Origin of the sequence: Chryseobacterium cucumeris (genome assembly GCF_001593385.1) — a bacterium.
Classification (GTDB): domain Bacteria; phylum Bacteroidota; class Bacteroidia; order Flavobacteriales; family Weeksellaceae; genus Chryseobacterium; species Chryseobacterium cucumeris.
In genome coordinates this window covers 114,722-345,407 of sequence record NZ_LUVZ01000023.1, presented here as the reverse complement: position 1 = coordinate 345,407, position 230,686 = coordinate 114,722, and the positions used below count along the sequence as shown (strand labels likewise).

The following is a 230,686-nucleotide window of genomic DNA, read 5'->3' as shown; positions in this document are numbered from 1 at the left end:
ATACAGAGTCTGTTGTGGTCCTACCGACCAATATCTTCCCAGATTAATTCCATTGACAAATACAATCCCTTTTCCGAAAGGCCGCATATCTAAAAAAGTGTCTCCCACCTGCGATACATTAAAATTCCCTTTATAGATAACTGGTCTGTTCTCTTTCACATCGGATTTTTGTTTTGCATCAATTACCGGAGCCTTTTCAAAAGGAAGTCCGTACATTTCCCAATCTCCTGTTATTTTTCGGTCATTAATAAATACAGGGGAAATAATTCCTTTTGTATTCTTATTAATCTCAGACCCGTAATTAATTCTCCCCATGTTTTCTACTATAATGTCTAATTTTCCATTGAAGGGTATATTAACATTACATTCATATTTTTTATAATAACGGTTAAGCTCTCCTACTTTTTCCCCATTCACATATACAATCGCATAATCTCTTAATCCATCTAGTTTTAAAGTTCCTTTAATGGGCTGATTAAAATTTTTGCTATACCAAACATAGCCATGCCCTTGATTTAACTGCTCAAAAGTCAAAGGATTATCATTAATTACTGGTTTTATATTCTTTTTTAAATCTTCTAAATCAATTGTCTGAGATAGTTGAATACCCGCAATCTTAATAACTGGAATTCTAGAAGGAACAGGAGGGGTAGAGGAATTTTTTAATAATTCTCTTAATTTCATATACTTTTCGGTTTCCCAACCTGCCTCAGTAATAGGTGCATCATAATCATAACTGGTCATACTTGGCTGTATAGCATGATCTTTATCGTAATTAGCTCCAGAGGTAAATCCGAAGTTAGTTCCTCCATGTACCATATAAATATTAAAAGAAATATCATTATTCATGAATTTTTCAATGTGACCTTTTACTCTTTCTGCTGCTTTACGGGGAAAAGGTTCTGCCCAATGGTCTAACCAGCCCGGATAGTATTCCGCTACCATAAAAGGGCCTTTCCCATTATGGTATTTTTTCACCTCTTTCTTAATATTTTCCGGGTCTTCATCTCCATTTGCCGTTGGTAAAGCGCCAGGCAAAGCACCTCCTTCAAATAACCAGTCTCCATCTGAGGTAAAAAACTCCATTCCTTTGAAACCAACTTCTTTTAATTGATCAAATACTGAAGAACTGTATTTTTTATGATCTTCCAACTTAATGTCCTCCCGTTGACTAACAAAAGATCCGAATTCATTTTCTCCCTGCACCATAACAATAGGACCTCCATTAACAATCAAATAAGGTTTCACCACCTTATAAAGCTCTGTAAAATAAGCTTTTGTTGAATTTAAAAATGGAGTATTATATTCTCTGATTTTCATATCCTTGTCGTTTTGTAAAAACCAGGGATAACCACCGAATTCCCATTCTGCACATACATAAGGACCTGGGCGAAGGATTACCATTAAACCTTCTTCTTTTGCTATTTTTAAAAATTCAGCTAAGTTTCGATTTCCGGTTTGAAAATCCCATTTTCCAGGAGCTATTTCATGATAATTCCAAAAAACATAAGTAGCTATCGTATTTAAACCCATAGCTTTAACCATTTGTAACCGATGTCTCCAATAAGCCTGGGGAATTCTGGCGTAATGAATCTCACCAGAATGCAATTTAATTGACTGTCCGTTCAATTTAAATTCTCCATCTTCAATTTTGAAAGATTCATATTTAAGAGGTTTTTGCTGGGCATTTATTACAGTTGCTCCCACTAAACAAAAGGCTAAAATTATGTTTTTAATAAACTTCATTGTATATGTTGTATTAGCGATTAAAGTTAATTATGTATTAAAACAAATTTATAAATTTACCTGATGCTGCCATACTGGTTACCACCGGTTTTTGCAGCTTTACCACCAGTTGAAAAAATATTTAAATATTATGAAACTTGTTAAAATTCTTCAAATGCAAAACTCAAAATTATTCCTGTTACCAAAAACGAACATAAATAGCAGTGAGAATTAATACAATAATGACGATCAGGAATAATGTTCTATTGTCCACATTGAACATATTTTTGTCTGTAACAAAAGCTTTTGGATTTATTTTTGGGCCAAAGACACTTAAGAGTACCATTACCACTACAGTAATGAAAAATGACCAACCCATATTGATCAGGAAAGGAATCTCTGTAATGGATTTTACCATGCCATTTTCCAACTTTTCATAAGTGAATGCTGTATACATCCATGTTTCTTTTCCAAATAGTTCAACTGCAAAACTGTTAAAGAATATAGATAATAAAAAACCGAGCATAACTCCAACTATAGCAGCAGTTCCGGTAGTTCTTTTCCAAAACATTCCTAAAATAAACATAGCAAATACACCCGGACTAATAAAACCGGTATATTTTTGTATAAATGTAAAACCACCTTCACCACCGATTCCCAAAATATCTGTCCATGTAAATACCAAAGCAATAAGCATCGCCACTATAATTGTCAAACGTCCTGTTCTTACCATTTGCGATTCAGATGTATTGGTTTTTAAATATTTTTTATAAATATCTAAAGTAAAAATGGTGGATATACTGTTTACTTTTCCAGCAAGTGATGCTACTATTGCAGCTGTTAAAGCAGCCACTGCAAGACCTTTAAGTCCGGATGGAAGCAGCCCCAGGATTGCAGAATAAGCACTGTCTTTCACCCCATTAAAATTGGACAAATGACCTTTTGTATAAAGTACATAAGCTGCAATACCAGGAAGCACAACAATTAGAGGCATAAAAAGTTTCAAAAATCCTGCAAATAAAATTCCCGTTCTTGCTGTTTTTAGATCTGCTCCTAATGCTCTTTGGGTAATGTATTGGTTACATCCCCAATAATTAAGTTGTACAATCCATTGTCCAGCAAGATACATTGCTAAACCCGGCAAAACTATATATTTCCGTACCGCTAAATTTTCTGACATTGATAAAGTAGTGGTGGTAATTTGTGGTTTATCAAGAATGAGTTTGAAATGTCCCGGAGCTTCTTTCAAAAGGGTATTTAAACCCATTAAAGCATTTCCAACAGCAGTACCATTAATTCTTTGATCCACAACCTGTAATGCCATATAAACTGTAGCAAAGCCACCAATAATAAGAACAGCCACCTGAATAACATCCGTGTAGCCAATGACTTTCATTCCACCCAATCCAATAAACAAAGCCATTAGTAAAAGTGCAACCATAATGATATGCAGATGCCCTCCACCGAGCAATGAATCAATAGCTACAGCTCCTAAATAAAGAATGGAAGTAAGATTAACAATTACATATAAAAATAGCCAAAAAACAGCCATAATAAGAGAAACAGCCTTATTATATCGTGTTTCCAAAAACTGAGGCATTGTATAAATCTTATTTTTGAGGTAAATAGGAATAAACCATACTGCAATAATTATCAGTGCAATGGCAGCCAGCCATTCATAAGCAGCAACAGCTACTCCCGTGAAAAAACCTTCTCCACTCATCCCAATAAATTGTTCTGCTGAAATATTAGATGCAATCAAACTCGCTCCAATTGCCCACCATGTCAATGAGCCCTCTGCAAGGAAATAATCTTTACTTCCTGTAGTTTTTGATTTTTTCCGATTGTATATCCATAGGCCATATACTGTTACAACAAAAAAATACATTAGAAATATAACAAAATCAAGTGTCGATAGTTTTCCCACGCTTAAAAATTTTTATAGTAAGTTTATCATAGATTTCTATACTGTCCAGCACTTTCAAGTACTATAAAGTATTTAATAGTTTAGCACTCTTAATAGATCATTTAGAACAATTCTGAATCTTTCACACTAAAATCACACAAAAGAAAACCTTCTATTATCAAATGTATAAATTTGAAAAACACAACCATACTTGTTCCTACCGGTTTTTGTATATTTACTACTAGTTTAAAAAATTGGCAATGTTATGAAGCTTATTAAAATAATCCCCGATTCAGTTATTCCTAAATACCAACAGATTATAAATTCCATTGAACAAGCTCTTGCCCAACAACTACTAAAAAAAAATGACAAATTACCTTCCATCAATAAAGTGTGTATGGAATTCGGTATTTCCAGAGACACTGTTCTATATGCCTACGAGATACTGAAAAAGAAAGGAATAGTAAATGCTATTTTGGGCAAAGGATACTATATAAAAAGTACTGATTGGAATTTTGAAGAGCGCATTTTTTTACTGTTTGATGAACTGAATGCTTTTAAGGAAAATCTTTATTATTCCTTTTTGGAAGAGATACAGCAAAGAGCGAATGTACATGTATTTTTCCATTATTTCAATATTGATGTCTTCAAGAAATTAATAGAAGAAAACGATGGAAGCTACACAAAATATATCATTATGCCCGGGAATATGAATGATACAGCTCCCGTTATTAAGATGCTTCCTAAGAAAGACGTATATATATTGGATCAAACCAATATATTTTTAAGGGAATATTCATCAGTACATCAGAATTTTGCAAAAGATATGCACAATGGGTTATTAAAAGCAAAAACTAAGCTTGAAGCCTATCAAAGATTAATTCTTATTTTTCCCGGGCAAAAAGAGCCTGTAGGTATGGTAAAAGGATTTACCAGTTTTTGTGAGCAGTATAAAATGAAGCATGAGATCATCTGTAATTTTACTGATAGAGAAATCCTGAATGGAGACGTATTTATTATTGTAGATGATAAGCATTTGGTCAATGTCATTAAGCAATCTAAAAAGCAGAAGCTAAAGATCAGAAAGGATTTTGGAATTATCTCCTACAACGAAACGCCTCTTAAAGGTATTGTAGAAAATGGCATTACTACAATTTCTACGGATTTTTGGCAAATGGGAAAAATTTTGGCGGAAATGGTTCTTAATTCCAAAGAAGGAAGAATTGAAAATGCTTCTAATTTAATCATAAGAAATTCTCTATAATTATTTTGAACAAAGGCTCAGATTATAAAATCCGAGCCTTTATTTTTTAGCTTTAAACTTCTGGATTAAAAGTCAATAGAATTCAGTGTTTTATCCACCAGTAATCCGTTAACAGCTTTTATATTAAATGATCCGTTTCGCTTGGCTTTAAATTTAAGAATGAATAAATCTGTTGTGCCTTCTAAAGGTTGTTTTTGCCCTGTATTAACGAGTGTAGGATATAATACTTTCTCTTTATTGGTATGCAATCGATCATAAGTGAGGTTTTCCATTTGTTTAATATGTAATGGTGTAATACCTATATATTCCAGTTCCTGCTGGTTATATGGAATGGCAAAACTCAGTGCATTTACAGATTGTAGATTATTACCTTTTACCACTACTTCTACAATATCATTCTTAGCATATTGCTGTTTTGAGACAGAAACTGCGATGCCACCTTGCAGTGGTTTCAACTCTTCATCATTTATCCCTCCATCAATTTTTGTAGCGACGTTAGAAATATCAAATGCATCAATGAAACCGTTCTTATTAATATCACCATTACTGATATATCCCTCAAAGTCAGAATCTCCTTTTCTCAAACCTGTATAATTCATATATGAAGTAAAGTCATTCCTATCAATTTTCTGATCATTATTGATATCACCAGAAAGCAAACTTACAGAACCTGGTACTTTAAAAACGTATAGCTCATTTCCAGAACTAAAGTTTCTGAAGGCATTGCTGACTTCAATTTTAATGAATCGTGTGGTAGGATGTGTGGCAAAATCCAAAGATTTGGTTTTGTTATTTCTATCCCAGATAAAAGAGCCAAGTTCTGTCCAATCTTTTTTATTAGCACTATGTGAAACTTTACCTTTCATCCATATTCCGTTGTAACCGCTGCTCCTAGGGATGTATTCCAATTTACTTATTGTATTCACAGATCCTAAATCTAAAATCATTTCAAAAGGAACCTTGCTCTTTTCATAATCTGAATGCCAGCCTGTACTCACATCCTGATCAAAAAGATTTTCTATCCCTTCTCCTTCCTGACTTGGAATTGTAGCGGTGGCTTTTATCCCTTTAATCGCAAATTCGTAAGGATTTTTATTGGTTTGGGATGAAAAAGAAACCCAAGCAGAAGTATTGGTTTTATTTACAGCTCTTACTTTGAAATCATATTTTGTTTCAGGAGCTAATCCTTCAAACAAGAAAGAACTATCTTTTATATTACTGTATACCATATTATTATATAGTATTTCGTAATAATCAGCATTAGGTATTTTATTCCACGATGGCAGTATTGAATAGGCAGTGTTTGTATTTTCGGAAGTGACTGGTTTTAAAGGTTCTGCCAATGCCCCGGAATTATTTTTCAATTGATTGGAATTGGTAAATTGGTAATCTTTAATGACAAGCTCTACTTTGTTTTTGCTGATATCGGTGATTTCTGATTTTACCCAAAGTTGTGGATTTCTGGTAATTGAAAACTTTGAAAATTCAGAATCTTTTGTAGAGAAATTATTGAATTCCGGTTGACTATTGTAAAAATATACGTTTGTGGCACTATTGAATTCATCTAACGTATTTACTGTTTTCAGCTTTATATTTTTTCCTCCAATAGAAAGTTTTACACCGGATGGTTTTTTAGTAACATTAATTCTAAATTCTGTTATTTTTTCTTTTTCAAAACCATTAAAATTACCTTGAGCAGGAGAAATGCTTATTGTCGCAGTATTTTTAACTACATTACTTTCTATAAGAGTGCTTACAGATTCGTTTTTCTTATAATTTTCGGTTACGCCATCATCATCATATTCTGTAAAACTGGATTTTTCTGAAGGATACACTTCATAAATTCTTAATTTTTTATTGATTTGACTAACATTATTATTAGCATTTACCATCGGAATAATAGCACCTGGCTTCACAAATAGAGGAAGCTTCCAAATGGGTGCATCGAAATGATTTAAAATAACTCCTCCTTCATACGTTTGTCCTGTGAAGTAATCAATCCAATTTCCTTTTGGGAGGTAAATATTATTTCTGATATCATTCCCTTCTTTATCCATTTTTGTGGCTTGATATATGGGAGCCACTAAAAAATAGGGACCATACAGATACTGGTACTGAGTAGATTTTCCGAGGGTATAATCATTAGCCTGTTGTAAAAACATTGCTCTGATGATTGGCAATCCATCTACAGCTTCCTTAGCCACACTATAAGTATAAGGAAGTAAGCTCGACTTTAATTTCAAATAATTTCTGTTGATAGAAGTAACTGGTTCACCCAAGGCGTGAGGATACTTTTCATTGGCTCCCCAGCCATCCATATTAAGCTGCATGGGAGTGAAGGTTTTCCATTGAAAATCTCTGGTATTGATAACCGGGTTTTGCCCACCAAAAATACCATCCATATCCGAAGTAATATTAGGCTGGCCAGACAAGCCTGAACCTATGTACGTAGGAATATGAAATCTGATGTATTCCCACTCTCCGCCAGTTTGATCTCCGGTCCAGATACCTGCATATCGTTGTGAACCCGCCCATCCGTCCAGCGAAATAATAAAAGGGCGACTTCCATTACCATAGCGTGGCATTATTTGAGCTACATCTGAAATACCATTCAGCCCGAATGAGTAGCCAGGACCTACCCAGGCGACATCCGTTTTTAAAACTCTTACGCCTGCATCCCCCACTTCTTTTATAATATCTCTCTGCAAAAGAGCAGCTACTCCTTCTTTTGGATGTAAATCTGACTGTGTCCACAATCCTATTTCTACGCCATTTTTTCTGGCATATGCTCCAAATGATTTTAAATTGGCGACGTTGCCTTCCAAAGTTTCTGTTTGTCCATATCCAGCTCCATACCCATCATTGGGCAATATCCATCCTAATGGCATATCTGCATTTTTATAACGGTCTATAACTGCTCTGGCTGAAAACTGATAATTGTTTTTTTCACCATTTAACGATTCTTTAACTCCTCCATTGTCTTTTTGGCTCTCTTTATATCTTTTTCGGTCTTCAAATGGTATTCCTTTATCGTCTTCCTTCCAATAATCTCTGTTGTAGGCATTAAGATGTCCTTCATAAAAACCGAACTTAGGCAAAAGTACAGGGTTTCCTGTAAGCTGGTAAAAATCATTCAACAAAGATTTAGGCTGATCATCTACCATAAAGAAAACGTCCAGATAATTAGTCTCATGAGCCAGTTTCACTTCATTTTTATTTTGTTTACCAAAATCATAATATCCTTTTTTGAAGGTATGCCACATAAAACCATATCCATTTGTGGACCAGTAATAAGGATTGGGAGATGCTACGCCACCGTCAGTCCAGTTATTTTGATTTACAATAAAAATAGTATTTCCTCTATGGGAGAATCTCCCATTCTGCACACCGCCTCCATAGAAATATTCATCTTTTCCCTGAGATAAAGTCAGTACTACTTCTTTAGAGTTAAATTCAATAGGAGCTATAAAAGAAAAGATCTCTTTGTGAAGGTTCAAGTCAAATACTTTAAATAGAGAAGTAGCCTTTTCAATTTCTATTTTAATTTTATTGGTGGAGACAGAAACAGTCTGTGATAGATTATTAATAGCAATTCCTTTTACTTTTTTTCTGGGCTGATCTGCCAAAATCTGAGCAGGAGGCACCGCTTCCGGATTTCTTATTTCTCCACCTTTGGGATCTAAAAATAATCTGAAAATATTTTCTCCATAAAAATCTATTACCATTTTTTTGTTGCCGGAAAGCAAAACTTCTACAGAAGTTTCTCCTTTCTTAGAAACATTCTCAATATTTTGAGCCTTGGTTTTTTCAATGGAGAGGAAAAGAAAAGAACTCAGGAGTAAAATCTTTTGAATTTTTGGATTTAAAACTGTATTCATGTATGTTGACTTTATCTATTAATTTACATTTTATACTACCCTAAGAAAATATGATAAATATTTCAGATAAAATAACTATAATCTTTTGTAATATTAAAACTTTCAAAAATCAGTACCCTTTTGCTGCCTGGGCTTCTTTTAATTTTGGATTTAAATCCACTGCAGTCTGAGGATAAGGGAATCTGTAAAATTTATCATTCCAGACTCTTGTTGCAACCTGTGTATTTGTGATATCATAGACTGTTTTCATTACATTGGGAGCAATTTTCCATCTCCTGATATCATAGAATCTATGTCCTTCATTAGCGAGCTCTATTCTTCTTTCATTTCTAATAATATTCCTCAAGGTCTCCTTTGTCTGAGTTCTGCTAACTCCTGTCATGCCTACTCTACTTCTGATTTTATCTAATGCATCATAAATGGAGGCATCTGGCCCATAAAATTCATTTTTTGCTTCAGCATAAGTAAGCAATACCTCTGCATAGCGAATCAGCATAAAATTATTACTTGCATTCAAGTTTTCATCTAATGAGTTATAGTCTGCCATTTTTTTATAGTTATAGCCAATTTTTGATGTATTGTTTCCTCCTTTACCCCATGTGAACAGATGGTTCGTTCCAAAGCCTTTTAGATAGGACCAAGGACCATTTGGGTGCATAATACTTGCATATAAACGGGTGTCTCTGTTTTTGAATTCGTCCAGGTAGGAGCCATTTGGATTTCCATTGTTATAGTTTAATGCTCTTGTATCATTAGAAGGAGGTGTAAATGCTGTTCCATCTTTTTTCCAATATGCATTCACTAAATCAATTGTTGGGGTGATAGAGCTCCATCCACTCTCTTCATTGGGCAGTAGAAGAAGGGTCATGTAGTTGCTATATGTTCCTTTTGAATCTGGTACATATTGAGCTTCTAAAATTGATTCTATACTGCCTTCATTTTTAGCCCAGAATAATGCCTGATAATTACTTAAACCTTTGTAAAAATTATCTTTATCCGTAGTAGAAGTAAAAGTAACAAAGCTATCATAGTCTGTACTTGTGTCTACTGAAGCTGTATTGAAAAGCCCGTAAATTCCGGAATTCATTACCAGTTGAGCAGCTTCGTAGGCTTCTTTATATTTTCCTGTGTATAAATAGACCCTTGCCTTAAATGCTAATACGGCTCCTTTTGTTATTCTACCCTTATCTTGACCGGAGGTATAGATAGCTGGTAAATCATTTTCAATAGCATTTAATTCACTGGTTACAAAATCATCAATTTCAGCTTCAGAAACAGGTGTAAGAGAGGCGCCATCTAATTCGCCTGATTTCTGCACTAATGGAAGTGCTCCGAAGCGCTGAGATAAATCAAAATAATTAAAAGCTTTTATAAATCTTGCTTCTGCAATATATCTTTTAGCAAGATCTTTGTCCATTGGGATTTTATCAATATTTTCTAAAAAGGTATTTACTCTTCTGATTGTTGTAAAATCATACCCGAAATCTGTAGAAGGGAGTATGTCTCCTGCAGAAGCATCTACTGCAGTTGTTTCCCAAGGATATTGAGCATATGAGTTATCGGTATAACTATCGTTATACAAACTGCTATAAGCCGCGGAAGACATGTATGCATAAATACCGTTGAGTGCCATGGTAGCATCTTTTTCAGTTTTCCAAAAGGTTTCTTGTGATATTTTGTCTTCCGGAAACCTATCCAAATTACAAGAACCAGTAACTATAGTCAGAGTAATTGATAGCAGTATAATTTTTATTTTTTTCATTTTTAGATATTTCATTTTAAGTTAAAAGGTTGCATTTATACCAAACGATACGGTTTTTAAATTCGGATATGTGGCACGAGCACTAGCCATTTCAGGATCAAAATCTTTCACCCTTTTGTCTCCTCTCAGCGTAAAGTAATTTTCTAAGTTTGCATATATTCTGAATTTTTTCAATCCTATGCGGCTAACTACTTCCTGAGGAAGGGAATATCCTAAAGTAACAGACTTGATTCTGAAGTAACTTGCATCAAAAAGCCAAAAATCTGAAGTGACACCTATATTCTGAGTTCCACCCCCAGCCGGCAATACTCTATGGTACAAAGCATTAGGATTTGGATTTTCAGGAGTCCATCTGTTATCTAAAACATATTGCTTTACCCCTGCACCATTGAAAAATGCCTGAGAGGATTCTTTATCCAGATATACCTGAACATTCGCTACCCCTTGCCCTACTACGCTGAGATCAAAATTTTTATATCTGCCTCCTATACTTAAACCATACGTGAAACTGGGAACATCATTTCCTATTACCGTTCTATCATTTTCATTAACAACTCCATCTCCATTGATATCTACATACTTGATATCGCCAGGCTGAGAGGAACTGTATAATCTGGGATAATTATTATTAATATCTTCCTGGGTTAAGAGACCTGCAGTTTTATATCCGTAGAAATCACCAATTGAGCCTCCTACTTGTGTTATCCAATAATCATTGTATAGAGGTTTGCTATTGACAAGTGAGAGAATATTATTCTGATTTTTAGCAAAATTAGCATTGATGTAAAAGTCCCCATTTTCAAAATTTTTATTGTAACCCAAAGTAACTTCTATCCCTTTATTCTGGACGTCACCCGCATTAATTGGAGGCGCTTCGTTTCCTGCTACACCTGTCTCATATTGTAACTGATTGCTCATTAATGCGCCTTTTGTAAGACGGTTATAAAAATCTACTGAGAAAGTGAAAGTATTGCTGAATAAAGATCCATCCAGACCTATATTTTTGGTAACAATTTTTTCCCAACCTATATCAGAAAAACCAAGTCTACCTGGTACCACTATCCCTACTATAGCATTTCCCAGAACTGAAGAACCATTGTTCATATAGGTCTGGCTGTCATAATAGCCAATAGTATTGATAGATCCGGCGCTGCCATAAGAACCTCTCAATTTCAGGATATTAATAAAATTCAGGTTTTTAATAAAATTTTCTTTATCTAACCTCCAGGAAGCCATAACTGCCGGAAAATATCCCCATCTGTTTTCTTTAGCAAAACGTGAAGATGCATCTGCCCTCATAATACCCTCTAAAAAATATTTTTCCTGATAATTATAATTGATACGGGCGAAAGCAGACTGGAAAGCATATTGCTGAGTATTAGATTTCAATTCATCTAACGTTCCATCAAGGGTACTAAGAGCACTTAAAGAATGTAATCCATCTTTTGGTATATTGGATTTTTTACCTTCTACTTTTCTATAGGTATAATCCTCATAAGAAGCCCCTCCCAACACTTTAAAATAATGTGATGATATATTTTTTTCATAACTTACCAGGACCTGAGTATTGAGTAATTCATCAGATTCCCATTTTTCTTTATAGTTATTAACTGCTCTCGCAGTTGCACTAATAGGAGCTTGAGTTAAAAAATTGTATACAGGGTTTAGTGTATTTGTAAATTCCCCTAAACGATAGTTCCAGTTTGAGTAACTGACTTGGGCATCTATATTTAATCCCTTTAGAGGAACATAGTTTGCAGATAATGCCCCCATAAATTTTTGATCATTTGACTTAGAATCTCCGCCTTCTATGTTATTTCTCACGGGGTTGGTATTTGCAAATGTATTATCGACTTTACCAGCATTGATAGATCCCCACCATCCATTGGACTGTCTTACTGCCATAGTAGGAGTTATTCTTGCCAATTCTGTAGTATTAATATCATCTCCCTTATCATTGATCATTTGCTTGATAAATGATATATTAGAGTTTACTGTAAGCTTATCACTTAATTTAGACGAGGTGTTTGTTCTGAAAGAATATCTATCCATTCCTTTTGTAGGAGATAGAGACTCTTGTTTCAAATATCCTAAACTTGCAAAATAACGAGTTTTATCTCCACCCGATACATTAATCTCATTATTAAGCACATTGGCCATTTTTCTGTAAGTTTCTTTATACCAATCTGTGTTAGGGTATCTGTCTGGATCTGTACCTGCAGCAGTAAGATCTATTTGCTCTTGCTTATACTGAGAAAAATGACCAACATTATTATTAGCATTGTAATAGGCTTCATTTTTTAGTTTCATATATCCAACAGCATCTGCATATTTAGGTAAATAAGTGGGAGTCTGATAGGCATTATACATATTATAACTTATATTCATCTTACCTCCACCCCCTTTTTTGGTCTCGACAAGAACTACCCCGTAGCCAGCTCTTGTACCATAGATAGCTGCTGAAGCATCTTTTAATATGCTTATATTTTCTACATCTGCGGGACTTAGCCTGGAAAAGTCTGCAGCACTTGAGAGAATTCCATCTATTATATAAAGTGGGGAATTACCAGCAACACTCCTTCCCCTTACATTTAAGTTTGGAACAGAACCTACATCTCCTAAAGAAGATTTAATTGTAACTCCGGGTAAAGCACCTTGTATACTGGCTGTTAAACTTGTTGTTGGGCGATCCTGTAGTATCCTTTTGTCAACAGAAGCTATAGATCCGGAAACAGTTCCTTTTTTCTGTTTTCCGTATCCTACTAAAACAATTTCTTCCACATTTTTTACTTTCTTCATGAGGGTGTCCGAAGGTTTGTTTTTAGTTTCCTGTGCATACACAAATGGTATAGAGGACATTAGAACTGCACTCAAAATAATCTTTTTTTTCTTCATGCTTTTATTAATTTTATTTATTGGATATTATTTTACCTTAGAGTAGTTGCTTTCTTACTAATCTCTTTTTCTTATTTTTTCCTTTGCCTGAGAGGGAACTGGCTATTACTAAAACATTAACTGTTTGTTAATCAAATGTATATTTTTACTTCACACCTGCATACTGGTAACCACCAGTTTTTATCCCTTTACCACCAGTTTGAAAAAGATTAGAATATGCCTTATTAAAAAGCCTCCTGTAAATTGATGATGGTTGACAGACTTCATTCTTACTTTTAATAAGAACAACATAAAAACACCGATAACATTTAATATATCAGCGCTTTAACTTTATTCCAATGGATCAACAATTAAATATTAAGGTTAGTTTTTTAAAGGTTAAAAAAATCTTCAGTAAGCAAGTTTAGAGTTCATTTTCAAAATGTTTCAGGTAACCTTTTTACCGTTCCATAGCAACATTTTTCACGCAAAAAGTATGTTTTACCCGCTTCTGTTTTGTGTTTTTTTTAATAATGAATAATAAGCCAAAAAACATTGAAAGATACCTTCAACATCTTTGGCTTTACAACTTTTTTGCATTGAAAGAAAAAGAATTGTGAATAAGTTTAGAAAGGTTTCCCAAACCATTATTAATTAATTCAAAAAGATGTACAATAAGGTGTACCTAAATTAGATTGATAAGATTTTGCATTAGTGAAGAATTACTTCTTATCAAAGCATGGAATAAAGTGCAAAGAATTTCGAGTACAACTACCCAAATACTTTGCAAAATCTTTAAAATTTCTGCAATATATTCTTAAAATATAGGCATAATGCCCTTTAATTAACCTTTAAAATTTGTTCTACATCATTTACGGCCTTTACCAGAGCTTGTATTTTTTGTTTACCCTGTTTATTGAATTTTAATTTTTTAGAATCTCCACCTTACAAAAGCTTCCATGGCAGCATAAGTAGCAAGCCCCATTTTATGATAGGTTTCAGCTGTTTCTCTGTTTCTTTCTTCTGCTCTTTGCCAGAATTCTCTCATATCCGTTCCCTGGAATACGACTCCATCTTTTTGAGATTGATGCTTGAAAATTCCATAGCGTTTCTCCAAAATCTGGTCCGGGCTTAGGGGAACTGCCATTTCTATTTCTTCTATAGACCATTCTTTCCATGCTCCTCTGTATAGCCATAGCCAACAATCTTTCATGTATTCCTTCGATTTTAAATTCTTAACAGATTCAAAAACAGCATCTAAACATACTTTGTGTGTTCCATGAGGATCTGCTAAGTCACCAGCTGCGTATATCTGATGTGGTTTTACTTTGTCTATTATATCTGTTACAATTTTTGTATCTTCTGTACTTAATGGTTTTTTTTCTATTCTGCCTGTCTCATAGAAAGGCATTTCTAAAAAATGAATCTGACTGTCTGGTATTCCCACATAATAGCAAGTGGATTTTGCTTCTCCTTTCCTTATTAAGCCCTTGATATGCCTTACCTCAGGAATGTCTATATCACTATTTTTTTTATTTTGTAAAAATTTGGTTGCTTTGTCAAAAATCTTTTGTGCCGCATTATTTTCTATACCAAACATTTCGTTGTAGTCACAAACAAAATTGGCAAACCGCAATGCTTCAGAATCTGCTACGGCTATATTTCCGGAAGTTTGATAAGCAACGTGAACCTCATGCCCCTGCTGGTGTAGCCTTATGAAAGTTCCGCCCATACTAATAATATCATCATCCGGATGCGGACTGAATATAAGAACTCTTTTCTTGGCCGGAGTTTTCCTTTCTGGTCTATTACTATCATCTGCTCCTGGTTTACCTCCCGGCCATCCCGTTATGGTGTGTTGTAATTTATTGAAAATTTGAATATTGATATTGTAGGCTGGCCCTTTATCTGCCAACAGATCGCTCATTCCGTTTTCTATATAATCCGAATCGGTAAGCATCAATATTGGTTTTTTTATTTTTTGGGCTAACCCCAAAACTGCTTTTCGGATTAATGCATCAGTCCATTCTATTTTTTCTACCAGCCATGGAGTATTAATTCGGGTAAGCTTATGAGCAGCTGCCTGATCTAACACAAAAGTGGCATTTTTGTGTTCCTGCAGATAAGAGGCTGGTACTAGATTGGTAACAGGGCCTTCTACAGACTCTTTTATAATATTTGATTTAGATTCACCCCACGCCAGGAGTATTACTCTTTTCGCTTCCATTATTTTCTTCACTCCCAATGTAATAGCTGTTCTGGGAGTATTCGACAGTCCTAAAAACTCATTGCTTGCTGCTACTCTTGTGATATGATCTAAAGCTACAAGACGGGTTTTGGAATTTTGCAGGGAACCCGATTCATTAAATCCGATATGACCATTACCACCAATACCCAGAACCTGCAAATCTATCCCGCCTAAGGCTTCTATTTTAAGTTCGTATTCTGTACAATAATCTGCTATTTCTTCTTTGGATAATGTTCCGTCAGGAATGTGATAATTTTCAGAGAGAATATCTACTTTATCAAACAATAACTCTTTCATAAAACGAACATAACTATGTACGGAATCTGGTTCCATAGGATAATATTCGTCAAGGTTGAAAGTAATTACGTTTTTGAAGCTCAGACCTTCTTCTCTGTGCATTCGTACCAATTCTGCGTATAAGCTCTTGGGAGAAGACCCTGTAGCCAGCCCTAAAATACAAGGTTGTTTCTGGGACTGCTTGACGCGTATAAGATCAGAAATTTCTTTTGCTACAGATTTTGAAGCTGAAAGCGAATCCGTGAAAATAACTGTTTCTATCTTTTCAAATCTTTTCTCGAATCCTGTAGAGGAATCTATTGTGCTTTTTAACATATTAATTTGGTTTTTGGGAAGTGCTAAAATTAAATTTATACCTAATTGTTGAAACCTGTAAGAATCTGCTGTTGAATGCTTACATTAAAATTGTAATGCCAGCTTATTCCCATAAATTCTCAGGATACAGCTTCTTCATTCTTAGTTCTGAAATCCTTTTTTGTACAATTTCTTTATCTTCAGGGTAGGTAACTCCAAACCACCTGTCATTAGATTTCAGTAATTTTACGTTAACTTTTCCGGATGCTATACTGTCGGCAACCAAAGTGGGTAAATAGTATTCTGCTTTCAAATTCCCTTTGTTTTTCTCTAAAAAACGCTTAAAAGAATCATTACCAAATTCAAAACACCTGGGTGTGAAACCCCAAAAATTCATAGATACTGTTACCTCCTCTTCAATTGTTGTAAAACTCTCATCTTCTTCTTTGTACCTTAGCCCGTTTTCGCTTTTCTCTATATATGTTCTTTCTGTTACATTTAATAAGTTTCCATTACAATCTACCTCACATACACCCCGGGAAACATAGCCATGGTCTGAAACCGTATTCTTCAGTAAATAGCCTATCATACTAAAATGATAAGAGTTGATATCTGTTTTTTTTAGAAAATCATACATCACCATAAAGGCATCTCTCCCATAAAAATCATCAGCATTAATAATGGCGAAGTTTTCGTGTACCACATCTTTGGTAAGCAGTAAGGCATGTCCTGTTCCCCAGGGTTTGGTACGTTCTGCATTTAGATATTCCTGAGGGACACGATCAATCTCCTGATACACGTACTCTATTTCGGCTTTTCCTTTTATTTTTTTTTCTATTAATGACTTAAACTCATTTTCAAAACTTTCACGAATAATGAAAACAAACTTCTTAAAACCAGCCTGCAATGCATCATATAAAGAAAAATCTATAATGGTATCTCCCTGTGGAGTAAATATATCTAACTGTTTAAGACCTCCATATCTGCTGCCCATTCCGGCTGCTAAAATGATGAGTGTAGGATGGTGGTGATTTGTATTCATTTTCTTTAATAAATTTTGGATAAGTATCTTGAAAATTATAATCTACATTCGGGGATTTTCTAAGCAAACTTTAAGTTTCATACAAAAATTACTACAAATTCATAAAATGAAACCTTATACAAAACTTATATATTTTCAATAAAAAACAAAAAGAACAGGTACTACAAAGATACACTACAACAATATACAATTGATTTACAATCACTTAATATTATAAAAAAATAAATAATTATGATGATAATAATGAATTTGTTCCAATTCTTTATGACCAGAAAATCACAGAATTTTGTAAAATAATAAGATGTGATAAGGTTTAATTTAAAGTTATGGGTTGTTCACAGTGGGTGAAATTTTAAAAACAAGAGCGAAAGCTGCAAATAAAAATTTTACTACAAAATCATTATTAATTCATTAATAAGTGTATTATATTCAATTGACACATGTTATACAAATTACTGAATAACAACATATTGAAAACAAAAACAAATCATGTAGTATCGGTGTAGTAGATTTTTTTTATTATTTTGGTTAATAATTTTCACATTTGAAAATGATTGCTCAGAAAAAGATTAAATGATGAAAAAAGAATCTTTCGAGGAATTTTTGGCTTCAAGATAAAATCTTTAATAAAATGATAGATTATTTCTGTAACTGAAAAATAAAATTACTTATTCAACCAGCTTAAACATTCAGCGATTTGCATTTTACTGATAAAAATTTCAGTATTCACTTCCGGTTCCGGTGAAAGTCTAAGCTCTACTTTCTGGCTGGAATGCTTGATAATTTCGGAAACCGCATCTTTATTAATGATAAATTTCCTGTTGATCTTAAAGAAAATTTCAGGGTTCAGCTTCTGAATAATATCTTTAATGGTATCATCATAAATATAGGTCTGATGGTCTTTAGTAGTCAGGAAAAGGTACTTCCCGGAGGCAAAAAAGTAGGCAGTGTTATGCTCGTCTATTGATTTGAGTTTATTTCCTTCTCTTACCATGAAGCGTTTCATTACCTCATCTTCTGCCTGTCGCAGTGATGAAATAGATTTAAGAACCGGTTCAGGATCAAAATTATTTCTTATAGAAATAAATTTCTGTAAAGCTTTATGCAAATCTTCTTCCTCGAAAGGCTTCAGAAGGTAATCAATGGTGAAATGCCTGAAAACCCTCATGGCATATTCGTCAAATGCGGTAATGAAAATAATTGGGCTAAAAAGCTCTATCTGTTCAAAAATTTCAAGGCTCATTCCATCTCCAAGATGAATATCCATAAAAATAAGATCAGCCGAATCTTTCTCAAAGAACTCAATTGCCTGTTTTTTGGAACGAAGAATAACCGTCTCTGTAACAGGGACTATGCTCTGTGTATCCAAAAGATTTTTCAGATAATTCACAGCCAGCAGTTCATCTTCTATAATGGCAATTTTCATAACGATGCAAAAGTACAAAAAAACCGCTGAAACAATTAAGTTCAAGCGGTTTCCTCTGTATTGAATTTGATATGAAGTTCTATAAATTAGGGTTATTCTTCTTCGCACTCATTGGATATTCAATGGTATATCGCGGATCATTCTGCTGAAGAATATACTCGTTACCACTAATGGTGTGGCTTATTTTTTTCTGATTTGCTCTTCTTAAGTCGAACCATCTTTGGCCTTCCAGAGCAAATTCTCTGAATCTCTCATCCAGGATAAAGTTCATAAATGCTGTAGAATCCATTGAGTTCACCGCATTTTGTACTGAATTATATCCATCCGGAGTATATCTGTTTTTCATTACTTTCAGAAGTGTTTCTTTAGCCTCTGCAAGCTTGTTCAATTTTAACAATGCTTCAGATTTTATAAAATACTGCTCTGCTGTTCTGAAAGACACTTTGAATTCTAAACTTCCTCCTTTGGTGACTTTATACTTACTACCATTTTTTTCAAAATACATGCCAAACCTTTTATCTGCCGTAGTATTGTATGAAGAAATCAATTCCGGAGATGCAAAAGACAAGTTTTTTATAGAATTATCCCATGTATTATCCAAAGCCATGATCGATTCCGGGGAAGCATAATGGTTAGGTGGTGTGTTTACCGTATTTAAATTGCTCAGATCTCCTTTTACTGCCAATACCTGATCTGCATAGTTTAAAGCCTTATTCCAGTCTCTTTCATATAGGGCTGCCCTTGCTTCAAAAGCCAGCAATGCAACTTTTGAAAATCTGTAGTTCAATCCTGTTGCTTGTTTCTGTTCTACCATCAGATCTTCTGCTTTTTTAAGATCTGCATGAACCTGATTGTACACCTCCTGTACTGAAGATGGTTTTAATACCTGCTCAAGATCGATTTCAAGACTGATCGGAACGCCTCTGTCGGTAGAAGCTGTAGCACTATTGTACGGTTTTCCATATAAATTCACCATATCAAAATACAGGTAAGCACGAAGAGCATACGCCTCTGCTAAAATCTGATTCTTTTCAGGAGAATCCTGCATGGTTTTACTTCCTTCATTGATAATCTGATTCAGATAAAAGTTCACGGAATAAAAGCTTACCCATGGAAATTCTGTAGATGCCTGATCATTATTAGCGTCTTTCCACATCGCAATTTCACGATAGGAAATAAAATCCGTTGAATTATCATCAATATTCACCTCATCGGTACGAAGGGCTACCAGAGATTTATGAACAGGATATTTTGAATAGGCAGATGTAAGTACTTTTCTGTAATCTTCAACTGTGGTAGGAATAACTTTTCCCTCAGGCTGAATATCCAGAAACCTGTCACATCCGATATTGATAAAGCTGATTGCTGCAAGAGCTATGATTGCTGTAATTTTTCTCATTTTTCTCAAGTTTTAAAAAGAAACATTAAATCCTACGGTCACCGACTTGGTGATAGGCTGTGCATAAATATTACCATACGTTTCCGGATCGAAATATCCTTTGTATCCGTTGCTGAATACAAACAGGTTACGCCCTTCAACACTCAGTCTCAAACTTGTGATCCCCATCGGATTTGTAAATTCTTTAGGAAGTGTATACCCTAAACGGATGCTGCTGATTCTGATATAGCTGATCTCTTTTGCCCATACATCCAGTAAGCTGTAGGCATTGGAACGGTTTCCTGTAAACCATTTATTGGCCATCCATCCGTCCGGATTAGCTTCCATATCAGGACTTGTAATTCCCGGAAGCGAACCTCCAGCTTCATAAATATCTCTTGTGTAGTTTCTTCCTCTGTCTAACTCCATACCTCGGTAAGAAGGCGTTCTCATTACTGTCTGCTTCAGGTTGAATGTTGCAGAGATGGTAAGGTCAAAATTACTTACTTTAAAGGTGTTGATAATCCCTCCGGTAAATTTCGGATCTCTGTCTCCTACATAAGTAAACAGGCTTCTCAGCTCAGCATTTGAAAGTTTGGTATCAACAAGCTGCCCTGGCAGGAAATCTGCATACACATCATATAACTTAAAGAATTCTGCTGCTGAAATTTTCTGATCTCCTTTCCAGAATAATGGGTTTCCCTGTTCATCCATTCCTGCAGTTTTCAAAGCAAAGACAGCATTTACCGGAAGTCCTTCTCTTGATGGAAGCAATGCATTATCACGCGGCTGCTCACTCAATACTCTGCTCTTGTTGTGTGCAAAGTTAATGGTAGTCGTCCATTTGAAATTATCATGATTGATATTTCTGGTAGATATCGCCAGTTCAAACCCTTTGTTGGTCAGGCTTCCCCAGTTCATCATCGTATATTCGAATCCTGTTTCCAAAGGAGTTTCTTTCATACTGATCATATCCGTACCTTTTCTGCTATAGACATCAGCAGTAAGGCTTACACGGTTATTGAACAATCCCAAATCAAGACCTAAGTTGGTATTGGTTGTTTTTTCCCATCTTAGTTTATCGTTCGGAGGGCTGAGAACATTGATAATCGATTCTTTTCCTCCAGGAAGAATGGTGGCATCATTATATTCACCGATAAAGAATGGTGAGGTGTTTCTGTCGATATTTCCCTGAAGACCGTAAGATGCTCTCAATCTAAGGTTGGATACAGCAGAAATATTTTTCATAAAGTCTTCCTTCGTTACCAGCCATGATCCTGAAACGGCCCATATCGGAAGGTATTTATACTTTTTGTTAACTCCAAACAGGTTAGTACCGTCATATCTCACACTTCCAAAGAATGTATATTTCTGATCATACGTATAAGAAGCTGTAGCAAACATAGATGCATAGGCATTCTCTATAGGAGCTGCTTCACGGTAGGTTTCATATCTTTTATCAGCTGCAAAACTTGAATTCGGGAAAACGATTGCTGTGGCTCTTCTTGTTGAAGGATCGTATCCGAAAGCCCTCGTGATAGTTGTGTTATCTTCTGTTTTACGGATTTCTGTTCCTGCCATCAAATCAATCTCATGCTTATTGATCTTCGTGCTATATGCCGCCTGTAATTTCCAGTTGTACTGGAAGAAATCATTATCCCAGTTTTGTTTTACCGCACCAGCCGGCAGAAAGTAATTGTATTTACCGTCTTTATAGTAACGGGTATTTTCTTTCATTTTTCTGGTAAAATAGGTATTCTCCGCTGCAAATTTCTCTGTTTTATTAGCATCATACTGAAGTCCCAACTGAGAAGTAAATCTTAAACTTTTTGAAGCTTTATATTCTAAATCTAAAATTGCTTTCAAAGAGTTATTTTTCAGTGAATAGTTGGTATTTTCTCTTTCTTCAAGGAAGTTGAAAGGAATATAACGATCTTCAAAACCATCCATATCTCTATCATAATTGTAGCTTCCATCCGCATTGAAAGGCTTCATGTAAGGATTGGCATTTCTTGAATAATTCACAGGGTTGATTGAAGCATCAGCATCTGTTACAAAAGATGTACGTTCGCTCTGCGTTCCGAAAATAGAGATTCCTGCATTTAACTTATCGCTTAGTTTATAATTGTTTTTTAAAGTAAGGTTATAACGCTTAAAACCTGTACCGATAGTTGTTCCTTCTTCATCATAATATCCCAGGGAGAAATAGTAATCTGCGCGGTCACTTCCTCCTGAAACACTTAATCCGTATTGTTTGTTGATGGCATTTCTATACAACAGTTTACCCCAGTCTGTGTTGTTATTTCTTAAACCGTTAATTTGTTGGCGTGTGAATGAGTTCAAAGCATCAAACCCTCCGTTTCTGAAAGCATCAAGCTGGTTATTCTGAGTCAGGATTCTCATTACTTCTCCTTTATCGGCACGGTACGTAAGATCTGCGCGCTTGGCAAGCATCAGTTCCAGATCTACTTTTTCAGAAGCATTTAAAAGATTTAATTTATCAAAATCAGGACGAGAGGTAACGAAAGTGTCTGCTGAGAAGTTCAGTTTCAGATTTCCTTTCTTTCCTTTTTTGGTGGTGATAGAGATAACTCCGTTGGCTGCTCTTGCTCCATAAATAGCTGTTGCCGCTGCATCTTTAAGGATGGTAATATCTTCAATATCGTTAGGGTTTAAGCCTGCGATAGAGAAGTTCTGAAGCTGATCAATATTGTCTTTATCCGTAAAATTCGGAACATCATTTCCTTCTAACGGAAGACCGTCAATGACCCATAGCGGATCCTGGGGACCGGAAAGGGAAGCTGTCCCTCTGATTCTGATCTTCGCCGGACTTCCCGGAGCTCCCGTTTCAGGAGTTACTGCCACACCGGCAATCTGCCCTGCCAGCATCTGGTCTACACTGGCAACACCAGCCTGGCTGATGTTGTCCATTTTCACGGTAGAAACCGCTGAGGTCTGCTTACGCTTTTCAATTTTCTGATACCCTGTGATAATAACTTCCTGGATTTTATTTTTATCCGAAATCTCAGAAGTCAGTCTGATGGTATAGTTGGTCTGCCCTTCATTCAGTTGAATGACTCTGGATTCATACCCAGGATAACTTACCAATACCGTTTTTGTATCAGCAGGGATTTCCAATATAAATTTTCCGTCCTTATCTGTCACCGTACCTACTGATACACTTTCGATAATTCCTTCCAACTCCGTTTTTGTAGAAACCGATTGGGTCTCGATTTTTATAGATGCACCGGTGATAACCTGAGACGTATTTCCGTCTTCTATTTTCCCTGTGATGGTTTTCTTTTGCTGGGCCATTGCTATATTAGCAGCCAAAAGAGGTAAAAGTATTAGAGTTTTTTTCATTGCCGTTTATTTGTTTAAAGCCTCTTGTATACGAATGATTAAATCTGTGTAATGTGCTCTGGAAGCATCATCACCTCTGTACCTTGTTCTGTTCAGTAAATCCAGAACTTTCTGAAGTTCTGCTCTCTTGTAAGTTGTCACTTCAGATACTCTTTTCATGGATGAATAATTGATATTCCTCAAACCATGATCATCTTCATGAAAATTACAGATGGTAGGCATATTCAAAGTATCATCTACTTTCAATCCTTTCACTGCTGTTTTTTCAAATAATTTGTTCACAGAGACAATCAAAGCATCCACATAATTTTTCTGAGTCATTTTCTCAAGCATCGTAAGGCTTCCTTTTTTACTGAAAATGGCAGTTCTAACCTGATCAAATAAATTTTCAACCGTATAGATTTCTTCTTTAGAGCCAGACATCTGATGTTTCAGCTCATTTTCAAGTAACCTCAACAATCTGTCATCCATAAACAAAGAATAGATATTTGCATACTGCATTCCTCTTGCCATGGTATATGGTGTTTGCTCGAATGGTCCCATTGGTGAATCCTTAACCGGATACGTTTTTTCTGTAATCGGATTAAAGAATAACCATTCCGGAAGGTTGATGGCATTTTTAACAAGATAATCAACTGCTCTTCTCTGAATTTCTGCAGGAACAGCTTCATAGGCTTTCTTCTTGTTACCAAAAACAGTATTGTTCAGGTAGATTCCTCCTACATTCGCCATCACATGACCTGTATACAAATCCCACTGCCCGATTACTCCCAGATAAAGTTTTCCGGCATCTGTGTATTCTTTACCATCTTCATACGTCCATTTCAGGAGGTTGTTAATTACCACTTTCAGGTTTTTGATTCCGTACTCGCTGGCTTTCATCGCATCATCACCTAAATCTTCAGACTGCGAACGCGGATCAATGGTTTCCAGGTAGCTCTGCTGCTCTCCATAGAAGTACATCGGGTCATCTGCATGTTTTTCAATTAAGTTTTTCAGTGCTTTTTTCTCTACGAATTCATCCGGATACCAACGGTACCCCCACTCGATGGCATATTTATCGTAAATACCGATTTTCGGAGTGATTGCTGTAACTCCATCTTCCGGCTGAGCTACATAATTGTAACGGGCATAATCCATAATGGAAGGTGCCGTACCACCCATTTTGTCTGTAAATTCTTTGGAACGAAGCGACTCTACCGGGAATGCAAAGGATGCTCCCATATTGTGCTTCAGTCCGAAAGTGTGCCCTACCTCATGGGATGAAACAAAACGGATCGCTTCTCCCATATGTTCATCACTGAATTTATTTCCTCTTGCTTTAGGATCAATAGGTCCGGTTTGAATTCTCATCCAGTCGTGAAGAGAAGTCATTACATTATGCCACCAGATGATATCTGCTTCGATAATTTCCCCACTTCTCGGGTCTACTACTGATGGCCCCATTGCATTTGACTTTGGCGACGCGGCGTAAGTAATTACAGAATATCTTACATCATCAATATCAAAATCTTCATCTTTCTCATCCGGCATTTTCGCAATCACTGCATTTTTGAATCCTGCCTGCTCAAACGCCGCCTGCCAGTCATGTACTCCGGCAATGATTTTCTCACGCCATTGTTTCGGTGTTGCCGGATCGATATAATAAACAATCGGTTTCTTAGGCTCTACCAGCTCACCTTTTAAATATTTTTCTTTGTCCTCGTCCTTCGGTTCAAGATTCCATTTGGTAATAAAGAATTTCTCATCCATTTTTTGCTGGTTGTCATTAAACGACCAGTGTTTTTCGGAGAAAAATCCAACTCTTGAATCAGCTACTCTTGGTTTCATCGGTATTTTAGAAAGCAGAACCAGATTGGTTGTAACGCCTAAAGTTACCGGAAGATCTACCCCGCCTTCATTGACAGAAGTGGACAATTGGGACTTCACCACAAGGTTTTTAGGAAAAGTCTTCACACCTTCAATGTAAGAAAGACTTGATTTCACAGATCCACCCAATCCTACATTGGCCAGCACATCATTAAAACTTTTCTGATTTCCGTCAAAAACTTTATTCACTTTAATGGCTACAGCCGTAGAGTCGTTGTTTTGTGCTTCAATATCAAAGACTTCAATCACAGATTCTGAAAAGTTATCTTTCACAGATTTTGTAATGGCGTCATTTTTAGGGGATGACACTTTAGGAACCACCGTTTTTACCCATACTTTTTTAGCTACAGGATCACGGTAAAAAGAGATGACCTTATTCTCATAGTTCATTCCTTTGTTTAAACCTGCCTCATTGACCTGCATGGGTACCTGAGAAAGCTTGTTGACCACCAAAAACTGACGCCCCATCAAACTGTCAGGTATTTCAAAATAAATATCCGTCTTTACCTGAATGGTATTAAAGAGTCCTTTTTTATAGGTTCCCTTTTTGATCAGGTCTTCAATTTTTTTTGTTTTCTTTGAGGAAGAGGCCTCTGTCTTATCTGTTTTTTCTTTGTTAACCTTTACCGTATCTTTATCTTTTTTCTGTGCTATTGCCATTGGTGAGGCCATAGCAAGACCGAGATACAGTGCAAGTCTGTAATTCTTCATTAAAATAGTCCGATTCATTCCAAATAGTAAATATCTTAGTTTCAGCCAGCAAAGCTATAGGTATCATGAATCATATATATAATATTAGGGAGTGAATGGTGCTAATTCGGGAGTGAATGGATTTTTATTTTACTTCATTAAAGGCAAAAAACATACGAAATATTCACTATCTACAGAAATATGAAGAAGATTATTCTTAAAATATCCATAAACCTGATTCAAATATTCAATTCCGAATTTCTCTCCCTGTACCGTTTCCGTCTTAGGCTGCAAGGTATTCTTTACCGTGATCCCGTTTTCATCAACGACAATGATAATTTCCAAAGGCTGGTCCATCGTTGCAATATTATGTTTGGTCGCATTTTCCGTGACTATCTGAAGGGATAAATAGGGAATTCTTTTTTCAAGACTTTCAGGAGCATTAATAATCAATTCAAACTTCAGTTCTTCATCAAACCTGCTTTTCAGAAGTTCCATATAGTGCTGTATAAATTTAATTTCCTGCGAAACCGGAACAATATTATCTTTTGGAGGTACTATAAGATACCTGTAAATCCTGGAAAGATTCATGGTAAACTTCTGTGCATTTTCTTTATTAATCCCGATCAGCATATAAAGGGAATTCAATGAGTTGAAAAGAAAATGGGGATTGATATTATTTTTAAGCTGCTGAAGCTGATTGATCACTTCGGCTTTGTGCATCTTTTCGTTCTCTATCAAAAGCAAATTCTTCTCAGACTGTATTTTTTCTTTTTCCTGATAAGCCAGACTGGTTGCTCTCTGAAACAATATGAATACCGTTACAATGAGAAACAACGCTGCCAGAAAAATATAAACAGTATAGGTTTTTATCTTGCTGATGTTCTCATCAATAATAAAATTCACATGATTCACTACCGTGTATCCATCAAAATTATCAGTCTTCAATGGTTTTATAAAGCGTGTTACCTCCACTCCCAGATATTCTGAAACGGCTGTTCCTTTAGTATATCCTGCTTCAGTTTTGCTGGTCAGTGTATCATTAGCTTTAATATCTGTAAAGTCAAAAATATTCTTTCCGATATACTTCTTCTCAGGATGGGTAATACAGATTCCTTCTTTGGTAAAGACATAAGCGTAGGTATTGGAACTTTTATCGACATTAATAAAATATTGATGAAGATCATCCAGGCTTACGGTAGAGCCATAGTACAATTTGTTTTTATCAGGTAGTATCAAAGAATCGTAACTAATCCAATACATGCTGTCCTTTTTGGTAAGCAAAAGGTCTTTAAAATGTCCCGGTCCGTTATTCTTTATCACAATAGAATTTTCTTTACGATCTGTCTTCCTGAAAATACCGGATAAAGGATTATTACTATCTGTTTTTCCTGAAGTGGTGTTTTCATAATAATACCAGCTATAGGGCAGCAGATTTCTTTTTTTATTTAAATCATTTAAAACCGAAGAATAATCCTTGTAATTCTTCAGTCCGTCTTTCTGAATCAGAGCACGAAGCAAATACTGATAATCCTCAATATTCCTGAACTCATGTTCTATCGATTCATACTTTCGGAAGAATGTTTTCTTTGCAAAATCATCGGTATTCTTACGGCTGTCTTCTGTGATCAGTAGACTCAAAACAGCAAATGCTGCCACTGCGATCAGGCAGGCAGATAAAGCAGTAATATAAATGGATTTTTTGGATAAGGCGTGCTTAAAATTAATAATCAAATTCTCTAAATTATGGATTCCTCTACATATAAATTATTCGTTTGCAAAGATATAACAAAGATTTCAGGACCATAAAGTGAATTAAATTTAGATTTCATATTTTAAAGTAAAAAACAAAAATCCAGATAAGCTGAAGTCTTAAAGTTCGTTAATATCGTCATTGATACCACCAATTCAGCATGCTATATTTTTAAAATTAATTATCTTCGCCTACAAATCTTATTTGAAAATGAAGAAGATCATCTCCGGGTTATCTATTTTTTGTGCCATCGCGATCTCTGCTCAGGAAGCCATACAGTTTCAGGAGCTGCCATTCAAAGATATTATTGCAAAAGCCAAGAAGGAAAAGAAATTGGTTTTTATTGATGCCTATGCTTCCTGGTGTGGCCCATGCAAAATGATGGAAAAAAATGTATTCACACAGAAAGCAGTAAGTGACTACTACAACACCAACTTCATTAATGCAAGATTTGACATGGAGAAGGGAGAAGGCAGAGATATCGCTTCAAAATTCGGAGTACGTTCCTATCCTACTTATCTTTTCCTGAACGGTGAAGGAGAACTTGTTTCCAGAAATACCGGTTATATGGAAGAAAGTCTGTTTGTGGCAATGGCACAGGACATTAATTCACCCGGAAATAAAAAAGGCTCTCTTAAAGACCGTTTTGCCGGCGGTGAAAAAGACCCGGAATTCCTGATCAACATTATGAAGCTTAACGCTAACTCAGATTATGAATTTGCCAAAAAAGCTTCCGAAAGATATTTCCAGAATAAAAAGAAAACTGAAGAGCTTACAAAGGATGAAATCGGATTTCTTCTTTACTTCGTAAAATCATCGGAAGATACCAACTATCCTGTTTTTGCATCCAGAAAAGCAGAGATTATTAAATTCCTTCCTGAAGAAACTTACAATGAATTTGATGCCCAGCTGAAACTGGGAAAAATAGTAGAACAGTCTATTGATGATAAAAATAAAAAAATCAATGATGACTACTTCATGAAAGCTGCCGAACCATTGGTAGGGAAAGAAGCTGCTGTTAAAAAACTAAATCAGACGAAGCTCAGCTATTATGAACAGAACAGTAATTTTTCTGAATATGAGAAAGCGGCTTTAGATTATTATAAAAATTCTGATGCTTTTGATCCGAATGAACTCCTGAGAGCAGCATGGATATTTGCAGATCATGTGAAAACTCCTTCTTCATTAAAGAAAGCTACAGAATGGGCAGAAAAATCTGTTATGAGAAGCGAGACTTCGGAAAACACTTATATTCTTGCCAAACTTTATCACCTTACGGGAAATAAAGAGATGGCAAAAAACTATGCTGAAATGTCTAAAAATTTAGCAGTTCAGGGCAATAAGGATTCTCAACTGGCAGATGAACTATTAAAGCAGATAAAATAAACATTATAAACCGGATGAAATATAAATTATTAGCAGCAGGCATTTTAGCTTTCCTGTCAGCAACTACGTTGAGCGCTCAGGAACAAGGGGGACAGGATAAAAGTTTATACATAAAAGGGAATGCTTTATTTGCTCCAATAGGAATTTTAAACTTAGGAATAGAAAAACAAATCAGTCCAAAATATACCCTTCAGGGAGATGTTTTCATTTCGCCGTGGAAATCTTTCGGAGGGCATAAACTACAGTTTTACTCTATTTCTGCAGAAGGAAGATATTACTTTACTGAGGCTTTCAAACATTGGTATGTAGGTGCTAACGTATCCGTAGCTGCTTACAATGCCACAAAATGGAGTTATTGGAATGACAGCACTTTTGAAAACTGGAATGGAGAAATCCTTAAAAACTCCAACCTGTACCAGAAAGGATTTTCTGTGATGCTGGGTGTTACAGCAGGATATCAATTTCAATTATCTGAGCGTTGGAATCTGGACATTTATGGAACAATCGGAACATCACAAGGATTTTATAAAGGCTATGACAAATCTACAGGAAAACGTTATGATTCTGCAGAAAAGTTTAATAAAAGTGGTGAAATCATCCCATACAGAGGAGGTGTCATGATTTCTTATAAATTAAAATAATACAATGAAACCATTCGGAAGAAATCATATTATCATTTCAGTTATCACTTTTGTGATACTTTTTTTAATGAACTATATCGGGAATGATTTACCTGATAAATTACAGAGAGCCTTAATGACAGCTTTTGCAGGAGTTGTTGGACTGACTGTGGGACTGTTTATATTAAATAAGGGCAGAAATGATAAAAATCCGCCCCAAAATTTTGATTAATTAATCTTCGTACACCACATATCTGGTTCTGATCTTTTCGAAACTTTCCAGATCTTTTTTCCACGAAGCCTTAATTTCCGGGATTGATTTTCCTGCGATAATCTGTTTTCTCAATTCATCAGTTCCGGATAAAGTATCAAACCAAAGATTTTTCAGGAAGAAATCCTGCTGTGGATTTTTATAGTTTTGATAGGCTTTGATTACCCATTCAAGATTCAGTTCTCTTAAATCTTTAGGATAACCGGAAAGGTTTTCACCATAACACAGCTTTCCGTTCAGGAAAGGGTCTTTAGCACCATAACTTGGTTTGGGCGTAAACTGATAAGGCAGATTTTCCGTCCATGGAGAACCATAAATCTGGAAAGGAAGATCTGTTCCTCTTCCTACAGAAACTTGTGTACCTTCAAAAAAGCAAAGGCTTGGATATAAATTAATTGCTTTATCATTGGGTAAATTAGGAGAAGGTTTATCAAGCATCAGATAACGCTGCTTTTTATGATAATTCTTCATCGGAACAAGCGTATATTTAGCCTGAACTTGATTCTTCAGCCATTTCTCTCCGTTCACCATTTTTCCATACTCTCCTATTGTCAGCCCATATACTACGGGAACTTCGTGAAGTCCAACAAAACCTGACCATTTTTTTCTCAGGACAGGTCCGTCAGTGTATCCGTCATGTGGATTGGGACGATCCAAAACCATGATCTCCACATTATTCTCAGCTCCGGCTTCCATCAGATAAGACAAAGTGGAAATATAGGTGTAAAACCTTACTCCTACATCCTGAATATCAAAAACAACGATGTCAATTCCTGAAAGTTGCTCCGGCTTTGGCTTTTTATTATTTCCATATAGTGAAACAATGGGAATTCCGGTCTTTACATCTACTCCGTTTTTCACTTTTGCCCCTGCATCAGCATCACCTCTGAAGCCATGTTCAGGTGCGAAAATAGACTTGATTTTAATTCCGTTTTTTACAAGAAAATCAACCAAATGGGTTTTATCACTCATTAAACCTGTCTGATTGGTCACCACCCCTATCGTTTTATTTTTTAACAGTGGCAAGTAGATTTCAGGTTGGTCTGCACCGGTTTTAAAATCCGATTGAACTTGAGTCTGAGAATAATATTGGTTGAATACTCCTAAAAAAATTAGGCAAATCAGAAGTAAATTTTTAATTTTGAAATCTAAATTCATAAGCTTGAAATTTCCTTTATATTTCTCTAGAAAAATAGCATTTTCCAAAGATAACAAAAATAACCTTTCAAGGGTTATCATCTTCATTGGCAGGCTTTCCGTAGCATTGGGAATTATTGTTTCCCTCATTACCGTAGCCACCGGTTTTGGTTCTAAAAAAGCTATCAAGGAGAGGCTGGCTGATTTCAGCGGACATATTACCGTAAGGTCTACACGATCCAATTCTTCATACAATACTTCTGTACTGGACAATCAGGGACTCAATATTGCCAAGATAAAAGAACTTCCCGATGTGGAAAGTACCCAAAAATATGTAACGGTTACCGGAATTATGCGTAATGAGCACAATTTCGCAGGCATTATATTTAAGGGAATCGGTAAGGATTTTGACAGTCTAAGATTTAAAAAATTCCTTATAGCCGGAACAACTCCGAAGGTAACAGAAAAAGGATTCAATAGTGATGTTGCGATTTCACAGAAAGTGGCCAATGATCTTCATCTTAAAGTAAATGACAGCATTGTTACTGTATTTTTAAAAGCAGATCAAAAACCGCTTTACCGTAAATTCAGAGTTATCGGAATTTACAGAACTGACATTAAACTAATTGACGAACAATTTGTTATCGGAGGAATCAATCATGCAAGAAAGATTCAGGATATGAAACCAGATGAAATTGGCGGAATAGATATTTTCCTGAAGAATGTGAATGATATCGACAAAGATTTTCCTGACATCGAAAAACTGATCGGATATAAGAACTATGCTGAAAAAGCGACAGAAAAATTCCCGCAGATCACTGACTGGATCAGTATTTTTGATACCAATATTGCTTTAATCATTATCATCATGCTGATTGTAGTGGTGATCAATATCATTATGGTTCTTCTGATTCTTATTATCGAACGAACCAATTCTATTGGCCTTCTGAAAACATTAGGAGCAAGCAATTCACAGATAAGAGCTACTTTCATCAATTATACCCTGATTATTATGATCCCGGGGCTTTTGTACGGAAATGCTATCGGATTAGGACTGATTTTAATCCAGAAATTCTTTGGAATCATCAAACTTAATCCTGAAAATTACTACGTAAGTACTGTTCCGGTTGATCTTAACCCAATTGCCATTATTTCTATCTCAGTAGGAATTCTTATTATCTCAGGGCTGGCCTTGATTATTCCGAGCTACCTGATCAGTAAGATTTCTCCGGTGAAAGCGATTAAGTACAACTAACCTGATAATTGATAATTGATAATTGATAATTGATAATTGATAATTGATAATTGAAAGTTATTGATTGTGTATCAGTTGATTTCAGTGTTATCCACAACTTATCCACACGTTATCCACAGCGCAGATAATTTTAAAAGCCTTATCTTTGTGCCGCTTATAAAACATTTATGAAATACGCAAAAAATATCCTTGAAACGATAGGTAACACACCGCTGGTAAAGCTTAACAAAGTATTAGGTGAAGATTTTCCGGCATTGGTATTAGCAAAAGTAGAGACCTTCAATCCCGGAAACTCAGTGAAGGACAGAATGGCTCTTAAAATGATAGAGGATGCCGAAAAAGACGGCAGATTAAAACCTGGAGGAACCATTATTGAAGGAACTTCCGGAAATACAGGAATGGGACTGGCTTTGGCAGCCATCATCAAAGGGTACAAATGTATCTTTGTAACCAATTCAAAACAGTCAAAAGAAAAATGTGATATTCTTCGTGCTGTAGGAGCCGAAGTAATTGTTTGCCCTACTGACGTAAAACCTACCGATCCACGTTCTTATTATTCAGTTTCCAAAAGACTGGCAAAAGAAACGGAAAACGGATGGTATGTCAACCAATATGATAACCTGTCCAACAGAGCCGCTCATTATGAATCCACGGCTCCGGAGATCTGGGAACAGACAGAAGGAAAACTGACTCATTTTGTAGTAGGAGCCGGAACAGGAGGTACAATCACCGGGTGCGGAACATTTTTCAAAGAAAAAAATCCGGACATCAAAGTAATCGGAGTGGATACTTATGGCTCTATTCTGAAAGAATTCCACGAAACTGGTGAGCTTCATTATGATCACGCTTACACTTATATCACAGAAGGAATCGGGGAAGATATCATTCCTGAAAACTATGATATGTCTGTAATTGATCATTTTGAAAAAGTAACGGATAAAGACGGCGCTATCTATGCCAGAAAACTGGCGAAAGAGGAAGGTATTTTCTGTGGATATTCTGCCGGAAGTGCTATTGCATCTTTGATTCAGATGAAAGATCAGTTCACAAAAGATGATGTCATTGTTGTTTTACTTCATGACCATGGCTCAAGATATGTAGGAAAAATCTACAATGACGAGTGGATGAAGGAAATGGGCTGGTTGGAAGAGAACAAATAAGCTAACTTGTATATAATAAAAAAACGGAGCAAAATAATTTTGCTCCGTTTTTGTTTTTATTAATCGATTTTAATTTTCTCTTTCAATATATTCTTGAGAAAACTGTATTCTTTCTCATTCATTGATTTTCTGGGAAACATGTAACTGTATTTTCCTTCAACAGAAATAAATTCATGAGTGCTGTCAAAGTATTCAAAATCTTTCCATTCGCTGGTCTCTTTTTCGCCATCAATATTGACTGTGAAAAAGTTATTATCAAATCTTATTTCGTATACTTTACATCTTTCAAGCGTGCTCAGATAATGATTCACCTGTTTTTTCCATCTTGAAACTTTATTAACGCTGACTGATAAAAAAACAGCACAAAGCAAAAATATAAAACTCAGGAAGTATAAAACGCCTGCATTTTCTTTACTCATAAAGTCTTTTAATAGAAAAACGATGAAAACAATCACTGCAGCAACTATGGTAACGATAGTTTTACTTTTTGTAGTAGGTGAAAAAAGCAGACTTCCCTGATTACCGCTAAAATAAATATCTTCAAAAATCTTCCTGTCCGGCTTTAGTGTAATCACCTTTTCTTCATTCATAATTATAGAGTTTGCTTTAAAAAGCTACAAAACTAAACTAAATATCTTCATATTGATCACTTATAGCAGAAAGTTTATTCATCAGTTCTCTGTTTTTGCGGTTCAGGGCATCCAGTTTTTTCAGCATATTATGAATCACTTCAAGGCCGGGCAGGTTAATTTCGAGATCATAATGCCAGTTGGCAAATTTTTCCAGATCGGGCAGATCTTCATACATCAGATAATGAATATTATTCTCAATATGAATATTCAGCAGCCCATAGTCTACAAGATCATCAAAAAAAGTGATTTCTATATTATAGATTTTTACGAGTTCTTCCCGTGATATTCTTTCACTCATAGCTTAGGAATTTTTTAGTTGTTCAAAAAGTTCTTTCTGCTTTTCGGTAAGGTTGGTTGGCAGTTTCACTTCATAGGTTACAAAAAGATCACCGTGTTCTCCTTCTTTTTTATAGACAGGGAAACCTTTTCCTTTAAGCCTTACTGTCATTCCGGTTTGGGTTTCCGGTTTTACTTTAAGGTTTACACTTCCATTCAGCGTATGTACTTTTACTTCGCCACCTAAAACGGCTGTGTACAGATCAATGGTTACTTTGGTTTTCAGGTCATCACCTATTCTTTCAAAATCCGGATCAGCAGGGATATTGAAGGTGATATATAAATCTCCGTTTGGCCCACCATTTACTCCGGGATTTCCATGTCCTTTTAATTTAATCTGCTGTCCGTCATACACTCCTGCAGGAATGGTGATTCTTACTTTCTTTCCATTGATTTCAAAAGTTTGCGGATGCGTGGTTGCAGCGTCTCTTAAATTGAGATTCAATTCGGCAGTGATATCCTGTCCTTTGAATTTACCGGAGGCTCTTCCTCTTGAACTTCTGCCAAATCCACCGCCTGCACCGCCAAACATATCCTGGAAGAAATCTGAGAAATCTTCACCTCCACCAAAATCTGCACCGGAATATCCTCCGTTATAACTTTGCTGTTGATACTGTCTTTGCTGTTGCTGCTGGGCTTTTTCGTATTCTTCGCCGTGCTTCCAGTGTTCTCCGTACTTGTCATATTTTGATCTGTTTTCCGGATTACTCAGCACTTCGTTCGCTTCATTCAGTTCTTTGAATTTCTTTTCTGCTTCTTTGTCTCCGGGGTTGAGATCGGGATGATGTTTTCTTGCCAATTTCCGGTAGGCCTTTTTGATATCATCCTGTGTTGCGTTTTTATCTACGCCTAAAATTTTATAATAATCTATATAAGCCATAGAAATGAGGTTTACTCAAATTTATGAATTTTAGGTCTGAAAATTGTATAACAGAATGTTAAAAATAAACCTATCTTTGATAAAAACCCATACATGAAAGATGTATTGAAAAACTATTCTGGAATCATATTTTTACTTTTAGGAATCATTGTTGGAAGCATCATAGGAATTGTTGCACCCGGTTTTGTGGAATACATTAAACCTTTGGGAGATATTTTTCTGAATCTTCTTTTTGTGAGTGTGGTTCCTTTGGTATTTTTTGCGGTATCCAATTCTATTGCCTCTCTGGAGCAGCAATCTAAATTTGGAAGAATCATCCTTGTAATGGCTCTTACTTTCTTATTTTTTATTCTCACAGCAGCTGTTTTCACAATTTGCGCGGTCTATCTTTTTCCGGTTTCAGGGGTCTCTGGAAGTTCTGAGATGATAACAGAAGCGGCCAATGAGGATACATGGGGCAACAGAATTGTAAGTTTCTTTACAGTAGGGGAATTCACAGATCTTTTCTCAAGAAGAAATATGCTGGCTCTTTTGGTATTTGCTTTCCTGACAGGGTTTGCAGCCAGAAAAACAGGAGAAAAAGGACAGCCTTTCAGAGTGTTTATCGCTTCAGGATATGAAGTGATGAAAGAACTTCTTCTGCTGGTGATGAAGCTTGCTCCTATTGGTCTGGGCGCTTATTTTGCTTATCAGGTCGCTACTTTAGGGCCACAACTTTTTGGATTTTATGCTAAACCTTTAGGGTTATATTATATTGCAGGAGTTATTTATTTCCTTGTGTTCTTTTCCATCTATGCGTTTATGGCGAATGGGCAAAAAGGAGTGAAAAGCTTTTGGACAAATGCGATCTACCCTACTTTGACCGCCATAAGCACATGCAGCAGTTTTGCAACAATGCCTGCTAATTTACAGGCGGCTTCCAAAATCGGGATTCCGAATTCTATTGCCAATCTGGTGATTCCTATCGGGACTACACTGCATAAAAACGGATCTTCCATGTCATCTATTATCAAGATTTATGTAGCCTTTTTAATTATTGGAAAGGATTTTTTTGATCCTGCCAATCTGCTTTTAGCTTTGGGGATTACTGTTTTTGTGAGTATTGTAGCGGGTGGAATTCCTAACGGCGGGTACATTGGTGAGATGCTGATGATTTCTGTTTATAAACTTCCTCAGGAAGCAATTCCTGCCGTAATGATCATCGGAACTTTAGTGGACCCGTTGGCTACTGTTCTGAACGCTGTAGGAGATATTGTGGCTGCCATGTTTGTCAACCGGTTTGTGAAAGTCTGACTTATTTTTGTTAAATCACACTATTCACTACGTTTTACCGGTTCGAGGTTTTCATATTCTTCCGGGGTAAATAGCCTGTAATGAACCTTAAAAGTTTTTCCCAAAGGAGTTTCCAGGGAGAAGCCGCCAGGTCCGAAACCGTCTGTAACATCAAGGGTAAAATGTGAATATTTCCAGTATTCAAAAAGGTCGCGGTCTATCCAGAACTCATGCCCATTAATGGTTCCGATCATAGCATCATTCATTCTGGGAAAAAAGCCTCCTTTTTCGAAGCATTGTGGCTGGGTTCCTTCACAGCATCCGCCTGCCTGATAAAACATCAGAGGGCCATATTGCTCTTCCAGCTTGTCAATTACTTCAAGCGCTTGTTCTGTTGCGGAAAGTCTTGATATTTTTGTTTCCATTGTTTTTATTTTGGTTTAATCCAAACCTTATATTGATAAAAGATCCCGGTAAAATACATTCTAACCGGGATCAGCAACACATCATCAAATTAATTTGAGCCGGCAATATCTAAAACGATTCTGCCGTCAATCTGTCCTTTTTTCATTTTATCAAATACATCATTGATATCTTCCAGCTTTGCTGCAGTAACGTTAGCTTTTACCAATCCTTCATTGGCAAAATCCAGTGCTTCCTGCAGGTCTTTTCTTGTTCCTACAATAGAACCTCTTACGGTAATTCTTTTTAAAACCGTTTCGAAAATCGGAAGTTCAAAAGATCCGGGAGGAAGTCCATTGAGAGCAATGGTTCCTTTTCTTCTCAACACATCGATTCCCTGCTTGAAAGCAATAGGTGAAACTGCAGTAATTAAGGCACCGTGCATTCCACCGACTTCTTTATGCAAATATTCTCCGGGATCTGTGTTTTTTGCATTGACTACAAGGTCTGCTCCTAATTTTTTTGCAAGCTCAAGCTTATCGTCTGCTACATCAATAGCGGCTACGTGCATTCCCATTGCTTTGGCGTACTGAACGGCTACATGCCCCAGTCCTCCGATTCCTGAAATGGCTACCCATTCTCCGGGTTTTGTTTCTGTTTCTTTCAATCCTTTGTAAACTGTGACTCCGGCACATAAAATAGGGGCAATTTCCAAAAAGTTAACATCAGATTTCAAATGTCCCACATATCTTGAGTCTGCAATGACGTATTCTGCAAATCCACCATCGACACTGTAACCACCATTTTTCTGTGCTTCACAAAGGGTTTCCCACCCTGTAATACAATAATCACAGCATCCGCAAGCACTGTACAGCCATGGAACACCTACAGCATCTCCTTCTTTCACAAAAGCTTCCGGTCCGCAGGCTACTACGATACCAACTCCTTCATGTCCCGGAATAAGAGGCATTTTGGGTTTTGCAGGCCAATCGCCATCCACAGCGTGTAAGTCTGTATGACAGACTCCACAGGCAATTACTTTGACAAGGACTTCATATCTTCCGGGTTCTCTTACAGGTACTTCTTCTATTTTCAAAGGTTGGCCGTAGCCCTGAACTACTGCCGCTTTCATTGTTTTTGGAATCATATCTTATTTTTTGGATTGAGTTATTTGGGGTTATTTGTTTTTATCTCCACTTCTGTAATTTCCCTGCGTGAGGGATAGGAAGGGCGGCGAGGAACGAGCCGGTGCGAAATGCAATGGAGCACCGAAACGAAGTGCAGCCCTGGATAGCCCGACCGTGTTGCCCTGGAAAAAGCCAAGGCAATCGGGCACGTCCTAAATAATATTAAAAGAAACCTAGCTTATTCTTGTTATAAGAAATCAGCATGTTTTTGGTTTGACGGTAGTGATCGAGCATCATTTTATGGTTTTCTCTTCCAATTCCTGATTGTTTATAACCCCCGAAAGGTGCTCCGGCCGGATAAGAGTGATATTGGTTTACCCATACTCTTCCTGCTTCAATCTGGCGTGGAATATTGTACAACTGGTGAGCATCTCTGGTCCAGACTCCGGCTCCAAGACCGTAGATGGTATCATTGGCAATTTTTACAGCTTCTTCTTCATCTTTGAAAGTGGTAAATGCCAGCACCGGGCCGAAAATTTCTTCCTGGAAGATTCTCATTTTGTTGTTTCCTTTGAAAATCGTAGGCTGGATGTAGTATCCGCCTTCAAGATCTTCACCCAGGTTGTTTACAGCTCCTCCTACAAGCACTTCTGCTCCTTCTTCTATTCCCAATTGAATGTAAGAGAGGATTTTATCTTTCTGAATCTGTGAAGCCTGTGCTCCCATCATCACGGTTTTATCCAGTGGGTTTCCTACTTTGATGGCTTTTACTCTTTCGATTACTCTTTCGATAAAAGCATCTGCAATTCCTTCCTGAACAAGAAGTCTTGAAGGACATGTACAGATCTCTCCCTGATTCAGGGCAAAAAGAACGGCTCCTTCTATGGCTTTATCTAAAAATTCATCATCTGCATCCATTACTGAATTGAAAAAAACGTTAGGGGATTTTCCTCCCAATTCCAACGTTACCGGAATAATATTTTCTGTAGCATATTGCATTACAAGTCTTCCTGTAGCGGTAGAACCGGTAAATGCTGCTTTTGCTACTTTCGGATTAGTAACGAGAGCTCTTCCAAGTTCTGCTCCAAATCCGTTAACAATATTAATAACTCCTGCCGGTAAAAGGTCACCGATCAATTCCATTAAAACCATAATGGAAACAGGTGTACTTTCTGCCGGTTTCAACACGACGCAGTTTCCTGCAGCCAATGCGGGAGCCAGTTTCCATACTGCCATCAGTATCGGGAAGTTCCATGGAATGATCTGAGCAATCACTCCAAGAGGTTCGTGAACAATTAAGGAAACAGTGTCTTTGTCCAGCTCGTTATGCGATCCTTCATCAGCACGGATTACTGAAGCAAAGTATCTGAAATGATCAATGGCTAAAGGTAAATCTGCCGCCAATGTTTCCCTTACTGCTTTTCCGTTATCTATTGTTTCTACTGTAGCCAGATATTCTAAGTTTTGTTCTATTCTGTCTGCAATTTTATTCAGAATGATGCTTCTTTCTGTGGAGGAAGTATTCTTCCATGTCTGAAATGCTTTTTCAGCGGCATCTACCGCTAGCTCCAAATCTTCTTTGGACGAATGGGCTACCTGAGTAAATTTTTTCCCATCAACCGGAGAAACTACGTCAAAATATTGTCCTTTAACAGGTGGAGTGAATTTTCCATCAATATAGTTATCGTATCTGTTTTTAAATTCCGGACGCTGTAAAAGTGTGGTTGATCTTGGTTCTGTAATAGTGCTCATATTAGTATTGTTTTTATTTTTTCGATAATGCCAAATTACACTGAGAAGCCAAAAAGAGTATAGCACAATCGTATAAAAAAAGTGGAAAATAGTGCAAGGAGTTCAATTTTAGTATTTTATTAACAGCAACATACTCTCAAATTTTCTATATTTGAGTTACCTCCGATTCAAAAAAATTTAGAAATGAATAACAATAGTAAGATTTTATTAAATACTCCTGAATTACGTAAGGAAAACCAACTATTGAGTCTTGTTGAAAACCAGACGAAATTCAATCTAAATAATTGTGAGTTTAGTATTTATGAGACTCATAAGGCCGCTTTTAATGTAAAACTTCATTTTGAAAATATTGCATTTACAGCGATGCTGAGAGGTAAAAAACATATGAAACTGGATAAGAAGACCAATTATTTTGATTACTATCCGGGGGAAAGTATTCTGGTAGCACCGGGTGAAACGATGGTGATTGATTTTCCGGAAGCGGATGAAACGCCTACACAATGTATTTCTTTAAGCCTTAATCCCGATTTTATTGAGGATTCTCTTAATTATCTCAATTATCATCTTCCAAAGGCGGATGAAACTTCGCAATGGAATATTCAGCTGGATGAGTATTTTCTGTTTAATAATAAATCGCTGGCTTCTGCTACCAACAATATCATGAGAATTGCCATGGATGATAACTCACAAAAGGATATCATGGCAGATTTTGCACTGAAAGAACTTCTGATTAGATTGATGCAGACTCAGGCAAGAGGCATGGTGGAAAAGAATATTGTTAAAAATAAATCGAGAATTGGATTTGTGGTAGATTATATTAAAAGAAATCTGCACCAGAAATTGTCTATTGACAGTATTGCCAAACTGGCTTATGTAAGCAAGTCTAATTTCTTTAAAATGTTCAAAGACGAACTGGGTACTTCTCCTAATGATTTTATTCTGCAGGAGAGAATTACCAGAGCAAAGGAATTATTAGCCAGCCAGACCAGTATCAAGGAAACCGCTTTTCAGACAGGTTTTTCTGATACCAATTATTTTACAAGGGTATTTAAGCAACTGGAAGGAGTCACTCCGAAAAGTTACCAGGATCGTATGGTCATGAGATAACTTATTTATAAAATATCAATAAAAAAGAGCCCTATTGAATAGGGCTCTTCGTCTATATTATTAAAAATTAAATTTTAATACTGATCATTCTGCTTAATGTTCGGGTTTGCCTGAATAGCAGAAATAGGAATTGGCCACTGCCACTTGAAGCTTCCAGCTGCAAGAGTTTGTGCAACAGCAGGAGTACCTGTACCGTCAAAAAGGTCTCCTTTACCTGATCTCTGAACAGGAAGGTTTAATCTCTTCAATGTATACCATCTGTCATTTTCAAATGCAAGCTCCAATCTTCTTTCTTTCAGGATCGCATCTAAAAGAGCCTGTCCTGTTTCTGTACCAGGAGTAAATACAGTATATCTTTCAGCTCTTAATTTATTTAAAAGAACTAAAGCCTGTGCTCCATTACCTGTTCTGTAATATGCTTCTGCAACGTTTAGCAACACTTCTGCTCCTCTTAAATATCTTACAGGAACGATATTAGATGGTAAACCAGTAATACCTGCATATTTTGTAACATGATTATACTTTTGTTTACTATATACATCAGTAGTAAAATAAGCAGATTTTCTTACATCATTATTTGTATATGCAGTATATAAGTCATAATCTACAACAAACTCTGATCTTAAAGCTGGAACGGCTTGATTGTAAGCAACACCTACTGTGTTTTGCTCAGCTGCAGAATTTGATACCTGGAATAAAACTCCATCATTAACATCTCCTTCTTTTTCTTTCCAAATCTTATAGAAATTAGATTTTAGAGTAATACTTGAAGAAATTCCTAATGCCAATTCACCATATTTAATAGTGTTAGCATAGTCTCCTCTGTAAAGGTTTACTCTTGATAATAATCCGTAGATGGCAGCTTTGCTCAATCTTCCTTTATCCAAATCATTTTGGGTAATATTATCAGCCGCAAATAATAAATCTGCTATCACTTTATCATATACCTGATCAACAGTAAGATTTCTTGATGATGTATTATTTAGAGGAGAATAGGTTTCTGAATAATAAATTCCAATTGTATTCTTAGCACCTGCAGATTGAGTTGGGATTTGAGAATATGCTCTTACAATATCAAAATGAGCTATTGCTCTTAATGCTCTTGCTTCAGCTTCCAAATTTGTTTTCTGTGTTCCAGATAATACTCCGTTATTGATGTATTTCAAAACAAAGTTAGCTCTGCTGATCACAAGATAAGCAGCAGTATACAACCCTGTTGTCTGTGAATTATCTGATGAGAATTCGAAGTTTGATGCTGCAAAGTTGGTATTTCTTCCTGTAGTGGTACGAACAAGATTATCAGTGGTAAGATCACCCATGATAAGCTGGTTTCCTGTATCGCTGGTATAATATCCAGCTCCTTTAAGAGCTGCATAGGCTCCATCCATAGCCTGTCTGAAGGTCTCAGGTCTGGTCATTGCCTGCTCCTGATCTTCATTGATTGACGAGATTTGATCTAGATTTCTGTCGCAAGACGTTAACGTAACAAACATGGTTAACGCAGCTAAACTTATTTTTATTATATTCTTTTTCATAAAGCTATTCAATATTAAAATTCTAATTGCAGTCCTACCAAGATTGTTCTTACAGCAGGGTAAGTATAAAGGTTATATGCTCCTGGAACAAACAATGCTGTAGATTCACCAGATCCTACTGAAACCTCAGGTTCTCCGTGGAATTTAGTCACTGTAAATAAGTTTTGTCCCTGTACATAAGCTCTAAGCTTATTGATTGGTGATCCTTCTCCAAGGAATGCTTTATCAAATGTATATCCTAATGTAAGTGATCTTAATCTTAAGTAATCTGATTTTTCAATCCACTGATCAGAATCACGCATACCGTTTGAGTCAACTTTCTGGAATACTCCTGTATCTCCAGGGTTTTGCCAAACCTGAGCAGCAGCCTGAGCCATATTTCTACCTGCAACAGCCAACGTTGGATCCACAGCAGCAGCATACATGTTGTTATAAGTATATCCACCTAGCTTAAATGCGAAATCAGCACTGAAATCAAGTCCTTTATATTGAACTGTAGTTCCGAATCCACCAAAACTTTTTGGGAATGGAGATTTATCGGTAAGAGGAACTGCATTGGAAGCACTGTAAACATCAGTAACATTTCCTGCTTTATCATAATATAATGCTTTCCCATTGCTTGGATCTACTCCGGCAAATCTAACATTATAGAATACATATGGAGTTTCTCCCACTTTAAGATAAGTATCTCCTAAATTTCTTTCCGACTGGCCATCTGCTAACTTGTCAAGAACAGACTTCTGGAAAGAAATATTAGCATGTAGATTCCATTGGAAATCTTTCTGCTTGATTACATCTACACTAAGTTCAACTTCAAGACCTTTCTGAGACATATCTCCTGCATTGATATACTGGTAGTATCCACCTTCCTGTTTATCCAAAGGCACAAGCTGTACGAAATCTTTTCTCTTGTTCTGATATACTTCTACGGATCCACGAACTCTTCTGTTCCACATTGTGAAATCAACCCCTAAGTTGGTAATCGCATTAGATTCCCATTTAAGATTGCTGTTCCCGATAATAAAATTACCTTGTGAAAGCGTACTAGGATATGAAGTACCGTTAGTACCATATAAACCGTAGCTGATATTATTGACATTATAGTAATCAGGCAAAGTACCATCGTTACCTGTTGTACCGTAAGATCCTCTAAGCTTTAAATCATTAATAAACCCACCTTTCATGAAGTCTTCCTTCGCGATATTCCAGGCAGCACTTGCAGACCAGAAAATACCACTTTGGTTATTGGCACCAAATCTTGATGAAGCATCTCTTCTCAATGACCCTGTTACCAAATATCTTCCTTCATAATCATAGTTTAGTAAACCTGCTAAACTGAATAAAGTATTTCTAACCTTAACTCCGGTAAATGTATTTCTGTCAGAAGGTGTTGTAATAGATGGAACATTGATTACCGGAGATTTCAATCCGTAAGCCCCGCCATTCATTGTTTCATTGTAGTTATCGTTATATTCGATAAATCCTAAGAAATCAAAGTTGTGGCCTCCATATGATTTTTTATAGTTAATGGAGTTATTCCAAGTGTAGTTAAAGGTATAGAATGAATTTTTGTTCAATGAACCTGTTGGAACTTTGTTCACTGTGATATCCAGGTTTGAACCTTTTTTCAACCACTGAGTTCCCATGTACCAATCAAAAAGTCCGTTAAAGTTTGTTTTAAACTTCAGACCATCGATAATTTTATATTCTGCGAATAAAGTAACCGGAATTCTCAGTCTCTGATCATCTAATCTATAGTTACGGATCTGCTCAACAACGTTAGAACCAGCTCTCATTGTCTGATTATAACTTCCATCGGCGTTATAAACCGGCTCATATGGAGCATATTTATACATTGCTCCAAATGGGTTCTGCGTATTGTTTCTGTCTCTGAAATTCTGAGTTTCCTGATACTGAACACCTAGGTTAATCCCTACGTTTAGTTTTTCACTCAGTTTATTGGTAAATCCAAAGTTACCTGTATATCTCTTAAGTCCGTCGATATCTCTGATAATCCCGTTATCAGAATCATACCCTAAAGAGTAATAGAAAGTACTTTCTCTAGATCCTCCCTGGGCACTGAATAAGTAAGATTGAATGCTTGAAGGCTTTAACAGATCTTTTTGCCAGTTGTGATCATAGGCAGCAAGTGCATCCATTTCTTGTTGAGTCCTTGGTTTAAATCCAAGGTACCCTAATTGATTCTGGAAATCCATCAACTCCCTGGAATTCATCATGGTATAGTTCTTGTCTCTCAACTTTTCACTGAAACCAAACTTAGTCTCGAATGAATAGTGAGTTTTCCCAGCTTTTCCGGCTTTAGTAGTTACTACAACCACCCCATTTGCACCTCTCGCACCATACTGTGCTGTAGCAGCAGCATCTTTAAGAATTGAAATAGATTCTACGTCTGCAGGGTTGATTGCACTGAACTGTCTTGCAGTCATATACATACCATTTACTACATAAGTAGGCTCTGAAGAACCACCAACACCGGCAATACCTCTTACCTGAATGGTAGCAGCAGCACCTGGCTGTCCGGTAGTACTTTGTACAAATACCCCTGATGCTCTACCCTGTAAAGAGTTACCAATAGATGTTGTAGGAGAGTTTCTTCTGATTTCGTCACCCCCAACAACAGCCTGAGCCTGGGTAATTTCATCTGCTTTTTTCTTCTGGTATCCAGTAACGATTACCTCATCGATCTTATTCTCCTTCAGAACAGAATCATTCTTAGATTTTTGCGCAAAAGCAGCTTGTCCTAAAAAAAACAAAGCTCCTGCACTTAATACATGTAACTTCACATTCATATTAACAGATTTTAATATATTCAAGGGACAAATATGTAGATAAATATCTATACCATCAATTCATTAAACACTGAAAACAGGCTTCCAGAAAGGAGAGATTCACACTCATACTTAAAAAATGATGGAGAATTATTTTAATTACATTTAAAAAATTAACAAAAAATAAGTCAATTTATATATTAACGGAATTTTAATAAATTTGAAAATTAAAATCAATTTACTAAAAGAATAAAAATTAGATTAAAAAAATAAACTTAAAAATAATTTTTGATTAAAAATTTGAATTAAATCAGTTTTAAATTTTTACTAAAATAGAGAAAAAAACGACTTATTTTCTTAAATTTTATATAAAAAACACCCCTTTATATCCGCAGAACCCCGTTTTAAAAGAGGGTCGCTGAGATTAAAATTTAAAAACTGTTAATTTAATATTTACAGAATTTAGTTAATACATAAGAAGTATACCTACATGTTACGTGTATTTTTTTAACCATTTCACTCATAACATTAAAAATAATCCAAGCATAAAAATCATGAAAACCAACAGGCTTTTTTCCATTGATAAAAAAGAAAAGCATCTCAAAATATGAGATGCTTTTATATGATTTAATAGAAGATAATCTTACTTCTGATAACTATAATACCTAGCTCCAATTAAAACCGGATTTTCAGCCTCAATAGAAACGAGTCCAAAACCTTTATATTGATTATTTACAGATTCCTTCAATTGTTTTCTGTGAAGTTTCTCATAGGTATCAAAATCAACAGAAGTTCTTTGGTTTAGTTTTTCGAATAAATTCCATTTCTCTACTACTTTTCTCCAGCCATCAGACACTTTTCCTGCAAAAACCTTTGATTTTGAACCACTTCCATAACCTATAAAACCAATTTCTTTTCCTGTAAGTTCTTCATTTTCATTAAAAGATGTTTGTAATGCGGAAAGAAATGCCATAAAAATAGAAGCCGTGTACATATTTCCGATCTCAGAAGAAGCTCTCTGGGTCTTTTCTATCTTATCATTAATTAGTTTCAGATAATTTTCTGACTTAGCAATTGCTTTCTGTTCGTCCGAAGTTTCATAAGAAAGACCATTCTCCAGACTATATATTTCTGTGAAAACTCTTTTTCCATGGAAGGCATAAGGAAGATGAAAGATAATGTACTTCCAGTTTTCATATGGTTTATCCTGCCCTGTTAGCTCTTTATAGTGATAATAAGCTTCTTTTATTCTATCCTGATAGCACTGGTTAGAATATTGTCCGTCAAAAACAGGTTCATCCGTGAAAATTTCAATCTTTTCGGGATAGGCTTCCGGAGCTCCACTCAAGTCTTCTTTATTATATGATCTTCTCGGTTTGAAAAAATCAAAGACACTTTCTGAAGCAACTCCCCAATTATTTTCTATTACAAGAAGATCTGGTTTTGAGGAAATCAAAAGAGCAACAGCACCACCTCCTTGTGTATATTCTCCTGATGAAGCCAATTCATATTTTGCATAATCACTGGCAATCACCACTGCTTTTTTGTCAGGGTTTATTCTTACAAAGTCTAGCGCGTTATGCAATGCATCTACTCCTCCTACACAAGCAAAAGTCATATCAAGTACGTCACAGTTTCTGAAACATCTTGTTCCAAATTCTTCTTCCAATACTTTTTCTACCATTTGTACAGCATAGGAAGCTGTAGGCTTTGCAGCGTCCACTGCGCTTTCTGTTCCAAGGTATACTCTTGCTATTTCTTTAGGATTGATTTGATAGTCTTTTATAAGCTTTAGTAATGCTTCTGCTGCAAAGGTGGCAGCATCTTCGTGAACATCAGAAAGTCCCATTTTATGAAGACCTAAGCCTTTTTCCAATTTTGCTGGTTCTATTCCTCTTTTTTCTGCTAAATCCTTAATTTCCAAATATAAACCAGGCACATAATAACCCGCTGCTTCAATTCCAAAACTCATAATTGTCCAAATTTTAAACGAATTTATGAAAGATAATGCAAAAAACAGTCGTAAAAAATGCTAATTTTTACAACATCATTAAAAACCAATGTATTTAAAAATAAAATCCGACAATGTAGGTACACATAACGATAAAAGGAAAGCCGGCAAATCTGCCGGCTTTCTTTCTATTTATAATTTTCAATGGCTTTATTGATGACATCGATCTGTTTGTTGATACTTGCTGCATTTTGTGGATTCTGTTTCAGCAGTTCCATTTTTTTGCTCAAACCATCTTTCAGCATCTGAACCATCATCATTTTAGCTTGTGGATTATCTGCCATCTGATTTTTGGCATATCCTGCTATTTTCGTAATGCTTTCCGTTGCTTTCAGGTTATCGGAAGTCATGATCCAGTTGAAACCGTCTTCCGCCGCTTTTCCCAATTCCGGATTCTGGAATTTAATGAAGGGGTAAAAAGTAGCCAGAGGCGCAATATTTTCTATCTGAGAGGTAATTTTGTTTTTAACAATAATCGGAAGTAATTGTGCTCTGAGTTCGTCTGATACTCCTTTCATATCAATTTTATCAGCCAGATTGCCGGCTTTTGACGGGTCAATAGAAAGAAGCGCACTCAAAGAACTTCCTTTTACTGCATTGGAAACAGCATTCACTCCTTTTTCAAATAAAGGAAGGTATTTTTTATCTTTTGTTTTTCCTAAAGCCGTAATAGCTGCAGCTTGAGTCAATGTTTTCGGATCATTGGAAGCCAGTTTTTCAACTTCAGCACCCAATGCTTTCATTTGTTCAGGATTAGTAAGGTCTATTAAGTTTAATGCTTTTATTCTTACTCTGAAGAAAGGATCTTTTAATGCAGCAGCCAGTAATTTTACAACAGCAGGACTTTTCCCAGCCTGATCTTTAATTCCGTTTAAAGCAAGATATCTGCTTTTGAACTCTTTAGAATTGGTAAACTGCATCAGATTTTGTTCCGGAGTTTTAGTATCGGTGATTTCGGCTAATAAAACACCATCTGCATTAATATTTACCAGATCAGGAGCTTTAGAAACATCAAAACTAAATGTATTTTTTGATTCCGCATTTACCCAAACATTATATCTTTTAGGTTTTCCGTTGTCATATACATCAATCGCCAGAGGAAATTCAAATGGCTTTTCCTGTGTTTGATTAATTGTAACAGCAACCTGCTTTTTCACGGGCTCAAATGTGGAGGTGTAATTGATCTTCGGATTTCCGTTTCCGAAATACCATTGATTAAAGAACCAGTTCAGGTCTTTACCGGATACTTTTTCAAAAGAAAGCCTTAATTGATGAGCTTCTGCATTCTGATATTCGTTAGTTTTCAGATAATCATTCATTCCGGCAAAGAAGGCATCATCTCCAAGATAGTTTCTCAGCATATTTAAAATACCTCCTCCCTTCTGATAGGTTACCAGGTCAAAAACGTCTTCACGGGATTCATAATTGAACCTAACCAGATTCTTATTAAAGTCGGTTGGGTTGTGAAGATAATTATTCACATCTGTCATCAGGTGATAATCTGCCTGATCTTTTCCGTATTTGTATTCATTCCAAAGGTATTCGGAATAGTTAGCAAAGGATTCATTGACGGTAAGATTACTCCAGCTTTCTGCTGTAACAAGATCTCCAAACCAATGATGGAACAGTTCATGGGCAATGGTATCTTCCCATGTATTTTCATCGATAAGCTGCCCCGGTTTCTGCAGGATATCACTTCCATGAAGAGTGGCTGTGGTATTTTCCATTGCACCACTTACATAATCTCTTCCGGAAATCTGGGCATATTTCGCCCATGGATAGTCATAATTCAGTTTTTTGGAGAAAAAGTCGATCATTTCCGGAGTATTTCCGTAGATCTGTTTAGCATAAGGCTCGTATTCCTTTTCAATATAATAATCAACAGGAATGTTTTTCCATTTGTCTTTTACAACAGCATATTCTCCTACGCCCATAAAGAAAAGATAAGTAGAATGTCTCTTGTCCATCACCCAATGATCGGTTCTAAGTCCATTGGATTCTTTTTTAGAATCTTTCATAAGACCGTTTGAAAGCGTTACATATTTATCAGGAACTGTCATATAGATTTCCTGTGTTGTCTTTTGGTTGGGTTTATCAATAGTAGGAAACCATGCTGAAGAAGATTCTGTTTCTCCCTGTGTCCAGATTTGTGTTGGTGTGTTAGGATCTTTTCCTTGAGCGTTTATGAAATACAGCCCTTTCTCATCATTGATTGCCATGCTCCCCTGTTGTTTCACTTCATTCGGGCGGGAGGTATATTTGATGTAAACTGTATAATCCTGATTTCTCTGATAGGTTTTATCCAGTGTAATTTTTAGAATATCGTCTTTATATTCGTATTTTAAAGGAGACATTTTGCCGTTGTTATCAAGAGCCACTTCATGAATCAGCATTCCTTTTGCATCAAGGGTAAGCTCATTGGTGGCATAGAAGTAAGGTGAAGCGGTAAGCCATTCTTCCCCATTCATCTGTTCTTTCTGATAATCAAAATTCACTTTCAGTTTTGTGTGCTTAAGCTCCGTTACTTTCGTGTGGGTAGCTCTGTACACTTTTTCTCTTCCTGAAGTTTCGGTTTGTGCTGATACATTGGCGGAACATAAAATTCCAAGTATAGCGATTGATAAAATGGCCTTTCTCATCGGTCTGCTTTATTATTTTTTTATGATTATATCGAAAATGTCATTAACTAGGGTTTCATAGTCACCCGTTTTAAGCTGTTCCTTCGTTTTTGCAAACGCTTTTTTGAGTTCACTTTCAGGGTTTTCGTCATCCACTATTTCTGCGGATGCCACACCTTTCAGCTGAAGTACTGCATTCTTCAGTGCTTCAATATCTGCATTTTCTTCAATATTAATTTTTAAATACTTCATAATTTATTTTTAAGCATTTCAAATTTATGATTTACTACCAGCCAGTGAATGGCCCTACAAAAAGGAATTCAAAGAAGCGGAGTTGTTCTTTCAAATGTAAGAAACAATTACCAAAAGAAAGTGTGCTAAAGTATTTATATTCTGATTTCCAACTTATGGATACAGATAATGCCGTCTACTCATGTTAAAATAATAGACGTAAATAAAAAAGATAAAGTGATGTAAGAATATTAAATGGCTACAGGAGCTTTGATCCCCGGATGCGGATCATAATTTTCTAAAATAAAGTCTTCGAAATCGAAATCAAAGATATTTTTAACGTCAGGATTCAATTTCATAGTCGGAAGTGCTTTTGGCTCTCTTCCAAGTTGTCTGTTAACCTGTTCAAAATGATTGTTATAAATATGAACATCTCCAAAGCTGTGAACATAATCCCCTACTTCAAGATCACATACCTGCGCTACCATCATCAGCAGCAATGCATAACTTGCAATATTGAACGGTACACCAAGGAAAACATCGGCACTTCTCTGATAAAGCTGCAGCGATAATTTACCATCAGCTACGTAGAACTGGAACAAGGCATGACAAGGAGCCAAAGCCATGTTAGGAATTTCTGCAACATTCCATGCTGATACGATAAGTCTTCTGGAATCCGGATTTTTTTTAATCTGGTCAATTACTTCTGTAATCTGATCTACCACTTTCCCGTCTGCACCACTCCAGCTTCTCCACTGCGCCCCGTAAACAGGTCCAAGATCTCCATTTTCATTGGCCCATTCATCCCAGATACTTACTCCGTTATCTTTAAGATATTTAATATTGGTATCTCCTTTCAGAAACCAAAGTAACTCATAGATAATGGATTTCAAATGCACTTTTTTTGTGGTTACCAAAGGAAATCCTTTTGACAGATCATATCTCAGCTGATAACCGAAAACACTTCTTGTTCCAGTGCCGGTTCTATCAGTTTTATCCGTTCCGTTGTCTAAAATATGCTGTAAAAGATCCAGGTAGTTTTGCATTTTGAATGAGATTTTAAGTTCCAAATTTAGTAAAAACCAATAAAAAAAGCACCCACTTTTATGAATGCTTTTTATAGAGACAATGATTATTATCTATTAAACAACTGTATATCTGCAATCTAACAGATCATAATTTTACCATATATTTTCAATAGTCTGATAAATGGTGTTGACAATGAAATTTTCTCCTGCTTTTTTATTATACATGATTTTCACCAAAGGAGATTCTGCAGAAACCGTCATGATTTTCTGATTTTCAAAAATAATTTCTCCCATAGAAACTGCTACGTAAAATAGTCCTTTATCTGTTTTTACCAAAGCTCCGTTCTGAACTTTTTCCGAAGGATCAGAAGTTATTTTCTGCAAAACAGCCTGCTGATTCAGGACTTCATTGAGCTGTCTCTGCAAATTATTGATTTCCTGCTGAAGCATTTCTCTTCCGGTTTCATATTTATCACCCATTGAGCTTTTGGTGTCGTTATTGGAAGCCCGTGTTTCTGCAATAAGGTTTTCAAAGTATTGGATTTTGTCAGCAGCTTTTGCTTTGATGATATTGATTATTTCCTGTTTGTTCATTGTAATGGTGGATTTTTATTGTAGGGCAGATAACCACCCCGTCAAAATCTGTGATTTTGACACCCCTCCAGAGGAGGGGAAATGAGTACGCTAAAAGACTAATTGTTAATAATTAGTGCTTCAACCGAAAGTTCAGAGGTTTTTATTGCTTACTTTTCAAATACGGCATAACCAGAAACTTTGAAACTAAAGTCTTTTCCATTACTGAAATCTCTTTTCGTTTTATCAAAAACATTTCTGAATATTCCTGATAAGTGTTCGTCTTCAACAGAAAAGCTAACAGGTTCTTTTGACATATTCAAAACTACCAGTACTTCATCTTTTCCATTTTTCCTTACATAAGCAAGAATTTTATCGTTCGCTGTGGTATTCAGCAGATAGGTAGTTACATTAGGATCTCCACCTCTTAAAGCAGGGTTGACAGCTTTTAAATCCAATAGTGTTTTATAGAAATCAGCAACCTGATACGCATTGGTCCACTTAATAACATCTTTCTCGAAAAATTCCAGTCTCTTCATGTTCGGAAGTTCCTGTCCAGAATATAATAATGGCACACCATTCCATGTCGCAGAGAATACTGCCATAGGCTTTGTAATCACTCCATATTTTTCATATTCGGTTCCGTTCCACGAGTTTTCATCATGATTTGTAGTAAACCAGGCTCTCATCGATGTATCTCCGATATTAGAATACTGTCTCAAAAGATCTTTTAATTCCTGAAGAGGTTCATTCTTTTTATAATAATCGGCAGATTTGTGCATCCATTTCCAGGAATAACTTGCGTCGAAAACTTTACCATATTCCGGGCTTTCCAGTTCATCGAACTCTCCCAGCCAGAAAAGAGGTTTTATTTTTTCCACTTCAGGACGTGCCTGTTCCCAGAAATCGACTTCTACCCATGAAGCAAGATCACATCTGAAACCATCAATATTGGTTTCTTGTACCCAATATTTCATGGCATCTATCATGGCCAGACGCATTTCCTGATTTTTATAATCCAATTCAATAATATCATCCATTCCGGAAGCAATATGGAATTTTCCGTCGGGGTCTTTAAGATAAAATTCAGGGTGTGTTTTGGTCCAAACATGATCCCAGCCAGTATGATTGGCTACCCAGTCAATGATTACTTTGAATCCCAGTCTGTGTGCCTCATTCACCATATCTTTAAAATCCTGCAGTGTTCCGAATTCAGGATTAATGGAAGTATAATCTGAAGCCGCATAAGGACTGCCCATACTTCCTTTTTTATTCTGTTGGGCAATTGGTGTGATCGGCATAAACCAAAGGGTTTTTATTCCCATAGATTTCAGGCGGGGCATTTCTTTTGCAAATGCTTTGAAAGTTCCTTCCTGAGTATATTGTCGTATGTTTACTTCGTAGATATTTGTAGTATGTTTCCAATCTTTTGGCAGTTCTGTCATCTTCCTGATATTTTTTTGAGTGGTACAGGAAACAATTCCCAGACCAATTACAGCTAACAAAATTAATTTTTTCATTAAACTATTTTTAACAAAAATAAGGATTGTTTTTGGGGTAAAAGGGTAAAAAGGCAAAATCGTTAAAAGCAGAATGATAATTTGCATTATTTAGCATAAAAAAGCCCCGGATCTAAATCCAGGGCCAGTATATTGTATGATTATCTTTCATCATCATTGTCATCCTCATCATCAAAGACATCGTCATTGTAATCTTCTTCTTCCTCATCATCAAAGCTGTCATCATCTTCATCCGAAAAGTTTCCACCCGCTACGAAATCGTCATCAAAACCAAATTCATCATCTACCAACGGCATTGCTGATTTCTTTTTGCCACCTCCGGCACCTCCGTTTTTGCTAGGAGCCTTTAAAGGAACGTTTCCGAATCTGTATACGGTAATAGGATAATTAACTCCTTTTGTTTCTTCAATAACTTCTACAAGCTCGCAGAAGAACTCCCAAAGATCAAGAAGCCCATACTGGAACTGTGCTTTGTCGCCTACGTTTTCAAAAGCTTCATCTATATAAACATCTGACATGATCTCACCATCACCATCATCACTCATATCTTCCAATGGGACACTTTTTACGATTGTTCCGTCATCTTCTAACAGATTAAAAGTAGAAAGCTCATCTCCCTGCAGACTGAATGCACTTTTAATTCCTAAATGTAAGTTCCATAACGTTTGTTTTCCCTTAACTTCGACATCACGGAAAATATCCTCTTTCGCATCTAATATTACGCGGATTTTGTAAACCATATCAGTTTCTTAAATTACTTTTTTGCCTTTATAATTATGATAAATCTCTGTTGCAAATATATAATAAATGACATGTGACAAAAAAATATTTCAGGATTTTTTAAAATATTTTTTTTTCTTACATTTTGCCGGAATTATTTACTTTTTTCAAGCATAAAACTGAACTTCGTCCCTTCAAGGTAGACACTTTCTACGGTAATGTTTTCATTGTGTGCTTCAAGGATGTGCTTTACAATGGCCAATCCAAGTCCTGAACCGCCTTCTCTTCTGCTTCTGCTGGTTTCCACACGATAAAATCTTTCGAAGATTCTTGGAAGAATTTCAGATTTGATTCCCATTCCGTTATCTATCACCTCTATCAGCACCTTATTTTTCAGAATGCTGGTTTTTACGATCACTTTCGCTTCCTGTCTGTTGGCATAATGAATGGCATTGGAGATCAGATTAATAAAAACCTGAGAAATTTTCTGTTTATCGGCTTCTACAAAGATCTGTGGATGAAGAGTCTGAATCTGTAATGTTGTATTTCTTTTTTCGGCTTCAAGATCAAGTAAGTCGAAGATTTCCTTGATCAGAAGGTTGACATCAAATTTTGAAACGGTAAGATTGATTTCACCGGCTTCCAGCCTGTTAATCATATCAAGATCTGTCACAATAGCGATCAGTCTTTCTACCGATTTATCAATTCTTTCGAGATATTTGTCGCGGATGGTAAGATTATCCACTCCACCATCTCTTAAAGTCTCTACATATCCCTGAATAGAAAATAATGGAGTTTTAAGCTCATGAGAAACATTTCCGATGTATTCTTTACGATAACTTTCCATCTCTTTCATCATATCAATTTCTGATACCTGCTGTTGATTCAGATCTGAGAATCTTTCGCCTAATTCTTTGATGGTGATATTTTCGTCGTGATTCTGCACTATTTCCTGCGGCAGAAATCCGGAAAGACCTTTAACCTGTTTTCTGCTGTAGTAATTGAAAAGGAGTTCCAGTACTACACAGTTGATCAGGAAGATCAGAATAATACAGATGAAAAGACCCGTTTTGAACAAAGGGGTCTCATAATAGATATCTTTCAGCGAATCGAATACGACACCTAAAAGGAGCATTACCAGTGTCAGCAGACACGAGGCAACAAGGGTAAGTCTGTAAAATTTCAATTTTACAACGTTTTAATGATTGAACGTAAAGTTAAGATTTTTAAATAATTAAACGATCAGTTTATATCCAATCCCTTTTAATGTCTGAATCGTATTGATTCCCAGTTTTTCTCTTAGTCTTCTGATGTGAACATCAATAGTTCTTTCCCCTACAATCACATCATTACCCCAAACTTTCTCCAGAATCTCTTCTCTTTTGAAAACTTTTTCAGTATTGGAAGCCAAAAGGTAAAGCAAATCAAATTCTTTTTTGGGAAGAAGAAATTGCTGTCCGCTTTTGGAAACTCTGAAGTTATCTTTATCGATAACAAGGTCACCGATTTCAATAAGTTTTGCATTGTCAGACACCTGAGAGGTTAGCTGTAATAATGCATTCACTTTAGAAATAAGGATTTTCGGCTTGATCAGTTTTACAATGTAATCATTGGCTCCTGCCTGAAAACCTGCTAATTGAGAAAACTCTTCGCTTCTTGCAGAAAGGAACACAATAAGTGTTTTTTGCAGTTCTTTCACTTTACGAAGTTCCTGACAGGTTTCTATACCATCTTTTTCAGGCATCATGACATCTAATAAGATAAGATCCGGAACAATTTCCTTCGCTTTTTCTATACCTTCGTTACCATTGGTAGCGGTATAGATATCATACCCTTCCTTTTCCAAATTGTAAGACAGAATCTCTAAAATGTCCAGTTCATCGTCTATTAAAAGAATTTTTTTGCTCATCTTCTAGTTTAAGAATTCCCACAAAATTAATTATTTCAATTGATTTCATCTATCTGCCAAATGTTAACTAATTATTAAAAAACAACATTTTAAACACTAATTACAAAATCAATAAAAAAACTAACAAATAATTATACACAAATCAAATATAAGGAATAATAATTAACATTAAAACAAAAATTGTAATTATATAAATTAAACATCGATAAGTATAAAAGTCACGCTCCTGTTAATACAAACTTCATAATTAATTAAGATTCTCCTAAAGTTTTCTTAAAAACTTAGCCTTTATTTTGCCCTTGAAAAAGAAGTAAAAGAAGTAATAATGAAAAAACAACTCCACAAGAGCATCATGCTACTTGCCTTGTTTTCTGCTGGCTATGCTTTTGCACAAAGTCAGATTTTGGAAGGTAGGGTATTGGACGAGAAAGACAATTCTCCTATAGAAGGGGTAAAAGTAAAAGTAAATGGCCAGGAAGTAACTACTGACATTTCCGGATACTACTCTATCAACCTTTCTCCCGGAGCCAATTACATCGTAACGGTAAGTTCCAACGGGTATAACAGAAAAGAGATCAGTGAGGTTATTATAAAGAATGAAGGTAATACTCATCTTGACATCGTTCTGGATAAGCCATCTACCAAAGAAAAAGAAATTGAGGGAGTTGTCATAAAATCAAATGCAAGAAAAGAAACCATAGCCTCTACCATCGGTTTACAAAAGAACGCAGGTGTAGTTTCTCAGGTTATTGGTGTTGAAGCGATCAAAAGAAGTCCGGACAGGAACACAGGTGAAGTTCTGAAAAGAGTTTCCGGAGTGAGTTTATTTGACGGAAAATATATTGTAGTAAGAGGTTTATCAGACCGTTATAACCAGGCGATGCTGAATGGTATTCAGTTATCCAGCACGGAGCCTGACAGAAAGACTTTCTCTTTTGACCTTTTCCCTGCGAATGTTATCGAAACCCTTGTTATCAACAAAACGTTCATTCCTGAATATACAGGTGAATGGGGCGGTGCATTGATTCAGGTAAATACGAAAGACATTCCTAATAAAAATTTCTTCAATGTACAGGTAGGTGTAGGTGGAAACACCGCTACTATGGGACAGGAATTCCATATGCAGAAAGGAGGAAAGTGGGACTTTTTAGGAATCGATGACGGTTACAGAAAACTTCCTACCAATATGCCTGCAAAAAATGCTTTCAGTATTCTGACTGAAGCACAGAAAACAGAGATTGGTAAAGGATATACAAAGAATCTTGGATACAACAGTATCGGTTATCCTGAAAACTTAAGTTTACAACTTGACGGAGGTTTCAATACGAAATTATTCGGAAAAGATTTAGGAGTAATTGCTGTTTTAAACTATAGTAACAACAAAAGAAGAACGGAGTCTACCAACCGTTTCTTTACCATCAACAACCAGCTTGCTGATACCAACTTCGATTATTTTACAGAAAAATACAGCAATGATATTATTTTAGGAGGGATGTTGAACCTTTCTTTAAAGCTGAACAACAACAACAAAATTTCCCTGAAGAATATCATTACTAATAATACAGTAAACCACATGTCCTTCAGAACAGGAAAGGACTTTGAATTTGATCCGATTAACGGTACCAATATCATGGCAAGGGAAATTGGATTTAAAGAAACAACTTTCTATAACTCTACCCTTTCCGGTAATCATAAAATTGATGTTCTTGGCGGATTAACCGTAAACTGGTACGGAAGTTTCGGAATCCTTGATCAGTATATTCCTTTGCTGCAGCGTTTACAGTATAACCAATATACAAACATGCCGGGAAGTCCTTATTTAGCTTTGATTTCCAACGGTCTTTCCCAAAAATCAGGAAGTGTATTCTACTCTACTCTGAGCGACTATCTGTATAATGCAGGAGGTGACGTATCCAAGACGTTTACGATGTTCGGACAAAAGCAAACGATCAAAGGAGGTTATTTATTCCAGGTTAAAGACAGAATATACAACTCAAGACCATTCTCTGTAAGACTTGAAAACTTCAATCAGGGATTACTTTCCCAGCCTTTTGAAACCATCTTCAATCCTGGTAACTTCGGAACCAACGGAGGATTTACATTTGATGAAATTGCTGGAAACCAGTACAGATATATTGCCAATACCATCCTTAACGCAGGATACTTACAGTTTGACAATAACTTCACACCATGGTTAAGAGCTGTCTGGGGATTAAGAGTGGAGAACTTTGACCAGTTGGTAGGTAGCACAAAAAAGAGTGATGACCGTTTTGTAAACACTCGTGTTACAGATTTCTTACCTGCTGTGAATTTAACATTCAAGGTAAATCCTAAAATGAATATCCGTCTTGCGGGTTCACAAACTGTTGTAAGACCGGAATTCAGAGAGGTTTCTCCTTTGGCATATTATGATTTTGACCTTGGAGCAACTGTAATCGGTAACAAATCTATCGAAAGAACTAAAATAACGAGTGCCGATCTTCGTTGGGAATTCTACCCAAGAAACGGGGAAATTATATCCGTGGCAGGTTTCTATAAAAACTTCAAAAAGCCTATCGAATTATACTTCAACCAATCAGGGGTAGGAACAAGTAACACTTTCAACTACCTTAACGTAGATAAAGCGGATGCTTATGGATTGGAAGTTGAAGCCAGAAAAAAACTGGATTTTGTAAGTGCTCTTAAAAACTTTACCCTTGGTGGAAACGTAGCATTAATCAAAAACAGAGTAACAGACGAAGCTACCAATATTGACAGACCAATGCAGGGACAATCTCCATATACTGTCAACCTAAGTCTTCAGTATGACACTGAAAAATCAGGATGGTCTTCAACGCTATTATTCAACATGATCGGAAGAAGAATCCTTTACGTAGGAAACGATCAGGTTCCACCAATCTGGGAAGCACCTAGACCTCTTCTGGATTTCCAGCTTGCTAAAAAACTATGGAGCAACAAGGGAGAGATCAAGCTGAATGTTTCAGATATCCTGAACCGTCGTGCTAAATTCTACCATGACCTGAATGACAATGGCAAGTATGACAGCAAAGATGCTCTTGCTATTGAAAGACTTACAGGAACCAATATCAGTTTAACACTGGGATACAATTTTTAATTCACTCAACAAATAATCTAATAAATAATTTAATTCTTTATAACATGAAAAAGTTCGTTTTATATTCTTTAATGCTTGGCGCTCTAGTATCAACTACCGCATGTAGAAATATAGAAGAAGATGGACCTACCATTATTCAAAATGGAGGTAATGGAAACGGAGACACTGAAAACCTTATTCTTTCAGGAAAAATCACTTCCAATACTACACTTAAAGCCAATAAAATCTATAAGCTGAGAGGACTGGTATATGTAACTAACGGAGCTACTTTAACGATCGAGCCAGGTACAAAGATTGTAGGTGAAGCTGATAAAAACGGAGCTTTAATCATTACAAGAGGAAGCAAAATCATGGCAGAAGGAACTGCTGCCAATCCTATTATCTTCACTTCAGAGAAAGCAAGTCCTAAAAGAGGAGACTGGGCAGGTGTAGTAATCTTAGGAAATGCTCCTACTAATGCATCTTTCGGAGGAACAAACGGCGTTGGAGAAATTGAAGGAGGTATTAACAACTCTGAAGGTCTTGGACTTTATGGAGGAAATAATGCTGCTGACAACAGTGGAGTATTAAAATATGTAAGAATAGAATATGCAGGATATGCATTCTTACCAGATAAAGAGATCAACGGACTTACATTCGGTGGTGTAGGTAGCGGAACTACAGTGGATTATGTAGAAGTTGCTTATGCTAACGATGACAGTTTTGAGTGGTTCGGAGGAACAGTAAACTGTTCTCACCTTATTTCTTATAAAGGTCTTGATGACGATTTCGATACTGACAACGGGTATTCAGGAAATGTACAGTTTGGTATCGCAGTAAGAGATTCTCAGGTAGCTGACGTTTCCGGTTCTAACGCATTTGAATCTGATAATGATGCCAACGGTTCTACTTTAACGCCTCAGACTTCAGCTACATTCTCTAACATGACGATTATCGGGCCAATCAACTCTGCTGCTCCGGGATCAATCAATGCGTTATTCCAGAATGCATTACAGATCAGAAGAAACTCTTCTATCTCTGTATTCAACTCTGTATTTACAGGATTCCCGGTTGGTTTATTCATTGATGCTACTAAAGGATCTCCAACGGATAACAACATCGTAGGTAACAAATTATTCTTTGAAAACAACGTTTTAGCAGGAAATACAACTCCTTTAAAATTCGGACCATCTACATCTACTCCGACAACATATACATTAAACGATCTTACGACTTGGTTTAATGCTAAAGGAAATACAATTCTTGCTTCTACAGCTGATGTAAAACTTGCTGGTGCATGGGCTCCTGCAGGAACTACACCAAACTTTACTCCTAATGCAGGTTCTCCATTGTTAACAGGTGGAGCGTTTACAAACCCTAAATTAGCAACCTGGTTTACACAGGTTACTTACAGAGGTGCTGTAAAAGATGCCACTGATACTTGGTATGCAGGATGGACTAACTTTAACTTATAACATCATCATATAAGTACCTAGATTTAATTTCAAATAAAAGGCCTTCGGAAATATTTTCTGAGGGCTTTTTTTATTGTTAAAAATGGTATTAATCCAAACATTTTAAATAGTGATTTAAAAATATCTTTTTACATTTATTTCACAATTTTAAAATCATCAATATCTTAAAACATTAATATTATGCTTATTGAAAATCCCGAAATACTGTTAATTGCATTTTTACTGTTTGCAATATTAAACATCTATACAATTAGAGATATTTTGAAAAATAAAAATCTAAGTAAACGACAAAAAAATAATTATGTCTGGTTACAGTTTGGATTCCCTATAATAGGAGCAATTATGTATTTTACTGACAAAAAAGTCATAAAGCAAAATTAAAATAATCATTAATAATTGAAAATAAAAAAGGGCTATTTCAAAACCAGATGCCCCTTTTTCATCATTATTCTCTGCTTTTACAGAATTCTGCATACTTCAATATTACGGGGTGTTCACATTACAAAATCTGAAGTTGGTCATTTCAACAGTTATTTTCTTTTGTCTGACCACGAATTTTCACAGATTATCACAGATTCTTAGTAGGTTTTGGCTAAAGCCAGAGGATTTTTTAACTAATTTCAAACGGGCTAAAGCCCGTTCCTATTGAATATAAAAAATTCGAAGTTCACAATAAAAATCCCCAAACTCAAAACTCGAATCACGAATCTCAAAACCCGAAACCCGCACCCCATTCAAAAAAAGCCACCAGAAAAACTTCCGATGGCAGTTACAAAAAACAAGTGTATAAAAATATATATACTTCACATTAATTTCTCCAAAATAAATTCCCGTCATTCATCAGGGCTTTTATTTCAGACATTCTGGAAACAGCTTCTGCAGAGCATGAAGCATCTGTCAGAACAATTGCTGCTTCATCACCGGCTTTTGGCCATTGCTGCTTTCCTTTTTCATCCAGAGGAAGAGTGCTTTGAGTAGCAAACTGCAAGGCTCTTGATAAGGCATATTCCGTAGCATAACCATACAGCTCTGCAATAAGATTTGCTTTCTGCAGCATATTTCCCGATCCGAAGGTACTCCAGTAGTCCTGTACATTATCATTTCCGATCAATACATTAACCCCATATTTTTTCAGCGTTGGAATAGGCATTATTTTTCCTTTAAAAGGTACGGAAGAAACAATTCCCACTTTTCCGGCAGCCAGTCTTTCTGCAATCTGCTCTGTTTCTTTGGGTGAAAGATGGGCTAAAGCAAATGCATGGCTTACAAACGTTTTTCCCTGAAGTGCAGGGTTTTCCATCGCTTTATCAATCAGATAACTGATGGTTTTCATTCCAGACTCTCCTGCTTCGTGCAGGTGAATATCAATTCCTTTGTTGTGATCTAAAGCCAGCTGAACGGTAAAATCCATTACTTTCTCAATACTTCCATCAATACTTAAAGGATCCAGCCCACCAATGAATTCTACACTTTTCAACTGTGCTGCTTCTTTCATCAACGGAGCAGATTCCGTATAATACACTCCATGCTGTGGAAAAGCAACCAGCTCGGCTTTGAAAGAATCTCTTTTATTTTCAAGAGCCTGCTCAAGATGTTCCAGGGATTTCAATCCAGAGGTAGGATCAATATTAAAATGGGTTCTCGCAAAATGAGTTCCGTAATGCTGCTGCAAACTGATCAGCTGTTCTGCTCTGCTTACCGAAGTTTTCAGCAATTCAGGAATGATTTCCTGTTCATAGGCAATCATATCCTTCACGGTTCTTCTTTTCGGAGAAAGTGCCTGCCATGGAAGACCATACAGGGTTTTATCCAGATGAATATGCATGTCTCTGAAAGCAGGAAGCATCAGATAACCTTTTGCATCAATTGCTTTGGAAGCAGGATCATTAGCTTTTACTGTTTTTATTTTTCCGTCTTCAATTTCAATACTGAAAAGGCCTGTTTTTGTTCCGATAACCTCTTCATTTTCGTATTCAAAGCCAGTCTCCAGGCGGACATTTTTAAGGGAATAGTTTCCTTTTGCTGTTAATTGATAGGGAAATTGCATGATTTAAATTTTAACAATACAAAATTAACCCATGTTCAAGCTAAAACCGGTGTATCAATTATGTCTTGTTTTGTACAGATTATTCTTTAAACTGGGAAGGTGTCATTCCCGTTTGGGCTTTAAAGAATTTGGAAAAGCTGGCATGATCATAGAACCCGAGATCATAGACAATGTCTTTCACTGACATTTCGGAAACTTTCAACAGTCTTTTGGCTTCCAGTAAAATACGGTCCTGAATAAGGGATGAAGCTGAAGCATTGAGGTTTTTCTTGCAGACAATATTCAGATAATTGGCGGAAATATTCAGTTTATCTGCATAAAAAGAAACGGATCTTTCTGTTTTGAAATATTCATCAATAAGATGGAGAAACTTTGAAATAATAGGATTAGAATTGTAAATTTCAAAATCTTTGAAAGCACCCTCCACAGATTGGCTCACCAGCAAACCAATCAATTCACTTCTTTTTTGAATCAATTCCCAAAAGACTTTTTCCCCACTCAATTCTTTCTGGATAGCCTGAAATTCATACAGAAAAGTTTCAAAAACTTCTTTGGAAAGATTGATCACCGGATGATTCTGATAATACGAGGCAGAAAACCGTAATGAGGGCAGAAAACTTTCAAACCAATCTCTGCTGATCATCAGCTGATACCCGATGGTTTCTTTTTCAATCACCCATTGGTGTACCTGATCGGGAAAAACAAGATGAATCTGATGGTCTTTAACCTGATATTCTGTAAAATCTATGGTATGCGAACCTACTCCCTTCTCAAAAAGATTGATGATAAAAAAATCATGTTTGTGCGGATCATCAATGGAGCGCGCTCCTGAAAGTTCATTGAACAGCAGATTACAGCTTTTCAACTGATTATCACTAAATTCCTGAATTCCCAAAATAGGAAAATGATCTGTATGGTAAGCCACTCTGCCTGATTTTCTCCTAAAATTACTAAAATTTACGAGAGAAAAAACTAAAACAACCACAAAAGGAACAAAAGCTTTATTGTATCACGCTATCTTCATTTTTCATCTTCGTTCGTGACTTTCGTAAACTTGCATCCCCTTTATGGTTGAAAAAACACAACTAGATTATATATTAATTTATTTAATCCTTTTATTCTAAATTAAAAAACAACGTTTCCATCGTGAACTAAAGACTCTACCTCTGAAATTCTTGATACTGCTTCTGCAGAACAGCTTGCGTTGATCAATACAAAATTTGCTTTATCACCTGACTTTGGCCATTGCTGAGTTCCTCTATCATCCAGCGGAAGAATATTTCCTGTTGCCAGTTTTAAACTTCTCGACAATAAAAACTCTGTTGAATATCCATACAATTGAGCCATTAAATTGGCTTTCTGAAGGACACTTCCGGTTCCGAAGGTATTCCAGTGGTCTACAATGCTGTCATTCCCGGTAAGGACAGTTACGTTATGTTTGTAAAGCGTTGGAATAGGCATAATCAACCTTCCGAAAGGTATTGTAGAGACAATTCCGATCTGTGCGTCGCCCAATTTCTCAGCAATTTCTTCCTGTTTTGCGGCTTCTAATTTTCCAAGAACAAAACAGTGGCTTAAATAAGTTTTCCCTTTCAGAGCAGGGTTTTCAGTCACTTTTTTAATCAGATATTCTACCGTTCTCAATCCCGAGTCTCCGGTTTCGTGTAAGTGAATATCTATTCCTTTTTTATTGTCTAAAGCAAGCTGAACCGTGAAATCGATCACTTTTTCGATATCTCCGTCGATGTTGAACGGATCTACTCCACCGATAAAATCAATATCCATCTTCGCCGCTTCTTTCAAATAAGGTACGGAATCCGTATAGAACACACCGTGCTGTGGAAAAGCCACCAGCTCAGCTCCAAAGCCTTTCTTTTTGTTTTCTAAAGCTTTCTGAAGATTTTTTAATGACTGAAGTTTTGAAGTGGGTTCAATATTCACGTGACTTCTTGCAAAGGAAGTTCCCTTAGACTGTAATAACTCAATCAGTTTTTCGGCTTTGAAAGTTGAATTCTTCAGCATCTCAGGAAGCATTTTCTGCTCCAGTTCTATCATTCCTTTTATGCCTCCGGTTCTCTTTCTCACAGCCTGCCATTGATCACCATAAAAGGTTTTATCCAAATGGATGTGCATATCCTTAAATGCAGGAAGCATCAACAGTCCTTTTGCATCTACCGCTTTAGCATTAGGTTGATTGGGTGAAATCTTTATAATTTTTCCGTTCTCAACTTCAACATAAAATAGATCCGTTTGGGTAGAAGACACTTCCCCATCCTGGTATTCAAATCCTGTTTCCAGACGAACATTCTTAAGGCTCATTTTTCCTTTTATTGAAAGATTTTTCTCATCGAAAGGCGATGCAGTCATGATATTGGGTATTAAGGTGAGTCCCGCTACAGCCAACGCTGAGTTTCGGATGAAATCTTTACGGGAGATATTATTGTCTGAGGTCTTCATTTCCAATCTATTTAAGACAAAATTAAAAAGAAGTACCCTGAACGAAGTGTATGGTTTATTACAAAATCTGTATGATTTATACTTTGTGGTAATTCCCTGCTGAAATACTCAGTTTATCTTTCTACACTATAACTAAGAGTATCCCACAACGCTTGTCATTCCATAGGAATCCAGATTATGCTGTTTTTACTCTTCCAAAGATTGCGTTGATTTCTTTCAATCTAAACTCATCAAATCAATTTTCTTTTCCATAAAAAAACCGGATCTAAAATCCGGTTTCATTTATTTTTATTTATTTGAATATTCAAATTTTCTCACAGCTTCCAGTGTCATATCAATCTCTTTATCCTTGATGGCATCACTGATGAAATATGTTTCGTAACCGCTTGGCGGAAGGTATACTCCATTCTGAAGCATCTGGTGGAAGAAATTATTGAACAATGAATGATTAGCTTCCTGCGCTTCATCAAAGTTGGAAACACTGCTGATGTGGAAAAATACCGACATCATAGAACCTTTTCGGTTGATTCTGTGAGCGATTCCTTTTTCATTCAGAATTTTCCCTATTTCAAAATCCAATGTTTCTGTTGTTTTCTCCAATCTGCTGAAAAATTCAGGGTCATTTTTAATAAGCTGAAGGGTTTTTAATCCGGCTCTCATTGCTAAAGGATTTCCACTTAATGTTCCCGCCTGATAAACACCACCTTTTGGTGCAAGATGATCCATGATTTCATTTCTGCCAGCGAAAGCTCCTACCGGAAGCCCTCCTCCGATTACTTTACCGTAAGTCACCAGGTCTGCTTTTACATTGAAAAGTTCCTGCGCTCCTCCGAAAGCTAATCTGAAACCTGTCATTACTTCATCAAAAATTAATAAAGTTCCGTTTTCGTCACAGATTTTTCTCAGATTCTGTAAGAAATCATTTTCTGGCAATACACAGCCCATATTTCCTGCAACCGGCTCTATAATTACCGCTGCAATTTCTCCCTGATTGTGACGGAATAAATCCTCAACCTGTTCGAAATCATTATAACGGGCTAGCAAAGTATCTTTTGCAGTTCCGGCAGTTACTCCCGGAGAATTTGGGTTTCCAAATGTAGCAGCACCACTTCCTGCCTTGATCAGGAATGAATCCGAATGCCCATGGTAGCAGCCTTCAAATTTTACAATCTTATCTCTTCCTGTATATCCTCTTGCCAGTCTTATGGCGCTCATACATGCTTCTGTTCCTGAAGAAACCATTCTGATCTGGTCAATATTAGGAACATTTTCAATGATGAATTTTGCAATTTCTGTTTCCAGCTCTGTAGGTGCACCGAAAGAGAATCCTTTCTCTGCCTGTATCTTCAGTTCTTCCAATACTTCAGGATGCGTATGTCCTAAAATGGCTGGCCCCCATGAGTTGATATAATCGATATAAGTATTATCATCTGCATCGGTAAGGTAAGCTCCTTTTGCCGATTTCATGAAAACAGGCACTCCTCCTACGGATTTGAATGCTCTTACCGGAGAGTTTACTCCTCCCGGAATGTATTTGTAGGCTTCATCAAATAAAGCCGAACTTCTTTGATATTTCATATATACTTAGTTGCTGTTGACAGTTGCTGGTTGGCATTTAGCTGTCAACGGTAGACTCTCAACAAAAAAATTAAATTAGTTTCGTGGTTTTTTGTCTATTAAATAAATAAGCTGTCCAGCAGATGGCTGCTGTCCTTCATCCATCCTGTTTTTAGCATATAATTTATTTAACTTGATTCCGAATTTTTGTGCGATATCATGCATATCTTCTCCGTATTCAGCTTTATAGGTGGCTGTATTTCCGGTTGAATTTTTAGACTCAAGGAAAACGATGTCATTTTTCTTCAACGTTTCGTTTTCAAGCTCATTCCATTTCATTAGTCTGCTTTCGCTTACTTTGAATTTGTTGGCAATGAATTTCACATCGGTATCTTCAGGAATGATAATATATTTCAACCCGTCATTCGGATGACTTTTGATCAGAATAGAATTAAGAATTTCAGCTTTCGTTTTAATTCTTTCTACTCTTTTTTGCTGTTGTGCATAAGAAGTCTGTTTGTAAGGAACTTCAACGGTAACCGGTTCTTTCACTTTTCTGGTTGCTTTTGAAGGTTCCAGCTGTGCCATGAAAGTTCTGTCGTCTTTCAGATCCGGATACATTTTAAGAACAGCGTACAATACTTCATTAGAATTGGTATTGTCGTATTCATATAATTTATACTTTTCAATTTTGGAGATAAGAATGGAAGCATAGCGCGGGTTGGTAGCATATCCTGCTTTTTTTAAGCCGGTTGCCCACGCTCTGTAATCTTTCATATCCAATTTGAAAAGGTTAGCGTAATATTTTCTTGTGGATAAAAATATAGAATGGTCTTCATAAGACTGTCTTGGATCGTCGTACACACGGAAGCATTCGTTAGGTGCATCATCGGTATGTTTCATCGTTCTACCGGTCCAGTCTTCTTTACATTTTATACCGAAGTGGTTTTTACCTTCCTGTGCCAGTCTGCTCTGCCCGCCTCCGGTTTCCAGTAATCCCTGGGCAAGAGTGATAGAAGCCGGAATTTTGTATTTTTCCATTTCTTCTACTGCATATTTAGCAAACTTCTGAATATACTGATCTTCGGTTGCCCAAGTCTGGGCTGAAAATTTTGATAAAACTAAAAGGCTTATGGATAGAAAAAGTCTTTTCATCTTATATTTTTTATTGTTTTAAAATGAAAGATGGAACACTAAATGTTTCATGTTTTTCAATTTTACTTATATAATTAAATTTCTATTCTGTTTTTCCAACAGCAGATTAGCTCCTTCAATTCCCTGTAATCCACCAGTGTGAAAGCACAAAATCTTACTGTTTTCAGGAAAATATTCTTCTTCTATCAGTTCAAAAATCTTCTCCATCATTTTCCCTGTATAAATCGGTTCCAGAGGAATACCGTATCTCTCCTTGAAATCATTGATAAAACGGACGTTTCCATCACTTATTTTACCATAACCTCCAAAACATGAATTTATTAGATTAAAATTCTGTCTCAAAGTTAATTCAAAAATTTTATTTTCCAGAGAAGCATCGTCAACAGCTTTAAATCCTATAACTTTCTGATTCTCTTCACAAAATTTTGAAATTCCAGCAATAGTACCTCCGGTTCCAACTGCGGTGCAAAGATAGTCAAAATCTTTTGTTTGTTCGTTGAGCATCATTTTTACCCCTTCCACAGCCTCTTTATTGGTACCTCCTTCAGGAACTATCAATGCCTCAGGAAACTCCTGCTGAAGGAATTCCGTGAGTTTTTCTTTGTGACGGTATTCTTCGCGGGTGACAAATTTCAGGTTCATTCCATTTCTTTTGGCAAAAAGTAAAGTTGGATTGTCCCGCCATTTATGCTGCAGTTCTTCTCCTCTGATGATTCCTAATGTTGGAATGCCAGCCATACTGCCTACTGCGGAAACCGCTGCAATGTGATTGGAAAAAGCACCTCCAAAAGTGATGATATAAGGATTATCTGGATTTCTTCCCAGATAATGATTAACATTGTGAAAGAGTTTCCAGTATTTATTCCCTGAAATTAACGGATGAATCTGATCTTCCCTTTTAATGAAAAGCTTTACGTTTTTATGAATTGGAATTTCCTTGATGGAAACAGGTTCTGTGGGAAGTTTTAATAGCATTTCAGTTTTACGAATCAGAGTTTATTCTTTACAAAAGTAGGAAAAGATTTAGTGTTGTGACAATTTGTTGTGTTTATCGTTTTTTTACCACAGATTACACGGATTTCTACAGATGGTTGTTTGATACTTCTTTAAGTTTTGGCTAAAGCCGGATGAATTTTGATTTTTTGATAAAAGGGCTAAAGCCCATTCCTATTGAATTATACAGTACTGCAATGCCAAAATATTCAGGTTATCTTGATGTGAAAGATCTTAATACTTCTGTCATTACAAAGAATAAATCGGAAGCCAGAATCCAGAAGCCTGAACCCGAATCTCGCAACCCGGAACTCCAATGCATCATGCCCTTATTCTAAAGATATTTCCTGAAGTTCCAGAATTTTCTTTTTCTGAGATAATTCAGGTTGTTTTCATTAGCATAGGCTTCTCTTTCAAAGGAGATTCTTCTGTAGGCCAGATATCCGTCTTTGAGTTTAAAAAACCAGTAATAGTATTCAATACCATAGAAAATATAGAAGAAAATGATGAGCATTTCCAGTTGCTGGCGTAAATGAATTTTTTCGTGATTGATCAATACATTATTTTCCTTATCTTCGGGTTTCCTAATGAAGATAAAGGGAAAGAGAGCGATGCCATTAATTTTTAATTTTTTTAAAGGCTTTTGGCATACAATTATCATAGTAACAAATATAAAAAGTTTTTTGACTAGCATTTAACTTATGGCCCATTATGACATCAAAGAAGGTGAAGACTTCTACTATAATGAACAGGGGTACAAGGTTTTTACAGAAAAATTCCATCTGAAAAGAGGATATTGCTGTAAAAGCGGCTGCAGACACTGTCCTTACGGGTACGATAAAAAGACTGATACATTCATTAAAAGTGATAAAAAAAATAAATAAAATGAAAAAATATATTTTTATTTTGTTGGCATCTGCTACATTAGGCTTAACTTCTTGTAGCCCTTTTCAGGTACGTTCAGATTATGCTGAAACCGCCAATTTCAATTCTTATAAAACATATAAAATAAGAATTGATGATCTGAAACTGAATGATATTGATAAAGACAGAGTACTGAATGAACTGTCCAGACAGCTTCAAAGCAAAGGACTTCAGTCCGGAGAAAACCCTGATCTGATTATCAACGTAAAAGCAAATCATAAAAAAATCACGGATATCAATTCCTCTTCTCCTTACGGAATGTGGGGATGGGGCGGACCATTCGGATGGGGTGTCGGCATGAGCAGAACATGGACAACCAATTATAATGAAGGTGCACTGATTGTTGACCTTATTGATGCAAAAAGCAACAAATTGGTTTGGCAGGGTATCGGAAGCGGAATTTCTGTAGATTCTCCAAAAGCGAAACAGAGACAAATCCCGGAGATTATGGCTGAGATTATGAAAAATTATCCGCCACAAAGAAAATAACATTAATGTCATCCATTATATAGCCGGTACGTTTTGTATCGGCTTTTTTTATGGATAAAATTATTAAGTTTTAAGTTTTGGCTAAAGCCCACCTCTATTGAATACAGATACAGATATTTAACCACAACATCATTCATCATTCATCATTTATCATTTATCATTCATTTATCATTTATCATTTATCACTTATCATTCATCACTCATTATGTATCGCATACAGTGCATTTAAAATTAACAATTTTGTAATTTTTTATTCACAAAAATTGTGGTATTCTTGCTGAAACTTTATACTAAATATTAATTATGAAAAAAATCATTTTATTTTCTGTATTTGCGGGACTTGCCCACGCCCAGGCTCCTGCAGGATACTACAATTCTGCCAACGGACTGAGTGGTGCAGCACTGAAAACTGAATTAAGCAGCATTATCACCAACGGACATATGGATAAAGGGTACAGTGGGCTTTGGACAGCTTATAAAACCACTGATATCGATAAGGACTATGAAAATGACGGAACCATCCTTGATATTTATTCTGAAAGACCAGCAGGTAGTGATCCTTATACTTATACTCCGGGATCTGATCAGTGTGGAACGTATTCTACTGAAGGAAATTGTTATAACAGAGAGCATATTGTTCCTCAAAGCCTATTCAATCAAGCTTCGCCAATGGTTGCGGATATTCACTTTATCAGAGCTACAGACGGGAAAGTAAATGGAATGAGAAGTAATTATCCTTTCGGAAAGGTGGGAAGTGCTTCATTTACTTCACTGAATGGCTCCAAGCTTGGAACTTCTGCTTCTTCAGGATATTCAGGAACTGTATTTGAACCGATTGATGAGTTTAAAGGAGATGTGGCCCGTATGATTTTCTATTTTGTAACCCGTTACCAAAGCAAACTTTCAACATTTTCATCAGGAAATATGTTAGGAAGCTCTACTTTTCCGGGACTACAGACCTGGGAACTTAATGTTCTACTGGCATGGCATAATCAGGATCCTGTTTCTCAGGCTGAGATCAAAAGAAATAATGCTTCATATACTTTCCAGGGAAACAGAAACCCGTTTATCGACAATCCAAATTATGTTAACCTTATCTGGGGTTCTCAACAGCCCTCAGGTGACACTCAGGCACCTACTGCGGCAACAGGTCTGAATGTTTCAGGAACAACTTCCAGCAGTATTTCTCTTGCATGGAATGCTTCTACCGATAACGTAGGCGTAACAGCTTATAATGTTTATATGAACGGAAGTCTGCAAACTACGACAAGTTCGACTTCAACAACCATTTCAGGGCTCACTCCTTCTACAACTTACAGTTTTTATGTAGTAGCGAAGGATGCCGCAGGAAATTCATCATCAAACAGCTCAACAATTTCCGGCACTACTAATTCTGGCGGTACTACTCCGGGTACCAGCTGTGCCAATGAAAATTTTGAAACCATTCCTGCAGCCAGCTCTACCTATACAACGAGAACGTGGAGCAACGGAGGTACTTCCTGGACAGCAACGGATGCAAGAACAGACCAAACTATTAACAATAAATCGATTACGGTAAGAAACGGTTCTTTAACTTCCGGAAGCTCTGCAAACGGTATCGGATCTTTAACGGTAACTACGCAGCTTAAATTCTCAGGAACCAACGGTACTTTTGATGTAAAAGTAAACGGAACTACTGTAGGAACTATTCCTTACAGTACTTCAGTTACAACGACGACCATTAACAATATCAACATTTCAGGAAATGTAGTGGTAAGTCTGGTTAATACTTCATCAAGCAACAGAGTGGCTATTGATGATCTTGCATGGACATGTTATTCCGGATCAAGTGCAAGAATGGCTCAGAGTACAGCTACTGAAACTACTTCTAACAGTTTTAAAATCTCTCCTAACCCTATCACCAATCAGGAAATCTTTGTAAAAGGAGATCTTCAGAAGGTAAGAAAAGCGGAGATTTATAACCTTCAGGGGAAAACTCTTCAGACGATTGATCAGCCTTTCAGAAATGGAAACTCTATTAAAACAAGAAATCTTGGTCAGGGAGTTTATATTTTGAAGCTGGATCAGGTAACGATGCAGTTCTTAGTAAAATAATTCAAATACTGATTTGATATAAAAATGCCGGTTCTTTTTGGACCGGCATTTATTTTTTTAAACTCTCGCAGATTTTACTGATTGAGCAGATCTTTGTAACGCAGAGATTTTATTTTTCTAATGTTTTATTTTAGAGGACAAAGAGGAATCAGCAAGCTGATCTGGCTAAGCAAATGGTTTAATTTCTTTGCTATATTCTTTTAGTTCAGGGAGATTTTATCCAGGTCCGGATATCCTGACCCTTTCAGAAGGTCTTTCCATTCTTTATTTTTGAATACGAAGAGATTACAACGGTATTCGTCCGGTTTATTATCTATTTTGGTTTCACAGTAGTAATAGAGCATATCCCTGTTTCTCCAGATGGCAACTTCCTGTCTGAATTTATTATGAGTCTGAATGATTTCATTGTCTTTAACTTCAGATTCAAAACCTTCGCGGATGGTATCAAAGCTAGGTTTCTGAAGTGTTTTATTCAGATTATCCAGAAGTGCTGTTTTTTCGTGTTCTGTATAGATATCAAGCTGATACATTCCCAATTCATCTTCTTTTTCATTAGCAAGCGGGCCGATTTCCTGATCTACTTTTCCAAAATGCAGAAGGACTTTATTGGTATTTTTATTATTTTTTCCTTCTAAATCTATCCCGTTGAAATGTAATAATTCTTTTGATGAAAAAGCCAGCTTTTCATTTCCGATCAGCGTAACGTCAGTGGTACGTACAGCATCCTTAGCCGTTGCTCCGGCAGATTTTAAAATTTCATTGATATTTTGTCCTACAGCAATTTTAGCAAGATTGAAGGGCTCTGTCTGAGTACTTCCCTGTGTTTCAACAAAAGACTCAGTCTCTTTATTTTTCTGATGTCCGCATGAAGCAATTGCCAAACAGACTATTGGTATTACTATATATTTCAATCTTTTCATAATGTTAGTGTTAGTATGCAGTTATCAATAATAGAACAGAAAAAAAGTAATTGAAGTATCCGGAGATGCTTTTTTATTTATTGCTTTCTATTTTTAAGCCCTATATTTAGTTCATATACTTATACCATGGAGACGCAGGAGGTGTTGGATATTTCAACCCAAAAACTGCGTTATTACGGTAAGCTTCTTTTGTCACAGAAATGTACTTATTTCTTATTTTCCCATCATCTTCAATGGATATACTTAATATGGAATAATTTTTCCCGTCATCCCAGAAGAAAGAAGTAGGAAATGTAAAGGAATTTTTTTCATTTTGATTCCATGACACTTTTTCCGGAGAAAGTTTTTTAAGCTTTTCAAAAATAGGTTTTACCAGTTTGGGATCTACCGTGGCTTTATCTGTAATAGAAGCAGTAGGATTTCCATTCTTTTTTACTATTTTTTCTACAAATTCCAGAGAAGATTTTTCGGCAGCATTGGTGTCGAGAGCTCCTACTTTTCCTTTGTATACTGTAATCCTTGTACCCATGGTATTATCTAATGGTATATTTCCGTAGGTTATTCCTTTGTTTTCATCAGCATAATATTGAATGATATCAGCTTTTGCTCCATCTTTCAGAAATAAGTCTTTGTTTTCAAAATCATACTTCTTTGCATCCTCCCCTAATGAAACTGATGACAGGTCAAATGATTGATTTCCACAACAGATATTGATCAATACTACAAAAATCAATACCAGCACTCTTGCTTTTTTCATCATGCTATATTTTTCTAAAATTACTGATTTTGTCTTTCCTTAATTATTTTAGACCAATCACTAAACATTTTGGTAATAGTATTGGCATTGATTAAACTGAAAACAAACATTCCCGTAAGTATCGTAAGCCAGCAATAGGCCAGTTTCACTCCATTTTTATCGGTAATAAAGAAAAGGATAAATATGGTCAGTGTTCCTATTATAAATGTAAAAAGCAAAGTATACATCAATACATGAATGATGTACATATTGAATTTCAGTTTTCTAAAGATCCATCCTATCACTGCTATCGGAATAAGCAGCAAAATGGGTACTAACATCGCTCCGAAAATGGTTGCTTCCGGGTAAGCAACTATTTTGCCTTCTAATCCGAAAAAAGTATTAAAACTGAACCCCGTCATACTGTTTTTCTTCGTTTGTAATTTCCAGTAACGTTTTGTCTTTATAGCCTAACATTTTTGCCAGTATCACATTGGGAAATTCATGAATTCCAATATTATAAAGGTTTACACTGTCATTGAAAAATTCTCTTCTGTCTGCTATTTTGTTCTCCAGATCGGAAATTCTTTTCTGCAGTTCAAGAAAATTATTATTAGATTTCAGTTCCGGATAGTTTTCTGAAACCGCAAAGAATGAAGAAAGCGCTTTTGAGGTTTCATTGGCAATCTCGGTTCTCTTATTGGCATCAGTACTGTTATTGTAAAAAGTTCTGAGCTCTGTAAGGCGGGTAAGCAGCTTTTCTTCGTAGTTCATAAAGTGTTTGGCAACGGTGACCAAATTGGGAATTTCATCCGCACGTTGTTTCAGCACCACATCAATATTGCCGTATGCTTTGTCAACGTTAAATTTGAGCATGACCAATTTGTTGTACAGATTGATCAGAAAACTTATAACAACTACCCCAAGCAGGATAAGTAATATGATAGCGACCGTCTGATTCATTATTGTGTAAGTATATAAATAATTATTAAAAGGATGATGGAACAGGTAAACATAAATGACCTCAGCAAGGGCTGGTATTTGTTCCAGACTGTGATTCCTGAGGAAGAAGTAATACCGAGTATTTTATAATAATCGTCTTTTCTGATGAAAGGTACTCCGTTTTTAGAATCGGCATAGCCTACCAGCAGCATCTTCTGACCATCTTTTAAAAGAGTTTCTTTGTACCTTTTACCGCCGTAGCTGCTTACATTGGTTTCTTCTAATAAAACCAGCTCTATTCCTTCCGGTTCTACTTCTATGATTCCTGTGTCATCTTTAACCCGGAAGATATTGCATTTCGTTTCCCTGTGAATGGTTCTGTAACTTTCTTTTCCGTCTGAATCTCTGTCAATATCTTCAATGGTATAATAATATCCGATGCAGGCTTCATTATTTACTGGTGAAAATAAAGGATTCATCATCTTTAAAGTTCCTTCAATCTCTGCCAGTCCTTTTGCTACAGAATTGATCTTAGAGGTAGGTAGTGAGGATTGCACGCGTAAAAAACGTTTTGAAGCAGTAGGCTTCATTAAAACAATAAAGATGAAAACAAAAAAAAGTAAAGGAAAAAAAACGATTGCTTTCTCTGCGTAACTGTCATAGTTATTGGAAATTTCAGAAGCATATTCATGCAGCGGCATTCTATCTTTGAAAATAATCCACAGAATAAAGTAAATAAAGCCTGCAGCTATTATTCCTAAAATACTATATGCAATGTATGGTTTTCCTTTTTTTACTTCCATCTATTTTGTTCTAAAATCTGGTGGAAATATCTGAATTTTGCTTCAGTATTTCTTTCTTTTAAATATTGCTATATAATCTCAAACTCATCCTTCCCTTCTGGGATATAAAATGTTATGGGCAGAACTAATTCCTCCTCACTTTCCGGATTTTCAAGGCGTAATGCAGACATCATATCTGTACATTTTAACGCGGCCAACTTTCCAAATGCTGAATATTCTACCTGAATATCATCCGGAAGGCTCTGCGCTTTGTATCCATTCTGCATATCCGAAATGATACTCTGCATCCTGCCTTCTGCCTGGCTTTTGCTAAGATACATGGCTACAGCGTTATTATTTTCTCTTTTTTGATATTGTGCTATGAACGAACTGTAATTGCCGCCATTAATCAGCTTTATAATTTCGTTATACTTTCTGATTAGTTTTTGTTTAACGTCGAACTTAGCGTCTTTAAGGTTCATTCCGTTCTGCCATGCCTCCAATTTATAAGGTACATCTGCTTCAAATGTACTTGCGTGTCCTATAAAAGGTATGTTTTTATCGGGCTTTTTGGTAAAATATTCATCAAACTGTTTTACAAAAGCATATTCTCCGGAAGCCATATCATAGAGATTCACTCTGTATCTTATGTAAGAATCTTCGTGTAACTCCTGATGCCCGTCCATGGGAAGACCTTTCACTTCAATCGTTTGTTTACCTCCTTCCAGAATAAGATGATTGATGGGAAAATCTGATCTGGTCTGTCCCTCAATACTCAATGAAATTAATTCCACATCATTAATTTTGATCTGAAATGAACACATTACCGCACTAAAATCTATTTCGTAATAAGGTTTCATTTTTTATTTTTTAGGATAAGCAAGGGTAAAACTGTCTAAGATGGAGAAAGTGCCGGCATCTGAAGAATTCTCCACTCTGGTTCCTTTCTTTACTACAATCAGTTTGGTATTGGTATATTTTGTATTGTCCTGTGTCAGTTCCTGAGTTTGGGTTAAAAATATCCATTTATTTTTAGCTGATGCATCCCAGAAGTAAGCAGCTCCTGTTTTATCAGTGGATCTTTTTTCCGGGTTACCATAGGTTTTAGTCAGATAATCAATCAGCTTTTTCCCTTCGTCTTCTTTAGCAAGGTTCAGTATAAATCCGAGGTATTGATTATTCTGGTAAGAGTTTACAAAAAGCGCAAGGTTGTTATTGGAATAATCATATCCTTTGGGTACGGTATATTCAGAAAATGATACAGTTCCCAGCTTATAGTTTTTAACATCGGCCTGTTTATATGATAATAATCCGTAATTGGCTTCTGTTTCTTTTTCTCCCTTCGTAATATTATCCGATACTTTTTCATCAAATTTTAAAGATTCCAGATCGGTTTGTCCGTTGCAGGACACAATAGCCAAAAAGCTAAATAATAAGATAAGATTTTTCATTGTATGAATATTAATCATTTTTAATCAACGGAATATTTGCACTCATTCCAAATAAGGACTCTAATTCTTTTATCACATCAAAAGGAGGAATTACATTTTTAAAATCCCCTTTGGCAATTTCATATTTTCCATTTCTGCTTTCCTCCACTTTATGTTTATTTTTTGCAATTTTAATAGCAAGACCTACACTTATTGTAACTACATATTGGGCATCAAGGCCGTCAAATCCGAGAACAGGACGGTAATAAAGTCCTTTTTCATCATAGTTGATACCATGTCCATAGGTTATGGAAGCACTTCCGGATGCTGATGCTTCAAAATAAGCTTCTGCTTTTATAACAGCCAGTGAAACTTCTCCCTGAATTTTTACTCCTACTTTCAATTCCAATTTAAGTTTACTCTTACTTGAGACTTTAAATTCGGAATCTTTGAGTTTTCCTGCCGTATTAAATTTAAATTCGGATTCCACTTCTATCGTACTGGAAATAATAAGATCCATAAAGATATCAACAGATGCCTTGAAGCCTGCATTATCATTCCCTACATCTATTCCGGATTTCAGTTTTCCCTGAATTTCCTGATACAGCCTTGTGACTCCCGGCGCAGCTGTTCCTCCGCTTACCGCTCCGGAAATACCAAATACCAGGGCTCCCAGAAGATCAACTGTCATTTCCAGACCAATCAGCGGATTTGCTTTCAAACCTATAGCTACATCTGTACCAATAATGGCATTATTATCTTTAGGATGCTTTAAAAGCCAGTTACCTGACAATTCCATATTAGGAGGTTTCACAGCAAAGCTTACTGGAATCCCTTTAGGAGAAATGGAGCGTACTTTTCCTTTGGCCTGATTAAGAACTCCATCTGACAATGCTCCTATGGCAGCAAATGTATCATATATTTTTTTAAACTTGGTTTCGTACTGATATTTTAATTCTTTTTCCTGCTTATCATTGTTCCATTTTGCCTTTAAACTGAATGCAAGTGAGGCATCCTTTTGCTTCCATCTTTTTTCTGCTCCCATTTTACCTGCTCTTTTCTGCAGTTCTTTATGCTCATGGGGATCCATATTCATCCACTTTACGCTGAGATCATTGGTAAGGTTCAGTGTAAAACTCAATGTCCAGCTGATATCCGGATAGGCTTTTATCAATACTGTCGTCCTTTTCTCATTGCTATAATATCTGCAGGTATGAACATGCAGATGAAACTGATTCGGATTTGTCCCTGCAGGCCAGATATATTGTATAGGAAGAGCATTAAATTGAGATAAATCTGAATATACTCCATAAGTAAAGGTAGGTGTGGTAAATGTTTTTACCGTATCTCCTTTATCGATTGCCTGTCCTACATCTACAATCTGAATCTGTTTTTTATGTTTTCCTTTACTATCCCTGAAACACTCATTGGTTTGAAAACCTGTGACATCAATGATGAGGTTTTTCTTTGTAGAGACATCTGGTGCTGTTACTTCATAATGAATAGTTTGTGCATCATGAGCATTAAAAACAAATGAGATATCTACTCTGCGGTTATTTTCGTAGTCTTTCTCATTTTTGTATTTGATATTGTCTCTTCCCATTTTATCATCGGTAGGATCTACTTCTCCTTTTCCTACGGATATTATTCTTCTGGGATCTAATCCACCATCGGCAAAGAATTTTTTGACAACGTCTGCTCTTCTTTGGGAAAGTCCTTTATTATAATTTTCTTTTCCTATCACACAGGCATAGCCGCTGAGATTCATGGTAGCATCTTTATGTTCCAAAAGGAATTTGAGTACATTATTAAGAATAGCAACCCCATCTTTATCAATGACTGTGGAATCAAATTTATAATAGATTGTTCTCTGAATATGTTCCTGTAATGCAGCAGATTTTATCAGTTTAACACCATTCCCATTGTCAAAAACTTTAACGGTTGTATTGCTGGCTTTTCCGTCCTTAGTTTCATTTTCAGTAATCTTGATCACTTCAAATTTGCAGGGCTCAAGTCTGACAGAGTTTACATCCGGCTTATATACTTTGGTTGGTGTCTGGTTCTGAGCACCGTTGGTATTGGTAGTGGCTACTTTATTTTTAACATTCAGATAGATGGCATGAAGATCATCACCCAATTTATCTTTGATATATTGTTTGGAAGCAACATCTTTCACTTTAACATAGAATTCCTCTACATTCTGGATATTGTCTACAAAGGCCATCCAGGCAAAGGTGTTTTCTATTTTCAGATTGACTTCACCATCTATTACCTGTACATTGTTGTAGGTATGTACCAGTTTATCTGCCTTGGCTGTCTGCTGATTCCAGAGTTCGATACTGACTGTATTTCCATTAAGCCCTTCTGTCACGAGGTTCAGGTGAACAATATGTCCATAGGAAATGTAATCAACTTTTTTATTGTTTTTGATGCTTTTGCTGTTTTTCTGCGTAGACCATTTGCTGCTTACAATTTTAGGTTCACACCAGCCTTTTACATATATTCCTGTATCATTTTTGGGATCTCTTACTCCTGAAAGACTGGCTTCAATATAAAACTGATAGCTTCCGCAGTACTGCTTACCAATTAAAAATTTATATCCGGTAGCAGAGGTGATCTGATTGATGATAATTTTTTTGCTGCTGTTCTGTCTCATCCAGGTCAGCGGTTTCTTTTTGTCTGCATCTGTAGTGCCCGGCAGCCATTCGTCCACACCGAACTGCACCCACTGATCCGGTTTTATGGTAATTCTTTGCCCTAATACAGACATTTTTGGGTAATACAATCCGCTTACAACTTTTATTTTTTTTACGCCTTTTGCCATTTTCTTATCATTTAGATTGCACCATCCTGCCCTCCTCCTGAAGGCTGTTCGTTATACATTTCTTCAGAATCTACCAACGGATTGATCTGCTGCTGAACATCTTTATCGGCATTTTTAAAGTTCTGCTGGCTGGCTTCCGCTCTTTGCCCGTGGTCTATAATCTCGATGCAAGGCGTTCCTGCAACAGCACATACGGCTTTGCTGTCTTCCACAATAATATATCCGCCATTGCTGAGTTGTACTTTATCATAAAATTTCTGCCATTCTGTAACCATAATTTTGCACGGCGGCGGCGGCACTCCCATTTTGGTACAGTTTCCGAATGTATTTTTTTCAAATGTGGCGGCTCCAATTTCTTTCGTGGTGACGATCAGTTTTTTGGAAGCGCTTTTATCATTGGCATATTCTTTTTGATGTGTAAGTACTTTCAGCTTGTCCGGAACCTGCCCGAACTGGCATTTGCATAGGGCGCCCTGTACTACAATATGTTTTTCTGCCATATTAAATTTATCTTTAGTGAAGTGGTAATTTAGTTTTCATCAATTCCTGAAACTGATACTGAAATCTTTTTCTCTTCCTGCAGCATGATACTGCATTCGAGGTAAAGAGATTCCGGAAGTGAAGTTTCTCCTTTCAGATAGCTTATGAGTCTGAAATGTCCTTCTTCATTCATCACAGGGTCGTCTTCTATAATCAATGAAAAAGGTGATTTTCTTATAAAATCATCAATATTTCTTTCTTCATATAATTTTCCTGACCCTTCTATGGTAATCAGGCCTGTTTCTCCTTTCACCGGATCTGTTTCCAGTGTCAATTTGTAGCTGGGTTCAATTGCATTGTCTACTACAGGAAAGGTTGTTGTCATCTCTGTTTTAAATTCCTTTCCAAAACTTTGATATATTCCAAAAAATAAAGCACGGACGAAGTAATCATTTTTCAGGTAAAGACTGATCGCCTCAGGCTGGCTGATTACTTTTTCAATCTTTTCACAGTACTCACTTACCGTTTTGCCTTCAAATTCTTTATAGATCTCTTCTTTTATAGCTGGCCATCTTTTTGAAAAAGCCTCAGCATTTTCTACTCCTTCAAATTGACCATGTTCATCTGTACTGATGTGTAAAGGGTATAAAACTTTAGAAGTTCTGTAAGCCAGCAGATCTGCAATTTCATTCACTTCTTCTTCATTGAGATAAAGCTTTGATGTTCTGTCTATCTCAAAAAAATGATGTCCTTTTTCTGTTTTCAGCCACCGAACGGATACTTCATATTTTAATTCACTTTTATGTTCTCCTTTTTCAATGGTAATAACTACGCTATATCTTCGCACTGAAGTTTCCGGCTGAAGAGTAAGGCTGTTTCCTCTTCCAAATTTGACTAAAATGTTTTTATCTGCAACAGCAGTTCTCGGAACAAAAAGCTCTTTCTGCCCGTTAAGGTTAATCAGGATCATATCCTTAACAGCGCAGTGGTTATTATGGAAGAGTTTTAATGCATCTTTATCAAGCCCGTACAGTGAGGCTATACTTTTTAAAGTTTCATCTTTCTGAACGGTATGTATATTATATTTCTGCATAAAAATGTTCCTGCTTCAAATTCTTTTTTGGTATAATACTCTTATTTAAATGTTTAATGGATAACCCTTGTTCTGTTGGGTCTCGGATCCATTCCTATTTTTTCTCTTCTTGCAGACCAATGAAGGTACTCATGACGAAGCTTTCTTAAATCGTCCTGTTCCTTTACTTCTTTCTGATAAGCTGCCTGACGGTGTTCCGGGATTTCATTTCCTCCATAGGCATCCCTAAGCTCTTTGTAATGTCTGAAAGAATAAGGTTTACCGTCTCCCATGACGTAAGTTCTAAGACGGTCTTTTATTCCTATTAAAAACTGATCATTCAAAATGGAATATTTATCATCCGTCATCTTTTTTAAGGTGATAGGAAGATTTTTATCAATGCCGTATTCTGCCATAAAATGCAAAGGGATATAACTAAAAGTCTTTACAAGATCACGTGAACCTCTTAACGACAAATAGAATCCGGGGGTAATGGTGAGCTCACCTTTATGATACCATCCTTCATTTTCAAGCTCTGTCTTTAGTGCTTCTAATTTGCTGCTGGTAGTCCATGATGTTTCAACTTCTTCCCATGTTTCATTTCCGTTTTCATAAGCTCCGCCTACGTCACAGTGTACACCAGGGAATGTTTTTTCAGTTCCGATATGTACTCTTGTCAGGTCAAAGTTTTCTCTGTGTTCATCGGCTGCAATGAAGTGAACTACAGTCTGGGCTTTTCCAATTTCATTCAGGCTTAATTCTTCTACGTCATTGCTGAAATTGGGTACTGGTGACAGATATTTTGAATAGGAAGAAACAGTATCGTAGATTCCCAGAAATCTTACTTTTAAGACATCTACCTTTAATCCTGCTTCTTCGAGCTTGAGGCCAAGGTGCCCCCATTTTGGAAGTTCTTCAGAATCAACACTTTTCCCGTCATCATCTGAATAGGTGGTTACTGAAACAGCTTCGTTTGCGACGGTGCGTGAACTGGCTTTATATTTTGCCTTTCCTATTTCGTATACAAAATTACGTGCGGCAGCAGCTCCACGGCTGAATCCGAATACATCGAAAGTAAGTACCGCAATTTTATCAGCTTTCTTTTCAGCTTTAAGGGTTTTCACCTTTTTTACAATTTCTTCGCAGCCTTTTCTCACTTTTGATCTGATTCCGGTTTCCCCTGTTCCGAAAGCATATCCCAAGGTAGCATCTCCTTTTTTATCTTCTGTACCAATTCCTTCTATATAAATACCAAAGTTTTTATCATAGTTATCCCACATGCGGGCTACATTACTCCAGTCATTGTTATAACTGGTATTGTCTTTAGCTCCTCCACCATGTTTTTTATGGGCATCTGTTCCCTTTTTTCTTTCGTCTGTATTGGTTTTATTATTCAGGGTTCCGTCAAAAAAAATCCCAATGGTAATATCCAGTACTTCCTCTTTGGATACAGATGGTGTATAACTTCCAAATTGATTGTTGTGCATCGTTCTTGTTTTTAAATTGACTGATTGAATGCTATTATTCTATCTTTCGGGATACCCTGATTTTTGCTTTGGTAACGGCCAGCTTTTCTTTTTCAGATTCTAAAGACACTAAAACTTTGGTATTATCTTCGTTGACTTTAATGGTCAGATCAATGTTTTTGTCTTTTCCTGATTTCTGAAACAGATCAAATATTTCTTTGTCATCAAAAGCGTCTATCCATACTGCATACCTGTTGTTATTTTTATCTTTCCAGTAAAAACCACAGAATTTTGGTATAGCTCTGCTTTTGTAAATATTCTCTTTTAAACTTTGGTCAAAAAGATTTTCCTGCTCTCCATTATAATTGGTAAAACCAAAATCGATCCATGTGGCTCCTTCAGGAAGAATCACAACAGGTTTCCAGTTGTATTTCTCTCTGTATACGTTATAAATATCTGCTGCAGGATAGCCTTCTTTTTCAATTTTCTCACGAACTTCCGGCTTGAATGTCTTATAAGACGGATCTTTCAACATTCTTTCTGCAAAGCCTTCCTTCAACATATACTGAGCATTATCGTATGCTTTTTCTTTGGTGATAATGGTATCATGAGCCTGAAAAGCACCTACTTCTTTCTGGTTTCCCGGGCCTTTCATCCAAAGCACAACTCTTCCCTGGGGAGCTAGTCCCACCACAAAGGAGTTGTAGGTAGCTTTCTTTTTCGTATCCTGATCTACAAATCCTTCATTAAAAAGGCTTTTAATCTTTTCTTTATCCAGATTCCATTTTCCAGTGTAGAATTTATTTTCTACCAGAGAATACCATGTGAATTCCAGTTCATGAGGCGCATCCATTCTTTCAGTATTGACGTTCATGGTGCCTCCTTCTTTTCCCCATCCTGTATTCTGTGTTCCCCAGATGGCGTCAAAGCCGTAAGTAAAATCATCGGCAACAATAGCACCTTCATACACTTCCATCGGGTATTCCTGCGGTGCAGAAACGGTTCCCAGCCAACTGTATTTTTCTTCCATTTTTTTATTCTGACAATTCGTTAATGAAAAACACCATATAAAAAGAATCAGCAGGTTGTACTTACTTATGGCCATGGGACATAATCTTCTTGTTACTTGCTAAAACCAGGTTATCTCTGTGTGCTTCCACATTGATTTTCTTTGCTATTTTCTCAACCTTTTTTCCTACACTCAGATGGTAAGAATCCTTAACTGTTATGCGCAGGTTGGTTGCTGTTTTGATGATCGCCATATCAGAAAAGTTTTGATTTTTCAGCACTGTTGAACTCTACAATCTTTCCGCTCTGCATGGTCATATTTTCCAGTTCGCTGAACATGGAAATTTCCCCTGCTATTTCATTGGATGTTTCAGATTGTCTCTTGAATTCTTTTTCAATCATTTCCGTTCTGGTGTCGGAGGTTTCCGTAATATCTCCCGAAGCGGTTAATTTCATGTCTTTTCCTGCGATGGAAACAATATTATCGTTTGCTGTACTGGTAATACTTGCTCCTGCTCCTATTGAAATTTCTTTTCCTGCAGTGATATTGATATTGTCGCCTGCATTTAAAGTAAAGTTTTTAGGTGCTTTCATGCTGATATTACCCTGTCCGTCCATGTAATAGGTATTACCACTCGGATCAAGAATGGTTACACTTCCTTCTTCGTCATTCATGAGAATCCTGATTCCACTTCTGGTCTGTATAGACTTAAGATGATTGTTAACGCCACCTCCCAACGCTACGCCTCCATGGAACATTCCTCCCATTACGAAAGGTCTGTCCGGATGGCTGTGCACAAAGTTGACCATCACCTGATCCCCCACTTCCGGAATCGCTACATACCCACGGTTTTGGGTAATTTGATCGGTTCCTCCGGCATCTGGGCTCATCATACGGATAAAATGAGTGGTATCATTGGTCTGCCAGTCAAATCTTACCTGTATTCTTCCCTGTCCTTCGGGATCCGTATTGGAAATTACGGTGGCAGTTTGTGGCTCAGCTTTCGGAATGATGTACTCAGGTTTTGGAAGAAATCCTGTATCTGCTGCTATTCCTACGAAGCTTCCTTTGTAATGACCTATTGTGTCAATCTCATGTTCTGATTCCGTAATCATTATCCTTGTGAAATAAGAGGTTTCATTAGAATCCTGTTTACGCATCTGGACATCTGCTACGCAACCCGGATGAAGGAAAGGAACTGTTGTATTTCCTGAAACAGAAAAAACATTTACCGCTTCGCTTCCAGCTGCACTTTTCTGAGAATACTCCACGTCTAAGTGTGTAGTTGCTTTGATGGGAGCTATCTGCAGAGCCGGAGTCTTATAAATAGTTTCGTTATGACTGTATGCTGTTTTTGCAAGATCACTTACATGTTTGATGGGTGTGGAACCGGACGTCAGCTTTTCATTTTTATTACTGTTGTAACCGTAAAATTGAGGTTTTGTATGTACTGCTTTCAGCTCAACTTTTATTTCATTGGCACTGCTTCCATAGGTAAGCGTAATGGGTTTATTCTGAGCAGGCAGTTTTCCGAAATGTAAAACTTCACCATCATAGTAAAACTGTTCACCATAAGCTTCTGCCATCCTTGCCAGATAGTTATAATGGGTTTCATCATACTGGCTGCTATAGATAATCTGAGAGAAGTTATTGGCATCTACTCTGACATCAAATCTGCTTTTATCAATTCCCTGCTTGATTACCTCTTCAGCAATGATTCCTACATTCACAGGCTGGTTTCCTCCAAAACTCTGAATATGCGGTGCACCGTCAAGAAGGATGGTAGGGCTGTAACCTGTAAGCACAATATTTCCTAAACTCATATGTTCCTGACTGAATCCCACTCCGGTAATTACTCCTACAAAGGTTCTTTCCGGACTGTTGTCAATATCTTTATAGGAAATAACGGCTGTAAGTCGCTTTCCAAGGAATTTATTGGCTTCTTCCAATGAATGGGTCTGTCTGTCTCCCAGAGTATCGTGTGCCAAAGTCAGCGTAAATTCGTGATGACGTCTGGTACTTTGCTTAAGCTTGAAATGCTTGTAGTACTTGATAATTTTCCCTTCTATGACAAGAGAAAGTTTTACCAGACGGTTGATACCTGTGTGATGGTTTTCGGAAATACCATCTGCATTCTGCGTCGGACGAAAAGACGTCGCTTGTGAGTTTCCAGGTGTATTTGACATATTTTTAGTGATTTGATTAGTTTTCTAAACGATTATTCAACAGAAAGAGAATTTAAAAATAAAAACAAAAGATCCTGCAGAATATAGTCTTAGGTAAAAAAAGACCGTCTTATAAGGACAGTCTTTTATTTCTTGCTCATGAAAGACTTAGCTCATTGGCCAAAGTCCGTCATAAGATGAATTTCCATAGGTAATGCTTTCAGCACTTACTACGAAGCTGATCAGCATATTATTACTATCAATGGCATCGAAGTCTACTTCATGCTGGATTACATATCCGTTTTCCCACTTCAAAGAGATCAATGTTCCTTCTTCGTGAGATTTATTAAAGTTGATTTCTCCGCTTGTTGGTTTATATTTACTGTTTAATAAGCTTTCTAACACATCAGATTTTTCTGTTGCTTCAATTGTTACTTTGATCAATGCGTTTGACGGATCAGATGCTACACGTCCTGAAACATCTGTAGATCTTGACACGCTATAGTTAAGCTTTAACAACTTCTGACCTTCACCTCCATTGAATTTTAAGATTCCTCTTGAATTTCCTGCCATATTCTTAAATTTTAATCATTAACGACTCTTCCCTGATATAGGATTTATATAACAAAGATAGAGTTCATGTTCTAATTTAAAAAGTTTTTAGGCCACTGTTTCAGAAATTGTAGTAGTTCTACGACATTTTAAAATTCTACCCAACAAAATAATACAGGAATTTTAATCTATTAAATCATGCTTTATGTTAAAATTTTTCTACACAAACTCCCATTAATCAATACAAGGCAGAAGGATCAAAACAAAAAAAACACTCACAACCAAACACTTAAACTCTTATCTTTTCATGGTTAATAATGTTTATATATATACCCAACTACCATAATAATAAGATTAATGATCACTAAAATCATTAAAATATTACCATATTTTCTTTTTTTATCGATGAAACTCACGCCAAGGATCAAAAAGAATAACAATAAGGTGTATACCGCCGGATACATTTGAAAAGCTTCTGAAAATTTTCCTTCAAATACCAATACGATTGCTCTCTGCGCACCACAACCGAGACATTCTACCCCTAAAAACTTCTTACTGGGACAGGTAAGCATAAAATCATTGATATCCATTTCTGTTGTTTTTACAGACTATTACGATCTTTAAGTAGAGATTTTGGCTCTGGTATACTGGTGTGGGAAAAAGCAGTCTTCTTTCATTTCAAAAGATCCCTGAACAGCAATATAAGGATTTCTCAGAATCTCTCTTGCTACGAAAATAAGATCGGCATCCCCTTTCTGAAGAATTTCTTCGGCTTGTTCTACCTTGGTAATCAGTCCTACAGCTCCTGTCTTCACTTCAGCCTCATTTCTCACCTGCGAAGAAAAAGGAACCTGATAACCTTCGAAAACTGAAATTTTCGCTCCATGAATATTTCCACCACTGGATACATCTACAAGGTCTACGGAATGTTCTTTTAGAATTTTCGCCAGTTCTACACTGCTATGAATATCCCAGCCATTTTCAGCATATTCCGTTCCTGAAATTCTTACAAAAAGGGCTGTATTTTCATCCAGCTCTTCGTTAACAGCATCTACAATTTCGATCAGAAACCTGATTCTGTTTTCAAAGCTTCCCCCATATTCATCTGTTCTGATATTGGAAAGCGGTGATAAGAACTGGTGGATCAGATATCCGTGAGCTCCATGAATTTCGATAATATCAAAACCTGCTTTCACAGCTCTTCGGGCTGCTTTCTTAAAATTTTGAATGATATCCTTCACCTCATCCGTACTCAATACATGCGGAATTCTTTCTGTAGGGTGATAAGGAATAGGGCTTGGTGCCACCGTTTCCCAACCTTCTTCCACAGGAATCTGTATATTATTCCATGTTGACCCTTTTCGTCCGGCATGGGCCAGCTGAATTCCTATTTTACTTTCTGAATTTTTGTGTACAAAATCAACAATTCTCTGTAATTTGTCCGTCTGTTCATCATTCCAGATTCCCATGCAGTGATTGGTAATTCTTCCTTTGGGTTCTACTCCTGTAGCTTCTACCATCAAAAGACCTGTACCGCCCTGCGATCTGCTTCCGTAGTGTACAAAATGGAAATCGTTAGCTTCTCCGTTTTCACATGAATACATACACATAGGTGACATGACCCATCTGTTTTTTAACTCTATATTCCTAAATTTTATTGGTGTGTATAACATTTTTAGTCTTAAAAAAATTGAACTTTTCCCCAGGAGAATAAAATATTGCCCACTTCATTAAAAAGAACTAATTTTACCCCCCTTTTTTAGTTGACAATATATGAAAAAAGACATACAGATCAGTTACGAATATTTTAAAAATAGCAGTGAGCTGAGCGATATAGAAAATACATTATTTGAAAGGGCCAAAGCGGCTCGTGAGAATGCATATGCACCGTATTCTCAATTTTTGGTAGGATGTTCCGTATTACTGGAAAACGGAGAGATCTACTCCGGAAACAATCAGGAGAACGCAGCCTACCCATCCGGACTCTGTGCCGAAAGGACTACTCTTTTTTGGGTAGCAGCCAATTTTCCGGATGTGAAAATAAAAAAGATTTTCGTTGTGGGCGGACCGAAAGAATTCCATGAGAAAAACCCTCCAATTCCCCCTTGTGGAGCATGCCGTCAGAGTCTGATTGAATACGAGACCAAGCAGAATGAAAATATCGACCTTTATTTTTCGAGTATGAATGAAGAGGTTGTAAAAGTGCATGCAGTGAAGGATCTTCTTCCTTTCTATTTTGATTCTACGTTTTTGTAACCAAGTGAAACCTGATTTTTAGCTCCTTGCCAAGGTTTGAATCATTGACACTTCGCATTGATTAGTCGTAAATGAGGGTTACAGTTAAAGGATATAATAAACCTAACAGGTTTTGGAAACCTGTTAGGTTTGTACGGTAAAGAATAAAGAATTGAATACTATAGAAGCCAAGAATCAGCATAAAAAAGACTGTCTCCTGTAAGGAACAGCCTTTCTTTTTTTATTCTTCAGATTCTACATCGTCATCTTCGTCTTCGTACTGCTCCAGATAATAGCTGAAACTAAAATCTTCCACTTCTTCTTCAGCATCTTCCAAGGTAGTCAGCAAGTCTTCAAAAATCTCAAGCTGATCTACAGTCATGTTGACGAATTCTAAATGGAGCGGCATTTCCATATCTCCGGTGATCGTATCAAAAAGTGCATCAAGATTATCGCCAAACTGCTCAGGAAGCTGAATTTTCTCCTTTAGCTGGGCGTAAAAATCTTCATAGTCACCTATGTCCGTAAAATCTATATATACTGTCTTCATATTGAATTAAATTTCCAATTTTTATTGATTAAAAAAGTTTTGCATTTTTTGCAAAAATCCGTTTCTTCATTGGTAGGATTCTTACCTTCTGCATCTCTCATAAAACACATTTTTTCCGGGCAATGTGGCAGCCCTTGTGTATGGCCCAACTCATGAATGGCTATTTTGTAAAACTGCTCATCCCGGTTTTCTTTACTCAGTCTGAAACTTGAAGCCACGCAAGCTTTTCCTGGTCTATACCCCAACCCCATGATTCCAAAGTCTCTGATCTTTCCTCTGGTAGCACTGATATCCTTCGCTGTCAGACCAATTGTGACAAAACCTTCTTTTGTTTCTTTATTCAAAAACTTAATGATTGAATCGGCTCTATATCGGTTTCTCTCTTTATAATAAGTATTTTCAGGAAATTCTATCGCATCCAGAACTTTAACATTCGGGTATATATTTCTTATTCCTTCGGCTACTTTTGCTACAGTTTCCGGTTTAATATCTTTAAATGGCTGTATGAGTATTGTTACGGCTGGTTTTGCTGCTTTTTCCGCTATCATATTTTTCTTTTCTGAACATGAGTAGGTCAGAATCAAAAGAATAATAAAGTAAAAAAGTCTATAATTTTTCAAAATTAAGATTTATAATAATTACAATGTAAATTATACATTGGTCATTGCTTTTCAAAACTTTTATAGTGGTTTTTGGTAAGATATACATCACCATTTTGAGTGTAGATGATACGGTCAGCATTTCTTCCACCACAATGATAGTTTACATCTGCTTCAAAGTATCGTTCTCCATCCGGCAAACGTCCTTCTCTGTTTCCGAAATGATCTCCGCCAATAGCTTTTCCGGGAAGTACATCACAAAGATTTCCTTGAGAAGGATTCCAACCCTTTTTTCTTGCTTCCTTTTTAGTGATATAATAATCCGGAAGCTTATGATTTTGCTTTACATAGCTGATTACCGTTTTCTCTTCTGTAAGCTGGTCTATAGAAACCTGGACAGAGGAATTACCATCCGAAGAAGTACTGCCATAACTCAGCGTTTCCTTTTTTGCAGAACCTGACTGTTCTTTTTTATCTTCAATAAAGTTCCTGTAGACGTACATCACAGACATTCCGAAAAGAAGCCCCAGACATATAAAAAATACAGATCTTATTTTACCGTTCATACCTGTTATTTATTGTAATGCTATTCTATGCTCTCCATTCTTCAGGAATATCGCAAACCGGAATAGGATCCATTTTATGTTTCGCAGCCTTATGCATTCTGTCGAAGATCTGGAAAACTTCCTTATCTCTGCCTTCGTAATCGTCAGCTGTTTTCGTTCCATATTCTTTCTGGATTTTTTCCAGTTCCGGATACGTAGCACCAATCTGCTGTTCATCTGTTCTTTCCGTATCCCAAAGGCCATCGGTAGGAATAGCCTCCTGAATGCTTTTGATAAGATTCAATCCTTTAGCAAGTTCGTATACTTCAGTTTTATAAAGATCTGCAATAGGTGAAACATCTACCCCGCCATCTCCATATTTCGTATAAAATCCAATTCCGAAATCTTCTACTTTATTTCCTGTTCCACAAACAAGAAGCCCGTTCAGCTGTCCGTAATAATAAAGTGTAAGCATTCTAAGACGTGCTCTTGTGTTGGCAAAAGTCAAATTCTCATTGGGATATACCTCATCGTTTACATGGAAGGTTTTATAGATCTCTTCAAAAGCCGGCGTAAGATTGACGGATATTGTTTCTACATTGGGAAATCTGGATTTAAGGTCATTCATATGATCCTGTGCACGATCTACCTGATCAGCTTTCTGGCGGATCGGCATTCCGATCAGTAGTGTTTTCATGCCTGTCATTGCTGCTAAAGTAGAAACTACTCCGGAATCTACTCCTCCGGAAACTCCAATTACATATCCGTTTACTTTAGCATTTGTAGCATAATCCTTTAACCAGCTTACAATGTGATCTATTACTTTTTGTGTCTGCATTGTTTATATTTTTTAGTCTATTCCAAATTCATGAGGGTATTTTACCACTCCTTTTCTATCTTTTAATCCGTCTTTTACCAATTCTACAGCCATTCCGTTTTCTTCCGGAATATCAAATGGAAAAGAAATTCCAAAATTACTCGTTTTTTTGTAACCAAAGCGAGGATAATATTTTTCGTGCCCGATCAATATCACCGATTCATATCCCAATTCTTCCGCAATACGATGTCCCTCAAGAATCAGTTTTGCTCCGATTCCCTGATTCTGAAACTCCGGTTTTACTGAAACAGGTGCCAAGGCAAGAGAAGCAAACGATTTTTCTTCGTTGACAATTTTAATTTTAGTAAACAGAATATGTCCGGCAATTGTACCCTTTTCATCTTCTGCCACCAAAGATAATTCGGGGATGAAAGCTTCTGAACGTCTTAGTTTTTCTACCAGAAACTGTTCCTGATGATCACTGTGTTCCATTTCTCTGAAAGCCTCTTCCGTAAGCTGAAAAACCTGTTGATGGTCTTTTTTTTCTTCCTGCCGTATTGTTATCATTTTTTACTGTATTTTTCACGCTTCAGTTCGTACCAGGAGCACAATATTCCATCTTCTTCAAACTTTCCCTTATTTTCAAAACCGAGCTTTTCAAGAATATACTTTGAGCCTGTATTTCCGAAATCAGCATAAGCATAAATCACATTGGCATTGAGTTCATTAAAACCATATTCCAGCATTCTTTTAGCTGCTTCAGTGGCATATCCTTTTCCCCAGAACTCCGGAATAAAACGGTATCCAAGATCAAGGGTATTAATGTAGCCATTGATAGGTTTTGTCATTAATTTTAAGCCACACCATCCTATCAGCAAGCCACTTTCTTTTTCAATAACAGCAAGCCTTCCAACTCCATTTTCTTCATACTGCTTCTGAATCATCTTAATTACTTCTTTTGATTCTTCCTTTGTTGCCACAGGTTCACCCAGATATTTCATTACTTCAGGGTCGGAATCCATCAGAAACATACGTTCAAAATCTGTTTCTTCAAGTTTTCTTAAAACCAGTCGTTCTGTTTCTATCATCATAATTATTAGTTTATTCTTCAGCTCCAAAAATGGTTACGTTCGTTTTAGCACCCTTCTTTATATCTGTTTCTCTTATCTTATTTCCCATTATATTAAGGGTTTGTAAGACCAGGTTACCGGAAATATCAATTTTTTGAAGCTTGTTATGTTCCAGATTCAGTTTTCTTAATGTTTTCAACTGAAGCAGGTTTATTTCTTTTAATTGATTTAAAGATAATGTTAATTGGTCAATTTTTGGAATTCCTGCCAGCGAAATGTTTTGCAGTAGATTATTATCCAGATATAACGCCGTTAAATTCTTAAGATTCTCTGCTTTGAATGAAGAGATTTTGCATCCTGTACACGAAAACAATTCTAGCTGATCTAGATCATTTATGACAATATTAGAAATCGTATTATCATCCAAAATAATCATTTTTACATTTTTAAAAAGGCGCAGATCTTCCGTGGAAGTAATTCCTTTCTGAACAAGGAACAGATTGGTGACCATTACGGCTTCCTGAGATTCAAGTATTCCGTTTTTATTCAGATCAAAATTTTCCAGTACTTCTTTTTCAAAGTTTTTGTCATTAAACTCAAACTTTTGTCCGAAGAGAAGAGAAAGTCCCAAAATAATAAAGATAACTGTAAATATTTTAATTTTCATCATGAATTGTGTATTTAATCCTTATTTTTGTCAACTTAAATTCCATGTAAAAATAATGAAGATTTTTAGATATATTGCACTTTCTTCTCTTCTGGCCGCCGGAATTATTTCCTGCAAAAAAGAACCTGAAAATCAATGGAAGGTAGAAGTTAAACAAACTGCCGAAAAAGTTGACATCACAGATATTTCCAAAGAATTCTACAATCCGAATATTCCATTGGATCAGTTTAAAACTCAATTTCCATGGTTTCAGGGAAGTGTTTCTGATGCCGATTTCGGAAAAAGAAGAGCTGATGCCGAAGAGATCAAAATCTACAAGGAAGCTATTGGAAAAATAGATCAGGCAAAGCTGCAAAAGGAGCTACAAAGCCTATTTTCGCATATTAAATATTACTTTCCGCAGTTTAAAAATCCCAAAGTATATTTATTCTCATCTGCCTTACAGATGGTTCAGGACCCCATATTTTATGATGAAAAGGGTAATCTTTTATTCATAGATGTTACCGGTTTTATGGGAGACGGAAATGCTAATTATAAAGGATTGGAATTATATTTCCAAAAGTCTATGAACCCACAGAATATTGTTCCGAAAGTATCACAGCTTTTTGCAGAAAATATTGTCACCGAATCTCCTGATCACCAGAAATTTATTGATCAGATTATTCTTAACGGAAAAGTAATGATTCTTCAGGATGCTTTTCTTCCGGATACGCCCGATTATCTGAAAATGAATTATACCCAAAAGCAGTATGAATGGGCAACAAGTAATGAAGCCAATATCTGGAATTATTTTGTAGAAAGTAATCTGATCTTTGGAGATGATCCAAGATTGGGAGAACGTTTTATTTCACCAGGACCATTCTCGAAGTTTTATACAGAAATAGACAATGAATCTTCCCCACAAATCGGAATTTTTACGGGATGGCAGATCTGCAAGGCATATCTTAAGGAAAAACCTGAAACAAAATTAACGGAGTTCCTGAAAATGGATGCTACCACGATTTTTAATCAATCAGGATATAAACCAAAGTTAAAATAATTCTATAAAATTAAATATTTAAATCCTTTAGCTTACACTAAAGGATTTTTTTAAGTAGAATTTAAACATCAATACTACTTTGTATTGCATACTACTATTTTATTGCATACTTTTGTTTCAAATACAATCACATATGAAAAACATTATTGAAATTCGAAACTTAAACTATGGATTTTCAAAGGATAAGAAAATTCTGAAAAATCTCAGCATTTCTATACCCAAGGGTAGCATCTTTGGTTTCCTGGGTGCCAACGGAGCAGGAAAATCCACAACAATGAAGTTACTTATTGGAGGGATACCCGATGAAACAAACAGTATACAGATTTTTGGTAAAAACCTTTCCGGGTTTTATCCGAATGGGTTTGGTAAAATCGGAAGTCTTATTGACAGTGCAGCATTTTATGACCATTTGTCCGGCTGGGAAAATCTGATCATCATTTCTAAATTAAGAAATCTTCCGAAAACAGAATGTGAAAGGGTATTGCATCTGGTTGATTTATGGGAAAACAGAAATCTGAAAATGAAGAAATATTCTTTAGGAATGAAACAAAGACTTTCCATTGCAATGACTCTTTTGGGGAAACCAGAACTTCTGATTCTGGATGAACCGGTAAATGGCCTGGACCCTAATGGAATGTTGGAAATCCGTGAATTATTGATAAAGCTTAACCAAGAAGAAGGTGTAACGATATTGATCTCAAGCCATTTATTGCAGGAAATTGAAAAAATGATTACTCATCTTGCTATTATTTCGCATGGAGAAATAAAATTTATAGGAAGCATAAAAGAATTGAATGAGTTGTACCGATACAATCACATCAAAATCGGATTGAATCACGCCCATAAGCATATGAATGAAATTCCGAAGAATTATTCCCCAAAATTAATTGATGAGAATACGATAGAAATTACGTCCAAATCAAAGGAGGATATTATTGACCTTGTGAAAAAACTGGTTTTAAACCATGCCGAGATTTTTGAAATCAAAAGCAGCGCAGGTTTGGAAGAATGGTTTATGGAAATTACAAAAAATTAAATTACACAAATGAAAAAATTAATCACAGCTATCAATATAGAATGGCTAAAAATAAAAGGTTTAGGGCTAATTTATACGGCTATTATCTTAGGAGCTTTAATACCTTTCATCAATTTTATTCCGTCTTTGTTAAGTCCGGATCCCATTGCTAAAGAATCACTTAAATATTCCATTTTTGAAGAATCCATAAGTGGAAGCCCTTTGAAATATTTTACATTTTTCATTCTGCTTTTATTTCTGATCATTGCAGCAAACAGAATTGCTCAAACGGATCATAAAAATAACGGATGGCAACTGATGGAGACACAGCCTGTCAATAAATTCCAGCTTTATTTTTCAAAATATATTATTTTAATATCCCTGAGCTTCATTTGTATTTTCTCCTATTTTACTTTTAATATAATTTTATCACTCGCAGAATATTATATTCATCCAAATCCTGCAAAGTTATTAACCTTTGATGTATTATGGACGCTTAAGACCTGGATAAGAATTTTCGCTGCTATCCTGGGAATTGCGGCATTACAGTTATGCTTCTCTGTAGTTTTCCAGGGGTTTATATGGTCATTTCTTATTGGTATATTAGGATTGGGCTCTAATATATATTCAATAGTGGAAAAAAAGAGTTTTTTCTTTAATCCATACAGTTCGTTATATACATTCTGGAATGCTCCTGAAATAAGGGATCTGAATTATTTTATTTCTCACTCAGAGTATATGAGCTTTTTCTGGATGGCTGTTTTCCTGGTTATCGGATATTTCTGGTACAGTAAAAAAGGGTTTAAAAATGCTTTTCTTAAAAATAAAAAACAAATTGTCATTTCAACGGTTCTGTTAATTGCAGGAACAGGTCTACTCTATTTTATACAAAAACCAAAACCTTATACAAGCGTTGGATCAGAAACTTCTATTTCAGGAACACTGGAAACGGATCTTAAAATTGATTCTGTGAAAATTGTTTCAAAGGAATTTCATAAAAAAATTGGAGTGGTTGCTGTTAAAAATAATACTTTCAACTGGTCTACCTCTCAAAATCTTCCTTTAGATGAGTACATTCTTGAAATTGGCAATAAAAAACTTGAGGTTGTGATGGGAAATGGTGACTGGTTTGATTTTGACATTAAATTAAATAACACCAAAATAACATTTAACTTAAAATCTAACAGAAAATCTGATCAGGTTTATAATAAAACTGAGAGTTCTTTCGGAATAGACTTTTGGCTCGCACTGGAAAATCAGAATTTAAATAATAACCCTGAAAAATTTTATGAATTAGCCCTATCTGACTGGGATGACAATAAAAAAAAATTAGATCATTATGCAGATGCAGAAAACAATGGTCTTTCAGAAGATTATAAGGCATATAGAAAACAGCTGATGGCAGTTCAGTACCTTAATGAAATCAATAATTACAGAAGAATGACCTCATGGTCTGATCCTAAATTTGCTCCTCCAAAACTATTTCTGAATGAACTCAATGAAAATATTTTGAAACCCACTCCGCTTTTAAGTAAAAATGATGATTATCTGCAATATAAACTGGATCAGATGCTTACAGATGATGATCAACGTTCTAATACGGACAGTATTTTATTTGCTAAAATCAATTTGCTTCCTCAAGGAAAAACTAAAGATCAGCTATTATCAAAGCATCTATTAAAAAGTATTGAAATACAAACAGACAGTGCATTCAGAAATAAGCTTTTTGCAGCTGAGATTAGCAAAATAAACGATATTGATTATAAAAAAATGCTTTATTCAAAGCTTGAACAGATCAATATTTCACAGAAAGGATCTCCTTTCCCAGAGCTGAAACTTCTGCAGGATAATGGAAGTTCTCAAAATCTTTCAAAATACAAAGGAAAATATATTGTAATAGATTTTTGGGCAAGTTGGTGTGGTCCATGCAAGCAAATTCGTCCTGTATTTGAAACAAGAAGTTATCAATATAGAAATGATAAAAATATCCAGTTTATTTCAATCAGCTTAGATCAGGAAAAATCAAAATGGCTGAATTATCTCAAGACAAAACCATCCAATATTCCACAATACTGGCTTGAAAATGCAGAGCAGTTTATGAATAAGTACAAAATACAATCTATTCCAAGATTTATCATTATAGATCCTGAAGGTAAAATTTTTAACTTTAATAGTCCATTTCCTGATGAAGATAATTTTGTAGAAGCCTTAGATAAGCTGAAGAAGTATTAACTTTGCACAAAATTAGAAACAAAAGAAAGTTATGAGAAAGACTCAGATTACGATAGATGTAGAGCTTGATGAAAATCACGTACCGGAAAATATTACATGGAACGCTCAGGATGGAGGTATTGACAAACAAGATACAAAAGCAACCATGATTTCTGTTTGGGATGATAAGACAAGAGAAGCGTTAAGAATTGATCTTTGGACCAAAGAAATGCCTGTAGACCAGATGAAGATGTTTATCCACCAGATTTTAATATCTTTAGGAAGTACATACCAGAGAGCGACAGGTGAAGAGGATGTAGCGCAGTGGATGGAAGAAATTGCCGAAGAATTTGCGGTAAAATCTGCCATTAAGTAAAAAAATACAATTGCAATAAGCTGAAGGCAGTAAGCGGTAAGCTTTTTGTACTCAGCTAGAGCAACTTTTAATAAAAAATAATGAACATTAAACTCATATGCTTAATGTTCCAGCTTAAAGCAAAAAATTATGAATTTTAATACAAAAGTAATTCACGGAGGGCAGCACCACGAGTCTGCAACAGGTTCTGTAAATGTACCTGTATTTTTAACCTCTACATTTGCACAGAAAAGCCCGGGAGTACATTCCGGATATGAATATTCAAGAGCCGCTAACCCTACAAGACAGGCATTAGAGGATTCTTTGGCAAGTATTGAAAACGGAGCGAGAGGTTTAGCTTTCGGTTCTGGTCTTGCTGCCATCGACTGTGTTTTAAAATTATTAAACCCAGGTGATGAAGTAATTGCTGTAGATGATCTTTACGGAGGTACTTACAGAATGTTTACAAGACTTTTCGAAAAATATCAACTGAAGTTTACTTTCGTGAATTTTGATGATGCTTCTAAAATTGCTGATGTTATTACGGATAAAACAAAACTGATCTGGGTAGAAACTCCAACTAACCCATTGATGAAGTTAGTTGATATCAAGGCTGTTGTAGACATTGCTAAAGGGAAAGATATTCTAGTGGCGGTAGACAATACTTTTGCAACACCTTATATCCAGAGACCCATTGATTTGGGAGCTGATATTGTAATGCACTCTGCTACAAAATATTTAGGAGGACACTCTGATGTGATTGCCGGAGCGCTTATTGCTAAAGATGCTGAGTTAGGAGATAAGCTTCACTTCATTCAGTTTGCGAGTGGTGGTATTTTAGGACCACACGATTCTTACCTGGTATTGAGAGGAATCAAAACATTGGCATTAAGAATGCAGAGACACTCTGATAACGGTCTTGCAGTAGCAAAATATTTGGAAACTCATCCGGCGGTAGATAAAGTAATTTATCCAGGATTGGAATCTCACCCTCAATATGCACTGGCAAAATCTCAGATGAAGGAATCGGGAGGAATGGTTTCATTCACCTTTAAATCCGGAAAGAAAGAAGATGCTATCAAATTCTTAGAAAAAGTAAGAGTTTTCACGCTCGCAGAATCTTTAGGAGGAGTAGAATCTTTGGCTAACCACCCTGCTTTGATGACACACGCTTCAATTCCTGCAGAAAAACGTGCTGAATTGGGAATCACTGACGATCTTGTTCGTTTAAGTGTAGGTATTGAGGATGCTGAAGATCTTATTGCAGATTTAGAGAAAGCTTTTTCTTAATTTTAATAAGCATAAAATGAGAAGGATTATCTAATCTTTCTCATTTTATTATAACACCACTAATACTATGAAAAATACAAGAAAAGCAGTTCTTTCCGACTTACCACAATTGGCGGAATTGTTTGATCAGTACAGGATATTTTACCATAAAGCATCAGATATTCCTGCAGCAACAAATTTTCTTTCTGAAAGGATTGAAAATCAAGATTCTGAAATTTTTGTTGCGGAAGAAAATGGAAAACTGACAGGCTTCGTACAATTATACCCCATATTTTCATCAACAAGAATGCAGCGCTACTGGCTGCTAAATGATCTGTATGTTAATGACAACCATAGAGGAAAAGGCTTTTCTAAAGAATTAATTGAAGAATCCAAAGAACACTGCCGTTCCTCAAAAGCATGTGGTATCCTCTTAGAAACAGGAAAAAGCAATGACATCGGAAATCAACTCTATCCTGCCTGTGGCTTTGAGCTGTATGACTCCGTGAATTTCTACGAGTGGACTAATCATGAGCAATGAGCAATGGGTACTGAGTAATTAATACATTACACTCACTATCTCAAATCCCGAATCCCGTAACCCAAACAAAAAATAATATGACCGATTTTCAAAAATACATTCAAAGATATTTAGATCAGATTCCATCAGGAAACTGGATCAACGAGCTGCAGATATCAGCAGACAAAACCATCGGAATTTATTCCAATCTTACTGAAGAACAATCAAATTTCGCTTATGCCGAAGGAAAATGGACTTTGAAAGGTCTTCTACTCCACTTATCTGATACCGAAAGAGTTTTCCAATACAGAATATTGGCTTTCGCCAGAGGAGAGAAAAACAACCTTCCCGGATTTGATGAAAACGGATATGCAGACCAATCTTTTGCAAACGAAAGAACACTTGAATCCCTTTTGGAAGAATACAAACTGGTAAGGAAGTCTTCCCAGATTCTATTAGAAACACTTCACCCTTCAGCTTTACAGAATACAGGTACCGCCAATGGTCATGAAATTACTGTAGAAACCATCGGAAAACTAATTGTAGGCCACAATTACCACCATCTGAATATTATTGAGGAAAGGTATTTATCGAAATTGGGATGGATGTAATAGAAAGAAATTAAAAAATACTTTTGAATTAGGTTTGGCTAAAGCCATATGATTTTCATCTTAGGATTAAATGGGCTAAAGCTCATTTCTATTGAATAGAATAATATCCCTAAAATTCATTGCATTATCTTTAATAACGCTATAAGCATCAATAGGAACGGGCTTTAGCCCGTTTTGATATTATATACCATTCCTTTGGCTTTAGCCGAAACCTAAAAAATATTATTTTTGATAAAACAACACAAATGGCTTTTATCAAAATCTACATTCACCTTGTCTTCTCTACAAAAAACAGAGATTCTTTTCTCAATACATTCGACATACGTCTCAAAGTCTGGAAACATATTAAAGAATATGCTACAGAAAAAGGTATATTCTTAGATATGATTAATGGATATTCTGACCATTGTCATTGTCTTATTTCTCTGGGATCTGATCAGAATATAGAAAAAATTGTACAATTATTAAAAGGTGAATCTTCACATTGGATCAATAAAAATAAACTTACTTTAGGAAAATTCTCATGGCAAGATGAATATTTTGCTGTATCAGTTTCTGAGTCTATGATAGAAAGCGTAAGAAATTATATTAAAAATCAGGAAAAGCATCATCAGAAAAAAAGCTTTGGAGAGGAATATAAGGAATTTATTGAAAGATATAATTTTAAAAACTAAGTAGGTCTTGGCTAAAGCCGGAGGATTTATTTCTTTTATTTAAATGGGCTAAAGCCCATTTCTATTGAATTAGATCTCTAAAATTCATCGTATTATTTTTTTAATTAAATCAATAATCCTATTTAACTCTAAACATACTACAATCATTAATAGTAATCGGCTTTAGCCCGTTTTCAAATTATATAAATTCCATTGGCTTTAGCCAAAACCGATCAACAAGATCATATTTAAACCCCATTTTTTTGTCCAAAATTTACAGATTTTTTACCTTTATCCACTCTTTGAACTCACATACAATTATGGAACATATTATCGAAATATTAAAATCCGGCGGAACAATTCTTTATCCTACCGATACTATCTGGGGAATTGGTTGTGATGCCACCAATATAGAAGCGGTCAATAAAATTTTTGACATTAAAAAGCGCGAAAAAAATAAATCCATGATCATTCTTGTGGAATCTGAGAAAAGGCTTCAGGATATTGTGGATGTTCCTGAAATGGCGTGGGAAATTATTGATCTTAGCGAAAAACCGGTAACAATTGTTTATGAAAACCCAAGAGGTTTGCCTAAAGAACTTCTTGCAGAAGACGGAAGCATCGGAATTCGTCTTGTAAAAAATGATTTCTGTAAAAAACTGATAACAAAATTGAACAGACCTTTAGTGTCTACTTCGGCCAACTTCAGTGGTGAAAAAAGTCCGTTAAAATTCTCTGATATTTCTGAGGAGATGATCAGCCTTGTAGATTATGCAGTGGAAGAAGACAGAGAAAAAGTTTCAAAATACTCAGGTTCTTCGGTGATCAAAATATGGAATGACAACAGAATAAAAGTTCTTAGAGAATAAGAATTCTGAACTTTTATGTTTACTTTTTAGAGTCTTGTCAGTTCATATCGGCAGGATTTCTTTTTTTTAATTCTATCTTTGCAAACTCAACTCATAAACTATTTGCTATGACTCATCACGAATTTGCTCAAATGTGGATCAATGCGTGGAATTCTCATGATCTGGAGGATATACTTTCTCATTATTCGGATGATATTGAGATCACCACTCCTATGATCGCTCTGGCTACTGACGGTAAAGAAAGTTCTTTAAAGGGAAAAGAATCTGTCCGTGAATACTGGAAAAAGGCATTGGATAAGTTTCCAGACCTTCATTTTGATCTGAAACATTCCACAGCGGGAGTAGATTCTGTAGCATTATTTTATAAGTCGATTATGGATAAACATGCTGTTGAAGTTATGTTTTTTAATGAAGAGGGAAAAATTAGTAGAATGTATGCTCATTATGACTAATGGGTAACATACGTAGAAATTGTCACTATTATTAACGATGAAAATTAATCTTAATCAAAATAAGAATTTAAAACTATTTAAAATCATTTCTGAAGCAGCAGAAAGGAATAACCAGTCTGTATACATAGTGGGCGGTTATGTACGAGACCTTCTGATGAACAGAAAAGCTTCTACAGATATAGACTTTGTAACGGAACAAAGCGGTATTGAGCTTGCTCAGAATGTAGCACAGGATATAGATCCCAAATTAAAGGTTTCTGTATTCAAAACGTATGGAACCGCGATGATCAAGTACAAAGAACTTGAACTTGAATTTGTGGGAGCAAGAAAGGAAAGCTATACAGAAAACAGCCGAAAGCCGGAAGTGGAGGTCGGAAGCCTGGAAGATGATCAGAAAAGAAGAGATTTTACCATCAATGCGATGGCTATTTCTTTAAATAAAGAAAACTTCGGAGAACTGATTGATCCGTTCAATGGAATCGAAGATCTTGAAAAAGGAATTTTAAGAACACCGTTAGAACCTGCTCAAACTTATTCTGATGACCCATTAAGAATGATGAGGGCAGTACGTTTTGCTTCAACTTTAAATTTTAAAATTGAGGAAAACTCTTTGAAAGCGATCCAGCAGGAAGCAGAAAGAATCAAGATCGTTTCTATGGAAAGAATCATGGTAGAGTTCAACAAAATAATGTTGTCTGAAAAACCGTCTATCGGATTAAGACTAATGGAACAAACCGGTCTTATGAAGCTGATTATTCCAGAACTGATCGAACTGAAAGGAGTGGAAGAAGTGGAAGGACAAACTCACAAAGATAATTTTTATCATACGCTGGAAGTAGTGGATAATATTTCGGTGAATACCGATAATCTTTGGCTTCGCTGGTCTGCCCTTCTTCATGACATTGGAAAAGCTCCAACAAAAAAGTTTGTAGAAGGAATAGGATGGACATTTCACGGACATGAATTTTTGGGCTCAAAAATGGTAAAAACACTTTTTCAAAGATTAAAACTGCCTTTGGGAAGTGACATGAAATATGTTCAGAAGATGGTGAAACTTTCGTCAAGACCTATCGCGCTGATCACGGATGATGCTTCAGATTCTGCATTGAGAAGACTTTTATTTGATGCCGGAGAAAATCTCGAAGATCTTTTCACGCTTTGCAAGGCAGACATTACCACTAAAAACTCTAAAAAGCAGGAGAAATTCAAAAGAAACTTTGAATATGTAGCCGTAAAGATCAAAGAAGTAGAGGAAAAAGATCAGGTAAGAAACTTTCAACCTCCTATTACCGGTGAAGAGATTATGGAAATGTTTCACCTTAAGCCAGGCCGTGAAATCGGAATTCTAAAAGAGAAGGTGAAAGAGGCTATTCTTGAGGGTGAAATTCCTAATGAAAAAGAAGAAGCAACAAAATTTGTGATTGCTGAGGCTGAAAAACTCGGGTTAACCCTATAATTCAACTGATATAAAATATAAAACCTGCGGGATGTTCCATCCCGCAGGTTTTTTTGTTTTCCTAGGAAAACAAAGCCGGCCGGTTTCTTCGAAACCGGCCGGAAAAAAACACAAATGATGAAAAAATAAAAAATTATTTCTTTATATGTTATCACACATTATGGATTCAGGTATGTTCCACTAGCACCGATACCTCCTGTTTTAAAAGAACTGATCTGAGCACCTGTAACTGCTGAATATACTACCATTTCACTATCCTGTGTGAACTGCTTAACGTCTGATGCAAAAATCCTTCCATCAATAACATTAAATCCATACAGTGTAAAGTAAGGACCGCCATCTGCAGCTGTTAATAATGGAGTTGCAGGAATTGCAGGTATAGCCAAACTCGTTGTATATACTTTATTGGCAGAGCTGAAGTAGATTTTATCGTTATCAATCTGAAGGTTCGTAGCATTAGGAATTCCTGTCAAAGTAATTACCGGTGTAAGCGCTCCGGTACTTGAAATTTTATAGATATAAGAATCTGTAGCTGTTGAAGAAATTGTATAAACATTAGATTTGTATGATACTGTATTTCCAATCTGACCATTTGGAACGGTAATTTCAGTTTTAGCATCGTTAGAAGTATTGATATAAGTAATCTTATTTCCGTACCCTGATGAAGCATTCTGTACAAAAACATTTCCTCCTGCCTCTACTGTTTTATCAGAAACTTCAGTCATATTGATTTTACTTACAAATGAATAGTCAGAAGCTTTATATTTCGTTATACTTTGAGTATGTGCAGTAAAGTTGGTATTAGCAACATAGATGAAGTTGTTAGCAAAAGTAATTCCTCTTGGGTTATCAAGCTGATCTGTAATTACTCCTAACTTTTTGAATGTATAACGGTCTACTACTACAATTTTATTAGAGTTATTCAATACAAGATAAGCTTTGTTTTCGTTAAGACCAATCGTCTGAAGAACATCACCAAGAATCTCTTTGTTGTTGTTATAACCATATACATCGTCTTGCTTCAGGCTTAAATTTCTTGTCACAAATGTTACCTTAGCTCCCTGACTGTTATAGTTTCCTTCATTAGAGATAAAATATCCGTTCTGATAAGTGATTGGAGAAACTTCAATCTCGTCAGAACTACTTGAACATGAAGAAATGTTAAACAATAACACTACTGCAAATAATACAGTTAAAAGTTTAGTTATTTTCATATTTACTCAATTTTAATTTTTAAAAATTTATTGCTGCATACACACTATAATTTCTTTTGGGTAAAGGATAGAAAGAAACCGTTTTGTAGTATGTATTGGTTAGATTATTCACTTTGAACCCTAAGGTATATTTTTTGGCTAAAGTTGCAGAGATTCCCATATTTAAAAGAAAATAAGGGTCTATGGCATCTGACCTTTTTTCGTCACTTGTAGTATACGTAACGCCATTCAGCTGCCCCTGTGCGAAAAGTTTAAAGAAACCATATTCATAATCTATATTGGCATTTCCTCTGTGCATAGGAACGTAAGGTCTCTGCATTTTCGTTTCTTTATCAATAGACTTTGCATAATAGTATCCAGCATTGGCCCGGATTTTATGATTACCCCATTGTTTGCTAAAGGACAGTTGGGATTCTAATCCATAGGATTCAACTTTATTGACATTGAATGCCTGCCAGTATCCTTTAGCCGTTGGAAGCCATGCAATAAGATCTGTGATGTTCATATAGTATGGAGACAAAGTAAGTCTGAAATCTCCTGCTTTGAACACATTCGTCATATCGAGCTGGGTAGAGGTTTCCGGTCTCAGGTCTTTATTTCCTCCCGGTTCATAATAAATATCATTAAAGGATGGAAATCTGAAGTTTTTTGATACATTAAGGCTTACATCATACCATTTTGCTGCACTCCATTTTCCGGAGAACGAATACATCAACGGTGACTTCACATCTTCCACAAAATCTTTCTTGAATCCACCCTCAAAACGCAGATCTTTTGTTGCAAAATATCTTAACAATCCTGAAACAGAACCAATATTTCTGCTGACGCTGGATATTCCGTTTTGGTATCCTTCTCCTTTATTAACCTGAAACTCTCCTATGATATTAAAATTCCACTTTGAATTCAGGAAATAATTAAAGTCATTTTTAAAGATATAATTTTTCCCGGTTCCACTACTTGATTTAGGCTGATTTAACGAACCAAAAAATTGAAAATTCTCTTCCGTATAAGCTGCTTTAAGGGAATTACTGAACTTTGTTTTGTTCCAGTCCCAGGAAAGAAGGCTTCTTACACTTTGAGTTTTATATTTCGTTTTTGTTCCCGTTTCTTCATATACAGGAAAGCGTTGTGAAGAATCAAAAAACTGGCTCTGCCACGAAATTTTATGATCGTTTGTGATTTTATAGGATGCTCCTACATTGAACGTTGTATTGTAATAACTTCCGTTTCTGTTGATATAGTTCAGGTCACTTACCTTATAATCATTTTCACTTACAGAATAATTTCCAGAAGCCTTAAAACTGAACTTATTATTGCTGTAAGAACCTTTTATAAAGTTATTATAGGTATTAAAAGAAGCCACTTCAGAAAATAAAGAACCATGGAAGCCTTTATTAAAATCAAGGGTATTATTCAGGTGAATACTTCCCCCGATGGCACCACTCCCATATACTACACTTCCACCACCAGCTTTTATACCAATCTGATCATAGCCGAACAAAGCAATATTATTAATATCTCCCTGTCCCAGAAAATTAGAATTGATATTAATTCCATTCCACACAAAAGCAGTCTGCTGAGCGGTAGTTCCCCTGAAAGAAGGTGAAGAAACGGCACCACGGCCATTTTCTTTGATAAAAACCTGTGACTGAAATCTCAGAAGTTCAGAAAGATTACTGGAGTTTTTCTCAGCATCTTCTGCCGAAATTATTTTTACGGGATGAAAAAGTTTCACCCTATTCATCTGATTGTCGAAGACATAAACAGTATCGATGGCTTTCTCTTGTGCAAAAAGAAAACAGCCATAAGATGAAAAAAGCAGTACTAAAGATCTTTTTATATCCATACTTTTTTACTTTTCCTCCGAAAGCAATATGTTTTTTAATTATAATTCCGGCAGGTCTCCTGACTTTCGCATTCTGCACCTTCCCGTTATTAAACAGTGGTTTTTTGCAGAAACTTGAGTTGCGATTTACAGTTGCGGGGACAGTCCGGGAGTTACACCCGATTCCCTTTTCATTCCAAAATACTGGAAACCAAAATTTTTGCAAAGATAGTTTTTTATATGTATTCACCAAAAACCAGACTTTTCTATACACAACATGCTATCCTTTTGCTATATACACAAAAAAGAACGGCCGCTTTCAATATTGAAAACAGCCATTCATCCCACTACTTTACTATTTATATATGTTATTTTTTAATGAATTTATAAGTCTCTTGTTTTCCTCCCTTCATAGAGTATTGCAAAATATAATCTCCTTTTGACAGGGATGAAACATCAATCTGCCCTTCTACCGAATCAAATGATTTTACCTTTTGTCCCACCATATTATAAATTTCGGCTTTCTCTATTTTTCCTGTTCCTTTAAAATATAGAATATCAGTCACAGGATTAGGATAGACACCCATATTATTTTTCTCTTTCACTGCATCATGCACCGATAAAAATTGAGAAGTATCCAGATAAAAAGCGATCATCTGCCCTGAAGCATTCGTCCCTGATCCGGCAATTTTCTTTCCGTCCTGTGAAATGGCCAAGGGAAGCCCCATAGTTACTCCATTCGTTGCAATTCCCAAAGAGGCTGCATAATCATTCAGATTGATCCTTCCGGTAGCAGAAGTCCAGATAAAACCTTCCCCTGACATAGGAGGTGCTCCAAATGCTCTATAATACCCAATTACTTTTTTTCCATCCGCAGAAATTCCTGTTGCTCCTCCTTTGAAGCTGAAAGAAGCATTAGGATGCGTTATGTAAGTAAGTCCGCTTGCAGCATTCCAGACATAGGGATTAGGATTTGCTGAGCCTATGATTGTATTTCCATCTGCAGAAATTCCTCCTGCTTCCCCTACATTATTTCCATTATTATCAGTAATAAAAGTTTCTACTCCATCCTGCCATTTAGCCCCACTTCTTGTTCCGGTTGGCTCATCCTGCCAACCTACAATTACTGTTCCTGCCGCATTGATTGCGTTTGCTCTGGAGCTGTGTCCTGCAACGATACTTCCCAGATCTACCATTCCGTTTACTTCATCCCATTTCACAGCATGTGCGTTTGCAGCAGTAAGAAAACCTAAACCTACAATCGTGCTTCCATTGGTAGTCATCCCCCAGGTTGAACTTACACTACCGTCCCATCCTGTAGGAACAAGCCCGCCTCTGTTTACCCAGGTCGAAGTAGCTACATCATAGGTTGATATTTCATTAAATCCCGTTGCTGCATTTGTTATAGAGGACGAAATTTTGGTTCCGTCATTCGAAACAACAGTTCTACCCGCTGCCGGATAACCGTTTGATATAGAACCTATCTGTACAAGTCCTCCTGCTGCATTCCATTTATATATTCCTCCTGCGCTTGTATGCATGCTTACCACTCCATTGTCAGAGACTGCCCCTACATTATAATTTCCCAAACCTATTACAGTAAGCTGAGCTTCTGCAAAACCAAATTTCAGAAAAAGACAAGCTGTCAACATTTTCATTGATACTTTGTAAAAATTTTTCATATTTTATTATATTTAGCGTTTCGAATTGGTGAAAACAATATTAATACAATATTCACCTTGCCAAAAGAAATTGGCTTTCATAATTCGTGAATTTTAAAAGAACTTATTTTTTACAAGACTGATAACCAAGTAGATACAAAACAATATTTTGAATATGGATTTTACCAGAATTATTCAAAAAAACACAAAAAGCAAATTAACGAGACAAAAATTATTTCAAACTTTACTGTTTATTTTTATTTTCTGCTCCCTCACCACCAAAGGACAGTCCGGTCCCGACTTCAATATGTTAGCAGATAAAGCATTTCTGAAATTATATCAGAATCCTGACGAATGCATAAGTTATACCCAGGGAATTCTTGTGAGTGATCAAAACGCGGAACACAAAATTGTACTTCAAAATATTATTTCACAAGCTTTTGCCATGAAGGGGGAATATGTACAATCTGTCAATATTTTCGCTCAAAAAGAAGAGCCTGATCAGAAAAACGATCTTTCTTATTGTATGCAGGTCTTCAGTGATTATAACCTTGCCGATCAGTATCAGAATCTGGGTTTGTACAATCAATCGAAAAGAATTATTTCTCATCTCTTGTCTGATCAGAAGCTTCTTAAAAGCAATAGTCTGGCATTAAGAATTACCACTTCAAAATTATATCAGCTTCAGGCATTGAACTCGGGAATCAACAGAAACTATCCTGAAGCCTTAAAAATTCTAGATCAGAGTAATCAATACCTTGGCGATTATAATGAAGAGAATAGAATTTTAACAATTGAAAACAGAATTTTCAGATCTTCCTATCTGCTGAAACTAAATAAACTACCTGAATATAAAACCCTTATAGACAGTATTATTACAGATCTTGAACATCAGAAAAACCAACCTTTTCTTTTAGCTCTGGCCTATGAAAACCTGTCCCAATATTATTTTCTGAGACAAGATTATGCAACAGCTATTGAAAAACTGGAAGCAGGTCTTCAATTGATTGAAAATCTTCCTTTTAATAATTTAAAAATTAAAATCTACGAATCACTTTCCCGTAATTACTACGCACTACATAATGATGCAAAATACCATCAGTACAATAAACTTTACAATGATGTAAAAACAAAAACAGATTCCAGCTCAAAAGAAGGAATACGATACCTTGTGAAGCTTGTGGAAACCAATCAAAATAAAAATATTGAATTTCAGAAACATCTGCTTCTAAGATCTTTCTGGTTTCTAATCCTGATTTTATCTTTGATCATTCTGGTTTTGCTTACTTATTTTTTACTCATAAAAAGTAAAAATAAAGACTTAAAAAAACAGTTTGATTTCTTTGAAAAACAGATCAGTCAAAAATCTCAACCCATCATTTTACACAAAACAACTCCAGCGACAAAAGATCCTGGCACAACAAAAATATCCAGGGAAAAAGAAGATGAAATTCTCCAAAAGCTGGAAGAATTTGAAAAATCCGACCGGTTTCTGAATAAAAACATGTCTCTGTCTCTGCTTTCCTCTCAAATGGAAATCAATACAAAATACCTTTCAGAAATTATTAATAATAAGGAAAAAAACTTCAACGGATATATTAACAAGCTTAGAATCAATCATATAGTACAGTTATTAAGAACTGATTCTACTTTTCTTAATTATAAAGTAAGTTATCTGGCAGAATATTCAGGATTCTCATCACACAGTGCATTCACTACTGTTTTCAAATCCGTTACCGGAATGTCTCCCAATGCCTATATTCAGGAAATTAGTAAAACAAAAGTCTTATGAAATTAATTTTTAAAATAATAGTGTTGCTGGTTGCCTTTTGTAATGGTATGAAGGCACAAAAGACACCTGATAGTATCTTACTAAGAAAGGCCAAACTTGAAATTTACGACAACCCCGATAATACCATCAAAATCGGAGAACAATTATTAAAAAAATCTCATGATATCAAAACTTCAATTAATCTTTATATGCTGCTTTCAACAGCCAATATTGCTAAAAGAAATTTTGAAGAGTCTTTACAATATATTTTAAAAGCAAAAGAACTGTCTCAGAAAACCAATGATGCCAGAAGCCAGGCAGGTGTTCTCATTTCAGTTGCGATCCAATATCAGCAAATGGAACTTTTCAACAAATGCTTAGAAACACTGAATGAGGCAGAACAGTATATTGCAAAAATTCCTGAAAAAAATCCGGAGAAATATATTGAAACGGCTGCAAGCTACGCAATAAGAGGAATGGTATATAAAAGTCAGTCTAATTCAGAAATTGCTCTGGAAAAATTCCTGATTTCTATACGAAATTATGAAAAGGTTCCCATAAAGAAAACCACTTACTCCAATATGAGTGTGGTATACTACAATATTGGGTACTGTTATCTGAACCTTAATGAGATTGACAAAGCACAAGAGTCATTTTTACAGTCTGTCAGCTATGCCCGGAAGAATTATGGTAAAAGTCTGGAAGCATTCGCTTTGAAAGGAATTGCTGAAATACACAAACAAAGACATGAAAATCAAACAGCGATAAGCCTTTTACTAAAAGCTGAGGATCTTTCTAAAAATACCGGAGATATTATCCTGAACGAAGGACTTTATAAAGAATTGGCTGAGAACTATCTTGCTATGGGACAACAGAATCTCTATCAGCAGTTTAACAAAAAACACATGGAAATGAGATTTAAAAGAAAGCAGAATGAGCTGAAATCTATTAATCAGGTGATCGACAACCACAACAAGGAAACAGCTTTGAAAAGTGAGAAACTGAAATCTCATTATCGTTATATTAAAATGGCTTCAGTTCTTCTGGGATGCATTTTGATCGTTCTGCTTCTATATTCTATTATAAAAATCAGAAAACAGAATAAGAAGTTTCATAAAGAGATACAGCAAATGATAAGAACATCGTAAGCTATGAAAGCAAAAAACATCCCAAATTGGGATGTTTTTTTATGATATAAAATTTTCAATTTATTTACCAATAACTTCGGTAATCGGATTTCCTACATTTCCACTTGGAAACTGGATTTTCAATAAGGAAGATACCGTAGGAGCAATATCTGTCATATGATATTCTTTGTTGCTTTCTCCCTGCTTCACTCCCCAACCCATAAAGATTAATGGAATGTGAGAATCGTAAGAATTCCATACACTGTGTGTAGTTCCTGTTTTAGAATATGGTGGAAGCATAGAATCATGAGAAATTAACTGGATATCCCCACTTCTCTGTCTGTTGATTCCATTAATAATTCTTTGTTTAATTGGCTCCGGAATGCTTGACTCCTGAACTTTGTCCACAGAAACAGCATATAAAACGGTAGGATCCTTCTCAATTTCTTTTACAGCAAAGTTTCTAACATCATCCAATTCAAGCTTGTTGTCTGCCAATACTTTTCTGTCGAAATAAACCTGATAGTTATCAATGGCGTTGACCAGTTTATCGGCTCCGAATTTTTCTTTCAGTTTCTGGTTCAGATTCTTTTCCGCATCTTCTCCGAAGAAACCTGTCGGGATTTTATGTTCTTTAAGGAATCCTACAGAATGTGCTCCACCATGGTCAGCAGAAAGGAAAACGGTGTACTCTCCTTTTCCTACCTTTGAATCAAGATATTTGAAGAATTCTGCCAAATCCTGATCTAGTCTGATATAAACATCTTCTACTTCAATAGAATTCGGTCCGAATTTATGTCCTGCATAATCTGTAGATGCGAGGTTGATGGCTAAAAAGTCTGTGATATTATCTCCACCTAGTTTTTCACCTTCTACAGAAGCTTCAGCCAATTTTAAAGTCAGAGTATTTCCGAAAGGTGTATAACGGATATTGTCTTTTTTAGTCTGGTAGTCTTTTGCTAGATTACTGTAAGGGAAAGTAGGTGTTTTTGCACTTCCCAACAAACCTTCCCAAGGAGAATTGTCCGGTGCGCTTTCTGTATATTCGTTGATTGGAAGTAAAGTATTCCAGCCATTCGCTACTAATTTCTCAGGAAGATTCTGAGAGTTGAATGATTTTACCCACTGTGGAAGATCATTCATATACCATGTACTGGTAATGAAATTTCCTGTGCTGTCATCAAACCAGAAAGCTCCGTTTGGAGTATGGCCTGCAGGAAGAATGGAAGCACGGTCTTTCAAAGAAACACCAACAACTTTTCCCTGAAAGTTCGTTGCCAGTCTTAATTCGTCTGTGACTGTGGTAGACCAAAGATTTTTCGGAGAGTGGCTTCCTGTTTTTGTATTGGTAGTTCCTACCGGCTGAACGCTCTCATCCGCGGTACAATAAACTCCTTTACCTGTTTCTTTATCCGTCCAGTCGTTTCCGGCAATACCATGAATAGCCGGTACAGATCCTGTATAGATACATGTATGCCCCAAAGCCGTAATGGTAGGAACATAAGGAATATGTACATTATTCAAAGAATATCCTGTATTCAAAAGTCTTTTAAAACCATCATTCCCATACTTACCGTAGAAACGGTACAAATAGTCCCAACGCATCTGGTCTACTACCAGACCAACAACTAATTTGGGTCTTTCCAGTTGAGTATTTCTGTTCTTCTGTGCATTGATTGTAATTACGGACAATAAAGTAGCTGCCGCAATTGAAATGTTCCTAAGCATCCAAGTAAATTTTTATTGACAACAAATTTAAGGGTTTTGAAAGTTTTGGAGTGTGAAATTTTATTTAAATTTGAACTAATCATTGATTTAATGTTTTGGAAAGAACTACTCATGTAATAACTGCTAAATCGATACAAGAGCTTCCTTGTATTGATTACCTCAGAAATATTCCTCGACAAAAAATAATCAGAATAGTTTTTGATCATCCTATCAATCATATCAGAGAGGATTATGGTGAACAATTAACGAAAAATCTTCCTCATTTTCAAATAGATATCCATTCGATAGAGCCTAAAATTGAAGTAAAGAAACTCATTACAAAAGAAGAGATAATTGCCAACCAATTATTTTTTGTACAGTGTGCAAAAGACTACAGAAAACTTGGAGAAAAACTGGTCTGTTTATTTTTTGAAAAGAAGAAAGTAAAACTAAACAAAGATTTCCCTTTTCTTGCTTTTAATTATTTCAAAGGTCGAAGTAGAAGAACTCAGAGTGGAAAAGTAGGTAAATGGAGATATTTCCTTCATGGTTTTCATTGTCACTTTCAAAATGTAACTACAAAACAGCAGATTGAAGTTCCTTTTATGTTTGGGATGGAATTTGGGGATCTTGATCCTTATTTTTTTTCTCGTTATATTAAGTCTACGCCTGACTATCATCCTCTTCCCGTTAATATTTATGAAGATTTTGCGGATGGAGAGAGAATATTAGATGTGATGCTCCAATTGGGACTATTGGAACAAATTAATTCAAACCTTGAAAATCATTCCGGGCTTGTAATCAAAGATAGAAATAAGGTTGACATTAAAATATATAATCCTGATAAAGATTATGAAAAAATTGAATTCAAATCCAGATTATCAAAATTTATACAGTTTTTTTATTTCTAAATTATTTAATAATCAATGATAGTAGGCGTATACTGGTATTTCAAATTCCCAGACCATTTATATGACTTTCAGTTTTTCAAATTCTTTCCTGGACTTGGAGGACATGCCGATAATCCTGCTGAACTGGCAGCAAGAATCCAGGTTAAAAATACAGATGATTTTATTCCTAAACTGGAAGCACTAAAATCAGATTTCAAGAAAACATATTTACACCTGAATATCGATGGAAATCAAATCATCATCAATATTGGAGACCATATGCTTTTTGATTTTCATTTTCAGTTTGCTGAAGAGGTTGAAGAATTATTGATCCGTGAAAATGCAGTATTATTGGATGCAAGTCTTCCTTTTACCATTCAATCCAGCAAAAACTATCCTCCGGAAAGAGAGGAATTCAAAAATATAGAGCACCGTTTCATTCAGATGGTGGGTTCCGACTTCAAAAAAAGTAATGCAGAACATTATGCTGCCAGAATTGATTGTAATCTGCCTTTGCAGTATAAAAAAGAATTGATTGATGACTTGATCCGGATTTCCAGAGAAGAAAACCTTCATGTATTTTATTATAATGATTTTGATTTTAAAGATCATTGTAACCTGATGCTCTTTTTCACCAATGGCAGACAGAAAAAAGAAACCATTCAAAAGGTTGACATCAATTCATTTGGACGTAAAGTGCGGCAGCTTAGCCAGAAATACCCTCTTCATTTCGGTCATTTTGGAAGTTTTAAAGAGTATCCTTTACATGGGCCTCATATAAAACTGATGATAGATGAAGAATATATTATCAACAAGAAATAAAAACATTTAAATTCAATCATATGATCAAATTCAAGTATGTCATTCTGTATGTAGAAGATGTAGAAATGTCTATGAGCTTTTATAAAAACACCTTTGGCTTTGAAATAAAATTCATCACTCCCGAAAAAGATTATGGTGAGCTCCTGACCGGAGAAACAAGTCTCTCATTCGCTTCTGTGAGCCTGGCTCAGTCCAATATTAAAAAAGGATTTATAACGGCAAAAACTGAAGACCAACCTTTCGGAATGGAACTTGGGTTTACGACAGATAATGTAGAGGCTTTGGTAGAAAAAGCAATACAAAACGGCGCTGTTCTTTATGAAGATATTGCTTTAAAACCATGGGGACAAAAAACAGCTTATATTAAAGATCCCAACAATTATCTGATAGAAATCTGTACTGAAATTCACTAAAATAAAAATATGGAAGGGTGGAAATAAAAAAATTACAAAAACTAACCTCTAATCAAAGTCTGGATTGGGGACATAACGGGTATACAACGGATGTAAGATATGTGGTTTCCTCTATTGAGTTTGGAGGTTCTTTTGAGTTTATTTTAAAAGAGAAGTCTTTGCCTTACCACAAAATATGGGAAACGACTTCTGAAGATCTTGAAGAATTGAATACCATCATTGAACAGGGAAATTCTTTCGGTGCTTTTGTTAATGAAGAATTGGCAGGCTGGATTATCTGTGAACAAAGAACATGGAACAATAGTTTTTATATTGAAAATATCCTGGTCAACGAAAAATACAGACGACAGGGAATCGGAATTAAATTGATTAAAAGCGCCATTAAAGAAGCCAGAAAATTGAATTCCAGAGTGATTGAACTGGAAACACAGAATACCAATTATCCTGCAATACAATTTTATAGAAGAATGGGATTCAATATTACCGGACTGAATACAAGATTGTATGAAAATCCAGAGGAAATTGCGCTTTTCATGACTTTAGATATAGAGTAATTTTACCACATTCATTAAAACACTTGCTGGTGTGTTAATTTTTTTTTACATTAGTAATCAACAAATTAAAAATGATTACTATGAAAAATTTAAAAAAATTAAAGAGAAATCAGCTTGTGTTGATTAGTGGTGGAGACACTCCTTATGCATTGTGTGATATGGATGGCAATTGTCCGCCAACTATAGGTTCATACTATTGCAGTGGTGGTACATGCTACAGAGTTTCTGAGGGCGGCGGCGGTGACCCTGGCTGTACTGAACCTATGCGCCTGTGCCAGGAATGGGAAACAGGATGCGGATGTGTTTATATGTAAAAAATATTTGTTAGATAAAATTTTGTTGAGGGCGGTTTTTTACCGCTCTTTTTTGTAATCAGCCCTGACATTCGTTAATTTGTATCTCGTAATAGTACATCAAAGAATATCATTATGAAAACATTGATCTGGAAAGGAATATTTTATCAATCTCTTGAATATTTTAATTTACAATCTGATGATAAAATATATACTGTAGAATCAAAGATCATCGGCTGTCTTGAAGATAAAATATATAGTATAGAGTATAAAATTCACATTGATAAAGCCTGGATCGTTCAGGACTTCCTGATCGAATCGGAGATCAATAAGGTAAAAAGGACACTTGCCGGAAAAAGAATTCAGGACCAATGGGAAATTAACAATGTTATAAATCCGGAATTCAATAATTTTAAATTCATAGATATTTCTCTGCCCCCCTTTACCAACACTTTACCCGTCAACAATTTAAAGCTTTCAGAAAACAGTTCTCAGAAAATTGATGTCATCTATATTGATGTATTAAACCATCATATCAGACCTGTACAGCAGCAATATACCCGGACATCTGTTAATAAATACCTATATGAAAATTTAGAAAATGATTTTAAAGCAGAGATTTCAATCGATGAAACTGGATTAGTAACAGTTTATCCTAAACTGTTTGAAAAGGTAGCAGAACTTTGAAAAGCTGAAACGAGTCCAACTCATATTCCTAAATAAAAATAAAAAATCACTGTTTTTCCAGTGATTTTTTTGTTGATATCAACAAGTCTTTTTCGAAGTAAAACCTAATACTTTATCACAATTTTTCCTGTTGCACCTTTTTCCAGATGATAAAAAGCAGATTTAGCATCATCAAAAGAATATACGTTATCAATAACAGGATGTATCCCATGTGCTGCCAAAGCTTCATTCATATGACTAAACATTTCTTTAGAACCCACTTCAATTCCTTGCAGCCTGATTTGTCTGGACATAATTTTCGCTGTATCCAGCTCAGCACTTAATCCACCCATCAGACCAATAACAGCAATGGTTCCATCAAGGGCAATTACATTCATTGATCTGATGATATTACGGCCTCCTACCACTTCTACAATATGGTCTACTCCTCTTCCACTGGTAATATCCATGATATTCTTTTCCCACTCGGGAATTTGGCGGTAATTAATAAGGTGATTAATCCCCATTTTTTCAGCTAAAGTCAATTTTTCATCACTACTTGACAACAAAATCACTTCTGCACCTGCCATTAAAGCAAATTGAGCAGAAAACAGAGAAACACCTCCTGTACCCTGGATGAGAACTGTACTCCCTGGTTTAATATCTCCTTTTTCAATCACGCCATGCCAGGCCGTCAGTCCTGCGCAAGGTAACGTTGCAGCCTCTTCATCACTTAAAAAATCGGGAACTTTAATGACTTCATTCTGATCAAATATGGCATATTCCTGCAGCAGACCATCTGTTTTTGCACCGCCAAGAGAACCGCCTATTTTTTCATCTGTCAGTTTTCCATCGATCCATTTAGGTAAAAATAATCCGGCAACACGATCATTTAAAGCCAAGGTTGTTACTTCACTTCCTTTTTCAACAATAATACCTACTCCATCAGAAACCGGTATTCTTCCTACGGGAGGCTGCCACGAAGAAAAGCCTGTTACGACCATAAGATCTCTGTAATTAAGAGAATTGGCTTTCATTTTCACCAATACTTCGTTGGGTAAAAGCTTTGGATAGGATTTATCCACCAGCTCAAGAGAAGATATACTGTACTCTTTGCTTACCTGATATGCTTTCATTTTACTCATTTTTAAATTATTAAACTATAGACTAAAAACCGTAATTTTATAAGACAAATGTATGTTGAAAAAATCACCGGAAATCACTTGTAGCCCATTGTGAGCTACTAATAAATAAATGAGTATGAGTAAAAAGAAGCTGAGTTCTACCAATTCAATAAATGAACATTATCTGGACGACAGATGTACCCTGAATAAAGTACTAAAAATTATTGGTAAACGATGGGTAGCAGAGGTCTTATTATTAATCACTTGTGATGTCTCCCGATTCTCCCAACTGAAAGAAGCGTTGGTTGGAATTTCAGATAATGTATTATCTTCTGTACTCAATGAATTGGTTAAATCAAATCTGATTACCAAGAAAATATTCAATGAAGTTCCTTTAAAAGTTGAATATCATATTACACCCAGCGGATCAGAATTGACAAAAGTGATGCACCAGCTCTGCAGCTGGGGAAAACAGAATATTCCCTATGAAGTTAGAATTCTTCCGGGATCTATGAAATAAAAACATTGACATGTTAACTATTGAAGAAGCATTTACTTTAATTAAAAAAGAAAGAAAATTTCTTGATGATATTACAGAATATAAAATTAAGATAAGCAACAGCAATAATTTTGAGAGAGAAAATATGATTGGCGTGTACACCATCAGAAAATATAGTGCTCATAAAAATGGAAACTATGAATTATCACAACAGATGGAAACCTTGGTTTCCAATCTGAAAAATTATTCTGGGAATAAACTAAGATTTATAAGTGTACTTGGAAAAGAATATTACGGAATGTTTTTCTTAAGCCAAGATTGGAATAAAATTATCGGATATATTGAAACTGAAGCTAATGAGAGTATGTTCTCTGTAAGTCGTTTTGTAAAGACAACGAATTAACTTTGCATTCCAAATTAGATCATAATGGTTTCGGCGCGGCCTCCGGCCGCGCCGAAACCATTAAACCATCAAGCTTAAAAAATCAATGATTTTTCTTTATCAACCTTAATTCTCCGTTCTTGAATGGTTCAAAAGTTATGATTCAATATTGCTCAAAAAACACCCCCGGCTGTTTCTTTGAAACAGCCGGGGTTTATTATTTTAATTCGTGCTTAAAGCAGGTACTTATTAAAATTTAAGATCTCCATTCACTTCTCTTACTGCATTAGCAGCTTCAGCGAATTTCAATTGCTCTTCAGCAGTCAAAGTTACGTTTACAATTGATTCTACTCCGTTTGCTCCGATAATAGCAGGAACACCAAGACAGATATCGTTTTGTCCGTATTCTCCTTCAAGCATTAAAGAACAAGGGATCATTTTCTTCTGGTCACATGCAATCGCCTGAACCATTACAGAAACTGCTGCACCTGGAGCATACCAAGCTGAAGTTCCTAATAATTTCGTAAGCGTAGCTCCTCCTACTTTAGTTTCTTCGATGACATATTTCTGTTGTTCATCACTTAAGAATTCAGTTACAGGAACACCGTTTCTTGTCGCTTTGCTCAATAATGGAAGCATACCTGTATCACTGTGAGCAGCGATTACCATTCCGTCAACATCAGAAATTGGAGCTTCTAATGCTTCAGCTAATCTGTATTTGAATCTTGCAGAGTCTAAAGCACCACCCATTCCGATGATTTTGTGCTTAGGAAGACCTGAAGTTTTGTGAACAAGGTAAGCCATAGTATCCATTGGGTTAGAAACCACGATGATGATTACTTCCGGAGAATGTTTTACTAAGTTTTCAGTAACTTCTTTCACGATACCAGCATTGATACCGATCAATTCTTCTCTTGTCATTCCAGGTTTTCTTGGAATCCCTGAAGTGATTACTGCTACATGAGAACCTGCAGTTTTGCTATAATCTCCTGTTGTACCCGTAATTTTCGTATCAAATCCGTTAAGAGATGCGGTCTGCATCAAATCCATTGCCTTCCCTTCAGCAAACCCTTCTTTAATGTCTACCAAAACTACTTCTGAACAGAAGTTCTTCATTGCGATGTATTCTGCACAGCTTGCTCCTACAGCGCCTGCACCTACTACAGTTACTTTCATATTGTTACTTTTTAAAAATTATTTTTTGTTAGTTAAGTTTAAATTTGAAACTCCCCAAATTTAACAATTCCTGAAAAATTGAGCAATTTTTCAGGAATTTAATTAGAATTAAAATAAATTAGTTAACGTTCAGTAAAAACATATATAGTTTTTTCGCCCCGGAAAGCACTTCACTATAGTTTTCTTCCGCGATTTCTGTATCCAGAACTTCCTTGAAGTTTTTCCACATTGGCCCCGTATTTTCCTGATAGCATCCGAAAAAGTTGAAAGTTACCTCATCAAAACCCTCCGTTTTGGAAAGTTGCTTTGCAATTACATTTCCACCAAGCGTAGAACCTTCAATCACATACATCGCTCCAAGTGCTTCATGTTCGTTATTGAACTCTAGGGGATAAGAAACTTCCTGATTTTTCAGGGAAAGACTTTGCAGGTCTTTTTCAATAAGTGAAAGCTTCTTTCTCGCATCAAGCTGAAGGCTTTCTGCATACTTATCAGAAAGGCTTCTGAATATTTTATCTTCGCTGTGAAGAAGCATCAGGTAATTGGTATGAATGATTTTTTTATAGTCTTCTAAAGTGAAGGTTTTGTTGAAAATCTTCTCAGAATTAAAAAGTTTTTCTGCTGCATCGTGATACTCTGCTGTATTCTGTTTTAGATATTCTGATACCATAAGTACGTTTTAAAAGTTTCTCAAATATAAGGCTTTTTGAACGTTAAAATAAAGGAAGTCCCTTCACTATTGCTTTCAAAATCTACATCTCCTCCCAATCTTTTCATGATGCGGTGTACTATAGACAGTCCTACTCCGTTTCCTTTAAACTTTTTGGCATTATCCATCCGGTTGAAGATTTTAAATATTTTATGCTTCTCCTCCACAGGGATACCGATACCGTTGTCTGAGATTCTGTAAATAATGGTCTGCCCGTCCTCTGCCCCTTCAATTTCCACTTTCGGAAGCTCTTTATGGGAAGAATATTTTACAGCATTGTTGATGATATTCAGAAATACCTGATGAAGCATGGTTTTATCAGCCAGTACATCAGGACATTCTTTAATGATAATTTCACTGTTCGGGCTGCCATAGGTCATCTTGGCATTTTCGGAAATTTTCTCAATTGTATGAGCTGTTTTCAGGCTTTCAAGCTGTATTTCGCTGTGTTTGGCTCGGCTGAGCTGCAACACATCATGCATCATTTCCGCCATATTGTCGATTTCCTCAATAATTGAATTGATCTTGGTTTTACTTTTTTCAGCATCAGCAGCAAGATTTCCCAACAGCATCTGTGCATTTAGTTTCATTACGGTCAGAGGAGTACCAAGGTCATGTGAGATGGTGTAAGAAAAACTGTCAAGTTCTTCATTTACTTTTTTAAGCTCATCATTAAGCCTTTTGATAGCGTTGTAATTTTTATGGGAAGTTTCTAAAATCAAATCCCTTACAGCCTGTACAGCACTTACATTTCTGGAATTCCATCTTTTAGAATACCCTTTGATATTTTCTGTGAAAATCCGGAATGAAGTTCTTGGTGATATCATATGTTTTTCCTCTCCATTCTGAGAAAACACTTCTATTTTTTTCTCCGGATTTCCAGCCCAGTTGATATGTTCATCAAACTCTTTTCTGAACCAGATCAGCATTTCATTCTTATCTCTTTCAATAAAATAGATGGCAATTCCTGCCGCATTATCCGTCAATTCAAGTTCTTTACCGTGATCTTTAAGAAAGCTTCTGCTCACGTAGATACGCTCATCAGTATTCCCAATAGCCCATTCTGCAATTCTTCCTAATGTTTCAACATCAGGTGTGCTGCCGTCTGTAATTATATTTTCATCCGAAATAATAGCAAGTCCGTCTGCTTCAGGTAAATTTCTGATCTCTTTTTTACATTCAATAAGAGAATCAAAGAGATGATTATGTTTCAAAAATTCCGTTTTCAGCTGAGATATTTTCTCATTCAGCTCCAAACGGTAATTCAGTTCGCTTTTTGATTTAAAAGATGAATAAGCATTGGCAGCAAGTGTTGTAAAAATTCCGGCCTGCACCCTGTCTTCAAGATCAATATGTTTGGGTTCCACATTCTGGCAGGTAACCAATCCCCAAAGATGGTCATCGATAATAATGGAAACACTGAAGCTTGAAGCTGCTCCCGAATTTTTAAGATACTGCCCGTGGACCGGTGACATCCCTCTTGATGCTGAAAAAGTGAGATCAATGCTCTCTGCGCTTTTGCTTAAAATAGGAACGGTATCCGCATACACATTGCTGAAGATTCTTTTTCTTTTTTTAAGATAAAGATCCCTTGCCTGTTTTGGAATATCAGACTCCGGGTAATGAAGCCCAAGGAAACTTTCCATGTTTTCATTCTTCTTTTCGGCAATTACTTTTCCGGAACCGTCCATCATGAATTTATAGACCATCATCCGATCATAGTTGATCACCTTCGAAAGCGTTTCCAGAAGATGATTCCAGAGTTCCTTTTCATTATCAATGATGTAAAAGTTATCATATTTATTGGAGATCCGTTTATTGGGATTAATGATTACTTCTTCAAACTCCAGAAAGATATAAAGTTCACTTCTGAAAACAGAAAAATGATACTCTTTATCATTGATAAAAATTTTATCGAAATAGGTTTCATTTTTACGTCTGGTAAACTTGTCCAGTGACATATAGATTTCTGAATCAATAATGCTCTGAAAACTTTCAGGAAAGTCAGTAATTTTTCTTCCGAACAGCTCTTTTGAACTTCCGACTTTAAATAAATCCGCAATATTCCTACTAAAAAAAGTAATGGTATGGGATTCTGCATCAATGCCAATCAAATAACCAAAACTCTGAATAGAACCCGGAATATGGATAGGTTCTTCATGGCACTCTATAAAATTCATATATCTTTTCAGTCTATATATCAAATATACTGTTTTTTTCAAACAGCTTTCTTCTTTGTGGTATCTAATTTTAAAGTCTGCTCCACCAAGTATTTATGAGAAATTTACAGCAAAAAAAGAATCAAAAACACATTCAAACATTCTTCATTTTTCCCCCTTTTTCATGTCAAATATCTAAAATATACGAAAAAAAATCCAATAATCAGGTTATGCACTCTTTAATCATGATTCATAACATGGATTACATATTATTAACCTTAATAATTGTTTTATTTAAACAAATTTTGCTAAATTTATATCACCGAATAATGAATATGATAAAAATCCATTGAATTATTCTCAATGAATTCTATATAAAATTTAAATTCAAATAATACTATTATGAAAAAGTTCCCATTAATTTTATTTTCTCTGATCCTCTCTATAGGATTATGGAATCCTTCAGAAGCCTGTACAAGGGTAGTTTACAAAGGCCCCCAGAATACTGTTATTACAGCTCGTTCTATGGACTGGCGTGACGAAATCCCCGCCAACTTATGGGTTCTCCCGAAAGGAATAGACCGCAACGGACTTGTAGGCCCAAAATCTGTAAAATGGACCGCCAAATACGGCAGCCTCATCAGCTCTTCATGGGATATTGCTTCAGCAGACGGAATGAATGAAAAGGGACTGGTAGCTAACCTGCTCTGGCTAGGAGAATCCCAATACCCAAAATTCGATGGAAAAGGAAGTAAAAAGGGAATTGCCATTTCATTATGGGCACAATATTATCTTGATAATTTTGCTACAGTAAAAGAGGCCGTAGAATTCTCCCGAAAAGAACCTTTCGTTATTGTAAGTGATTATATTCCTGGAACAGAAAGATTTACAACGGTTCATCTTTCCATTTCCGACGCTTCAGGAGACAATGCTGTTTTTGAATATATTGACGGAAAATTGGTTATTCATCATGATCCATCTTATACGGTAATGACCAACTCTCCGGTTTTTGAAGAGCAGCTTGCTCTTAACAACTACTGGAAGGGCATTCCGGGAACGGTTATGCTTCCGGGAACAAACCGTGCTGCAGACCGCTTTGTAAGAGCTTCTTATTATATTAATGCGATTCCTCAGACTGCAGATACCCGCACAGCAGTAGCCAGTGTTTTCAGTGTGATCAGAAACTGTTCTGTTCCTTATGGAATCACTTCTGCAACAGAACCTAATATTTCGTCAACAAGATGGCGTTCTGTTTCGGATCAGAAAAACCTGGTGTATTATTTTGAAACGGTTTTCACTCCCAACACTTTTTGGGTAGATCTTAAAGATTTTGATTTAAGCCCTAAAGGAAAAGTGATGAAACTTGACCTCAGCAATAACCGCACTTATAACGGAAAATCCAATGCAGAATTTAAAGAGTCTGCACCGTTCACGTTCTTAGGATTAAAATAGATTTTAACCACAAAAAATACTCGTGCTTAGTAGATATTGAACTAAGTATGCCCCATTATGATTAGACGAAATACTAAAAATCAAAAATTTGAGGGGATAAGTAAGCAGTTGTGTTAAAATAGAGTTCACAATAAAAAAACAAAAATAGATATGGCCTTTTTTTCGATTAAAAAGAAAAGCCTGATCCTGTGTATGCTGGCCTGTGGGTTATCAGCTTATGCACAAAATCAGGATTCTCTGAAGACCACACCTCCTCCACAGGAAGAAGACAATGTAAAATATCCGCAACTGCAGATCAAAGGCCTTTTTCAGGCACGTTACCTTGTAGGAATGAGTAAAGATGTAGATGTTAACGGACTTCATCACACCGACGGTTCCGGAACTGATAATAATTTCATGCTCAAATACATGAGGGTTCAGGTTCGGGCACAGATCAGTAAACGTACGGAAGTTGTTGTTTTGGCCAACCTTGCCGATTTTAAAAATGATCCCAAAAGCAGAGTTCTTGAAAATGCTTACCTGAAGTATACTTTCAATCCCAAATTAGCAATTACTGTAGGACAGTTCAGACCTTGGTTCGGTATCGAAGAGACCTATCCTATTGATATTATCAAGTCTTTAGACTGGTCCAATCAATACACAGAATTCGGAAAACTGGGCTGGACAAGCTTCCAGATCGGGATGTCTGCTACAGGGCAACTTCAACTGGGAGAAATTCCTTTCCAATATGCTGTTTCAGTAGTGAATGGAAATGGAAAAAACCAGATCAATGATAATGACAACGGAAAACAGTATTCTACCCGTCTGGTTTTCGGATTATCAAAAAAATACCACTTCAATGTAGGTCTGAATGGAGGTACCGGAGAAGTTTTCAGCAAAAAAGTATATGCGCTGGGCGTAGATCTAAGTTCACTGATCCAGTTTGATCCAAAATGGAGCCTTGATATGCAGCTGGAAGCCAAACAGGCAACCAATCACGTTCTATACAACTCCATTGCACCTGAATTACGTCCTGATAATCCTGACCAATATCTTATCCGCGGTGCTTATTTTCTTCCAAATCTAAGATATGAGATCAACCACAAAAATCTCAGCGCCTTCGAATTATCCTGCCGCTACGAATACCTTGATACGAATTTCAGAATGGCTTCCAACCCAAGACAAACAATCACTCCGATGGTCGGATTGGAATTCCTGAAAAATTACGGTGCAAGAATTCAGCTGGGAGTACAGTTTGACCGCTACAAACATCAGGTGGAAAACACATCACAATACAACAATAATCTATTCATTGTACAGGTACAGAGTAGGTTTTAAACGATTAAATAGTTAGTATCATGAAAGAAATTAATATTAAAAACGTAGCGATCACATTTGTTGTTGCGTTGATCATATGGTTCATTCCTGCTCCGGAAGGTGTTGCAGAGAATGCCTGGCATCTGTTTGCCATCTTTGCGGCAACCATTTTAGGAATTATTCTAAAAGCTGCTCCAATGGGAACAATGTGTATGATGGCTATTGGATTTACAGCCCTTACGCAGGTAGTTGCTCCGGGAGATGCGGGGAAATCTATTACCAAAGCGCTTTCCGGTTTTGGAGATAAAGTAATCTGGCTGATCGGGATTTCATTCTTTATTGCCAGAGGATTTATCAAAACAGGATTAGGAAATCGTATCGCCTTTTTATTCATCCGAGTTTTTGGGAAAAGCTCACTGGGATTGGCTTACGGATTAGGACTTGCCGATGTTTGTCTTGCTCCTGCTATTCCTAGTAACACTGCAAGAGGAGGTGGAATTATCTACCCGATCATGAAGTCTATGGCCATAAGCTTTGATTCTGTTCCTGAAAAGCCGGAAACCCATAGAAAGCTAGGGTCATTCCTGACTTTGAACAGTTATTACATGAACCTGATCGCTTCCTCTATGTTCCTTACCGGGACAGCCAGTAATCCAATGTGTCAGAAATTTGCCGCTAACCTTGGTATTGATATTACCTGGATGTCATGGGCAGCAGCAGGTTTTATTCCGGGTGCAGTAGCATTCTTTATCGTTCCTTTGGTATTGTATAAATTATATCCACCTGAATTGAAAAAAACAGGGGATGCTCCGAAAATGGCCGCTCAGAAATTAAAAGAAATGGGGCCTATCTCAAGAAATGAATGGCTGATGCTACTGGCATTCTTCATTCTGTTAGCCCTTTGGATATTTGGAGGAGCACTTTCTATTGATGCTACTACTACAGCCTTTATCGGATTAACATTATTACTACTAACCTCAGTATTAACCTGGGAAGATGTAAAAGGTGAAAAAGGAGCTTGGGATACGATAGTTTGGTTCGCTGTACTGGTGATGATGGCAAGTTCTTTAAATGAATTAGGTTTCATTGGATGGTTCAGCAACCTTATCAAAGTACAGATTGGAGGTTTGAGCTGGCAGGTAGCTTTCCCGGTTATTATTGTAGTATATTTCTTCAGTCACTATATTTTTGCCAGTGCTACTGCTCACGTAGCGGCCATGTATGCTGCCTTGCTGGGTGTGGGTGTTTCTTTAGGAATCCCACCAATGCTGCTGGCAATGATGCTTGGTTTCATGGGTTCAATTTACGGGGTACTTACTCATTACGGCCACGGTCCTGCACCGGTATTCTTCGGAAGCGGATATGTTGACCTGAAAGTCTGGTGGCTCAGAGGTCTTGAAATTGGAATCGTTCTATTGATCATTTATATGGTTGTAGGAGGATTGTGGATGAAAGTCTTAGGATATTATTAACCAATAAATCAAAAATATGTTATCAACACTGTCAAGAAAAATGCTGATGTGCCTTACAGGACTCTTTTTGGGATTCTTCCTGTTGATTCATTTCCTTGGAAATCTTCAGCTTTTTCTTCCACAAGAACAAGCGCACCTGCAGTTTAATGCTTATTCGCATTTTTTATCAGGAAATATCATTATCAAAATAGTCTCTTACGTTTTATATGCCAGTATTATTCTGCACGCAGTAGACGGACTGATGATTACTTTAAAAAATAAAAAATCAGGAGGCGGTTATCAAACGGACAGACGTGGAAGAGCTAGCAAATGGGCTTCCAGAAATATGGGAATCCTGGGAACATTAATTCTGATTTTCCTGGTGATCCATTTCCAGAACTTCTGGTATATCTATAAATTCGGAAATCCTCCTTTGGATGAAAACGGAAATAAAGACCTCTACATTCTGGTAGTGAATGTCTTTAAAGAATGGTGGTACGTTATCATTTATGTTGTATCAATGATCGCTTTATGCTATCACCTGATTCATGGGATCCATAGTGCTGTAAGAACTCTGGGATTATATCATCCTAAGTTTGTACAATGGTTCAAAACTATCGGGATTGCGTATTCAATCATTATCTGTGTAGGTTTTGCATTGATGCCTGTGTATGTATTCTTCACTTATCATTAAAAGGAACGATTATGATTTTAGATTCAAAAATACCACAAGGCCCATTGGAACATAAATGGGAAAATTATAAAAAGAAAGCAAAACTCGTAAACCCTGCCAACCGTAAAAAACTGGATGTGATTGTTGTAGGAACAGGATTGGCGGGAAGTTCAATCGCAGCTTCTTTAGGGGAAATGGGATATAATGTCAAATCATTCTGTTTTCAGGACAGCCCGAGAAGAGCACACTCTGTGGCAGCACAGGGAGGTGTGAATGCCGCCAAAAACTATAAAAATGATGGTGACAGTGTCTACAGAATGTTTGTAGATACCTTAAAAGGAGGAGACTTCAGAGCCCGTGAAGCCAATGTCTACAGAATGGCAGAATGTTCTTTGAACCTCATCGACCAGGCTGTTGCACAAGGTGTACCTTTCGGGCGGGAATATGGCGGATATCTGAACAACCGATCCTTCGGAGGAGTTCAGGTGAGCCGTACTTTCTATGCGCGAGGACAAACGGGGCAGCAACTTCTTCTGGGAGCTTATCAGGCTTTAATGCGACAGGTTGGAAAAGGTTCCGTGCAATTATTTTCAAGACATGAAATGCTGGATCTGGTTACTGTTGATGGGAAAGCCAGAGGAATTATCGTAAGGAATTTAGACACAGGAGATATTGAAAGACATGCCGCCCACGCTGTAATATTGGCAACCGGAGGTTACGGAAAAATTTATTATCTGTCAACCCTTGCCATGGGATGTAACGGTTCTGCCATCTGGAGAGCCCATAAAAAAGGAGCTTTAATGGCTTCCCCAAGCTGGATTCAGGTACACCCTACTTCCCTTCCGCAATCCGGAGATTATCAGTCCAAACTGACTTTAATGTCTGAATCATTACGTAATGACGGCCGAATCTGGGTTCCATTAAAAGAAGGGGAAACAAGACAACCCAATGACATTCCGGAAAATGAAAGGGATTATTATCTTGAAAGAAGATATCCGGCTTTCGGAAACCTTGCTCCAAGGGATATTTCTTCCCGTGCTGCCAAGGAAAGAATTGATGCCGGTTTCGGAATCGGGCCTTTGAAAAATGCAGTATATCTTGATTTTTCCAAAGCAATACAGGAACAGGGAAAAGATAAGATTAAAGAAAAATATGGAAACTTATTCGATATGTATCTTAAAATAACAGGATATGATGCGTATAAAGAACCTATGATGATCTCTCCTTCTGCCCACTTTTCAATGGGTGGACTTTGGGTAGATTATGAACTGATGACTACTGTTCCCGGACTGTTTGCTTTAGGTGAAGCTAATTTTGCCGATCACGGAGCCAACAGATTAGGAGCCAACTCTCTTTTACAGGCGTCTGTAGACGGATATTTCATTGCGCCTTACACGATTGCCAATTATCTGGCAGATGAAATTCACACCGGAAAAATTTCACCGGATACTCCTGAATTTGAACAAGCTGAAAAGGCTGTTAAAGATCAGATCAACAATTTCATTAATATTAAAGGAACCAAAACCGTTGATTATTTCCACAAAACTTTAGGAAAGCTCCTCTATGATTATTGCGGACTGGCCAGAAATGAAGAAGGGTTGAAATATGCCATTCAGGAAATCCGAAAACTGAAACAGGAATTTTACAAAGACGTAAGGGTTTCCGGACAGGGAGATAAAATGAATACCGAACTGGAAAAAGCAGGCCGTGTAGCCGATTATTTCGAAATCGGAGAACTGATGTGCTACGATGCCTTAACCCGTAACGAATCCTGTGGAGCTCATTTCAGAGAAGAATATCAGACTCCGGACGGAGAAGCTATGAGAAATGATGCGGAATACCAATTTATTTCTGCCTGGGCATGGAAAGGGGAAAATGGTGAACCTGAAATTATTAAGGAACCTTTAATCTTTGAAGAAATTCAGCCAACGGTAAGAAGTTACAAATAAAAACAGAAAATTATGGATTTACATCTTAAGATATGGAGACAGAAAGACAGAAAAAGTGAAGGAAAACTGGTAGGTTACGACCTGAAAGGATTGAATTCTCACATGTCTTTCTTAGAAATGCTGGACACTTTAAATGAAAAACTGATTATTGAGGGTGATGAACCTGTTGAGTTTGATCATGACTGTCGTGAAGGCATCTGCGGACAATGCGGGATGATGATTAATGGTATTGCCCATGGTCCTTTGAAAAATACAACCACCTGTCAGCTTCACTTAAGGTCCTTTAAAGATGGGGAAACGATTCTGATAGAGCCATTCCGTGCTGAAGCATTTCCGGTGAAGAAAGATTTAAAAGTAGACCGTTCTGCTTTTGACAGAATTATATCTTCAGGAGGTTTTGTATCTGTGAATACAGGCCAGGCTCCTGATGCTACAGCAATTCCGGTGACTCACCAGACAGCTGAGGAAGCTTTTGATTCTGCTGCGTGTATCGGATGTGGAGCCTGTGTTGCCACTTGTAAAAATGGAAGTGCAGCTTTATTTACCTCTGCAAAAATCACTCACATGGCACTCCTTCCTCAGGGAAAAGAAGAACGAAGCAAGAGAGTGCTGGATATGGTGGCTCAAATGGATACGGAATTATTCGGGCACTGCTCCAATACGGAAGCCTGTGAAGTAGAATGTCCTCAGGGAATTTCTGTTTTGAATATTGCCAGAATGAATTTTGAATACAACAGAGCTTTGTTTTTCAGAAAGAAAAATTAATCTGAGAAAGCAAAGATGATCATAAGTAAAGGACGAATTTGTAAATTCAAATTCGTCCTTTTATTTCTTATTCTATCATCGCCACTACTCTGGCGGGAGCAGCAGAACCGCCAACAATTTTAAGGGGAAATACACAGATTTTAAATCCGGATGGAGGTAGTGCGCCCAGATTTGTAAGCTGTTCGATGTGTAAATATTCTTTTTCGATGCCTACGCGGTGGCCTTCCCAGAAAAATTCAGGATCATTGAGTTCTTTGGCTTTCTGAGCCATATATTTCAAAGGAAGATCCCAGCCCCATTGGTCGATTCCCATTACTTTTACGCCCTGATCAATCAGCCATTCTGTAGCTTCTTTACTCATTCCGGTGCCTTTTTCCACAAAATCTGGAGTTCCCATCATTTTGTCACGATCCGTTCTGATCAGAACAATATTTCCTTCCTGAATGGTAATTCCGTTTTTATAGAGATCTTTTTTCAAATCCTCAACAGTGATAGCAACAAAATCTTCTTTATGCGTACAATCAATCACAATTCCGTCTCCATAGCACCATTCCAACGGAATCTGGTCTATGGTTTTGGCAGGCTTCCCTTCCACTACAGGGCCATAATGCCAGGGAGCATCAATATGTGTAGTAGCATGAAGTCCCATATTTTTGATCGTGTCATCTGCCCAGCCTGTCCAGTTTTTAGGAAAAAGCCTTGATGGAAGCCTCAATGCAAGACGGATCAACCAATGTGATTTTCTGTGGGCTTTATGTTTAATTTTCACCCGCATGAACCACGGATCTCCTGCATTGTATTGGATAGGTTTTGTCAGATCGACAAGTGTTGTTTTCATATGATTTAGCTAAGAAGACAAAGATAATGAATAAGGCAAAAAAACGAATAGATATTAGCAAACGAAAACAGATTAGCCATTACTGATCTTTTTCTAATTCTATCGGGTTTTCATATTTTTTGTTTTCTTCTCGTTCTTTTTGTCTTTGTCTTATCATTTCTTGACCTTGTATAATAGTGGTTTCAGAGCTTTGAAGTACACCAATTAAATTTGCATTAGCATCTTTTAACGCTTTTTCAAATTTCGGTCGAGTCGTTTCAAAAGCTTCATTATATCTATTTTCGTTTATCTTTATTAATTTACCTTTTAATTTAAATGTAGGTGTAGACTTTACTAGCTCAAAATCATATTCTCCTTTATCATCTGTTATTTTAACAATCAATCCAGGCAATCCGCTAAATTTATATGGCCCATAGGGTAATGGAATTTCGGGAGAGTACCAAGCGATCCAATTTCTCCCCTTAAAGGTAACTTCCGCTTTTTTACAATTAATTGTGTTTATTATTTTTGTATCATTACTCAAATTCCAATTTTTAATGATCGGTTCTTTATAGGTAAGTATTGACATTCCAACTAAGTTAAAATACTGTATATTTTCATTTGATTGTATTATAGTAAAGGAAAATTTTGTTTTTGGGATAGACATTCCCTTCGAACTTAACAGTTTTGCTCCATTTTCTAAAGTTTTTATTGGAAGTGCTTGGAATACAGAATCTCTTTTCAGTGACTGAATACTCGCAAAAAAAGCACGTTCATCGCCTATCTGTAATGAAAAAAATTCTTCATGTCTATAATCAGGAGTTGATGTATTCAATTTAGCTTTTAATAAATAGGTAAATTCACCACGCAGACTATCTTTTTTATGTAATTGAGAAAAAAATAAGACACTAAAAAATAAGGCTAATAATTGAAATAATTTTTTATAGTAATACATAGAATTATTTTTGATTGCAAAAAAAATGCACTTATAACATAATAAAGCCATAAGTGCAATAATTAATATGAAACAAATATTAATTACAGTAATTTGCTTCAAGATTAGCAAGCCATTGATTTGCTTGTTCTGCAGTCCAATCTTGAGTTGTAGTAGCAGTCTGGCCACAAAATTCTGCAATCCAAACTTGTTTAACACCTCCTTTTACAGTTTTAAGATCTTCACGAGTCATTTTTTTTAATTTTTTCATAAAATATGTTTTTAGTAAGTATCAAATATATACAACTAATTCACATCTGAAGGACATTTTTTATTATGTTAAGTATTTGTTTATCTTAGAAATACATGTTTTTTACTTAAAAATTTCCGTGTAAAATTAAATTGATTTTTATCCTGTTACTTAAACAAAATGTATTCATAAAAAAAAATCATTTGGATATTTTTTTATATGTTAAATAGTCAATGTCAAACAGAGACTTTACATCTAAAGTCTGAAAATATGTAATTGTTCTGATGTCATATTATCAGATTTAGTGGTTTTGCCTTTTTGCTATTTCGCCTTTTTACTCCCTAAACTCCTCTGGGAATTATAATCTTCTTCGGATCATCCTCATCATACATAATCTCAATAGTTCCCTGTTTAGGAATGGAAGAGAGCTTTAGAAAGCTGACAATTTTCTTATATACCGCAATATGTTCAGTTCCTCTGAAATCTTTAAAACTTACCTGAAACATGATTTGTGGCTGATTATTAACAAGAAGACCTGTCTCACTTACACTGATGATATTGGCTTCAGCATTTCTTCCTGAAAAAAGAATACGTTCTTCTTTTGTATTTTTTAAAAGCCTGCCAAAAATCAACTGAAAAACCAGGACATACATAATGGTCATCACCCCGCTGAAAATAATCGGGTGCATGAATGTCAGAAACCTCCAGCCGAAATCAAAGGATTCTCTCCAATAGAAATAAGAGTATAAGCCAATAACATAAGCAATCAATAATACAAGAAACACAATTCTTAAAATCATTCCTGATGTATTGAATCCCACTTTCTGATCGCTTAAAATAAAGTAAGGCTCCTTTGATGCCTGAGGATTCAGCAGTACTTTTACTTTGTTTCCTGCGTCAAATCTTTTTTCGTATGGTTTAGAATCATGAAACATCGTTTTATGTTCTATCACCGTATTGCTGAGATTAGGAAATGAAAGCGTAACCTGAATGAGATTCATGTTTTTCTTAGCAATGTATTTGAGGAGTTTATAATCAATGATTTTGGCTTCTCTTGGTATTCCGTTCCTAAGAATAGACTTTATCGTATTTTTCTCTTTAAAAGTTGTAATGAAAAGCTTATTGATAAAGAAAATAATCACATATCCCCATATTAACAAAGAAAAACCGAGATACCCATAGCTCACCGCTAATGAATTTCTCGGTTCTGTTGCCAGCTCTTCACTCATCATATAAATGAAAATCGGAAAAGGAACGCAGAAAAAAAAGAGAAAAATTCCCCAGAAAATGATCATAAATTTCATAACTGTTATTTTGTAATCAGCAATAAAGTTATGATATTATTATGGAACCGGAGATTTCTTTTTATACCTCTTTTTCGAAATAAAGTCTGTAATATTTTCCTTTATCATCCTCACCCATCTCGATTTTTTGTCGGTCTCCGTGGATGTAGATATGGAAGTTTTTATCTAATTTAATAATACTTTTAAAGTGTCTCTGTGTCTTTTTCACCGCAGCTTCACTGATTGGAAATTCCTCGGCAATATTCACCTGCATATCCTGTTCGTAATCTGTTTTAAAGTTCACAAAACTTTCAATTACATGCTCATCACCCAGTACTTCATTGGCAAATTCATCCAGCTTAAATTCTTCTTTTTCCTTGAAGAAATTGATAGACTTATTCAGGAAATCTGCCTGGTCTGCTTTGGAAACTTCAAATTCCTGAGGAAGTTGTTTGGTGATATAATCTTTATACACCATCAGGGCTTCCTGCGTGTGGAAATATTCGTCATCACGCTGTTTTACTTTCAGGAAATCTTCGAACCAGTAGTACATATCCCCGTTTTTGTTGTTATCAACTACAGAAAGTACATATCCTGTTTCTTTATTGTTGTTGTAGATCAAAGCTGCTTTATCAATTTTGGATAAACCAATACCCTGGTCTTTTTCAATATCAAATGTCTCTTCAGCAGGATTGATTTTCAGGAAAGATTCTCTCTTCTCCGTTTTAAAAATCCCGATTTTATCCACTCTGTCCGGACGGTCGCTTTCATCTTCGAAAAGTACGATGAAAAGCTCTCCACTCTGAACTCTCGGGTTCTCAGCAGCCTCGAAAAGATGTTTGGCAATATTCTCAGATTCCCAGATAAACTTGGATTTATCATCAAAAATTTCAGATACTGCACTGTAAACCGGATTATTCACCAGATAAGTGTCACTATAAAAATGGAAGGTTTCTTCCGATTTAAAAGAACCTAAAAAGTAGTCTTCAAGCATTTCTGCCATTCCTTCTTCCAGCTTCAATTCCTCCTGGGAAAGTGTAAGCGAATCTCCGTTGATCTTATTTCCGACTCTGTGTACTATTATTTTTGAAAACATTTTCTGAATATTTGGACTGCAAAGATATTCATTCTTATCCTTACTGCGAAACTTAAAAAATGTCATTTTATACTACTCTCTTTTAACCACCCCGTCAAAAATTCTTTGAATTTTCGCCACCCCTCCAAAGGATGGGAATTATCAGTCCTCAGATTAATAAGAAGGTGTGATAGCAGCAATTTTTGTCTTTTTATTTTTTCCAAATTGATAAAACCCTTATCATTTTGACAGGCTTTTTTGTTTAAAAAACTCAACTATAAAATCATAATTTATTAATTACCAACATATTAATTACATTCTATTTTCATCGGAATACCATTGGCATTATGATTTGAAAACATAGAAAAATGGACTTAAAGACTTTAAACAGAATCGACAAGCTCAGAAGGTTAAAAAGCAAAGGACCTGCAACTCCAAAATGGTTTAAGCCCTATCATATGCTCTTTTTTGCTTTTTTAACCATTTTCATTTTTGGAGCCTTCATCAAAATGCTCGAAAACTATCACCATTAAAATATAATACGATGAACTATTTACAAGCCGTAAAGGAAATCACTGATGTGGTTCCCGATTTTGAAAACGAAGTAAAAGAGATTAAAATTCAAAACTCATACAGCATTATCCGCACCTTCACGGAACGTATTAAAAACATGATCCGACAGAATGACAGAAATCTGCTGTTCAGAAGTTTACAAAAAATGGACAAAATTTATACTGACGGAGACACGGTACTGAAGAATGCTATTGAAACTACTTTTATTTATTCTCTGGACAATTGTACCGCTTTCTGCAGTGAAGAATACAGAAAAGTGATTTTTAGTCACATTTCTGCCAACCTTCAGAAAGTATATTCAAGACAAATTTACACTCACGGCATATAACCGTTTTGTTACATTTTTTATCCGTTTCATTACAAAGTGTTTAAATTAAACAAAAATAAAAATAACTCACAATCAATAGATTATGAAAAATAAAATCAGAAGAATTTCAGACTGGAAAACCTGGAAAACCACTACTAACAGGCACAATGCAGAAATATTACTCACTCACATCGCTGTGATCGTCGGAGTATTTATTTTTGCTGCCTGTCTTTAAATTTTGGTATACATTTCGCTGCAATATAAAGTGTTTGAAAAATTCTTAATTATGATGAAAGTACAAATGCAAACTATTAATCAAAAAATAGCTGTTGAATACTTAAAATTTTTCTATCCGCCACTTCGCAATGAAATCACCCAGCTGTCTGTACAGGACAATTTCGCCGGGATCATGCAGGCTACCGTGAATTATCTGAAGCACCTGCTGCAGGAATCGAAGATCAATATCATTGCCCATCACATCAAGTTGATGGACTGGATCTACAGAAACGGGAATTCTTATGTAAGAACCATGATTGAAAACCTTTTTGTAAGATCTTTCGAAAGCTTCAAGAAACACGCAAAGATCCAACATTGGAAACTTCTTTACCAATATATGCCTGTAAGCTTTCAGATCATTTATAATGAACAACAGAAGCAGGATCAGATGTATTTTGGAAAATAAATGAAATTAAAAGACGAAAAGGCGAATCCATACATTTGCTCTTTCGTCTTTTTACTTTTGGTGCCTATTACAGGGAATTTTCATCCTATTCTATTTCACAAGTCCGTGTAAAAGGCCTATTTTTGCAAAAAGTACCGATGAAATACCCATTTTACATTGCGATGCTGTCGTTATCGATGATCTCATGTGAGAATAATGACAATACGATTGATGATCCGAGACCTGTTGATAAAAATGTTTACCAGTTTCAATTTAAAAGCTATGTTGTAAAAAATACCGTGTTGTACCAGGGGGCAAAAGGAGAAAAATCTACTCCGGATGAATCTTATCTCAACAAGTATTGGAGTCTGTACCAGGAACCCGCCTGGGAAAAAATAAGCCTTGATCTTAAAAACAAGACTATCAAGTTGCTGTCAGAAACCTCAACTACAGATTTTACTTACAGTTTTACCATGGTGAATGATTCTGTAATGATCAAAGAGAATAACAATAATAAGCCAACTTACATTGGTGATTTCCATAAAGACACTTCTTCGTTCACTTTAAAAAGAACGTACAGATATGTTAAAAAAGTCCCCCGAGATGATCATGACGCCCTATTGATTACTAAAAGCGCTCATTTTGGGACCACCCAATACGAAAATATTTTTGTCAATATATTTTCTACTCCTTATGAAATGATCAAAACAGGAGATCAGGTTTTATGGAGCAATATTGAATATTCTTATAAATAATTGTAGTTACCCCTTATTTCTTAATTATTAAACTAAAAAAACTTCCTGTCTTATTAAGATCCAGGAAGTTTTCATTGATAAACCTTCTATAATAATATATGTCAAAGATCGTTTATTGATAAACCATACCATGAAAATAAAATTTTCACTATTCTTTCTGTTTTCATTATACTTATTCAATGCCCAGATTTCCGACCAGCTAAAACAACTTATCGACCCTATAGATAAAGAATATTTTGACTTAACGATTAAAGAGGATTATGATACAGACAAGTATTCCAAATTATCCGAAATGTATAATGAAATTGATAAAACAGCAACCAATGATGAACTGTTTTATTTGGCGGTTAACGGAAGTACATTTATAAGAATCAATGCAATATCTTCTCTTATAGATAGAAATGACAAAAGGATTGTAGATTTATACCGTTATTATTCTAAGTTTACCTTAATCTATTATCAGAAAATGGGATGCGTGGTCACGGCTCAGGATATGGCATTAAGCAGTATACGGGGAAAGATTATGAATAAAATTAAATATTATGAACTGTATAAGAATATGAAAACACAAAAAAATTGGGAACTTCTATTTTCTAATGAAGACATTGAATATTATAAAAAATTCAATGTGGGTGATTTTAAATCGTATGTAAAAGCATGTGATGAAATCGACAAAAAATTTATTCCAGAAAGAATAGAAACCAATGATTCCATCAAAGAAATATGGAAAGATAATAAACTTCATGTACCTTCATTATAAAAATAAATCCCAGGTAATATTCCCGGGATTTTATTTTTATTTCTTTACAAAGACTTTCTCTATAATCTGTGACTCTTCATTACTTAGTTTTGAGGCTTTCCCCAGCTTGGCAATGAAAGTGGCTACTTCTTCCGGTGTCGCTGGTGATCCCAGATTTTCTCCTTTAGCATCAAAAGAATCTGCCAATACTTCTCCTTTTGGATTTAGAATCAGCCAAAAAGGAAGCCCCGCGTTTCCGCCTTTATATTTATTCATAAGTTCCTGCCCGCCTGGATTTTCAAGGCTCTTCTTATCACCTCTTTCCTGAACGTCTACATATGCGGTGACAAATCTTTTATCAAAAATAGGTTTGGTTTCAGGGAGATCCATATTCTTTTCCATCATTTTGCACCACTTGCACCATGAAGCATGGAACACCAGTAAAACATTTTTCTTTCCTGCTTTAGCTTCTGTGAAAGCTTTATTTAATACAACATCTGCATTTTCCTGTGCTGCTCCCAACTGGAACAGTAACAAGGTTGCAACGATAATAATTTTAGAGTATTTCATTCTGAATTTTTATTTAAAACTTAAACGAATTTAGGTATTTTTATCAATAATATAATTCTAGTTTTCAATCATTTTAGTTAAACATTTTGTAATTTCGTCTATAACAAAGAAATTTCTTTCACAGTATAAAAATAGAAGTACCCCAATCTCTAACAGGTCTGCAAAATGATTGAAATAAAAAAATATTCTCATCAGTCCGGGCATTCGGAACCAAGAAGAGTCATCAGATACACCTTATTCTGGTGCCAGTCCGGAAATGCAGAAATTCTGATTGATGAAAATATTTTCATCATGGCAGCCGGGCAAGTTGTAACGATTACCTCAGGGCAGTTTCATCAGTTAAAATCGGTGAAAGGAGAAGTGATTGCTCTGGAATTCACGCTGGATTATTTCTGTAAAAGCGACAATGATATTGAGCTTATTTTCCACAATGGTCTCTTCTGTCATTTTGGAATGAATGAAATGATTGCTATACAAAACCCTTCATTTTTTACTGAAACGCTGAATGTTATTGAAAAAGAAATTCAGGAACAGCCTTACCAGTATCTGATCTCTACGCATTCTATGGTTGAATTGCTATTGGTGGAAATCAACCGCAATAAAATTGCCAATGGTGATGAAATCTGGAAACCGGATGCTTTATTTTTAAAATTCCTTGAAAGTGTAAGAGATCATTTCCAAGACAATTATCAGGTCTCTCATTTTGCAAATCTTCTTGGAACTACTGAAGCCAAACTGAATGAGATTTCAAAACTTCATACCAACAAAACGGCTCAGAATGTGATCTACAGTCTTACCATCTCCGAAGCCAAAAGACTTTTACTCTACGAAAAACTTACCGTAAAAGAAATCGCCTACCAGCTAGGCTTTAATGATCCTTTCTATTTTTCAAACTTCTTTAAAAAACATACCTCACGTTCTCCAAAAGAGTATCAGAAAGTGGTAAAGGAAATGTAAAAAAAGGAGTTTCAGTCTGAAGAAAAAAAATTAACAGCCTCTTATTAACTTCCTTCTTCCCTCAGATATTATATGCTTTTTCCAGAATTGTCTATTCTTTAGGCAACGGCTTTCGCTGAACTTTGTACTGTAATTAAAACCTAAAAATTATACGTATGAAAACGCAACAGGATGCCGCCGTTTTTTTATTAAGAATTGCTCTGGCTGTCGGATTTTTATCTGCTGTGGCAAGCAGAATGAATCTTTGGGGAGCACAATCTTCCGGCTGGAAAAATTTTGTTCATTATACCGCGGAAACCAATTCATTTTTACAACAATCTTGGGCAGCCATTATTGCAATATTATCTACCATTGCTGAACTGTCAATCGGAATCCTGCTTCTTTTAGGTTTTCAGATAAAAAGAACAGCAACGTACGCCTCTATTCTCTCTTTATTTTTCGCAATAGCCATGAGCATTTCTTTTGGAATTAAAGAGCCTCTGGACTATTCAGTCTTCGCATTCAGTGCCGGAGCGTTTCTTCTGCGTACTTTTCCCCGTTACGTATGGAGTTTAGACAAACTTTTACATCAATAACAATTAAAATTTACATATTATGAACACCAACATCCACGATTACATCGTAAAAACAGAACAGAAAGAATGGCAGCCTTTAATTGAGAAAGGGATTCATTATGAAGGGATTTTTGTAAAATCTTTGAAATTTGATCCTGAAAAAAAACGTTCTACCAGTATTCTTTTAAAATTTGAACCAGGAGCCAGCTATCCTTATCACAATCATCCTGCAGGAGAAGAATTGTTTATCATGGAAGGTGATGCAATTATTGCAGGAGCCCGGCTTGAAAGTGTTGATTATTTATACACTCCTCCAAATTTCAAACATGCCGTGAAGTCAGAGCAGGGCTGTATCATTCTTTTTATTATACCGGAAGAAGTGGAAATTCTTTAGGCTGATAGCCAGATAAAACCACAGTAAAACTTTTTTACTGTGGTTTATTATAATTCAAAAAAATAGGGTTGCATTTATTATTTCAAAGCTGTTTTGTCCGGTGATAGTGAATTGAAATCTATTAATGTTTTTTTCTTTCTTATAATATCTACCAAAGTCTGTACTGAAAATGTGAGCATGATATAGAATAGAATAAGTACAGATACATATCCAATTTCATGTTGTCTGTATCCGAAAATTCCTTTTCCCCATGAGATCAGTATCCATTGGATCATATACATTGAGGTTAAATTTTTACTGCAGTATTTTAAGACACGTATAAAACCATTTTCTTTAACTTTGGTAGTCATGGTATTGATTAACCATAAAAATAGTAAAGTCCAGCCTGCAAAATAAATAACACCTCCAGGACCCATATGATAAAAACCGTTGTAATTATAATCTCCATATAGAAAAACCAACGGTGCTCCTATAGCAATGAACAATAATCCTACATACAGCATTTTTCTAAATATTTGTTTGATATCGTAGTTCAGTTCCTGAAACCATTTCCCGAAAAACATTCCGATGATGATAAAAGCCATCCATGGAAAAACAGGAAAATACACGTAGGCAGGATAATCGGTATTGAAAAGAAGATCCAGGATATAATTGATCACAGGATAATCAAGAGTAAGTCCGCTTACCTCTCTGGATATCAACGCAACGAATAAACCTAATGCCAGAATGATATATTTATTTTTCACATACGCCCTGATAAAGCCGGCAAATAATAAAGACATCCCCGCCAGCTGTAAAATATCACCTAACTGCACCAGATATACATACTGTTGCTCGATGGGTGCATGCCATCCGTATTTCTGAATAAAATTATCGGGAGCAAAATTAAAAATGACAGGAATCATAAACTTCATAAAATTCATCAAGAGGCCTGCAAATACCAATAAAACACCTCGTTTTAAAGCACTTTTAACACTTTGATGGCTGGAAGTCATGAAAGTAATTCCCATACAGATCAGAAAAATGGAAGTTCCCCTTCCAAGAAAAACAATAAAACTGCCGACAGCTGTTTCATATTGTGATTTTACATTGGCATACACCAATAAAGTATGTATAATGATCATTCCGATGACACTTATACCCTTTATTATATCCAGAGTAAGGATTCTTTTGTTTTGTGATTCCATAGTTTTTAATGAGAATTTGGATTAGATGGACAAAATTGTATTCATTAATGATTTCCTTAAATTATATTTTTATTTATTCTAAATAAAAATCAAATATACAAATTAAAACCACTTCTCATAATTCATGAATCAATTTTCATAAAACAGTAATACTTAAATACTTACTCCACTATTAATTAGAATAGTATTTCCAACGTTCAAGCATGTAATTTTCCCTCGAATTGTCCGAAAGTGAAACGGTTAATACTCCCTATCTTTTAATAAAAAAACTCTTCCGGACGGAAGAGTTCTTATCATATCTAAACTTATAACTCGGAACCATAATGTGATCTTTTAGAAATCATAGCCCCGAACCAAGCATTTTTATCCAGATCGGTTTATACTCCGGGTTTTTAATACCTTCCGTATGATAGGGATTACCATGAACAGGCTTATTGGATTGCTGACTAATAGGCTGATCTAAAGCAAAAACATTCTCTGCAGGAATATGAAGTTCTTTACAAATTTTCGCTAGCTCTGTTGCAGCACCTTCTTTCACATGGTAGGTTGCAAAAACATTTTGGGGTGATGTCACCAGTTTTTGAGAGTACCAGCCTGCAATTTTTTTTGTTTTAGAATCACTGTAATCCCAGCCACCAGAAAAGCTGATAATTCTTGCTACAGACTCATGCTGGGCAATAAATTCAGCCATTCCTCCCCCCTGGGATTGACCAGCGATGGCAATTTTGCTCCAAAGAGGTTTACCTGTGTTCTGATCCAGATATTGAGACCAGACACCCTCTTTATCATTTTTCGACAAATACTGTAAAAGTTTTGTCAGGCGAGGTACAATGGCATCCTGATACTGATCCGGAATAGGCAGAAAAGTATTATCACCATAAATACGTTTCCTACGAAACTCAGCAGCACAGTCAACATTTTGACTCAAATAATCACCTTTACAGACCTGCGAAACTCCAGGTGCACTCATAAAAGAGAGTGCAATAATTCTGTATCCCTGGTCCAATGCTGTTTTAAAAAAGCTCTGAGGAACATGATCAGTTGATCCTCCGGTTCCCGTAAGCCATAACAACACTTTATTGTTTTTAATGGCCTTGTCATAAATTACACGATGCGCACTGTCCCAATTCTTTACTGAAGGGTCAGCTTCACTGGGTTTCACCTTGAGTCTTTTATATGCTGAAAAATCAATAGTCGGACTTATCTTTTGCGCTGTCAAATTTGCGGACAAACTTACCATGACAAGTAAAATAAATGTCGCAATAGCAGATAACGAAATCTTTTTCTCCATAATATATATAATTAAATTAAACAATTAAAAACTCTTTAAACAAATATTAAAACTCAGATCTCAGGATAAAATCTACTCCCATTTGAGCATGTAGCAATGTGGTATTGAATATCGGTATATTCAGATCATTTTGCCCTATAATAAGGGGAAATTCAGTACATCCTAATATAATACCCTCCGCACCCTTTGATTCCAGAATTGCAATCTGATCCAATATGTATTTTTTTGTTTCAGGCTTTAAAATACCAAGAGACAGTTCTTTTTGTATAATGGTATGAAGCTTTTCTCGGTCTTTCTCTTGGTCGGGTACCATTATATCAATATCATATTTATCTTTTAGGATTTTTGCAATAAATGGCTCCTCCATGGTAAATATTGTTCCAATAAGCCCAACCTTACAGAGCCCTTTTTTCCGGACTGCAGCGCCTATTGCATCTCCAATGTGCAGTATGGGAATCATGCTATGCCGTTGCACATCATGATACACTTTATGAGGTGTATTGGCACAAAACATTGCGGCAGATGCTCCGGCTTTATACAACTGATCACAAGCCTCAATCAGCATTCTTGCTATTGCATCCCATTGATCCGACTTTTGTAACTGATGCATACAATACTGATCAAGATTTACTAATACAAGAGGAGGATTTGTATTATTACCGAAATGATCATTGATGGTTTGATTCAGGTACATGTAATATTCCAGCGTTGAATGCCAGGAAAGACCTCCGATAAGACCTAATTTTCGTAACATAGGATGCTGCATATTTTGATGATTATCTATAGAACTTGTATTGTAATTAAACATAAATTAATTGAAGTATTTTTTATTTTTATCTTAATAATATTTCATATAATCTTTAAATTATTCATTCCTAATTTCAATTACCTTAAAATTAGGCTATGATCCATTGCAGATTATATTCGTAATGAAAATAAGCTATACCAAAAAGCATAGCTTATTTTTATATCTTGAAAATGGTCTCATATCAAAAACCTATGTTGCAGATTTTCAACAAATAAGAAATCCTTATCTTTCTATTTACTAAATTACAGATCTTACATTTCTATATTTTATTGATAAGATATGCTACTTATTTCCCTAAATAAACAAACATATTCACACTTAAGCTTTGAGGCTGTATATTGATGGACTGCTGCGCTACACCACCGTTTACACTATTTGTGTTAAATGAATGGGAGTGCGGATTCTGGTATAATACATTAGTATTAACATGATCAAGATTTCTCGTACCTGTACCAATTTTTCCAGCTAAGAAGGTATATGAATAAGTATCAGTTGCTGGTCTACCATTGTTATTGATAATATCATACTTTATAGTAGGCTCAGCAGAACTGGTTGTACCGGATAACTGAAAATCAGGCAATTGATTCCTTGCTATTATACGGGAGTTGTTACTGTTAATACTTCCCAATCTTGTACCATCCTGTACTAAGTAAGAGTTACTGGCATTAGGAATATATGATGCAAAACCTAAAGAATTTGCCGCAGCTCTTTGAGTAGTAGTCAGACCACCTGTTGGTCTTCCATCTAGTTTTACCCATCCGTTATGATCAGAAACTGAAAAACTTGCCTTAATATCTCCAATATTAGCTGAGCTTACTCCAACAGTACCCCCATCGGTAGATCTCCAGTAAGAATTACTGAAAACATATTCCAGTGCTTTACCATTGGGAACGGTAACGCCATCCAGTGTAGCTCCAAATCCTCCTGTAGTATTATTATAAACGATCAGTCTCTGGCCCGCATTTGGAGCTGCTGGAGCCGAAATAGCCACATTTGCTGTAGCAGCACCAGTGAGCTGTACCTGGCTTACGTTAGGCGGAACGGTAACATTATTACCAGAAACAGTTAGTACAGTTTCACGATTGGTAATCGCTCCATTCACATCCATTGCTGTACCCGGAGTTGTGTTAACACCTACATTCCCCCCTGCTGGATTTAACACCAGAGGAAGTCCTGTAGCAGCTGTTTTGTTCTGGCTTGAAATATAAGATCCATAAGGAGAGTTTGCATAGGTTCCGAAATCAAGAGCATGATTACTGTTTCCATCAACCCGAAGTGTGGCATTGGTAGTTGCTGTACCCAGTGCAGAAGGCTGGGCATTGCTTCCAGCTATCACCAGTTTATTAGTGGGGGTCACAGTCCCTACTCCAACATTTCCGTCTGAGGTAATACTCACTTTCTGAGTATTATTGGTAGTAAATCTCAGATCATTAGCAGTAGTGGTCCCCACAGAAACTACACCTCCTCCGATATAGGATTTAAAATTAACTGTACCATTGGTATGATTCAATCCAAAGCTATTATCTGGTGTACTGATAGTAAGCTTGGTATCGGGTGTTGTGGTGCCGAGACCTACACGGTCATTAGCCGCATCCACAGAAAAGGTACTTCCATCCACAGAAAATGCATTGGTCTTTGTACCTGTAAATGCTAAGGTATTTCCTCCCTGTATTACTCTTCTGTGACCAGTAATAGTACCATCCGCATTATAAATATTGACAGAAGAAGCTCCCCCTGAACCACCATTAATAGATCTCCATCCAGAGTTACTGTATATATATTCTAAAGCTTTACCATTGGGAACAGTAACGCCATTCAAAGTAGCCCCAAACCCACCTGTGGTATTATTGTAGACAATAAGGCGCTGACCTGCATTAGGAGCTGCAGGGGCTACAACAGCTATGTCAGAGGTAGCTGACCCCGTAAGTTGTACCTGACTTACATTAGCTGGAATAGTAACAGAATTACCTGTAACATCCAATGTTGTTTCACGATTGGTAATCGCTCCGTTCAAATCCAATGTTGTACCGGGAGTAATTGTACCAATCCCCAGATTACCATTGGGGGACATCATCAAATCATCTTTAGCCTGAGCTGCGGTAGGTACTCCTGTGGGTGGGTTATTTTTTAGCCCATCAACGCTAAGTATTCCCTGAGGATTCGCTGTATTAATCCCCACTTGTGACTTGGCCAACAGGGAAAAGATAACAAACATACTTGTTAGTAATAAATTTTTTTTCATCATTTGTGAATTAATTTTAAAAAATTAGTTAATATTAAAAAAAATCATTTGTGTGTGAATAATGTTATAAATAACATCAACAATATTAGAACACTTAAAATGAAGCTCAAAATAGAACCATACAACACACATGCATTTCGCATACATCAATAGTACATCACATCTCAAATACTATAAAACTCATATAAAAGCATTACTAATTCACAAAAACAATATATTTAATATACCTGCTATATTTTTATAAAAATTACAATAAATTCTTGTATATACTTAACAAAAAGCAAATTGAAAACGTCTGTATTCAGAGTTAATAATATAACAAACAGTTATTTATTTTTTTCAATCATAGAAATAAGGAGTATTGCTCCCAAATAATAAATGATCAAATTAACTGGTTAATATGCCTGAAGTAAAAGTAGACAGCAAAGTTCCGAAATGATATTGGACATCTATTACCATTCAAAAAAGAAACATTTTGATTAATTAAGAGAATTATCCTTAAACTGCTTATTAATCGGTATGAAAAAGCTAACCGGAAAACTCAGCAGCTACATTCTTTTTATGATAAATTTATTAAAAACTCAAAATTCCAATATGATAAGAAAAAGTATTAAATTCCTTGACGATAACTCAGAGGAGAAAATAATGTAATGACAGAATCTCAAGTACCTGAAAAAAAAAATTCTACCCTATTATCCCCTTAATCAAATAATAGATTATTTATAACCTAATAAAAAAACATTTTCTTAAAGTTGGCATTAATTAAATTAATAGATATAAAATGAAAATCTATATAATACAAGGCTGAATGTTTCATTATGCTATTCAAAATTTCTATGGCTCCGTTATAGATCTGAAAAAAAGATACAGATCTGTCTCGCTTTCCAGATTCAGTTTTTTCCGTATCCTGTATTTTTTTGTCTGTACAGATCTGTGCTCCATAGAGATACAATGTGCAATTTCCTTTGAAGAAAAGCCTAGCCATATCAAAGCACAAAAAGCTAAATCCGACTTGGAAAGATTAGAATTTATTTTTAACAATTCCTTATATAGCTCCGGATAGGTTTCCTGAAATTTTGGAAAAAAATCAACCTTTTTTTCTTTGGCAAGTTGAATAATATGCTCATAATTTTCACTGAGTTTTCTTTTTAAGTCTTTTGTTTCCTTTCCTATTTCAATAATTATTTTTTCGCTTTCCGCAAGCTTCTTTTTCTTTTTTCTTATACGCAAATAAAAATAAACAGCAATTAAAATAACTAAAAACATGGAGATACCACTATACCACAAAGCGGTATTATTTTCATTTTTAAGTTGAGCCTTTTCATTTTCCCTTTCTTTATTCAATATGTTAATGGAAAGATCTATGGCTTGGTTTTGGTTGGCATCCAAGCTGTCTTGCAATAAGATCGATTTGTTCAGATATTCATTTTCTTTATCAGAATTACCTTCTTTTTTATAAAGTGTAGACAATTCCTTATAATTGTCAAGAATAAGCTTGGGTCTGTTGACCTGTTTTGCAAGCCCGATCGACTTCTTAATTGAATCGATGGCCTCGCTGATTTTTCCCTGACTGTGCAGAAATACCCCATAGTTCTGTAAAACAACAGCTCTCTGGTATTTGTTATGTTTGAAGTTCCTGGTTTCTAAAATCGTAAAAGCTTTTTGAAAGTAATACCAAGCAGAATCAGGCTTCGATTCAAATAAAGTATAGTGTTGTGCAATATTAGCTATATCGAGAGGATTTGCATCTATTTTCATAGATTTATGAAGATAAATAATGGTAGAATCAGGGTGTTTTATCTTATACATGTATACAGATCTGGTTGAATAGACATAGCGTAAAAACAGGCGGCAGTCCCGGTTATCTTTTCGCAGCTTCAAACCATAATTCATCGCTTTTGAATTGTATTCCAAAGCCAACCTGCTCACATCCATTTTACTATAAACCTGGGCATACTCCTGATTAATTTTACCAAAAAGAAAATTATTATTGCTTTTCCTGGATATATTTTCAGCCTTCTTTAAATATTCCAGCCCCTTCTTTACATCACCTCCAAATATAAACCGGTTGGCAATATTGGTATACCCTATTGCCTCTCCTTCACGGTAGCCAATCCGGATTGCTTCTTTTATGATGCGTTTATTCCAACGGATAAGATCATCGTCGGATATTCTTGTCCGAAGTACTTCGTTTGTTTTTATCAGTAAAGTATCAATATTACTTTCTGTATAGTGTTGGGACAATAATTCCGAACAGCATAGTAGTAAGGAAAGCAAAATTATTTTATTGATTTTTTTTAAAAAGAACATAATAATAAATAGTTAATTGAAGATAAAAAACTACTGATAATGACCTAATAGAACTATTATTCAGATCAATAATTACAAATTTGGAGGCATAATCATTACAGAAAAAAACAAGGCAATACTTCCCTATCCATCACAATTTTCTGTTCCATGTAATACAATTATTATAAAATTCACCCTTTTCCGGATGATATTAATTTTTATGCAAAATTCAGAATCTCACGAGGAGATCAGTGGATAACTTTTCTTATACACGTATCTATTTTATTTTTCACAAGGTTAAAAAAAGTAATAAAAAATACATAAAAACAACATACATCACACATACATCATACATCTAAATACTCATTAATAAAGACTCACAACACATGATATAACTTCACGACATCTGCTATAAAAGCACCTATTTCCACCTGGCAGCAAAAAAATTCCGTACAGAATCAACATATTATCTGTCTCTTTATTAATGTAAATCAATAACACATTCATTTCTCCACCATAAACCGTGATTTGAAATTATAATGATAAACCAATCTTCATTTTCAACCTCTTTTAGTAAGCTGATAAAAAGCAACCAAGACAAAAAGTAAAGATAGCATCCTCCTTTTTAATTCACTACATAGAGGTTTAATTTATTAATAATTTTTCCTCTTATCACTTATTTTTTCAATAAAAACACGCAAATGATGTACCTATGATATACCCATGTTGTATCTATGGTAAGTATATAATACGCTTTACAAACTTCACCAAACATTACCTTTGCAAAATCAATAATAAGTAAAACATGTAGATAGTTCAGTAATATCTTCGTTGCTATTATAATTGTTGATATAAGAGATAATTAATTAACATATATTATGAAAAAAAATTTATTTGTAGTGGGGATGCTTGCTACTTTTTCATTGGTAAAATCACAGGTGGGGATTAATACCACAACTCCCACCGCAACCCTTGATGTGACAGCTAAAAACAGCACAGGTACTAGTACAACAGTAGAAGGACTGCTTATTCCCAGGGTAGACAGACAAAAAGCTCAGAGCATGACCGGAGTTCCGGTATCAACCCTTATCTATGTAAACAGTATTGCTACAGGTACTGCTACGGGTACTGCTTTAAATATTGATACCGTTGGCTATTATTATTATAATGGTACCATATGGACAAAGCTACATAACCCAACAAATTCAACTGCTGCTAATCTTTACAATACGGATGGTACCCTTACAGCAAACCGTACCGTTACACAGGGAGCCAATACCTTAGCATTTACAGGAACACAGACGAATGCATTTTCTGTAGATGGAAGTACCCTATCTATAGATGCTGCCAATGATCGTGTAGGTCTTGGTACCATAACACCTGATACCAAACTTACCATCAGTACGCCTGATAATAGCTTTGGATTGAATCATACCAATGGGACAGTGAACTTAAAAACATATATCGGAGGAGGAGTAGCCTCCGTGGGAACCACTACTGCTAATGATCTGAGATTCACAACGAATAACACTCAAAAAATGACTATTACTCCAGCAGGAGATGTAGGTATAGGTACCGTCACACCCGACACTAAACTTACCATCAGTACAGGAGATAACAGCTTTGGATTAAATCATACCAATGGGACAGTGAATTTAAAAACATATATCGGAGGAGGAGCAGGTTATCTGGGGACCACCACTTCAAATAATCTGAACCTGATGTCCAATAACAATACAAAAATGACCATTACTCCTGCAGGAAATGTCGGGGTAGGAGTTAATACTCCTGATAATTCGGCTTTGCTGGATCTTAATGCTGCCAATAAAGGGCTTTTACTTCCAAGAGTATCCCTTTCATCCACATCAGATGCCAGTACTGTTCCCGCACCCGCAAAAGGACTTATGGTATATAACAACAATGCAGCCATGTCGTCTCAGGGAGAAGGAATTTACTATAACGGAGGAACAAGCGCAGCACCAAACTGGGGTAAAATAGGCCCTGTTTCAAAAATGTATTTTAAATATTATACCTTTACAAACCCGAATGGAGATTTCATCTCTAATTTTGATACAAAAATACCTGTTTCTTCATATACTGCTATTGTGGTGGGGTTTGACACCAACAATCACGGCAGCACCACTGCTGGCTTTAAAGGTAATGGATCTACCAGTTTTGATTTTCAGGTACCAGATATATATACCTTTCAGCAGAACGGAACATGGAGAATTTATGCAGATGTTCCTAATGCAAGTAGTACATCAGGAAGTTCATTTGTTTGGGGAGTCAGGTTGTTGATCATTTCCAACGAACAAATGACTATTTTGAGTGATGGCGGTTATAACCTTGGAGGCAGCAGCGTCGGAGCAGCAACAGCTTCACCGGTTCCATAGCCGGAACAATAATGAAATCATCCGGAACATATCCGGAATCAAATACTCTTCAAAAAATATTTTGAAGAGTATTTGATTTATCGACCTGTCCCTTTTAGTAATGAAGCCGTTTAAACTCTTATATTATTATTTTTAACTACAAAAGACACAAAAGTTTAGACTCTCAATTTTTTTAGATTCAAACTTTATGTATAATAAGTCCATTTAAGCTTGGTGAAAATCTTTGCCTATTGAGCGAAGCCTAAATATCACCTTATGTGAGCTTTCCCACAGTCTCAAAGGTATTTTTAAATGAAACATTTTGTGACTTTTGTAGTTTTGTAAAGTTTAAACAACTTTAATAATAGCTTCGACGGGCTCAGCCTGATAACGCTTAAAAATTTTGGTTGCCACCCTGAGCCTGTCGGAGGCTATTAATAAGAAAACCTTTATTACATATTAATCTCTGGTGTTAATAAAAGAGATATGTCAATAATATTATTAAGCCGGGATGATTATTAGTATTCTGAGACTTACTCATCCTGGTTTGTATTTTTACAATTACAATGTGCAGTAATCACATTCAGACTTTTTAGAATTTTTATCCCTTTACAATCACAAATATTTTTTAAACCGAAACATAAAAACCTTTAAAAAGGACTAAAGAATGTTAATATGCAGCAACAATTCCAAAGTTTAAATCAAAAAGAGAAAATGTATAAAAGGTTAATTATTTCACATAATAATGACAATTAAAAGTACAAAATACAAGTATTACACTCAAATAATGCATGCATGATGTATATATGGTGTATATCAAAAACACACAAATAGCTCAAATAAGATTTATTTTGCTAAAAATAATAAATATTTTATGAATATTATGAAACAAGTTTAAACCTAAAGAAAAAGCAATACCATAAAGCATGATTTTATTTTGTTTTAACCATCGAAATAAAAACAGAGAAGCAAAAAAAATGGATCTGATAGCAGATGTTAATCAGTATGGATACATTTTAGATATGATAGAGTTTTAAACAAGGAGATATTAATTTGTTCTAATCTTAATTTTTATACTTATGAAAAAAAAAATATTACTAGCAGGCTTGCTCACCACATTCTCTATGGTGGTTAAATCACAGGTCGGAATTAATACAACCAATCCTCAGGGAGTATTTAATATTGATGGATTAAAAAATAATCCAACAACCGGGATACCTACTGCTGCTCAGGCTAAAGATGACCTGGTGACAACTTCCAATGGCAATCTGGGGCTGGGTGTTATCAATCCCGGCACCACATTGGATGTGAACGGAGCAATTACCAACCGTGAAACGCCATTGGCTGTCACAGGTAATGCCGTTACGATCCCAGCTAATGTAAGTTTGGTACAGCTTACAGGAGCAGCTACTACAAACGTAGCTGTTACAGCGCCTGTTGCTCCTAATGCAGGTCAGCGCCTTGTTGTCTACAATAATACCACAGGTGGATTTGGGGCTATTTTGAATGGCGTTACTGTTCCTAATGGTAAAGCACAGGAATTTATTTTCAGCAATTCATCCTGGAAGTCTATTGATGGTAGTTCCGGAGGAGGTTCTTCTGTCAATATTTATAACACTGATGGCACCCTTACGGGAAATAGAACGGTAACCCAGGGAGCCAATACCTTGGCATTCACAGGGACGCAAACCAATGCATTTTCCGTAGATGGAAATACCTTATCTGTGGATGCAGCCAATGGCCGTGTAGGAATAGGTACCACTACTCCTGATACCAAACTTACCATCAGTACTCCTGATAATAGCTTCGGTTTGAATCACACTAATGGTAGCGTTAATTTTAAATCCTATATCGGAGGAGGTGTAGTATCTGTAGGAACCACTACAGCTAATGATCTGAGATTTACTACCAACAATACCCAAAAAATGACAATCACTCCAGCTGGAAATGTCGGAGTCGGAACAATAACTCCCACTAATAAAATGGTGGTAGCTGGGAGCAATGCCCAGCCTTCTGCACTGGGTACAGCAACTACCAATGCCACGTTTCGGGTTGACGGGAGCACAAACCATGCTTTGGATTTCGGAACCTATGCAAACTCTCCTTATGGATCATATATTTCAAGCCAGAATAAAAGTTCAGCTGCAGGTCTTCCTTTAGTACTCAATCCAGTGGGTGGAAATGTTGGTGTAGGCACCAGTGCTCCTGATAATTCAGCATTACTTGAGCTCAATGCAACCAATAGAGGTTTTTTACTGCCCAGGGTATCATTAACATCTATGACGGATGGATCTACAATTGCTTCTCCTGCAAAAGCGCTTATGGTTTATAATTCCAACACAGGATTAGCTCCTTATGGAGAGGGGGTTTATTATAATTCTGGAACTTCTACAGCTCCTAGCTGGAGTAAATTAGCTCCTCAGACAACTGATTATCAGCTTTTAGGGGTTTTTACTGATACAGCAACCTTTCCGGTAGATCAGCTAGCAACGGGAAATGGTGTTATTATAAATGATCTAGATCTGGGATTGTCTGTTTCCGTTACAGTTCCTGCCAATAGCACAGCTAAAATTGTTGTGGATTATAATGTTCCGGTCGGCACCACAAATACAGCTTCAAATGAATTAGGCTATTATGGTGTACGCTTTATCAGAAACGGCGGAGAAGAGCCAGCAGGCTCAAGAAAATATACTATTCCTGAAGGCAGTAATGGTTCTCAAATGGTTTCTACCGTTGGAAAATATTCTGAAACCTATAACAATACCAGCGCTTCTCCTGTTATAATAACGTACACTTTAAATGGATATGTTGAAAGTACAAATCATCCAGTTAGGTTTAATATGTGGGCAGCTTCAGGACAAAACTTCAACTGGGGTGTAGGCTCAATATCTGCGACAGCTTTTGTTAAAGATAATTAATAAAAAAAAAGATTTAATAATTACTATAAAGGTCTTTTGGAGGAAACTTCAAGAGGCCTTTTTTATTTTCCTGAATCAATAAAATAAATATCAGATTTTAACTTTATTAACTAATCCTTTTAATTAATACCCGAGGTTAATGATTAACAAAGTTTTTTTATTGAGATGATTTAAGAATTACTGATTACAAAATATGTAAAACAGATATAAAATTTCGTTAATTATCTACCAGAGACTTAAGGAATTGATAAAGATTCACATCTGATCCGAGGTTGAGTTTTTTTCTCAATCTGCTTTTCTTTATCTGTACAGATCTGTGTTGCATAAAAGTAAACTCAGCAATGTCTTTGGAAGAGAATCCTAACCAGATTAAAGCACAGAATGCCAGATTATCCTTAGTTAAATCCGGATTGATTGCCAACAGCTTTTGAGAAACATTAGGATAAACTTCATGAAACTTTTCCAAAAAACTAATATCATTATTTTTAGCCAATTGAATTAAATCTTCATGTACTCCTGAAATTCTTCTCTCCAATACTTTGGTTTCATCTTCTTTTCTGGAAATTATTTCTTTGCTTTCTAAGATTACTTTCTTTTTTTTATGATTCTGATAATATAAATAAGCCAATACCAACAAAATTAAAAAAATTATAATACTGCTATAAATAAATATCTTTTTTTTGAGTGTTTTATTTTCTTCTGTTTTTTCTTTTTCTATTGTTTTTATAGATAACTCTACACCTTTGGCTTGTGAGTTTTCCAGGCTGTCTTTTAATTTTATATAATACTCCAGATATTGTTTCTCCTTTTCTAAATTACCCGAATTTTTATAACATGATATTAAAAGCTTGTATATATTTTTAGTATGCTCAATCGTTTTTAATTTTTTATTGTATTCAAGAGCTTTATCTAAAAATACGATTGCTTTTTCATAATTTTTTTCTTTAAAAAAATATTGTGCATAATAGTAATAAAAGACAGATATCTGATAATCATTAGGGTCATGTTTTTTTTTGCTTATTATATCCATTCCCTGACCAAGATAGGCTTTAGCAGAATTTTGGCTGGGTTGATATTCAATATAATGATTAGCAATTTGAGAGGTCGTGCTTAAGCTTTCATACAATAGAGAGGATTGTTTTAAATAATAGAGCGCAGAATCCAGATCTTTTTTTTCATAAAGAAAATTTGCTCTTGTAGTATACACGTAAGATAAAAATTTACCCCTTCTATCCTTATCTTCAATTTTATTTCCGTAATATCCCCCTTTAGAATTATACTTCAGACCTGTATCATACAGCTTCATGACATAATAGGCCTGTGAATATTCCTGATAGAGCTTAGCAATTGTAAAAAAATCAATCTCGCTTTCGTTTTTATGTAATATGCTCTCTGCTGCATTCAGATTTTTTATACTTTCTTCTCCATTTCCTAAATTCCAGCATTGATTGGCAATATTGATATGAGCCCAAATTATTCCTCTCACATAATTTTCTTTTTTCATTTTTTCTAACATCTCCTTATTCCAAAGAATAATTTTTTCTCTGGGAATATTTTTTTTCCCCATTTCTTTAGGCGTATTCAAAAGAATTGAATCATACTCTTTATATTTAAGATCTTGGGAAAACAGGAGTCCAGATGAGAAAAGAAACCCAACTGTAAATAAAAATTGAAATATGTGTTGAAAGTATTTCATTACATGCTAAAATAAAAATATTTTTAGAAAATAGCATTAAATTAATTAAATAGGAAACATATTTTATATATCATATATTTTTCTTAAACCATATTGCTTTTTATCTACATCTTTTTAATTGCTATTCGGTAAAATAATAATCTAATTCAAACTAAGAAATCTTCTGAAGAGTTATAAATAATATAAATATTAGAAAGGGTACAAAAAGATGAATGGAAAAATAGATGCATAAAAAACCCGCTTTAAAGTTTAAAGCGGGTTTAAATTATTTATTATTTATTAAATCAATAATTATTTTACTTCTTCGAAGTCAGCATCCTGTACATCCTCAGCTCCGGCGTTTCCACCTGCATTCTGAGCACCTGCTGCATCAGCACCTGGCTGTTGACCTGCTGCATATAATTCTTCAGAAGCGGCCATCCAAGCTGCATCTAACGCTTCAGTTTTAGCTTTTACGTCATCAGCATTTTTAGCTTCAAAAGCTGTTTTTAATTCTGCATGAGCTGCTTCGATTGCTGCTTTTTTGTCAGCAGAAAGTTTCTCACCGAATTCTTTCAATTGTTTTTCAGTCTGGAAAATCAATCCATCAGCCTTGTTGAAGATTTCAACTTCTTCTTTTCTCTTAGCATCCGCTGCAGAGTTTTCCTGAGCTTCCTTCTTCATTCTTTCGATTTCTTCGTCAGAAAGACCTGAAGAAGCCTGGATTTTAATAGACTGCTCTTTACCAGTTCCTTTATCTTTAGCAGATACACTTAGAATACCGTTAGCATCAATATCGAATGTTACTTCAATTTGAGGAACTCCTCTTGGTGCTGGTGGGATATCCTGAAGATCAAATCTACCGATTTCTTTGTTATCGTTGAACATTGGTCTTTCCCCCTGTCCTACTCTGATGCTTACAGCCGGCTGGTTATCAGAAGCTGTAGAGAATACTTCAGATTTTTTAGTTGGGATCGTAGTATTCGCTTCAATTAATTTTGTGAATACAGAACCCATTGTTTCGATACCTAAAGAAAGTGGAGTAACGTCAAGTAATAATACATCTTTTACATCACCTGTCAATACACCTCCCTGGATTGCTGCACCAATAGCTACAACTTCATCCGGGTTTACTCCTTTAGATGGTTTTTTACCGAAGAATTTTTCTACCTCTTCCTGGATGATTGGGATTCTTGTAGAACCACCTACCAGGATCACTTCGTCAATATCAGAAGTGGATAAACCAGCATCTTTTAATGCTTTAGCCACAGGCTCCATAGATCTTCTTACAAGATCAGCAGATAATTGCTCGAATTTAGCTTTTGTTAAAGTCTTCACTAAGTGTTTAGGACCTGTAGCAGTAGCTGTGATATATGGTAAGTTGATTTCAGTCTGAGGAGAAGAAGATAATTCAATTTTCGCTTTTTCAGCAGCTTCTTTCAATCTTTGAAGAGCAATGGCATCAGCTTTCAAGTCTACCCCTTCTTCAGCTTTGAACTCGTCAGCCATCCAGTTGATGATCACATCATCAAAGTCATCACCTCCCAAGTGGGTATCACCGTTTGTAGACAATACTTCGAATACACCGTCTCCCAAATCAAGGATAGAGATATCGAAAGTACCACCCCCAAGGTCATATACTGCGATTTTCTGATCTTTATGGTTTTTATCAAGTCCATACGCTAACGCTGCAGCTGTAGGCTCGTTGATAATTCTTTCTACTTTAAGACCTGCAATTTCACCTGCTTCTTTAGTAGCTTGTCTTTGTGCATCGTTGAAGTATGCAGGAACAGTAATTACCGCTCTTGTTACTTCCTGTCCAAGATAATCTTCAGCAGTCTTCTTCATTTTCTGAAGAGTCATTGCAGAAATTTCCTGTGGAGTATATTCTCTATCGTCGATTTTTACTTTTACTGTATCGTTTGGTCCGGCAACTACTTTATAAGGTACTCTTGTGATTTCAGAAGCATCATCTTTAAAGTGGGTTCCGATAAATCTTTTGATAGAGTAAACAGTTTTTGTTGGATTCGTTACAGCCTGTCTTTTTGCAGGATCACCTACTTTTCTCTCTCCGTCTTCCGTAAAAGCTACGATAGAAGGAGTAGTTCTCTTACCTTCTGCGTTAGGAATAACAACAGGGTCTTTACCCTCCATTACAGCAACACAAGAGTTGGTTGTTCCTAAGTCAATTCCAATTATTTTACTCATAATATTTTATATTTTTTCTATTTTTAATTTAATTTACACTCTCAATTTCTCAATATCTGTACCATTCAAAAAATTATGACAAAATGACACAATAAAAATAAAAGCCCCGATAAAATCGAGGTTTTGAAATTATATTCAGGAAAAAAAATCATTTTTTATGTATGAAGATATGTCAACTTCTCCTCTATGAGGTGAAAGATACTATTCACTTTCTTTTAAAACCCGGATTAAAAAATACCCAAGGTCAGGATCTACGGAATATATCCTTCCTGTGTTAATGCCAACTCCCATTCCATTAGCTCCAAAACCTGCACCGTCTATTCCGATGCCTGAAAAGCTGTAGAATTTATTAAACTGCTCCGGCTTCCATTTTACCCATACTGCCATTCCAGTAATTCCTCCTTTTACTATTTTAACCTCTTCATTTTCCTTTATTACTACAGTTGCAAATGTATTGTCTTTTACTTCTTTTCTGGCTCCGTTTACTTTAAACTTTGACGTATTTTCACTATTTAAAACGGGTTCCCCAATAATATAAATTCTATTTTTTTCAATCAGCAGACTTTGATCTTTGATATCAGAATCCCGGATATGATAAGTATCCAATATCAGTTCAGACTCATTTTGTTTATCTCCTTCTTTGAAACTCACAATATAATAGGCATTGGCCCCTGCATTCTTTGCTTCATCGCTAATAGCTGTAAACAAATGTCCGAGGTAGGTACCGGGATAATGAGCTTTATATCGTCCTAAAAAAGCAGATTTATAGTTTTCCTGATTCTGTAAAGGAATCATAAATTTCTGAGGAGACAGGTTTTCCAAATTTCCTTTTTCCAAGACCTCTACATATTGACTGTATCCCCAACCAAATAACTGTAGCAGAAGTATAATCGTAATTTTTTTCATGGTTACAAGTTTTTATAATTCTTTAAAGCATTTTCTCCAATGAATATATATCCTGATTAATGGCAAATAGTTCGTGATATAAATATATCAAAAACCACTGAAAACCAATTACTTTATAAGGAAAATCGAGGATCACAAAGAATAACTCACCAAACCTTTAAAAATTAATCAAAGTTTAACCTAAGAAATAGAGGAAGAATCTGTACGAATGATTATTTTTGATAAAATATACACATTTAGAATGTCAATACACTTTAATCCCCGAGATATTACTTGGCTTGCCTTTAATGAAAGAGTTTTGCAGGAAGCTATGGATGAAAAAGTTCCCTTACATTTAAGAATACGTTTCCTCGGAATTTTCTCCAACAATTTAGATGAATTTTTCAGAGTGCGTGTTGCCGGATTAAAGCGCGCCATGGATTTTAAGGAAAAAGTGATTGCCGAATCTTTTTATCAGCCGCCATCCAAGATCCTTCAGAGAATCAATGAAGTTGTGATGAGACAACAGCTGAATTTCGATAAAACCTGGAAAAAAATCCAGACCGAAATGGCTGATCATAAAGTTTTCATTAAAAACGCCAAAAACCTGACAGCCAACCAAAAAGAGTTTGTCAGACAATATTTCGATGAAGTGGTAGAATCCAATGTGATTCCGATTCTTCTTCATGAAAATACTCCTATGCCTTATCTGAGAGACAAAAGTCTTTATCTGGGAGTGGCTATGAGAAAAAAAGACTGGCAGTATTCCAGCAATTATGCCATTATTGAAATTCCATCCCGCTTTGTGGGAAGATTCGTATTGCTGCCAACGGAAGATCCGGAAGAAAAAAATGTCATGTTACTGGAAGATGTGATTACCTTTAACCTTCCGCATATTTTCTCTTATTTCGGATATGATGAATTTGCAGCCAATGCATTCAAAGTAACAAAAGATGCAGAACTGGATCTGGATAATGATATCAGAACCAACTTTGCAGAAAAAATAGAAAAAGGTCTTAAAAACAGAAGAAAAGGGAAGCCCACCCGTTTTGTTTTTGATAAAGATATGGATAAAGCTTTGCTGGAACTTTTGATCAGGAAACTGAACTTAACGAAGAAAGACAGCATCATCCCTGGAGGAAAAATTCATAATTTCAAACATTTCATGGATTTCCCTGATGTTTTTGAAAAGTATGAAAGACCTGTAGAAAGAACTTCTTTTACGCATCAGGCATTTGAACATGGGGGAAGGGTGACTGACGTAATTTTAAAAGAAGATGTACTCCTTACCTTCCCTTATCACAAGTACAATCCGGTGATTGATCTTCTCCGTGAAGCCGCTATGGATCCGGATGTAAAATCCATACAAATTACAGCTTACCGTCTGGCAAGCAGTTCAAAAATTATCAATGCTCTGATTTACGCTGCCAGAAATGGTAAAGAAGTGACTGTGATGCTGGAGCTTCAGGCAAGATTTGATGAAGAATCCAACCTGGAATGGAAAGACATGCTGGAGCCTGAAGGAATTACTGTTCTTGTAGGAATTCCTAATAAAAAAGTACACGCCAAACTTTGTGTCATCAAAAAGAGAGCCCACAATAAAACCATTCAGTATGGCTTTGTAAGTACCGGAAATTTCAACGAAAAAACAGCCAGAATATATGGTGATCACCTGCTGTTGACCGCTGACCGTGGCATCATGGCGGATATCAATAAAGTATTCAATGTATTGAAAAAACCGAAAGATGACTTTATTCCTATTTTGAAAACTTGTAAAAATTTATTAGTTTGCCCTCAGTTTATGCGTGAAAAGATTGTTCACCATATTGATAAAGAAATCGAAGAGGCCAAGGCAGGAAGAAAAGCAGAAATCATCGTTAAAGTCAACTCAATGAGTGATCGTGCTTTGATTGAAAAAATATATGAAGCTGCCAAAGCCGGAGTGGTGACCAGAATGATCGTAAGAGGGATCTATTGTGCCGTCAATCAAAAGGAATTCAGAGAAAAAATAAAAGCCATCAGTATTGTAGACGAATATCTTGAACATGCCAGAGTCATGTATTTTTACAATAAAGGGGCCGAGGATATGTACATTTCTTCCGCAGACTGGATGACCAGAAACCTGGATTACAGAATTGAAGCAGCCGCTAAAATCACTGATAAAAACCTTAAGAAGGAATTAAAAGACATTCTGGACATCCAACTTAAAGATAACGTAAAGGCAAGGATTTTAGACAAAAAACTGAGCAATGAATACGTAAGAAATGATAAACACGAATGCCGATCACAAATAGAAACCTATAAATATTTAAAAGCTAAAACAAGCAAGAAATGAAGATAGCAGCGATAGACATAGGGAGTAATGCAGCCCGCCTTCTAATCAATGAAGTAAAGATCAACAACAGAAAGCCTGAATTCATCAAGCTCAACCTTCTCAGAATTCCTCTGAGACTGGGAATGGATGTTTTTACCATCGGAAAAATTGGTCCGGAGAGAGAGAAAATGGTCATTGATTCCATGAAGATCTTTAGTGACCTGATGAAAATATACAAAGTAGATCATTACAGGGCCTGTGCTACCAGTGCCATGCGTGATGCTGCCAACGGTAATGATATCATCAATCTGGTAAAAGATACATCAGGAATCAATATTGAAATTATTTCCGGTGATGAGGAAGCTACCCTGATTTATGAAAATCATGTTGCAGAAGGTCTTGATAAAGAATTTGCCTATCTATATATTGACGTTGGTGGAGGTTCTACAGAGCTTACCTTCTATGAAAATGGTAAAATGGTCTATGAAAAATCTTTCAATATCGGAACGATCCGTCTTCTCAATAATCTTGTGACTATGGACAACTGGAAAGAAATGAAGGATGAGATCAAAAAAAATATTGTCAGCAAAAAACCAATTGTTGCTATCGGTTCCGGAGGAAATATCAACAAAGTATTCTCTATGAGTAAAACCAAAGACGGAAAACCGATGTCTTTGTCTCATCTGAAAAAGGTTTACAAAGAATTCAATGAGCTTTCCGTAGAAGAAAGAATGACCAACTACAACCTGAGAGAAGACCGTGCTGATGTACTGGTACACGCCCTGGGCGTCTTCAACAATGTGATGTCGTGGTCTGATATCAACAAAATTTTTGTTCCAAAAATTTCCGTAGCAGACGGATTGATCCATAATATTTACAGTCAGCTGCAACATAAAAAGTAACAACAAACAATACGATTGAAAGCCAGCTATTTTTGAGCTGGCTTTCTATTTTAAAAACATTTCCATGTCATTGCGAGGAACAATGTGACGAAGCAATTTCTATTATTAAGTTTTGGCTAAAGCCAATAGAAGGTAGCTCATTTTTTAAGGCGGGCTAAAGCCCACCCCTATTGAATTATTGAATCCGGACATTTAAGACAACATCTTTTATCTTTTATCTTTTATCTTTTATCTTTTATCTTTTATCTTTTATCTTTTATCTTTTATCTTTTATCTTTTATCTAAAATTTTAAAGTAAAACCCCATCCCCATCCGTCATACCCATATCAATAGCAAAGCAATGAACCCAATCAAAATACTTCTTACAGGAGCAACAGGAATGGTAGGCGAAGGTGTTTTAATGGAATGTCTTGAAAATCCAAATGTTTCTGAAATCCTGAGTATAAGCCGAAAACCCTCCGGTAAAACACATCCCAAGCTGAAAGAATACCTTGTCTCTGACTTCCTTTCGATAGATCTTCATGATGAAAAACTGAAAGGTTATGATGCCTGTTTTTTCTGTGCCGGAATCAGCAGCGTTGGCATGAAGGAAGAAGAATATACCAAAATCACTTACGATACAACGCTTCACTTTGCCAAAGCTGTTTTGAACCAAAATCCTGAAATGGTGTTCAACTACGTATCCGGGGCAAGTACAGACAGTACGGAGAGTGGAAAACTGATGTGGGCACGGGTAAAAGGCAGAACAGAAAATGATTTGAAAAGAATGGGTTTCAGAGGAGCTTATAATTTCCGTCCCGGATTCATGAAACCTGTTGAGGGTCAAACCAATGTAAAGTGGTTTTTTAAACCTTTTATTTGGATTTTTCCTATTTTTTTTCAGTCAAAATCATTAACTTTACACGAAGTGGGTAGAGCAATGATCAATGTGACACAAAAAGGATACCCTACATCTACTTTAGAAATTAGAGATATTAAAAATTTAGCGCTATGAGAGACATGTTAAAAAGAATTGTTCTGGTTATTTTTGTACTCTTGCTTGTGACTGCTGTTTCAGGATATTTTTATATGCAGAAACATCCTTTGGAAGGAAATAAATCAAGAACGATTTTAAATTTTTCGGGAAAATCAGGAAAATAATTTCACTATAAAGTTTCTTATTCACATAATTTTTATTTTTTATTGGAAATAAACCTATTTTTTAAACATTTCTTAAAGTTCCATTAAAATAATTGCAAGGTATAAAGTTCATTTTTGTATTTATCTAATTGAAATAAAAAATGATCAACAACTACCTATTAAAAGGGTCTGTGATTGCCGCATTCTTCTTTCAGAGCGGTCTTTTCGGACAGACACTGATTCATTACTGGAATTTTAACGATAATACTTCTGCAGCTACAGTTACTACCCCTGCTTCTACGATGGTGAACGGTTCTCTTGCACCTATAGCAGGAGGAACAAGTGTCATCGATTTTGCCGGAGGTACCGGACAAAATTTTAGTCTGCAAAATTTAAATGCAAGAAACGGTGATGTTTCCGGAACCCATTTAAGATTCAATAATCCGATTGGAGGGGCTTTACAGTTTAATCTTCCTACAACGGGCTATAATAACATCGTTGTTAAGTTCACCACCAGAAGATCCGGTCAGGGAGCAGGAACACAGACATGGTCTTATTCCACCGACGGAACTACTTTTATGCAGTTTCAGACGGTGAATCCTCAGGATGCCGATCCACAATTGGTTACATTGGATTTTTCCACTATACAGGGAGCCAACAACAACCCTAACTTTAAATTAAAGGTAGAATTTTCCGCAACGGGAGGCGGAACAGGAGGAAACAATCGTTTTGACAACTTTACGGTGGACGCCACTCCTGCAGGAAATGTTGATACTACTCCACCAACAGTCACTTACCTGCCTGCCCATAATACCAATAACGCTTCAACAACTGTAAATCCAACCCTATCTTTCAATGAAAATGTAAGATTAACTGATAATTCTGCACTCAACAATTCCAATGCACAAAATCTTATTGAATTCCGTCTTGGAAATGCTACAGGTACACAAGTTCCGTTCACTACAACTTTCAGCAACAATACCATCACTGTAATCCCAACTTCCGGACTAGTGCCAGGGCAGACTTATTATCTGGCTCTCAAGCCCAATATGGTAGAAGATTTCAATGATAATGGGCTTACTGCCGTTACTTCCAGTACTTTTACCACTGCCGGAACAGCAATTTCTTTAGAAAAGAATTTCATCAAAGTCAATGAAAATTCAGGAAATCTTGCATTTAAAATCAATATTACCAATCCTTCTACCTCTACAGTGAATCTGGTTGTAAAGCCAGCACCGTTCAGTACAGCTGACGGTAATGATTTTACTTTAACTAATCAAACTATTAATATCACTCCATCTACAACGAGTTATACCGTCAATATTCCGATTATTGATGACACAGTGGCAGAACAGCAGGCTGAATATTTTGTGGTAAGCCTTGAAAATCCTGTTGGAGCAACTATTTCAGGAGACAATTCTGCAACGGTTTATATTGTAGATAATGATAAAGCGGCTCCGGTTCCTTCTCATCAGATCCAACTGAATTATCTTCTAAGTTTTGATCCTTCAGGAAATAATAGCAGCTCTACAGAAATTGTAGTTCATGATCCGTCAACACAACGTTTATTTACGATCAGCTCCATTACGGATGTTTTTGATATTATTGATTTCAGTAATCCTTCAATACCCTCAGTCATAAAAACAGTGAATATGGCTCCTTACGGTGGGATCACAAGTATCGCTGTGAAAAACGGAATTATTGCAGCCGCCTCTCCCAATACTGATCCTCAGCAAAATGGATCTGTGGTATTTTTTGACATCAATGGAAATTTCCTTAAGCAGGTAACTGTAGGAGCTTTACCGGATATGATAACATTCTCCCCTGACGGAACAAAAGTAGTTACTGCCAACGAAGGAGAGCCTAATGACGCTTATACCGTAGATCCTGAAGGAACTATTAGTATCATTGACATTTCAGGAGGTGTTGGAAATCTTACCCAAAGTAATGTAACGACACTTAATTTTAATAGTTTTGATAATCAGGTAGCAGCTTTGACCGCTACCGGTTTAAGAAAAGTAAGAACAAATAATACCCTTTCTCAGGATCTGGAACCTGAATATGTAACCATCAGTGCCGACAGTCAGAAAGCATGGGTAACCCTTCAGGAAAATAATGCCATTGCTGAAATAAACCTGGCTACCAAAACGATCACAGGTATCTGGGGATTGGGCAAAAAAGACATGAGTCTTCCGGGTAACGGATTTGATGCTTCAGACAATAATGGTGAGGTTCTAATCGCCAACTGGCCGGTAAAAGCGTATTATGTACCGGATGCAGTACAAAATTACAAAGTAGGAAACACCAACTATATTGTAACCGCTAATGAAGGTGATGAAAAGGATCTTTCAGGATTTAGCGAAAGAACGACTGTGGGAGCAAGCACTTATATTTTAGATCCTGTATTGTTTCCGAATGCCAATGTTTTAAAAGCTTCCTATAACCTCGGCAGATTCAGGATTTCATCTGCTACAGGAAATATGGATGGAGATGCAGAGTTTGAAGAAATGGCAGCTTTAGGGGCCCGTTCATTCTCTATTTTCAATGCTGATACTAAACAGATTGTATATGACAGCGGAGATCAGTTTGAACGATATATTTCAGCTTATCATCCTTTGATTTTCAATGCGGATAATGAGTCTAACGCTACTAAAAACAGAAGCCGTGCCAAAGGTCCGGAACCGGAAGGAGTAGCATTAGGGAAAATCAATGACCAGACGTATGCTTTCATTACTTTAGAAAGAACTGGTGGTGTTATGGTTTATAATATTACAGATCCTAATACCCCTACGTTTACAGACTACAAAAATTCCCGTTCTACTTCAGCATACGGAGGTGATAATGGTCCTGAAGGAATTATCTACATCGCTCCTGAAAACACTACAACCAATAAAGGTTATGTGATTATCGCCAACGAAATCAGCGGAACTTTATCCATATATGAAGTGGCCACGCCTGCAACACTAGGAACAGGTGAAATAAAAACCGAACAGGCCACCTTTACTATATTCCCCAATCCTGTCAACAAAGGAAATACTCTTTATTTTAACAGAAAACAGGATTATGAATTGTACGATATGTCCGGAAAATTGATCGGGAAAGAAAAGAATGCTTTAACCATAAGCACTGCTAACCTTTCTACGGGAGTTTATCTTGTAAAAACTTTGGAAGGACAGATCAAAAGAGTCATTGTAAGATAAAATATAATATTTAGTTGATTGAAAAAGCTTCGGAGATTCCGGGGCTTTTTTGTTACTGGAAAATTCATTAGTTTTAAACTTTTAATAACACAATGGAAAATCAATTAGAGAATATTATTCAACAAGTCTGGCATAAAGAAAAACGAAATCTCTTTACATTTCTTACCGGTGCAGGAATTTCATCAGACAGTGGTATTCCTACTTATCGTGGAATAGATGGAATTTGGGTAAAAGGAACTCAGTTTCACAAGCCTGAAGAATTTGGAACGTTACGTTATTTCAGACAGCATCCGGAAGAAGTTCTGCAGTATTCTCTTTTCAGAAAAAAAATGTTTGAAAATGCTTCTCCCAACGAAAGTCATTTTGCATTGGCAGATATTGAAACTCAACTTCAGGACAGATTTCATCTGCTTACCCAAAATATTGACAACCTTCACCGCCGTTCCGGAAGCCAAAGAATCTATGAAATCCATGGGAATAACCGGGAGATTAAATGCTCAAACGGATGTAAAGAAATTATGGATCTGCCTGTGGACATACAAAGCAAAGATCTGGATGAAGATCTTACCGCGAAAGATAAAGAATTTTTAACCTGTGCTCATTGCGGGCATTGGATGCGCCCGAATATTTTATGGTTTGATGAATATTATGATGAAAAAACGAACAAAAAATTCAGTGCACTTAAAATTGCCAAAAACAGTGGTGTTCTTTTTATTGTTGGTACTTCCGGAGCAACGAGCCTTCCTATTGCCATTGCCGAAACCGCACTCAAGTATGGAGCTTTTATCGTAGACATTAATATGGAAGACAATAACTTCACTGAGCTGATCAAAAATAAAAAGAATGCATTAATCATCCGGGAAAAATCTACTGAAGTATTAAAGGTAGTTAAAGAAATTATTACAAAAACCGTCTCCTGAAGCAACCTGATTATTTATGATGATTTAACTTTTAAAATTCTTGAAAAAAGCATTTTATATCTATATTTATCCTCAACAAAAACCCAATTCACAATGAAAAATATTAAAACTGCAGGAATTCTTTGTTTCCTGCTGCTGGGAACAGCTACTGCATTTTCGCAATCAAGAAAAGTAGAATCTACAAAAGGAGTAGAAAAAACAGAAAGCGATAAGGTGGTACATATAGAAGGTGTGGGCCACAAGCTGAATTACGCTCTCAATGGAGGCGTTGTTGAGGTAGAAGGTGGCGACAACACATTAACAGTCAAAGGAAGTGCTAAAAAAATTACGGTTTCAGGAACAGGTAATAAAGTATACATCGATAAAGTGGATAAAATCTCCATGGAAGGTGGCGGCAATATGGTCTACTACCGGACTTCCGGAACAAAATCAGGAAAGCCGGATGTTTCTATAGAAGGGGTAGGAAACAAAGTTGTAAAACAATAAAAACATTTTTTTTGAGTCTGAAAAATTTCATCATAAACCTGACGGGTTTGGTAGGCTTAGTGGACTCAATATGCAAATAAAAAGACAGGCCTTAAAAAAGCCTGTCTTTTTAAAAATATCTCAGATATATTTTACTCTACGTTGATTACCTTTTCGATTTCCGGAGCATGTTGTTTGATTGTATTTTCAACACCCAGTTTTAAGGTTGAAAAATTCAATGAACACCCGGAACAGTTACCTAAAAGTTTCACAAACACCTGATTATCTTTCACATCAATAAGCTCAATATCACCTCCGTCTTTATTCAAAAATGGTCTGATGCTTTCCAGAGCTTCCATTACTCTTGTTACGGTATCTTCGTGCGTTATGTTTGTTTCCATATTTTTTCAGTTCAATTCGGTTTTTTCAAATTTTATTGAAATTATTATTATTTTGCTTTTGGCGAGCATCCTGCCATCGTAGAAATCTTCACAGCTTCAGTAGGAGGAAGATTTTTATTTCTTTCCACTAAACTTTCTACCATTTTTCTGGCAGTTTCTGTGTAGATATCTGCAATTTTAGATCCTTCCTGAAGCGCAGCTGGTCTTCCAACGTCTCCTGCTTCTCTGATGCTTTGGATCAATGGAATTTCTCCTAATACAGGAATTCCAAGATCTTCCGCTAAATATTGTGCTCCCTGGTTTCCAAAGATATAATATTTATTGTCAGGAAGTTCTTCCGGTGTAAAATATGCCATATTTTCGATCAATCCAAGAACCGGAATGTTAATGCTTTCCATCTGGAACATCGCAATTCCTTTTCTTACATCTGCTAATGCAACATGCTGAGGTGTACTTACGATGACCGCTCCTGTTACAGGCACTTCCTGGATAATTGACAAGTGAATATCCCCTGTTCCTGGAGGAAGGTCAATTAATAAGAAATCCAGCTCTCCCCATGCAGCATCTCTGATCATCTGGTTCAAAGCTTTTGAAGCCATAGGACCTCTCCACACTACAGCCTGATTAGCGCCGGAGAAATATCCTATTGAAAGCATTTTAACTCCATAATTTTCGATAGGCTTCATCAGATTTTTACCATTCACTTCTACAGAAATTGGTTTCTGTCCCTCTGTATCGAACATGGTAGGAACTGAAGGACCGTAGATATCTGCATCCAATAATCCTACTTTAAAGCCCATTTTGGCTAACGTTACTGCCATATTTGCAGAAACGGTAGACTTCCCTACTCCTCCTTTACCGGAAGCAATAGCGATAATATTTTGAATTCCCGGAATTTGTTTTCCTTTGATCTGACTTTGCTGAATTTCACTAGGCTCCGGAGAAACGATTTTAAGTTTTAAATGAATGTCTTCTCCAAACTCACTGGCAAAAGCCTGTTTCATGGCAGCCTCCAGTTTTTTCTTTTCGTGCATTGCAGGTGAATGAGCAGTCATGTCAATATAAACATCGTTACCCATAATCTGAAGATTATTCACCAAATCGTCTACTTCTATTTCTTTAAGGAATTCCTGAACCTTTTCTTTCGTCAACATATAAATATAAATTGTTTACAAATTTACGGATTTTTTCGGTAATTTAGAATCAATAAAATCTATAATATCAGGTGATAAATCAGATCGTTAAAAATTTCTTATTTGTGATTTTTATCCTGACATTACACCCAACCTCAGAAAGCAATTGATATGAGAACCAATACCTATCCTTCCAAATACGCACAGCCAAAAGGAATATTTACCATTGGAAAGACGAAATTCAAATGGTATGACCTCGCAAGTGATCCTTCGGAAGTTTCCCGGCAGGACATTGATAATGCACAATTGTGTATTGAAAATGCTGAAGAAAATTTTAAAAACATCGATGATCTGGGATTCGTCATCATGCATCGCTGTGGAGAAAATTATCTCCTGTTAGTCTGCACATGGCGCAGTGAAAATGAATTGTGGGAAAGCGTATATTATGATGGTTCCGGAAAATTTGAAGTATGGGAAAGAAACAAAACCCATCTTCCAACTTACTGTGTCTGGGAAATGGGCATTGTATATTATGAATCTCAGTCCTGGAAAAAATATCTGGGTTCCGGACGGGAAGAAAAAGACAAAGAGGACTATCTCAATGATTTCTTTGAGGGAGAAGTGTAGAAATTTTCTGTTTTGTCATTGACTATATCGAATCTTCGATTTCTGACGAATGAAGAACCTCATAAAATAAAAGATTCTTCATTCCACTCCGTTTCATTCAGAATGGCATGCATCAAAAACAATTTAAAGTCAGAGTATTAATTGGCTCTGTTCTTTTCATCAAACCTTACATTGCGATCCATTCCTTTTACTTTTTTATTTCCAAAAGTATAGGTTGCTGATAAAGTAAGTCTTCTGGCGTCGTAGTAATTATTGTAAGAATGTGTTCCTGTTGTATAATAAATTTCTCCCAGACTTTTGCCTTGCTTTAATATATCTGAAACAAATATATTCAGCTGAAGGTTCTTTTCCATAAGATTCAGCTTCATCCCTGAAGTAAGATTTCCAGCAAACTTCATATAGGAATTTCCGGAATTGGAAGGCAGACGGAACCAGTAATTCAGAATCAGCTGTATTGTTTTACTTTGATTGAGTGATATATTATTCTGAAAATCGAAATCATAACTATTCCCTTTTCTGGCAAGAGCATCGGTTGCAAAAACATCCGTATTCATATAAGAATAATTGGCCGAGTAATTCGCTTCCCATTTTTTGAAAAAAGTATCTGAATAGTTAAGGGAAACTCCCATGCTGTTCTGGTTGTAATAATTTTCAAAAGTACTCACCCTGTTTTCTCCTTTCAGGGTGGCAAGCTGACTAAATGCTTCCACGGTTCTCTGAAAATAAGCTGATGCCGATAATTTTCCTTTGTACACGTAGGAAAGTTCAAAATTATGATTGATAGAGGGCTTCAGGAAAGGATTTCCGGTAAAATAAGAATTGATATTGATGTACCAGCGGTAGGGATTGATCGCTCGGAATCCCGGTCTATTGATTCTTTTGGAATAATTCAGGTTGAAAGTATGGTTTTCATTGCTTTTATAGCTGATATAGGCCGTTGGAAAAAATTTCCCATACGAATTTTCAGTCTGCTGTCCGGAAGTTAAAGAATTTCCGTTGACCACCGAATATTCGTAACGTAAACCTGCTTTTGCCGACCATTTTTCGTTGAATGACTTTTCAAAACTTATATAAACTGCATAATTTTTTTCGTTATATTCAAATTCATTGCTTTTCAAAGGATCTGTAATATATTGTCCGTTCGTTAAGTTCTGATAAAATATACTGGAGTTATTATCAAAATTGGTGAATTTCACTCCAGCTTCTGTCTTTGCAAACTGATAAGGCAATGTAAGATCCGCCTGCCCGGAATAAATTTTATAATCCACCATAGAAGGCGATTTTACCACAAATCTGTCTCCCGAACTCTCTGTTGTAGTAAAATCAATAATTGTTTCCGGAGTATTGGAAAAATAATTTCCTGTGATACTCAGTTTATTATCCTGTTTCCCGAATTTCAGATCATAATACGCGCTGGCCGTATGTTGTCTTCCTGTAGCTCTGTGCTCTGCATCGGTGAGTAGTGTATTGGTATAAATCCCATTCTGGAAATAGTTTGAAGTATTTCTGATATCCATATTGGAATGTCCGAATCCGAAATCATAAATAAATCCGACATTGGACTTTTTACTTAACTGATAATCCAAACTTAAATTGGCCCCCAGTCCATCCCCGAAATCTCTTCTGTTATCGTTACTTTTAAGACCATCTTCACCTTCTATCCAATAGTTTTCATAGGAATGTTTTTCATTTTTATTCTGTCTCAGCTTTAAGGAAGAACGCAGTTTTTCGTTCTGATAATTTACGGTTACACTGTTTGAATTCCCGGTATAGGTTTGCTGCTGAAGACTGCTGGTAAGGCTTCCACTCCATCCCAGGTTTTGATTTTTCTTTAAAACAATATTGATCAATCCGCTGTTTCCCTGTGCTTCATATTTGGCAGGAGGTGCTGTGATGACTTCAATTTTTTCTATATTTTCAGATCTGAGACTTTTGAGATAGGTAACCAGTTCAGCATCTGACAAATTCAGAATTCTGTCGTTAATCATTACTGCCACCCCACTTTTCCCAACGATGGAAACTCCGGTGTTATCATCTACTTTAACCAGAGGAGTTGTCGCAAGAGCATCCACAGCATCCATCCCCTGTGAGGCAACAGAATTGGATACATTGAAAACCAATCTGTCTGCTTTTCTCTCAATCAGTTTTTTTCTGGCAGTAAGCGTAACCCCTTCGATTTGTTTTTCATTCTTTTTTTCAATAAAAAAGTCCTGTTTTACTGGTCCGTTAATAGCAATATCTTTATGGGATATTTCAATACCATCCTGGATAAGTCTGATAGTATAGTTTCCGTTTTCTAAAAGTTTCAGAGAGTAATTTCCGTTTTCATCCGAAATAGCAGTCTGCTGCTTCTGATCTTTTACGGCAATCACCTCAATGTAGGGAACAGCATTTCCGGTTTGGGTGATCTTCCCTGTTATACTTTGGGCCAATGCAGCTAAGGGCAACAGCATAATTACAGCAAGTAGTGTCTTCTTCATGAATTATATCGTTTTTAATAAGACAAACCGTAATGTTCTTTTATTACATCTCTTTTACTGTTTTTCAATATCTTCGTTCTTTAAAATCAAAACATGAAAAAAGGGCTTATTGCATTTTCCATATGTATTACTCAAATTATTTCCGCACAGAATTATTCCCAATATGTCAACCCCATGATAGGAACCGGAGGCCATGGTCACACTTTTCCAGGGGCAATTGTTCCTTTTGGAATGGTACAGCTTTCTCCCGATACCAGAATTGACGGAAGCTGGGACGGATGCAGCGGATACCATTATTCGGATTCTGTCATCTACGGTTTTTCTCATACTCATTTAAACGGTACAGGAGTTTCTGATTATGGAGACATTATGCTGATGCCTACTATGGGAAATCCAAGCCTGAACAGCAAAGACTATTCTTCAAAATTTTCGCATAAAAATGAAAAAGTAACAGCAGGATTCTATGCTGTAAAATTAGATAAAAATAATATTGATGTTCGCCTTACAACGACAAAAAGAGTCGGGTATCATGAATACACTTTCAACAATGCCGGAAATGCCAATATCATTTTAGACCTCAACCACAGAGATAAGCTTCTGGAAGGTGAAGTAAAGATTATTGATGATACAACCATTGAAGTTTTCAGAAGAAGTGAAGCGTGGGCTACCAATCAGTACATCTATGCCAGAATTGTGTTTTCAAAGCCTATGAAAATTTCAAAAAAAGACACCAATGGAAAAGAAGAAGACAATCTTTTTACGGGGACAAAACTTGCTCTGGCATTTTCAGCTAATGTTAAAAAAGGAGAAAAGATCAATGTAAAAGTCTCTGTTTCGCCTACAGGCTATGAAGGAGCAGTAAAAAATATGCTGGCAGAAGGAACATCTAATGATTTTGAAGCAGTAAAAAAACAGGCAGAAACGAATTGGGATAAAGAACTTTCCAAAATTGAGGTGAAATCTGATGATAAAAACAAATTAGCTGTTTTTTATACTGCACTCTACCATGTTTTCACACAACCGAACATCAATATGGATGTTGACAGAAAATACCGAGGCAGAGATAACAAGCTTTATACCGCCAATGGTTTTGATTATTACACTGTATTTTCACTTTGGGACACCTTCAGAGGCGCTCATCCGCTGATGACTTTAATTGACAGAAAAAGAACTGCTGATTTTATCAATACCTTCATTAAACAATACGAACAGGGAGGAAAACTTCCGGTATGGGAACTGGCTTCCAACGAAACAGAATGTATGATTGGCTATCACTCTGTTTCCGTCATTGCAGATGCTATGGCTAAGGGAATTCAGGGGTTTGATTATGAAAAGGCATTTCAGGCTGCAAAAGGTTCTGCCATGCAGGATATTTTTGGTTTGAATGCTTACAAACAGAATCATTATATCAGCATAGATGACGAGCATGAAAGTGTTTCCAAAACAGTAGAATATGCCTATGACGATTGGTGTATTGCTCAAATGGCGAAAATTTTAGGCAAGAAAGAAGACTATCAGTATTTCATGAAACGTTCTCAGAACTGGAAAAACCTTTACAATCCAAAAACAGGTTTTATGCAGCCAAGAAAAAACGGGAACTGGTATGAGCCTTTTGATCCGAGAGAAGTCAATAACAATTATACGGAAGGAAACTCGTGGCATTATTCATATTCTGTACAGCAGGATATTCCGGGGCTTATTGCAGCGCATGGCGGAAAAGAAAAATTTGAACAGTTCATTGATGCTATTTTTACAGCACCTGATAAAACAACGGGAAGAGAACAAGTGGATATCACAGGATTGATAGGACAATACGCCCAGGGAAATGAACCAAGCCATCACATTGCTTATTTATATAATTTCGTTGATAAGCCAGAAAAAACAGATGCAAAAATCAAATACATCCTTGATAATTTTTATAAAAATACACCTGACGGCCTTATCGGAAATGAAGACTGTGGCCAGATGAGTGCATGGTATGTTTTAAGCTCAATGGGAATTTATTCTGTCACTCCGGGATTACCGGAATGGGAAACCACAACGCCTTATTTTGACGAAATTAAAATTCATCTTGAAGACGGTACTACCAGAACAATTACCAAAACTACTGGCAGAGCTGGACTTAAAAAACTGGGATTCGAAAATGTGAAATCGGCTAAAGATTTTAAATATGCTGAACAAACCGCTTCACCAGTAATTGCTGCAGACAGAATTTTTGATTTTTCTACCAAGGTAGAAATCACTCCACTTAATGCCAATGACAAAGTGTACTACATGACGATAGATGAAAGTGACAGCAATAAAAGAAAGACGTTCTCTACCTATAAAGGACCATTCTCCATCACCAAAACCACTCAGGTAATGGCTTATGCTGAAAGAAACGGAGAAAAAAGTTCTGTAACCACAGCTCACTTCAACAGAAGACCTAATTACTGGGATATTAATATTTTATCAAAAGTGACACCACAGTACAGCGCTACCGGAAACCTTGCTCTTATTGACGGTATCAGAGGAGATGTGAACTGGAGAAAAGGGGAATGGCACGGATATCAGGGACAAAATTTTGAGGCAGTCATTGATTTTAAGTCCCCTAAGAACATAAAATCATTATCTTCCACTTACCTTCAGGACAGCAAAGCATGGATTATAATGCCTAAAAAAGTAGAATATTACGCCTCCATGAACGGAAAAGATTTTGTCCTACTGAAAACGGTTGACAATACTATTGATCCTAAGGATGAAAAAGTACAGATCAAAGACTTTTCAACAGAAATTCTTCCTACCGAAGCACGATATATTAAAGTAAAAGCTTACTACTTCGGAAAACTTCCGGAATGGCATCAGGGAGCAGGCGGTGATGCTTATATCTTTATTGATGAAATTGCTGTGAAGTAAAAAAACAAAAAACAACACCTATGAAAAAATTATCATTACTACTCTTTTTACTTTTAAGCATTATAAAAGTTTCAGCTTGTAAATGTGTATATGAAACCTTAGCATACAATTATCAAAATTCAGAATTTGTAGGTATTATCAGAATTTTGAAAGTATATGGCGAAAATACTGAGCAAAGATCCTATAAAGCAGATATTGAAATTGAAAAAGTATATAAGGGAGCTAAAACATTCAAAACGATGAATGTGAGAGGACTCATTGGAAATTCCTATTCCGGAGCTTGTGAAATTGATGTCCTGGTCAATGAAAGATATCTGATCTTTTTAAACCAATACAATAACACCTATTCCATTTCATCCTGTACTCCAAAATCAAAACTGGAAAATAAACCAACAAAAGATGAAAAATCGTGGCTTAAAAATCTGGAAAAAGCCTTTACTTATTTAAATAATAATACATTCAGGTTTATAGGCTTACAGTTTACCCGTTGCTATGATGAAACCCGAACCGAATATAGATCTGATTTATCAAAGATCAGTGGATTCAAGCCTAAGCAGTCTTTTGCTATCTATAAAGTAAAAATAGATGATACATCAAAAATTCAGGAAATTACTCCTGTTACAACTTTTGGAAGTAAGGATAGTATGATTGAAAATATACTGAAAACAAAGATGAAAGTCTCCACACCAACATCTTTCTGGGATCCCAACCCTAAAGAAGGCCTGCTATTTCTCTCCTATCATAAAGAAAATATAGACAAGCCGTATGGTGAAATCATCTCCTGTGATTAATACTAAAATAAACCCTTCTTCAGAATTTTGAAGAAGGGTTTATTTTTCAATTCATTCTTTCCGACCATTGCAGGACTTCCGGAAGTTCCATATCAGAAAATTCGATGTGGATGACTCTTCTTTTCTTTCCGTTGGTGGTTCGGTTGGAACCATGAAGCGTTAAAGGTTTCATCAGCATAATTCCCCCTTTTTCTACGTTGCAGATTTCTTCTGTTTCTACAGTCCAATCAATAGTCTCGGGTCTGTAAATGCCTTTTGCATGAGATTTGGGAACTACTTTCAATGCTCCGTTATTTTCATCCGTATCATCCAGATGGATTCTGATGGTATAGATATTTTCCAAAACGTTGAGTGGAGGCTGTACCGCAAACTGATTTTGTTTGGTGGTCCAAGGTCCGAAATTAGCGAGTTCCAACTTCTTATCCACAGAAATAGTAAGATCCTGATGATAGGCCACATACCAGTTGGAGGTTTCAGGCTTATCAAAATAGATACTTTTAACCACAAAATATTTTTCTCCAAAAATTTCCTTTATCACTTTCCGGATGTTTTCATTAAACACAAGATCTTTGATTTCCGGAACTTCTTTTAAGAACTGCCTGATAGCAAAAAGGTCTTCAGACTTTCTAAAATTTTCTTTTGAAGTGTCTATATTTTGCAGAACAACATTGATGTCTTCCAGTTCTTTCTGCGAAAACACATCATTGATAACAGCAAAGCCATATTTTTCAATATGGCTTTTATGATTTTCTAAGTTGTTTAAACTCATTGATATTTAAATTTTGTCTAATGGTTCAGTTAACTGCCCTTCCCATTTTGAAACTGCTGTGGTTGCCAGCGTATTTCCAAGTACGTTGGTCATACTTCTACCCATATCACAGAAATGGTCAATTGGTAAAATCAAAGCAATACCTTCCGGCGGGATACCAAACATTGAACATGTTGCCACAATAATTACCAGAGAAGCTCTTGGAACTCCTGCAATCCCTTTTGACGTAAGCATTAGTACCAAAAGCATAGTGATCTGCTGTCCAAGGGTCATTTCGATTCCGTAGATCTGAGCAATAAAGATTGAAGCAAATGTCATGTACATCATACTTCCATCCAGATTGAATGAATATCCTAATGGTAAAATAAAAGAAACTACTCTGCTGTTACACCCGAATTTCTCCAGTTCTTCCACCAATTTCGGGAATACTGCTTCTGAACTTGTTGTAGAGAAAGCAATTAGCAAAGGTTCTTTAATTCTTTTTAAAAGGTCAAAAAGACGGTTTCCTAGGATGAAATATCCTACCAGTAAAAGGACCAGCCAAAGAACTCCTATAGCAAAGAAGAAGTCTCTTAAATAAATAGCATATACTTTAAAAATTTCAAAACCATTGGTGGCCACTACGGCTGCAATAGCTCCCAATACTCCAAGCGGAGCAAACCACATGATATACCCTACCATTTTAAGAATGGCGTGAGCAATAATATCAAATAGTTTCACAACTGGTTTAGCATATTCTTCTCCCAGATTAGCCAAAGCAACTCCAAACATCACCGCAAATACAACAATCTGCAGTACTTCGTTGGTAGCGAAGGCTTCAAATAAACTTTTAGGAATCATGTGTTTTACGAAATCTTCCATGGAAAAACTTTTGCTGCTTTTAAGAAGTTCGTCAGCAGAAGCGACATCCTGAATTGGTAATTTGGTAACATGTCCCGGCTCCAGCCAGTTAACAAGGATCAACCCGATAAAAAGGGAAATCAGAGAAGCTGAAATAAACCAAAGCATGGCTTTTGTACCTACTCTTCCAATCATTTTGATATCACTCATTTTGGCAATCCCTACTACTAATGTCGTAAAAACCAATGGAGCAATAATCATCTGTACCAATCTGATAAAAACCGTTCCCAACAGTTTTATGTTTTTAGAAAAGGGTTCTGCACTATCCGGATAGCTCACGTGTACAATACCTCCGATTCCTACTCCCAGAAGAAGGGCAATGATAATTGCTATAAAAAGTTTATTCTGTCCTTTCATATATATAGTTCAATTTGCGCAAATATAATGGTTTTTCAATTGGCAGACGATTTTCTTCTATAGAGTTGAATTTTACATTAAGTTTTTAATCCCCAAAAATTAAAACCCTGGTTTAGAAAATATTGTAAAAAAATTAAGAAACATTTATTGACTTTTTATTCTTTTGGTACAAATTTTATTATTACATTTGAGTGTATAACAACATTAATAAATATACAATATGAAAAAAACTATTGCAATGGCTGCATTAGCTGTAGCTGTATCTTTCGGTGCTATTTCTTGTAAAAAGAAAGTTTCTGATGCCGACCTTCAGACTCAGGCTACAACTATAGTAACTTCTAATCCCAATGCTTCTGTTGAAGTAAAAGAAGGTGTAGCTCACTTAAGCGGTACTTTCGCAGATCAACAGTCTAAAGACGCAATGATTGCTAAATTAAAAGCCATCAGCGGAGTAAAAGACGTAATGGATATGTCTACCGTAGCAGCTCCTGCACCTGCAGCACCAGTTGAAACGGCATCTGCTGTAGATCCTGCTGTTCAGAAAAAAGTTCAGGATGCAGTGAAGGATTTCCCTTCTGTAAAAGTGGAAGTTGTCAACGGACAGCTTACTCTTACAGGAAATGTTTCTGCTTTGCAGGCCAGAAAAATCAAGGAATCAGTAGATGCTTTGAAAATCGGAAAGTATAACAACAACCTAATCGTAAAATAATTTAAGATGAGCCAATTACAAGATAAATATTCAAGTGTAGTTTCAGCGGCACAGTCTGCAGGGATCTCCAATCTTCAGGTTCAGGAGCAGGACGGAATTCTTTATGTTTCCGGAAATGCTTCCAATACTGCAGCTAAAGATGCTGTATGGAATGCTCTGGGAGCTATTGATTCTACTTATTCTGCTTCAGATATCAATATTGATGTACAGGTTGCAGGTTTGGCTTCAGGTGCTTCTTTAACAGTGGCTACTGAAGAATCTAATCTTAACATCAGACAGGAACCTTCTACTGAAGCTGCCGTTGTAGGTAAAGCTGCAAAAGGTTCTTCTGTAACTCTCATTGAGCAAACTTCTGATGACTGGTGGAAAGTAAAAAATGCTGACGGCCAGGAAGGATATGCTTACTCAAGATATTTAAGAGCATAATTTTTATTAAAAAATAATAAATTTTCACAAAAAAAGCATAGAAACATCCCAACTTTGGGATGTTTTTATATTTTTACGGCTCTGAAAAAAAAACTAATGAAGAAAACTCTGTTGCTATTGACTTTGATGTTCACTGTCATTATTCTGCACGCCCAAAAGTTACACATTGACGGAAAAATATCCGATTCCGAAAAGAAAGCGATAGAAAATGCCACCGTCTATCTTTTGAAACAAAAAGATTCATCCATTATCAATTATACGGCAACCAATAGGGAAGGGAAATTCTCGCTGAAGATTGATGATATGAAAGAACCTTCCATTCTCAAAATTGATGCTGATAAATTATCTTCCTATTCAAAAAAATTCGAAAAAATAGATCAGTCGCTATCTCTGGGAGATATTCAGCTGGAGAAGCAAGGTATTGTAAATAAAATTGATGAAGTAAAAATCACCGTTTCACCGGTAAAAATTAAAAAAGACACTATTGAATTTAATGCAGCTGCTATCAAAGTACGCCCAGACAGTAAAATTGAAGAGCTTCTGAAGCAAATCCCCGGTGTAGAAATCAGCAATGAAGGAAAGATTACCGTGAATGGCAAAGAAGTAGACCAGATCATGATCAATGGAAAGCCTTTCTTTGATAAAGACGGTAAAATTGCTCTTCAGAATTTACCCGCAGATATTATTAAGAATATTCAGTTCACCACCACCAAAACCAAGGAGGAAGAACTCAGCGGAAAAGCAGCAAAATCTCAGAATACCACCATCAATTTTAATATTGATGAAAAGAAAAATAAAGGTTTACTGACAAGACTTACGGTCGGCTATGGATCAGACAAGCGGTATGAAGCAAGCGGACTGGCCAGTTATTTTAAGGGTGACACGAAAATAAGCCTATTGGCTTCTTCCAATAATATCAACTCTCAGGGATTCTCCAGAGATGAGGTTTTTGACAGTATGGGAAATGGCCGGAATGCCTGGATGATGCAGGGAGGATCTGTCTCAACGGTAGGAAATGTGACTTACTATAACCAGGGAGGTGGTACGAAAGGAATTCAAAGGTCTACAACAATTGGGTTAAATTACAGTGACAAGCTGGGAAAAGATGCCGATCTGGATTCCTTCAGCCTGATGCATTCCGATTCCAATACGGAAACAAGATCTAAAGTTTCAAGATCTACCCTTCTCCCTACTTACACGCTTCAAACCAATTCTGAAAGCAATGGTGAAAATGAGTCCAAACAATACAGCTTTGATACTTCGGCTAAAATCAAGCTGGATTCTATGACGAGTATCTATCTTTCTCCAAGATTTACGAAAAACAGCAGTTTCAATTTTAATAATTCACGTTCATCTACTTTAAATAATGGCAAACTTGTAAATGAAAGTAATGCTTATTCAAGTAATGATTCGGAAAGCAATTCATTCAATCCATACCTCTATTTTTCAAGAAAGTTCAGGAAAAAAGGACGTTCGGTTTCCGCTAATATGAACAGTTCCATTTCTGAATCTAAAAGAGATAACCTGAACCAATCTCAAAATACGTTCTATCAAACTAATGGAACCACAAAAGACAACAGGGATCAGTTAGCCAAAAATAAAAATCAGAACAGCAGTTTCAATTTTACTGCCGGATATACAGAACCTGTTTCCGATTCTTCAAGTGTAAGTTTTGAATTGAAATATGAAACCCGATCTTCCAGAGATTTGAGAAATGTAAATGATTTTGATAATACAACAGGAGATTATACTAAATACAATCAGCTTTTATCCAACAATATGAAGCAAAGAATCAATCAGATATCTCCTGAGTTGACTTACCAGATTAGCAAAAAGAAACTGAATTTCTGGGCTTCCATGAATCTTGATATTTCGGATATGAAGGTAAATTCTATTTATAACGGCCAGCAATATGACCTTCAGAAAAATTTTGTACTGCCCCAATATAATGTGAACCTTTACTATCAGCTGACTGAAGGAAAAACCTTAAGCTTTTACAACTATTCCAACTTCACCATTCCGACAGCAGAACAACTGACTCCTTATAAAGATGAATCCAATCCTTTGATTACCTATCAGGGAAACCCTGACTTAAAAAATACCTGGACTAACAATCTTTATTTATATTTCAATAATTATAATAAAGTGAAAGAGTTCAGCTACTATTTCAATATTGGTTTTACGTACAGAAATAATGATATCATCAATTTTTCCACCTATGATAATGCAGGAAAACAGGTAATCACTTATGACAACGTAAGCGGAAATAAAAGCATCAATGCCGGCGGAGGTTTCAGTAAAGTATTGAAATGGAAGAATAATAAACTTATTATCAATCCAAGATTCACCATGAATTATGCTTACAATAACGGTTTTATTGATGGGCAATCTTTCACCAGCAATTCTTATAATCTAAACCCAGGTCTTAATCTTACTTATGAAATTAAAGATAAAATGACGATCAAGCCCTCTTACAGACTTGGATATAGTTTCTCCAATTATACCAATTATAATGTAACCAATGTAAATACAGCGAATCAGTCATTAAAACTTGAACTGACCAATTATATACTGAAAGGCAATCTCGTATTTGGAAACGATTTTGAATACAATACCAATTCCAATATTGCTCCGGGCTTTAAAAAAGATTTCTACTTCTGGAATACCAGCCTTGGATATTCATTCTATAAAAAACAGTTTACAGCAAAAGTAAAGGTGTATGACGTTTTAAATCAAAATCAAAGCGTGAGAAGAACCATTACCGATTCTTATTTTGAAGACCGTGAAGATCTCATCCTGAAAAGATACATCATGTTCTCCATCAGCATGAAACTGAATAAATTTGCAGGTAAAAAGACGAAGTAAAGCAACATCATACTTCTGTATATATTTTGATAATGGCCGGATCTTTCCGGCTATTTCTATGGGGCAACCTGAAATATAATCCTGAGCTCCGTTACAACTGAAGATATAATATTCCCCTCCTCCGGAGGGGTGGCGAAAATTCAAAGAATTTTTGACGGGGTGGTTTTTACAACAACCTTTTAAACAAGATTATTAATAAACATGTTTTTATTTTTAAATTAGCGGTAAATTTTTTTTATGAAAATCCATATTTCAGTATTATGTATTCTTTTTTTCATTCATGGAAAAGCTCAGAAAACGGAACAGAAAGATACCTTCGTTAAAGACAATTTCACCAAGAAAGAATTTTATATTCCAATGCGTGATGGCGTGAAACTTTTTACTGCGGTATATATTCCGAAAGATATATCGAACAAAAACAAATATCCGTTCCTGATGCAGAGAACCTGTTACAGCATTGCACCGTACGGAGAAAGTGAATATAAAGCAAAGGTAGGTCCCAACACGTATCTTATGAAAGACAAGTATATTTTCGTGTATCAGGACGTACGCGGAAGATATATGAGTGAAGGCACTTTTACCAATATGACTCCGCAGGTGGAGCGCAAAACCAAAAAAGATGTTGATGAAAGTACGGATACATATGACACCATCGAATGGCTTTTGAAAAATGTGAAAGATAACAATGGTAAAGTAGGCCAATTCGGAACATCATACCCGGGATTCTATACTGCTGTAGGAACGTTGTCACAGCATCCTGCTTTGGTAGCTTCTTCACCACAGGCACCGATTTCCGATTTCTGGAATGACGACTTCCTTCACAACGGAAGATTTATGCTAGGCTATTTCAGAACATTTCCTGTTTTTGGCGTTCAGAAAACACAACCGGAAGAGCAGGCATGGTATATGGATTCTTTCATCAAACAGACTTCTGAAGACGGTTTGAAATTCTACAGAGATATGGGTACGCTGAAAGATGGATATGAAAAATATTACAAGAATAATTTCTTCATGACAGAAATTATGAATCATACCAACTACGATGAATTCTGGCAGAAAAGAGGTCTTCTTCCTCACCTGAAGAATATTAACCACGCTGTAATGACTGTCGGAGGATGGTTTGATGCAGAAGATCTTTCTGGTCCTCTGAATATTTATAAAACTATTGAAAAGACAAGCCCTAAAGCTAAAAACACCATAGTAATGGGACCTTTTTCCCATGGCGGCTGGTCTCAGGAGCAGGGAAAACATTTCCACAGTGAAACGTATTTTGGAGATAGTATTGCTACTTACTACCAAAAAAATATTGAAACAAAATTTTTCAATCATTACCTGAAAGGCAATACCAAAGAAGATGCAGGACTTCCTGAAGCGCTGATGTATGATACCGGTGCTAAAGAATGGAAAGAATTTGCTTCTTACCCTCCGAGAAATGCTCAGAAAGTGAATTTCTATCTGGCTGATAAAACCTTGAAAAAATCATCAGGACAAGGCTATTCTGAATATTACAGTGATCCTAATAATCCTGTATTGAGTTCAGATCACTTAAAAGATTTTAATGGATTCACTCCAAAAAATTATATGTCAGAAGATCAGAGATTTGCTGTAGGAAGACCAGATGTATTAACTTTTACTACCGATGTACTGACTGATGATATTACATTTGCCGGAGAGATTATGGCTAAACTGAATATTGCTTCCACTTCTACAGATGCTGATTTTGCCGTAAAATTAATTGATGTTTATCCTGAAGATTTCAAGCCGGCAGAAAAGAAAGAAGGTGTTATCTATGGGAACTATCACCAGATGGTAAGAAGTGAGATCATGCCTGCAAGATTCAGAAATACCAAAGAAAAGGGAGAAGCTTTGGTTCCTAACCAGAAGACGGCTGTAAACTTCAGACTTCAGGATGTGGTTCATACCTTCAAAAAAGGACACAAAATCCAGATTCAGATCAGCAGTACGTGGTTCCCACTTTTCGCCATCAATCCACAAAAGTTTATGGATAACCCGAATTTTGCCAATAAAGAGGATTACACCAAGGCATTTATCAAAGTATATAACGACAGCTCTATTGAAGCTGATGTTTTAAAATAAATTGAAAGAGCTGTTCGTTTGAACAGCTCTTTTATTTTTGAGGAGTTGAAGTTTTTGTTTTTAGGTTTTGGCTAAAGCCCGATGATTTTGTTCTTTTTTTTTAAGTGGGCTAAAGCCCACTTCTATTGATAAAGGTAATAAACAAAAATTGTGGATAAATATTCTTTTAAAAACTATTCTTCAATGGTTCTGAAGGTCAGGTTTACTCTGGGTGTTTTCACTTTTGTAGTGGGAGGAAGTCTATGAAGCCAGTGGTCCTGAGTGGTTCCTTTCATAATTAATAAGCTTCCGTTTTCGAGGAATATTTCTGCCTTTTCTTTGGTTGTTTTATGTTTGAATAAAAATTTTCTTTCCGCTCCAAAGGTTAAAGAAGCAATAGCTCCATGTTTCTTCAGATCTGTTTCCCCATCGCTGTGGTAAGCCATACCTTCGCTTCCGTCGTGATATAAATTGAGCAGACATGAATTGTAGGTTTCGCCCGAAACTTCTTCACATTTTTTCTTCAGTTCCAGTAATTCGGGAGTCCAGAATTGGGCATATTTTGTTCGTTTCGAATAGGTATATTCAAAAGCTTTTTCTCCAAACCAGGCTACTTTCCTTTTAGTTAAAATTAATTTTCCAAAAATCAGTGCTTCATCATTTTCCCACGGAATCTGGCTGAGCAGATAATCATAGTAAAAATCTGATTGTTCTTTGGAGAAAACCTTACCGTAATAATGAACAGTTCCATCATGGGGAAGGATATTCAGTGGATAATCTGATATTTCTTCGAAGAGACTCATCATAGTTTTCTAATTAAATGTTTTTATTATTAAACACAAATTACACCAATGTTTTTCACAAATGACACGAATTTTATATCAATAGAAACAGACTTTAGTCGAAATTTAAATTTAATATTTTTCAACCGCAAAAGTCACAAAAGATTCTTTCATTAAACACAAATGGCACCAATGTTATTCACAAATGACACGAATTTTATATCAATCGGAAAGAACTTAAGCCCATTAAAAAAAATAATCTAATCCATTGGCTTTAGCCAAAACTTAATAATGTAGATTCCTTTTGTGCCTTTTGTGATAAAATATTTTAAGAGTAAATATGGGATCCTTCCCAACCTACAATAAGCTGCTTCCTATCACTTCCCCATCTGTAACCTCCCAGATGCCCTGTAGACTGAATCACGCGGTGACATGGAATAAGAAATGCAACCGGATTACTTCCGATAGCCGTTCCAACAGCTCTGGAAGCTTTAGGATTCCCAATTTTTTCTGCCAGGCTGCCATACGTAGAAAGCTTTCCCATCGGAATGGTCAATAGACTTTCCCATACTTTCAACTGAAAATCGGTACCTTTTAAGTGTAGTTTTATTGTGTTGAGTTTTGTCCAGTCTTTATCGAATATGGACAGTGCATTCTTTTGAAGAGCATCCTGTTTTTCAATAAAAGAAGCATTAGGGAACTTTTGTTTCAGTTCCCCGAATGCTTTTTCTTTATCGTCTTCAAAAGCCATATAGCAGATTCCTTTTTCTGTAGAAGCTACTAATAAATTCCCGAAAGGACTTTCGGAAAAACTGTAATGAATACTGAGGCTTTTTCCTCCGTTTTTATATTCTGCCGGAGACATTCCTTCAATCTTTACAAACAGGTCATGAAGCCTGCTGGTACTGGAAAGGCCCGTCTCATAAGCGGTATCAAACAAACTTGCTTTTTCTTCCTTCAATAAATTTTTAGCATGTTCAAGACTGATGAACTGTAAAAATTTTTTCGGACTTGTTCCTGCCCAATCTGTAAAGATCTTCTGAAAATGAGCCGGGCTCAAGTGAATATTCTCTGCCACTTCCTCCAAACTTGGCTGAAGCCTGAAATTGCTCTGGATATATTCTATCGCCTTGGCAATTCTGTTATAATCTATCTGACTTTGTGTGGACATCATATTATTGTTTTTACCTCACAAATTTCCAAAGAATATACGGCAGAAAAAATCCGATTCTTGCGGAATATTAGTTGTTGTTATAAATATCGTAGTAAGCAAGCATTTTGTAATATAACTTCGCAGAAAGGAAAGCCGTTGGCTTAGCCATTGGAGAATCCATCAATTCTACAATGTCAAATGCTACTACGTTACATTTTTCAAATACTTTTCTTAATAATTCCAGAGTTGGGTACCATTGTAATCCACCTGGCTCAGGAGTTCCTGTAGATGGAGCAATAGAAGGATCAAAAGCATCTAAATCTATTGTGATATAAACATTTCCTGATACTTTCTCCAATACATCATTGATCCAGTTTTCGTTGTTGGCAATTTCGTGAGCAAAGAATACTCTTCCTTCAGGTAAATATTGCGCTTCTTCAATATCCATAGAACGGATTCCCACCTGTACCAGATTATGCTTCTGATTCGCTTCAAAAACTGCACAAGCATGGTTGGAAGTAGAACCGTGGAACTCAGGACGTAAATCTGTGTGAGCATCCAACTGAAGAACAGTAAGGTTTTCAAACTTCTCTCCTACCGCACGGATAGAACCGATAGAAACAGAGTGCTCTCCTCCAAAAAGAGTAAATAATTTACCATCATTGTTCAAAAGTTCTTTTGTTTTCTGATAAACCGCTTCCGTCATTGCTTCCGGTGAAGAATTTTCAGAAACTTCTCCTGCTAAGTAAACTCCCTGTAAGTAAGGTTCTGTTTGAGTTTCAATATCGTAAAGCTCCATGTTTTCGGAAGCGTTTAAGAATAATTCCGGACCTTTATCAGCTCCTTTCCCCCATGTTGAAGTTCCATCATAAGGAACAGTTACCAACATTACTTTCGAATTCTCTAACGTTGCGTTTTCCTCGGGAATTCCTGCGTATGTTCTCATGCTTTATTTAAAAATTTTAATGTTTTAAAATTGAAATATTGACCACAAAGATACAAAGAGTTTATGAGTTGGAGAGTAAGAGTGTAGGAGAGTTTATGAGGATCAGAATTTACCACTCATAGTATATTATCTTCTACCTAAAACCTATCATCTGTTACCTCTTCCCTTTCCACTCTCGACTCAAATAGCTATTTTTGTATAAAACTCATTATATGCCTTTAAAAGCTGTACTTTTCGATATGGATGGAGTCATTGTAGATACGGAACCATTACATAGAAAAGCTTATTTCAAAACTTTTGACGAACTGGAAATTGTAGTTTCCGAGGAGCTTTACACCTCTTTTACTGGTGCTTCCACCAAAAGAGTCTCTGAGGCATTGATTAATGAATTTAATTTAGATCAGACTTATGAAGCCATTGCAGGAATCAAAAGATCTCATTTCAAAGATTATTTTGATAATGATGATGAGTTTGACTTAATTCCGGGAGTAAGAAAACTGATCGAGCATTATCACGAAAATGGAGTCAAGCTGATTCTGGCTTCTTCTGCAACGATGGTAACCATCAATATGGTTTTTGAAAAATTCGGACTGGAGCAATATTTCAGTGGAAAGATTAGCGGCGCCGATTTAAAAGAATCAAAACCTCATCCTGAAGTTTTCTTACTGGCGGCAGAAATGGCCGGAGAACCTGTTGAAAACTGTATGGTGATTGAGGATTCTACCAACGGAATTCTGGCAGCTCACAGAGCAAAAATTTTCTGTGCCGCATACAGAAGTCCACATTCTAAAAATCAGGATTACACGTTAGCAGATACAGTAGTTTCTGATTATGAAGATCTGGAACTGGACAAAATTTCAAAATATTTTTAGATAAAAAAGCTCTCAGAATCTGAGAGCTTTTGTTTTCTATAAGTTTTGGTTAAAGCCAATTGACTTTTCTATGATTGTAAAATTATTTATAACCAAGAAGTTTCAATACATCTTCAGGTTCCTGTTTTTCACGGAAAATTTCGTATTGCAATTCACCGTTTTCATCTTTCTGAATCAGGACGTGTCTTGGCTGAGGCATCAGACAGTGGTGTACTCCACCATATCCTCCGATGGTTTCCTGATACGCTCCAGTGTGGAAAAATCCGATATACAGAGGTTTTGTATCACTGAAGACCGGTAAATAAATTGCGTTGGTATGCTGTTCTGAGTTATAATAATCATCCGAGTCACAAGTCAGTCCTCCAAGGAATACTCTTTCATACGTATCTTCCCAACGGTTAAGCGGAAGCATAATAAAGTGTCTTGAAATTGCCCATGTATCAGGAAGAGTGGTCATGAAAGAAGAGTCAATCATATTCCATTTTTCTCTGTCGTTCTGACGTTTCTGAGAAATAATTTTATAAAGATTTGCTCCACTTTCCCCTACGGTAAAGCTTCCGAACTCAGTATAGATATTAGGTTCTTCCACCCCTTCTTCTTCACAGAATTTTTTGATCTGAGAAACGATTTCTTCTACCATATACTGATAGTCATAATCAAAGTTCAAAGAAGTTTTGATTGGGAAACCACCTCCGATGTTCAATGAATCTACTTCAGGAGCGATTTTCTTCAAACGTGCATATACACGAAGACATTTGTACAATTCATTCCAGTAGTAAGAAGTATCTTTAATCCCGGTATTGATGAAGAAGTGAAGCATTTTCAATCTTGCATTCGGATGTTCTGCGATCTTCTGACTATAGTAAGGAATGATATCTTTATATCCGATTCCTAGTCTTGAGGTATAGAATTCGAACTTCGGTTCTTCCTCTGATGCAATTCTGATTCCGATATTAAAGGTAGAATCGATGCTTTCCGTAAGTTTATCCAATTCTCTGTAATTATCAAGAATCGGAGTAATATTTTCAAAACCGCTGTTGATCATATCTGAAATCTTTGCCAGATAATCATCAGTTTTGAAACCATTACAGATAACTTCAATATTTTTATCTACTTTCTCTTTTTCATAAAGAGACTTTACAATATCCATATCATAAGCAGAAGAAGTTTCTATTGAAATATCATTTTTCAATGCTTCTTCCAATACAAAATTAAAATGACTGGATTTTGTGCAGTAGCAGTAGGTATAATTCTTTCTATATTCGGTTTTTTCAAAAGCTTCTTTAAACCAGCTTTTTGCTTTCTGAATATTTTGAGAAATTCTCGGCAGATAGCTAATCTTTAGCGGAGTGCCAAATTGTTCAACTACGTCCATGAGTGGAACGTCGTGAAACAACAAATTGTTCTCAGAAACATTAAATTCCTCCGTAGGAAAATATAATGTCTGATCAATAAGTTCCGAGTACTTTATTTTCATTTCTAAACAAGTGAATTAAGAAATGCAAAATTGCTAAAAAACTTTCATTTTTAGGTGTTAAAATTATTATAATTTTAAATAAACACCCAATATTGAATCTTGTAGAAATTTATCTCTGATAATCAATACGTAAACTTTTGAATATATTCATTCCTTTTGGCATCTGAAATCCCTAATACCTGCTGAATATAGCCATCTGTAGAACCATACTTCTTATTGATCTCCTCAAAAGCTGCATCAAGATATCTTTTTTCTACCCAACTCAATTTTTCCAGCACCTGCAAATCCATTTTAGGATAGAGGAAATGTAAGGTATTGGCAAGGCGTAATCTTTTTTGAACAAGATTTTTTCTGTAATTATTGGATAAAAGATATTCGTTGTAAATAGTTTCTTTATCAAATTTCAGAATGGTAAGAATTAATGCGGTGGTAATTCCGGTTCTGTCTTTTCCTGCGGTACAGTGGTAAAGAATCGGATCTTTGGACTCCAGAATTTCTGTAATAATCTTTTTTATCGTTTCCGGGTTTTCTGTCACATACTCACGATAGAAATCAATCATTCTTTTATCTGCGTCGGAAGCGTTTACTTTGCCTTTAAGAACTAGCTTCTTGGCCTGAGCCAGTTGATCTCCTTCATCTTCAAACGCTGAATATTTTTTGTAATCCGTTTCTGAAGGTAGCTGATCCGGTTTTTCAGCAATTTCCTTTGAGTTTCTAAGATCAATAATTTCTTTGATCCCGAGTTTTTCAAAATCGTCAAAAGATTTCTTTTTAAGCTTATGAAGATGGGCACTCCGGTAAAATTTTCCTTCTTTTAAAGTTCTTCCATCTGCATTTTTGATATTTCCTACCGTACGGAAATTAATTACTTTCTTGATATGAATTACTTTTTCAGTTTCATTTTTTCCATATTCGGGTGTTTCAAAATGCTGTGTTTTGCATGAGAAAATACAGCATAATGAAATGGTAAAAACTGATATTTTGATTAGTTTATTCAATGGTTTTTAATAAGTTTTGGCTGAAGCCAATGGATTCTTGTATTTTTATTAAACGGGCTGAAGCCCGTTCCTATGGATATGATATTAGTGCCATTTGTGAAAAACATTGGTGTAATTTGTGTTTAATGACAGTCTTTTTTTACAATGGGTAAAGCCCATTTCTATTGATTATAATCACTCTAATAAATTGCCGGATATTCAATCTCCTTGATCCCTACAAAAAACAAGACATCCCCTGATTCATACTCTATAGAAACCTCATCTTCAACAGCGAAATTCCGGGTTCCTATTCTTGAAGTGATGCTTAGACTTTCATTGGTCAAAGGCCAATTGAGACCTTTTGTTGTGATATTATTTACTGATGGAAACGGATAAAGAGAGATCATTCTGTTTTTCACTCCTTTCAGTGTGAAATAATGGGGAATAAAATAATACTCTGAAAATTCATCGTAAAATTTTATTTTTATCTGCTCTTTGAATCCATAGGCAACAGTAAGATTTCCCAGAAAATGATCCTGTTCGCCTCCACTTCCTCCAAAAACATCAACTTCTGAAAAACCTCTTTCCTGAATGATTTCCAACGCTTTATGAAAATCTGTTTTTTCCTGATCTAACGTAAGGATAAATTTCCCTTCATACATATCTTCATCTGATCCGGAATGAGAATCAAAATCACCGGAAATAAAATCCAGCTTATCCAAAGGAAAGCTCATTCTTTTTAAATAATGGAAAGCCCCGTCTGTACAGGCAATCAAATCATAATTTTCCGGATCGGGTAATGATTTTGGAACATCACCGTTGATGAAAAGTAATGCCTTATCTCTCATTCGGATTCCAGTATTCTTCCGGTTCATTGTTCAGTTTTGAAATATATCTGGCCAATACAAAAAGATAATCTGAAAGCCTGTTTAAATATTTAATCAATTCGGGACGCACTTCTTCTGATTCATTCAGAAATACCAGTGAACGTTCTGCTCTTCTGCAGATGGTTCTTGCTGCGTGTAAAAAAGTTGCCGGTTTTCCTCCACCTGGCAGGATAAAATACTGAAGCGGTTCCAGCTTTTCATCAAAAGCATCCATCCATTGTTCCAGCTCTTCAATTTCTGTTTCTGAAATAATAATCGGAAGACGTGATTTCCCGTTGGCAAGCATCAGCTTATCCACAGGGGTTGCAGCCTCTGAACCTACAGTGAATAAATCAAACTGGATTTTCTTCAGCTGTCTCAACACTTCTTCATCTTCGATATGGCTTTTTGCAATTCCGATGAATGAATTCAGCTCATCTATATTTCCATAACTGTCTACTCTTGCACTGGCTTTGGAAACTCTTGTTCCGCCATACAATGCAGTCTGACCTTTATCTCCTGTCTTTGTATAAATTTTCATAGTACTAAAATACCTTTTTTTATACAATGTAAAAAGTAAAATGTAGTAATAACTTCCTGTTCTATCTTAAAAAATAAAACTGACATTAGAAATTAATGTCAGTTAGTATTTGCGTAGATGGCTTTTATATCTTTTGGGGTTACTTTGTCTATATTAAAGCACTAATTATTTATTTATACATTAAAAAGTGTAATTAACATTAAGCTGAAAAGTGGTTCCGTTAAATCCAAACTGGTTGACCTCCCACGGATATTTGAATCTTCCTCCAAGATCTGTCACTACATCTCCTTTGCTGTCTATGACGTCCGGGTAAATATTAAATAAATTATTTACCACTCCGGAAACTTTAAGATCATTCGTGATTTTATAGGTTAAAACGATGTCTGTAACTACTTTACCAGAGAATGTCTGATCTTTGGCAGGATCCGTGGCATGCTGCCATGTAACCGAACCAAAATATGTATTATTAAGGTTAAAATTAAACTTGGTAATGTCATACGAAAGACTCAGAATCGTTTTTGTTTTTGGTCTTGCAGAAATGATTCTGGATTGTTCTTTTCTATCAAAAAAGTTTTCTGAGTAACCATTTTGAGCCAAAATCGGTGGAACGGCAATATTATCTACTATTTTAGTTTCGTTATAATTGAAAGCAGCAATAATTCCCAGTTTTCCTTTGCCAATAGCAGAAGTATAATAATTAGCTACAAAATCTACCCCTTCAGTTACCGTATTCACAGCATTGGTGAAAAACTTCAGAGAGGTTATTTTATTATTGTTTAATATTACTTCTACAGGGTTTGTTAGGTCCGGACTTCCCGGAGCACCGGTTTTGTATCCAATATCTCCAGAGAAAAGTACCCTGTCTTTAATTTTTATTCTATAATAATCTGCTGTAATAGTAAGGTTTTTAAAAGGTTTTACGGCCAATCCTCCTGTAATGTTAAAGGCTTTTTCAGCATTTAATTTAGGTACCCCAAGGTCAGATCTTATAATTTGAGAGTCGTTATTAAAAGTACCCTGATTAGCAACCGTATTCCCTGTAATTTTGGTTTGAACATTAGAATAATAAATCTGGTGTAATGAAGGAGCACGGAATCCAGTAGAAACAGATCCACGGAAAACCAATTTATCATCTAGTAATTTATACCTTGCATTTCCTTTCCATGAAACATTATTTCCGAAATCACTGAAATTTTCATACCTCACCGTTCCTCCAACTAATAAGTTTTTCGTAACATCCCATTCCGCATTCAAATAAGCTCCGATATTCTGACGGTTTTTATTGACTTCATTTTGAGGCTGCAGTCCTGGAAAAGATTCTGCACCACTTCCTATATAAGATGCTTCTTCTCCTGCTTTTGCCTGATAATTTTCATTACGTACTTCAGCTCCGGCTCCTAAAACAAGCGCACCAAAATCCCGGCTGATATCTACGTTTCCTATAATGTTACTGAACTGGTGCCCACCTGCTTTAAAATAAGTTGGTGAATTTGCTCCTAAAGAAGTATTAATGGTATTTGCTACAGCATAATCTACGGCATTAGAACCAAAGGTTGCACTTCCATCAAAACTCCATTTTCCAAACATACCTTTCCATCCGGAAGTTAAATTATAATCATAAACATCTGTTTTAAATTCCGGTTGAAATCCGTTGTAAGGTTGTCCTTTTGGAGTTAATAAACCAAAATCTGAAGTTACCCAATAAGGTGTTCTATACAAAGCAAAACTGGTCCCATTTCTGTAAGTCGTACCCCCAAAAGCATAAAATTTGCCTGTTTCACCTGTTGGCAATTCAAAATTCACAAACATATTGCCCACTTTGGTCTCCGGCTGCCCTATAATCATTCCTAAACCGGGATTGGCCTGAGTCCAGGCATTATCCACGCCAAAAAGTTCATCTTTTGTAACAGAACCTGAGCGGTTTGTTTTATTTTGAGAGGAAAATCCGAATGTAAGATTCAGACTTCCTGTTTTTGCTACTTTGATTCCCGTATTAAAATCTGTTCCGATATTAAAACCGTCTCCCTTTGAAGTAATACCTGAAAAAACATTGACAGTGCTTTTCCCTACACTGTTCTTAAGAATAATATTAATGACCCCTGCAATAGCATCAGATCCGTATTGTGCAGACGCTCCATCCCTCAGGACCTCTACGTTTTGTAAGGCTGCTGAAGGAATACTTTTCAGATCTGTACCTACTTCACCTTTTCCCGGCGTATCGTTTACATAAATTAAAGCACTTTGATTTTTTCTTTTACCATTCACCAAAACCAAGGTTCTGGAAGGTCCTAATCCTCTTAAATCTGCCGGATCAAAGTGAGCTGTCGCATCAGAAACAGTTTGTTGTGATGAATTAAAAGAGGGAACAGCATAGGTTAAAGCTTTGTCAAAAGTAACCTGACCTGTGGATTTTAATTGTACGGCGGAAATATTATCAATAGGAATTGCTGAGGTAATGATGGTTCTGGGCTTTGTTCTACCCGTAGTAACCACCACTTCATCTATTTTATTTTGTTTTATGCTGTCCTGAGCATATCCCATAACACCAGTTCCGCTTAATACTAAGACATAGATTTTTCTATTAAATAAATTTTCCTTCATGTTAATTGTTAATTATTCAATAAAACTAGTGAAAAAATCAACATTGAACACAAAAATAAAAAATATAATAACAATCTTATTTAATATTTGCGAAAATTATGCCATTTCATTAAATCATAAATTAATACACGAAACGTAAATTGATTTATTAATAACATGAAAAAAAATAAATCATTAATGTCACATTTGCATAAAAAAATTAATTAGCCAACATCAGAAATAAACATGATTTAATTCGTTCTGACATGTAGTTTTCAGACGGATTGAGATTGCTTTGCCTATGACCGCAATGACTGAAATGACCAGGAATAAAAAATGGCCGGGAGAAACCGGCCATATCCAAATTATTTATTTACCTCTACGTATTGTATGATGGTCTGATTTTTTGGGTTGTAGATAATAGTACTACTGTTCGGAAATCTTTTCAGTTTATAATACTGAATGTTTTTATCAGATTTAATATCTTCCAGAATACGGGTATCAAAAGTATTGTCAGGAAGAAATTTCGATATAAAACTTATTTTATCAATGATATTCTGGCCATCGATCTTACGGGCAGTTTTATCAGATTTATTTTCATCAGAAGTAGGCTGGCTTTCTAAAAACGGAAGTAAAACTGCAATATCAGCTTTATATTTAAAAATATATCCTTCAGGCCTTCCGGGAATTTTGATTTTCTTTCCTTTTTCTTCAGAAACAATAGATGCTCCAGTACTTGGGAAAACAGTATTAAACTTAACATCCTCAGAGTTGGTTAAAGAATTGATAGATTCATTGACCGTCTTCTTTACGGTTTCTTCCACCACCTGTTGTGTTTTTTGCTGTACAGTTTCAGTTGTTTTCTGAACGGTCTGATCTATTTTTTCCTCTATCTTATTGCATGATACTAATAAAAAAGCAGTAATAACAGGCAAAATATACTTCTTCATAATTCTAATAATGGCGGTTTTTTATTAATATACTTTTCTTCTAACGCAAAAGTAGGGATCAATATTTTAATAAAAAAAAATATTTTTTTATTATACGAAATCCTACTGACAAACTGTTGTCATAACTCTCTCTTACCTTTGTATCAACAACAAACAAACCAAATACATTATGACAACTACAGCAACAGCTACGAAACAATTCATGACATCTGAACAGCTATTAGAAGATTGGCAAGGACACAGAAATCTTACAAGAAGAGTGATTGAATCTTTTCCTGAAAAAGAGCTATTTGAATTTTCTGTAGGCGGAATGAGACCATTTGCAAAACTGGCAGTAGAACTGATCAGCATTGGCGGGCCTGCTTTAAAAGGAATTGTGGAAGGAAATATGGAAGCTTATAGTGAAGAAGCTTTTAATCCGAAAACCAAGGAAGAAATTTTGAAAAAATGGGATGAAGAAACGGAAGTGATCAACCATTATTTCAATCAGATTTCTGAAGAACGTTTTCAGGAGACTTTCAATTTATTCGGACAATATGAATTTCCGGTATATCAGAACATTCTTTATTTTGTAGATAATGAAGTTCATCACCGTGGACAAGGATACGTTTATCTGAGAGCTTTAGGAATTGAACCCCCTTTCTTCTGGGAGAGATTTTAATGCACTGAGAAGGTAAAATTGCAGAAAGGGTAACCAAAACTTATATCTTTTTTTGCGACACAACAAATTGACTTTTTTGCAATTCTGCCTTTTCCTTAAACCATTTCATTTATTGCCTCAATTAAGTCTTTAAACCTCAACAGTCTTGTTGGGGTTTTATTATTGATGTCTTTCAACCATTTTTACAAGCAGTTCATTCAAACGGATGCGAAGACTTTCCGGCTCCAGAACTGTAGCATAATCTGCAAAAGTGATCAACCAGCGGGGAAATCCATCACTGATCCATTCTGTTTCAAAAGTGAGTTCCATCCCCCGTTCGGTTTCTACTTCTTCTATCAATCCATAGTATTTTTTAGAATTTACCAAATGATTCATGATCTTTTTGTCAACCAGAAGTTTGGCTTTAACTTTATTTCCATTTGACTTTTTACGGTAATCATTTACCTGTCCGTATTCCTGCAGGAAAGGATTCTGTGTTTTTGAGATTTCCAGAATTCTGTCGATACGAAACTGTCTGAAATCTTTCCTCAGGGTACAGTATGCCATGATGTACCAGATATTAAATTCAAAAAACATCCCGACTGTTTCAATCGTTCTGTTATTCACTCTTCCATCTACCGTCTTATATCTGATATTGAGCTGGGTTTTCTCCGCAATACTTTCCAGGATAATAGGAATTACGTTTTTCAGTGAATCTCCGGAATCTGTATGAAAACTGAAAACATCTATTTGCTTTTCAATATTCTTAATCAGATTTTTATCAGAATATTTCAGTACAGAACGTACTTTTTCCATCGCAGCCTGATAATGATTCCCCAGACTTTGATGGGAAAATTTCTGCATCAGCTTTTCAGCGGTAATGAAACTTAACACTTCTTCTTTGGTAAACATGATCGGAGGAAGCTTATAGCCTTCCATTAAAGAATAGCCGTTTCCAGCTTCTCCCACAATAGGAATACCGGCATTTTCCAGGGTTTTTACATCACGGTAAATAGTTCTGATACTTACATCAAACTTTTCAGCCAGATCCTGAGCGCGTACAACAGGTTTCGACTGCAACTGGGTAAGGATAGCTGTTACCCTATCGAGTTTTTTAAGATAGTGATCGTTCATGATGGAACAAAGCTAAAATTCTTTTTTGAGGTATTACTTATAAATGAGATGACTTTTTGACTTTAATTTTCTTTAAAAGTATTCACCAGTTTATCGAGATTAAGACTGCGGGCAGAGGCATCAAAAATCTCACGGTATGTTCCTTCTTTATTGTACAATTCATCATGAGTTCCATTTTCAACCACTCTGCCTTTTTTCATCACATAAATGGTATCGGAATCCAGAATCTGTGAAAGAGAATGGGAAATAATGATCACCGTTCTTCCTTCTTTAATAGCATCCAGAGAATTTTTGATCTGTTCTGTAGCAATGGCATCCAGACTAGCTGTTGGTTCATCCAGAAAAATAATCGGTGGATTTTTAAGGAACAGTCTTGCAATGGCAATTCTCTGCTGCTGTCCTCCTGAAAGCTGGGTGGCATCATGCTGGTATTTTTCAGGAAGATCCATGATCTGATCGTGCAGATAAGCTTTTTTTGCAGCCTCCTGAATTTTTTCAAAACCGGCATTCATATCGCCGTAACGGATATTATCTTCTATGCTTCCCTGAAAGATATGATTTTTCTGAAGTACAAGCCCCAGATCACTTCTCAGGAAAGTATTTTCATATTCATTAAGGTTGACTCCATCCAAAAGAATCTCCCCGGAATCAGGAAGATAGAATTTACACAAAAGATTGATCACCGTTGATTTTCCTGCACCGCTCAACCCTACCAAAGCTGTCGTCTTTCCGTTTTCAATTTTCATGGAAACATTATGTAAAGCTTTCGTACCATTGGGATAGGTGAAATCAACATTTTTCAATTCAAAAGTTCCTTTGATTTCTTTTTCTACAAAGCTTCCGTTGGATTCTGTTTCATGATCTGCATTTAAAATATCGAAATACCCTTCAGCATAGATCATGGCATCGTTCATATCATCATAAATCCTGTGAAGCTGCCGGATCGGTGCCGAAACATTGTTGAAAAGCATAATATGAAGCATAATTGCTCCAATGGTCATTTGCTGGTCAAGCACCAGATAAACGGTTAAAAGGATAATCAAAACAACTCCAAATTGTTCAATGAACGTTTTTAAACCATCATAAATAAAATTGGTTCTCCTTGTGATCATCTGGCTTTCCATCAGCTCCATCTGAAGGTCATATTGTTTTTTCCCTTCAAATTTTTCACGGACAAAGCTTTTAATAACCATAATAGAATTGATTAGGTTCAAAAGTCCGGAGGTCTTTTTTTCTCTCTGATTCCTAAGCTGGCGTCTCACTCCGCCCAGTTTTTTGGCCTGCAGGGAGCTGATGTAGAAATAGATCGGAACAATAATCGTAGAAACCAGTCCCACATACACATTCTGCATATACATAATGATCAGGGCAATAATGGCATTGGAAAAAAGAGGAAGGATATCAATAAAAAAGTTCTGAACCAATCTGGTAAGACTTTCTATTCCGCGGTCTATTCTGATCTGTAATTTTCCGGATTCATGGTTTTCATCATTAAAATAAGCGACTCTGTAGGTTAAAATCTTATCAATGGCTGATTGTGCCAGCACGGAGCTCACATTAATCCTGATTTTTTCGCCATAAAATTTCTGGCCGAAGTTGATAAAGATGTTTAACAGTTCTTTTCCCAGTAAAATAATGGAAATAATAATGAGAATATGAATCCCCTCCGACATCGGATGTGGAAGATGTGTAAGTTTAGTCACCTCATCTACGGTATATTTCAAAACAATCGGGTTCACCTGTGCTGCAAGAGCTCCCAGAAAAGTAAGAAACAGTGTTCCGTAAATCATGGGACGATAAGGTCTGATGAATGGAACAAGTTGTTTATAGATTCCGAATAAGGTAACGGTTCTGTTAAAAGGTTTAGCCATAGAAATCATTTTAAATGAAAAACGTACCGCTTTCAAAAGAAAAAGGTACGTTTTATTATCATGTTCAGCAAGTGAATGCTTATATTTTATCCTTCAAATACATAAGTTGTAAGGTAGTGCAGCTCTTTTCTGCTGGCTTCTTTAGACTCTGCTTCTGCCTGTTCCAGAGAATATTGGGAATTGATTTCCTTTTTCTGCAAAACAAATGAGTTGTTGGCATTTTTATCCACTACATCATTAAAAATATGTTCAATTTCAGAATTTGCTAAGGTAGCAAAGCTGACTTCTTCAAAGCCATGTAACAATCTAAGATCATCAAACTGACTGAAATTTTCATTGACAAATCCCTGCAGCTGTGCTTTGGAATCAAAGTTACCTGCCCAGATATTGTAAGCATATTTCTTCTTTTTAGGTTTATCTAAAATACTCTGATAAACGAAGTTTTCACCCAGATAGGCTTCTCTTACCTGCGGATCATTGGCAAGATCTTCCGGAAGTCCTTCTTTCAGGATCTTTCCTTCAAACATAATATAGGTTTTGTTTGTAATCGCCAGGGTTTGCTGCACGTTGTGGTCGGTAATCAGAATTCCGATATTTTTATCCACAAGACTTCTTACGATTTTCTGAATATCTTCTACGGCAATCGGGTCTACCCCTGCGAAAGGCTCATCCAGAAGAATGAAGTTCGGGCTTGTAGCAAGACAGCGTGCAATCTCGGTTCTACGTCTTTCTCCCCCGGAAAGAAGGTCTCCTCTGTTTTTACGAACGTGCTGTAAAGAAAACTCTTCAATCAGTTCATCACATTTGATCTGCTGTTCACGTTTTGAAAGCTTCGTCAGTTGTAATACGCCCATGATATTTTCCTCTACAGATAGTTTTCTAAAAACCGAGGCTTCCTGAGCAAGATACCCGATTCCCTTCTGGGCTCTTCGGTACATAGCATCGGTGGTAATCTCCTGCTTATCCAGAAAAATTTTTCCTGAAGTGGGCTTAACCAACCCTACAATCATATAAAACGATGTGGTTTTCCCTGCTCCATTCGGACCCAGCAAACCAACAATTTCTCCCTGTTGAACCTGTACAGAAACGCCTTTTACAACTTTTTTAGGACCGTATTCCTTGATTAAGTTTTCTCCTCGTAAAATCATAGGGCAAATATATCAAAAATATAAACTTCACTTATAGGTTAATATCAACTTGTTTACGTTAAATGCAAACTTGTTCATTTACAACCCATTGTAACTTTTCACTACTTTAATCTACTTATCGTAAAACATCAATCAATTATAAATAGTAAGAAATGGAAAATTACGGTTATACAAAAACAGAAAATGTACAAAACCAGCAAAGCAATGTTCCCTACCGTTCAGAAAAGAAAATCCCTGCAGCTATATTGGGAATTCTTGTGGGATGGCTGGCTTTAAATAAATTTTATCTTGGATATACAAAGGAGGGAATTATTCAGTTGGTTCTGAATGTCGTTACTTTTGGTGCTGCCTCTGTTATTCCTTTTATCGAAGGTATTTTATATCTTTTTATGAGCGATAAACAATTCGATGATACGTATGTGTATGGGAAAAAAGTATGGTTGTAAAATTATTATTACTTCGTTAGAAATAAAAAGAGACTACCGATTGAGTAGTCTCTTTTTTATCTGAATGAATTTAATCATTATTTATTTAAAAGAATAGCTGCTTCTTTTGCAAAATAAGTAAAGATCATATCTGCTCCTGCTCTTTTAAAACAAGTCAAACTTTCAATGATCGTTTTGTCGTTATCCAGCCAGCCGTTTTGAGCAGCTGCTTTTACCATGGCATATTCTCCACTTACATTGTATACTGCAATCGGAAGATCAATGGCTTCACGTACTTTGGAAACGATATCCAGGTAAGGAAGTCCCGGTTTAATCATAATTACATCTGCTCCTTCATCTATATCTTTAAATACTTCATTCAAGGCTTCGCGTGAGTTGTGGAAATCCATCTGATATGTTTTTTTATCTTTCGGAATTTCCATATCATCTTTCGGAGCACTGTCTAAAGCACTTCTGAAAGGGCCATAGAAAGAACTTGCATATTTCGCAGCATAGCTTACAATTCCTACATCTGTAAATCCGCTTTCTTCCAAAGCTTCACGAATGACCATTACTCTGCCATCCATCATATCACTTGGCGCCACAAGATCGGCTCCTGCTTCTGCGTGAGATACTGACATTCTTGCGAGTGCATCATTGGTAGCGTCATTTACAACTTTTCCATTTTCAATGATCCCGTCGTGTCCATAGATTGAATAAGGATCTAAGGCTACATCCGGCATTACAATCATTCCAGGAACGGCATCTTTAATGGCTTTGATCGTATTCTGCATCAATCCGTCTTTGTTCCAGGCTTCTTTTCCTGTATTGTCTTTCAGATGTTCTGACACTTTCATATACAAATTGACAGCTTTTACCCCCAAAGAAAATAATTCCTTACATTCCTTCACCGTTAAATCTATACTGCGCCTGAAAATTCCCGGCATAGACGGGATTGCCTCCTGCTTGTTTTCGCCCTCCATTACGAAGATCGGCATTACAAAATCATCAGTTGTAAGCACATTTTCTCTTACCAGACTTCTGATAGATTCATTAACTCTAAGTCTTCTATTTCTTGAATGTATCATTTTGGAATACTTTTTGAATAAGTTTCTACAAATTTAATATAAGTTCTGCAAAAAACTATTGTACGAAATTGCAGAATGTATTACATTTGTTATATATATTCGAGAAATTATAAATTTGATGAAAAAACTTTTACTTTTATTTCTATTTGTAGGCACTTTTGTTGGATTTTCCAACAATTTTAAAGCTCAGCTTAGAGAGCCGGGTTCCATCACTCAAAAAGCAGATGATGGTGTATTGCTTGCCTATCCAAATCCTGCAAAGGATTTCCTTATCATTAAGGCAAAAGATTCTTCTTTAAGAATCAAAAGTGTGACTTTTTATTCTATTTTGGGTATGCAGGTTGCTAGTTATACCGTAAATATGAATTCCGGAGAGATTAATATTGAAAAATTAAAGCCCGGAAAATATATGATCCGGTATATTTTAAGTGACAACACACAGAAAGTTACTCAAATCGTGAAACAATAAATTAAAATCCTGATAATCATCAGGATTTTTTCTTTTTACATTAATTCTGTTTTAATATTTCCGTAACTTTCGGGACTTTTTCATACTAATAGTAAAAAGAACAACTTAATGCTAAAAGCTGAACATATTAAAAAGACCTATAATGCAGGAAAAAAGGTCGCCCTGGATGATTTCAGCATCCATGTTCCAAAAGGCAGTATTTATGGCCTTTTAGGTCCTAACGGAGCCGGAAAAACTTCTTTTATCCGTATCATTAACCAAATTACTCAGGCAGATTCTGGAGAAATCCATATCAATGGCCAAAAACTTAATCCAGGTCATATTAAAGATATTGGCTATATGCCCGAAGAAAGAGGACTGTACAAAAATATGACTGTGGGTGACCAGATTCTCTATTTTGGGGAACTGAAGGGAATGAAGAAAAGTGATGCGTTGAATGAAGCCAAAAAGTGGTTTGAAAAACTGAACATCGATCAATGGTGGAAGAAAAAACTTTCTGAACTTTCTAAGGGAATGGCACAAAAAATACAGTTTGTGGTAACCGTTCTTCACAGACCTCATCTTTTAATTCTTGATGAGCCGTTTTCAGGTTTTGATCCGGTGAATGCCAACTTAATTAAAGATCAGATCATTGACCTCAAAAATAACGGAACGACCATCATTCTTTCTACCCACAGAATGGAAAGTGTAGAGGAAATGTGTGATTATGTTGCATTGATCAACAATTCAAAGAAGATTATTGACGGAAGAGTTTTTGATGTAAGAGAAAAATTTAAGAAAAATATTTTTGGGATTACGCTTTCTGAAGTAAGCAATGATCACTTTGAAAATTTCAGAAATAAATATGAGATCTTCAACCTATCCAATGAAAATAATCTTGTTTCTTTTGACCTAAAAAACGAAGAGAGCCAGAATAATGTTCTTCTGGATCTTGTACAGGTAGGTAAAGTGAGATCGTTTGACGAAAGAATACCAAGTATGAATGAAGTGTTTATTAATGCTGTAAGTAACCATTCTTAATTTTATGAATAATATTTTTTTAATTACCAAGAGAGAGTTTCTTACCCAGGTTAAGAAAAAGTCTTTCATCATATTGACGCTGCTTGCCCCTGTTATGATTATTGCTTTCGGAGCAATTGTAGGATTAATGTTTAAGGCGAATGAGTCACATAGTATCATAGAAGTGGTTGATAAGAGCGGCTTGTTTAACAATCAGCTTCAATCAAATGATAAATTAAGCTATGTTTTTGTTTCTGCAGCGGATGAAAAGTCCAAGATTAACAATCTAAAAGGGAATGAATCTCTCGATGGCATCCTGATTCTTCCACAGCTGAAAAACCAGAATTTTGATGAACTTGAAAAGGAAACCAGACTGATTATCAACAGTAAAATAGGATTTGATACCAAACAACAAATTGTATCTGATATCAGCAATGTTGTTCGAAAAGAAAAAATAAAGCAACTGGGTATTCAGGAAATACAATTAAATAATCTTGATAAAAATTTTACCTTAAAGACCATCAACGTTACAGATAATAATAAAGAGGATTCTGATCTTGCTTTTGGGGTGAAATCCGGATTAAGTATGGTACTGATGTATGTTACTTTTATGTTCATTATTATTTATGGGGTAAGAGTAATGAGAAGTGTTCTTGAAGAGAAAAATAATCGTGTTGTAGAGATCATTATTTCTTCTGTAAAACCTTTTGAACTGATGATGGGTAAAATTCTGGGAGTAACCATGGTTGCACTGACCCAGTTTCTGATCTGGATTACCATGTCTGTTATTGGTGCACTGGTACTCAATACAGGCTTTTCTCCTCTTCAGAAAAATATTCCGGGAGGTAATGAAGAGATTACAAGCAAACTGGATATGGGGCAGCTTGCTACTCAGATTTCACATAGTCTACTGGAGCTGAATTTTCCGTTAATCATCTTTGTATTCATCGTATTTTTCCTTTTAGGATATATCTTCTATAGTTCTATTTATGCAGCCATTGGTTCAGCAGTGGATAACGAAACAGAAACACAGCAATTTACTTTATTTGCTATTTTACCATTAACATTAGGAATGTATGGGAGTTTCACATTGATGAATAATCCGGAAGGTCCTTTAGGTTTCTGGCTATCCATCATCCCGTTTACTTCACCAGTTGCAATGATTGCCAGAATTCCTTTTGGAGTTCCTGCATGGCAGATTGCATTGTCTATTACATTATTGCTGGTAACTACTATTTTTATGATTTTCCTAGCCGGAAAAATCTACCGTGTAGGTATTTTGATGTACGGAAATAAAGCTACATTAAAAGAGCTTTGGAAATGGATAAGAGGGTAAGAAGTAAAAGCCTATCAATAAAAAAATCCCGGAAACTGAGTTTCCGGGATTTTTTATATTCTGAAATATTCTATTTGAATATATAGCTTAAAGTAAGAGCAATTACCTGTTCTGATTTTTTCTTATCAGTACCCTTAGTTTCTTTAGCGAGACCAGGATAGGTATCACTTAGACCTAAGTCGTATTTTAATGCTACTTCAAGTTGTCTTTTGTAGCTATATCCTACTCCCAGTCCAAGTCCCCAGTTAAAGCTCTTCGCCTTACCATTTACGCCTGCAGGCTGGTTAGGATCGGTAACATCCGGGTCATAATAAGGTCTGCTTACAGGAGCGTCTTTTACGTTCTGGTTCAGCAAGAAATTAAATCTAGGGCCTATTAATCCAAAGAATTCTGATTCTGCTTCAGAAAAATATCCTTTGAAATAAAGAGGCACACTCAGGTAGTTATTAGCATATAAAGCGTCATAACCGCTTACTCCTTTAGCATCTTTATCTTTTCCTGTTTCTCCTGCACCATAGTACAGTACTTCAGGTTGAATAAAGAATTGGTTTGCCTTTCCTACGGGAATCAATGCCAAAGCTCCAGCTTGGAAAGTATATCTTGGGCCTGAAGGGTTGTGGGCGTTAGATACTCTGGAGTAGTTTAAACCTCCTGTCACTCCAAATCTTGTATTTTTCCATTGCACCTGTGCAAAGGAAAAAGCCGAAAGAGTTAAAGCTGAGGCTAATAAAAGTTTTTTCATATGTTGGGTTTTATATTATCCTAGAATCTTAGCTACAGTAGCACCAATATCAGCAGGAGAATCAACAACGTTGATACCGTTTTCTCTCATGATTTCCATTTTAGCCTGAGCTGTATCTTCAGCACCACCTACGATAGCACCTGCGTGTCCCATTGTTCTTCCTTTTGGAGCAGTCTGTCCAGCGATGAAACCTACAACCGGTTTAGTAGATCCGCTAGCTTTGTACCATCTTGCAGCTTCAGCTTCAAGACCTCCACCGATTTCACCGATCATTACAACAGCTTCAGTTTCAGGATCGTTGATGAAAAGTTCTAAAGCTTCTCTTGTAGTTGTTCCGATGATTGGATCACCACCGATACCGATTGCAGTAGAGATACCGTAACCTGCTCTTACTACCTGGTCAGCAGCTTCGTAAGTAAGAGTTCCTGATTTTGAAACGATACCTACTTTTCCTTTTTTGAAAACGAAACCTGGCATAATACCAATTTTAGCTTCTTCAGAAGTAATGATTCCAGGGCAGTTTGGTCCGATTAATCTGCAGTCTCTGTCAGCGATGTAAGATTTTACTTTTACCATATCAGCTACAGGAATACCTTCAGTAATACATACAATTACTTTGATTCCTGCTTCAGCAGCTTCCATGATAGCGTCTGCTGCGAATGCCGGTGGTACGAAAATGATACTTACGTTTGCTCCTGCTTTTTCAACAGCATCAGCTACAGTGTTAAATACCGGCTTTCCTAAATGCTCGCTACCTCCTTTTCCTGGAGTAACACCACCTACTACGTTTGTTCCGTATTCAATCATCTGACCAGCGTGGAAAGTTCCTTCGTTCCCTGTAAATCCTTGTACAATTACTTTAGAATCTTTGTTTACTAAAATTGACATTTTATTGTTGTTTTAATTTATTTATTATTTTATTAATGCTCACAAATTTACTCAAATTTCTTTGATTTTGGATAAAACCTTTGGAATTGTTTATTTGAGATTTCTCAGTTTTACTTCTTTTTTAAGATAAGTTTTAAAATCTTCTGCAAACATCCCGATATAGGTTCCTTTTTCAAGATCTCTGTTGACACCGGTTTTTCCCAAAAGTACAGATCCCGACTCAATTTTGTTACCGGAAGCAATTCCAACCTGTCCCCATAATGTCACCTCATCTCCGATGATACAGCATCCGGCAATTCCTACCTGAGAAGCAATCAGACATTTTTTTCCGATAACGGTATCATGTCCGATCTGAATCTGGTTATCCAAAACGGAACCTTCTCCAATAATGGTAGAGTCTGTAACTCCTCTGTCAATGGTACATCCGTTTCCGATCTCCACATTGTTTTCAATAACAACATTTCCAACAGAGATCAAACGGTCAAAGTTTCCATTTAATTTTCTGTAATAAAATGCATCACCCCCTAAAACGGTGTTAGACTGGATGATGACGTTATCTCCGATTTCCGTACGGTCACCAATGACAACATTAGGAAAGATTAAGGTATTTTTCCCGATCTTCACGTTGTTCCCGATTACTGCCGAAGAATGGATTTTTGTTCCCTCTCCTATTTCAACATCGTGAAGTTCTTCTGTGAAATTATAGATTCTGGTAAAATGGGTATTGATTTTATTAAAGTCTCTGAAAGGATCATCAGAAACCAAAAGTGCTTTACCTTCCGGGCAATCTACTTCTTTATCAATTAAAATAATAGTGGCTGCAGAGTTTAATGCTTTGTCATAATATTTAGGGTGATTCACAAAAACGATATCACCTGGTTTTACCATGTGAATTTCGTTAGTTCCCAATACTTCAAAATCTTCCGGCCCTACAAATGCTGAGCCTATTAAATCTGCAATCGTTTTAAGCTTTTGCGGAGAATGGAATCTCATAACAATAGATTTTCTTATAAAACAAAATTCGGAATGCTGATGCAAACCGAATTTATGTAAATTTTATTTATTCTTTTACTCTTTCTAAGTAGCTTCCGTCTTCAGTGCTTACTTTAATTCTGTCTCCCGGTTCAATGAACAAAGGAACCATTACTCTTGCTCCTGTTTCAACGATTGCGTTTTTAAGAGCATTGGTTGCAGTGTTTCCTTTTACTCCCGGATCAGCTTCGATAACATCAAGGTATACTGATTGCGGAAGTTCAGCAGAAAGTGGAGTTTCATCAGCTTCTTTCAAAATGATAGTCACTTCTTCACCCGCTTTCATAAACTGAGAGTTCTCAATCATTTCTTTGTTGATGTATAACTGAGAGAAATCATCATTGTTCATGAAGTGGAATCCGTTCTCATCATCATACAGATACTGGAATTTTCTGGTGATTACTTTTACTTCATCAATTTTGTGTCCTGCAGAGAAAGTATTATCAATTACTTTACCGTTCGTCACTGACTTTAATTTTGTTCTTACGAAAGCAGGTCCTTTTCCCGGTTTTACGTGAAGGAATTCAATTACTTTATAAATATCATTGCTATATTCGATGCATAGCCCTTTTCTGATATCGTTACTTGTTGCCATTAATATATATTATCTTTTTTACTTAAATTGTATTGGCCGGCAAGCAAACAGGCAGATTTGCGAATTTGCTTTTTAGCATTTCTCTTAATTACTCTCTTTACCGGTTCCGTATCCTTTTACGATACCTCTTGGTGAATTTTGAATAAATTGTAAGATTTCATCTCTTTCAGCCGTTGGAAGCATTTCTTTTTCAATATGGGAAATAGCCTGGGAAACGTTCATCTTCATTTGGAAGATTGCTCTGTAGATCTTCTGAATTTCAAAGATCTTTTCATTCGTAAATCCTCTTCTTCTTAAACCAACAGAATTAATACCAGCATAAGACATAGGTTCTCTTGCTACTTTTACGTAAGGTGGAATATCTTTTCTTACCAAAGTACCTCCGGAAATCATTACATGTTTTCCGATTTTACCGAATTGGTGAACCGCTGATAAACCTCCCATTACTGTATAATCACCAATCTCGACGTGTCCTGCAATACCACAACCGTTTACGATGATAACGTGATCTCCGATAACACAATCATGTGCAATGTGTGAAGTCGCCATAATAAGACAGTGAGCACCTATTTTAGTATATCCTAAAGCCTTTGTCCCTCTGTTTACGGTAACACACTCTCTGATTGTCGTTTCGTCACCGATAATTACCTGGGTATCTTCACCATCAAATTTCAGATCCTGGGGAATTGCAGAGATTACAGTCCCAGGGAAAATCCTACAATTCTTCCCTATTCTTGCTCCATCCATGATGGTTACATTAGGACCAATCCATGTTCCTTCTCCGATTTCTACGTCCCCTGCAATGGTAGTGAAAGGTTCTACGATTACATTTTTGCTGATTTTCGCACGTTTATCTACGGCTGCTAATTGATGAATCATTTAATCAACTTTATTTTTTGCAACTTGAGCCATAAGCTCTGCTTCTACTGCTACAGTGTCTCCTACATATCCATACCCCTGCATATGAACAATTCCTCTTCTGATAGGCTCTATCAATTCAATTTTGAATATAAGCGTATCTCCCGGAATTACTTTTCTTTTGAATTTCACCTTATCAATTTTGATGAAATACGTAGAATAGTTTTCAGGATCCGGAACGCTGGCCAATACAAGAATTCCTCCTGTCTGTGCCAATGCTTCTACCTGAAGAACTCCAGGCATTACAGGCTCTTTAGGGAAGTGTCCAACGAAGAAAGGTTCGTTCATTGTTACATTTTTCAACCCTACTACATGAGAGTCCGAAAGTTCAAGAACTTTGTCAATTAATAAGAACGGAGGTCTGTGAGGCATAAGCTTCATAATTCCGTTGATATCGAATACCGGTTCTTTTGTCAGGTCAAAATCAGGAACGTTTTTCTTTTTCTGCAATTTCCACTGGCGGTTTAGTTTTTTCGCAAACTGAGTATTCACAAAGTGTCCCGGTTTGTTAGCAATAACTTTACCTTTTATTTTTACACCTGCCAAAGCAAGGTCACCGATTACATCCAGTAATTTGTGTCTCGCTGCTTCGTTAGGATAGTTTAAATTAAGATTGTCCAGAATACCGTTTGGTCTGATCGATACATTATCTTTTCCAAAGGCTTTCTTTAATTTTTCTGTGGTATCAGGAGTAAGATCTTTATCTACATATACAATAGCATTGGAAATATCTCCACCTTTGATCAAACCATGATCTAAAAGCATTTCCAATTCATGCAGGAAGCTGAATGTTCTTGCTGATGAGATTTCGTCTTTAAATTCTGAAATATTTTTAAGAGTAGCATTCTGAGTACCTAATACTTTAGTCCCAAAATCTACCATAGTAGTTACTTCGTAAGTATCTGAAGGAATGATGGTGATTTCCGAACCTGTAGCCGGGTCACTGTACGTAAGAACTTCTTTTACCACAAGATATTCTCTTGCAACCGTTTGTTCTGCGACTCCTACACTTTCGATGGCTTCCACAAAATATTTTGAAGACCCATCCAAAATAGGAGGTTCTGAAGCGTCCATTTCTAAAATTGCGTTATCAATATCACAACCAACAAGGGCTGCTAAAAGATGTTCGCAAGTGGTAATTTTTACCCCTAACTTTTCTAATGTAGTTCCTCTTTCAGTTGCTACAACATAATTTACATCAGCTTCTACCTGAGGATGTCCCTCCAAGTCTGTTCTTACAAATACAAAACCTGTATTTTCTTTAGCAGGTTTAATGGTAAGTTTTACTTCTTTACCAGTATGAAGGCCAATTCCAGAAAGAGTTACCTCTTGCTGAAGTGTTTTTTGCATATCACTCATTAGTATTATCTTTTGAGTTATTCTCAAGATTATTTATTCTATTTACTATTCCAGGCAAGTTCCTGAAATGAACATAACTCCTTAAATAGTCATTGTAACTGATTGCTGGTGAACCGTACAAAGTTTCTCTGTCATTAACACTGGAATTCACGCCACTCTGAGCCTGAATTTTCACCTGGTTTCCTATTTTGATATGTCCTACGACACCTACCTGGCCACCAATCTGATTCCAGTCTCCGATAGTAGTGGAACCTGCAATTCCTGCCTGTGCAGCAATTACGTTGTTCTGACCAATTTTCACGTTGTGGGCAATCTGAATCAGGTTATCAATCTTAGTTCCTTTTCCTATTATTGTAGAGCCTATTGTAGCTCTGTCGATACTACAGTTTGAACCAATTTCTACATCGTCTTCAATAATCACATTTCCAAGCTGTGGTATTTTTTTGAAGCCGTCAGCTGTTGGCTGGAAACCAAAACCGTCACCTCCGATTACCGTATTGGAATGAATCACGCAGTTATCTCCAATAATACAGTAGTCATAAATTCTGGCACCACTGTCTATTTTACAGTTTTTACCAATTTTTACACCTTTTCCTATATATACATGTGGATAGATTTGTGATCCTTCCCCGATCTTAGCTTTCTCGGAAACATAGGTAAATGCTCCGATATACGCTTTATCTCCTATGACAGCAGTATCATGAATAGACGAACCGTTTTCAATACCTTCTTTTCTTCCCTGCATTTCCTGATATAAATTCATCAGAATCTGAAAAGAAAGATAGGCATCTTTTACAACGATTAAGGTAGGGTTATAATGATTTTTCTCCAGAAGTTTTTCCGAAACGATGATAACAGAGCATTTTGAGCTATCCAAAAAATGAGAAAATCGATCTTGTGCTATAAAAGAAAGATGTCCTGATTCCCCATTTTCAATTGGTGAAACTCCTGTAATAAGTGCATTCTCGTCACCTATTATTTTACCGTCAATAAAACTTGCAATTTGCGAAGCTGTAAATTCCATATTCTGCAAAGATAAGAAATTCTATAATTTGCAAACATGTTTTAGTTTCAGATCGTAAATTTTAATATTCTTTAAGAGTCCAGTTTGGATATATCTCTTGGAAACATAAGGATATAGCGGGTCGTCTTATTCACAATTAATCCCGATAAAAGCTGATCTTCCGACTCATGCAGCCTTGTTCTTCTCCCATTTTTATGCAGTAAATAAATAGGTTGTTTCTCTGCATGATATGGCAATAATTTTCTTTTAATTTCATGAACCAATTCATTACCATTATTGATTCCGAAAAGTTCATTACTCTTTTTTATTTTTTCCTCAATTATTTCCTGGCCAAAAGGATGTGATGAAATAATTGTTTTAGGCAAATTTCTCTGAATTACACATTTACACCAGTATGACAATACAAAATCTTCTGAATTCTGCCATTCTTTCATGGCCTGAATTACATCATTATCATCAAGCTGAGTAAATCTTTCTATATCTTCATCTGTGGCACCGCTCTTTTCACGGTATAAAAAATATTTCAGATTGTCTGTTGCCGGAAGTTTTACACCCTGGGAAATCAGATATTTTGCCCTTTCAAGGATTTTAACTAAAAGAAACTCTGCCAAAGCTGAAGTTTTATGATAGTACACCTGCCAGTACATGAACATTCTGGCTGTCAGGAAATTTTCAATGGAATAAATCCCCTTTGCATCAATCACCAGTTCGCCTTCTTCACAGACATTCATCATAGAGATGATTCTCTGGGTATTAATATTTCCTTCTGAAACTCCTGTAAAAAAACTGTCCCTTTTTAGGTAGTCCAAACGGTCAACATCCAGTTGGGAAGAGATCAGCTGGTTAAAAAACTTTCTGTGATATTTCCCCTGAAACATTTCAATAGCCATGGATAGTTGGCCCTGGAATTTTTCATTAAGCTTATTCATGAGCAGCAAAGAAAGATTCTCATGATGCCAGTCATCCATCAGCATACTTTCCAATGCGTGTGAAAACGGACCATGACCGATATCATGCATCAAAATGGCCAGCATTGCTCCTTTTTCTTCTTCCTCAGAAATTTTCACTCCTTTCTGCTTCAATGTTTCTAACGCTGTAAACATCAAATGCATTGCTCCAAGAGCATGGTGAAACCTTGTATGGGTAGCACCCGGGAATATCAGATTCAAAAGTCCGGTCTGCCCGATTCTTCTTAATCTCTGAAAATAGGGATGCTCAATGATATCAAATAAAATTTCGTGTGGAATTTTGATAAACCCGTGAACAGGATCGTTGATGATTTTTAGCTTATTCTGCATTGAAACTTCAGTATTAGTAAACAAAGTTAGGCATTTTAAAATTTAGCCTCTTATTAAATTACTATTAAGATATTGGAATAAGACGATGCCCTACCGAATATTTTTCATCAAAAACATCATCATATCAACTTTAGAAATTCCTTGGCATCTATTTTTTATCAATTCAAGATTTTTTGAAAACCTTTTGCGCCTGTTATATTAAAGGATTATCTTTGAGAGAAAACACGACAACCTTTAATGAGACGCTTCTCACTTTTCCTATTTTTATTTTTAAGTTTAAACTTTTCCGCACAAATAATCACCGAGACCCAAAAGCTGGAATCTCTGTGCAGGATTTGGGGATTTTTAAAATATTACCATCCCCGTGTAGCAAAGGGAAATCTTAACTGGGATAAGCAGCTTTTTCAAAAAATCAATGAACTTGAAAATATTCATGATAAGCAGTCTCTCAATAGTTTTTATTCTGAATGGATTGAGAGCCTCGGAGAAGTTCCGCCATGCAAAGAATGTTCAGTTAAAGATCAGAAGGTGTATTTCCTTAAAAATTTTGATCTACGCTGGATGGACAATTCACAGATTTTCTCTGATGATGTATCTCAAAAGCTTCGTTATATCGAAAAAAACAGGAATCTTGGAGACAATCACTATGTGGGAAAAGGGGGAAGAAAAATATATTTCAGAAATGAAAAATCCTATGGATCAAAATTTACTTCCACAGCGATTAGTTTACTGGAGCTATTCAGATATTGGAATTACGTAGAATATTTCTTTCCTTATAAATATGAAACTGATCAGAACTGGAATGATGTCCTTACAGAAATGATTCCCAGATTCCTAATGATTGATAATGACGAGAATTTTCACCTAGCATTAGCAGAACTGGTGGCTAAAACGGATGACTCACACGCTTATATTTCGTCAAAAGAAATTCAACTTAGTTTGTATGGTCAAAGAAAAGTTCCGGTAGAATATACTTATGCTGAAGGAAAACTAGTGATTACAAAAGTTAACGACACACGATCCAGACATAAAAGTACTCTGCATCCGGGAGATGTCATTTATGATATTGAAGGAAAAACCATCCCGCAAGTGATCAACAGTTTAACCAAATACACACCCGCTTCCAACTCATGGGGAAAGGTTAGTAAAATAAAAGATAAACTTCTCTTCAGCAAGAATGATTCTATTTCCATAAAGATTGAAAGGGATGGACAAAACATAGAAATAAAAACCCGAACGTATCTCATTAAGGATATTATTCACGAAAAAATACCTGTCTCAAAAAAATGGAAATTTATGGATGATGAAAAGAAAATCGGGTATGTGAATATGGGAATTATAGAAAAGGAAGATATTGACGAAATGTACAGTAGTTTAAAATCCGCAAAATCCATTATCTTTGATCTCAGGAATTATCCAAAACAAACGATCATTCCCTTAAGTTACCTTCTTCTTCCCAGCCCCTCAATCTATTATCAATTTACTTTTCCTGACACCACCTATCTCGGGAAATTTTACAGCAGAAAAAATGTCACTGGCAGAAAGAATCCTGAATACTATAAAGGAAATGTAATCGTTTTAGTAGATGAGAATACGCAAAGCCAGGCAGAAACTACAACCATGATGTTCAAACAGCATCCGAAAGCGAAAATTATCGGAAGTAATACTTCGGGAGCCAACGGAGATGTGATTATGTTTAAAATTGCCAACCTTGATACACGGTTTACAGGTTTGGGTGCTTATTACCCTGATGGCAGAGAAACCCAAAGAATCGGAATTATTCCTGACATCTTCATAAAACCAAGTGTAGAAGGGATAAAAAACGGAAAAGACGAAGTATTGGAAAAGGCTTTGGAATATATAAAAACGACTGATTAAGTGAAGTGAAAATGTGAATTATTCTACGCTATTTTCATTTAACTTATATTTAACTTTTAATCTTTCGAATTTGTGAGATTTTAAAAGGATTTGGTCAACATTTTGATACAATAACCATGTAAAAAATAAATTATGTCAGAAAAGATATTATGGATCGATGATGAAATAGATTTACTTAAACCTCATATCGTATTTTTAGAAAAGAAAGGTTATCAGGTAACCCCTGTTAACAATGTAAATGAGGCTTTGGAGCTTATGGATTCAGAGAAATTTGCTTTAACCCTCATTGATGAAAATATGCCAGGCATTTCCGGTCTGGAGGCCATTCCAATGATCAAGGAAAAAGATAACGCCTTAAAAATCGTCATGGTAACCAAAAGCGAAGAGGAACACATTATGGAAGAGGCTATCGGTTCCCAGATTGCCGATTATATATTAAAGCCTGTAAACCCTAATCAGATATTACTTTCCCTAAAGAAAAACCTTCAGCAGGATAATCTTGTTGAACAAAAAACGATTCTACAATACCAGCAGGAATTCAGAAATCTTTCCATGGAACTTTCTTACCTGAGAACGTATCAGGAATGGGCTGAATATTATAAAAAGATCCTTAGCTGGGAAATCAAATTTGATAAAGTAGCAGACAATGAATTCGCGGATCTGCTGCAGTCTCAGAAAGAGGAAGCTAACATTCAGTTTGCCAAGTTTATTGAGAAAAATTATGAAAACTGGCTTACAGATTCAGATAAACCGATGATGAGTCACACACTTTTCAAGGAAAAAGTAAAACCGGAAGTGGAAAAAGAAAAAGTTCTTTTACTGATGGTGGATAATCTTCGTTACGATCAGTGGAAAGTGATTGAACCTTTATTTACAAAATACTACAATAAAGTTTCAGAAGATTATTACTACAGTATTCTTCCTACGGCAACACAGTATGCGAGAAACTCTTTCTTTGCAGGATTAATGCCGTCTGAGATTGAGAAACGCTTCCCTGATAAATGGTTCAATGATAATGAAGAGGGAAACAAAAATGAATTTGAACGTGACTTTCTGGAAGATCAGATGAAGAGAATTGGTCTCGGTTCAAAATCTATGAAATACCTTAAAGTACTGAACGCTGATTTTGAAAGAAAGATTTATGATGATTTCAATCAGCATAAAAATAATGATCTTCTGGTCATTGTCTATAACTTTATTGATATCCTTTCACACGCGAAAACAGATAATCATATTGTAGACCAGCTGATTCGTGATGATAAGACTTTCCGTTCCCTTACCTTCAACTGGTTTGAAAACTCTTCTTTATTGAAGATCATTAAGGCAGCTGCAGAAAACGGATATAAGCTGGTGATCACAACAGATCACGGTACTGTATATGTTAAAAAGCCAAGTAAAGTGGTAGGAGACAGAGAAACTTCTACGAATATCAGATATAAAACAGGTAAAAGCTTAACGTATGATGACAGTGATGTATGGGCCATTACCAACCCGGAAAAGCTTTTCCTTCCAAAAGGAAACCTAAGCTCGAAATATATTTTTGCTAAAAACAATATATTCCTGGCGTATCCTAAAAATTACAATCATTTTGTTAATTACTATAAAGAAACTTACCAGCATGGAGGAATTTCACTTGAAGAGTGTATCATCCCTATCAGCGTATTAGAACCCAAGTAGTTTTTTTCATAGTTTATTTAATTTTGGGTTAAAGGCGGAAAAAATCATTCGATTTTTTCCGCCTCTTTTTTTAAGGCATTCATTTTGCATACTAGAAGACAACCTTAAATAAATATAATCTTATGAAAAAACACATTTTTATTGCAGCAGCATTCTCAGCATTATTTTTAACTTCATGTAACAAAGAAAAGAAAACAACAGATTCCACTCCCGCTTCTGTAGACAGTGTTGCATCCAAGCCATCTGATTCAGCAGCTGTTTCAGGAACTCAGGATGAAATTGTAAAAAGTACTTCGAAAGACAGCAATGGAAAAACGTTGGATATGACTTTCAATAATACCAAAAATACAGCTACGGTGGTTTTCAACAATGAAACAATTGAACTACAGGGACAAAAGCCTGCATCAGGAATATGGTATAAGAATGATCATTATGAGCTAAGAGGTAAAGGTGAGGAAATAGAATTGACAAAAGACGGTAAAACTGTTTTCAAAAAATAAAAACCTTACTAACAATATAAAAAGTCGGCTTTGAAATTAAAGACCGGCTTTTTTATTTCCCTACATTTGAAAAAATTTATTTTGTTTATGAGATTAATCACTTACAATGTCAACGGAATCAGAGCTGCTTTCACAAAAGATTTTCTGGGCTGGCTGAAAATTGCAGATCCGGATATCATCTGTATTCAGGAGAGTAAAGCAGGAAACGATCAGATAGATATCGAAAGTCTTGAAAAATTAGGATATCACAGTTATTGGCATTCTGCAGTAAGAAAAGGTTACAGTGGAGTCGGAATTGCTTCAAAAATAAAGCCTAATCATGTAGAGTATGGTTGTGGTATAGAAAGCTATGATAATGAAGGAAGAATCATCCGTGCCGATTTTGACGGATTTTCTGCAATATCCGTATACGTTCCTTCTGCATCTAATATTGAAAGACTGGATTTTAAAATGCAGTTCTGCCATGACTTCCTTGAGTATATCAAGAATTTAAAAAAAGAAATTCCTAACCTTGTTATATCCGGTGATTTTAATATTTGCCATGAAGCTATCGATATTCACAACCCTGTCGGTTTAAAAAATGTTTCAGGATTTCTTCCCATGGAAAGAGAGTGGATGACCAGTTTTATCAATGAGTGTGAACTGATTGACAGTTTCAGATTCTTTAATAATGAACCGGATAATTATACATGGTGGAGCTACCGACAAAATTCAAGGGAAAGAAATAAAGGCTGGAGGTTAGATTATAACTTCACTTCCTACAGTTTAAAAGATAAGCTTACAAGGGCTGTTATTTTAAAGGAAGCTGTACATTCTGACCATTGTCCTGCTCTATTGGAATTAGATGTATAATCAATGCTATATTTATCCATACAAAAAGCCAGCTCAATCAGCTGGCTTTTTTTAATTTAAATCATAAAATTAATCGACAATTTCATATTCGACCGGAATAGTACCATGGTTGATATCTCCGATCTCATCGAACGCAGCTTTAGACATGTCTAAAGATCTTGATGAATGGTAAGGCCCTCTGTCATTAATTCTCACTATTACCTCTTTACCATTTTTAAGGTTGGTTACCTTAACGTTTGTTCCAAATGGAAGCGTTCTGTTTGCCGCAGTGAATTTTGAGTTATCAAAGATTTCTCCGCTGGCAGTTTTTCTACCGTTAAATTTATCGTGGTAGTACGATGCATAACTTGTTTTTTTCGCATCTAAGGCATTACTTGTAAAAGAGTAAACACCTAGGGTTGAAATCATCATTATGATTACGAGAATGAATCTTTTCATCATTTTGAACTTTTATTGGTTTTGACGGAGCAAATGTATCAGGAATCTTTATAAAACCCTATTCAGTATGTTAAAAATAGTTAATAAAAACATAATAAAATGTTAAAAACAACTGTAAACCCTTATGGATAGGGCATTTAGGTTACCATGTTAAAAAGTGTTAAAAAAATACCTGAAAAGTTAACATAATTAACTAATTTACACATAATTTAAAATTTGGAAATCTAAAACACACTGAAAATCAATTTATTAAAAAATACCTATTGTTAAGATTTTAATCCAATAAAATAATTTTAAATTTAAAATTCTTAAATCCAGGATTTGAAGAAAATGACTATCAGAAGATGGTAAGCCCTATCCTGTCAAATTTCTGAATTAGATTTTAACATCTATAGATAGTGTTAAAATTTCAAAGCTTGATCTTACTTAAAAAATAATAGCCGGAAATTTTAAAAAATTATCTCCATATCATTTATCATCATCAAAAATAAAAGAACCTCTCATCTCTTAAAAGTAAAAAACCAATGATTTCTCATTGGTTTTTTGTTATGTAATTAATAAATTTCTTTATTTTAAGTATTCTAGTACATAATCATACGTTCCACTAGGATACACTACAGACATACTTGGAGATCCTGTAACAGCAGCTCCGGTAGATGTATCATATGAATACAATTCTCTGGAGTATACTGTGTTAGTTCCTGCCTTATAAATAGTAATTCCGTACATAGCAGTAATTCCGGAAGGAGCAGGAATAGTTACTGCAGTAGTTGTACCGTTTGCAGCAAAAGTTCCTTTTATACCATAAATCTGTGCATTATTTACTTGTCTGTTTGTAACAGTTTCAGTAGTAAGGATATTTTCTTTACCACTACCACCTAATGGCAACCATTGCCCGGAAGCAGAAGAGAATGCTGGTGTTGGAGTAGGATTACTGAAATAGTAAAAACCTACACTGACAGGTTGATTACCAATACCTGAACCTGTAGCAGGAGTAGTACCCGCAACAGAGTTATATACGATCATACCATCATATGCTGTAGGAAACTTTAATGCATTGGTTACCTGTGTAACAAATGTAAAAGTAGTTAAGTTTGTTCTAGGAACAGATAAACCTTTTCCTAAGTTGTTGGATGAAGGGAAACTTGAAGCATCTAAGTAAACTGACTCTCCACCTATGGTTGCATTAATTGTATTATTTGTTTTGATCTGTGCATTAGAAAAGATACCCACAGCTAACAATACAAGAGCAGAAATTTTTTTATTTGTGTTCATTTCACTATTATTTTAAATTATAAACTTGTGCAATACCATGCACCACTGATGAAAGTATACTCTAATGCCGAACCTGATACTGCCGGCGAAGTAGTTGTACTAGAGTGAACACCAGTAACACTAAATCCAGCACCACCTGTAGCATCAACAATTCTGAATTTATCTCCGGCAACTGAAGTTGCTACTGGAGGAGCTGCAATAGTTACATTCGTAGTTACCAACATTGATTCATTCTTGTTAATAGAAGTCGATTGTGAAACGTTAGTATATCCGGTAGCTGTAACAGCACCAACCATAGGCTTCCATTCAGGAACTGAATTATCAAAATAATAGAATCCAGGGCCAGTAATTTTAACTTTTCTTGCACCTGTACCTGTTCCGGAAGTAATGTAAACAATAGCTCCGTTTTGAGGCGCAGCATATGTTCCACTAGTATCATCCTTAGCGGATAATTCTGCTGCTGTCATACGAGGGACTAGTAAGGCATCAGGTCTAGCATTGTCTGTAGTATTTGCTACTACGTCTAATGTTGCGGCAGGTGTGGTTGTGTTAATCCCCACTCGCCCCTGTTGAGCCTTAGAAACGGCCGAAAGGCCAACAAGCATAATTGCTGTTAATAAAAATTTTTTCATAAGTTTTTAAAGATTTTTAATTACATTTTTTTCATCAATATTTCCAAAAAAGAAGATACATCTCAACTTGTGAACACTGAATTAAAATAAAATATTCAAATAACTATTTCAATAATTTTAAGGTTTATTTCAATGATTAACTTGCTGAAATCACATGATTTAAAAATATTGCTTCTTGCGCAAATTTAAGACATAATTTTCGATTTTAAATACATTATAATGGAAAATTAAAAAATCTTAATTACACAAAATATTAACAAATTGATTATCAATTAAATAAAAACCTACTACCGAGAAAATTCTATGTTAATTTTCGTTAATGAGTCAGCTTGAAAAATGCTATTTTTAACTGATTAATAAGCGTTTAGCTAAACCAATTCTCCGTATAAGTCAAATTCTTCAGCGGAGGTAATTTTAACATCTGCAAATTCACCAATAGAAATATAAGTATCTTCTGCTGAAACCAAAACAGTATTATCAACATCCGGAGAATCATACTCTGTTCTTCCGATGAAATAATTTCCTTCTTTACGGTCAAAAATACATCTGAATACTTTACCTATTTTTTCCTGATTCTTTTCCCATGAAATCTGAGACTGCAGCTCCATTATCTCTTCTACTCTTGCTTCTTTTACTTCCTGTGGAATATTATCTTCCAAAACATGGGCAGTAGTGTTTTCTTCGTGAGAATAGGTAAAGCATCCTAATCTGTCAAACTTCTGCTCTCTTACCCAGTCTTTAAGCTCCTGAAATATCTCTTCTGTTTCTCCAGGATATCCAACGATAAGCGTTGTTCTGATCGCCATATCAGGAACTTTCTCTCTGAATTTTCCTAAAAGGGCATCTGTTTTCTCATGGGTAGTTCCTCTCTTCATAGATTTCAGTAAGTCTGAATTGATATGCTGAAGAGGAATATCGATATAGTTACATACTTTAGGTTCTTCGCGGATAATATCAAGAACATCTTCAGGGAAACCGCTAGGGAAAGCATAGTGAAGACGAATCCATTCTATTCCTTCTACTTTTACCAATTCTTTTAAAAGATCGCCCAATGCTCTCTTTTTATAAAGATCAAGACCATAGTAAGTAAGATCCTGAGCAATAAGAATTAACTCTTTTGTCCCTTTTTTGGCCAGTTTCTGAGCTTCTGAAACCAGTTTTTCGATGGGTGTCGAAATATGCCCTCCTCTCATCAATGGGATTGCACAGAAAGAACAAGGTCTGTCACAGCCTTCGGAAATTTTAAGGTATGCGTAATGTTTTGGAGTTGTTGTTAATCTTTCTCCTACCAGTTCGTGTTTATAATCTGCTCCAAGATGCTTTAAAAGTATCGGAAGATCTCTTGTTCCAAAATATTGGTCTACATCCGGAATCTCTTTTATCAAATCCGGTTTATATCTTTCAGATAAACATCCTGTAACGAATACTTTCTCGACCTCACCTCTGTTTTTAGCATCAACATAATCAAGGATGGTATTGATAGATTCTTCTTTCGCATTATCAATAAATCCGCAGGTATTGATGACCACAATGTCCCCACGGTCTTCGTGAACCACTTCTTTGCCATTGGCCTTCAGCTGGCTCATTAATACTTCAGAATCATATACATTCTTGGAGCATCCAAGAGTGACTACATTGATTTTCTTCTTCCCTACAGATTTTGTACGCATCGTTTTGATTTTGAGTCTGCAAAGATACAAAATATTGGAGAGTTAGGATTAAAAAATAAAAACCACTTTATAAAAGTGGTTTTCAGGGATATACTTTAAAAGTTTTTTTCTTTAAATCCAGGGGCATTCTGGTCTTTATCTGAAAGTATGGCATCTTTTTCATCTACTTTCCAATCGATATCAAGATCAGGATCATTGAATTTCACACTTCCTTCTGACTCTTTGTTATAAAAATTATCACATTTGTAAGAAAATACAGCATGGGTACTCAATACAGAAAAACCGTGTCCGAAACCTCTCGGTACATAAAGTTGTAATTTATTTTCAGCAGTAAGCTCTATTCCGAACCATTTTCCGAATGTAGGAGAATCCTCTCTAAGGTCTACAGCCACATCCCAAACGCTTCCTTCAAGGCAGGATACCAATTTTGCCTGGGCATGTTCTCCTTTCTGAAGATGCAGTCCTCTCAATACTCCATAGGAAGATTTAGAAATATTATCCTGCACAAAGTGCCCGTTCATTCCGGTAAGTTCCTCAAATTTTTTTTCGTTGAACTTTTCAAAGAAGTAGCCTCTTTCATCTTCAAATATGGTAGGCTCTATGATGTAGCAGTCTTTAAGCGGGGTTTCTTTAATTTTCATAATAGTTAAAAACTCTATTTCAATGTGGTTATTAATGTTTTAAACAAGATCTTTATATCGTTTTTGAAAGACATACTTTCAAAATACTCCAGATTCATTTTTACTTTGTTTGGAAATACTACTTCATCATTATAAGCTAAAGGATCTTCCTGATTCTTCAGAAGATATTCTTCATCTCTGTATTTAATACTTGCTTCACAGGTAAGCCCAGGTTTGAGTTCCAAAACTTTCCTGTCTTCTCCGACAAGTTTATCATAATATCCTTCAATATCAGGTCTGGGACCTACAAAACTCATATCACCTTTTACAATATTAAACAATTGCGGAAATTCATCGAGCTTAAATTTTCTGAGAGCCTGCCCAACTTTTGAACATGTTCTCTTATGTTCATGAATTGTTTTAATCTTAAAAATGGTAAATGGTTTTCCATATTGCCCTATTCGGGTCTGAAAAAAAATCCCATTAGAAGATGTATCCAAACTTGCAATCACAAATAAAATAATCAGTACAGGCATAAGAAAAAGGATCAATATTGCCGCTAAGGCAAAATCAAAAACTTTTTTCCAATATTTATACTGATTCATTAAATTCAAATAATATTAAAGTCCAAAGTAAGAATGAACAACCTTTGCTATTCTTTCCCTGTCATCATCAGACAGATTAGAACCTGAAGGGAGACATAATCCGTTATCAAAAAGTTTTTCTGAAACATTCCCACCATAGTAAGGAGAAGTTTCAAAGACCGGCTGTAAATGCATTGGTTTCCAAAGTGGTCTTGATTCTATATTGTCTTCTAAAAATGCATGTCTCAGACCTTCTCTGTCCTTTCCTGTAATTTCCTGATCAACGATCACTGCGGATAACCAGTGGTTGGAATAAAAATCATCATTCGACTCTGAAAATACAGTTACCCCTTCAATATTGCTGAAAAGGTCAACATAGAAATTGTGCATTGCTCTGCGGGCTGCCACTCTGTCCTTAAGCACTTCCATCTGTCCTCTTCCTATTCCTGCCACAATATTGCTCATTCTATAGTTGAAACCAATGTGCGAATGCTGATAGTGAGGAGCATTGTCTCTGGCTTGTGTAGAAAGGAAAACCGCTTTATCTTTATCTTCCTGAGTATGACAAACCAAAGCTCCACCTCCTGAAGTGGTAATGATTTTATTTCCATTAAAACTTAAGATTCCAAAACGGCCGAATGTTCCGCAAGCCTGTCCTTTGTAAGTTGATCCAAGGGCTTCAGCAGCATCTTCAATCACAGGTATCTGGAACTCCTGAGCAATGGCTGTTATTTCGTTCATTTTTGCCGGCATACCATACAGGTGTACTACAATGATTGCTTTAGGCTTTGTTCCTTTCTGAATTCTGTCTTCGATGGCTTCTCTTAGTGCTTTTGGGCACATATTCCATGTAACCGGTTCACTATCCACAAAAACAGGTGTTGCTCCACAATACGCGATGGGATTGGCTGAAGCAGAGAAAGTCATGGATTGGCAGATTACCTCATCACCATGTACAACTCCACACTCGATAAGAGCAAGGTGTAATGCTGCAGTACCCGCAGAAAGAGCAGCTACTTTTGCGTTTCCACCTAAAAACTGCTCCAGATCATTTTCAAATCCGTTAACATTAGGGCCTAACGGAGCTACCCAATTTTCTTCAAACGCTTCGTTGATATATTTTTGTTCATTCCCTCCCATATGTGGCGAGGACAGCCAGATTTTAGTATTCATATTTTTGATTCGTAACTTTTATATAATATTTTTCTTGATAATTCTACCCGGATTTCCTACAACCACTGAATAATCAGGAACATCGTTAATGATGACCGCTCCGGCACCTATTACACACCATTTTCCTATTTTAATTCCCTGGATTACCGAAGCTCCTATTCCAATCTGAGAACCTTCTCCTACTTCTACTCCTCCGGCAAGTGCTGAATTGGGTGAAATATGAACAAAGTCTTCAACCACACAATCATGATCTACAGATGCATTGGTATTGATGATACAGTGTTTTCCAATGGCAGTATCAGCATTGATTACGACTCCTCCCATGATTACTGTTCCCTCTTCTATATTCACAGAAGCAGAAATTATTGATTTTGGATGTATTAAAGTACCCATCTCACTCTTAATCTGTTCTGCAATCTTTTTACGGATAAGATTATTTCCAATTGAAATAATAAGTTTTTCCTTATCGTCTGGTAAATTATTCAAGACTGGAAATCCGTAGCATTCATTTTTAGTAACATCCTGATCTATGAATGCCTTAATTTTTATGTCATTAGCAGCAGCAATATCTGCTATTACTTTACCGTGTCCACTCGCGCCAAATAAATACATAGCTATTAATTAATTTCCTTGAAATGGTTCTATGGTAACGTGTCCATCAGCGGACACTCCTTCTCTGATAAATACTTTCTTCGCGGTAAGAAAAAAGATTTTGAAATCTAAAATAAAAGAGATGTTTTCTACATACCATACGTCATAGTCAAATTTCTGATTCCATGATATTGCATTTCTTCCATTAACCTGCGCCCAACCTGTAATTCCGGGTCTCACTTCATGTCTTCGAGCCTGGTGCTCGTTATAAAGCGGCAGATATTGTACCAGAAGAGGTCGGGGACCAATAAGAGACATATCTCCTTTCAAAACATTGATCAACTGTGGAATTTCATCCAGGGATGTTTTACGAACGAATGAGCCTATAGCTGTTAGTCTTTCCGCATCTGATAAAAGAGTTCCATTGGAATCCTTTTTATCATTCATTGTTTTAAACTTTATAATTTTAAATATTTTCCCATTTTTCCCAGGTCTTAACTGGAAGAAAAAGGGTTTTCCATCATTAGCCAGGAATAATCCTATCATAACAACAAGGAAAATCGGAAGCAATAAGGTAATTCCCATCAGAGAAAATACAAAGTCAAAAATCCTCTTTAAATAATTTTTATACATTCTTAAAAGTTAGATCTGTTCGTCATAATACTTGGTGAGCTTCTACTCAATTCTTTTGTTTTTTGCGCTATAACTAATACCAATAATTATTGAACTAAAGTACAAAAATTCCGGTATATTAAAAAGATTACAAGATGTCTGTACGAGTGTAAAATATTGCAAAAATAAAGCAAAAATAGCTTTATAGTATATATTACTTTTATTTATATTCAAGAAAATAGAGGCATTTTGAAATACTGGTAAAAACTTTAGAAAATAAATAATTAACCCTAGAATACCGGTAGCCATTAAAAGTTCTAAAAAGATGTTATGGGGGTGAACTCCATCTTCAAATAAAATTCTGCCTCCTAAGACAGGATTTGAATAAAAAATTTCAAGAGCTCCTCTATATAATGGTCCCCGGCTCGATGTATCTCCTTGAGCAAGCCATTTATACATTCTGTTGAAACTTGTTATTAATCCGTCACCATATTGTTCATGGAGAAAAATAAGTCCTATTAATAACAAAAGTAATGTAATGGCATATAACAGATATTTTCTATTTCCTTTTAAAAGAATCATATAAAAAGAACTTATAGCAATAGCAAGTAAAGGACTCCTCGCCATAGATTGTATTACATTAAAAAGCCCTAAAAAAAGACAGAAAAATAAAAAATATAATTTGTAATCTTTTTTACAAAATAAAAGCAGAAATAAAGAAATAATAAACAATGAGGCCCCTATGTGACCATACATAATGTAATATGTACTAAAAATGTGATCTAAGTTGATATAACCATATATATAATTGACAATAAGAAGACCACATAAAATAAAGAGACAATATTTTGTAATACTTTTGAAATCTACTTTGTTGTAATTAATACATAATAATGCTGCACTAGGAAGCAGATTCATAAATAAGACTCTAAAGATATCCTCATTTTCTGATACTATTACATCCTGATTAAACGAATAATTATTAAACGAATAAGTAAGTTTGATGATGTAAAAAATCCAAAATCCAACAAGACTTATCAATGAAATATTTTTAAAACTAATATTTATCCTTTCTCTATAAATTATGAATACAGACAATACAATAATAAAAATCCGATAAGGTATAGAAAAGTTCCTTGGATCCATTTCCAGAGGCTTTGCAAAAGAAATAGCAATGGTATTTCCTACCATAACAGATAACAAAAATAGTTTATAAATGAAATTATTATTAATGGTAATTTTCAAAATAAATCCTAATATTTACATTTCAATTTATGCAAAATTATTTCTTTTCCTTTACAGAATGAAATACAATAGCATCCATATATTTTTTTCCTAACACCGGATACGTTCTGTTTTCAAAAATCCATTTTCTTCCTTTATCACCTATTTCAATCCTTTCTTCCTGACTCATATTAACATAATATAAAATAGCATCTTTAATATCTTCTGCAGAAGTACTGTTGATAAACTTACCGCAATCAGCTTCATTAATCATAGAAGGATATCCTGTATACGAAGCAATAATAGGCTTCGCAGCCAGCATATACTCCACCACTTTATTCATAGATTGTCCGTAGTCCCACACTTTTGAATCTTTAGTAGACAAGTATAGAATATCGCAAGCATCAAGAAAATATTTAACTTCACTTTGCCGGATTCTTTGTAAAAATGTCACATTGGAACAATTTTTTAGTTGTTCTTCGTAAGACTCTCTGAGATCACCACTTCCGACAAGTAAAAAATGGATATTACTGTTTTCCTTCATCATTTGTATTGTTTCAATAAAAGGTTCCAATGCATTGGTAACTCCCATACTTCCGGCGTAGCCAATAATAACCTTTCCTGATGGTACTACCCCTGAAAACGGATTTGTTTCTTTTAAAAAGTCTTCAGAATAGTTTTCTGGATCAAATCCTAATGGTGAACAATGAAAAGGTCTTTTATATCCCAGTAATTGTTCTACATGTAGATCTAATCTTGGCATAGTTCCTGCGACCAGATCCGCTTTTTTATATCCAAATTTTTCTATAAACCCTATCAGTAAGACAAGTGGATGCCATTTGGAAAAACCTGCTTCTTCTGTCATAGTTAAAGGCCATATATCCCGGATTTCAAAAACCAGAAAACTCCCAAACTTCTTTTTGAGATAATAGCCATAAATAATGGTAAAAATCGAAAGAGACGAAACAATAACCACATCAGGTTTTGTCATGTTGGAAAGTTTCATGGAGAAAAGCTTTCTTTCAAAATCAAACCAGGACAATATTCTGTCTATTGATGCTGTTTTGATATATTTCTTCGTTTTAATCCATCTTATAGCAACTCCATCCTGTTCTTCATCATTATAAATTTTATCCGTTTCAGGACAATTGGTAAAATGATTTGAATCTGAGGTTATCATGAAGGTATTATTTCCTTGCCTTGTAAATTCTCTTGCCAAATAAAACAAACGTGAAGGAACTTTTGCATATTGAGGAGGTGAGGCGTATTTGGAAATCAGCCAGGTGTTTTTATTCATTTTCATCACTGAAGTGTTGGTTTTTTAATAGGATCTATCAGGAAATCAAGCATGATTGCTTCATTCAAGATATTACTGTTATTAAGATTCTTGATTGTAAGGGAATCTTCAAGTCTACTGATGTCAGAGACAAAATCTTTTACTTTATTTTTATTTTCTAAAATATTTGATTGTATTCTTTCTCCCACACCATCATTTACCCAATTTTGGGTAACGTCAAAGCCTCTTTTTAAACGGTTTTTAAGAATATAGCCTGGTACGTCTTTTTTCATCATTTCACGTAGTATCCATTTTCCATATCCGTATTTAATCTTAAGCAGGTCCGGCAATGCCAGAGCAAACTCTACCAATCTATAGTCCATAAAAGGTAGTCTGCTTTCAATAGAAAAATACATTGAATTTCTATCTTCATATCTTAACAGTGAGGGAATACTGTATTTCTGAATATCTGAAATCTGCCTTTTTGATAAAGATGTGTTTTCAAAAAGATTTAAGGAAATATTGGGTAGACAATCTAAGAATGAAGTATCTTTTCCTGTTGTTTTCAGATACCTGTTTTTCTCATTCCAATATGTTTTTATTTGCTTGGTTTCGAATATCAGCATAAGTGCTAGGGAATGAAAATATTGCAACCCCGGAAGGATTTCTTTTTTTTCTATTGCCTTTTTCAGAGCTACTACAAAAAATTTTCTGTATCCTGCGAAAATTTCATCGCCACCCTGACCTCCCAGTAAAACTTTAATATTTCTTTCTTTTACCTGTTTATAGACTTCATGTTGTGCAATAATACTTAATCCAAGAAACGGAGATTCCTGTGCCTCCATGGTTTGATCATAGATATTCCCCATTTCTTGTGCAGTGTAAGAATGGTGAATATACTCAACATTTATATTTTTATCTTTCGCAAATTTATTGATGGTAGGACCCTCCGATTTTGGGTGATCCGGAGCTCCATAGCTGAAAGCCATTAAATGATTTACTTCTTTCGCTGTAATTGCTGCTATAGATGATGAGTCTACCCCACCACTTAAAGAAATTGCCAGAGGAACATCACTTCTCAAACGTATCTTGGTTGAACTTTCCAACAAAGCTTTCCCCTGGGAAATTAGTTCATCTGAGCTTAAAGACTCAAGTTCTTTTCTTTTCTTTGCCACCTGCTCTTCCAGGGAATACCACGACTTTGTTTCTATTTTCAGCTCTCCATCCAGCGTACATTTCATCAATGATCCTGGCATAAGATATTTTACATTTTTAAAAGGAGTTCTGTCTTCATATCCTTCAAAAAAACCAAATCTTATTCCACTGGAACAGTACTCCAGATCTATCTCCTGATTTATTTGTTTTGCTACAGAGGCTATAGAAGAGGAGAACAGTAGCTGGCCATCAAAAAAAGTATATATTAATGGTTTAACACCGAATCTGTCTCTTACCAGATAGAACTCTCCTTTAATTTTATCAAATAAGCCAAAAACGAACATTCCGTTTAATTTATCCAAACAGCCTTCACCCCAGCATTCCCATGCTCTTAAAAGAACTTCAGTATCTCCTGTTGTTCTGAATTTAAAACCATTTGATATCAATTCTTCACGGATTTCCTGATAGTTATATATCTCACCATTAAAGGTAATAGTATACCTATCATCATGAGAAATCATAGGTTGGTTAGATGCTTCTGAAAGATCAATAATTGCTAACCTGGAGTGAGCTAAAGTTACTGACCATCCTTCATATTCTATTTTTTCAACACCATAGTAATCCGGTCCTCTTCTTCGTATGTAATTATGTAAATCACTTCCTTCTTCAAAATTGAGGTATTGTGATCTTTTAAACTCTATTGCTCCTGTTATTCCGCACATATTAGTTTGATAAAACTTTTTGATAAAACGTTAATAATTTTTCAGACTGGCTTTCCCATGAAAAATTTTCATAAACTAGCTTTTGTCCCAGTTCACCCATTTGTTTGGCTCTTTCTTTATTAAGAATGAAGTAATCGATAGCATCGGCTATTTCCTGAGGTTTTTGAGGGTTTACGAAAATACAACAATCACTCCCTTTCAATAAACTTCTCCAGTAAGGAAAGTCTGAGGCAATAAACGGAATTCCCGCAACCATGTATTCAAACATTTTTATGGGCAGACTCACTAAAAATGTTGGAATGGGATGCAAAGTAACCACACCTACTAACGAACGGTTATAAATACTATCTACTTCTTCAGAATTTACATATCCAAAATCATTAACAAGGTGATAGTCTTTATGTTCCTTTATCTCTTTTTCCAGTGCAGGAGAAGAGTACATGCCTGCCAGATTTAGTTTGACCTTTGATTTTGCAAGCTCCAATGAATTCATCAAATCTTTAATTCCTCTCGTACCATCAATGGACCCCACATAACAAACTTCATTCTTTTTTTCATCCCAGGAAATCCTCTCCTGTTTCTTATCAGATAAGATGGGATAGTTATTGATATTTTCAGTTTGTTTGGCAAATTTTTTAAAATAACTTTCAATATGGGGTGTTGCTCCAACCACTCCATCTATTTTTTTACAGATATAGCGTTCGAAATTCTCATATAATAGAGAAATTATATTTGAAAAAGGGGATTTTAAATAAGGTGAGACTAAAATTGTGTTTACCGTATCTTCGTGAGAATCAAAGATTACCTTCTTATTTAGTTTTTTAAGTTTGTTTGCTACTAAAAGGAGTTCGGGATCATGAAGATGAAATACATCTGCATTAAGCTCCTTAGCTTTATTAAAAACTTTGGATGTGGTTTTCGTAATTCTTTTTAATCTGCCATCAGGCGCACCTATATCTATAATTTCCACATTGTCTATCGTCTCATTACCTTTACCATCAGCAACTACCAATGACACCCTGATATCATTGGATGCCAAACTTTTGCACATCTTATGAAATATTCTGGAATCATTTCTCGGATGAACACTCGTTAGATGACATATGTGAAATTTGTATTTTTTATTCATTAATTGGATTTTGGAAAATTTTCAGGTTTCCTATTAAACATTGGTCAGGTTTCATTCTTAATTATTTGATTTTCTAATAAATGGAGAATTACTTACTTGAAATATAACCATACTAAATGAGATTATTTCAGATTTACAATTTCTTGAAAAAAACCTTTATCATATGTGATATAGGCACTCTGCTCAGAATAATAAGGGAATTTTCCTGCTATTCTTTCATACATGATATTGACTTCTCTGGTATTTAACATTTTCCACCAGCCAATAAAGATATGTTCAAAGTTCTGAGATGGCTGGATTCCTTTTTTCCCATCTTTAACATCACTTCGAAAGCTACTGTTATTACCATCTATATAATTATTGAAGGTGTAAAAATCATTTTTTGAATTATAAACAGCAATTTTAGTTATCAACTGATTTGAAAGTAATGTGGTGAGTCTTTCTAAATAACTGTATTTTATTTTGTCGTTTTGAAAATTAAGTTTCAACAGATGCAGATAAGCAGACATTCTCGAAAAATGAGAGGCATCCCAATTGACATTTTGGCTCTTTTCATTATTTTGAGTATCATAAGCATATTGCATAGGAACATATAAAAGAGCTGAACTATCATAGACAGAACTGTACCACTTGGACAGTTGAGTCTCTGAGCTAAATACATCAGTATAAAAATCCAACATTTTGGAAATCTCCTTAACGCTTAAGTTTTTGTTCGTAAATGTAGGATTATCCGATGTAAATATTAATTTATTCTGTATTACTGGTGCCGGTTTAAAAATAGGCATAGCCAAACAGAAAGAACTACTATACATCCAACAAGTAAATAATAAAGTAATCTTAAAAATCAAGGTAGAGCTTTTCATTTACGAACAAAAATTTAAATTATTTTTCAGTATACAATTTCGGAATTTTATTCACGATTTTAATTACTCTTTCAAAATCAAGTCCTAAAGTATCCAGATACCATCTGATATTCTGATAACGTGGAGTATTTTCTATTTCAACAAGTTCTAAAGCTCTTTCTCTTGTTATTTGCCCTTCTCTGATCTGATTGCTTCTGAACGTATCATGCTCTGTAAAACCAGCTACAGTATAATATACATAATTATAAAAAGCTGCTGTACCATCACCAATTCTCCAGGTAGTGGTAGTATCAATTGCTTTTTCCCAATTATAATCATTTAAAAGAGTATTATCTACCTGCTCCTCATCCCATCTCCAATAATCAAAAATGTGATAGTAATCCTGTTTTTCTGTGAAA

General features: G+C 35.9%; 200 protein-coding genes, 1 pseudogene and 1 riboswitch (2 of these 202 cut by a window edge). Of the genes and pseudogenes, 77 read left to right on the top strand and 124 right to left on the bottom strand.

Annotated elements, in window-relative coordinates:
* Window positions 1-1,746, bottom strand: the 5' portion of a protein-coding gene (locus tag A1704_RS13945) for a beta-galactosidase (protein WP_062674356.1). The gene continues 138 nt to the left of window position 1, outside the view; 1,746 of the gene's 1,884 nt are visible here — the first part of the coding sequence; its start codon is at window positions 1,744-1,746; its stop codon lies off the left edge, out of view.
* A 178-nt stretch (window positions 1,747-1,924) separates the two neighbouring features.
* Entirely contained in the window at window positions 1,925-3,652 is a 1,728-nt protein-coding gene (locus tag A1704_RS13940; protein WP_082798789.1) for a sodium:solute symporter family transporter, read from the bottom strand.
* A 244-nt stretch (window positions 3,653-3,896) separates the two neighbouring features.
* On the opposite strand from A1704_RS13940, the gene A1704_RS13935 reads away from it, so the two are divergent.
* Window positions 3,897-4,895: a GntR family transcriptional regulator gene (locus tag A1704_RS13935; protein ID WP_062674351.1), complete on the top strand. Its 999-nt coding sequence runs from the start codon at window positions 3,897-3,899 to the stop codon at window positions 4,893-4,895.
* Window positions 4,896-4,960: 65 nt separating this feature from the next.
* Here A1704_RS13935 and A1704_RS13930 read toward each other — a convergent pair whose 3' ends face one another.
* The 10 genes from A1704_RS13930 to A1704_RS13885 form a co-directional block, all read right to left on the bottom strand.
* The gene (locus tag A1704_RS13930) at window positions 4,961-8,773 is read right to left on the bottom strand and encodes a TIM-barrel domain-containing protein (protein WP_062674349.1); all 3,813 of its coding nucleotides are present in this window, start codon (window positions 8,771-8,773) and stop codon (window positions 4,961-4,963) included.
* Between the two features lie 109 nt (window positions 8,774-8,882).
* Window positions 8,883-10,535 carry a RagB/SusD family nutrient uptake outer membrane protein gene (locus tag A1704_RS13925; RefSeq protein WP_062674346.1) on the bottom strand — a complete coding sequence of 551 codons (1,653 nt, stop codon included), beginning with the start codon at window positions 10,533-10,535 and terminating at the stop codon, window positions 8,883-8,885.
* Window positions 10,536-10,556: 21 nt separating this feature from the next.
* Entirely contained in the window at window positions 10,557-13,430 is a 2,874-nt protein-coding gene (locus A1704_RS13920) for a SusC/RagA family TonB-linked outer membrane protein (RefSeq protein WP_082798788.1), read from the bottom strand.
* A 910-nt stretch (window positions 13,431-14,340) separates the two neighbouring features.
* Window positions 14,341-16,269 carry a glucosamine-6-phosphate deaminase gene (nagB, locus tag A1704_RS13915; protein ID WP_062674342.1) on the bottom strand — a complete coding sequence of 643 codons (1,929 nt, stop codon included), beginning with the start codon at window positions 16,267-16,269 and terminating at the stop codon, window positions 14,341-14,343.
* A gap of 103 nt (window positions 16,270-16,372) precedes the next feature.
* Window positions 16,373-17,290 (bottom strand): nucleotidyltransferase family protein, encoded by a 918-nt coding sequence (locus A1704_RS13910; RefSeq protein ID WP_062674340.1) that lies wholly within the window; start codon window positions 17,288-17,290, stop codon window positions 16,373-16,375.
* 664 nt (window positions 17,291-17,954) lie between these two features.
* Window positions 17,955-18,716 (bottom strand): LytR/AlgR family response regulator transcription factor, encoded by a 762-nt coding sequence (locus tag A1704_RS13905; protein ID WP_062674338.1) that lies wholly within the window; start codon window positions 18,714-18,716, stop codon window positions 17,955-17,957.
* Between the two features lie 79 nt (window positions 18,717-18,795).
* Window positions 18,796-20,115, bottom strand: a complete 1,320-nt coding sequence (locus A1704_RS13900) for a RagB/SusD family nutrient uptake outer membrane protein (protein ID WP_062674336.1) — start codon at window positions 20,113-20,115, stop codon at window positions 18,796-18,798.
* 12 nt (window positions 20,116-20,127) lie between these two features.
* Window positions 20,128-23,457 carry a SusC/RagA family TonB-linked outer membrane protein gene (locus A1704_RS13895; RefSeq protein WP_062674334.1) on the bottom strand — a complete coding sequence of 1,110 codons (3,330 nt, stop codon included), beginning with the start codon at window positions 23,455-23,457 and terminating at the stop codon, window positions 20,128-20,130.
* Window positions 23,458-23,463: 6 nt separating this feature from the next.
* The gene (locus A1704_RS13890; RefSeq protein ID WP_238590619.1) at window positions 23,464-26,037 is read right to left on the bottom strand and encodes a zinc-dependent metalloprotease; all 2,574 of its coding nucleotides are present in this window, start codon (window positions 26,035-26,037) and stop codon (window positions 23,464-23,466) included.
* Between the two features lie 129 nt (window positions 26,038-26,166).
* Complete coding sequence (locus A1704_RS13885; RefSeq protein ID WP_062674330.1) at window positions 26,167-27,750, bottom strand: histidine kinase; 1,584 nt, start codon at window positions 27,748-27,750, stop codon at window positions 26,167-26,169.
* Window positions 27,751-27,979: 229 nt separating this feature from the next.
* Here A1704_RS13885 and A1704_RS13880 point away from each other — a divergent pair, with 229 nt between their 5' ends.
* From A1704_RS13880 to A1704_RS13870, 3 genes are read left to right on the top strand one after another with little or no spacing between them, the layout of a single operon-like run.
* Window positions 27,980-29,155: a thioredoxin family protein gene (locus A1704_RS13880; RefSeq protein ID WP_062674328.1), complete on the top strand. Its 1,176-nt coding sequence runs from the start codon at window positions 27,980-27,982 to the stop codon at window positions 29,153-29,155.
* A gap of 14 nt (window positions 29,156-29,169) precedes the next feature.
* A complete protein-coding gene (locus A1704_RS13875; protein ID WP_062674326.1) occupies window positions 29,170-29,796 on the top strand; it encodes a DUF3575 domain-containing protein in 627 nt (208 codons plus the stop codon).
* 4 nt (window positions 29,797-29,800) lie between these two features.
* The gene (locus tag A1704_RS13870; protein WP_062674325.1) at window positions 29,801-30,007 is read left to right on the top strand and encodes a hypothetical protein; all 207 of its coding nucleotides are present in this window, start codon (window positions 29,801-29,803) and stop codon (window positions 30,005-30,007) included.
* Here A1704_RS13870 and A1704_RS13865 read toward each other — a convergent pair whose 3' ends face one another.
* Window positions 30,008-31,204: an exo-beta-N-acetylmuramidase NamZ family protein gene (locus A1704_RS13865; RefSeq protein ID WP_062674807.1), complete on the bottom strand. Its 1,197-nt coding sequence runs from the start codon at window positions 31,202-31,204 to the stop codon at window positions 30,008-30,010. It lies immediately after the preceding gene.
* 4 nt (window positions 31,205-31,208) lie between these two features.
* Between A1704_RS13865 and A1704_RS13860 the strand changes: the two genes are divergently transcribed.
* On the top strand, window positions 31,209-32,438 hold the full coding sequence (locus A1704_RS13860) for an ABC transporter permease (RefSeq protein ID WP_062674322.1): 1,230 nt from the start codon (window positions 31,209-31,211) through the stop codon (window positions 32,436-32,438).
* 167 nt (window positions 32,439-32,605) lie between these two features.
* On the top strand, window positions 32,606-33,598 hold the full coding sequence (locus A1704_RS13855) for a PLP-dependent cysteine synthase family protein (RefSeq protein WP_062674320.1): 993 nt from the start codon (window positions 32,606-32,608) through the stop codon (window positions 33,596-33,598).
* Window positions 33,599-33,657: 59 nt separating this feature from the next.
* Here the strand turns inward: A1704_RS13855 and A1704_RS13850 are convergent, their stop codons facing one another.
* Genes A1704_RS13850 through A1704_RS13840 form a run of 3 tightly spaced genes read right to left on the bottom strand, consistent with a single transcriptional unit; the run spans window position 33,658 to window position 35,446 of the window.
* Entirely contained in the window at window positions 33,658-34,188 is a 531-nt protein-coding gene (locus A1704_RS13850) for a hypothetical protein (RefSeq protein WP_062674319.1), read from the bottom strand.
* A gap of 37 nt (window positions 34,189-34,225) precedes the next feature.
* Window positions 34,226-34,528 carry a chaperone modulator CbpM gene (locus A1704_RS13845; protein WP_062674316.1) on the bottom strand — a complete coding sequence of 101 codons (303 nt, stop codon included), beginning with the start codon at window positions 34,526-34,528 and terminating at the stop codon, window positions 34,226-34,228.
* 3 nt (window positions 34,529-34,531) lie between these two features.
* Entirely contained in the window at window positions 34,532-35,446 is a 915-nt protein-coding gene (locus tag A1704_RS13840) for a DnaJ C-terminal domain-containing protein (RefSeq protein ID WP_062674314.1), read from the bottom strand.
* A gap of 93 nt (window positions 35,447-35,539) precedes the next feature.
* On the opposite strand from A1704_RS13840, the gene A1704_RS13835 reads away from it, so the two are divergent.
* Window positions 35,540-36,739 (top strand): dicarboxylate/amino acid:cation symporter, encoded by a 1,200-nt coding sequence (locus tag A1704_RS13835; RefSeq protein WP_062674312.1) that lies wholly within the window; start codon window positions 35,540-35,542, stop codon window positions 36,737-36,739.
* Window positions 36,740-36,759: 20 nt separating this feature from the next.
* On the opposite strand, the gene A1704_RS13830 is transcribed toward A1704_RS13835, so the two are convergent.
* The 3 genes from A1704_RS13830 to A1704_RS13820 form a co-directional block, all read right to left on the bottom strand.
* Window positions 36,760-37,143: a DUF779 domain-containing protein gene (locus A1704_RS13830; RefSeq protein WP_062674311.1), complete on the bottom strand. Its 384-nt coding sequence runs from the start codon at window positions 37,141-37,143 to the stop codon at window positions 36,760-36,762.
* A gap of 89 nt (window positions 37,144-37,232) precedes the next feature.
* Window positions 37,233-38,267, bottom strand: coding sequence for an alcohol dehydrogenase AdhP (adhP, locus tag A1704_RS13825; RefSeq protein ID WP_062674308.1), 1,035 nt, complete (start codon window positions 38,265-38,267; stop codon window positions 37,233-37,235).
* Window positions 38,268-38,469: 202 nt separating this feature from the next.
* Window positions 38,470-39,999, bottom strand: coding sequence for an aldehyde dehydrogenase family protein (locus tag A1704_RS13820; RefSeq protein ID WP_062674306.1), 1,530 nt, complete (start codon window positions 39,997-39,999; stop codon window positions 38,470-38,472).
* Window positions 40,000-40,182: 183 nt separating this feature from the next.
* On the opposite strand from A1704_RS13820, the gene A1704_RS13815 reads away from it, so the two are divergent.
* Window positions 40,183-41,106 carry an AraC family transcriptional regulator gene (locus A1704_RS13815; RefSeq protein ID WP_062674304.1) on the top strand — a complete coding sequence of 308 codons (924 nt, stop codon included), beginning with the start codon at window positions 40,183-40,185 and terminating at the stop codon, window positions 41,104-41,106.
* 74 nt (window positions 41,107-41,180) lie between these two features.
* Here the strand turns inward: A1704_RS13815 and A1704_RS13810 are convergent, their stop codons facing one another.
* From A1704_RS13810 to A1704_RS13760, 11 genes are all read right to left on the bottom strand, one after another.
* Window positions 41,181-42,641: a RagB/SusD family nutrient uptake outer membrane protein gene (locus tag A1704_RS13810; protein ID WP_062674302.1), complete on the bottom strand. Its 1,461-nt coding sequence runs from the start codon at window positions 42,639-42,641 to the stop codon at window positions 41,181-41,183.
* 14 nt (window positions 42,642-42,655) lie between these two features.
* Complete coding sequence (locus A1704_RS13805) at window positions 42,656-45,451, bottom strand: SusC/RagA family TonB-linked outer membrane protein (RefSeq protein WP_062674300.1); 2,796 nt, start codon at window positions 45,449-45,451, stop codon at window positions 42,656-42,658.
* A 622-nt stretch (window positions 45,452-46,073) separates the two neighbouring features.
* The gene (locus A1704_RS13800; protein ID WP_062674298.1) at window positions 46,074-47,402 is read right to left on the bottom strand and encodes a hydroxymethylglutaryl-CoA synthase family protein; all 1,329 of its coding nucleotides are present in this window, start codon (window positions 47,400-47,402) and stop codon (window positions 46,074-46,076) included.
* A 167-nt stretch (window positions 47,403-47,569) separates the two neighbouring features.
* Window positions 47,570-50,080 carry a M1 family metallopeptidase gene (locus tag A1704_RS13795; protein WP_062674296.1) on the bottom strand — a complete coding sequence of 837 codons (2,511 nt, stop codon included), beginning with the start codon at window positions 50,078-50,080 and terminating at the stop codon, window positions 47,570-47,572.
* 12 nt (window positions 50,081-50,092) lie between these two features.
* Complete coding sequence (locus A1704_RS13790; RefSeq protein WP_062674294.1) at window positions 50,093-50,311, bottom strand: hypothetical protein; 219 nt, start codon at window positions 50,309-50,311, stop codon at window positions 50,093-50,095.
* Window positions 50,312-50,541: 230 nt separating this feature from the next.
* A complete protein-coding gene (locus A1704_RS13785; RefSeq protein WP_062674291.1) occupies window positions 50,542-51,336 on the bottom strand; it encodes a thymidylate synthase in 795 nt (264 codons plus the stop codon).
* A gap of 135 nt (window positions 51,337-51,471) precedes the next feature.
* Complete coding sequence (locus A1704_RS13780; protein WP_062674289.1) at window positions 51,472-51,912, bottom strand: hypothetical protein; 441 nt, start codon at window positions 51,910-51,912, stop codon at window positions 51,472-51,474.
* Window positions 51,913-52,061: 149 nt separating this feature from the next.
* Window positions 52,062-53,411, bottom strand: a complete 1,350-nt coding sequence (locus A1704_RS13775) for an alpha-amylase family glycosyl hydrolase (RefSeq protein ID WP_062674805.1) — start codon at window positions 53,409-53,411, stop codon at window positions 52,062-52,064.
* A gap of 140 nt (window positions 53,412-53,551) precedes the next feature.
* Window positions 53,552-54,151, bottom strand: coding sequence for an IS1096 element passenger TnpR family protein (locus tag A1704_RS13770; protein ID WP_062674287.1), 600 nt, complete (start codon window positions 54,149-54,151; stop codon window positions 53,552-53,554).
* A 134-nt stretch (window positions 54,152-54,285) separates the two neighbouring features.
* Window positions 54,286-55,317 (bottom strand): sensor histidine kinase, encoded by a 1,032-nt coding sequence (locus tag A1704_RS13765; protein ID WP_047434197.1) that lies wholly within the window; start codon window positions 55,315-55,317, stop codon window positions 54,286-54,288.
* Window positions 55,318-55,365: 48 nt separating this feature from the next.
* A complete protein-coding gene (locus A1704_RS13760) occupies window positions 55,366-56,040 on the bottom strand; it encodes a response regulator (RefSeq protein WP_002977493.1) in 675 nt (224 codons plus the stop codon).
* Between the two features lie 325 nt (window positions 56,041-56,365).
* Between A1704_RS13760 and A1704_RS13755 the strand changes: the two genes are divergently transcribed.
* Both A1704_RS13755 and A1704_RS13750 read left to right on the top strand, forming a co-directional pair.
* Complete coding sequence (locus tag A1704_RS13755) at window positions 56,366-59,155, top strand: TonB-dependent receptor (protein WP_062674286.1); 2,790 nt, start codon at window positions 56,366-56,368, stop codon at window positions 59,153-59,155.
* Window positions 59,156-59,199: 44 nt separating this feature from the next.
* Window positions 59,200-60,609: a hypothetical protein gene (locus A1704_RS13750; RefSeq protein WP_062674285.1), complete on the top strand. Its 1,410-nt coding sequence runs from the start codon at window positions 59,200-59,202 to the stop codon at window positions 60,607-60,609.
* A gap of 808 nt (window positions 60,610-61,417) precedes the next feature.
* On the opposite strand, the gene A1704_RS13740 is transcribed toward A1704_RS13750, so the two are convergent.
* From A1704_RS13740 to A1704_RS13715, 6 genes are all read right to left on the bottom strand, one after another.
* Entirely contained in the window at window positions 61,418-62,656 is a 1,239-nt protein-coding gene (locus A1704_RS13740; RefSeq protein WP_062674280.1) for an amidohydrolase, read from the bottom strand.
* A 79-nt stretch (window positions 62,657-62,735) separates the two neighbouring features.
* Complete coding sequence (locus A1704_RS13735; protein ID WP_062674278.1) at window positions 62,736-63,581, bottom strand: AraC family transcriptional regulator; 846 nt, start codon at window positions 63,579-63,581, stop codon at window positions 62,736-62,738.
* Between the two features lie 200 nt (window positions 63,582-63,781).
* Window positions 63,782-65,113 (bottom strand): amidohydrolase, encoded by a 1,332-nt coding sequence (locus A1704_RS13730; protein WP_062674276.1) that lies wholly within the window; start codon window positions 65,111-65,113, stop codon window positions 63,782-63,784.
* A 288-nt stretch (window positions 65,114-65,401) separates the two neighbouring features.
* On the bottom strand, window positions 65,402-66,691 hold the full coding sequence (gene hemL, locus A1704_RS13725; protein ID WP_062674274.1) for a glutamate-1-semialdehyde 2,1-aminomutase: 1,290 nt from the start codon (window positions 66,689-66,691) through the stop codon (window positions 65,402-65,404).
* Window positions 66,692-66,766: 75 nt separating this feature from the next.
* Complete coding sequence (locus tag A1704_RS13720; protein ID WP_062674272.1) at window positions 66,767-67,825, bottom strand: glucosaminidase domain-containing protein; 1,059 nt, start codon at window positions 67,823-67,825, stop codon at window positions 66,767-66,769.
* A gap of 66 nt (window positions 67,826-67,891) precedes the next feature.
* Complete coding sequence (locus tag A1704_RS13715; protein WP_062674270.1) at window positions 67,892-68,800, bottom strand: 1-aminocyclopropane-1-carboxylate deaminase/D-cysteine desulfhydrase; 909 nt, start codon at window positions 68,798-68,800, stop codon at window positions 67,892-67,894.
* A 152-nt stretch (window positions 68,801-68,952) separates the two neighbouring features.
* Between A1704_RS13715 and A1704_RS13710 the strand changes: the two genes are divergently transcribed.
* A complete protein-coding gene (locus tag A1704_RS13710) occupies window positions 68,953-69,156 on the top strand; it encodes a hypothetical protein (RefSeq protein WP_062674268.1) in 204 nt (67 codons plus the stop codon).
* Here the strand turns inward: A1704_RS13710 and A1704_RS13705 are convergent.
* Window positions 69,153-69,479 (bottom strand): hypothetical protein, encoded by a 327-nt coding sequence (locus A1704_RS13705; RefSeq protein ID WP_062674266.1) that lies wholly within the window; start codon window positions 69,477-69,479, stop codon window positions 69,153-69,155. The genes A1704_RS13710 and A1704_RS13705 overlap by 4 nt on opposite strands.
* A gap of 40 nt (window positions 69,480-69,519) precedes the next feature.
* Between A1704_RS13705 and A1704_RS13700 the strand changes: the two genes are divergently transcribed.
* The 3 genes from A1704_RS13700 (at window position 69,520) to A1704_RS13690 (ending at window position 72,325) form a co-directional block, all read left to right on the top strand.
* Window positions 69,520-69,702 carry a DUF5522 domain-containing protein gene (locus A1704_RS13700; RefSeq protein WP_047434227.1) on the top strand — a complete coding sequence of 61 codons (183 nt, stop codon included), beginning with the start codon at window positions 69,520-69,522 and terminating at the stop codon, window positions 69,700-69,702.
* A gap of 1 nt (window position 69,703) precedes the next feature.
* Window positions 69,704-70,231, top strand: a complete 528-nt coding sequence (locus A1704_RS13695) for a DUF4136 domain-containing protein (protein ID WP_047434230.1) — start codon at window positions 69,704-69,706, stop codon at window positions 70,229-70,231.
* 303 nt (window positions 70,232-70,534) lie between these two features.
* Window positions 70,535-72,325 (top strand): endonuclease, encoded by a 1,791-nt coding sequence (locus tag A1704_RS13690; protein WP_062674264.1) that lies wholly within the window; start codon window positions 70,535-70,537, stop codon window positions 72,323-72,325.
* A gap of 200 nt (window positions 72,326-72,525) precedes the next feature.
* On the opposite strand, the gene A1704_RS13685 is transcribed toward A1704_RS13690, so the two are convergent.
* From A1704_RS13685 to namA, 17 genes are all read right to left on the bottom strand, one after another.
* Window positions 72,526-73,245, bottom strand: coding sequence for a hypothetical protein (locus A1704_RS13685; protein ID WP_123279365.1), 720 nt, complete (start codon window positions 73,243-73,245; stop codon window positions 72,526-72,528).
* A gap of 106 nt (window positions 73,246-73,351) precedes the next feature.
* The gene (locus A1704_RS13680; protein ID WP_062674260.1) at window positions 73,352-74,005 is read right to left on the bottom strand and encodes a hypothetical protein; all 654 of its coding nucleotides are present in this window, start codon (window positions 74,003-74,005) and stop codon (window positions 73,352-73,354) included.
* Window positions 74,006-74,022: 17 nt separating this feature from the next.
* On the bottom strand, window positions 74,023-74,403 hold the full coding sequence (locus A1704_RS13675; RefSeq protein ID WP_062674257.1) for a hypothetical protein: 381 nt from the start codon (window positions 74,401-74,403) through the stop codon (window positions 74,023-74,025).
* Complete coding sequence (locus A1704_RS13670; protein WP_062674255.1) at window positions 74,384-74,944, bottom strand: LemA family protein; 561 nt, start codon at window positions 74,942-74,944, stop codon at window positions 74,384-74,386. Before A1704_RS13670 ends, A1704_RS13675 begins: the two co-directional genes overlap by 20 nt.
* Window positions 74,944-75,726, bottom strand: a complete 783-nt coding sequence (locus A1704_RS13665) for a hypothetical protein (RefSeq protein WP_062674253.1) — start codon at window positions 75,724-75,726, stop codon at window positions 74,944-74,946. Before A1704_RS13665 ends, A1704_RS13670 begins: the two co-directional genes overlap by 1 nt.
* 68 nt (window positions 75,727-75,794) lie before the next feature.
* Complete coding sequence (locus A1704_RS13660) at window positions 75,795-76,565, bottom strand: hypothetical protein (protein WP_062674251.1); 771 nt, start codon at window positions 76,563-76,565, stop codon at window positions 75,795-75,797.
* Window positions 76,566-76,568: 3 nt separating this feature from the next.
* Complete coding sequence (locus A1704_RS13655) at window positions 76,569-77,156, bottom strand: hypothetical protein (protein ID WP_131797511.1); 588 nt, start codon at window positions 77,154-77,156, stop codon at window positions 76,569-76,571.
* A gap of 10 nt (window positions 77,157-77,166) precedes the next feature.
* Window positions 77,167-79,959 carry an OmpA family protein gene (locus tag A1704_RS13650; RefSeq protein WP_062674247.1) on the bottom strand — a complete coding sequence of 931 codons (2,793 nt, stop codon included), beginning with the start codon at window positions 79,957-79,959 and terminating at the stop codon, window positions 77,167-77,169.
* An 11-nt stretch (window positions 79,960-79,970) separates the two neighbouring features.
* Window positions 79,971-80,459, bottom strand: coding sequence for a DUF4280 domain-containing protein (locus A1704_RS13645; protein ID WP_062674244.1), 489 nt, complete (start codon window positions 80,457-80,459; stop codon window positions 79,971-79,973).
* 29 nt (window positions 80,460-80,488) lie between these two features.
* The gene (locus tag A1704_RS13640; RefSeq protein WP_062674242.1) at window positions 80,489-81,532 is read right to left on the bottom strand and encodes a hypothetical protein; all 1,044 of its coding nucleotides are present in this window, start codon (window positions 81,530-81,532) and stop codon (window positions 80,489-80,491) included.
* A 53-nt stretch (window positions 81,533-81,585) separates the two neighbouring features.
* The gene (locus A1704_RS13635) at window positions 81,586-82,998 is read right to left on the bottom strand and encodes a phospholipase effector Tle1 domain-containing protein (RefSeq protein ID WP_062674240.1); all 1,413 of its coding nucleotides are present in this window, start codon (window positions 82,996-82,998) and stop codon (window positions 81,586-81,588) included.
* Between the two features lie 34 nt (window positions 82,999-83,032).
* Window positions 83,033-84,007 carry a DUF2931 family protein gene (locus A1704_RS13630; protein ID WP_062674239.1) on the bottom strand — a complete coding sequence of 325 codons (975 nt, stop codon included), beginning with the start codon at window positions 84,005-84,007 and terminating at the stop codon, window positions 83,033-83,035.
* 61 nt (window positions 84,008-84,068) lie between these two features.
* Window positions 84,069-84,239 carry a hypothetical protein gene (locus A1704_RS24500; protein WP_156106421.1) on the bottom strand — a complete coding sequence of 57 codons (171 nt, stop codon included), beginning with the start codon at window positions 84,237-84,239 and terminating at the stop codon, window positions 84,069-84,071.
* Window position 84,240: 1 nt separating this feature from the next.
* Window positions 84,241-86,172 (bottom strand): type VI secretion system Vgr family protein, encoded by a 1,932-nt coding sequence (locus A1704_RS13625; RefSeq protein ID WP_062674237.1) that lies wholly within the window; start codon window positions 86,170-86,172, stop codon window positions 84,241-84,243.
* Between the two features lie 147 nt (window positions 86,173-86,319).
* A complete protein-coding gene (tssD, locus tag A1704_RS13620) occupies window positions 86,320-86,724 on the bottom strand; it encodes a type VI secretion system tube protein TssD (protein WP_002977458.1) in 405 nt (134 codons plus the stop codon).
* A gap of 290 nt (window positions 86,725-87,014) precedes the next feature.
* Window positions 87,015-87,293, bottom strand: coding sequence for a DUF2752 domain-containing protein (locus A1704_RS13615; RefSeq protein ID WP_062674234.1), 279 nt, complete (start codon window positions 87,291-87,293; stop codon window positions 87,015-87,017).
* A 30-nt stretch (window positions 87,294-87,323) separates the two neighbouring features.
* Complete coding sequence (gene namA / locus A1704_RS13610) at window positions 87,324-88,376, bottom strand: NADPH dehydrogenase NamA (RefSeq protein ID WP_062674232.1); 1,053 nt, start codon at window positions 88,374-88,376, stop codon at window positions 87,324-87,326.
* Between the two features lie 100 nt (window positions 88,377-88,476).
* Here namA and A1704_RS13605 point away from each other — a divergent pair, with 100 nt between their 5' ends.
* Window positions 88,477-88,959, top strand: a complete 483-nt coding sequence (locus A1704_RS13605) for a cytidine deaminase (RefSeq protein WP_062674230.1) — start codon at window positions 88,477-88,479, stop codon at window positions 88,957-88,959.
* A 220-nt stretch (window positions 88,960-89,179) separates the two neighbouring features.
* On the opposite strand, the gene A1704_RS13600 is transcribed toward A1704_RS13605, so the two are convergent.
* The 7 genes from A1704_RS13600 to A1704_RS13570 form a co-directional block, all read right to left on the bottom strand.
* Window positions 89,180-89,488 carry a barstar family protein gene (locus A1704_RS13600; protein ID WP_062674228.1) on the bottom strand — a complete coding sequence of 103 codons (309 nt, stop codon included), beginning with the start codon at window positions 89,486-89,488 and terminating at the stop codon, window positions 89,180-89,182.
* Window positions 89,485-90,036 (bottom strand): hypothetical protein, encoded by a 552-nt coding sequence (locus tag A1704_RS13595; protein WP_062674803.1) that lies wholly within the window; start codon window positions 90,034-90,036, stop codon window positions 89,485-89,487. Before A1704_RS13595 ends, A1704_RS13600 begins: the two co-directional genes overlap by 4 nt.
* 113 nt (window positions 90,037-90,149) lie before the next feature.
* Window positions 90,150-90,653, bottom strand: coding sequence for a ribonuclease domain-containing protein (locus A1704_RS13590; RefSeq protein ID WP_062674226.1), 504 nt, complete (start codon window positions 90,651-90,653; stop codon window positions 90,150-90,152).
* Between the two features lie 25 nt (window positions 90,654-90,678).
* Window positions 90,679-91,470 carry an NAD(+) synthase gene (gene nadE, locus A1704_RS13585; protein ID WP_062674224.1) on the bottom strand — a complete coding sequence of 264 codons (792 nt, stop codon included), beginning with the start codon at window positions 91,468-91,470 and terminating at the stop codon, window positions 90,679-90,681.
* Between the two features lie 12 nt (window positions 91,471-91,482).
* Complete coding sequence (locus tag A1704_RS13580; RefSeq protein ID WP_062674222.1) at window positions 91,483-92,016, bottom strand: GNAT family N-acetyltransferase; 534 nt, start codon at window positions 92,014-92,016, stop codon at window positions 91,483-91,485.
* On the bottom strand, window positions 92,013-92,540 hold the full coding sequence (locus A1704_RS13575; protein ID WP_065119624.1) for a GNAT family N-acetyltransferase: 528 nt from the start codon (window positions 92,538-92,540) through the stop codon (window positions 92,013-92,015). The genes A1704_RS13580 and A1704_RS13575 overlap by 4 nt, the downstream gene beginning before the upstream one ends.
* Before the next feature lie 10 nt (window positions 92,541-92,550).
* Entirely contained in the window at window positions 92,551-93,189 is a 639-nt protein-coding gene (locus A1704_RS13570; protein WP_062674219.1) for a leucine-rich repeat domain-containing protein, read from the bottom strand.
* A 52-nt stretch (window positions 93,190-93,241) separates the two neighbouring features.
* Between A1704_RS13570 and gldB the strand changes: the two genes are divergently transcribed.
* The 11 genes from gldB (at window position 93,242) to A1704_RS13515 (ending at window position 103,636) form a co-directional block, all read left to right on the top strand.
* Window positions 93,242-94,225 carry a gliding motility lipoprotein GldB gene (gldB, locus tag A1704_RS13565; RefSeq protein WP_174525199.1) on the top strand — a complete coding sequence of 328 codons (984 nt, stop codon included), beginning with the start codon at window positions 93,242-93,244 and terminating at the stop codon, window positions 94,223-94,225.
* Between the two features lie 133 nt (window positions 94,226-94,358).
* Window positions 94,359-95,261 carry an ABC transporter ATP-binding protein gene (locus A1704_RS13560; RefSeq protein ID WP_062674217.1) on the top strand — a complete coding sequence of 301 codons (903 nt, stop codon included), beginning with the start codon at window positions 94,359-94,361 and terminating at the stop codon, window positions 95,259-95,261.
* A 9-nt stretch (window positions 95,262-95,270) separates the two neighbouring features.
* Window positions 95,271-97,472, top strand: coding sequence for a thioredoxin-like domain-containing protein (locus A1704_RS13555; protein ID WP_062674215.1), 2,202 nt, complete (start codon window positions 95,271-95,273; stop codon window positions 97,470-97,472).
* 31 nt (window positions 97,473-97,503) lie between these two features.
* On the top strand, window positions 97,504-97,827 hold the full coding sequence (gene gldC, locus A1704_RS13550) for a gliding motility protein GldC (RefSeq protein ID WP_034695059.1): 324 nt from the start codon (window positions 97,504-97,506) through the stop codon (window positions 97,825-97,827).
* Window positions 97,828-97,956: 129 nt separating this feature from the next.
* Complete coding sequence (locus A1704_RS13545) at window positions 97,957-99,096, top strand: cystathionine gamma-synthase (RefSeq protein ID WP_062674213.1); 1,140 nt, start codon at window positions 97,957-97,959, stop codon at window positions 99,094-99,096.
* Between the two features lie 67 nt (window positions 99,097-99,163).
* A complete protein-coding gene (locus A1704_RS13540; RefSeq protein WP_062674212.1) occupies window positions 99,164-99,616 on the top strand; it encodes a GNAT family N-acetyltransferase in 453 nt (150 codons plus the stop codon).
* Window positions 99,617-99,693: 77 nt separating this feature from the next.
* Window positions 99,694-100,206: a DinB family protein gene (locus A1704_RS13535; RefSeq protein ID WP_062674210.1), complete on the top strand. Its 513-nt coding sequence runs from the start codon at window positions 99,694-99,696 to the stop codon at window positions 100,204-100,206.
* Window positions 100,207-100,451: 245 nt separating this feature from the next.
* A complete protein-coding gene (tnpA, locus tag A1704_RS13530) occupies window positions 100,452-100,880 on the top strand; it encodes an IS200/IS605 family transposase (protein ID WP_062674208.1) in 429 nt (142 codons plus the stop codon).
* 299 nt (window positions 100,881-101,179) lie between these two features.
* Window positions 101,180-101,728, top strand: a complete 549-nt coding sequence (locus A1704_RS13525; RefSeq protein WP_062674206.1) for an L-threonylcarbamoyladenylate synthase — start codon at window positions 101,180-101,182, stop codon at window positions 101,726-101,728.
* A 107-nt stretch (window positions 101,729-101,835) separates the two neighbouring features.
* Window positions 101,836-102,180 (top strand): nuclear transport factor 2 family protein, encoded by a 345-nt coding sequence (locus A1704_RS13520; protein WP_062674204.1) that lies wholly within the window; start codon window positions 101,836-101,838, stop codon window positions 102,178-102,180.
* Between the two features lie 37 nt (window positions 102,181-102,217).
* Window positions 102,218-103,636, top strand: a complete 1,419-nt coding sequence (locus A1704_RS13515; protein WP_062674202.1) for a CCA tRNA nucleotidyltransferase — start codon at window positions 102,218-102,220, stop codon at window positions 103,634-103,636.
* A gap of 158 nt (window positions 103,637-103,794) precedes the next feature.
* Here the strand turns inward: A1704_RS13515 and A1704_RS13510 are convergent, their stop codons facing one another.
* The 3 genes from A1704_RS13510 to A1704_RS13500 form a co-directional block, all read right to left on the bottom strand.
* Window positions 103,795-104,850 carry a DUF5074 domain-containing protein gene (locus A1704_RS13510; protein WP_062674200.1) on the bottom strand — a complete coding sequence of 352 codons (1,056 nt, stop codon included), beginning with the start codon at window positions 104,848-104,850 and terminating at the stop codon, window positions 103,795-103,797.
* A gap of 19 nt (window positions 104,851-104,869) precedes the next feature.
* Window positions 104,870-106,696: a TonB-dependent receptor plug domain-containing protein gene (locus tag A1704_RS13505; protein WP_062674198.1), complete on the bottom strand. Its 1,827-nt coding sequence runs from the start codon at window positions 106,694-106,696 to the stop codon at window positions 104,870-104,872.
* Between the two features lie 32 nt (window positions 106,697-106,728).
* Window positions 106,729-106,906, bottom strand: a riboswitch (cobalamin riboswitch).
* A 137-nt stretch (window positions 106,907-107,043) separates the two neighbouring features.
* Complete coding sequence (locus tag A1704_RS13500; protein ID WP_062674196.1) at window positions 107,044-108,357, bottom strand: T9SS type A sorting domain-containing protein; 1,314 nt, start codon at window positions 108,355-108,357, stop codon at window positions 107,044-107,046.
* 154 nt (window positions 108,358-108,511) lie between these two features.
* On the opposite strand from A1704_RS13500, the gene A1704_RS13495 reads away from it, so the two are divergent.
* A complete protein-coding gene (locus A1704_RS13495; protein ID WP_062674194.1) occupies window positions 108,512-110,128 on the top strand; it encodes a helix-turn-helix domain-containing protein in 1,617 nt (538 codons plus the stop codon).
* Complete coding sequence (locus tag A1704_RS13490; protein WP_062674191.1) at window positions 110,125-111,255, top strand: tetratricopeptide repeat protein; 1,131 nt, start codon at window positions 110,125-110,127, stop codon at window positions 111,253-111,255. The genes A1704_RS13495 and A1704_RS13490 overlap by 4 nt, the downstream gene beginning before the upstream one ends.
* Window positions 111,256-111,315: 60 nt before the next feature.
* On the opposite strand, the gene pafA is transcribed toward A1704_RS13490, so the two are convergent.
* Window positions 111,316-112,962: an alkaline phosphatase PafA gene (gene pafA, locus A1704_RS13485; protein WP_062674189.1), complete on the bottom strand. Its 1,647-nt coding sequence runs from the start codon at window positions 112,960-112,962 to the stop codon at window positions 111,316-111,318.
* Between the two features lie 95 nt (window positions 112,963-113,057).
* Between pafA and A1704_RS13480 the strand changes: the two genes are divergently transcribed.
* The 6 genes from A1704_RS13480 to A1704_RS13455 all read left to right on the top strand — a co-directional run bounded on the left by A1704_RS13480 (window position 113,058) and on the right by A1704_RS13455 (window position 116,600).
* The gene (locus tag A1704_RS13480) at window positions 113,058-113,852 is read left to right on the top strand and encodes a DUF6896 domain-containing protein (protein WP_065119622.1); all 795 of its coding nucleotides are present in this window, start codon (window positions 113,058-113,060) and stop codon (window positions 113,850-113,852) included.
* A gap of 15 nt (window positions 113,853-113,867) precedes the next feature.
* On the top strand, window positions 113,868-114,653 hold the full coding sequence (locus tag A1704_RS13475; RefSeq protein WP_062674187.1) for a hypothetical protein: 786 nt from the start codon (window positions 113,868-113,870) through the stop codon (window positions 114,651-114,653).
* 20 nt (window positions 114,654-114,673) lie between these two features.
* On the top strand, window positions 114,674-115,066 hold the full coding sequence (locus tag A1704_RS13470; RefSeq protein ID WP_062674185.1) for a VOC family protein: 393 nt from the start codon (window positions 114,674-114,676) through the stop codon (window positions 115,064-115,066).
* 17 nt (window positions 115,067-115,083) lie between these two features.
* The gene (locus A1704_RS13465) at window positions 115,084-115,620 is read left to right on the top strand and encodes a GNAT family N-acetyltransferase (RefSeq protein WP_062674183.1); all 537 of its coding nucleotides are present in this window, start codon (window positions 115,084-115,086) and stop codon (window positions 115,618-115,620) included.
* A gap of 71 nt (window positions 115,621-115,691) precedes the next feature.
* Complete coding sequence (locus tag A1704_RS13460) at window positions 115,692-115,934, top strand: hypothetical protein (RefSeq protein ID WP_228432430.1); 243 nt, start codon at window positions 115,692-115,694, stop codon at window positions 115,932-115,934.
* Window positions 115,935-116,048: 114 nt separating this feature from the next.
* Complete coding sequence (locus A1704_RS13455) at window positions 116,049-116,600, top strand: putative glycolipid-binding domain-containing protein (RefSeq protein WP_062674181.1); 552 nt, start codon at window positions 116,049-116,051, stop codon at window positions 116,598-116,600.
* A gap of 104 nt (window positions 116,601-116,704) precedes the next feature.
* On the opposite strand, the gene A1704_RS13450 is transcribed toward A1704_RS13455, so the two are convergent.
* Window positions 116,705-117,715 carry a zinc-dependent alcohol dehydrogenase family protein gene (locus A1704_RS13450; protein WP_062674786.1) on the bottom strand — a complete coding sequence of 337 codons (1,011 nt, stop codon included), beginning with the start codon at window positions 117,713-117,715 and terminating at the stop codon, window positions 116,705-116,707.
* Window positions 117,716-117,839: 124 nt separating this feature from the next.
* On the opposite strand from A1704_RS13450, the gene A1704_RS13445 reads away from it, so the two are divergent.
* Window positions 117,840-118,223 (top strand): winged helix-turn-helix transcriptional regulator, encoded by a 384-nt coding sequence (locus A1704_RS13445; RefSeq protein ID WP_062674179.1) that lies wholly within the window; start codon window positions 117,840-117,842, stop codon window positions 118,221-118,223.
* 10 nt (window positions 118,224-118,233) lie between these two features.
* The gene (locus tag A1704_RS13440) at window positions 118,234-118,605 is read left to right on the top strand and encodes a hypothetical protein (RefSeq protein ID WP_062674178.1); all 372 of its coding nucleotides are present in this window, start codon (window positions 118,234-118,236) and stop codon (window positions 118,603-118,605) included.
* A gap of 228 nt (window positions 118,606-118,833) precedes the next feature.
* On the opposite strand, the gene A1704_RS13435 is transcribed toward A1704_RS13440, so the two are convergent.
* From A1704_RS13435 to A1704_RS13425, 3 genes are all read right to left on the bottom strand, one after another.
* On the bottom strand, window positions 118,834-119,760 hold the full coding sequence (locus tag A1704_RS13435; protein WP_034699354.1) for a malate dehydrogenase: 927 nt from the start codon (window positions 119,758-119,760) through the stop codon (window positions 118,834-118,836).
* A gap of 118 nt (window positions 119,761-119,878) precedes the next feature.
* Window positions 119,879-120,430 carry a biliverdin-producing heme oxygenase gene (locus A1704_RS13430; protein WP_062674177.1) on the bottom strand — a complete coding sequence of 184 codons (552 nt, stop codon included), beginning with the start codon at window positions 120,428-120,430 and terminating at the stop codon, window positions 119,879-119,881.
* Window positions 120,431-120,450: 20 nt separating this feature from the next.
* Window positions 120,451-122,649, bottom strand: a complete 2,199-nt coding sequence (locus A1704_RS13425; protein WP_062674175.1) for an ATP-binding protein — start codon at window positions 122,647-122,649, stop codon at window positions 120,451-120,453.
* A 381-nt stretch (window positions 122,650-123,030) separates the two neighbouring features.
* Here A1704_RS13425 and A1704_RS13420 point away from each other — a divergent pair, with 381 nt between their 5' ends.
* The 6 genes from A1704_RS13420 (at window position 123,031) to A1704_RS13395 (ending at window position 130,214) form a co-directional block, all read left to right on the top strand.
* The gene (locus A1704_RS13420; protein ID WP_062674173.1) at window positions 123,031-124,080 is read left to right on the top strand and encodes a linear amide C-N hydrolase; all 1,050 of its coding nucleotides are present in this window, start codon (window positions 123,031-123,033) and stop codon (window positions 124,078-124,080) included.
* A 150-nt stretch (window positions 124,081-124,230) separates the two neighbouring features.
* Window positions 124,231-125,397, top strand: coding sequence for a porin (locus A1704_RS13415; protein ID WP_062674171.1), 1,167 nt, complete (start codon window positions 124,231-124,233; stop codon window positions 125,395-125,397).
* A gap of 20 nt (window positions 125,398-125,417) precedes the next feature.
* Window positions 125,418-126,848, top strand: a complete 1,431-nt coding sequence (locus A1704_RS13410) for an anion permease (protein ID WP_062674169.1) — start codon at window positions 125,418-125,420, stop codon at window positions 126,846-126,848.
* Between the two features lie 16 nt (window positions 126,849-126,864).
* Window positions 126,865-127,521, top strand: coding sequence for a succinate dehydrogenase cytochrome b subunit (locus A1704_RS13405; RefSeq protein WP_062674167.1), 657 nt, complete (start codon window positions 126,865-126,867; stop codon window positions 127,519-127,521).
* Window positions 127,522-127,532: 11 nt separating this feature from the next.
* The gene (locus tag A1704_RS13400; protein ID WP_062674165.1) at window positions 127,533-129,449 is read left to right on the top strand and encodes a fumarate reductase/succinate dehydrogenase flavoprotein subunit; all 1,917 of its coding nucleotides are present in this window, start codon (window positions 127,533-127,535) and stop codon (window positions 129,447-129,449) included.
* Between the two features lie 12 nt (window positions 129,450-129,461).
* Window positions 129,462-130,214, top strand: a complete 753-nt coding sequence (locus A1704_RS13395; RefSeq protein ID WP_047434364.1) for a succinate dehydrogenase/fumarate reductase iron-sulfur subunit — start codon at window positions 129,462-129,464, stop codon at window positions 130,212-130,214.
* A 67-nt stretch (window positions 130,215-130,281) separates the two neighbouring features.
* Here A1704_RS13395 and A1704_RS13390 read toward each other — a convergent pair whose 3' ends face one another.
* From A1704_RS13390 to A1704_RS13375, 5 genes are all read right to left on the bottom strand, one after another.
* Window positions 130,282-131,052 carry a cyclase family protein gene (locus tag A1704_RS13390; RefSeq protein WP_062674163.1) on the bottom strand — a complete coding sequence of 257 codons (771 nt, stop codon included), beginning with the start codon at window positions 131,050-131,052 and terminating at the stop codon, window positions 130,282-130,284.
* Window positions 131,053-131,131: 79 nt separating this feature from the next.
* Window positions 131,132-131,986: a GLPGLI family protein gene (locus A1704_RS13385; RefSeq protein ID WP_062674161.1), complete on the bottom strand. Its 855-nt coding sequence runs from the start codon at window positions 131,984-131,986 to the stop codon at window positions 131,132-131,134.
* A 79-nt stretch (window positions 131,987-132,065) separates the two neighbouring features.
* Window positions 132,066-132,236, bottom strand: coding sequence for a bacteriocin-like protein (locus A1704_RS24495; RefSeq protein ID WP_157885772.1), 171 nt, complete (start codon window positions 132,234-132,236; stop codon window positions 132,066-132,068).
* A gap of 320 nt (window positions 132,237-132,556) precedes the next feature.
* Window positions 132,557-133,519, bottom strand: coding sequence for a hypothetical protein (locus tag A1704_RS13380; RefSeq protein WP_062674160.1), 963 nt, complete (start codon window positions 133,517-133,519; stop codon window positions 132,557-132,559).
* Between the two features lie 61 nt (window positions 133,520-133,580).
* A complete protein-coding gene (locus A1704_RS13375) occupies window positions 133,581-134,594 on the bottom strand; it encodes a nucleoid-associated protein (RefSeq protein ID WP_062674158.1) in 1,014 nt (337 codons plus the stop codon).
* Between the two features lie 347 nt (window positions 134,595-134,941).
* On the opposite strand from A1704_RS13375, the gene A1704_RS13365 reads away from it, so the two are divergent.
* The 6 genes from A1704_RS13365 to A1704_RS13345 all read left to right on the top strand — a co-directional run bounded on the left by A1704_RS13365 (window position 134,942) and on the right by A1704_RS13345 (window position 137,629).
* Window positions 134,942-135,106 (top strand): hypothetical protein, encoded by a 165-nt coding sequence (locus tag A1704_RS13365; RefSeq protein WP_238590615.1) that lies wholly within the window; start codon window positions 134,942-134,944, stop codon window positions 135,104-135,106.
* A gap of 11 nt (window positions 135,107-135,117) precedes the next feature.
* The gene (locus A1704_RS13360) at window positions 135,118-135,474 is read left to right on the top strand and encodes a DUF7674 family protein (RefSeq protein WP_062674154.1); all 357 of its coding nucleotides are present in this window, start codon (window positions 135,118-135,120) and stop codon (window positions 135,472-135,474) included.
* A gap of 82 nt (window positions 135,475-135,556) precedes the next feature.
* Window positions 135,557-135,688: a hypothetical protein gene (locus A1704_RS25010; protein ID WP_262486817.1), complete on the top strand. Its 132-nt coding sequence runs from the start codon at window positions 135,557-135,559 to the stop codon at window positions 135,686-135,688.
* A 51-nt stretch (window positions 135,689-135,739) separates the two neighbouring features.
* Window positions 135,740-136,135 carry a DUF7674 family protein gene (locus tag A1704_RS13355; protein ID WP_062674152.1) on the top strand — a complete coding sequence of 132 codons (396 nt, stop codon included), beginning with the start codon at window positions 135,740-135,742 and terminating at the stop codon, window positions 136,133-136,135.
* Between the two features lie 137 nt (window positions 136,136-136,272).
* Entirely contained in the window at window positions 136,273-136,869 is a 597-nt protein-coding gene (locus tag A1704_RS13350) for a hypothetical protein (protein WP_131797510.1), read from the top strand.
* Window positions 136,870-136,999: 130 nt separating this feature from the next.
* A complete protein-coding gene (locus tag A1704_RS13345; RefSeq protein ID WP_062674148.1) occupies window positions 137,000-137,629 on the top strand; it encodes a hypothetical protein in 630 nt (209 codons plus the stop codon).
* A gap of 36 nt (window positions 137,630-137,665) precedes the next feature.
* Here the strand turns inward: A1704_RS13345 and A1704_RS13340 are convergent, their stop codons facing one another.
* Window positions 137,666-138,178, bottom strand: a complete 513-nt coding sequence (locus A1704_RS13340) for a thioredoxin family protein (RefSeq protein WP_062674146.1) — start codon at window positions 138,176-138,178, stop codon at window positions 137,666-137,668.
* 165 nt (window positions 138,179-138,343) lie between these two features.
* On the opposite strand from A1704_RS13340, the gene A1704_RS13335 reads away from it, so the two are divergent.
* From A1704_RS13335 to A1704_RS13325, 3 genes are all read left to right on the top strand, one after another.
* Window positions 138,344-139,135: a helix-turn-helix domain-containing protein gene (locus tag A1704_RS13335; RefSeq protein ID WP_062674144.1), complete on the top strand. Its 792-nt coding sequence runs from the start codon at window positions 138,344-138,346 to the stop codon at window positions 139,133-139,135.
* Window positions 139,136-139,290: 155 nt separating this feature from the next.
* Window positions 139,291-139,710, top strand: coding sequence for a DoxX family membrane protein (locus A1704_RS13330; protein ID WP_062674142.1), 420 nt, complete (start codon window positions 139,291-139,293; stop codon window positions 139,708-139,710).
* A 19-nt stretch (window positions 139,711-139,729) separates the two neighbouring features.
* Window positions 139,730-140,083 carry a cupin domain-containing protein gene (locus A1704_RS13325; RefSeq protein WP_062674140.1) on the top strand — a complete coding sequence of 118 codons (354 nt, stop codon included), beginning with the start codon at window positions 139,730-139,732 and terminating at the stop codon, window positions 140,081-140,083.
* 77 nt (window positions 140,084-140,160) lie between these two features.
* On the opposite strand, the gene A1704_RS13320 is transcribed toward A1704_RS13325, so the two are convergent.
* The 5 genes from A1704_RS13320 to A1704_RS13300 form a co-directional block, all read right to left on the bottom strand.
* A complete protein-coding gene (locus A1704_RS13320; RefSeq protein WP_062674138.1) occupies window positions 140,161-141,270 on the bottom strand; it encodes a heparan-alpha-glucosaminide N-acetyltransferase domain-containing protein in 1,110 nt (369 codons plus the stop codon).
* Window positions 141,271-141,610: 340 nt separating this feature from the next.
* A complete protein-coding gene (locus tag A1704_RS13315) occupies window positions 141,611-142,561 on the bottom strand; it encodes a BPSS1187 family protein (RefSeq protein ID WP_062674136.1) in 951 nt (316 codons plus the stop codon).
* A 46-nt stretch (window positions 142,562-142,607) separates the two neighbouring features.
* Window positions 142,608-143,315, bottom strand: a complete 708-nt coding sequence (locus A1704_RS13310) for an aspartate/glutamate racemase family protein (RefSeq protein WP_065119644.1) — start codon at window positions 143,313-143,315, stop codon at window positions 142,608-142,610.
* Between the two features lie 340 nt (window positions 143,316-143,655).
* A complete protein-coding gene (locus A1704_RS13305; RefSeq protein WP_131797509.1) occupies window positions 143,656-145,614 on the bottom strand; it encodes a beta strand repeat-containing protein in 1,959 nt (652 codons plus the stop codon).
* A gap of 831 nt (window positions 145,615-146,445) precedes the next feature.
* Window positions 146,446-147,888: a helix-turn-helix transcriptional regulator gene (locus A1704_RS13300; RefSeq protein ID WP_157885771.1), complete on the bottom strand. Its 1,443-nt coding sequence runs from the start codon at window positions 147,886-147,888 to the stop codon at window positions 146,446-146,448.
* An 890-nt stretch (window positions 147,889-148,778) separates the two neighbouring features.
* On the opposite strand from A1704_RS13300, the gene A1704_RS13295 reads away from it, so the two are divergent.
* Both A1704_RS13295 and A1704_RS13290 read left to right on the top strand, forming a co-directional pair.
* Complete coding sequence (locus A1704_RS13295) at window positions 148,779-150,293, top strand: hypothetical protein (RefSeq protein WP_062674128.1); 1,515 nt, start codon at window positions 148,779-148,781, stop codon at window positions 150,291-150,293.
* A gap of 1,058 nt (window positions 150,294-151,351) precedes the next feature.
* Window positions 151,352-153,190: a hypothetical protein gene (locus tag A1704_RS13290; RefSeq protein WP_062674127.1), complete on the top strand. Its 1,839-nt coding sequence runs from the start codon at window positions 151,352-151,354 to the stop codon at window positions 153,188-153,190.
* A gap of 217 nt (window positions 153,191-153,407) precedes the next feature.
* Here the strand turns inward: A1704_RS13290 and A1704_RS13285 are convergent, their stop codons facing one another.
* From A1704_RS13285 to A1704_RS13275, 3 genes are all read right to left on the bottom strand, one after another.
* Window positions 153,408-154,694, bottom strand: coding sequence for a helix-turn-helix transcriptional regulator (locus A1704_RS13285; protein WP_157885770.1), 1,287 nt, complete (start codon window positions 154,692-154,694; stop codon window positions 153,408-153,410).
* A 483-nt stretch (window positions 154,695-155,177) separates the two neighbouring features.
* Window positions 155,178-157,073 (bottom strand): molecular chaperone DnaK, encoded by a 1,896-nt coding sequence (gene dnaK, locus A1704_RS13280; RefSeq protein ID WP_062674123.1) that lies wholly within the window; start codon window positions 157,071-157,073, stop codon window positions 155,178-155,180.
* A 201-nt stretch (window positions 157,074-157,274) separates the two neighbouring features.
* Window positions 157,275-157,979, bottom strand: coding sequence for a hypothetical protein (locus tag A1704_RS13275; RefSeq protein ID WP_062674122.1), 705 nt, complete (start codon window positions 157,977-157,979; stop codon window positions 157,275-157,277).
* Window positions 157,980-158,220: 241 nt separating this feature from the next.
* Between A1704_RS13275 and ppk1 the strand changes: the two genes are divergently transcribed.
* From ppk1 to A1704_RS13245, 7 genes are all read left to right on the top strand, one after another.
* Entirely contained in the window at window positions 158,221-160,293 is a 2,073-nt protein-coding gene (ppk1, locus tag A1704_RS13270) for a polyphosphate kinase 1 (RefSeq protein WP_062674120.1), read from the top strand.
* A complete protein-coding gene (locus A1704_RS13265) occupies window positions 160,290-161,174 on the top strand; it encodes a Ppx/GppA phosphatase family protein (RefSeq protein WP_062674117.1) in 885 nt (294 codons plus the stop codon). Before ppk1 ends, A1704_RS13265 begins: the two co-directional genes overlap by 4 nt.
* A 340-nt stretch (window positions 161,175-161,514) precedes the next feature.
* Window positions 161,515-162,168, top strand: coding sequence for an NAD-dependent epimerase/dehydratase family protein (locus A1704_RS13260; RefSeq protein ID WP_062674115.1), 654 nt, complete (start codon window positions 161,515-161,517; stop codon window positions 162,166-162,168).
* Entirely contained in the window at window positions 162,165-162,314 is a 150-nt protein-coding gene (locus A1704_RS24490) for a hypothetical protein (RefSeq protein ID WP_157885769.1), read from the top strand. Before A1704_RS13260 ends, A1704_RS24490 begins: the two co-directional genes overlap by 4 nt.
* Before the next feature lie 140 nt (window positions 162,315-162,454).
* On the top strand, window positions 162,455-165,493 hold the full coding sequence (locus A1704_RS13255) for a choice-of-anchor I family protein (protein ID WP_062674113.1): 3,039 nt from the start codon (window positions 162,455-162,457) through the stop codon (window positions 165,491-165,493).
* Between the two features lie 92 nt (window positions 165,494-165,585).
* A complete protein-coding gene (locus A1704_RS13250; protein WP_062674111.1) occupies window positions 165,586-166,413 on the top strand; it encodes an SIR2 family NAD-dependent protein deacylase in 828 nt (275 codons plus the stop codon).
* Window positions 166,414-166,506: 93 nt separating this feature from the next.
* Window positions 166,507-166,899, top strand: a complete 393-nt coding sequence (locus A1704_RS13245; protein ID WP_062674108.1) for a DUF3060 domain-containing protein — start codon at window positions 166,507-166,509, stop codon at window positions 166,897-166,899.
* Window positions 166,900-167,030: 131 nt separating this feature from the next.
* Here the strand turns inward: A1704_RS13245 and A1704_RS13240 are convergent, their stop codons facing one another.
* The gene (locus tag A1704_RS13240; protein ID WP_002977212.1) at window positions 167,031-167,279 is read right to left on the bottom strand and encodes a NifU family protein; all 249 of its coding nucleotides are present in this window, start codon (window positions 167,277-167,279) and stop codon (window positions 167,031-167,033) included.
* Between the two features lie 47 nt (window positions 167,280-167,326).
* Window positions 167,327-168,433, bottom strand: coding sequence for an Mrp/NBP35 family ATP-binding protein (locus A1704_RS13235; RefSeq protein ID WP_062674106.1), 1,107 nt, complete (start codon window positions 168,431-168,433; stop codon window positions 167,327-167,329).
* Between the two features lie 150 nt (window positions 168,434-168,583).
* Here A1704_RS13235 and A1704_RS13230 point away from each other — a divergent pair, with 150 nt between their 5' ends.
* Window positions 168,584-169,039, top strand: coding sequence for a hypothetical protein (locus A1704_RS13230; protein WP_062674104.1), 456 nt, complete (start codon window positions 168,584-168,586; stop codon window positions 169,037-169,039).
* A 137-nt stretch (window positions 169,040-169,176) separates the two neighbouring features.
* On the opposite strand, the gene A1704_RS13225 is transcribed toward A1704_RS13230, so the two are convergent.
* The gene (locus tag A1704_RS13225; protein WP_062674102.1) at window positions 169,177-171,519 is read right to left on the bottom strand and encodes an outer membrane beta-barrel family protein; all 2,343 of its coding nucleotides are present in this window, start codon (window positions 171,517-171,519) and stop codon (window positions 169,177-169,179) included.
* A 93-nt stretch (window positions 171,520-171,612) separates the two neighbouring features.
* Between A1704_RS13225 and A1704_RS13220 the strand changes: the two genes are divergently transcribed.
* The gene (locus A1704_RS13220) at window positions 171,613-174,414 is read left to right on the top strand and encodes a GH92 family glycosyl hydrolase (protein ID WP_062674100.1); all 2,802 of its coding nucleotides are present in this window, start codon (window positions 171,613-171,615) and stop codon (window positions 174,412-174,414) included.
* 20 nt (window positions 174,415-174,434) lie between these two features.
* Window positions 174,435-175,205: a hypothetical protein gene (locus tag A1704_RS13215; protein WP_062674098.1), complete on the top strand. Its 771-nt coding sequence runs from the start codon at window positions 174,435-174,437 to the stop codon at window positions 175,203-175,205.
* Between the two features lie 46 nt (window positions 175,206-175,251).
* Here A1704_RS13215 and A1704_RS13210 read toward each other — a convergent pair whose 3' ends face one another.
* Window positions 175,252-175,974, bottom strand: a complete 723-nt coding sequence (locus A1704_RS13210; protein WP_062674096.1) for a phytanoyl-CoA dioxygenase family protein — start codon at window positions 175,972-175,974, stop codon at window positions 175,252-175,254.
* A 6-nt stretch (window positions 175,975-175,980) separates the two neighbouring features.
* Window positions 175,981-177,231 (bottom strand): dicarboxylate/amino acid:cation symporter, encoded by a 1,251-nt coding sequence (locus A1704_RS13205; protein WP_047434424.1) that lies wholly within the window; start codon window positions 177,229-177,231, stop codon window positions 175,981-175,983.
* 220 nt (window positions 177,232-177,451) lie between these two features.
* On the opposite strand from A1704_RS13205, the gene A1704_RS13200 reads away from it, so the two are divergent.
* From A1704_RS13200 to A1704_RS13185, 4 genes are all read left to right on the top strand, one after another.
* Window positions 177,452-177,940: a BON domain-containing protein gene (locus tag A1704_RS13200; RefSeq protein ID WP_062674094.1), complete on the top strand. Its 489-nt coding sequence runs from the start codon at window positions 177,452-177,454 to the stop codon at window positions 177,938-177,940.
* Window positions 177,941-177,946: 6 nt separating this feature from the next.
* A complete protein-coding gene (locus A1704_RS13195) occupies window positions 177,947-178,366 on the top strand; it encodes an SH3 domain-containing protein (protein ID WP_062674092.1) in 420 nt (139 codons plus the stop codon).
* A gap of 96 nt (window positions 178,367-178,462) precedes the next feature.
* A complete protein-coding gene (locus A1704_RS13190) occupies window positions 178,463-181,231 on the top strand; it encodes a TonB-dependent receptor (protein WP_062674784.1) in 2,769 nt (922 codons plus the stop codon).
* A 237-nt stretch (window positions 181,232-181,468) separates the two neighbouring features.
* A complete protein-coding gene (locus A1704_RS13185) occupies window positions 181,469-183,328 on the top strand; it encodes a CocE/NonD family hydrolase (protein WP_062674091.1) in 1,860 nt (619 codons plus the stop codon).
* Window positions 183,329-183,501: 173 nt separating this feature from the next.
* On the opposite strand, the gene A1704_RS13180 is transcribed toward A1704_RS13185, so the two are convergent.
* The 3 genes from A1704_RS13180 to speB form a co-directional block, all read right to left on the bottom strand.
* On the bottom strand, window positions 183,502-184,110 hold the full coding sequence (locus tag A1704_RS13180) for an alpha-ketoglutarate-dependent dioxygenase AlkB family protein (RefSeq protein ID WP_062674782.1): 609 nt from the start codon (window positions 184,108-184,110) through the stop codon (window positions 183,502-183,504).
* Between the two features lie 307 nt (window positions 184,111-184,417).
* A complete protein-coding gene (locus tag A1704_RS13175; protein WP_082798782.1) occupies window positions 184,418-185,260 on the bottom strand; it encodes a bifunctional helix-turn-helix domain-containing protein/methylated-DNA--[protein]-cysteine S-methyltransferase in 843 nt (280 codons plus the stop codon).
* Window positions 185,261-185,330: 70 nt separating this feature from the next.
* Complete coding sequence (speB, locus tag A1704_RS13170; RefSeq protein WP_062674087.1) at window positions 185,331-186,188, bottom strand: agmatinase; 858 nt, start codon at window positions 186,186-186,188, stop codon at window positions 185,331-185,333.
* A gap of 212 nt (window positions 186,189-186,400) precedes the next feature.
* Between speB and A1704_RS13165 the strand changes: the two genes are divergently transcribed.
* Window positions 186,401-187,060: an HAD family hydrolase gene (locus tag A1704_RS13165; protein WP_062674086.1), complete on the top strand. Its 660-nt coding sequence runs from the start codon at window positions 186,401-186,403 to the stop codon at window positions 187,058-187,060.
* An 82-nt stretch (window positions 187,061-187,142) separates the two neighbouring features.
* On the opposite strand, the gene A1704_RS13160 is transcribed toward A1704_RS13165, so the two are convergent.
* The 6 genes from A1704_RS13160 to A1704_RS13135 form a co-directional block, all read right to left on the bottom strand.
* A complete protein-coding gene (locus A1704_RS13160; protein WP_062674083.1) occupies window positions 187,143-188,537 on the bottom strand; it encodes a type III PLP-dependent enzyme domain-containing protein in 1,395 nt (464 codons plus the stop codon).
* A gap of 122 nt (window positions 188,538-188,659) precedes the next feature.
* Window positions 188,660-189,535 (bottom strand): tyrosine-protein phosphatase, encoded by an 876-nt coding sequence (locus A1704_RS13155; protein ID WP_062674081.1) that lies wholly within the window; start codon window positions 189,533-189,535, stop codon window positions 188,660-188,662.
* A 179-nt stretch (window positions 189,536-189,714) separates the two neighbouring features.
* Window positions 189,715-190,362, bottom strand: coding sequence for a thiamine diphosphokinase (locus tag A1704_RS13150; RefSeq protein ID WP_062674781.1), 648 nt, complete (start codon window positions 190,360-190,362; stop codon window positions 189,715-189,717).
* Window positions 190,352-190,921: a cob(I)yrinic acid a,c-diamide adenosyltransferase gene (locus A1704_RS13145; RefSeq protein ID WP_041461407.1), complete on the bottom strand. Its 570-nt coding sequence runs from the start codon at window positions 190,919-190,921 to the stop codon at window positions 190,352-190,354. Before A1704_RS13145 ends, A1704_RS13150 begins: the two co-directional genes overlap by 11 nt.
* A 180-nt stretch (window positions 190,922-191,101) precedes the next feature.
* Window positions 191,102-193,522 (bottom strand): TonB-dependent receptor plug domain-containing protein, encoded by a 2,421-nt coding sequence (locus A1704_RS13140; protein ID WP_062674079.1) that lies wholly within the window; start codon window positions 193,520-193,522, stop codon window positions 191,102-191,104.
* Window positions 193,523-193,866: 344 nt separating this feature from the next.
* Complete coding sequence (locus A1704_RS13135; protein ID WP_062674077.1) at window positions 193,867-194,451, bottom strand: hypothetical protein; 585 nt, start codon at window positions 194,449-194,451, stop codon at window positions 193,867-193,869.
* A 169-nt stretch (window positions 194,452-194,620) separates the two neighbouring features.
* Here A1704_RS13135 and A1704_RS13130 point away from each other — a divergent pair, with 169 nt between their 5' ends.
* The gene (locus A1704_RS13130; protein WP_062674075.1) at window positions 194,621-195,112 is read left to right on the top strand and encodes a DinB family protein; all 492 of its coding nucleotides are present in this window, start codon (window positions 194,621-194,623) and stop codon (window positions 195,110-195,112) included.
* A gap of 159 nt (window positions 195,113-195,271) precedes the next feature.
* Here A1704_RS13130 and A1704_RS13125 read toward each other — a convergent pair whose 3' ends face one another.
* The 3 genes and pseudogenes from A1704_RS13125 to lptB all read right to left on the bottom strand — a co-directional run.
* Complete coding sequence (locus A1704_RS13125) at window positions 195,272-196,225, bottom strand: helix-turn-helix transcriptional regulator (RefSeq protein ID WP_062674073.1); 954 nt, start codon at window positions 196,223-196,225, stop codon at window positions 195,272-195,274.
* A gap of 62 nt (window positions 196,226-196,287) precedes the next feature.
* On the bottom strand, window positions 196,288-198,015 hold the full coding sequence (locus A1704_RS13120) for an ABC transporter ATP-binding protein (RefSeq protein ID WP_062674780.1): 1,728 nt from the start codon (window positions 198,013-198,015) through the stop codon (window positions 196,288-196,290).
* A gap of 503 nt (window positions 198,016-198,518) precedes the next feature.
* A pseudogene (gene lptB, locus A1704_RS13115) lies at window positions 198,519-199,244 on the bottom strand (LPS export ABC transporter ATP-binding protein); the annotation flags it as partial.
* 152 nt (window positions 199,245-199,396) lie between these two features.
* Between lptB and A1704_RS13110 the strand changes: the two are divergent.
* Window positions 199,397-199,690: a TM2 domain-containing protein gene (locus tag A1704_RS13110; RefSeq protein WP_062674071.1), complete on the top strand. Its 294-nt coding sequence runs from the start codon at window positions 199,397-199,399 to the stop codon at window positions 199,688-199,690.
* A 77-nt stretch (window positions 199,691-199,767) separates the two neighbouring features.
* Here A1704_RS13110 and hemB read toward each other — a convergent pair whose 3' ends face one another.
* Window positions 199,768-200,757 (bottom strand): porphobilinogen synthase, encoded by a 990-nt coding sequence (gene hemB / locus A1704_RS13105; RefSeq protein WP_062674069.1) that lies wholly within the window; start codon window positions 200,755-200,757, stop codon window positions 199,768-199,770.
* A 118-nt stretch (window positions 200,758-200,875) separates the two neighbouring features.
* Between hemB and A1704_RS13100 the strand changes: the two genes are divergently transcribed.
* The 3 genes from A1704_RS13100 to A1704_RS13090 all read left to right on the top strand — a co-directional run bounded on the left by A1704_RS13100 (window position 200,876) and on the right by A1704_RS13090 (window position 203,561).
* Complete coding sequence (locus A1704_RS13100) at window positions 200,876-201,226, top strand: T9SS type A sorting domain-containing protein (RefSeq protein WP_034699180.1); 351 nt, start codon at window positions 200,876-200,878, stop codon at window positions 201,224-201,226.
* A gap of 108 nt (window positions 201,227-201,334) precedes the next feature.
* Window positions 201,335-202,246, top strand: coding sequence for an ABC transporter ATP-binding protein (locus A1704_RS13095; protein ID WP_062674067.1), 912 nt, complete (start codon window positions 201,335-201,337; stop codon window positions 202,244-202,246).
* A 4-nt stretch (window positions 202,247-202,250) separates the two neighbouring features.
* Window positions 202,251-203,561 carry an ABC transporter permease gene (locus tag A1704_RS13090; protein ID WP_062674065.1) on the top strand — a complete coding sequence of 437 codons (1,311 nt, stop codon included), beginning with the start codon at window positions 202,251-202,253 and terminating at the stop codon, window positions 203,559-203,561.
* A gap of 70 nt (window positions 203,562-203,631) precedes the next feature.
* Here A1704_RS13090 and A1704_RS13085 read toward each other — a convergent pair whose 3' ends face one another.
* The 8 genes from A1704_RS13085 to A1704_RS13050 form a co-directional block, all read right to left on the bottom strand.
* Window positions 203,632-204,303, bottom strand: a complete 672-nt coding sequence (locus A1704_RS13085; protein ID WP_062674063.1) for a porin family protein — start codon at window positions 204,301-204,303, stop codon at window positions 203,632-203,634.
* Window positions 204,304-204,318: 15 nt separating this feature from the next.
* Entirely contained in the window at window positions 204,319-205,191 is an 873-nt protein-coding gene (sucD, locus tag A1704_RS13080) for a succinate--CoA ligase subunit alpha (protein ID WP_002977143.1), read from the bottom strand.
* Window positions 205,192-205,281: 90 nt separating this feature from the next.
* Complete coding sequence (locus tag A1704_RS13075) at window positions 205,282-206,184, bottom strand: UDP-3-O-(3-hydroxymyristoyl)glucosamine N-acyltransferase (protein ID WP_062674061.1); 903 nt, start codon at window positions 206,182-206,184, stop codon at window positions 205,282-205,284.
* Between the two features lie 67 nt (window positions 206,185-206,251).
* Window positions 206,252-206,818: an elongation factor P gene (gene efp / locus A1704_RS13070; RefSeq protein ID WP_002977139.1), complete on the bottom strand. Its 567-nt coding sequence runs from the start codon at window positions 206,816-206,818 to the stop codon at window positions 206,252-206,254.
* An 84-nt stretch (window positions 206,819-206,902) separates the two neighbouring features.
* Window positions 206,903-207,697 carry an acyl-ACP--UDP-N-acetylglucosamine O-acyltransferase gene (lpxA, locus tag A1704_RS13065; protein ID WP_062674059.1) on the bottom strand — a complete coding sequence of 265 codons (795 nt, stop codon included), beginning with the start codon at window positions 207,695-207,697 and terminating at the stop codon, window positions 206,903-206,905.
* Window positions 207,698-209,095, bottom strand: coding sequence for a bifunctional UDP-3-O-[3-hydroxymyristoyl] N-acetylglucosamine deacetylase/3-hydroxyacyl-ACP dehydratase (locus A1704_RS13060; RefSeq protein ID WP_034699159.1), 1,398 nt, complete (start codon window positions 209,093-209,095; stop codon window positions 207,698-207,700).
* Complete coding sequence (lpxD, locus tag A1704_RS13055) at window positions 209,088-210,119, bottom strand: UDP-3-O-(3-hydroxymyristoyl)glucosamine N-acyltransferase (RefSeq protein ID WP_062674056.1); 1,032 nt, start codon at window positions 210,117-210,119, stop codon at window positions 209,088-209,090. The genes A1704_RS13060 and lpxD overlap by 8 nt, the downstream gene beginning before the upstream one ends.
* Window positions 210,120-210,190: 71 nt before the next feature.
* On the bottom strand, window positions 210,191-211,417 hold the full coding sequence (locus A1704_RS13050) for an HD domain-containing protein (protein ID WP_062674054.1): 1,227 nt from the start codon (window positions 211,415-211,417) through the stop codon (window positions 210,191-210,193).
* Between the two features lie 237 nt (window positions 211,418-211,654).
* Between A1704_RS13050 and A1704_RS13045 the strand changes: the two genes are divergently transcribed.
* From A1704_RS13045 to A1704_RS13030, 4 genes are all read left to right on the top strand, one after another.
* Window positions 211,655-213,295 carry a S41 family peptidase gene (locus A1704_RS13045; RefSeq protein WP_062674052.1) on the top strand — a complete coding sequence of 547 codons (1,641 nt, stop codon included), beginning with the start codon at window positions 211,655-211,657 and terminating at the stop codon, window positions 213,293-213,295.
* A 132-nt stretch (window positions 213,296-213,427) separates the two neighbouring features.
* Window positions 213,428-214,972 carry a T9SS response regulator signal transducer PorX gene (gene porX, locus A1704_RS13040; RefSeq protein WP_062674050.1) on the top strand — a complete coding sequence of 515 codons (1,545 nt, stop codon included), beginning with the start codon at window positions 213,428-213,430 and terminating at the stop codon, window positions 214,970-214,972.
* Between the two features lie 122 nt (window positions 214,973-215,094).
* Entirely contained in the window at window positions 215,095-215,472 is a 378-nt protein-coding gene (locus A1704_RS13035) for an MliC family protein (RefSeq protein WP_062674048.1), read from the top strand.
* An 87-nt stretch (window positions 215,473-215,559) separates the two neighbouring features.
* Window positions 215,560-216,324, top strand: a complete 765-nt coding sequence (locus A1704_RS13030) for an exodeoxyribonuclease III (protein ID WP_062674046.1) — start codon at window positions 215,560-215,562, stop codon at window positions 216,322-216,324.
* A gap of 69 nt (window positions 216,325-216,393) precedes the next feature.
* Here A1704_RS13030 and A1704_RS13025 read toward each other — a convergent pair whose 3' ends face one another.
* The 15 genes from A1704_RS13025 to A1704_RS12955 all read right to left on the bottom strand — a co-directional run.
* Window positions 216,394-216,765 (bottom strand): septal ring lytic transglycosylase RlpA family protein, encoded by a 372-nt coding sequence (locus A1704_RS13025; protein WP_062674044.1) that lies wholly within the window; start codon window positions 216,763-216,765, stop codon window positions 216,394-216,396.
* Between the two features lie 564 nt (window positions 216,766-217,329).
* The gene (locus A1704_RS13020) at window positions 217,330-218,037 is read right to left on the bottom strand and encodes a hypothetical protein (RefSeq protein ID WP_062674042.1); all 708 of its coding nucleotides are present in this window, start codon (window positions 218,035-218,037) and stop codon (window positions 217,330-217,332) included.
* Between the two features lie 17 nt (window positions 218,038-218,054).
* Complete coding sequence (locus tag A1704_RS13015; RefSeq protein WP_062674040.1) at window positions 218,055-218,642, bottom strand: hypothetical protein; 588 nt, start codon at window positions 218,640-218,642, stop codon at window positions 218,055-218,057.
* A gap of 395 nt (window positions 218,643-219,037) precedes the next feature.
* Complete coding sequence (gene rimO, locus A1704_RS13010; RefSeq protein WP_062674038.1) at window positions 219,038-220,339, bottom strand: 30S ribosomal protein S12 methylthiotransferase RimO; 1,302 nt, start codon at window positions 220,337-220,339, stop codon at window positions 219,038-219,040.
* Between the two features lie 95 nt (window positions 220,340-220,434).
* Complete coding sequence (gene rfbC / locus A1704_RS13005) at window positions 220,435-220,980, bottom strand: dTDP-4-dehydrorhamnose 3,5-epimerase (RefSeq protein WP_034699135.1); 546 nt, start codon at window positions 220,978-220,980, stop codon at window positions 220,435-220,437.
* Between the two features lie 14 nt (window positions 220,981-220,994).
* Entirely contained in the window at window positions 220,995-221,564 is a 570-nt protein-coding gene (locus tag A1704_RS13000) for a sugar transferase (protein ID WP_062674036.1), read from the bottom strand.
* Between the two features lie 15 nt (window positions 221,565-221,579).
* Window positions 221,580-222,716: an aminotransferase class I/II-fold pyridoxal phosphate-dependent enzyme gene (locus A1704_RS12995; RefSeq protein ID WP_062674034.1), complete on the bottom strand. Its 1,137-nt coding sequence runs from the start codon at window positions 222,714-222,716 to the stop codon at window positions 221,580-221,582.
* An 18-nt stretch (window positions 222,717-222,734) separates the two neighbouring features.
* Window positions 222,735-223,328, bottom strand: a complete 594-nt coding sequence (locus A1704_RS12990) for an acetyltransferase (protein WP_062674032.1) — start codon at window positions 223,326-223,328, stop codon at window positions 222,735-222,737.
* A gap of 9 nt (window positions 223,329-223,337) precedes the next feature.
* Window positions 223,338-223,940 carry a sugar transferase gene (locus A1704_RS12985; RefSeq protein WP_062674030.1) on the bottom strand — a complete coding sequence of 201 codons (603 nt, stop codon included), beginning with the start codon at window positions 223,938-223,940 and terminating at the stop codon, window positions 223,338-223,340.
* Window positions 223,941-223,982: 42 nt separating this feature from the next.
* Window positions 223,983-225,164, bottom strand: coding sequence for an O-antigen ligase family protein (locus tag A1704_RS12980; protein ID WP_131797508.1), 1,182 nt, complete (start codon window positions 225,162-225,164; stop codon window positions 223,983-223,985).
* Window positions 225,165-225,201: 37 nt separating this feature from the next.
* Window positions 225,202-226,446, bottom strand: coding sequence for a glycosyltransferase family 4 protein (locus tag A1704_RS12975; RefSeq protein WP_062674025.1), 1,245 nt, complete (start codon window positions 226,444-226,446; stop codon window positions 225,202-225,204).
* A complete protein-coding gene (asnB, locus tag A1704_RS12970) occupies window positions 226,446-228,296 on the bottom strand; it encodes an asparagine synthase (glutamine-hydrolyzing) (protein WP_062674023.1) in 1,851 nt (616 codons plus the stop codon). The genes A1704_RS12975 and asnB overlap by 1 nt, the downstream gene beginning before the upstream one ends.
* Window position 228,297: 1 nt before the next feature.
* The gene (locus A1704_RS12965) at window positions 228,298-229,347 is read right to left on the bottom strand and encodes a glycosyltransferase (RefSeq protein WP_062674021.1); all 1,050 of its coding nucleotides are present in this window, start codon (window positions 229,345-229,347) and stop codon (window positions 228,298-228,300) included.
* 200 nt (window positions 229,348-229,547) lie between these two features.
* A complete protein-coding gene (locus A1704_RS12960) occupies window positions 229,548-230,210 on the bottom strand; it encodes a hypothetical protein (protein WP_062674020.1) in 663 nt (220 codons plus the stop codon).
* Window positions 230,211-230,307: 97 nt separating this feature from the next.
* Window positions 230,308-230,686, bottom strand: the 3' end of a protein-coding gene (locus tag A1704_RS12955; RefSeq protein WP_062674017.1) for a glucosamine 6-phosphate synthetase. Its footprint extends 1,454 nt past the window's final position; 379 of the gene's 1,833 nt are visible here — the last part of the coding sequence; the start codon falls outside the window, past its right edge; the stop codon is at window positions 230,308-230,310.

Coding starts and splice junctions, on each gene's coding strand:
- A1704_RS13935 (WP_062674351.1), top strand. CDS start 3,897: ATGAAGCTTATTAAAATAATCCCCGATTCAGTTATTCCTAAATACCAA.
- A1704_RS13930 (WP_062674349.1), bottom strand. CDS start 8,773: ATGAATACAGTTTTAAATCCAAAAATTCAAAAGATTTTACTCCTGAGT.
- A1704_RS13925 (WP_062674346.1), bottom strand. CDS start 10,535: ATGAAAAAAATAAAAATTATACTGCTATCAATTACTCTGACTATAGTT.
- A1704_RS13920 (WP_082798788.1), bottom strand. CDS start 13,430: ATGAAGAAAAAAAAGATTATTTTGAGTGCAGTTCTAATGTCCTCTATA.
- nagB (WP_062674342.1), bottom strand. CDS start 16,269: ATGTTAAAAAGCACAATAGATTCCTCTACAGGATTCGAGAAAAGATTT.
- A1704_RS13910 (WP_062674340.1), bottom strand. CDS start 17,290: ATGAATACAAATCACCACCATCCTACACTCATCATTTTAGCAGCCGGA.
- A1704_RS13905 (WP_062674338.1), bottom strand. CDS start 18,716: ATGAAAATTGCCATTATAGAAGATGAACTGCTGGCTGTGAATTATCTG.
- A1704_RS13900 (WP_062674336.1), bottom strand. CDS start 20,115: ATGAGAAAAATTACAGCAATCATAGCTCTTGCAGCAATCAGCTTTATC.
- A1704_RS13895 (WP_062674334.1), bottom strand. CDS start 23,457: ATGAAAAAAACTCTAATACTTTTACCTCTTTTGGCTGCTAATATAGCA.
- A1704_RS13890 (WP_238590619.1), bottom strand. CDS start 26,037: ATGAAGAATTACAGACTTGCACTGTATCTCGGTCTTGCTATGGCCTCA.
- A1704_RS13880 (WP_062674328.1), top strand. CDS start 27,980: ATGAAGAAGATCATCTCCGGGTTATCTATTTTTTGTGCCATCGCGATC.
- A1704_RS13875 (WP_062674326.1), top strand. CDS start 29,170: ATGAAATATAAATTATTAGCAGCAGGCATTTTAGCTTTCCTGTCAGCA.
- A1704_RS13870 (WP_062674325.1), top strand. CDS start 29,801: ATGAAACCATTCGGAAGAAATCATATTATCATTTCAGTTATCACTTTT.
- A1704_RS13865 (WP_062674807.1), bottom strand. CDS start 31,204: ATGAATTTAGATTTCAAAATTAAAAATTTACTTCTGATTTGCCTAATT.
- A1704_RS13855 (WP_062674320.1), top strand. CDS start 32,606: ATGAAATACGCAAAAAATATCCTTGAAACGATAGGTAACACACCGCTG.
- A1704_RS13850 (WP_062674319.1), bottom strand. CDS start 34,188: ATGAATGAAGAAAAGGTGATTACACTAAAGCCGGACAGGAAGATTTTT.
- A1704_RS13845 (WP_062674316.1), bottom strand. CDS start 34,528: ATGAGTGAAAGAATATCACGGGAAGAACTCGTAAAAATCTATAATATA.
- A1704_RS13840 (WP_062674314.1), bottom strand. CDS start 35,446: ATGGCTTATATAGATTATTATAAAATTTTAGGCGTAGATAAAAACGCA.
- A1704_RS13835 (WP_062674312.1), top strand. CDS start 35,540: ATGAAAGATGTATTGAAAAACTATTCTGGAATCATATTTTTACTTTTA.
- A1704_RS13830 (WP_062674311.1), bottom strand. CDS start 37,143: ATGGAAACAAAAATATCAAGACTTTCCGCAACAGAACAAGCGCTTGAA.
- adhP (WP_062674308.1), bottom strand. CDS start 38,267: ATGATTCCAAAAACAATGAAAGCGGCAGTAGTTCAGGGCTACGGCCAA.
- A1704_RS13820 (WP_062674306.1), bottom strand. CDS start 39,999: ATGAGCACTATTACAGAACCAAGATCAACCACACTTTTACAGCGTCCG.
- A1704_RS13815 (WP_062674304.1), top strand. CDS start 40,183: ATGAATAACAATAGTAAGATTTTATTAAATACTCCTGAATTACGTAAG.
- A1704_RS13810 (WP_062674302.1), bottom strand. CDS start 42,641: ATGAAAAAGAATATAATAAAAATAAGTTTAGCTGCGTTAACCATGTTT.
- A1704_RS13805 (WP_062674300.1), bottom strand. CDS start 45,451: ATGAATGTGAAGTTACATGTATTAAGTGCAGGAGCTTTGTTTTTTTTA.
- A1704_RS13800 (WP_062674298.1), bottom strand. CDS start 47,402: ATGAGTTTTGGAATTGAAGCAGCGGGTTATTATGTGCCTGGTTTATAT.
- A1704_RS13795 (WP_062674296.1), bottom strand. CDS start 50,080: ATGAGAAAGGCCATTTTATCAATCGCTATACTTGGAATTTTATGTTCC.
- A1704_RS13790 (WP_062674294.1), bottom strand. CDS start 50,311: ATGAAGTATTTAAAAATTAATATTGAAGAAAATGCAGATATTGAAGCA.
- A1704_RS13785 (WP_062674291.1), bottom strand. CDS start 51,336: ATGCAAAACTACCTGGATCTTTTACAGCATATTTTAGACAACGGAACG.
- A1704_RS13780 (WP_062674289.1), bottom strand. CDS start 51,912: ATGAACAAACAGGAAATAATCAATATCATCAAAGCAAAAGCTGCTGAC.
- A1704_RS13775 (WP_062674805.1), bottom strand. CDS start 53,411: ATGAAAAAATTAATTTTGTTAGCTGTAATTGGTCTGGGAATTGTTTCC.
- A1704_RS13770 (WP_062674287.1), bottom strand. CDS start 54,151: ATGGTTTACAAAATCCGCGTAATATTAGATGCGAAAGAGGATATTTTC.
- A1704_RS13760 (WP_002977493.1), bottom strand. CDS start 56,040: ATGAGCAAAAAAATTCTTTTAATAGACGATGAACTGGACATTTTAGAG.
- A1704_RS13755 (WP_062674286.1), top strand. CDS start 56,366: ATGAAAAAACAACTCCACAAGAGCATCATGCTACTTGCCTTGTTTTCT.
- A1704_RS13750 (WP_062674285.1), top strand. CDS start 59,200: ATGAAAAAGTTCGTTTTATATTCTTTAATGCTTGGCGCTCTAGTATCA.
- A1704_RS13740 (WP_062674280.1), bottom strand. CDS start 62,656: ATGCAATTTCCCTATCAATTAACAGCAAAAGGAAACTATTCCCTTAAA.
- A1704_RS13730 (WP_062674276.1), bottom strand. CDS start 65,113: ATGAAGACCTCAGACAATAATATCTCCCGTAAAGATTTCATCCGAAAC.
- hemL (WP_062674274.1), bottom strand. CDS start 66,691: ATGAAATATCAAAGAAGTTCGGCTTTATTTGATGAAGCCTACAAATAC.
- A1704_RS13720 (WP_062674272.1), bottom strand. CDS start 67,825: ATGAAAAGACTTTTTCTATCCATAAGCCTTTTAGTTTTATCAAAATTT.
- A1704_RS13715 (WP_062674270.1), bottom strand. CDS start 68,800: ATGCTATTAAAACTTCCCACAGAACCTGTTTCCATCAAGGAAATTCCA.
- A1704_RS13710 (WP_062674268.1), top strand. CDS start 68,953: ATGAATTTTGATTTTTTGATAAAAGGGCTAAAGCCCATTCCTATTGAA.
- A1704_RS13705 (WP_062674266.1), bottom strand. CDS start 69,479: ATGATAATTGTATGCCAAAAGCCTTTAAAAAAATTAAAAATTAATGGC.
- A1704_RS13700 (WP_047434227.1), top strand. CDS start 69,520: ATGGCCCATTATGACATCAAAGAAGGTGAAGACTTCTACTATAATGAA.
- A1704_RS13695 (WP_047434230.1), top strand. CDS start 69,704: ATGAAAAAATATATTTTTATTTTGTTGGCATCTGCTACATTAGGCTTA.
- A1704_RS13690 (WP_062674264.1), top strand. CDS start 70,535: ATGAAAAAAATCATTTTATTTTCTGTATTTGCGGGACTTGCCCACGCC.
- A1704_RS13685 (WP_123279365.1), bottom strand. CDS start 73,245: ATGAAAAGATTGAAATATATAGTAATACCAATAGTCTGTTTGGCAATT.
- A1704_RS13680 (WP_062674260.1), bottom strand. CDS start 74,005: ATGATGAAAAAAGCAAGAGTGCTGGTATTGATTTTTGTAGTATTGATC.
- A1704_RS13675 (WP_062674257.1), bottom strand. CDS start 74,403: ATGACGGGGTTCAGTTTTAATACTTTTTTCGGATTAGAAGGCAAAATA.
- A1704_RS13670 (WP_062674255.1), bottom strand. CDS start 74,944: ATGAATCAGACGGTCGCTATCATATTACTTATCCTGCTTGGGGTAGTT.
- A1704_RS13665 (WP_062674253.1), bottom strand. CDS start 75,726: ATGGAAGTAAAAAAAGGAAAACCATACATTGCATATAGTATTTTAGGA.
- A1704_RS13660 (WP_062674251.1), bottom strand. CDS start 76,565: ATGAAACCTTATTACGAAATAGATTTTAGTGCGGTAATGTGTTCATTT.
- A1704_RS13655 (WP_131797511.1), bottom strand. CDS start 77,156: ATGAAAAATCTTATCTTATTATTTAGCTTTTTGGCTATTGTGTCCTGC.
- A1704_RS13650 (WP_062674247.1), bottom strand. CDS start 79,959: ATGGCAAAAGGCGTAAAAAAAATAAAAGTTGTAAGCGGATTGTATTAC.
- A1704_RS13645 (WP_062674244.1), bottom strand. CDS start 80,459: ATGGCAGAAAAACATATTGTAGTACAGGGCGCCCTATGCAAATGCCAG.
- A1704_RS13640 (WP_062674242.1), bottom strand. CDS start 81,532: ATGCAGAAATATAATATACATACCGTTCAGAAAGATGAAACTTTAAAA.
- A1704_RS13635 (WP_062674240.1), bottom strand. CDS start 82,998: ATGCACAACAATCAATTTGGAAGTTATACACCATCTGTATCCAAAGAG.
- A1704_RS13630 (WP_062674239.1), bottom strand. CDS start 84,007: ATGGAAGAAAAATACAGTTGGCTGGGAACCGTTTCTGCACCGCAGGAA.
- A1704_RS24500 (WP_156106421.1), bottom strand. CDS start 84,239: ATGGCGATCATCAAAACAGCAACCAACCTGCGCATAACAGTTAAGGAT.
- A1704_RS13625 (WP_062674237.1), bottom strand. CDS start 86,172: ATGTCAAATACACCTGGAAACTCACAAGCGACGTCTTTTCGTCCGACG.
- tssD (WP_002977458.1), bottom strand. CDS start 86,724: ATGGCAGGAAATTCAAGAGGAATCTTAAAATTCAATGGAGGTGAAGGT.
- A1704_RS13615 (WP_062674234.1), bottom strand. CDS start 87,293: ATGGATATCAATGATTTTATGCTTACCTGTCCCAGTAAGAAGTTTTTA.
- namA (WP_062674232.1), bottom strand. CDS start 88,376: ATGTTATACACACCAATAAAATTTAGGAATATAGAGTTAAAAAACAGA.
- A1704_RS13605 (WP_062674230.1), top strand. CDS start 88,477: ATGAAAAAAGACATACAGATCAGTTACGAATATTTTAAAAATAGCAGT.
- A1704_RS13600 (WP_062674228.1), bottom strand. CDS start 89,488: ATGAAGACAGTATATATAGATTTTACGGACATAGGTGACTATGAAGAT.
- A1704_RS13595 (WP_062674803.1), bottom strand. CDS start 90,036: ATGATAGCGGAAAAAGCAGCAAAACCAGCCGTAACAATACTCATACAG.
- A1704_RS13590 (WP_062674226.1), bottom strand. CDS start 90,653: ATGAACGGTAAAATAAGATCTGTATTTTTTATATGTCTGGGGCTTCTT.
- nadE (WP_062674224.1), bottom strand. CDS start 91,470: ATGCAGACACAAAAAGTAATAGATCACATTGTAAGCTGGTTAAAGGAT.
- A1704_RS13580 (WP_062674222.1), bottom strand. CDS start 92,016: ATGATAACAATACGGCAGGAAGAAAAAAAAGACCATCAACAGGTTTTT.
- A1704_RS13575 (WP_065119624.1), bottom strand. CDS start 92,540: ATGATGATAGAAACAGAACGACTGGTTTTAAGAAAACTTGAAGAAACA.
- A1704_RS13570 (WP_062674219.1), bottom strand. CDS start 93,189: ATGATGAAAATTAAAATATTTACAGTTATCTTTATTATTTTGGGACTT.
- gldB (WP_174525199.1), top strand. CDS start 93,242: ATGAAGATTTTTAGATATATTGCACTTTCTTCTCTTCTGGCCGCCGGA.
- A1704_RS13560 (WP_062674217.1), top strand. CDS start 94,359: ATGAAAAACATTATTGAAATTCGAAACTTAAACTATGGATTTTCAAAG.
- A1704_RS13555 (WP_062674215.1), top strand. CDS start 95,271: ATGAAAAAATTAATCACAGCTATCAATATAGAATGGCTAAAAATAAAA.
- gldC (WP_034695059.1), top strand. CDS start 97,504: ATGAGAAAGACTCAGATTACGATAGATGTAGAGCTTGATGAAAATCAC.
- A1704_RS13545 (WP_062674213.1), top strand. CDS start 97,957: ATGAATTTTAATACAAAAGTAATTCACGGAGGGCAGCACCACGAGTCT.
- A1704_RS13540 (WP_062674212.1), top strand. CDS start 99,164: ATGAAAAATACAAGAAAAGCAGTTCTTTCCGACTTACCACAATTGGCG.
- A1704_RS13535 (WP_062674210.1), top strand. CDS start 99,694: ATGACCGATTTTCAAAAATACATTCAAAGATATTTAGATCAGATTCCA.
- tnpA (WP_062674208.1), top strand. CDS start 100,452: ATGGCTTTTATCAAAATCTACATTCACCTTGTCTTCTCTACAAAAAAC.
- A1704_RS13525 (WP_062674206.1), top strand. CDS start 101,180: ATGGAACATATTATCGAAATATTAAAATCCGGCGGAACAATTCTTTAT.
- A1704_RS13520 (WP_062674204.1), top strand. CDS start 101,836: ATGACTCATCACGAATTTGCTCAAATGTGGATCAATGCGTGGAATTCT.
- A1704_RS13515 (WP_062674202.1), top strand. CDS start 102,218: ATGAAAATTAATCTTAATCAAAATAAGAATTTAAAACTATTTAAAATC.
- A1704_RS13510 (WP_062674200.1), bottom strand. CDS start 104,850: ATGAAAATAACTAAACTTTTAACTGTATTATTTGCAGTAGTGTTATTG.
- A1704_RS13505 (WP_062674198.1), bottom strand. CDS start 106,696: ATGGATATAAAAAGATCTTTAGTACTGCTTTTTTCATCTTATGGCTGT.
- A1704_RS13500 (WP_062674196.1), bottom strand. CDS start 108,357: ATGAAAAATTTTTACAAAGTATCAATGAAAATGTTGACAGCTTGTCTT.
- A1704_RS13495 (WP_062674194.1), top strand. CDS start 108,512: ATGGATTTTACCAGAATTATTCAAAAAAACACAAAAAGCAAATTAACG.
- A1704_RS13490 (WP_062674191.1), top strand. CDS start 110,125: ATGAAATTAATTTTTAAAATAATAGTGTTGCTGGTTGCCTTTTGTAAT.
- pafA (WP_062674189.1), bottom strand. CDS start 112,962: ATGCTTAGGAACATTTCAATTGCGGCAGCTACTTTATTGTCCGTAATT.
- A1704_RS13475 (WP_062674187.1), top strand. CDS start 113,868: ATGATAGTAGGCGTATACTGGTATTTCAAATTCCCAGACCATTTATAT.
- A1704_RS13470 (WP_062674185.1), top strand. CDS start 114,674: ATGATCAAATTCAAGTATGTCATTCTGTATGTAGAAGATGTAGAAATG.
- A1704_RS13460 (WP_228432430.1), top strand. CDS start 115,692: ATGATTACTATGAAAAATTTAAAAAAATTAAAGAGAAATCAGCTTGTG.
- A1704_RS13455 (WP_062674181.1), top strand. CDS start 116,049: ATGAAAACATTGATCTGGAAAGGAATATTTTATCAATCTCTTGAATAT.
- A1704_RS13450 (WP_062674786.1), bottom strand. CDS start 117,715: ATGAAAGCATATCAGGTAAGCAAAGAGTACAGTATATCTTCTCTTGAG.
- A1704_RS13445 (WP_062674179.1), top strand. CDS start 117,840: ATGAGTAAAAAGAAGCTGAGTTCTACCAATTCAATAAATGAACATTAT.
- A1704_RS13440 (WP_062674178.1), top strand. CDS start 118,234: ATGTTAACTATTGAAGAAGCATTTACTTTAATTAAAAAAGAAAGAAAA.
- A1704_RS13435 (WP_034699354.1), bottom strand. CDS start 119,760: ATGAAAGTAACTGTAGTAGGTGCAGGCGCTGTAGGAGCAAGCTGTGCA.
- A1704_RS13430 (WP_062674177.1), bottom strand. CDS start 120,430: ATGGTATCAGAATATCTAAAACAGAATACAGCAGAGTATCACGATGCA.
- A1704_RS13425 (WP_062674175.1), bottom strand. CDS start 122,649: ATGAATTTTATAGAGTGCCATGAAGAACCTATCCATATTCCGGGTTCT.
- A1704_RS13420 (WP_062674173.1), top strand. CDS start 123,031: ATGAAAAAGTTCCCATTAATTTTATTTTCTCTGATCCTCTCTATAGGA.
- A1704_RS13415 (WP_062674171.1), top strand. CDS start 124,231: ATGGCCTTTTTTTCGATTAAAAAGAAAAGCCTGATCCTGTGTATGCTG.
- A1704_RS13410 (WP_062674169.1), top strand. CDS start 125,418: ATGAAAGAAATTAATATTAAAAACGTAGCGATCACATTTGTTGTTGCG.
- A1704_RS13405 (WP_062674167.1), top strand. CDS start 126,865: ATGTTATCAACACTGTCAAGAAAAATGCTGATGTGCCTTACAGGACTC.
- A1704_RS13400 (WP_062674165.1), top strand. CDS start 127,533: ATGATTTTAGATTCAAAAATACCACAAGGCCCATTGGAACATAAATGG.
- A1704_RS13395 (WP_047434364.1), top strand. CDS start 129,462: ATGGATTTACATCTTAAGATATGGAGACAGAAAGACAGAAAAAGTGAA.
- A1704_RS13390 (WP_062674163.1), bottom strand. CDS start 131,052: ATGAAAACAACACTTGTCGATCTGACAAAACCTATCCAATACAATGCA.
- A1704_RS13385 (WP_062674161.1), bottom strand. CDS start 131,986: ATGTATTACTATAAAAAATTATTTCAATTATTAGCCTTATTTTTTAGT.
- A1704_RS24495 (WP_157885772.1), bottom strand. CDS start 132,236: ATGAAAAAATTAAAAAAAATGACTCGTGAAGATCTTAAAACTGTAAAA.
- A1704_RS13380 (WP_062674160.1), bottom strand. CDS start 133,519: ATGAAATTTATGATCATTTTCTGGGGAATTTTTCTCTTTTTTTTCTGC.
- A1704_RS13375 (WP_062674158.1), bottom strand. CDS start 134,594: ATGTTTTCAAAAATAATAGTACACAGAGTCGGAAATAAGATCAACGGA.
- A1704_RS13365 (WP_238590615.1), top strand. CDS start 134,942: ATGGACTTAAAGACTTTAAACAGAATCGACAAGCTCAGAAGGTTAAAA.
- A1704_RS13360 (WP_062674154.1), top strand. CDS start 135,118: ATGAACTATTTACAAGCCGTAAAGGAAATCACTGATGTGGTTCCCGAT.
- A1704_RS25010 (WP_262486817.1), top strand. CDS start 135,557: ATGAAAAATAAAATCAGAAGAATTTCAGACTGGAAAACCTGGAAAACC.
- A1704_RS13355 (WP_062674152.1), top strand. CDS start 135,740: ATGATGAAAGTACAAATGCAAACTATTAATCAAAAAATAGCTGTTGAA.
- A1704_RS13350 (WP_131797510.1), top strand. CDS start 136,273: ATGAAATACCCATTTTACATTGCGATGCTGTCGTTATCGATGATCTCA.
- A1704_RS13345 (WP_062674148.1), top strand. CDS start 137,000: ATGAAAATAAAATTTTCACTATTCTTTCTGTTTTCATTATACTTATTC.
- A1704_RS13340 (WP_062674146.1), bottom strand. CDS start 138,178: ATGAAATACTCTAAAATTATTATCGTTGCAACCTTGTTACTGTTCCAG.
- A1704_RS13335 (WP_062674144.1), top strand. CDS start 138,344: ATGATTGAAATAAAAAAATATTCTCATCAGTCCGGGCATTCGGAACCA.
- A1704_RS13330 (WP_062674142.1), top strand. CDS start 139,291: ATGAAAACGCAACAGGATGCCGCCGTTTTTTTATTAAGAATTGCTCTG.
- A1704_RS13325 (WP_062674140.1), top strand. CDS start 139,730: ATGAACACCAACATCCACGATTACATCGTAAAAACAGAACAGAAAGAA.
- A1704_RS13320 (WP_062674138.1), bottom strand. CDS start 141,270: ATGGAATCACAAAACAAAAGAATCCTTACTCTGGATATAATAAAGGGT.
- A1704_RS13315 (WP_062674136.1), bottom strand. CDS start 142,561: ATGGAGAAAAAGATTTCGTTATCTGCTATTGCGACATTTATTTTACTT.
- A1704_RS13310 (WP_065119644.1), bottom strand. CDS start 143,315: ATGTTACGAAAATTAGGTCTTATCGGAGGTCTTTCCTGGCATTCAACG.
- A1704_RS13305 (WP_131797509.1), bottom strand. CDS start 145,614: ATGATGAAAAAAAATTTATTACTAACAAGTATGTTTGTTATCTTTTCC.
- A1704_RS13295 (WP_062674128.1), top strand. CDS start 148,779: ATGAAAAAAAATTTATTTGTAGTGGGGATGCTTGCTACTTTTTCATTG.
- A1704_RS13290 (WP_062674127.1), top strand. CDS start 151,352: ATGAAAAAAAAAATATTACTAGCAGGCTTGCTCACCACATTCTCTATG.
- A1704_RS13285 (WP_157885770.1), bottom strand. CDS start 154,694: ATGAAAAAAGAAAATTATGTGAGAGGAATAATTTGGGCTCATATCAAT.
- dnaK (WP_062674123.1), bottom strand. CDS start 157,073: ATGAGTAAAATAATTGGAATTGACTTAGGAACAACCAACTCTTGTGTT.
- A1704_RS13275 (WP_062674122.1), bottom strand. CDS start 157,979: ATGAAAAAAATTACGATTATACTTCTGCTACAGTTATTTGGTTGGGGA.
- ppk1 (WP_062674120.1), top strand. CDS start 158,221: ATGTCAATACACTTTAATCCCCGAGATATTACTTGGCTTGCCTTTAAT.
- A1704_RS13265 (WP_062674117.1), top strand. CDS start 160,290: ATGAAGATAGCAGCGATAGACATAGGGAGTAATGCAGCCCGCCTTCTA.
- A1704_RS13260 (WP_062674115.1), top strand. CDS start 161,515: ATGAACCCAATCAAAATACTTCTTACAGGAGCAACAGGAATGGTAGGC.
- A1704_RS24490 (WP_157885769.1), top strand. CDS start 162,165: ATGAGAGACATGTTAAAAAGAATTGTTCTGGTTATTTTTGTACTCTTG.
- A1704_RS13255 (WP_062674113.1), top strand. CDS start 162,455: ATGATCAACAACTACCTATTAAAAGGGTCTGTGATTGCCGCATTCTTC.
- A1704_RS13250 (WP_062674111.1), top strand. CDS start 165,586: ATGGAAAATCAATTAGAGAATATTATTCAACAAGTCTGGCATAAAGAA.
- A1704_RS13245 (WP_062674108.1), top strand. CDS start 166,507: ATGAAAAATATTAAAACTGCAGGAATTCTTTGTTTCCTGCTGCTGGGA.
- A1704_RS13240 (WP_002977212.1), bottom strand. CDS start 167,279: ATGGAAACAAACATAACGCACGAAGATACCGTAACAAGAGTAATGGAA.
- A1704_RS13235 (WP_062674106.1), bottom strand. CDS start 168,433: ATGTTGACGAAAGAAAAGGTTCAGGAATTCCTTAAAGAAATAGAAGTA.
- A1704_RS13230 (WP_062674104.1), top strand. CDS start 168,584: ATGAGAACCAATACCTATCCTTCCAAATACGCACAGCCAAAAGGAATA.
- A1704_RS13225 (WP_062674102.1), bottom strand. CDS start 171,519: ATGAAGAAGACACTACTTGCTGTAATTATGCTGTTGCCCTTAGCTGCA.
- A1704_RS13220 (WP_062674100.1), top strand. CDS start 171,613: ATGAAAAAAGGGCTTATTGCATTTTCCATATGTATTACTCAAATTATT.
- A1704_RS13215 (WP_062674098.1), top strand. CDS start 174,435: ATGAAAAAATTATCATTACTACTCTTTTTACTTTTAAGCATTATAAAA.
- A1704_RS13210 (WP_062674096.1), bottom strand. CDS start 175,974: ATGAGTTTAAACAACTTAGAAAATCATAAAAGCCATATTGAAAAATAT.
- A1704_RS13205 (WP_047434424.1), bottom strand. CDS start 177,231: ATGAAAGGACAGAATAAACTTTTTATAGCAATTATCATTGCCCTTCTT.
- A1704_RS13200 (WP_062674094.1), top strand. CDS start 177,452: ATGAAAAAAACTATTGCAATGGCTGCATTAGCTGTAGCTGTATCTTTC.
- A1704_RS13195 (WP_062674092.1), top strand. CDS start 177,947: ATGAGCCAATTACAAGATAAATATTCAAGTGTAGTTTCAGCGGCACAG.
- A1704_RS13190 (WP_062674784.1), top strand. CDS start 178,463: ATGAAGAAAACTCTGTTGCTATTGACTTTGATGTTCACTGTCATTATT.
- A1704_RS13185 (WP_062674091.1), top strand. CDS start 181,469: ATGAAAATCCATATTTCAGTATTATGTATTCTTTTTTTCATTCATGGA.
- A1704_RS13180 (WP_062674782.1), bottom strand. CDS start 184,110: ATGAGTCTCTTCGAAGAAATATCAGATTATCCACTGAATATCCTTCCC.
- A1704_RS13175 (WP_082798782.1), bottom strand. CDS start 185,260: ATGTCCACACAAAGTCAGATAGATTATAACAGAATTGCCAAGGCGATA.
- speB (WP_062674087.1), bottom strand. CDS start 186,188: ATGAGAACATACGCAGGAATTCCCGAGGAAAACGCAACGTTAGAGAAT.
- A1704_RS13165 (WP_062674086.1), top strand. CDS start 186,401: ATGCCTTTAAAAGCTGTACTTTTCGATATGGATGGAGTCATTGTAGAT.
- A1704_RS13160 (WP_062674083.1), bottom strand. CDS start 188,537: ATGAAAATAAAGTACTCGGAACTTATTGATCAGACATTATATTTTCCT.
- A1704_RS13150 (WP_062674781.1), bottom strand. CDS start 190,362: ATGAGAGATAAGGCATTACTTTTCATCAACGGTGATGTTCCAAAATCA.
- A1704_RS13145 (WP_041461407.1), bottom strand. CDS start 190,921: ATGAAAATTTATACAAAGACAGGAGATAAAGGTCAGACTGCATTGTAT.
- A1704_RS13140 (WP_062674079.1), bottom strand. CDS start 193,522: ATGAAGGAAAATTTATTTAATAGAAAAATCTATGTCTTAGTATTAAGC.
- A1704_RS13135 (WP_062674077.1), bottom strand. CDS start 194,451: ATGAAGAAGTATATTTTGCCTGTTATTACTGCTTTTTTATTAGTATCA.
- A1704_RS13130 (WP_062674075.1), top strand. CDS start 194,621: ATGACAACTACAGCAACAGCTACGAAACAATTCATGACATCTGAACAG.
- A1704_RS13125 (WP_062674073.1), bottom strand. CDS start 196,225: ATGAACGATCACTATCTTAAAAAACTCGATAGGGTAACAGCTATCCTT.
- A1704_RS13120 (WP_062674780.1), bottom strand. CDS start 198,015: ATGATTTACGGAACACTGTTTCTTACTTTTCTGGGAGCTCTTGCAGCA.
- A1704_RS13110 (WP_062674071.1), top strand. CDS start 199,397: ATGGAAAATTACGGTTATACAAAAACAGAAAATGTACAAAACCAGCAA.
- hemB (WP_062674069.1), bottom strand. CDS start 200,757: ATGATACATTCAAGAAATAGAAGACTTAGAGTTAATGAATCTATCAGA.
- A1704_RS13100 (WP_034699180.1), top strand. CDS start 200,876: ATGAAAAAACTTTTACTTTTATTTCTATTTGTAGGCACTTTTGTTGGA.
- A1704_RS13095 (WP_062674067.1), top strand. CDS start 201,335: ATGCTAAAAGCTGAACATATTAAAAAGACCTATAATGCAGGAAAAAAG.
- A1704_RS13090 (WP_062674065.1), top strand. CDS start 202,251: ATGAATAATATTTTTTTAATTACCAAGAGAGAGTTTCTTACCCAGGTT.
- A1704_RS13085 (WP_062674063.1), bottom strand. CDS start 204,303: ATGAAAAAACTTTTATTAGCCTCAGCTTTAACTCTTTCGGCTTTTTCC.
- sucD (WP_002977143.1), bottom strand. CDS start 205,191: ATGTCAATTTTAGTAAACAAAGATTCTAAAGTAATTGTACAAGGATTT.
- A1704_RS13075 (WP_062674061.1), bottom strand. CDS start 206,184: ATGAGATTCCATTCTCCGCAAAAGCTTAAAACGATTGCAGATTTAATA.
- efp (WP_002977139.1), bottom strand. CDS start 206,818: ATGGCAACAAGTAACGATATCAGAAAAGGGCTATGCATCGAATATAGC.
- lpxA (WP_062674059.1), bottom strand. CDS start 207,697: ATGATTCATCAATTAGCAGCCGTAGATAAACGTGCGAAAATCAGCAAA.
- A1704_RS13060 (WP_034699159.1), bottom strand. CDS start 209,095: ATGAGTGATATGCAAAAAACACTTCAGCAAGAGGTAACTCTTTCTGGA.
- lpxD (WP_062674056.1), bottom strand. CDS start 210,119: ATGGAATTTACAGCTTCGCAAATTGCAAGTTTTATTGACGGTAAAATA.
- A1704_RS13050 (WP_062674054.1), bottom strand. CDS start 211,417: ATGCAGAATAAGCTAAAAATCATCAACGATCCTGTTCACGGGTTTATC.
- A1704_RS13045 (WP_062674052.1), top strand. CDS start 211,655: ATGAGACGCTTCTCACTTTTCCTATTTTTATTTTTAAGTTTAAACTTT.
- porX (WP_062674050.1), top strand. CDS start 213,428: ATGTCAGAAAAGATATTATGGATCGATGATGAAATAGATTTACTTAAA.
- A1704_RS13035 (WP_062674048.1), top strand. CDS start 215,095: ATGAAAAAACACATTTTTATTGCAGCAGCATTCTCAGCATTATTTTTA.
- A1704_RS13030 (WP_062674046.1), top strand. CDS start 215,560: ATGAGATTAATCACTTACAATGTCAACGGAATCAGAGCTGCTTTCACA.
- A1704_RS13025 (WP_062674044.1), bottom strand. CDS start 216,765: ATGATGAAAAGATTCATTCTCGTAATCATAATGATGATTTCAACCCTA.
- A1704_RS13020 (WP_062674042.1), bottom strand. CDS start 218,037: ATGAACACAAATAAAAAAATTTCTGCTCTTGTATTGTTAGCTGTGGGT.
- A1704_RS13015 (WP_062674040.1), bottom strand. CDS start 218,642: ATGCTTGTTGGCCTTTCGGCCGTTTCTAAGGCTCAACAGGGGCGAGTG.
- rimO (WP_062674038.1), bottom strand. CDS start 220,339: ATGCGTACAAAATCTGTAGGGAAGAAGAAAATCAATGTAGTCACTCTT.
- rfbC (WP_034699135.1), bottom strand. CDS start 220,980: ATGAAAATTAAAGAAACCCCGCTTAAAGACTGCTACATCATAGAGCCT.
- A1704_RS13000 (WP_062674036.1), bottom strand. CDS start 221,564: ATGAATCAGTATAAATATTGGAAAAAAGTTTTTGATTTTGCCTTAGCG.
- A1704_RS12995 (WP_062674034.1), bottom strand. CDS start 222,716: ATGAATACTAAAATCTGGCTGTCCTCGCCACATATGGGAGGGAATGAA.
- A1704_RS12990 (WP_062674032.1), bottom strand. CDS start 223,328: ATGTATTTATTTGGCGCGAGTGGACACGGTAAAGTAATAGCAGATATT.
- A1704_RS12985 (WP_062674030.1), bottom strand. CDS start 223,940: ATGTATAAAAATTATTTAAAGAGGATTTTTGACTTTGTATTTTCTCTG.
- A1704_RS12975 (WP_062674025.1), bottom strand. CDS start 226,446: ATGAAAATGAATAAAAACACCTGGCTGATTTCCAAATACGCCTCACCT.
- asnB (WP_062674023.1), bottom strand. CDS start 228,296: ATGTGCGGAATAACAGGAGCAATAGAGTTTAAAAGATCACAATACCTC.
- A1704_RS12965 (WP_062674021.1), bottom strand. CDS start 229,347: ATGTGCAAAAGTTTGGCATCCAATGATATCAGGGTGTCATTGGTAGTT.
- A1704_RS12960 (WP_062674020.1), bottom strand. CDS start 230,210: ATGCCTATTTTTAAACCGGCACCAGTAATACAGAATAAATTAATATTT.